General features: G+C 67.1%; 181 protein-coding genes, 1 tRNA gene and 4 pseudogenes (1 of these 186 cut by a window edge). 104 read left to right on the top strand and 82 right to left on the bottom strand.

All coding sequences use genetic code 11. From position 1 onward, the window contains the following. From QLQ83_RS14170 to ggt, 6 genes are all read left to right on the top strand, one after another. Positions 1-910 (top strand): IS3 family transposase (locus QLQ83_RS14170; RefSeq protein WP_282733855.1); only part of this gene is annotated, 910 nt, incomplete at its 5' end. Between the two features lie 119 nt (positions 911-1,029). Then, positions 1,030-1,698 carry an anti-virulence regulator CigR family protein gene (locus QLQ83_RS14165; protein ID WP_282736156.1) on the top strand — a complete coding sequence of 223 codons (669 nt, stop codon included), beginning with the start codon at positions 1,030-1,032 and terminating at the stop codon, positions 1,696-1,698. 119 nt (positions 1,699-1,817) lie between these two features. Beyond that, positions 1,818-4,226, top strand: a complete 2,409-nt coding sequence (locus QLQ83_RS14160; RefSeq protein ID WP_282736155.1) for a Lon protease family protein — start codon at positions 1,818-1,820, stop codon at positions 4,224-4,226. Next, a complete protein-coding gene (locus QLQ83_RS14155; RefSeq protein ID WP_282736154.1) occupies positions 4,216-4,998 on the top strand; it encodes a universal stress protein in 783 nt (260 codons plus the stop codon). Before QLQ83_RS14160 ends, QLQ83_RS14155 begins: the two co-directional genes overlap by 11 nt. A gap of 82 nt (positions 4,999-5,080) precedes the next feature. Continuing rightward, positions 5,081-5,524 (top strand): hypothetical protein, encoded by a 444-nt coding sequence (locus QLQ83_RS14150; protein ID WP_282736153.1) that lies wholly within the window; start codon positions 5,081-5,083, stop codon positions 5,522-5,524. Between the two features lie 69 nt (positions 5,525-5,593). Next, entirely contained in the window at positions 5,594-7,420 is a 1,827-nt protein-coding gene (gene ggt, locus QLQ83_RS14145; protein ID WP_282736152.1) for a gamma-glutamyltransferase, read from the top strand. Between the two features lie 6 nt (positions 7,421-7,426). Here ggt and QLQ83_RS14140 read toward each other — a convergent pair whose 3' ends face one another. The 3 genes from QLQ83_RS14140 to acnB form a co-directional block, all read right to left on the bottom strand. Next, complete coding sequence (locus QLQ83_RS14140) at positions 7,427-9,310, bottom strand: glycerophosphodiester phosphodiesterase family protein (RefSeq protein ID WP_282736151.1); 1,884 nt, start codon at positions 9,308-9,310, stop codon at positions 7,427-7,429. 88 nt (positions 9,311-9,398) lie between these two features. Beyond that, positions 9,399-9,887: a ribonuclease E activity regulator RraA gene (rraA, locus tag QLQ83_RS14135; protein ID WP_282736150.1), complete on the bottom strand. Its 489-nt coding sequence runs from the start codon at positions 9,885-9,887 to the stop codon at positions 9,399-9,401. A gap of 231 nt (positions 9,888-10,118) precedes the next feature. Beyond that, a complete protein-coding gene (acnB, locus tag QLQ83_RS14130; RefSeq protein ID WP_282736149.1) occupies positions 10,119-12,722 on the bottom strand; it encodes a bifunctional aconitate hydratase 2/2-methylisocitrate dehydratase in 2,604 nt (867 codons plus the stop codon). A gap of 276 nt (positions 12,723-12,998) precedes the next feature. On the opposite strand from acnB, the gene QLQ83_RS14125 reads away from it, so the two are divergent. Genes QLQ83_RS14125 through QLQ83_RS14115 form a run of 3 tightly spaced genes read left to right on the top strand, consistent with a single transcriptional unit; the run spans position 12,999 to position 18,043 of the window. Next, positions 12,999-13,454 (top strand): DUF1289 domain-containing protein, encoded by a 456-nt coding sequence (locus tag QLQ83_RS14125; protein WP_282736148.1) that lies wholly within the window; start codon positions 12,999-13,001, stop codon positions 13,452-13,454. An 8-nt stretch (positions 13,455-13,462) separates the two neighbouring features. Beyond that, the gene (locus QLQ83_RS14120; protein ID WP_282736147.1) at positions 13,463-14,095 is read left to right on the top strand and encodes a MiaE family protein; all 633 of its coding nucleotides are present in this window, start codon (positions 13,463-13,465) and stop codon (positions 14,093-14,095) included. A 33-nt stretch (positions 14,096-14,128) separates the two neighbouring features. After that, positions 14,129-18,043: an AAA family ATPase gene (locus QLQ83_RS14115; protein WP_282736146.1), complete on the top strand. Its 3,915-nt coding sequence runs from the start codon at positions 14,129-14,131 to the stop codon at positions 18,041-18,043. A 72-nt stretch (positions 18,044-18,115) separates the two neighbouring features. Here the strand turns inward: QLQ83_RS14115 and QLQ83_RS14110 are convergent, their stop codons facing one another. From QLQ83_RS14110 to queC, 4 genes are read right to left on the bottom strand one after another with little or no spacing between them, the layout of a single operon-like run. Beyond that, positions 18,116-18,391, bottom strand: coding sequence for a YkgJ family cysteine cluster protein (locus QLQ83_RS14110; RefSeq protein ID WP_282736145.1), 276 nt, complete (start codon positions 18,389-18,391; stop codon positions 18,116-18,118). Next, the gene (locus QLQ83_RS14105) at positions 18,388-19,233 is read right to left on the bottom strand and encodes a 6-pyruvoyl trahydropterin synthase family protein (protein ID WP_282736144.1); all 846 of its coding nucleotides are present in this window, start codon (positions 19,231-19,233) and stop codon (positions 18,388-18,390) included. Before QLQ83_RS14105 ends, QLQ83_RS14110 begins: the two co-directional genes overlap by 4 nt. Further along, entirely contained in the window at positions 19,233-19,889 is a 657-nt protein-coding gene (gene queE, locus QLQ83_RS14100; RefSeq protein ID WP_282736143.1) for a 7-carboxy-7-deazaguanine synthase, read from the bottom strand. The genes QLQ83_RS14105 and queE overlap by 1 nt, the downstream gene beginning before the upstream one ends. Next, a complete protein-coding gene (gene queC / locus QLQ83_RS14095; protein WP_282736142.1) occupies positions 19,889-20,572 on the bottom strand; it encodes a 7-cyano-7-deazaguanine synthase QueC in 684 nt (227 codons plus the stop codon). The genes queE and queC overlap by 1 nt, the downstream gene beginning before the upstream one ends. 221 nt (positions 20,573-20,793) lie before the next feature. On the opposite strand from queC, the gene trhP reads away from it, so the two are divergent. Further along, a complete protein-coding gene (gene trhP / locus QLQ83_RS14090; RefSeq protein WP_282736141.1) occupies positions 20,794-22,233 on the top strand; it encodes a prephenate-dependent tRNA uridine(34) hydroxylase TrhP in 1,440 nt (479 codons plus the stop codon). Between the two features lie 74 nt (positions 22,234-22,307). After that, the gene (locus QLQ83_RS14085) at positions 22,308-22,718 is read left to right on the top strand and encodes an SRPBCC family protein (protein ID WP_282736140.1); all 411 of its coding nucleotides are present in this window, start codon (positions 22,308-22,310) and stop codon (positions 22,716-22,718) included. Between the two features lie 278 nt (positions 22,719-22,996). On the opposite strand, the gene QLQ83_RS14080 is transcribed toward QLQ83_RS14085, so the two are convergent. The 12 genes from QLQ83_RS14080 to QLQ83_RS14025 all read right to left on the bottom strand — a co-directional run bounded on the left by QLQ83_RS14080 (position 22,997) and on the right by QLQ83_RS14025 (position 36,268). Beyond that, positions 22,997-23,233: a DUF2789 domain-containing protein gene (locus QLQ83_RS14080; protein ID WP_282736139.1), complete on the bottom strand. Its 237-nt coding sequence runs from the start codon at positions 23,231-23,233 to the stop codon at positions 22,997-22,999. A 91-nt stretch (positions 23,234-23,324) separates the two neighbouring features. Further along, positions 23,325-24,377 (bottom strand): asparaginase, encoded by a 1,053-nt coding sequence (locus QLQ83_RS14075; protein WP_282736138.1) that lies wholly within the window; start codon positions 24,375-24,377, stop codon positions 23,325-23,327. A gap of 86 nt (positions 24,378-24,463) precedes the next feature. Then, a complete protein-coding gene (locus tag QLQ83_RS14070; RefSeq protein ID WP_282736137.1) occupies positions 24,464-25,672 on the bottom strand; it encodes an efflux RND transporter periplasmic adaptor subunit in 1,209 nt (402 codons plus the stop codon). Positions 25,673-25,699: 27 nt separating this feature from the next. Further along, entirely contained in the window at positions 25,700-28,063 is a 2,364-nt protein-coding gene (locus QLQ83_RS14065) for an ABC transporter permease (protein WP_282736136.1), read from the bottom strand. 4 nt (positions 28,064-28,067) lie between these two features. Next, complete coding sequence (locus QLQ83_RS14060; protein ID WP_282736135.1) at positions 28,068-28,799, bottom strand: ABC transporter ATP-binding protein; 732 nt, start codon at positions 28,797-28,799, stop codon at positions 28,068-28,070. A gap of 34 nt (positions 28,800-28,833) precedes the next feature. After that, the gene (locus QLQ83_RS14055) at positions 28,834-30,060 is read right to left on the bottom strand and encodes an MFS transporter (protein ID WP_282736134.1); all 1,227 of its coding nucleotides are present in this window, start codon (positions 30,058-30,060) and stop codon (positions 28,834-28,836) included. Then, complete coding sequence (locus QLQ83_RS14050) at positions 30,041-30,595, bottom strand: hypothetical protein (protein WP_282736133.1); 555 nt, start codon at positions 30,593-30,595, stop codon at positions 30,041-30,043. Before QLQ83_RS14050 ends, QLQ83_RS14055 begins: the two co-directional genes overlap by 20 nt. A gap of 7 nt (positions 30,596-30,602) precedes the next feature. Beyond that, positions 30,603-31,103, bottom strand: coding sequence for a hypothetical protein (locus tag QLQ83_RS14045; RefSeq protein ID WP_282736132.1), 501 nt, complete (start codon positions 31,101-31,103; stop codon positions 30,603-30,605). An 88-nt stretch (positions 31,104-31,191) separates the two neighbouring features. Beyond that, positions 31,192-32,502, bottom strand: coding sequence for a DEAD/DEAH box helicase (locus QLQ83_RS14040; RefSeq protein WP_282736131.1), 1,311 nt, complete (start codon positions 32,500-32,502; stop codon positions 31,192-31,194). A gap of 141 nt (positions 32,503-32,643) precedes the next feature. Further along, the gene (locus QLQ83_RS14035; RefSeq protein WP_282736130.1) at positions 32,644-33,237 is read right to left on the bottom strand and encodes a PqiC family protein; all 594 of its coding nucleotides are present in this window, start codon (positions 33,235-33,237) and stop codon (positions 32,644-32,646) included. Beyond that, on the bottom strand, positions 33,234-34,922 hold the full coding sequence (gene pqiB, locus QLQ83_RS14030; RefSeq protein WP_282736129.1) for an intermembrane transport protein PqiB: 1,689 nt from the start codon (positions 34,920-34,922) through the stop codon (positions 33,234-33,236). Before pqiB ends, QLQ83_RS14035 begins: the two co-directional genes overlap by 4 nt. After that, positions 34,919-36,268 (bottom strand): paraquat-inducible protein A, encoded by a 1,350-nt coding sequence (locus QLQ83_RS14025; RefSeq protein ID WP_282736128.1) that lies wholly within the window; start codon positions 36,266-36,268, stop codon positions 34,919-34,921. The genes pqiB and QLQ83_RS14025 overlap by 4 nt, the downstream gene beginning before the upstream one ends. 110 nt (positions 36,269-36,378) lie before the next feature. On the opposite strand from QLQ83_RS14025, the gene QLQ83_RS14020 reads away from it, so the two are divergent. The 7 genes from QLQ83_RS14020 (at position 36,379) to QLQ83_RS13990 (ending at position 46,399) form a co-directional block, all read left to right on the top strand. Further along, on the top strand, positions 36,379-37,365 hold the full coding sequence (locus QLQ83_RS14020) for a calcium/sodium antiporter (RefSeq protein ID WP_282736127.1): 987 nt from the start codon (positions 36,379-36,381) through the stop codon (positions 37,363-37,365). Positions 37,366-37,667: 302 nt separating this feature from the next. Then, positions 37,668-39,086: a cytochrome ubiquinol oxidase subunit I gene (locus QLQ83_RS14015; RefSeq protein WP_282736126.1), complete on the top strand. Its 1,419-nt coding sequence runs from the start codon at positions 37,668-37,670 to the stop codon at positions 39,084-39,086. Positions 39,087-39,089: 3 nt separating this feature from the next. Then, positions 39,090-40,091 carry a cytochrome d ubiquinol oxidase subunit II gene (gene cydB, locus QLQ83_RS14010; protein ID WP_282736125.1) on the top strand — a complete coding sequence of 334 codons (1,002 nt, stop codon included), beginning with the start codon at positions 39,090-39,092 and terminating at the stop codon, positions 40,089-40,091. Positions 40,092-40,095: 4 nt separating this feature from the next. Then, a complete protein-coding gene (gene cydD / locus QLQ83_RS14005; RefSeq protein ID WP_282736124.1) occupies positions 40,096-41,805 on the top strand; it encodes a thiol reductant ABC exporter subunit CydD in 1,710 nt (569 codons plus the stop codon). Then, positions 41,792-43,525 (top strand): thiol reductant ABC exporter subunit CydC, encoded by a 1,734-nt coding sequence (gene cydC, locus QLQ83_RS14000; RefSeq protein ID WP_282736123.1) that lies wholly within the window; start codon positions 41,792-41,794, stop codon positions 43,523-43,525. Before cydD ends, cydC begins: the two co-directional genes overlap by 14 nt. Before the next feature lie 30 nt (positions 43,526-43,555). Further along, positions 43,556-44,551 carry an adenosine deaminase gene (locus tag QLQ83_RS13995; RefSeq protein ID WP_282736122.1) on the top strand — a complete coding sequence of 332 codons (996 nt, stop codon included), beginning with the start codon at positions 43,556-43,558 and terminating at the stop codon, positions 44,549-44,551. Between the two features lie 159 nt (positions 44,552-44,710). Continuing rightward, positions 44,711-46,399, top strand: a complete 1,689-nt coding sequence (locus QLQ83_RS13990) for a GGDEF domain-containing protein (RefSeq protein WP_282736121.1) — start codon at positions 44,711-44,713, stop codon at positions 46,397-46,399. 70 nt (positions 46,400-46,469) lie between these two features. Here QLQ83_RS13990 and QLQ83_RS13985 read toward each other — a convergent pair whose 3' ends face one another. Further along, positions 46,470-47,411 carry a cytochrome-c peroxidase gene (locus QLQ83_RS13985; RefSeq protein ID WP_282736167.1) on the bottom strand — a complete coding sequence of 314 codons (942 nt, stop codon included), beginning with the start codon at positions 47,409-47,411 and terminating at the stop codon, positions 46,470-46,472. 289 nt (positions 47,412-47,700) lie between these two features. Between QLQ83_RS13985 and msrP the strand changes: the two genes are divergently transcribed. Both msrP and QLQ83_RS13975 read left to right on the top strand, forming a co-directional pair. Further along, positions 47,701-48,669 (top strand): protein-methionine-sulfoxide reductase catalytic subunit MsrP, encoded by a 969-nt coding sequence (gene msrP, locus QLQ83_RS13980; protein WP_282736120.1) that lies wholly within the window; start codon positions 47,701-47,703, stop codon positions 48,667-48,669. 16 nt (positions 48,670-48,685) lie between these two features. Continuing rightward, positions 48,686-49,285, top strand: a complete 600-nt coding sequence (locus QLQ83_RS13975) for a protein-methionine-sulfoxide reductase heme-binding subunit MsrQ (RefSeq protein ID WP_282736119.1) — start codon at positions 48,686-48,688, stop codon at positions 49,283-49,285. A 15-nt stretch (positions 49,286-49,300) separates the two neighbouring features. Here QLQ83_RS13975 and guaD read toward each other — a convergent pair whose 3' ends face one another. From guaD to xdhA, 4 genes are all read right to left on the bottom strand, one after another. After that, entirely contained in the window at positions 49,301-50,620 is a 1,320-nt protein-coding gene (gene guaD / locus QLQ83_RS13970) for a guanine deaminase (RefSeq protein ID WP_282736166.1), read from the bottom strand. A 97-nt stretch (positions 50,621-50,717) separates the two neighbouring features. After that, on the bottom strand, positions 50,718-51,608 hold the full coding sequence (gene xdhC, locus QLQ83_RS13965; RefSeq protein WP_282736118.1) for a xanthine dehydrogenase accessory protein XdhC: 891 nt from the start codon (positions 51,606-51,608) through the stop codon (positions 50,718-50,720). Then, positions 51,605-54,109, bottom strand: coding sequence for a xanthine dehydrogenase molybdopterin binding subunit (gene xdhB, locus QLQ83_RS13960; protein ID WP_282736117.1), 2,505 nt, complete (start codon positions 54,107-54,109; stop codon positions 51,605-51,607). The genes xdhC and xdhB overlap by 4 nt, the downstream gene beginning before the upstream one ends. Next, complete coding sequence (xdhA, locus tag QLQ83_RS13955) at positions 54,093-55,562, bottom strand: xanthine dehydrogenase small subunit (RefSeq protein WP_282736116.1); 1,470 nt, start codon at positions 55,560-55,562, stop codon at positions 54,093-54,095. Before xdhA ends, xdhB begins: the two co-directional genes overlap by 17 nt. 181 nt (positions 55,563-55,743) lie before the next feature. Here xdhA and QLQ83_RS13950 point away from each other — a divergent pair, with 181 nt between their 5' ends. Beyond that, complete coding sequence (locus QLQ83_RS13950; protein ID WP_407650048.1) at positions 55,744-56,427, top strand: TetR/AcrR family transcriptional regulator; 684 nt, start codon at positions 55,744-55,746, stop codon at positions 56,425-56,427. Between the two features lie 9 nt (positions 56,428-56,436). After that, on the top strand, positions 56,437-58,869 hold the full coding sequence (gene hrpB / locus QLQ83_RS13945; protein WP_282736115.1) for an ATP-dependent helicase HrpB: 2,433 nt from the start codon (positions 56,437-56,439) through the stop codon (positions 58,867-58,869). A 15-nt stretch (positions 58,870-58,884) separates the two neighbouring features. Here hrpB and QLQ83_RS13940 read toward each other — a convergent pair whose 3' ends face one another. The 3 genes from QLQ83_RS13940 to QLQ83_RS13930 form a co-directional block, all read right to left on the bottom strand. Continuing rightward, positions 58,885-61,653 (bottom strand): cation-translocating P-type ATPase, encoded by a 2,769-nt coding sequence (locus QLQ83_RS13940; RefSeq protein ID WP_282736114.1) that lies wholly within the window; start codon positions 61,651-61,653, stop codon positions 58,885-58,887. A 134-nt stretch (positions 61,654-61,787) separates the two neighbouring features. Beyond that, positions 61,788-64,580 carry a cation-translocating P-type ATPase gene (locus QLQ83_RS13935; RefSeq protein WP_282736113.1) on the bottom strand — a complete coding sequence of 931 codons (2,793 nt, stop codon included), beginning with the start codon at positions 64,578-64,580 and terminating at the stop codon, positions 61,788-61,790. 62 nt (positions 64,581-64,642) lie between these two features. Beyond that, positions 64,643-64,939: a hypothetical protein gene (locus QLQ83_RS13930; protein WP_282736112.1), complete on the bottom strand. Its 297-nt coding sequence runs from the start codon at positions 64,937-64,939 to the stop codon at positions 64,643-64,645. A 94-nt stretch (positions 64,940-65,033) separates the two neighbouring features. Here QLQ83_RS13930 and QLQ83_RS13925 point away from each other — a divergent pair, with 94 nt between their 5' ends. From QLQ83_RS13925 to QLQ83_RS13915, 3 genes are all read left to right on the top strand, one after another. Further along, positions 65,034-65,489 carry a YchJ family protein gene (locus QLQ83_RS13925; RefSeq protein WP_282736111.1) on the top strand — a complete coding sequence of 152 codons (456 nt, stop codon included), beginning with the start codon at positions 65,034-65,036 and terminating at the stop codon, positions 65,487-65,489. A 99-nt stretch (positions 65,490-65,588) separates the two neighbouring features. Beyond that, complete coding sequence (gene rluF, locus QLQ83_RS13920; protein ID WP_282736110.1) at positions 65,589-66,611, top strand: 23S rRNA pseudouridine(2604) synthase RluF; 1,023 nt, start codon at positions 65,589-65,591, stop codon at positions 66,609-66,611. A 33-nt stretch (positions 66,612-66,644) separates the two neighbouring features. Beyond that, complete coding sequence (locus QLQ83_RS13915) at positions 66,645-67,271, top strand: DUF938 domain-containing protein (protein WP_282736109.1); 627 nt, start codon at positions 66,645-66,647, stop codon at positions 67,269-67,271. A gap of 44 nt (positions 67,272-67,315) precedes the next feature. Here QLQ83_RS13915 and QLQ83_RS13910 read toward each other — a convergent pair whose 3' ends face one another. Then, a complete protein-coding gene (locus QLQ83_RS13910; protein WP_282736108.1) occupies positions 67,316-68,137 on the bottom strand; it encodes a TlpA family protein disulfide reductase in 822 nt (273 codons plus the stop codon). Positions 68,138-68,293: 156 nt separating this feature from the next. Between QLQ83_RS13910 and QLQ83_RS13905 the strand changes: the two genes are divergently transcribed. After that, positions 68,294-71,317 (top strand): AAA family ATPase, encoded by a 3,024-nt coding sequence (locus QLQ83_RS13905; RefSeq protein ID WP_326521414.1) that lies wholly within the window; start codon positions 68,294-68,296, stop codon positions 71,315-71,317. Positions 71,318-71,377: 60 nt separating this feature from the next. Here the strand turns inward: QLQ83_RS13905 and QLQ83_RS13900 are convergent, their stop codons facing one another. Next, the gene (locus QLQ83_RS13900; RefSeq protein ID WP_282736106.1) at positions 71,378-71,635 is read right to left on the bottom strand and encodes a DUF4242 domain-containing protein; all 258 of its coding nucleotides are present in this window, start codon (positions 71,633-71,635) and stop codon (positions 71,378-71,380) included. Positions 71,636-71,993: 358 nt separating this feature from the next. Here QLQ83_RS13900 and QLQ83_RS13895 point away from each other — a divergent pair, with 358 nt between their 5' ends. The 3 genes from QLQ83_RS13895 (at position 71,994) to QLQ83_RS13885 (ending at position 75,012) form a co-directional block, all read left to right on the top strand. Then, positions 71,994-72,461 (top strand): hypothetical protein, encoded by a 468-nt coding sequence (locus tag QLQ83_RS13895; RefSeq protein ID WP_282736105.1) that lies wholly within the window; start codon positions 71,994-71,996, stop codon positions 72,459-72,461. A gap of 274 nt (positions 72,462-72,735) precedes the next feature. Continuing rightward, positions 72,736-73,614: an alpha/beta fold hydrolase gene (locus tag QLQ83_RS13890; protein WP_282736104.1), complete on the top strand. Its 879-nt coding sequence runs from the start codon at positions 72,736-72,738 to the stop codon at positions 73,612-73,614. 15 nt (positions 73,615-73,629) lie between these two features. Beyond that, positions 73,630-75,012, top strand: coding sequence for an FAD-binding oxidoreductase (locus tag QLQ83_RS13885; RefSeq protein WP_282736103.1), 1,383 nt, complete (start codon positions 73,630-73,632; stop codon positions 75,010-75,012). Between the two features lie 251 nt (positions 75,013-75,263). On the opposite strand, the gene QLQ83_RS13880 is transcribed toward QLQ83_RS13885, so the two are convergent. The 8 genes from QLQ83_RS13880 to QLQ83_RS13845 all read right to left on the bottom strand — a co-directional run bounded on the left by QLQ83_RS13880 (position 75,264) and on the right by QLQ83_RS13845 (position 80,483). Then, positions 75,264-75,455 carry a hypothetical protein gene (locus QLQ83_RS13880; RefSeq protein ID WP_282736102.1) on the bottom strand — a complete coding sequence of 64 codons (192 nt, stop codon included), beginning with the start codon at positions 75,453-75,455 and terminating at the stop codon, positions 75,264-75,266. A 41-nt stretch (positions 75,456-75,496) separates the two neighbouring features. Then, positions 75,497-76,756, bottom strand: coding sequence for a TRAP transporter large permease (locus tag QLQ83_RS13875; RefSeq protein WP_282736101.1), 1,260 nt, complete (start codon positions 76,754-76,756; stop codon positions 75,497-75,499). Beyond that, positions 76,753-77,277, bottom strand: a complete 525-nt coding sequence (locus QLQ83_RS13870; RefSeq protein WP_282736100.1) for a TRAP transporter small permease — start codon at positions 77,275-77,277, stop codon at positions 76,753-76,755. The genes QLQ83_RS13875 and QLQ83_RS13870 overlap by 4 nt, the downstream gene beginning before the upstream one ends. Continuing rightward, positions 77,278-78,273, bottom strand: a complete 996-nt coding sequence (locus tag QLQ83_RS13865; RefSeq protein WP_282736099.1) for a TRAP transporter substrate-binding protein — start codon at positions 78,271-78,273, stop codon at positions 77,278-77,280. An 83-nt stretch (positions 78,274-78,356) separates the two neighbouring features. Continuing rightward, a complete protein-coding gene (locus QLQ83_RS13860; RefSeq protein WP_282736098.1) occupies positions 78,357-78,845 on the bottom strand; it encodes a GNAT family N-acetyltransferase in 489 nt (162 codons plus the stop codon). Between the two features lie 32 nt (positions 78,846-78,877). Beyond that, entirely contained in the window at positions 78,878-79,723 is an 846-nt protein-coding gene (gene nfo / locus QLQ83_RS13855; RefSeq protein ID WP_282736097.1) for a deoxyribonuclease IV, read from the bottom strand. A gap of 146 nt (positions 79,724-79,869) precedes the next feature. Then, positions 79,870-80,073: a DUF2188 domain-containing protein gene (locus QLQ83_RS13850; protein WP_282736096.1), complete on the bottom strand. Its 204-nt coding sequence runs from the start codon at positions 80,071-80,073 to the stop codon at positions 79,870-79,872. A gap of 161 nt (positions 80,074-80,234) precedes the next feature. Then, positions 80,235-80,483, bottom strand: coding sequence for a hypothetical protein (locus tag QLQ83_RS13845; RefSeq protein WP_250058973.1), 249 nt, complete (start codon positions 80,481-80,483; stop codon positions 80,235-80,237). Between the two features lie 263 nt (positions 80,484-80,746). Here QLQ83_RS13845 and QLQ83_RS13840 point away from each other — a divergent pair, with 263 nt between their 5' ends. After that, complete coding sequence (locus QLQ83_RS13840; RefSeq protein WP_282736095.1) at positions 80,747-81,760, top strand: GlxA family transcriptional regulator; 1,014 nt, start codon at positions 80,747-80,749, stop codon at positions 81,758-81,760. Positions 81,761-81,813: 53 nt separating this feature from the next. On the opposite strand, the gene QLQ83_RS13835 is transcribed toward QLQ83_RS13840, so the two are convergent. Then, entirely contained in the window at positions 81,814-83,202 is a 1,389-nt protein-coding gene (locus QLQ83_RS13835) for a CHAD domain-containing protein (protein WP_282736094.1), read from the bottom strand. Positions 83,203-83,575: 373 nt separating this feature from the next. Next, positions 83,576-83,901, bottom strand: a pseudogene (locus QLQ83_RS13825) (transposase); the annotation flags it as partial. A 490-nt stretch (positions 83,902-84,391) separates the two neighbouring features. Between QLQ83_RS13825 and QLQ83_RS13820 the strand changes: the two are divergent. Genes QLQ83_RS13820 through QLQ83_RS13735 form a run of 18 tightly spaced genes read left to right on the top strand, consistent with a single transcriptional unit; the run spans position 84,392 to position 109,269 of the window. Continuing rightward, entirely contained in the window at positions 84,392-86,362 is a 1,971-nt protein-coding gene (locus QLQ83_RS13820) for a phage tail sheath subtilisin-like domain-containing protein (protein WP_282736093.1), read from the top strand. A gap of 37 nt (positions 86,363-86,399) precedes the next feature. Beyond that, positions 86,400-86,912, top strand: a complete 513-nt coding sequence (locus tag QLQ83_RS13815) for a phage tail protein (RefSeq protein ID WP_282736092.1) — start codon at positions 86,400-86,402, stop codon at positions 86,910-86,912. A gap of 6 nt (positions 86,913-86,918) precedes the next feature. Next, a complete protein-coding gene (locus tag QLQ83_RS13810) occupies positions 86,919-87,737 on the top strand; it encodes a hypothetical protein (protein ID WP_282736091.1) in 819 nt (272 codons plus the stop codon). Beyond that, positions 87,734-88,594, top strand: coding sequence for a hypothetical protein (locus QLQ83_RS13805; protein ID WP_282736090.1), 861 nt, complete (start codon positions 87,734-87,736; stop codon positions 88,592-88,594). The genes QLQ83_RS13810 and QLQ83_RS13805 overlap by 4 nt, the downstream gene beginning before the upstream one ends. A 4-nt stretch (positions 88,595-88,598) precedes the next feature. After that, positions 88,599-89,621 carry a Pvc16 family protein gene (locus tag QLQ83_RS13800; RefSeq protein WP_282736089.1) on the top strand — a complete coding sequence of 341 codons (1,023 nt, stop codon included), beginning with the start codon at positions 88,599-88,601 and terminating at the stop codon, positions 89,619-89,621. 7 nt (positions 89,622-89,628) lie between these two features. After that, a complete protein-coding gene (locus tag QLQ83_RS13795; RefSeq protein ID WP_282736088.1) occupies positions 89,629-91,002 on the top strand; it encodes an ATP-binding protein in 1,374 nt (457 codons plus the stop codon). Beyond that, a complete protein-coding gene (locus tag QLQ83_RS13790) occupies positions 90,999-91,217 on the top strand; it encodes a hypothetical protein (protein WP_282736087.1) in 219 nt (72 codons plus the stop codon). Before QLQ83_RS13795 ends, QLQ83_RS13790 begins: the two co-directional genes overlap by 4 nt. Then, positions 91,217-91,840 (top strand): hypothetical protein, encoded by a 624-nt coding sequence (locus QLQ83_RS13785; RefSeq protein ID WP_282736086.1) that lies wholly within the window; start codon positions 91,217-91,219, stop codon positions 91,838-91,840. Before QLQ83_RS13790 ends, QLQ83_RS13785 begins: the two co-directional genes overlap by 1 nt. 12 nt (positions 91,841-91,852) lie before the next feature. After that, on the top strand, positions 91,853-92,221 hold the full coding sequence (locus QLQ83_RS13780) for a hypothetical protein (protein ID WP_282736085.1): 369 nt from the start codon (positions 91,853-91,855) through the stop codon (positions 92,219-92,221). Beyond that, positions 92,221-93,396: a phage late control D family protein gene (locus QLQ83_RS13775; RefSeq protein ID WP_282736084.1), complete on the top strand. Its 1,176-nt coding sequence runs from the start codon at positions 92,221-92,223 to the stop codon at positions 93,394-93,396. Before QLQ83_RS13780 ends, QLQ83_RS13775 begins: the two co-directional genes overlap by 1 nt. Before the next feature lie 10 nt (positions 93,397-93,406). Then, on the top strand, positions 93,407-94,225 hold the full coding sequence (locus QLQ83_RS13770) for a phage baseplate assembly protein V (RefSeq protein ID WP_282736083.1): 819 nt from the start codon (positions 93,407-93,409) through the stop codon (positions 94,223-94,225). Next, complete coding sequence (locus tag QLQ83_RS13765) at positions 94,222-94,620, top strand: GPW/gp25 family protein (protein ID WP_282736082.1); 399 nt, start codon at positions 94,222-94,224, stop codon at positions 94,618-94,620. Before QLQ83_RS13770 ends, QLQ83_RS13765 begins: the two co-directional genes overlap by 4 nt. Before the next feature lie 16 nt (positions 94,621-94,636). Then, positions 94,637-95,836 (top strand): baseplate J/gp47 family protein, encoded by a 1,200-nt coding sequence (locus QLQ83_RS13760; RefSeq protein ID WP_282736081.1) that lies wholly within the window; start codon positions 94,637-94,639, stop codon positions 95,834-95,836. Beyond that, entirely contained in the window at positions 95,833-98,829 is a 2,997-nt protein-coding gene (locus QLQ83_RS13755) for a baseplate J/gp47 family protein (RefSeq protein ID WP_282736080.1), read from the top strand. Before QLQ83_RS13760 ends, QLQ83_RS13755 begins: the two co-directional genes overlap by 4 nt. Further along, a complete protein-coding gene (locus QLQ83_RS13750; RefSeq protein WP_282736079.1) occupies positions 98,829-100,481 on the top strand; it encodes a hypothetical protein in 1,653 nt (550 codons plus the stop codon). The genes QLQ83_RS13755 and QLQ83_RS13750 overlap by 1 nt, the downstream gene beginning before the upstream one ends. A gap of 15 nt (positions 100,482-100,496) precedes the next feature. Beyond that, positions 100,497-103,964: a DUF6519 domain-containing protein gene (locus tag QLQ83_RS13745; RefSeq protein ID WP_282736078.1), complete on the top strand. Its 3,468-nt coding sequence runs from the start codon at positions 100,497-100,499 to the stop codon at positions 103,962-103,964. Between the two features lie 10 nt (positions 103,965-103,974). Beyond that, positions 103,975-105,309: an eCIS core domain-containing protein gene (locus QLQ83_RS13740; RefSeq protein WP_282736077.1), complete on the top strand. Its 1,335-nt coding sequence runs from the start codon at positions 103,975-103,977 to the stop codon at positions 105,307-105,309. A 9-nt stretch (positions 105,310-105,318) separates the two neighbouring features. Beyond that, complete coding sequence (locus QLQ83_RS13735) at positions 105,319-109,269, top strand: eCIS core domain-containing protein (RefSeq protein ID WP_282736076.1); 3,951 nt, start codon at positions 105,319-105,321, stop codon at positions 109,267-109,269. A gap of 120 nt (positions 109,270-109,389) precedes the next feature. Here the strand turns inward: QLQ83_RS13735 and QLQ83_RS13730 are convergent, their stop codons facing one another. Then, positions 109,390-109,818, bottom strand: coding sequence for a phage tail protein (locus tag QLQ83_RS13730; RefSeq protein ID WP_282736075.1), 429 nt, complete (start codon positions 109,816-109,818; stop codon positions 109,390-109,392). 98 nt (positions 109,819-109,916) lie between these two features. Here QLQ83_RS13730 and QLQ83_RS13725 point away from each other — a divergent pair, with 98 nt between their 5' ends. Next, complete coding sequence (locus QLQ83_RS13725) at positions 109,917-110,042, top strand: hypothetical protein (protein ID WP_282736074.1); 126 nt, start codon at positions 109,917-109,919, stop codon at positions 110,040-110,042. Positions 110,043-110,102: 60 nt separating this feature from the next. Next, a complete protein-coding gene (locus QLQ83_RS13720) occupies positions 110,103-110,795 on the top strand; it encodes a hypothetical protein (protein ID WP_282736073.1) in 693 nt (230 codons plus the stop codon). A gap of 135 nt (positions 110,796-110,930) precedes the next feature. Here QLQ83_RS13720 and QLQ83_RS13715 read toward each other — a convergent pair. Further along, positions 110,931-111,041, bottom strand: a pseudogene (locus QLQ83_RS13715) (IS1595 family transposase); the annotation flags it as partial. Positions 111,042-111,112: 71 nt separating this feature from the next. Between QLQ83_RS13715 and QLQ83_RS13710 the strand changes: the two are divergent. Further along, positions 111,113-111,715, top strand: a complete 603-nt coding sequence (locus tag QLQ83_RS13710) for a class I SAM-dependent methyltransferase (protein WP_282736072.1) — start codon at positions 111,113-111,115, stop codon at positions 111,713-111,715. 633 nt (positions 111,716-112,348) lie between these two features. On the opposite strand, the gene QLQ83_RS19570 is transcribed toward QLQ83_RS13710, so the two are convergent. Beyond that, complete coding sequence (locus QLQ83_RS19570) at positions 112,349-112,492, bottom strand: MbcA/ParS/Xre antitoxin family protein (protein ID WP_411971137.1); 144 nt, start codon at positions 112,490-112,492, stop codon at positions 112,349-112,351. Between the two features lie 254 nt (positions 112,493-112,746). Between QLQ83_RS19570 and hutC the strand changes: the two genes are divergently transcribed. Continuing rightward, positions 112,747-113,463 (top strand): histidine utilization repressor, encoded by a 717-nt coding sequence (gene hutC / locus QLQ83_RS13705; RefSeq protein WP_282736071.1) that lies wholly within the window; start codon positions 112,747-112,749, stop codon positions 113,461-113,463. Between the two features lie 74 nt (positions 113,464-113,537). On the opposite strand, the gene QLQ83_RS13700 is transcribed toward hutC, so the two are convergent. Next, a complete protein-coding gene (locus tag QLQ83_RS13700; RefSeq protein WP_282736070.1) occupies positions 113,538-114,860 on the bottom strand; it encodes a YjiH family protein in 1,323 nt (440 codons plus the stop codon). A 331-nt stretch (positions 114,861-115,191) separates the two neighbouring features. Here QLQ83_RS13700 and hutI point away from each other — a divergent pair, with 331 nt between their 5' ends. The 5 genes from hutI to QLQ83_RS13675 all read left to right on the top strand — a co-directional run bounded on the left by hutI (position 115,192) and on the right by QLQ83_RS13675 (position 122,070). Then, positions 115,192-116,409, top strand: a complete 1,218-nt coding sequence (hutI, locus tag QLQ83_RS13695; protein ID WP_282736069.1) for an imidazolonepropionase — start codon at positions 115,192-115,194, stop codon at positions 116,407-116,409. Next, positions 116,399-117,361, top strand: a complete 963-nt coding sequence (hutG, locus tag QLQ83_RS13690) for a formimidoylglutamase (protein ID WP_282736068.1) — start codon at positions 116,399-116,401, stop codon at positions 117,359-117,361. Before hutI ends, hutG begins: the two co-directional genes overlap by 11 nt. Before the next feature lie 55 nt (positions 117,362-117,416). Further along, positions 117,417-119,096, top strand: coding sequence for a urocanate hydratase (gene hutU / locus QLQ83_RS13685; protein ID WP_282736067.1), 1,680 nt, complete (start codon positions 117,417-117,419; stop codon positions 119,094-119,096). 14 nt (positions 119,097-119,110) lie between these two features. After that, positions 119,111-120,646 (top strand): histidine ammonia-lyase, encoded by a 1,536-nt coding sequence (gene hutH, locus QLQ83_RS13680; RefSeq protein ID WP_282736066.1) that lies wholly within the window; start codon positions 119,111-119,113, stop codon positions 120,644-120,646. 77 nt (positions 120,647-120,723) lie between these two features. Beyond that, positions 120,724-122,070 carry a Na+/H+ antiporter family protein gene (locus QLQ83_RS13675; RefSeq protein ID WP_282736164.1) on the top strand — a complete coding sequence of 449 codons (1,347 nt, stop codon included), beginning with the start codon at positions 120,724-120,726 and terminating at the stop codon, positions 122,068-122,070. 46 nt (positions 122,071-122,116) lie between these two features. On the opposite strand, the gene QLQ83_RS13670 is transcribed toward QLQ83_RS13675, so the two are convergent. Together QLQ83_RS13670 and QLQ83_RS13665 are read right to left on the bottom strand one after the other, a co-directional pair. After that, the gene (locus QLQ83_RS13670) at positions 122,117-122,254 is read right to left on the bottom strand and encodes a hypothetical protein (RefSeq protein WP_282736065.1); all 138 of its coding nucleotides are present in this window, start codon (positions 122,252-122,254) and stop codon (positions 122,117-122,119) included. A gap of 60 nt (positions 122,255-122,314) precedes the next feature. Beyond that, positions 122,315-123,361, bottom strand: a complete 1,047-nt coding sequence (locus QLQ83_RS13665) for an extracellular catalytic domain type 1 short-chain-length polyhydroxyalkanoate depolymerase (protein WP_282736064.1) — start codon at positions 123,359-123,361, stop codon at positions 122,315-122,317. A gap of 850 nt (positions 123,362-124,211) precedes the next feature. On the opposite strand from QLQ83_RS13665, the gene QLQ83_RS13660 reads away from it, so the two are divergent. Next, a complete protein-coding gene (locus QLQ83_RS13660) occupies positions 124,212-124,571 on the top strand; it encodes an SLC13 family permease (RefSeq protein WP_282736063.1) in 360 nt (119 codons plus the stop codon). A gap of 186 nt (positions 124,572-124,757) precedes the next feature. On the opposite strand, the gene QLQ83_RS13655 is transcribed toward QLQ83_RS13660, so the two are convergent. The 5 genes from QLQ83_RS13655 to QLQ83_RS13635 form a co-directional block, all read right to left on the bottom strand. Beyond that, positions 124,758-125,711: an NAD-dependent epimerase/dehydratase family protein gene (locus QLQ83_RS13655; RefSeq protein ID WP_282736062.1), complete on the bottom strand. Its 954-nt coding sequence runs from the start codon at positions 125,709-125,711 to the stop codon at positions 124,758-124,760. A gap of 38 nt (positions 125,712-125,749) precedes the next feature. Next, positions 125,750-127,042 (bottom strand): TRAP transporter large permease, encoded by a 1,293-nt coding sequence (locus QLQ83_RS13650; RefSeq protein WP_282736061.1) that lies wholly within the window; start codon positions 127,040-127,042, stop codon positions 125,750-125,752. A 2-nt stretch (positions 127,043-127,044) separates the two neighbouring features. Further along, positions 127,045-127,557: a TRAP transporter small permease gene (locus tag QLQ83_RS13645; RefSeq protein WP_282736060.1), complete on the bottom strand. Its 513-nt coding sequence runs from the start codon at positions 127,555-127,557 to the stop codon at positions 127,045-127,047. Positions 127,558-127,631: 74 nt separating this feature from the next. Then, positions 127,632-128,645, bottom strand: a complete 1,014-nt coding sequence (locus QLQ83_RS13640; RefSeq protein ID WP_282736059.1) for a TRAP transporter substrate-binding protein — start codon at positions 128,643-128,645, stop codon at positions 127,632-127,634. 10 nt (positions 128,646-128,655) lie between these two features. Beyond that, complete coding sequence (locus tag QLQ83_RS13635; RefSeq protein WP_282736058.1) at positions 128,656-129,918, bottom strand: ribulose-bisphosphate carboxylase large subunit family protein; 1,263 nt, start codon at positions 129,916-129,918, stop codon at positions 128,656-128,658. A gap of 306 nt (positions 129,919-130,224) precedes the next feature. Between QLQ83_RS13635 and QLQ83_RS13630 the strand changes: the two genes are divergently transcribed. The 4 genes and pseudogenes from QLQ83_RS13630 (at position 130,225) to otnC (ending at position 134,154) form a co-directional block, all read left to right on the top strand. Further along, positions 130,225-131,277, top strand: coding sequence for a LacI family DNA-binding transcriptional regulator (locus QLQ83_RS13630; RefSeq protein ID WP_282736057.1), 1,053 nt, complete (start codon positions 130,225-130,227; stop codon positions 131,275-131,277). Between the two features lie 24 nt (positions 131,278-131,301). Further along, complete coding sequence (locus QLQ83_RS13625) at positions 131,302-132,633, top strand: four-carbon acid sugar kinase family protein (protein ID WP_282736056.1); 1,332 nt, start codon at positions 131,302-131,304, stop codon at positions 132,631-132,633. A gap of 44 nt (positions 132,634-132,677) precedes the next feature. Then, positions 132,678-133,510: pseudogene (locus QLQ83_RS13620) on the top strand (four-carbon acid sugar kinase family protein). Beyond that, positions 133,507-134,154: a 3-oxo-tetronate 4-phosphate decarboxylase gene (gene otnC / locus QLQ83_RS13615; RefSeq protein WP_282736055.1), complete on the top strand. Its 648-nt coding sequence runs from the start codon at positions 133,507-133,509 to the stop codon at positions 134,152-134,154. The pseudogene QLQ83_RS13620 and the gene otnC overlap by 4 nt, the downstream one beginning before the upstream one ends. A gap of 45 nt (positions 134,155-134,199) precedes the next feature. Here the strand turns inward: otnC and QLQ83_RS19565 are convergent. From QLQ83_RS19565 to QLQ83_RS13600, 5 genes and pseudogenes are all read right to left on the bottom strand, one after another. Continuing rightward, a pseudogene (locus QLQ83_RS19565) lies at positions 134,200-134,316 on the bottom strand (hypothetical protein); the annotation flags it as partial. Continuing rightward, on the bottom strand, positions 134,292-134,477 hold the full coding sequence (locus tag QLQ83_RS19560; protein ID WP_411971136.1) for a transposase: 186 nt from the start codon (positions 134,475-134,477) through the stop codon (positions 134,292-134,294). The gene QLQ83_RS19560 and the pseudogene QLQ83_RS19565, both read right to left, overlap by 25 nt. A 52-nt stretch (positions 134,478-134,529) precedes the next feature. Further along, complete coding sequence (gene aguA, locus QLQ83_RS13610) at positions 134,530-135,651, bottom strand: agmatine deiminase (protein ID WP_282736054.1); 1,122 nt, start codon at positions 135,649-135,651, stop codon at positions 134,530-134,532. A gap of 8 nt (positions 135,652-135,659) precedes the next feature. Beyond that, positions 135,660-137,003, bottom strand: a complete 1,344-nt coding sequence (locus tag QLQ83_RS13605) for a Na+/H+ antiporter NhaC family protein (protein ID WP_282736053.1) — start codon at positions 137,001-137,003, stop codon at positions 135,660-135,662. 77 nt (positions 137,004-137,080) lie between these two features. Further along, on the bottom strand, positions 137,081-138,499 hold the full coding sequence (locus QLQ83_RS13600) for an aminotransferase (protein WP_282736052.1): 1,419 nt from the start codon (positions 138,497-138,499) through the stop codon (positions 137,081-137,083). A gap of 268 nt (positions 138,500-138,767) precedes the next feature. Between QLQ83_RS13600 and QLQ83_RS13595 the strand changes: the two genes are divergently transcribed. Both QLQ83_RS13595 and QLQ83_RS13590 read left to right on the top strand, forming a co-directional pair. Next, positions 138,768-140,006, top strand: coding sequence for a M20 family metallo-hydrolase (locus QLQ83_RS13595; RefSeq protein ID WP_282736051.1), 1,239 nt, complete (start codon positions 138,768-138,770; stop codon positions 140,004-140,006). Between the two features lie 15 nt (positions 140,007-140,021). Continuing rightward, on the top strand, positions 140,022-141,527 hold the full coding sequence (locus QLQ83_RS13590) for an aldehyde dehydrogenase (RefSeq protein WP_282736050.1): 1,506 nt from the start codon (positions 140,022-140,024) through the stop codon (positions 141,525-141,527). A 172-nt stretch (positions 141,528-141,699) separates the two neighbouring features. On the opposite strand, the gene QLQ83_RS13585 is transcribed toward QLQ83_RS13590, so the two are convergent. From QLQ83_RS13585 to QLQ83_RS13565, 5 genes are all read right to left on the bottom strand, one after another. After that, entirely contained in the window at positions 141,700-142,518 is an 819-nt protein-coding gene (locus QLQ83_RS13585) for a helix-turn-helix transcriptional regulator (RefSeq protein ID WP_282736049.1), read from the bottom strand. A 504-nt stretch (positions 142,519-143,022) separates the two neighbouring features. Then, a protein-coding gene (locus tag QLQ83_RS13580) for an IS3 family transposase (protein WP_282736048.1) occupies positions 143,023-144,101 on the bottom strand; the annotation gives its coding sequence in 2 pieces (ribosomal slippage) (positions 143,023-143,846 and positions 143,846-144,101; 1,080 coding nt in all). Positions 144,102-144,176: 75 nt separating this feature from the next. Beyond that, positions 144,177-144,674, bottom strand: coding sequence for a Y-family DNA polymerase (locus QLQ83_RS13575; RefSeq protein WP_326521413.1), 498 nt, complete (start codon positions 144,672-144,674; stop codon positions 144,177-144,179). 94 nt (positions 144,675-144,768) lie between these two features. Further along, on the bottom strand, positions 144,769-145,209 hold the full coding sequence (locus QLQ83_RS13570) for a LexA family protein (protein WP_282736047.1): 441 nt from the start codon (positions 145,207-145,209) through the stop codon (positions 144,769-144,771). Between the two features lie 528 nt (positions 145,210-145,737). Then, a tRNA-Pro gene (locus tag QLQ83_RS13565) sits at positions 145,738-145,814 on the bottom strand. 211 nt (positions 145,815-146,025) lie between these two features. On the opposite strand from QLQ83_RS13565, the gene QLQ83_RS13560 reads away from it, so the two are divergent. Both QLQ83_RS13560 and QLQ83_RS13555 read left to right on the top strand, forming a co-directional pair. Continuing rightward, positions 146,026-146,403 (top strand): CidA/LrgA family protein, encoded by a 378-nt coding sequence (locus QLQ83_RS13560; RefSeq protein ID WP_282736046.1) that lies wholly within the window; start codon positions 146,026-146,028, stop codon positions 146,401-146,403. Then, complete coding sequence (locus QLQ83_RS13555) at positions 146,400-147,131, top strand: LrgB family protein (protein ID WP_282736045.1); 732 nt, start codon at positions 146,400-146,402, stop codon at positions 147,129-147,131. The genes QLQ83_RS13560 and QLQ83_RS13555 overlap by 4 nt, the downstream gene beginning before the upstream one ends. 34 nt (positions 147,132-147,165) lie before the next feature. On the opposite strand, the gene QLQ83_RS13550 is transcribed toward QLQ83_RS13555, so the two are convergent. Next, a complete protein-coding gene (locus tag QLQ83_RS13550; RefSeq protein WP_282736044.1) occupies positions 147,166-147,522 on the bottom strand; it encodes a hypothetical protein in 357 nt (118 codons plus the stop codon). 207 nt (positions 147,523-147,729) lie between these two features. On the opposite strand from QLQ83_RS13550, the gene QLQ83_RS13545 reads away from it, so the two are divergent. The 5 genes from QLQ83_RS13545 to QLQ83_RS13525 all read left to right on the top strand — a co-directional run bounded on the left by QLQ83_RS13545 (position 147,730) and on the right by QLQ83_RS13525 (position 152,320). Continuing rightward, positions 147,730-147,903, top strand: coding sequence for a DUF2970 domain-containing protein (locus QLQ83_RS13545; protein ID WP_106230980.1), 174 nt, complete (start codon positions 147,730-147,732; stop codon positions 147,901-147,903). 120 nt (positions 147,904-148,023) lie between these two features. Further along, positions 148,024-149,151, top strand: a complete 1,128-nt coding sequence (coxB, locus tag QLQ83_RS13540; RefSeq protein ID WP_282736043.1) for a cytochrome c oxidase subunit II — start codon at positions 148,024-148,026, stop codon at positions 149,149-149,151. A gap of 47 nt (positions 149,152-149,198) precedes the next feature. After that, positions 149,199-150,833, top strand: coding sequence for a cytochrome c oxidase subunit I (gene ctaD, locus QLQ83_RS13535; RefSeq protein WP_282736042.1), 1,635 nt, complete (start codon positions 149,199-149,201; stop codon positions 150,831-150,833). A 30-nt stretch (positions 150,834-150,863) separates the two neighbouring features. Further along, positions 150,864-151,460 (top strand): cytochrome c oxidase assembly protein, encoded by a 597-nt coding sequence (locus tag QLQ83_RS13530; protein ID WP_282736041.1) that lies wholly within the window; start codon positions 150,864-150,866, stop codon positions 151,458-151,460. Next, positions 151,457-152,320 carry a cytochrome c oxidase subunit 3 gene (locus QLQ83_RS13525; protein WP_282736040.1) on the top strand — a complete coding sequence of 288 codons (864 nt, stop codon included), beginning with the start codon at positions 151,457-151,459 and terminating at the stop codon, positions 152,318-152,320. Before QLQ83_RS13530 ends, QLQ83_RS13525 begins: the two co-directional genes overlap by 4 nt. 25 nt (positions 152,321-152,345) lie before the next feature. On the opposite strand, the gene QLQ83_RS13520 is transcribed toward QLQ83_RS13525, so the two are convergent. Continuing rightward, the gene (locus QLQ83_RS13520; RefSeq protein ID WP_282736039.1) at positions 152,346-152,540 is read right to left on the bottom strand and encodes a DUF2909 family protein; all 195 of its coding nucleotides are present in this window, start codon (positions 152,538-152,540) and stop codon (positions 152,346-152,348) included. Positions 152,541-152,601: 61 nt separating this feature from the next. Here QLQ83_RS13520 and QLQ83_RS13515 point away from each other — a divergent pair, with 61 nt between their 5' ends. From QLQ83_RS13515 to QLQ83_RS13500, 4 genes are read left to right on the top strand one after another with little or no spacing between them, the layout of a single operon-like run. Then, the gene (locus QLQ83_RS13515; RefSeq protein WP_282736038.1) at positions 152,602-153,285 is read left to right on the top strand and encodes an SURF1 family protein; all 684 of its coding nucleotides are present in this window, start codon (positions 152,602-152,604) and stop codon (positions 153,283-153,285) included. Further along, positions 153,282-153,842, top strand: a complete 561-nt coding sequence (locus QLQ83_RS13510) for a hypothetical protein (protein WP_282736037.1) — start codon at positions 153,282-153,284, stop codon at positions 153,840-153,842. Before QLQ83_RS13515 ends, QLQ83_RS13510 begins: the two co-directional genes overlap by 4 nt. Next, on the top strand, positions 153,832-154,914 hold the full coding sequence (locus QLQ83_RS13505; protein WP_282736036.1) for a COX15/CtaA family protein: 1,083 nt from the start codon (positions 153,832-153,834) through the stop codon (positions 154,912-154,914). Before QLQ83_RS13510 ends, QLQ83_RS13505 begins: the two co-directional genes overlap by 11 nt. After that, a complete protein-coding gene (locus QLQ83_RS13500) occupies positions 154,907-155,827 on the top strand; it encodes a heme o synthase (RefSeq protein WP_282736035.1) in 921 nt (306 codons plus the stop codon). The genes QLQ83_RS13505 and QLQ83_RS13500 overlap by 8 nt, the downstream gene beginning before the upstream one ends. Positions 155,828-155,917: 90 nt before the next feature. On the opposite strand, the gene QLQ83_RS13495 is transcribed toward QLQ83_RS13500, so the two are convergent. Then, positions 155,918-157,375, bottom strand: coding sequence for an SLC13 family permease (locus QLQ83_RS13495; protein WP_411971135.1), 1,458 nt, complete (start codon positions 157,373-157,375; stop codon positions 155,918-155,920). Between the two features lie 180 nt (positions 157,376-157,555). Here QLQ83_RS13495 and QLQ83_RS13490 point away from each other — a divergent pair, with 180 nt between their 5' ends. From QLQ83_RS13490 to ihfA, 9 genes are all read left to right on the top strand, one after another. After that, positions 157,556-158,023 (top strand): DUF2489 domain-containing protein, encoded by a 468-nt coding sequence (locus tag QLQ83_RS13490; RefSeq protein ID WP_282736033.1) that lies wholly within the window; start codon positions 157,556-157,558, stop codon positions 158,021-158,023. 300 nt (positions 158,024-158,323) lie between these two features. Then, the gene (locus tag QLQ83_RS13485) at positions 158,324-159,139 is read left to right on the top strand and encodes an OmpA family protein (protein WP_282736032.1); all 816 of its coding nucleotides are present in this window, start codon (positions 158,324-158,326) and stop codon (positions 159,137-159,139) included. 218 nt (positions 159,140-159,357) lie between these two features. Further along, positions 159,358-161,259: a threonine--tRNA ligase gene (gene thrS / locus QLQ83_RS13480; protein WP_282736031.1), complete on the top strand. Its 1,902-nt coding sequence runs from the start codon at positions 159,358-159,360 to the stop codon at positions 161,257-161,259. A gap of 34 nt (positions 161,260-161,293) precedes the next feature. Beyond that, complete coding sequence (gene infC, locus QLQ83_RS13475; protein WP_282736163.1) at positions 161,294-161,833, top strand: translation initiation factor IF-3; 540 nt, start codon at positions 161,294-161,296, stop codon at positions 161,831-161,833. A gap of 87 nt (positions 161,834-161,920) precedes the next feature. Further along, a complete protein-coding gene (gene rpmI / locus QLQ83_RS13470) occupies positions 161,921-162,115 on the top strand; it encodes a 50S ribosomal protein L35 (protein ID WP_016854829.1) in 195 nt (64 codons plus the stop codon). Positions 162,116-162,151: 36 nt separating this feature from the next. After that, positions 162,152-162,505: a 50S ribosomal protein L20 gene (gene rplT / locus QLQ83_RS13465; RefSeq protein WP_021817421.1), complete on the top strand. Its 354-nt coding sequence runs from the start codon at positions 162,152-162,154 to the stop codon at positions 162,503-162,505. Between the two features lie 115 nt (positions 162,506-162,620). Continuing rightward, positions 162,621-163,640: a phenylalanine--tRNA ligase subunit alpha gene (pheS, locus tag QLQ83_RS13460; protein ID WP_282736030.1), complete on the top strand. Its 1,020-nt coding sequence runs from the start codon at positions 162,621-162,623 to the stop codon at positions 163,638-163,640. Positions 163,641-163,674: 34 nt separating this feature from the next. Further along, positions 163,675-166,053 (top strand): phenylalanine--tRNA ligase subunit beta, encoded by a 2,379-nt coding sequence (gene pheT / locus QLQ83_RS13455; protein WP_282736029.1) that lies wholly within the window; start codon positions 163,675-163,677, stop codon positions 166,051-166,053. A 50-nt stretch (positions 166,054-166,103) separates the two neighbouring features. After that, the gene (gene ihfA / locus QLQ83_RS13450; protein WP_282736162.1) at positions 166,104-166,406 is read left to right on the top strand and encodes an integration host factor subunit alpha; all 303 of its coding nucleotides are present in this window, start codon (positions 166,104-166,106) and stop codon (positions 166,404-166,406) included. Positions 166,407-166,476: 70 nt separating this feature from the next. On the opposite strand, the gene QLQ83_RS13445 is transcribed toward ihfA, so the two are convergent. Beyond that, the gene (locus tag QLQ83_RS13445; RefSeq protein ID WP_282736028.1) at positions 166,477-166,686 is read right to left on the bottom strand and encodes a DUF2788 domain-containing protein; all 210 of its coding nucleotides are present in this window, start codon (positions 166,684-166,686) and stop codon (positions 166,477-166,479) included. A 134-nt stretch (positions 166,687-166,820) separates the two neighbouring features. On the opposite strand from QLQ83_RS13445, the gene QLQ83_RS13440 reads away from it, so the two are divergent. Both QLQ83_RS13440 and QLQ83_RS13435 read left to right on the top strand, forming a co-directional pair. After that, a complete protein-coding gene (locus tag QLQ83_RS13440; RefSeq protein ID WP_282736027.1) occupies positions 166,821-167,285 on the top strand; it encodes a flavodoxin in 465 nt (154 codons plus the stop codon). Between the two features lies 1 nt (position 167,286). Beyond that, positions 167,287-167,652 carry a hypothetical protein gene (locus QLQ83_RS13435; RefSeq protein ID WP_282736026.1) on the top strand — a complete coding sequence of 122 codons (366 nt, stop codon included), beginning with the start codon at positions 167,287-167,289 and terminating at the stop codon, positions 167,650-167,652. Positions 167,653-167,813: 161 nt separating this feature from the next. Here QLQ83_RS13435 and ppnN read toward each other — a convergent pair whose 3' ends face one another. Beyond that, positions 167,814-169,175, bottom strand: a complete 1,362-nt coding sequence (gene ppnN / locus QLQ83_RS13430; protein WP_282736025.1) for a nucleotide 5'-monophosphate nucleosidase PpnN — start codon at positions 169,173-169,175, stop codon at positions 167,814-167,816. A gap of 141 nt (positions 169,176-169,316) precedes the next feature. Here ppnN and QLQ83_RS13425 point away from each other — a divergent pair, with 141 nt between their 5' ends. Then, positions 169,317-170,234: a LysR family transcriptional regulator gene (locus QLQ83_RS13425; RefSeq protein ID WP_282736024.1), complete on the top strand. Its 918-nt coding sequence runs from the start codon at positions 169,317-169,319 to the stop codon at positions 170,232-170,234. A gap of 74 nt (positions 170,235-170,308) precedes the next feature. Here QLQ83_RS13425 and gcvP read toward each other — a convergent pair whose 3' ends face one another. After that, entirely contained in the window at positions 170,309-173,212 is a 2,904-nt protein-coding gene (gene gcvP, locus QLQ83_RS13420) for an aminomethyl-transferring glycine dehydrogenase (RefSeq protein ID WP_282736023.1), read from the bottom strand. 146 nt (positions 173,213-173,358) lie between these two features. After that, a complete protein-coding gene (gene gcvH, locus QLQ83_RS13415; protein WP_282736022.1) occupies positions 173,359-173,751 on the bottom strand; it encodes a glycine cleavage system protein GcvH in 393 nt (130 codons plus the stop codon). Between the two features lie 511 nt (positions 173,752-174,262). On the opposite strand from gcvH, the gene QLQ83_RS13410 reads away from it, so the two are divergent. Then, positions 174,263-175,669 carry an alanine/glycine:cation symporter family protein gene (locus QLQ83_RS13410; protein WP_282736021.1) on the top strand — a complete coding sequence of 469 codons (1,407 nt, stop codon included), beginning with the start codon at positions 174,263-174,265 and terminating at the stop codon, positions 175,667-175,669. A 76-nt stretch (positions 175,670-175,745) separates the two neighbouring features. After that, positions 175,746-176,855 (top strand): glycine cleavage system aminomethyltransferase GcvT, encoded by a 1,110-nt coding sequence (gene gcvT, locus QLQ83_RS13405; RefSeq protein ID WP_282736020.1) that lies wholly within the window; start codon positions 175,746-175,748, stop codon positions 176,853-176,855. Positions 176,856-176,959: 104 nt separating this feature from the next. Here gcvT and QLQ83_RS13400 read toward each other — a convergent pair whose 3' ends face one another. From QLQ83_RS13400 to QLQ83_RS13375, 6 genes are all read right to left on the bottom strand, one after another. Next, a complete protein-coding gene (locus QLQ83_RS13400) occupies positions 176,960-177,589 on the bottom strand; it encodes an alpha-ketoglutarate-dependent dioxygenase AlkB family protein (protein ID WP_282736019.1) in 630 nt (209 codons plus the stop codon). Between the two features lie 46 nt (positions 177,590-177,635). Further along, positions 177,636-178,178, bottom strand: a complete 543-nt coding sequence (locus QLQ83_RS13395) for a phosphatase PAP2 family protein (RefSeq protein WP_282736018.1) — start codon at positions 178,176-178,178, stop codon at positions 177,636-177,638. After that, positions 178,150-179,310: a glycosyltransferase family 4 protein gene (locus QLQ83_RS13390; protein WP_282736017.1), complete on the bottom strand. Its 1,161-nt coding sequence runs from the start codon at positions 179,308-179,310 to the stop codon at positions 178,150-178,152. Before QLQ83_RS13390 ends, QLQ83_RS13395 begins: the two co-directional genes overlap by 29 nt. Positions 179,311-179,449: 139 nt before the next feature. Then, on the bottom strand, positions 179,450-180,394 hold the full coding sequence (locus QLQ83_RS13385; RefSeq protein WP_282736016.1) for a M23 family metallopeptidase: 945 nt from the start codon (positions 180,392-180,394) through the stop codon (positions 179,450-179,452). Continuing rightward, on the bottom strand, positions 180,340-181,212 hold the full coding sequence (locus tag QLQ83_RS13380; protein ID WP_282736015.1) for an acyltransferase: 873 nt from the start codon (positions 181,210-181,212) through the stop codon (positions 180,340-180,342). The genes QLQ83_RS13385 and QLQ83_RS13380 overlap by 55 nt, the downstream gene beginning before the upstream one ends. Positions 181,213-181,284: 72 nt before the next feature. Next, on the bottom strand, positions 181,285-182,190 hold the full coding sequence (locus tag QLQ83_RS13375) for a LysR family transcriptional regulator (RefSeq protein ID WP_282736014.1): 906 nt from the start codon (positions 182,188-182,190) through the stop codon (positions 181,285-181,287). Between the two features lie 147 nt (positions 182,191-182,337). On the opposite strand from QLQ83_RS13375, the gene QLQ83_RS13370 reads away from it, so the two are divergent. Both QLQ83_RS13370 and QLQ83_RS13365 read left to right on the top strand, forming a co-directional pair. Then, positions 182,338-183,039 (top strand): CoA transferase subunit A, encoded by a 702-nt coding sequence (locus QLQ83_RS13370; RefSeq protein WP_282736013.1) that lies wholly within the window; start codon positions 182,338-182,340, stop codon positions 183,037-183,039. An 83-nt stretch (positions 183,040-183,122) separates the two neighbouring features. Further along, positions 183,123-183,785 carry a CoA transferase subunit B gene (locus QLQ83_RS13365; RefSeq protein ID WP_282736012.1) on the top strand — a complete coding sequence of 221 codons (663 nt, stop codon included), beginning with the start codon at positions 183,123-183,125 and terminating at the stop codon, positions 183,783-183,785. A 182-nt stretch (positions 183,786-183,967) separates the two neighbouring features. Here the strand turns inward: QLQ83_RS13365 and QLQ83_RS13360 are convergent, their stop codons facing one another. The 5 genes from QLQ83_RS13360 to QLQ83_RS13340 all read right to left on the bottom strand — a co-directional run bounded on the left by QLQ83_RS13360 (position 183,968) and on the right by QLQ83_RS13340 (position 188,293). After that, positions 183,968-184,735 (bottom strand): VOC family protein, encoded by a 768-nt coding sequence (locus tag QLQ83_RS13360; protein WP_282736011.1) that lies wholly within the window; start codon positions 184,733-184,735, stop codon positions 183,968-183,970. Between the two features lie 107 nt (positions 184,736-184,842). Next, positions 184,843-186,000, bottom strand: coding sequence for an acetate/propionate family kinase (locus tag QLQ83_RS13355; protein WP_282736010.1), 1,158 nt, complete (start codon positions 185,998-186,000; stop codon positions 184,843-184,845). Then, positions 185,997-186,968 (bottom strand): bifunctional enoyl-CoA hydratase/phosphate acetyltransferase, encoded by a 972-nt coding sequence (locus tag QLQ83_RS13350; RefSeq protein ID WP_282736009.1) that lies wholly within the window; start codon positions 186,966-186,968, stop codon positions 185,997-185,999. Before QLQ83_RS13350 ends, QLQ83_RS13355 begins: the two co-directional genes overlap by 4 nt. A 106-nt stretch (positions 186,969-187,074) precedes the next feature. Continuing rightward, the gene (locus QLQ83_RS13345) at positions 187,075-187,344 is read right to left on the bottom strand and encodes a GrxA family glutaredoxin (RefSeq protein ID WP_282736008.1); all 270 of its coding nucleotides are present in this window, start codon (positions 187,342-187,344) and stop codon (positions 187,075-187,077) included. A 130-nt stretch (positions 187,345-187,474) separates the two neighbouring features. Then, positions 187,475-188,293 carry an inositol monophosphatase family protein gene (locus QLQ83_RS13340; RefSeq protein ID WP_282736007.1) on the bottom strand — a complete coding sequence of 273 codons (819 nt, stop codon included), beginning with the start codon at positions 188,291-188,293 and terminating at the stop codon, positions 187,475-187,477. Positions 188,294-188,416: 123 nt separating this feature from the next. On the opposite strand from QLQ83_RS13340, the gene hybE reads away from it, so the two are divergent. Continuing rightward, entirely contained in the window at positions 188,417-188,848 is a 432-nt protein-coding gene (gene hybE, locus QLQ83_RS13335; protein ID WP_282736006.1) for a [NiFe]-hydrogenase assembly chaperone HybE, read from the top strand. A gap of 124 nt (positions 188,849-188,972) precedes the next feature. Beyond that, complete coding sequence (locus tag QLQ83_RS13330; RefSeq protein ID WP_282736005.1) at positions 188,973-189,743, top strand: 3-hydroxybutyrate dehydrogenase; 771 nt, start codon at positions 188,973-188,975, stop codon at positions 189,741-189,743. Positions 189,744-189,874: 131 nt separating this feature from the next. Here the strand turns inward: QLQ83_RS13330 and QLQ83_RS13325 are convergent, their stop codons facing one another. Together QLQ83_RS13325 and QLQ83_RS13320 are read right to left on the bottom strand one after the other, a co-directional pair. Continuing rightward, complete coding sequence (locus QLQ83_RS13325) at positions 189,875-190,414, bottom strand: response regulator transcription factor (protein WP_282736004.1); 540 nt, start codon at positions 190,412-190,414, stop codon at positions 189,875-189,877. Between the two features lie 43 nt (positions 190,415-190,457). Next, positions 190,458-191,729, bottom strand: coding sequence for an ATP-binding protein (locus tag QLQ83_RS13320; RefSeq protein WP_282736003.1), 1,272 nt, complete (start codon positions 191,727-191,729; stop codon positions 190,458-190,460). A gap of 166 nt (positions 191,730-191,895) precedes the next feature. Between QLQ83_RS13320 and QLQ83_RS13315 the strand changes: the two genes are divergently transcribed. Genes QLQ83_RS13315 through QLQ83_RS13305 form a run of 3 tightly spaced genes read left to right on the top strand, consistent with a single transcriptional unit; the run spans position 191,896 to position 197,634 of the window. After that, a complete protein-coding gene (locus QLQ83_RS13315; protein ID WP_282736002.1) occupies positions 191,896-193,134 on the top strand; it encodes an efflux RND transporter periplasmic adaptor subunit in 1,239 nt (412 codons plus the stop codon). After that, positions 193,131-196,280, top strand: a complete 3,150-nt coding sequence (locus QLQ83_RS13310; protein ID WP_282736001.1) for an efflux RND transporter permease subunit — start codon at positions 193,131-193,133, stop codon at positions 196,278-196,280. The genes QLQ83_RS13315 and QLQ83_RS13310 overlap by 4 nt, the downstream gene beginning before the upstream one ends. 31 nt (positions 196,281-196,311) lie before the next feature. Further along, entirely contained in the window at positions 196,312-197,634 is a 1,323-nt protein-coding gene (locus QLQ83_RS13305; RefSeq protein WP_282736000.1) for an erythromycin esterase family protein, read from the top strand. A 15-nt stretch (positions 197,635-197,649) separates the two neighbouring features. Here QLQ83_RS13305 and ftsH read toward each other — a convergent pair whose 3' ends face one another. Continuing rightward, the gene (gene ftsH / locus QLQ83_RS13300; protein ID WP_282735999.1) at positions 197,650-199,488 is read right to left on the bottom strand and encodes an ATP-dependent zinc metalloprotease FtsH; all 1,839 of its coding nucleotides are present in this window, start codon (positions 199,486-199,488) and stop codon (positions 197,650-197,652) included. 179 nt (positions 199,489-199,667) lie between these two features. Between ftsH and dkgB the strand changes: the two genes are divergently transcribed. The 5 genes from dkgB to QLQ83_RS13275 all read left to right on the top strand — a co-directional run bounded on the left by dkgB (position 199,668) and on the right by QLQ83_RS13275 (position 204,658). Beyond that, positions 199,668-200,477, top strand: a complete 810-nt coding sequence (gene dkgB, locus QLQ83_RS13295) for a 2,5-didehydrogluconate reductase DkgB (RefSeq protein ID WP_282735998.1) — start codon at positions 199,668-199,670, stop codon at positions 200,475-200,477. A gap of 36 nt (positions 200,478-200,513) precedes the next feature. Beyond that, positions 200,514-201,179 carry an SDR family oxidoreductase gene (locus tag QLQ83_RS13290; RefSeq protein WP_282735997.1) on the top strand — a complete coding sequence of 222 codons (666 nt, stop codon included), beginning with the start codon at positions 200,514-200,516 and terminating at the stop codon, positions 201,177-201,179. A 163-nt stretch (positions 201,180-201,342) separates the two neighbouring features. Beyond that, complete coding sequence (locus QLQ83_RS19495; RefSeq protein WP_326521412.1) at positions 201,343-202,017, top strand: DUF6647 family protein; 675 nt, start codon at positions 201,343-201,345, stop codon at positions 202,015-202,017. A 116-nt stretch (positions 202,018-202,133) separates the two neighbouring features. After that, positions 202,134-203,723: a peptide chain release factor 3 gene (locus QLQ83_RS13280; RefSeq protein WP_282735995.1), complete on the top strand. Its 1,590-nt coding sequence runs from the start codon at positions 202,134-202,136 to the stop codon at positions 203,721-203,723. Between the two features lie 176 nt (positions 203,724-203,899). Continuing rightward, positions 203,900-204,658 (top strand): TatD family hydrolase, encoded by a 759-nt coding sequence (locus tag QLQ83_RS13275; RefSeq protein WP_282735994.1) that lies wholly within the window; start codon positions 203,900-203,902, stop codon positions 204,656-204,658. On the opposite strand, the gene ygfZ is transcribed toward QLQ83_RS13275, so the two are convergent. Then, positions 204,659-205,696 (bottom strand): CAF17-like 4Fe-4S cluster assembly/insertion protein YgfZ, encoded by a 1,038-nt coding sequence (gene ygfZ / locus QLQ83_RS13270; protein WP_282735993.1) that lies wholly within the window; start codon positions 205,694-205,696, stop codon positions 204,659-204,661. A 146-nt stretch (positions 205,697-205,842) separates the two neighbouring features. Between ygfZ and QLQ83_RS13265 the strand changes: the two genes are divergently transcribed. The 3 genes from QLQ83_RS13265 to uvrB form a co-directional block, all read left to right on the top strand. Continuing rightward, entirely contained in the window at positions 205,843-206,040 is a 198-nt protein-coding gene (locus QLQ83_RS13265; protein WP_282735992.1) for a hypothetical protein, read from the top strand. Further along, complete coding sequence (locus tag QLQ83_RS13260) at positions 206,040-206,465, top strand: OsmC family protein (protein WP_282735991.1); 426 nt, start codon at positions 206,040-206,042, stop codon at positions 206,463-206,465. Before QLQ83_RS13265 ends, QLQ83_RS13260 begins: the two co-directional genes overlap by 1 nt. Positions 206,466-206,529: 64 nt before the next feature. Next, positions 206,530-206,663 carry the 5' end (the start) of an excinuclease ABC subunit UvrB gene (uvrB, locus tag QLQ83_RS13255; protein ID WP_282735990.1) on the top strand. 1,891 nt of this gene lie beyond the right edge of the window, so only the first 134 of its 2,025 coding nucleotides appear in the window; it begins with the start codon at positions 206,530-206,532; its stop codon lies beyond the right edge, outside the window.

Below are 206,663 nucleotides of genomic sequence, written 5' to 3'. Positions count from 1 at the left end.
CCTATCTAAAAAAGCTCGATGCCTTGACCCGAGAGAAGTGGGCGACGACACGGGGCAAAAAGCCCAAGCCGTCCAAGGGTTAAGGCATGAGCACCCACTGGCGCTGCTGCTACGTGCGGCATCGCTACCGCGCAGCACGTTCTACTACCAGCTCAAGGCCCTGGGGGCTGGCGATCCGTATGCGTCTCTGAAGGCGCGTATCCAGGCGATCTATGATTACCACAAGGGACGCTATGGCTATCGCCGTATCACCGCTGTGCTGCGCCAGACAGGCGAGGCGGTCAACCACAAGACCGTCCAGCGGTTGATGCAACAACTGGGCTTGAAGTCCCTCGTTCGCCCCAAGCGGTATCGGGCTTATCGAGGAGCCGAGGGCTACGCCGCCCCGAATACGCTACGGCGTCGGTTTCAGGCCCAAGGACCGAATCAACGATGGGTGACCGACATCACCGAATTCAAGGTCGATGACCAGAAGCTCTACCTGTCACCGGTCATGGATCTGTATAACGGCGAAATCATCGCCTTCCAGACCGGGCCACGACCGGTATTGGGCCTGGTGAAGCACATGTTGAGGAGCGCCTTCGACCGGCTGAGGCCGGGTGATCGGCCTCTATTGCACTCGGATCAGGGATGGCATTACCGGCACCCCAACTATCGTCGCCTGGTGGTGGAGAAACGGATACTGCGCAGCATGTCACGGAAAGGGAATTGTCTGGACAATGCCGCCATGGAGAGTTTTTTCGGCACCCTGAAAGCCGAGTACTTCCATCTGAACCGGTTCGACACCGTTGAGCAGTTGCAGCAAGGCATTGCCGACTACATCCACTACTACAACCATCAACGGATCAAGCAGAGACTAAAAGGCCTGAGCCCCGTGCAATACAGGACTCAGGCCATGGCCGCCGGTTAAGAGAACTAACCGTCCAACGATTGGGGGTCAGTTCACTTGCCCGGGTGTCGTGCTTTGTGCACGGCCCTTGCACGATGCCGGGCTAGACTGAGCGTACATGCCCCGACGAGGAGATCTGCATGAAGACCCGTTTCCCTCTTTATCCCCTGGTGGTGGCCGGTGCCCTCGGCCTGGCCCTCGCCGCCTCCCCGCTGCTGGCTCAGCCCGGCAACGGCCAGGGCAATGCCCAAGGGGCGGCGCCCTGGAAGGAGGAGGGCCAGCAGCAGCGTGGCCAGAAGAACGAGAGCCAGCGTGCCCGGGAGTCGCGTGGCCAGGGACAGGGCCAGGCGCGAGGCGAGCGGGACCGTCAGGAGTACCGTGACCGGGAGCGCGACGAGTATCGTGACCGGGAGCGCGACGAGTATCGTGACCGGGAGCGCGACGAGTATCGTGACCGGGAACGTGATGAGTATCGCGATCGGGAACGTGATGAGTACCGTGATCGGGAAGGCTATCGCGACGAGGCAAGGCGGCCGATGATCGACGAGCGCGAGGTTCGCGAGATCTTTCGCAGTCGGCGTGAGTATCTCCGGCATGAAGACCGCGACAGCCTGCCGCCCGGCATCCGCATGAACCTGGAACGCGGCAAGCCCCTGCCTCCCGGCATTGCCAGGAACTTCGACGAACGCGTGAGGCGAGACCTGCCCTACTACGAGGGCTATGAATGGCGCCGTGTAGGCACCGATGCCGTGCTGGTCGACCTCACCGACGACATCATCCACGAGGTGATCCAGGACATCCTGCGATGATCGCCCCCGGCGGGCACGCCGTTGCTCGCCGACGCTCCTGCGCCCGCTCTCCTTGATCTCCATCAGGCACGACCCGTCGCCTTGTCTCATACTGCCCGTGTCTGCAAAGGAGAACTGCCATGGTGGAACCCCTTGGGGTGGCACAGGTGTACCGGACCTGTCCGACCGATGCCTTCGATTTCGAGGTTACCAGTGAGCTCGAGTCGCTGGACCTGCTCGTCGGCCACGAGCGTGCACGGGATGCATTGAGCTTCGGCACCGCGATTCGCAGCGACGGCTTCAACCTCTTCGTGCTGGGCCAGCCCGGGCACGACCGACACAGCCTGGTGGGCAGCTTCCTCGCCGAGAAGGCCCGGGGCGCCTCGCCCCCCCGTGACTGGTGCTATCGCTACAACTTCGACGATCCGGCCGTGCCGCTGGCCCTCTCGCTGCCGCCCGGCCTGGGGCGTCAGCTGCGCACGGACCTGGAGGCCCTGGTCGAGGAGCTGCGCAGCGCCATCCCCGCCGTGTTCGAGAGCGAGGAGTACCAGAACCGTCTTCACGAGCTCAAGCAGGCCATGGGCGAGCGCCAGCGTGACGCCGTCGAGGCCGTGCGACGCGAGGCCCGCGAGCACGATATCCTGCTGCTCTCCACCCCCAACGGCTTCACTTTCGCGCCGGCCGAGGGCGACAAGATGATGGCGCCGGAGGCCTTCGAGAAGCTGCCGAAGGACGAGCGCGAGCGCATCGAGGCCACGGTCGAGATCCTGCAGCGCAAGCTGACGCAGGCGATCCGTCAGATGCCTCGCCTGGCCAAGGCGCTGCGCGACCAGGCCAATGCCCTCAACGCCGAGATGCTCGAGTCCGCCATCGGCGCCCCCCTGGACGAGCTCAAGGAGCGCTATGCCGAGCACGCGGGAATCCTGACCCACCTCGATGCCATCCGCGAAGCGATCCTGTTCAATGTCGACTCCTTCATCGCCGATGAGCCCGACATCCCGGCGGAGGCGGTGTTCAGCCGCTTCCAGGTCAACCTGTTGGTGGACAATGCCGAGGCGCAAGGGGCGCCGGTGATCTACCAGGACCTGCCCACCCATCAGCACCTGGTGGGTCGCATCGAGCACCATGTGCACAACGGCACCCTGCTGACCGACTTCTCGTTGATCCGGGCCGGTGCCCTGCATCGCGCCAACGGCGGCTACCTGGTGCTGGACGTGCGCGGCGTGCTCACCCAGCCGGGGGCCTGGGAGACCCTCAAGCGGGTGCTGAGAGCCGGCGAGATCCGTACCGAGTCGCTGGAGCAGGCCTATGGGCTGATCAGTACCGTGACCCTCGAGCCGGAGCCGGTCCCGCTGGACGTCAAGATCGTGCTGCTGGGCGAGCGCCTGCTCTACTACCTGCTCTGCGAGCACGACCCCGAGTTCCTGGAGCTGTTCAAGGTACAGGCCGACCTCGAGGACGAGCTCGACCGTGACCCCGAGCACGAGGCCTTCTATGCCCAGGTGGTGGCGACCCTGGCCCGCGAGGCGGCCCTGCGCCCGCTGGACCGCAGCGGCGTGGCCGCGGTGATCGAGCGGGCCAGCCGCCTGGCCGACGACCAGCGCAAGCTGACCGCGCGTCACCGCGACCTCCATGACCTGGTGCTGGAGGCCGACCACTGGGCCGGGGAGGAGGCGGCCACGGTGATCGCCAGGCGCCATGTCGAGAAGGCGGTCAGCCAGCAGCTCTGGCGGGCGGGTCGCATCCGCGAGCGCAGCCACGAGATGATCACTCGCGGCACCATGCTGGTCGCCACCGAGGGGCGCGTGGTCGGCCAGGTCAACGGCCTCTCCGTGCTGCAGCTGGGCGAGTATGCCTTCGGCCAGCCGTCGCGTATCACCGCCACGGCGCGTCCCGGCAGCGGCCAGGTGGTGGACATCGAGCGCGAGGCGCGCATGGGCGGGCGTATCCACTCCAAGGCGGTGATGATCCTGTCGCGCTACCTGGCCACGCGCTACGCGGGCGAGGAGCCGCTCTCGCTCTCCGCGAGCCTGGCCTTTGAACAGTCCTATGGCGGCGTCGAGGGCGACAGTGCCTCGGTGGCCGAGGTGTGCGCCCTGGTCTCGGCCATCGCCCGGGTGCCGCTCGACCAGGCCTTCGCCGTCACCGGCTCCATCGACCAGCATGGACGGGTCCAGGCGGTGGGCGGCGTTAACGAGAAGATCGAAGGGTTCTTCGATGTCTGTGCCGCCCGTGGCGACCTCGTGGGACAGGCGGTGATCCTGCCGGCGACCAACGTCGCACACCTGATGCTCAAGGCCGAGGTTCGCGAGGCGATCGAGCAGGGGCGCTTCCGCGTCTTCGCCGTGTCACGGGTGGACGAGGCACTGGAGCTTCTCACCGGCCTGCCCATCGGTGAGGCCGATGCCCAGGGGCACTTCCCCGAGGGTAGCCTGGATGCCCGCGTGGCCGAACGGCTGGTGCATTTCCGCGAGGTGGTGAAGCACGCTCGCCAGGAGGAACAGGGCGGCGATGGGAACGGACACGAGGAGCAGGACGATGAACGCTGACGAGTCCCGGCCAGACCCGGGGGGGCAGACGCGGGATGACGAGATCCCGGTGGTGCGGGTGCTGGCGCTGCTCGATGCGTCCCGACACAGCCTGGCGGCACTGGCCGCCGCCGTGGACCTCGCGGTGACGCGCCACGCCGAGCTGGTGGCGCTTTACGTCGAGGACCAGGACCTCCTGGGGAGCGCCGGCTTCCCCTTTTCCCGGGAGATCGGCGCCGTCTCGGGTCGGGTTCGCCGACTGTCGAGGACCGAACTCGAGGCCGGCATGGCGCGTCAGACCCGGCGCGTGACCGAGGCCCTGGATGCCGCGGTGGCCGGCCGGGAGCTGCGGCACCAGTTGCGGGTCAGTCGCGGCCGGGTGATCAGCGAGGCGTTGTCGCTGGCCGGCCCGGGGGACCTGCTGGTGCTCGGCAAGGCCGGGCTCTCGGGCCACTGGGGCGTGCGGCTGGGCTCCACCAGCCGGGCCCTGATCCTTGAGGCGCCCTGCACGGTGATCATCTGGGACGAGCGCCTGTCGCTGGCCCGCGGCCCCCTGCGCACCTTGGACGGTCCCGGTGCGGGGGGCGAGTTCCCGCCCGTTCCCGAGGCGCTGACTCGCCTGTTCGACGGCAGGGAGACCCTGCAGGCGAACGATGCCCGGCAATTGGAGCGGCAGCTGGCCCACGTGGACAACGGCGCCCTGCTGCTCCATCGCCCCCAGCTCGCCCACCTGGCCGACCAGGATGCCGACCTGCTGGCCCGCTTGCCGATCCCGGTCATCGTGGTGCCCTAGGGAACAGAACGATCCTGGCCCACGAGGCGGCGAGAATTTGGCAAGATAGCACCTCCAACGAGCCGAAGAGGGATCTGCCGGGATGGCATACTTGCTGGTGATGGGGGGCCTGGCGCTGTCCGTCTGCTTCACTTTGGGGTGGGGCCTGGTCTGCGCCACGCGCTGGCTGGCGGGCCGGCTGCCGGGCGCGGGCCGCCAGCCACCGCGGCGCGCGGCGCGCCGTGTGCCCAACAGGCCCAGGGCCGCTGCGCGGACCAGGGCCCGGAAGACCACGCCCGCCAAGACGCCGACGGAGCCATGGCGCCTGACCCGCTGGCTGGCCCAGTGGCGTTCTCCGCTGCCGTTGGGCCTGCTGGCCCTGCTGCTCTACGGGGGCAGCCGCCTGGCCGAATACGGCATGACCTTCCGGCCGCAGGCCGCCCCCGGCGAGTTCCATGGCCTGGTCAGCTCTCTGGGCTGGGCCGCCGCCGCCCTGCTGATCCTCGCCGGTCTGAACCTGCTGGCTCTCTGGCGCTGCCGCCGGTAAGGGTGGCGACGACCGGGCCGGACTCACCTATGCTGTCATGACCCCGAATCGAGACAAGGAGTCATGATCATGGCCATCCCCAACGCTTGCCGTCGCTCGGCGTCCCTGCTGTTACTCCTCTCCCCGCTGCTGCTGTCCCCGGCGGCCCTGGGCGAGGTGGACTTCCAGTACGAACGCCCGGAGATCGCGCCGGAGACGGCGTCCGGCAGCGAGGAGAAGCCCGGCTGGGCCACCGAGACGTTCGCCGTGGCCGCGGCCAACCCCCTGGCCACCGATGCCGGCTACCAGATCCTCAAGGCGGGAGGCTCGGCCATCGACGCCGCCATCGCGGTGCAGATGGTGCTCACCCTGGTCGAGCCCCAGTCCAGCGGCATCGGCGGCGGTTCCTTCCTGATGTACCACGACGGCGAGGAGGTCAGGGCCTACGACGGCCGCGAGACTGCGCCGTCCTCGGTGGAGGAGGGGCTCTTCCTCGACGCGGATGGAGAGCCCCTGGCGTTCATGAAGGCGGTGGCCAGCGGTCGCTCGGTCGGCGTGCCGGGAACCCTGCGCATGCTGGAGATGGCCCACGATGCCCATGGTCGCCTGCCCTGGGCAGAGCTCTTCGAGCCGGCCATCACCCTGGCCGATGAGGGATTTCCCGTCAGCCCCCGGCTGCATCGTAGCCTGGCCGGCACCGAGGCCCTGCGCGAAGACGACAGGGCATCGGCCTTCTACTTCACCGAGGAGGGGGAGCCGCTGCCGGAAGGGCACATGCTCAAGAATCCGGCCCTGGCCGTGATCCTCGAGCGAATCGCCGAGGATGACAGCTCGGCGCTGCACACCGGGGAGATCGCCGAGGACATCGTGGCGCGGGTGCAGAACCACCCCGGGATTACCGGCACGCTGAGCCTCGAGGACCTGGCCACTTACTCCGCGAAGGAGCGTGAGCCGCTCTGCACCGACTGGCAGGACTACCGGGTATGCGGCTTTCCGCCGCCTTCGTCGGGCCACCTGACGGTGATGCAGATCCTCGGCACCCTGGAGCAGCTCCCTCCCATCGAGGTCGGCCTGGAGGACGACCTGCCCGGCGTCGACTGGCTGCACCGCTTCCTCGAGGCCTCGCGGCTGGCCTTCGCCGACCGCGGGCGCTATATCGCCGACCCGGACTTCGTCGAGGCGCCCGGCGGGGACTGGTCGCTGATGCTCGACCCGGACTACCTGGAAGAGCGTGCCGACCTGATCGAGGAGGGACAGAGCATGGGCAGTGGCGGTGCGAGCCCGGGCAACCCCGGTGCCCTGGCCTCCGCCTGGGCCGTGCAGCCCACGCAGCCGGAATACGGCACCAGCCACATCAGCATCGTCGACGAGCACGGCAACGCCCTGGCCATGACCAGTTCCATCGAGCAGGCCTTCGGCGCGCGCATCCTCTCCGATGGGGGCACCGGCATGCCGGGGGGCTTTCTGCTCAACAACGAGCTGACCGACTTCTCCTTCACCCCGACGGATGACGAGGGCACCCCCATCGCCAACCGGGTGGAGCCCGGCAAGCGCCCCCGCTCCAGCATGAGCCCGACGCTGGTCTTCGACCGGGACAGTGACGAGCTGGTGGCGAGCCTAGGCTCAGCGGGGGGCGCGGCCATCATCCACTACACCGCCCGCTCGCTGGTGGCGATGCTCGACTGGGGCCTGGACGCCCAGCGCTCGCTGGACCTGCCCCATGCCATCACCCTGGGCGGGCCGGTCTACCTGGAGGCGGGACGCTTCCCGCCGGCCACTCAGGAGGCCCTTCGCGAGCGCGGCCACAAGGTGGAGGAGCGTGAGCTGACGAGCGGTCTGCAGGCGATCCAGCGGACCGAGGAGGGCTTCTTCGGTGGCGCCGATCCGCGCCGTGAAGGGGTCGTGATGGGGGATTGAGCACGCCTAGCCCCGCAGCCAGTTACGCAGCTTGACCAGCAGCAGGGCGCCGTCGCCCAGGTGGCGGCGCTCGGCGATCAGCTCGGCCAGCATGGCCGGCCGGTCGGTGATGATGCCGTCCACTCCCAGGTCGATCAGCTGGGACATCCGGGTGCGATCGTTGATGGTCCAGGCGTGCAGTTCATAGCCGTAGTACCCGGCGAGGCGGACCTCCTCCTCATCGATGCGGTTGTGGCGAAGGGCCAGGGCATCGAACCCCCGGCGCTCCAGTGTGCCCGACATCACCAGCTGGGCCAGCAGGGTTGTGCGCAGGCGGGGCGCGCGCAGCGTGACCTCGCGCAGCAGCCAGGGCGACATGGCGGCCACGCGCATCTCGCCCATGACATCGGGATCGCCACAGGCCAGGGCGGTCACCCGGTCCTCGGCGCGGTGACGGCACGCGCGGCGAAGTTCCCTCTCTCTCTCCAGGGCGTCGATGACTGCGTCGACCAGCTCGAGTTCGCTGCCGGGGTCGGGCTTGAGCTCGATCATCAGGCTGGAGCGTCCGCGCACCGCCGCCAGCACCTCGTCCAGCCCCGGGATGCGCTCGCCGATGAAGGGGTCACCGAACCAGCTGCCCACATCCACCTCGGCGAGGTCAGATCGCGGCAGGGCTCGGACACTGCGGTCGTCTCCGGCCAGTCGTCTGAGGCTCTCGTCATGGTAGAGGACTACCTCGCCGTCACCGGTGAGGCGCACGTCGATCTCGATGCCATCGGCCCGGTCCCGAATGGCCTGTTCCACCGCGGCCAGGGTATTTTCCGGCGCCTTCAGCGAGCTGCCGCGGTGGGCGATGATGGCGACCTCGTCGCGGATCTCGAACCGGTTGACGATCAGCCAGGCCTGCCCGATGGCGAACAGCACGACGGCGAGCTCGACGGCCCAGGCCAGGCGCCCGGGGTGGGTGCCGGGTGGGGGTGGCTTGGGCTTCGGCTCGCGATGGGCCAGGCGAAGGTAGAGGCAGGTGGCCTGCAGGGCGTTGGCGGCGATGCCGCCGAAGGTGATGGCCAGGGCGATCAGCAGGTAGGCGGTGAGGTAGGCGAGCATGGCTGGGACCAGCACCGCGTTGCGCTCGGGGAGCCACCACAGCAGCGGCGTGACGACCCGGTCGAACAGCGCCGTGGCCAGCAGCGGCAGCATGACGATGCCCAGCAGTAACAGGACCACCGCCGCGGCGATGTGGCGGCCCCGGCCTCGGGTCAGCTGCATGCTGCGCGCCAGGGCCGCCGGCGGCGAGAGTTCCTCCAGGGTCAGCACCGGCAGGGCCAGGTGCCAGCGGACATAGAGGCTGCCGGCGAGCAGGAGCCAGACCAGAACCGGCACCAGACCGGTGCCGAGAAAGGCCCAGAAGGCGGGGGGACGCACGCTCTGCACGAAGTAGGGATCCAGCCCCCCCAGGAAGAGCCCATGGAGCCAGGCGAGGCTCAGGGCCAGCGGGACCAGCAACAGCAGCTGGGCCCCCACCTGCAGCACCACCAGGCCGCTGATGGCCGGTAGCCGCCGCAGGGTGGCCCAGAGGGCCTCGAAGGCCAGGCGGACATGGTGGTCCCGGGGCCGGACCGCCACCAGGATCATGCCGGATTGCTGCAGGTAGAGCACCAGGAAGGTCAGGCCGACGGCGGCCAGTAGCCAGAACAGGCCCCCGGGGCTCATCAGCAGGGTGATCAGCTCGTTGTTGGTGATCACCGGTCGGCCGAACTGGGCGAGCAGTCCCGAGAGGGTCCAGCCCACGGCCGGCAGCAGCAGGCTCGAGGCCAGCAGGGTAAAGAAGAGGTGATAGGCAATCAGCGGACGCAGATGCTCGCGCAGCGTGCGCAGCACGTCGCCGCTCAACCGTGACATAGGCAGCATGGACAGGCGCGTGACGGGAATCAGGCGTCAGGGTGACACCGCTAGCCCGTCACGGGCAAGTGCCTGTTACCGAAAGCCTCGTCGCACTTCAGCGCTCCAGGTCCAGCTGCTCGTCGGCGACCAGGATGCCGTTGTTGTCGGCATAGAGCCATTGGCCTGGCGACAGGGTGACGCCGGCGAAGCTGACCGGGAGGTCGCGCTGTCCTTCGCCGCGCTTCTCGCTCTTGCGCGGATGGGCCCCCAGGGCCTGGATGCCCAGTTCGGTCTCGGCCAGCACGTCGACGTCACGCACGCAGCCGTACATCACCACACCGGCCCAGCCGTGGCCGGCGGCCTGTTCGGCCAACATGTCGCCCAGCATGGCGCAGCGCGTGGAGCCGCCGGCATCGACGACCAGCACGGCGCCGTCGCCGGGCTCGGCGACCGCCTGCTTGACCAGGGAGTTGTCCTCGAAGCACTTGACGGTGCGGATCGGGCCGGCGAAGGTCTCGTGCCCGCCGAAGTTGACGAAGATCGGCTCGAGCACCTGCACCTCGGGGTAGGCGTCGCAAATGTCCGGCGTGACGATATGGCTCACGGTGAGGCTCCTCGTGACGTGGGTGATCACCCGATGATGCCACGGCTCGTGCAGAACGAAAGTCCCCTTTGGTGGGACGGGTGGGGGTAGGGGTACCGGAATGGCGGGGCGGGATCAGAAAAAAAGCGCCCCGGATGGGGCGCTTCGTTCATCGGCTCCGGCCGCCGCGGGCGGCGGCCTTCGATGTTGCGAGCATCGGAGTCGAACCTGAGACTATCACAACACCGGGTATCAGGCTTCCTGCGCGACCGGAATCACGTTGGACGCGGCGTTCTGATACTCCTCGATCTCGTGGAAGTTCATGTAGCGGTAGATCTCGCCGGCCATGGCGTCGAACTCGCCCATGTAACGGCGGTATTCGTCGACGGTGGGCAGGCGGCCTTCCACGGCGGCCACGGCGGCCAGTTCCGCGGAGGCGAGGTAGACGTTGGCACCATCACCCAGGCGGTTGGGGAAGTTGCGGGTCGAGGTGGAGACCACGGTGCTCTTGGCGGCGACGCGGGCTTGGTTCCCCATGCACAGCGAGCAGCCCGGCATCTCCATGCGCGCGCCGGCGCGGCCGTAGATGCCGTAGTAGCCTTCCTCGGTCAGCTGGTGCTGGTCCATCTTGGTCGGCGGGGCCAACCACAGGCGGGTCTTCAGGCTGCCGGCCGGCTGCTTCTCGAGCAGCTTGCCCGCGGCGCGGAAGTGACCGATGTTGGTCATGCACGAGCCGATGAAGACCTCGTCGATCTTCTCGCCGGCCACGTCGGAGAGCAGGCGGGCGTCGTCCGGATCGTTCGGGGCGCACAGCACCGGCTCCCGGAGTTCCTCGAGGTCGATCTCGATGACCTCGGCGTACTCGGCGTCCTTGTCGGCGCGCATCAGGCTCGGGTTGGCCAGCCACTCCTCCATGCCCTGGATGCGGCGCTCGATGGTACGGCGGTCGCCGTAGCCGTTGGCGATCATCCACTTGAGCAGGGTGATGTTGGACTTGAGGTACTCGGTCACGCTGTCCTCGGACAGGGTGATGGTGCAGCCCGCGGCGGAGCGCTCGGCGGAGGCGTCGGAGAGCTCGAAGGCCTGCTCGACGGTGAGGTCCTCGAGGCCCTCGATCTCCAGCACGCGACCGGAGAAGGCGTTCTTCTTGCCGGACTTCTCGACGGTCAGCAGGCCCTGCTGGATGGCGTAGTAGGGGATGGCATGGACCAGGTCACGCAGGGTGACGCCCGGCTGACGCTGCCCCTTGAAGCGCACCAGCACCGATTCCGGCATGTCCAGCGGCATCACGCCGGTGGCGGCGGCGAAGGCGACCAGTCCCGAGCCTGCCGGGAAGGAGATGCCCAGCGGGAAGCGGGTGTGGGAATCGCCGCCGGTGCCGACGGTGTCGGGCAGCAGCATGCGGTTCAGCCAGCTGTGGATGATGCCGTCGCCCGGACGCAGCGAGACACCGCCGCGGTTCATGATGAAGTCAGGAAGGGTGTGGTGGGTGTCCACGTCGACCGGCTTCGGGTAGGCGGCGGTGTGGCAGAAGGACTGCATCACCAGGTCGGCCTGGAAGCCGAGGCAGGCGAGGTCCTTGAGCTCGTCGCGGGTCATCGGACCGGTGGTGTCCTGGGAGCCCACGGTGGCCATCTTCGGCTCGCAGTACATGCCCGGACGCACGCCGTTCAGGCCGCAGGCCTTGCCGACCATCTTCTGGGCCAGGGTGAAGCCCTTGCCGGTGTCGGCCGGCTGCTCGGGCAGACGGAAGACGTCGGAGGCGGGCAGGCCCAGGGACTCGCGCGCCTTGGTGGTCAGGCCGCGACCGATGATCAGCGGGATACGGCCGCCGGCACGCACCTCGTCGAGGATCAGCTGGGTCTTGAGCTCGAAGGTGGTGAGCACCTCGTCGGTGCCGTGCTTGCACACCTTGCCCTCGTAGGGATAGACGTCGATGACGTCGCCCATCTCGAGCCTGGAGACGTCCATCTCCACGGGCAGGGCGCCGGAATCTTCCATGGTGTTGAAGAAGATCGGGGCGATCTTGCCGCCAAAGCAGAAGCCGCCGGCGCGCTTGTTGGGCACATTGGGGATGTCGTCGCCGAAGAACCACAGCACGGAGTTGGTGGCCGACTTGCGCGAGGAGCCGGTGCCGACCACGTCGCCCACGTAGGCGACCGGGAAGCCCTTGGCCTTCACGTCCTCGATCTGCTTGAGGGGACCCTTGACCCCAGGCTCTTCCGGCTCGATGCCGTCACGCTCGTTCTTGAGCATGGCGTTGGCATGCACCGGGATATCGGGGCGTGACCAGGCGTCCGGGGCGGGGGAGAGGTCGTCGGTGTTGGTCTCGCCGGGCACCTTGAACACGCTGAGGGTGATCTTCTCCTCGAGGGCCGGCCTGGAGAGGAACCACTCGGCGTCGGCCCAGGACTGGATGACGTCCTTGGCCACGGCGTTGCCGGACTTGGCGCGCTCTTCCACGTCGTGGAAGGCGTCGAACATCAGCAGGGTATGCTTGAGCTGCTCGCCCACTTCCTTGGCCAGGTCGGCGTCGTCGAGCAACTCGACCAGGGAGACGATGTTGTAGCCGCCCTGCATGGTGCCCAGCAGCTTCACTGCGTGCACCCTGTCGATCAGCGGGGACTCGGCCTCACCCTTGGCGATGGCGGTGAGGAAGCCGGCCTTGACGTAGGCCGCCTCGTCGACACCGGGCGGAACGCGATTGGTGAGCAGGTCGAGGATGAACTCTTCTTCGCCGGCGGGCGGGTTCTTCAGCAGCTCGACCAGTGCGGCGACCTGCTCGGCGTTCAGCGGCTTCGGCGGCACGCCGTCGGCGGCGCGCTCCTCGACATGTTGGCGATAGGCTTCAAGCACGTTAGGGCCCTCATCGGTGGTGGTGGCCGAAGCCGGCAGACCTTGTCGAGCTTCGACGAAAGGCACGCTTCGGCGCGGGAAAACGTCTGGCAGACCCTTCCTGTTACCAGGATGTCAGCGGTGCCGCGATCATAGAGGAAACTGTCGACAATGTTAAGTTGGGCCCGCGGTGGCGGCCTTGAACTTTGGTCGGCGGCAACTTCGGGCTGCCAGCCCGGCGTCCCCCGCGTTACCATGACGTTCTGTCAACGTACGTTAACGTCAACGGGAGGGGACATGGGAGAGCGCATCACCTCGCCGTGCGTCGGCCTCTGCTCGACCACTCTGGGCGACCGGGTGTGCCGTGGCTGTCAGCGCGTCGACAGCGAGATCCGCGACTGGCCGGCCCTGTCCGGCGAGCAACGACGGCGGCGAATGGCCGAGCTGGACCGGCTGCGGGCCGAGGTCGCCGGGCGCTTCCTGGTGGTCATGGATCCTGCGAGCCTGGAGGCGCAGCTGCGCCGTCACCGGATCCGCTTCCGGAACGAGCAGCCGCCGCTGTCCCGCGCCGTGGAACTGCTGCGGGTGGGCCGTGGCCGCATTCGCGACCTGTCGCGCTACGGGCTGGCCGGTCGCGACGGCGAGGACGTCGCCACGCTCCATGAACGCATCACCGCCGACCTGCGGGTTGCCGCCGAGCGGCGACAGGCGCTGCTCCCCGACCTCCTTGACCTGCCGACACTGGACCCATGATGCCCCCGATGCCGACCCTAGAGACGACCGATTGCCGGGACCTGCTGCCTGTGGAGCTGCTGGCGTTCCTGCCCTGCGCCACGCCGGATGCCTGGGTGGATTGGGCCCTGACCAACCCCGAGCTGTTGCTGATCGACCACGCCCAGTGCGAGAAGAAGGCGGCTTCCACGGCCATGAGCCTGCTCTACCGCTATGTGGACCAGCCGCTGCTGCTCACCAAGATGTCGCAGCTGGCCCGGGAGGAGTTGCTGCACTTCGAGCAGGTCGTCAAGCTGATGGAGGCGCGGGGGATCGTCTATCGCCAGATCAGTGCCTCGCGCTATGCCGAGGGGCTGCGTCGCCACGTCCGAGGTCAGGAACCGGAACGCCTGGTGGACATCCTGATTATCGGGGCATTGATCGAGGCACGCAGCTGCGAGCGCTTTGCCCGCCTGATTCCGCATCTGGACGATGAACTTGCCAAGTTCTATCGCAGTCTGGTTAAGTCGGAAGGTCGCCATTTCGAGGATTACCTGATGCTGGCGCGCCGCCTGGCCCCGGCGCCCATCGACGCGCGTATCGCCTTCTTCTCCGATCGCGAGGCCGAGCTGGTCACCATGCCGGACACGGCCTTTCGTTTTCACAGCGGCGTGCCGGCCTGAGGCCATCACTTCCGCCACGCAGGAATGATCACCATGCGGGATGCTGCCGACGACGTACACGACAATGACCGGGACCACCTGGCACTCTTCGGCCACTTTTCACTGAGTCTGGGCGACGATGTCCTGACCCAGTTCAGTTACGACAAGGTCAAGGCTCTGCTGGTCTACCTGCTCCTCCACGACCAGCCGGTCAGCCGCGCCACCCTGGCCGAACTGCTGTGGCCCGACCAGGGGCTGTCGTCGGGGCGCACCAACCTGCGCCATGCCCTGCACTGCCTGCGTCAGTCCCTGGGCGACGAGGCCGAGCGGGTGCTGTCGGTGTCCCGCCAGACCATTGCCTTCCGGCTGCCGGAGCGCTGGCACTTCGACATGCACCGGCTGCAGGCGTTGCTCGAGGGGCCCGTCGACGTGACCACGCTCGAGGCGGTGCTGGCCTGCTACCGAGGCGATCTCGCCGAGGAGCTGCACCTCTCCAGCTGTGCCGAGTACCAGCGCTGGCTGGTACAGGTGCGCAACGAGTGGCGTCAGCGGGTGATCCGCTTTGCCGAGAGCGTCCTGGAGCGTCAGGAGCCGCTGCCGGATGGCGTGCTGGAGTCACTGGTCAGCCGCTTTTCCGGCTACGGACCCTTCCATGAGCGCCTGGTGCGCCAGCTGGCCGAGCAGGGCCAGCTGGCCGCCGCCCACGAGCAGTACAACGCCTACCTGCAGCTGCTGGCGCTTTCCGGCCAGCAGCCTGAGCCGACCTTCCTGCAGCTGGCCCGCTACTGGTCCGATGTCCAGGCCGAGGGGGCGCACCTCGGCCCCAGCGGGGCCTTCTCGCGCACCCTGGCCATGGACAGCGCCCCCCTGCGCGAGGACGAGATCGAGCAGCGCCAGCTCTCGGTGATGGCCATTCGCCTGCGGCTCAAGGCCGACCTCTCGGCCCGCGCCGATGCCCGCGCCTGCCTGGCGCTGCAGGTCGAACTGATGCGCTGGCTCGAGCAGCAGTGTCATCACCTCGGTGGCTTCTGGCTGCCCGGGGCGACCGGTGGCCTGGGCCTGGCCTGCTTCGGTACCCATGGCCCGGCGCACCAGCTGGCCGAACTGGTGGCGCTCTATGAGCACTGTCGGCGCGTGCTGCCCGACGAGACCCAGCGCCACTGGAGCGGCGAGGGTGAGCCGCCCCGCATCGAGCTGGCCGCCGGCCTGGACAGTGGCCGCGTGGTCTACCTGCCCGAGCGGCACCTGGTCGACCCGCTCGGCCAGGTGACCCAGGGCTCCCTCGACCTGATGAGCGCCGCCGAGGGCAGCGAACTGGTCATCTCCCAGGACGCCAGCCAGCACATGCCGCCGGCCCTCGACCTTCAGCCGCGGCTCTCCACGCGGCTGGTGGCCAGCGACGGCCGGGTGCGCCTGCGGGCGCTCGTCCTCGGTTCGAACGAGGGCGGGCGCGAGGCGCCTCCGCCCAGCCTGGTGGGACGAGAGGGCTCCCTGCGCACCCTGCGCGATGCCCTGGCCCGGGCCGGGATCGGTCTGAGGCAGAGCGTGCTGGTGCGGGGTCCCTCGGGACTCGGCAAGTCGGCGCTGCTGGTCGGCTTTCGCCAGCTCGAGCAGAGCCGCGAGGCGGCGATCTGCTGGCAACCCACCACCCGACTCTCCGTCCAGGAGCCCTATGGGGTGGCCCGTCAGCTGCTGCGCTGGCACCTGGGAGGGTGCATCGATGCCGAGGCGCTGTCGCGACTGCTGGCCGGCGATGATGCCCTGGCCCCCGATGCCGACCACCGCCTGCTGCTGGAGGAGGCCCTCGGCGTGCGGGAGCCCCGCGAGATGGCGGTGCTGGCCCAGAGCGGGGAAGCCGTCGACCTGGTCGTGGGGCTGGTCCATCGCCTGATCCGCGAGCTGTCCCGCGAGCGCACCCTGGTGCTGATGATCGACGACCTGCAGTGGCTCGACGAGCCCTCCTTCAAGGTGCTGGCAGGCCTCCAGGCGCGGCTGCCGATCAACAGCCCCTTCCTGCTGGTGGCCAGCCACCATGGCCGGGAGGCGCTGCCGGCGAAGCTGCACTGGGACCAGCAGATCACCCTGGGGCGGCTGGACGCCATGCAGTCCTCCCGGCTGCTCTCCCAGCTGGCGCGCCGCTACCGCATCCACCTCAGCCCGCGGCTGCGCGGCCAGATCATCGAGCGCTGCGATGGCGTTCCGCTCTACCTCCAGGAGATCTGCCGCCGGGTGGACATGGATCGTCGTGAAGGTCGCAGCGTGCAGCTCGACGAGCTGCCTCGTGGCCTGCTCGGGCTGCTGGCCAGCCGCATCGACCAGCTCGACACCGACCGCGAGGTGGCCCATGTGGCGGCGGTGCTCGGGCGCCGCTTCCGCCTCGATTTCCTGGCCGAATGCAGCGGCTGGGAAATGAGCCGCCTGGCACCGGCCCTGGAGCAGATGCGCCGTCTGGAGATCATCGAGCCGGCCGAGGGCGAGGAGGGCGAGCGCGAATACCAGTTCACCCACCAGCTGCTGCAGGAAGCCGCCTATCTCTCCTGCCCCCGGGACGTGCGGGTGAGCATCCATCGTCAGGTGGTCAGCCTGATCGAGGAGCACTTCCCCATGTGGATCAGCCGCCATCCCGGCGACTTCGCCACCCACCTGCGGCGCAGCGGCCACTATGCCCGCGGCGCCCGCTACTTCGAGCTGGCCGCCCGGGAGGCCCTCAAGGTCAGCGCCAACCGCACGGCCCTGAAGATGGCCGACTTCGGCCTGGCCAGCCTGCGCCATGTCGAGGGTCAGGCCGAGCGCGAGATCAGCCTGCTCACCGTGCGTGGTCAGGCCGCCTTCGCCCTGGAGGGGCACGGCTCGCCCACCGCCCACGAGAGCTTCGTGCGGGCCCGGGAGCTACTCGCCCAGGAGGAGGCCGGCCTGGACGACGGCGGGGACCTGGAGCCGGCCTTCCTGGTCCAGTGGGGGCTATGGGTGGGCTGCAGTCAGCGCCATGCCCATGCCGATGCCTTCTCCCTGGCCTCGCGCCTGGCCGGTCTCGCCGACCGTCTCGAGGATCCGCGCTACCGGCGCCTGGCCGACTTCGCCCGAGCCAGCTGCGAGTACTGGGCCGGGCGCATCTCCCAGGCGTACGACCATCTGGAGGAGATCGACCCGCTCAATGCCCCGATGATGATCGAGTGGCTACCGTTCTCCGACCATCCCCAGGTCGCGGCCGCCTGCTTCCAGGGTTGGACCCTCTGCCTGCGCGGCGACTACCAGCGTGCCGAGCGGCAGGTGGAATCGGCCATCCGGCTGGCCGAGCGGATCGGCCACCCCGGGAGCCTGGCCATGGCGCTGATGTATGCCGCAGCCCTCTATCGCCAGCTGGGGCATGTGCACCTGGCCACCATGCGGGCGGAGCGGGCCTTCGAGCTGACCGGCACCCCCGATCTGCACCTCTGGCAGGTGGCCTCGCGCAGCGTGCTGGGCTGGCAGCGGGCCCTGGCCGGCGACCGCGATGGTCTGGCCCAGATCGAGTCGGCCCAGGAAGAGCTGGCCGAGGTCACCGGGCGCGACCCCTACCAGCGACCGGCGCTGTGGTACGTGGATGCCTGCCTGGCCCTGGGGGAGCTGTCCCGGGCCGAGGACTACCTCGACCAGTGCCTGATGATTGCCCGCGAGCGCACCACCCTGTTCGTCCCCGAGTTGGCCGTGCATCTGGCGCGCGTCCGCCATCGCCTCGGACACTCCCGCGAGGAGGTCAAGAGCCTCGCCGAGCAGGCCCTGGCGCAGGCCCGGGAGGACGGCAATCTCCACCAGCAGCTCGCTGCCCTGGAGCTCTGGCTGACCCTGATCGATCCCCGCGACGAGGCCTCCCGGGGGGAGTTCCGCGCCTTGCTGGGCGAGGTGAGCCACAGCGATGCACCGGTCCTGATGCGCTGGCGCACCCTGCTCGACCGGCGCCTGCCCCATGCCGCGGACCTCTCCTCCTGACGCGTCGATTCGCGATCCGCAGGGGACAACCGGGCCCTTGGCGGGCGCCGTTGTCGTTAGGAGGGCAGGGCGTCAGGTGGCCAGTTCCAGGGCCTCGATGCGCCTGAGCGCCTCGTCGCGTCGCTCGCCGCACAGCTCGGGGTCGTAGTCGAAGCGCGCGCACACCGCAGGGCGACGCGGGTCACCGAACAGCCGACAGAGGTTGGTGTCATCGAGCTGCACGCAGCGCACCCCCGCCGCCTTGCCGTCGGGCATGCCGGGAATCGGCGAGCTGATCGAAGGTGCGATGCAGCAGGCACCGCAACCCGGGCGGCACGCGCTGGCGGGGGCCGCGGACGTGCCGGTCATGGCCGGGCCTCGGCGATGGCGCCCTTGTCGATGCCCTCGAAGGCCTGGACCCGTGTGGCCTGGCCACTCTCCCGGGCGATGGCCCCGGCCAGCCAGGCGGCGATGTGTTCCACCGTGGTCGGCGTCGGCAGCACCGCGCAGCGGCTGCGTGGGAGCCGGATGAAGAAGTGCCCCTGCTCGGCGCGGTAACGGCAGGTGAGCAGGTCGCGAAAGCCGGGCAGGTCATCGTCGACGACATCCGCCGCGTCCAGCAGGTAGCGGTCGGCCAGCCAGTCGGCCCACTGCTGCTCGAGGACCGGAGCGCGTTGCCCCTGCTGCCACACCTGCAGGCGCGAGCGATGGCCATGGGCGATGCGCTGGCAGTTGCCGGCATGGTGCTTCAGGCCATGGCTGTAGGTGTAGGCGGCTCCCTCGATGGCCTCCTCGCGCAGGCGCAGGCGGATGTCGGTGACCCGTGGCGGTGGGCGGCGCATCAGCTCGGCGGCCAGGTGGTCGGCGAGGCGTTCCGGGGTGATCTCGCGCCAGGGCAGCAGGGTCAGTGCCTGGCGCGGGGCACGCACGTCCAGCGGATAGGGCCGTTCGCTGCGCACGCTGAGCCCTTCCCGGCAGTCGTGGAGCTCCACGCCCGGTGCCCGGGTGGGGACCAGCAGGGTGTGGTCGAGGCCGCCATCGAGCCGCGACTTGATCCAGGGCTTTACCTCGCCGAAGTCGAACAGCATGCCGTCCTCGCCGAGCTCGCCGTCGAGCTCCACGTCGACCTGCCAGCTGGCGCCGACCAGGCCCCGCTGCGGGCACCAGAACGAGACGTCGAGGTGGGTGAGGCGGTTGACGAAGAGTGTCATCAGTCGATCCCCGCGATCTTGTGGGTCTGCAGCGACAGCCGCCACTGGGGATGGGCCAGGCAGTAGGTCACGGTCTCGGCCATGCCGTCGCCCCGAAGGCCCGCGGGGGCAGCGTCCATGGGCTGCAGGAAGAAGTGGGCGAACGCCAGCCCCGCGAAGTGCTCGGGCGGGGCGTCGGCCTGGGGGTGGACCAGCTTCAGCTCGTCGCCCTGGGTGATCGCCAGCCGATTCTCTCCCTTGGGACTGACGCAGAGCCAGTCGATGCCGGCGGGAGCGGGCAGGGTACCGTTGGTCTCGACCGCGACCTCGAAGCCGCGGGCGTGCATCTCGTGGATCAGGCGCTCGTCGAGTTGCAGCAGCGGTTCGCCCCCGGTAAAGACCACATAGGGCGTGGCTCCTCTCACATCCTGCCCTTGCTGGTCCGGCCAGAGCGCGGTCAGGTGCTCGGCCAGCGCCTCGGCCGAAGAGAAGCGGCCGCCGTGCTGGCCATCGGTGCCGATGAAGTCGGTATCGCAGAAGCGACAGGCCGCCGCGGCGCGGTCCTGCTCGCGGCCGGACCAGAGGTTGCAGCCCGAGAAGCGGCAGAAGACGCTGGCGCGACCCGCCTGGCCGCCCTCGCCCTGCAGGGTGTAGAAGGCCTCCTTGACGTGGTACATCAACGGCCCCCTGGCGTGTAGGCGATGGGGTCCGTCGTGTCGTTGGCGGCGAAGGCGTCCAGGCGCTCGCGACAGCTGCCGCAGCGCCCGCAGGCAAGCGCCTCGCCCCGGTAGCAGGTCCAGGTGTCGGCGTAGTCGAGCCCCATGGCCAGTCCCTCGGCGAGGATCTCCGCCTTGCTGGCACGCAGGTAGGGCGTATGGATCTCGACGGCCTCGAAGTTGGCGATGCCTGCCACGGCATTCATCGCCTCGACGAACGCCGGACGGCAATCCGGGTAGAGCAGGTGGTCACCGCCGTGGGCGCCGTAGTCGACTCGTCCGGCGCCGATATTCACCGCCTTGGCGATGGCCAGCGAGAGAAGGATCATGTTGCGGTTCGGTACCACGGTGGCCGTGAGATTGTCTTCCGCGTAGTCGCCCTCGGGCATCTCGCGGCGGGCGTCGGTCAGCGCCGAGTCGTCGATCAGCCCATGGATGGCGCGGATGTCCACCACCTGGTGGGGAATGCCCAGCTCACGGCAGACGCGCGTGGCCACCTCGAGCTCGCGGGCGTGACGCTGGCCGTAGTCGAAGGAGAGGGCGTGGACCTCACGCCCCTCGCGCAAGGCGCGGTGGAGCACGGTGTAGGAGTCCATGCCGCCGGAGTAGATCACCACGGTGGCAGGTGTAGAGGAGTCGTTCATGGCGGGAGCTCTGGTCGGAGAATTTGTCGGGCCGCTTGCGCGGCGGTCCGGGGTCCGGTCCGGAAACGGCGCCAGTCTACTTGACCTGCCTTCCTCGGGGAACTCCCAACTGCCCCGCTCGGTGTTCGGCGCTCGGCCGATGGCCCTCTGTCCTGCTATAATCCTGCCCCCTTCACACCCTGCGCCGTCGTGCGCCATCGTCCTGACAACGGTGACCTCCTATGCAAGCCCCCGAACTGCTCTCCCCCGCGGGAACGTTCAAGAACATGCGCTACGCCTTCGCCTATGGCGCGGATGCGGTCTATGCCGGCCAGCCGCGCTACTCGCTGCGCGTGCGCAACAACGACTTCAAGATCGACAACCTGCACAAGGGCATCGCCTATGCCCACGCGCGTGGCAAGCAGTTCTACGTGGCCTCGAACATCGCGCCGCACAACAGCAAGCTGAAGACCTACCTGCGCGACATGGAGCCGGTGATCGAGGCCGGCCCGGACGCGCTGATCATGTCCGACCCCGGCCTGATCATGATGATCCGCGAGCGCTGGCCGGATCAGGTCATCCACCTGTCGGTGCAGTCCAACGTGGTCAACTGGGCGGCGGCCCGGTTCTGGCAGCAGCAGGGCATCAGCCGCATCATCCTGTCGCGTGAGCTGTCCCTCGCCGAGATCGCCGAGATCCGCGCCGAGTGCCCGACCCTGGAGATCGAGACCTTCGTCCACGGCGCGCTGTGCATCGCCTACTCCGGACGCTGCCTCCTCTCGGGCTACTTCAACCACCGCGACCCCAATCAGGGGACCTGCACCAACGCCTGTCGCTGGAAGTACAATACCGTGGCCGCCGCCCATGACGAGACCGGCGACCTGGTGCCGGCCAACTCGGCTCGCGCCCATGCAGGCAGCGGCATCTGGACACCCGGGGACGGGGGACAGCAGGGCGGCGGGCTGATCGCTTCCGGCGGCGGCAGTGCCCAGCAGGTCGAGGAGGTGGCAAGCACCGCCACCGCGGGTGGCGTGGAGGGCCAGGACGAGCTCTCGGCACTGATCGAGGACCGTACCCGCCCCGGCGAGCTGATGCCGGTGTTCGAGGACGAGCACGGCACCTACATCATGAACTCCAAGGACCTGCGCGCCGTGCAGCACGTGCCGCGCCTCACCGAGATGGGCGTCACCTCGCTGAAGATCGAGGGGCGTACCAAGTCCCACTATTACGTGGCGCGCACCGCCCAGGTCTACCGACGCGCCATCGACGACGCCGTGGCCGGCCGGCCCTTCGACATGCGCCTGATGGACGAGCTCGACAACCTGGCCAACCGCGGCTACACGGAGGGCTTCTACCGCCGCCACGTCCACGACGAGTACCAGAACTACGAGCAGGGCAACTCGGTGGGGGTCCACCAGCAGTTCGTCGGCGAGGTCACCGGCTACGACCCGGACCGTGGCGTGCTGGAGGTCGACGTCAAGAACCGCTTCGAGGTGGGGGATGGCATGGAGCTGATGCTGCCCGGCGGCAACCGCCGTTTCGTGCTCGCGCATATCGAGAACCGGCGCGGCGAATCCGTGGGCGCCGCCCCGGGGTCGGGTCATGTGGTGCGCATCCCGGTGCCGGGCGAGGCCATCGCGCCGGAACGGATCGAGTTCGCGCTGCTGATGCGCGATCTCTGACCCGGGCGGCGGCTGGACATCCACGGCCGCCGGCGACATTGTGGGCATCGATTGTTCGTCGAACAGGGAGCGGCATGGCCACCATCGAACACAGCGCGATTCTCAAGGCCTCCCCCGAGCGGGTCTTTGCCCTGCTCGAGCGGGTCGAGGACTTTGCCGACTACTCCGACCTGATCCAGGCCATCGAGCCGCTGGGCGAGGACCGCTATCGCTGGCATGTCCACGCGGTGGGCATGGACTGGACCTTCGACGTGGCGATCACCGAGGCACGATCCCCGGAGGTGCTGGCCTGGGAATCGCTGGACGGGGTCCACAACCGGGGCTGCTATCGCCTCACGCCCGTGGCCGGGGGCACCGAGGTGGCCCTGACCCTGACCTATGCCATCCGCAATCGCCTGCTGGAGAAGGCCGTCAACCGGGCGGCCCGGCCGCTGGTCGGCAAGGTCAGCCGGCAGATCCTGGAGCGGGTCGAGGCGCGGCTATGAATCCGGCGTCAGTGATCGATAAAGACAATCAGCGGCCTAGCTTACTGCCGCCCTGCGGCAGCGCTATGATGGGGTAAACAGGCCGTCGGCCTGTGCGAGGATCATCCCATGATCACTGGCCTTCTCTGGTGTCTTGCCGTCCTGGCGGGCCAACTCTGGCTGCTGCACCTGGTGGATCGACGCGTGGCGTCCATGCCACGCCTGCCGCCGCAGGATTTCCCTTCTACCGATGATCCCCGGAGTGGGCACTCTCCGCCTGCCTGACGGCGGCCATCGGCTCAGCCCTTGCGCAGCGAGGTGTTGAGGTGGTCGACCACCTCGGCCCAGTCGGCGTCTGCCTCGAGGGCCTCGCGCAGGAACTCGGCCTGGCCCTCGTTCCAGCAGGGCGCATCGGGCAGGGCGACGTCCTCGGGAAGGGGAGCATGGCGATCGATGAAGCGCTTGATCGCCGCGGGGTCCGAGGCGAGGCCGAGCTGCTCGAAGAGTTCGGTGAAGGGGTGGTCGGGGTGTTCCATGGCGTGACTCCTGCTGTCCTGTCGAGATACTCCCACCTTAGCGACTTCCGGGATGTCGTGCTTGACGCCCGTCAACGCTGCAGGCGACGCCTCATCGCTCGCCGGCGAGGGGCATGAGAAAGCGCCGTCGCCGCTCCTCCTCCGGAAGCGGCAGGGCCAGCAGGTGGACCAGCTTGGTGAAGGTGGCCTCCGGTGTCATGTCATCCGCCGAGAGCACTCCCGCATCGGCCAGCCCCTGACCCGCGGCGTAGCCGCCGAAGGCCACCGGGCCATGGGGACACTGGCTGAGGGCCGCCAGCAGCTTGCCCTCGCCGCTCGCGCGGGCGAGCGCCCCGGCCAGTGCCGGGTCGTCGGGCAGGTTGCCGCCTCCCCATACCTCCAGCATGGCTCCCCTGACCCGATCGTCGTGCAACCAGGCCTCCAGTTGCCAGGCCTGGATGCCCGGCCAGAGGGCCAGGCGCACGACACCCCCGGCATCCAGCGCCGCATAGTCGGCCAGCTCGAAGCGCGGGGCGCCCCGCTGATGATCCGCCAGCCCGCGTCCCGGGTAGAGCACGACCTCGTCGTCGACCCGCTCGCCGAGCATCGGCTGGTTGGGGCTGGTAAAGGCGTCGGCCTCGCGGGTCTGCCACTTTCGGGTGCGACAGCCTCGCAGCAGGCGGCCGGCGAAGCAGATCGCCACCTCCTGCAGGCGCGGGGTGACCGCGAAGCGCAGGGCGGCCTCGACGTTGGCCGCGGCGTCACTGCCCTCGGCCTCCAGTGGACGCATGGCCCCGGTGAGGATCACCGGGCGGTCCAGCCCCAGCAGCTGGAAGGCCAGGCTCGAGGCCGTCCAGGCCAGGGTATCGGTGCCATGTAGGATGACGATCCCGGCATGCTGCCGGTAGCGCCGCGCCACCAGGGCGGCGAGTCGCTGCCAGTCGCCGGGCGTGGCACTGCTGGAGTCGATGGGCCGGTCGGTCTCGAGCATCTCGAAGGTCGGCAGGCTCGCCTGGCGGCCTGGCGGCAGGTCGGCCAGGGCACGCCGGAGGCGATCCTCGATGTCGTGGCCCGGGACCAGGCCGCGAGCGGTCTCGACCATGCCCAGGGTGCCACCGGTGTAGATCACCAGGACGGGACGCTCTGCGGAAACCGGGGTGGGCATCTGGGCTCCTGTCGACGGCGGATCGGAAACGCGATGGCGCCATGATACCGGTCCGCGGCGAGGGGGCAAGGCGGCCAGTGGAGACGTCAGGGATCCGGGCTGACCCGCACGCCATCCGCGACCCGCTCGCCGGGATGGACGATGACCCGCTCGCCCTGCTCGAGGCCGCCGACGACCTGGGTGACCAGGCCGCTGCGCCGGCCGACCTCGACCCGGCGGCTGACCGCATGCCCGTCCGCGACCACGAACACCGTCCACTGGCCGGCCGCGCGGAACAGTGCGCTGGTGGGCAGCTGCAGGATCTCCTCGGCCTGCCAGACCAGGAACTCGACGTCGACCCGGAAGCCGCTGCCCAGCCCCAGGGCGGCGGGCTCGACCGCCGCGTCGAAGTCGACGATCACCGGCACGCGCTGCTCGTCGACGCCGAGCGCCGAGATGCGGGTGAAGCCGGCGGGCTCGATGCGCCGGACGCGGCCCGCCAGTGGCTCGCCGCCCCAGCCGGTGATTCGCACCGTCATCCCCGGGCGCAGGTGCACGGCGTCCATGGAGAGCAGGTCGACCTGGATCTCCAGGTCGTCGAGGCGGCCGAGCTCCAGGATCGGTTCCCCGGCGGCCACGCTGCCCTCGCAGCAGCGATAGCGGCCGAGCACCACGCCGTCGATCGGGGCGCGCACCTCGAGCTCCGGGTGCTCGATGTCGCCGCGCTGGCCGCTGGCCACCGCCAGCACGGCCCGGGCACTTTCCACCTCGAAGCTTGCCGCCTCGACACTGGACGCGGCGGCCCGCTCCAGGGCGCGCTGGCGGTCACGCTGGCTCTGGCGCTGCTCCAGCTCGGTGGTGGAGACCAGATTGCGCTGGTGGAGCTGGCGGTAGCGCTCGTACTCCGCCTCGGCGAAGCGTCGCTCGGCCCTGGCGGTCTCCAGGTTGGCGCGGGCCGCCTCGAGTCGGGCCTCGGCGGCCTGCAGGGCGTCCTCGGCCTGCTGGCGGGAGCGCGGATCGAGGGCCGGGGCCGGGCTGGGTTCCAGGCGGAACAGCACCTCCCCCCGTTCGACCTCGTCGCCTACCTCGAGCAGCACCCGCTGGAGGTAGCCGGCGATGGGCACGGAGACGTTCCAGGTGTCGCGTAGCCGCGTGCGCCCCTCCTCGGTGATCGAGTCAACGAAGGGGCCGACGATGACCTGGGCCACGCTGACCGGTACCGGGGTGGGGCGCAGCGCCCAGACCAGGGCCATGACCAGGGTCAGCCCCAGTGCGATCCAAAGCAGGCGACGGGTCCAGCGCTGGCGTGATGTCATGAAGGCTCTCCTGTCATGGGGGACCGGTCACTCCACGGCCTTGAGCACGCGGATCCTGTCGAGTCGGCCCAGGCGGCGGACCACCAGCAGGCCCACCAGCAGCGAGGCCCCCAGCACGCCGCCGGCGGCGATGCCGAAGGCCTGGGGCGTGAACACCAGGGGGATCCGGTAGAGGTCGCTGCTGAAGGCCTGGTTGAGCAGCCGGGCGAAGGCGATGCCGATGGCCCAACCCAGCGGGATGGCAACCAGCGTCAGCAGGGCGATCTCGCCGAGCAGGATGCGCGAAACCTCGGCCCGGGTGTAGCCCAGCACCTGCAGGGTGGCCATTTCCCGGGCGCGTTCGGCGAAGGCGATTCGCGCATTGTTGTAGACCACCCCGAAGGCGATGGAGCCGGCGACGGTGACGAAGATCAGCGCGACCATCATCAGCGTCTCGTCGAGGTAGTCGCGGATGCCGCGTTCGGCCTCGGCGAGCAGCCCGATGGCGGCGACGCCCGGCATGGTCCAGAGGGCGGCGTTGAGCTCGCTCATGCGCTGGGAATCGACCAGCAGCCAGGCCCCGCTGATGGCCGGTCCCTCGCCCATCAGGGCGTTGAGACTCTCGCGCCGCAGGTAGGCCCCCGTGCCGAGGGGCTCGTCCACCAGGGCCACCAGCGGAAGGTCGACGCGGCGACGCTGGCCTTCCATGATCGCCACCTCCAAGGTATCGCCTATCCGGGCCTCGAGCTCCCCGGCGAGGTGGCGGGTCAGGGTCAGGCCCTCCTCGGGCAGCCCTCGGGCGTGGCCGTCGGCGTCGAGCAGCTGGCGCAGCCGTGGCATCGGTTCCAGGCCCAGCAGGCTGGTGCGGACCTCGCGGTGGCCGTGGATCAGGGTCGCGGGCACCCGGCGCCAGGGTTCCACCGCCATCACGCCGGGCTGGTGGCGAAGCTCGCCGACGGCCCGTGCCGGGGTCGCATCGATGAAGGTGAGTTCGACATCCATGCGCAGCACCTGGCGATACTGCTGGTCGAGCATCGCCTCCACGGCATCGAGCTGGTAGGCGCCCACCATCAGTAGCCCGCAGGAGAGGGCGATGCCGGCCACCGAGAGGCCGGCCTTGGCCGGGTGCCGGGCGAGGTTGCGCAGGATGATGCGTCCCTCGTGGCCGAGCAGGGCGGCCGGCAGCGCCCGTTCGAGCCAGCCTTGGCGGAACCGCGCCGGCGCCGGCGGGCGCATGGCCTCGGCCGGCGGGCGGCTGACCGCCCGCCACACCGCCTGCCAGGTGCCGGCCAGGGCGGCCAGCACCACCACCCCGAGCGACAGGGCCAGGGCCCAGGCCGGCACCCGGAAGACCATCTCGGGAAAGCGGAAGTACTCGCGGTACAGGCCGGCCATCCCGCTGGCGGCCCAGGCGCCGAGGGTGACGCCCAGCGCCCAGCCGGCCAGCACGATGGCGCCGGCCAGCAGGGCATAGTGGCGGGCCAGCTCCCTGTCGCGATAGCCGAACGCCTTGAGCACGGCCAGCTGCTCGCGCTGGGTCTGGATGATGCGCCCCATCACCACGTTGAGCAGGAAGGCCGAGACCGAGAGGAAGATGGCCGGCAGCACGCCGGCCATCAGGCGCTGCTGGGCCAGCTCCTCCTCGAGGAAGCGATGGGACTGCTGGTCGTGGCGGGTCTGGGCGCCGGTGCCGCCGTAGCGGGCCAGGGTCAGGTCCAGGGCGTCGATCACGTCTTCCTGGCGGGCCCCGGCCTGGAGGGTCAGGGTCAGGCTGTTGAAGGCCCCCTCCATGTCGTAGGCATTGGCCAGGGCGCGCTCGTTCATCCACATCACGGCATAGCGGCGGTAGTCCGGCATCAGGTCGGTGGGCGCGGCCTGGTAGAGGTGTTCCGGGCTCAGGGCAATGCCGGAAAGCCGAAGTCGCGTCTGGCGGCCATCGATGATTGCCTCGAGGGTATCGCCCGGCGCCAGGTCGTGCGCTTCGGCGAAGGCGTCGCTGACGACCACCTGGTCGTCGCGGCCGGACGCCGGCAGGGCGCCGGCGAGGAGCTTCAGGCGGTTGAGGGTCGGCTGGCGGCCGTCGGGAATTGACACCAGCAGGCCACGGACGGGGTCGGCGAAGCCGGGTACGGCCAGGCGCACCGCGGCCCTGACCCGTGACTCGATCCGGTTGACCCCCTCGATCCCCTGCAGCCGTGGCATCAGCCCCGCGGGGGCGCGCTTGACGTCGGCGAAGACCTCGGCGAAGTGGTGACTGGCGTAGAAGCGGTCCCGGGATCCCGTCAGCGCCTCCAGGGTGGTGACGGCGAGGATCAGCGTCATCACGCCGCCGGCGATCACCACGGCGATGGCCAGGGCCTGGCCCTTGAGGCGCCAGAGGTCGCGATGGAGCTTGCGGTCCAGGGTCAGCATGGCGTCACCAGCGAAGCTCGCCGGGCGGGCGGCGGCGGGCGTTGGTGTGGATCTCGTCCACCCGGCCATCGCGCAGGCGGATCACCCGGTCGGCCATCTCGCCGATCACCTCATTGTGGGTGATGATCGCCACCGTGGTGCCGGTCTCGCGATTGACGCGCTCGAGCACCTCCAGCACGCGGATGCCGGTGCGGAAGTCCAGGGCACCGGTGGGTTCGTCGCAGAGCAGCACATCGGGCTGCTTGGCCACGGCCCGGGCGATGGCCACGCGCTGCTGCTCGCCGCCGGAGAGCTGGGAGGGGAAGTGGTCGAGGCGCTCGGCGAGGCCGACCAGGGCCAGGGCGGCCTCGGGGGGCATGGGGTCCTGGCTGATGTCGGTGACGATGGCCACGTTCTCCCGGGCGGTGAGGCTCGAGATCAGGTTGTAGAACTGGAAAACGAAGCCTACGTGGTGGCGACGGAAGCGGGTCAGCTGGCGCTGGCTCGCCCGGGTCAGGTCGTGCTCCTGCCCGGCCCCGTCGCGATAGTGCACCTCGCCGTCGCTCGGGCTGTCGAGGCCACCGAGGATGTTGAGCAGGGTGGACTTGCCGGAGCCCGAGGCGCCCAGCATCACGACGAGCTCGCCGCGGTACAGCACCAGGTCGACGCCCTGCAGCGCCCGGATGGTGACCTCGCCCATGCGGTAGAGGCGGGTCAGTCCCCGCGTCGTGAAGACCTCATCCGTGCCGTTGTCCATCCGCCGGGCATCTCCCCTGCCTCCTGCTCCGAGTCTAGCGGGTGACCAGCCTTCCCGCGTCGTCGATCTCCAGGCGTCGGTTGCGGCCGGCGAGCAGGGCGAAGCCCATGCTGAAGGCGATGATGCCGAGCAGGACCCGGGTCAGGGTCGCAAGGCCTACCTCGAACTGCAGCATCATGCCGACTGCCAGCGGCCCCATGGCGGCCAGAGTATAGCCGCCCCCCTGGACCAGCCCCGAGAGCTTGCCGGCGAGGCGTGAGGTGGCGGTTCGCAGCACGATCAGGGTGAGGGCGAGACTGAAGCCGCCGCCCTGTCCGAGGCCCAGCAGCACCACGCCGGGCCAGCGCCAGATCGCCGGCGCCTGCAGCAACAGCCAGAAGCCGGCGGCGACCAGGCCCAGCACGATCAGCAGGGCGGGGCGCTGGTCGCGCCCCAGCCGTGCCAGCCATGGCGCCGACAGGGCCGAGATCAGCTGCACCATCACCGAGGCACCCATCATCCAGCCCGCCTCCGCTTCGCTGTAGCCGCGGGCCACCAGCAGGGTGGGCAGCCAGCCGAAGACGATATAGGCCAGCGATGACTGGCTGCCCATGAACAGCATCACCTGCCAGGCCAGCGGCTGGCTCAGCAGCTCCCGCGTTGAGCCGCCACCTCCGGGCAGGGCCGTGACGGCGTCATGGCGGGGCATCAGGAGCTGCCAGGCCACCAGCGCCACCAGCGCCAGCAGGGACCAGCTGGCCAGCCCGGCCGGCCAGCCCCCCAGGGTGTCGGCCAGCGGAATGCTCAGCCCCGCGCCCAGGGCGCCGCCGAGGCAGAGGGCCATGGTATAGACACCGGTCATCAGGTCGGCGCCGGCAGGCAGCTCGCGCTTGACCAGGGCCGGGAGCAGGGTCCCGGCCACGCCGATCGCGGCCCCGACCATCAGGGTGCCGGCGAACAGCGCAACGACGGCCGGCACGCCGCGCAGCAGCAGACCGCCGGCCAGCAGCAGCAGGGCGGCGGCGAGGGTGTTCTCGGGGCCGAAACGCTTGGCCAGCCAGGGAGCCAGCGGGGCGAAGATCCCCAGGCAGAGCACCGGGAGGGTGGTCAGGGCACCGATGGCCAGCGCCGAGAGTCCGGTATCCTGCTGGATGCGGTTGAGCAACGGGGCCAGGGTGGAGAGGGCGGGGCGCAGGTTGAGCCCCACCAGGACCATCAGGCCGATGAAGAGCGCCAGCGAGCGGGAGTCGGGACGAGACGCCTCAGAGCCGTTCGTTGTCATCACGCCACTCGCGTCGGCTCGCCGGCCGGGCGGGGCGACGCTCGTCCCGTGGCTCGGCGACCAGGGGGTGGTCCTCGAGTTCGTTGTCCGCGCGGAAGATGACCTCGCCGGGCGGCTGCGCAGGGTCGGGATCCACGCGCCGGCGGATGCCGGAGACATCCTCCACACTGACCAGGCCCAGCCCGCCGACGTTGACCCCCTGCTGGGCGACCAGCCTGCCCTCGAAGCTCCAGCAGCGCTGGGGCACCTGGGAGACGCGCCAGAGGCGGCCCTGCCAGTGGGCCTGGCCGTCGTCGGTCAGCGTCAGGTCGTCCAGCGGCACCAGGGCGGCGAACAGGCGGGCGTTGAGCACCAGCCCCCCGCCGGCCAGGCGCACGGCGCCCTGGAACTGCCCCTGCGCCAGGGCCGCGAGCACGGCCTTGCGTTTGTCCCGGCTCTCGAGGGTGCCCTGGCCGCACAGGTGCAGCAGGCCATCATCGACCTGCTTGATGACCCAGGCCTCCACGGGGGACGTGCCGAACAGCTTCTTCAGCATGCCGCGCTCACCGCATGTGGCGGCGCAGGTCGCCTCGCACCGCGTCGAGCAGGGTGATGAAGCGGGTGTCGCGGTCGCCGTCGATGCGATCGACCCGCACCACGCTGCTCATGCCGCGGTCGATGTTCAGCTGGTCGAAGATCTCCAGGGTGACCTTCTCGGCCGGCTGGCTGCCGGGCTCGATGCGGCCCTCCTCGAGGGTGAAGGTGGTCAGCAGGGTGGCGCGCACGCGCGTCGAGCCGCCCTCCGCCAGCACCCGGCGCACGAACAGCCAGCCCTCACAGGCCAGCGCCGTGTCGCCGTGATCACGCAGGAAGAGGGTGCGATAGCTGGCGCCCTCGCTGGCGGCCTTGGCGGCCATGCTGCGGTAGGCCTCTGTCATGCGCGTCGCCGAGACCTTCGACTCCTCGAGCCGCTGGCGGGCGCCGTGGTGTTCACGGTCGAGCCGGGCCTGCTGCTGAAAGGTCAGCCAGCGCCGATAACAGGTGACGAGATTCTTTTCATCCATGGAAGCGTCCTGCCTGAGACGGTGGAAGGGACTCGGGGATCAGCGGGCTACATTCGCACATTCCGATGCAGCCCGCCAGTCATGGGTCTCAGGCCTGGCGTGAGCCGGAGCGGCCGCCGCGCCGACGACGCGGGGCGCGGGCCTCGTCGCCACCGCTGCGCTGGCCCGCGGCCTGGCCCTGGCGTCGCTGGCCCTGGCCTGCGTTGCGGCCACCACCGCCCGAGCGCTTGCCGCGGCCGTTCTCGATGGGCTCGGGCCTGGCATTGGGGTCCGGCTCGAAACCCGGCTCGATGCGCTTCTCCAGGTCGCGCTTGATCAGCCGTTCGATGCCCTTGAGCAGGCCGTGCTCGTCGACGCAGACCAGCGAGACCGCCTTGCCCTCGCTGCCGGCCCGGCCGGTGCGGCCGATGCGGTGGACATAGTCCTCGGCCACGTTGGGCAGCTCGAAGTTGACCACGTGGGGCAACTCTTCGATATCGAGGCCTCGGGCCGCGATGTCGGTGGCCACCAGCACCTGCAGGTCACCGGTCTTGAAGGCGGCCAGCGCCTTGGTGCGGGCCGTCTGGCTCTTGTTGCCATGGATCGCCATGGCCGGGATGTCCTGCTTGGAGAGCTGCTCGGCCAGGCGGTTGGCGCCGTGCTTGGTGCGGGTGAATACCAGCACCTGCTGCCAGTCGTGCTCGGTGATCAGGTGGGCCAGCAGGTCGCGCTTCTTCTCGCGGTCGACGCGGTAGATCGCCTGGTCGACGAGTTCGGCGGTGGTGTTGCGGCGGGCGACCTCGATCATGGCCGGATCGTCGAGCAGCTTGCCGGCCAGCGCCTGGATCTCGTTGGAGAAGGTCGCCGAGAACAGCAGGTTCTGGCGCTTCTCGGGCAGCACGCGCAGGATCTTCTTGATGTCGTGGATGAAGCCCATGTCGAGCATGCGGTCGGCTTCGTCGAGCACCAGGATCTCGACCTTCGACAGGTCCACGTGCTTCTGCTGGTGCAGGTCCAGCAGGCGGCCGGGGGTGGCGACCAGCACGTCGAGGCCGGCGCGGATGGCGTCTACCTGGGGCTGCTGGCCCACGCCGCCGAAGATCACATGGGAGCGCAGGGTCAGGTGGCGGCCATAGTCGGCCACGCTCTCGCCGACCTGGGCGGCGAGCTCGCGGGTCGGGGTCAGTACCAGGGCACGGACCTGGCGCTTGGCCGGGCGTGGGCCGTCGGCCAGGCGCTGCAGCATCGGCAGGGTGAAGCCGGCGGTCTTGCCGGTGCCCGTTTGGGCACTGGCCAGCAGGTCACCGCCCTTGAGGACGGCGGGAATCGCCTTGAGCTGGATCGGGGTCGGGGTGGTATAGCCCTGTGCCTCGACGGCACGGAGCAGTTCGGCACGCAGGCCGAGGTCGGAAAAGGTCATGCGGTCTCCGCAGAGACGCCTCGGTCGCGCCGCGTCGATGGTCGACGTGGTCAGTCCCGGGCCAAGGCGTGTAAAAGGAATCTGGCGCGGCAGGAGGGACCAGCGATCGCCGCGTGCCCGCAGTATGCCATAGTGCGCGGCTCAGCGCAGCCGTTTGATTTGTGCGGCGATCTCGTCGGCCACCCGGTCCCAGCCTCGGCCCAGGGCACGCACCAGGGCGGGATAGCCGTCCTCTGCCAGTTCCACCTCCACCGCGAAGGGGGCCACCGCCAGCAGTTCGCCCCCGCCGTCGCGCAGCTGCCACTGGCCCCCGGCCACGGCCCGGCCGTCGAAGCGGCCATGGAAGCGGTCCACCTCCAGGCGCAGGGTGGCGGCAGCGCTCCGGCGGCTGTCGCTATCGTCCTGTATGACCCGGGTGTCCGGCAGGCGAGCCGCCAGGCGAGCGCGCAGGCCGCGCTCGAGCTGCAGGACGAGGGGCTCCGCCCACTGGTGGTGATTGGCCTCGTTGAGGGTGATGTCGTCGAGCTGCAGCACCAGGCCGTCGACGTCCAGGAAGCGGGCCAGCCGGGGCTGGCCGACGACCAGCCGATGCGTGGCGTCTGCCCCGGCGATGCGTGTCGGGTCGCCGCCGCCGTCCTCGGGGAGGGTGTACTGGCTTGGCGCCGGCCCGTTGGCCGCACAGCCGGCCAGCCACAGGGACAGGCCGGCGGCAATCAAGGCCTTGATGGACGTCATGGTGTGCTCCCTCGGGGTGGGCGTTGCGGTGCCCTGGGCAGCGGGTCCTCGCCGTCCAGGCTGTCGAACAGCAGGGCGCGGGGATTGTCGCGCAGGGTCCGTGCGGTGGGCTGCAGGTCGCGCAGCAAGCGCTCGAGTTGCTGCAGCGTGCTGGTGAAGTCGCCGTAGGCGGCGGAATCCGGCGCGACCCCCTCGAGGGTGTCGCGCAGTTCCTCCAGGGTCTGGTTGAGGTTGCCGGGGAGTTCCCGGGTGCCGGGATCGTCGACCAGGGTGCGCACGCTGGCGGTGAGCTCGCGGACCTCGACGAGCATGGCCTCGGACGTCGCCAGGTTGCGGTCGAGTCCGTCCAGCAGCGGTTCGACCTCCAGGCCGTTGAGCTTGTCGAGCAGCGCGGTCACCTGGGACTGGATCTGGGCAAAGCCGCTCGAGGTGGTGGGGAAGACGCTGCGTTCGGCGAAGGTCTCCGCGACATAGTCGCCGGCCTGGTCGCGGTGCAGGTTGAGGTCGACGAACAGCGCGCCGGTGATGAGGCTGCCGCTCTTCAGCGAGGCCTTGAGCCCCAGCCCGAAGAGGCGCTCGAAGCGTGTCCGCCACCCCTCGAGGTCGAGCTCCTGGGAGTCGATGCCCAGGCGCTGGGGCTCGATGCGGATCAGCACCGGGATGGCGAAGTTCGAGCGGGAGTCTGGCTGGGGGGCGGTGAAGTTCCAGGGCACCGCCGCCACCGTGCCGATGCGCACGCCGCGGAATTCCACCGGGGCGCCCCGGGAGAGGCCGCGCACGGTGTCCTCCACCAGCAGCACATATTCCAGGTAGCGATTGAAGGTCCCCTGGCGGGCGCTCTCCTCGTCGGGGTAGAGGCTGAAGGTGGTGTCGGCCTCCACGGCCATGCCGCGAGGCAGGTCCTCGGGCACGCCGAAGGTGACGCCGCCGCCGAGCAGTGTCTCCAGTGAGTCGATGTTGACCCGGAAGCCCTCGGAGTCCAGGCGCAGGTCGAACCCGCTGGCCGACCAGAAGCGGGTGCTGTCGGTGACCAGGTCGTGGTAAGGGCTCTCGATGAAGATGCGGTGGTGCATGCGTCGGGTCGCGGCATCGAAGCGGGCCTCCTCGACCCGGCCGACGATGAGGCCCTGATAGGTGACCGGGTCACCCACGGTCAGCGAGTTGCCCAGCTGGCTGACCAGGTTGATGCGCAGCCCCTCGGCCCCGGCTGGCGAGACCGGCGGCTGGTCACTGACCTCGAACTCCCGCGCATCGATCTCGCTCTGGCCCGGCTCGAGCTGGATGTAGGCCCCGGAGAGCACCGTGCCCAGGCCGCTGATGCCCTCGCGGCCGATGCGTGGCTTGACCACCCAGAAGCGGCTGTCCTCGACCAGCATGGCGTCGGTCTCGGGGCTCATGCGGGCGGTGATCACCACCCGGGAGAGGTCATCCGAGAGGTGGACCCGCTCGACCCGTCCGACCTCGACGTTGCGGGTCTTGATCAGGGTACTGCCTGCCTCGATACCTTCGGCGCTGTCCATGATCAGGCTGATCTGCGGGCCGCGACTGCGGTAGTTGTCGTAGACCAGCCAGGCGCCGATCAGGATCGCCACGAGGGGCACGATCCAGATCGGCGAGAGCCGGGCCTGGGGCGTGGCACGGGCGCGGTGGCTGTCCCGTTCGGGCGTGTCGGGGGCGTCGGTCATCGCGGGCTTCCTTGTGCGGGGCGGGACGCTCGCGGCAGGGGCGTGTCCCAGAGCAGTCTCGGGTCGAAGGTCATCGCGGCGAGCATGGTGCTGACCACCACGGCGCCGAAGGCCAGGGCGGCGGGGCCCGGGGTGATCGACATCAGCGCACCGGCGCGGATCAGCGCCACCAGGATCGCCACCACGAAGACATCGACCATCGACCAGCGGCCGATGAACTCGGTGAGACGGTAGAGGCGGGTGCGGGTCGCGGCGTTGAGCTCATCGCTACGCTTGATCACCAGGCACAGCCAGGCCAGCGCCACCAGCTTGCCCACCGGCACGATCACGCTGGCCACGAAGATCACCACGGCCACCGGCCAGGAGCCCATCTGGATCAGCTCCACGACCCCGCCGATGATGGTGGAGGGGCTGGCATGGCCCAGGCTGGTGGTGGTCATGATCGGGTAGAGGTTGGCCGGCAGGTACATCACCGTGGCGGCGGCCAGCAGCGCCCAGGTGCGCTGCAGGCTGTGGGGCAGGCGCGCATGCAGGCTCTCGCCGCAGCGTCGGCAGCGACCTTGGCCCTGGCTGTCCAGGCGGTTGACCAGCCCGCAGGTGGCGCAGCCGGCCAGGCCCTGGGGGGCGGCGGGTTCGCCGGTGCGGGCGCCCTCCGGGGCAAGGGGTTCGCCGGCCAGCGAGAACCACATCCAGTCCGCGTCCAGCGACTGGGTGGTGAAAAGCAGCAGCAGGGCGAAGGCACAGAAGGCCCAGAAGGCGATGCCCAGCTCGATCTCGGCCATGCCGGCGATCTTGATCAGGCTCACCAGGGCGCCGACGATGAAGACGTCGGCCATCATCCAGGGGTGCAGGTGGGAAAGCGACCGGGCGATGCTGCGGCTGGCCGGCAGCGGGTCCTGGCGCAGCAGGCCGATCTGCAGCCAGACCACCCCGGCGAGGTAGACGGCGGGCAGCACGGCGATGGTCAGCAGCACCGCGATGGCCACCAGCGGCTGGTCGAAACCGATCAGGGTGGTGGCGGTCTGGGAGAGCTCGATACGGTTACCGATGCCGCCGACGCTGAAGCTGACGAAGGGAAAGGAGGCCGCCAGCGCCAGCGCCACCAGGGCGGCCAGGGCCAGCGCCATGCTGCGTTGGGCCGGGCGGTGGTGGCGGCTGGCCAGGGTATGGCCGCAGCGCGGACAGTCGGCCTTCTCGCCGGGGTGCAGCGGCGGCAACGCCACCAGCCAGTCGCACTCGTGACAGGCCCGCAGCCGTCTTCTCGAGGTGCGCGTCTCCGGTGGTGAGCGATCCACCAGCGGTTCCTCCCGTGGCAGGGTGGGGGCGCGAAAGGCGAGCCTGGGCACCGCGTCGGAGTCTCCTCGTGCCGTCAGATATCGGAAAAGCCAGTGTGGCACGTTGACGTAAGCGACACCATATACAAACATGCGACCCTGAATGTTCCCGAGGAGACGACATGTTACTTCCCGCCCTGGCGGTCTTGGCAGGCCTGGTCCTGCTGGTATGGAGCGCCGAGCGCTTCGTCGGTGGGGCGGCGGCGACCTCTGCCCGGCTGGGGCTGTCACCGCTGCTGATCGGCATGCTGGTGATCGGCTTCGGTACCTCGGCCCCGGAGCTGGTGGTCTCCGCCCTGGCGGCCAGCCAGGGCAACCCCGGCCTGGCGCTGGGCAATGCCTATGGCTCCAACATCGCCAACATGGGCCTGATCCTGGGCCTGGTGGCGTTGATCTCGCCGCTGGCGGTGCACTCCGGGGTGGTGCGTCGCGAGCTGCCGGTACTGGGCGGCGTCACCCTGCTCTCCGCCCTGCTGCTGTGGGGCGGCGTGATCGGTCGCCTGGAGGCGCTCCTGCTGCTGGGACTGCTGGCCGTTTTCATCGGCGTCTCCATCTATCTGGGGCTTCGCGACGGCAGCGATCCCCTCTCCAGCGACACCGAGGAGAGCCTGGCGGTCCACCCAATGTCGCTTCGGGCCGGGCTCGTCTGGACGGGCATCGGCCTGGTGCTGCTGGTGGTCAGCTCGCGCATCCTGGTATGGGGCGCGGTGGCCATCGCCCAGGGGTTCGGCGTCAGCGACCTGGTGATCGGGTTGACCGTGGTGGCGGTGGGCACCTCGCTGCCGGAGCTGGCCTCCTCGATCAGTGCCCTGCGTCGCCGCGAGCATGACCTGGTGCTGGGCAACGTGGTGGGCTCCAACCTCTTCAACACCCTGGGCGTGGTGGGCCTGGCCGGGCTGATCGCGCCCATCGAGGCCGGCCGCGAGGTGCTGCTGCGCGACTGGAGCCTGATGATGGCCATGACGGTGATGATGACGGTCTTCGCCATGGGCTGGCGTGGCCGCGAGGGCCGCATCAACCGGGCCGAGGGCGCGGCCTTGCTGGCCATGTTCCTCGGCTATACCGCCTACATGGTCAGCATGGTCATCCGGGGCGGCATGGCGGGGTGAGCCCGGCGCGAAAGTGTTCCCCTGCTGCGACACTGCGACACAGCTCCCAAGGTGGCCAGGGACGGCTGGTGGGCGCAGGATAGGTGGCGTGCCTGGTGATAGGGGTATGTCTTCCGATGTCATGACACGCCATGACGGCGTTGCCATCAGACTGGTCTAGGCTGGGCATGGGTGAGGAGGAATGCGGCAAGGCGCCATGAGCTTGGCGGCCTCAAGTACAAGAGCACCGGTGAGTGCCGTGCGCATCCCTTGACGACGCTGTCTTTGTGGAGCCCCGTCTCCGCAGCAATCAGGAGTGCGTGATGGAACTGGATCCCCTGCTGCTGTCTCGACTGCAGTTCGCCTTCGTGGTCGCCTTCCACGCCATCTTCCCGGTGTTCACCATCGGTCTGGCGTCCTATATTGCCCTGCTCAACGGCCTCTTCTTCAAGACCGAGAATCCGGCATGGGACCGTCTGGCCCTGTTCTGGACCCGGGTCTTCGCCGTGGTATTCGGCATGGGGGTGGTGTCGGGCATCGTCATGTCCTTCCAGTTCGGTACCAACTGGAGCAACTTCTCCCAGGCGGCCTCGAACTTCCTCGGCCCGGTGCTCAGCTACGAGGTGGTCACGGCCTTCTTCCTCGAGGCCGCCTTCCTCGGGGTGCTGCTCTTCGGGCGTGGCAAGGTGCCCCAGGGCGTCCATCTCTTCGCCGCCATCATGGTGGCCACGGGTACCTTCATCTCCTCGTTCTGGATCCTCTCGGCCAACAGCTGGATGCAGACCCCGGCCGGCGTCGAGCTGATCGATGGCCGCTTTCACGTCACCTCCTGGAGCGAGGCGATCTTCAATCCCTCCTTCTGGTATCGCTTCTGGCACATGGTGGTGGCCTCCTTCCTGACCGGGGGCTTCGTGGTGGCCGGTGTCAGCGCCTGGTACCTGCTCATCCGGCGCGACGTGGAGGCCAATCGCAAGGCCCTCTCCATGTGTCTGTGGCTGCTGCTGGTCCTGACGCCGGCCCAGGCCGTGCTGGGGGACTTCCATGGCCTCAACACCCTGGAGCACCAGCCGACCAAGGTCGCCGCCATGGAGGGCAACTGGGAGCGCAGCACCAACGTGCCGCTGCTGCTCTTCGCCTGGCCTGATCAGGAGGCACAGGAGAATCGCTTCGAGGTCGGCATCCCGAGCCTCGCCAGCCTGATCCTGACGCACCACGCCGACGGCGAGGTGCCCGGCATCAGCGAGGTGCCGCCCGAGGAGCAGCCGCCGGTCTGGCTGGTGTTCTGGTCCTTCCGGGTGATGGTGGGCATCGGCCTGGCCATGATCGCCGTCGCCCTGGCGGGGCTCTGGCTGCGCCGCGGCGGGCGGGTCTTCGAGCATCGCGGCTTCCTGCAGCTGATGCGGGTGATGACCGTGACGCCCTTCATCGCGGTGCTGGCGGGCTGGTTCGTCACCGAGACCGGCCGGGCGCCCTGGCTGGTCTACGGCATGATGACCCATGCCGAGGGACTGACCCCGTCGCTCACCGGTGGCATGGCGCTGTTCACCCTGGTCGGCTACATCGCCGTCTATGCGGTGGTGTTCTGGGCCGGTATCTACTACCTGACCCGGGTGGTGCGCCAGGGCATGCTGCCCGAGATGCACCGCGATACCGTGGAGGGGGAGGTCCACCGGCCCATGCGGCCGCTCTCCGCCGCCCATGCGACCTTCGAGGACGCCTCTCGCCAACCGGGAAGGAGCTGAGCCATGGAAGCGTTCGACCTGACACTGATCTGGGCCCTGATCATCGGTTTCGGGGTGATCATGTACGTGCTGATGGACGGCTTCGACCTGGGCGTGGGGATCCTCTTTCCCTTCGCCCCGGACGAGGAATCGCGTGACCTGATGATGAACTCGGTGGCCCCCGTCTGGGACGGTAACGAGACCTGGCTGGTGCTCGGTGGGGCGGGCCTGCTGGGGGCCTTCCCGCTGGTCTACTCGGTGTTCCTGCCGGCGCTCTACATCGGGGTCTTCCTGATGCTGGCCGGCCTGATCTTCCGCGGCATCGCCTTCGAGTTCCGCTTCAAGTCCCACCGCAACCGTCGCTGGTGGAACCGCGCCTTCTGCTGGGGTTCCGCCGTGGCGTCCTTCGCCCAGGGCGTGGTGGTAGGCGCCTACATCCAGGGCTTCGCCGTGGAGGACTTCGTCTACGTGGGGGGGCCGCTGGACTGGCTGACGCCCTTCAGCGTGCTCACCGGCCTGGGGCTGATGGCGGGCTATGCCCTGCTCGGCGCCACCTGGCTGATCATGAAGACCGAGGGGACGGTCCAGGCCTGGGCCTACCGGCTCGCACCGCGCCTGCTGCTGGCGGTGCTGGGGGTGTTCGCGATCATCAGCGTCTGGACCCCGTTCGTCGATGCCGGGGTTCGCGAGCGCTGGTTCGGCCACCTGCACCTGATCTGGGTCTTCCCGGTGCTGGCGCTGGTCTGTGCCGCACTGCTATGGCGTGCCGTCAGCCAGCGCCGGGAGGGGCAGCCCTTCATCGCCACCCTGGGCCTGTTCCTCTTCACCTACCTCGGACTGGTGGTGAGCAAGTGGCCGGTGATCGTGCCGCCCGACTACACGATCTGGGATGCCGCCTCGGATCCGGGCTCGCAGCTCTTCCTGCTGATCGGGGTCCTCTTCGTGATCCCCATCGTGCTGGCCTATACCGCCTGGACCTACTGGGTGTTCCGCGGCAAGGTGCGACCCGGCGAGGGGTACCACTGAGCCGATGGACGCGCCCGACGCGCCCGACGCGGCGTCAGGCGAGCTGACCGCGCGCCGCTATCTGACGGACCTGGCCGCCGGCGAACGCCGGCGGCTGCGTCTCGCCGTCCTGGCGGGTACCTCGGCCGGTCTCTTGACCATCGCGCAGCTGGTGCTGCTGGCCCGGTTAATCAGCCGCCTGCTCGTCGACGGCGCAACGCTGGCCGAGCTCCTGCCGTTGCTGGCGGGGATGCTGGCCATGCTGGCGCTGCGCGCCCTGGCGCTCTATCTGCAGGAAACCCTGGCCCAGGCGGCGAGCCTGCGGATTCGCCAGCGTGCCCGGCGCGCGCTGCTCGATCACCTGGCGCGACTGGGACCGGTCAGGCTGGCGTCGCGGCACAGCGCATCCCTTGCCAGCCAGCTGGTGGAGCAGGTGGAGGCCCTGGACGGTTACTTCGCTCGGTTCCAGCCGCAGCTGCGCCTGGCGGTGCTGGTGCCGCTGGTGGTCCTGCTGGTGGTGCTGTGGCTGGACTGGCTGGCGGCCATCTTCCTGATGATCTCGGCGCCGTTGATCCCGTTGTTCATGGCCCTGGTCGGGATGGGGGCAGAGCGGCTCAACCGGGAGCAGTTCGCCGCCGTGGCGCGACTCTCGGGCCACTTCATCGACCGCGTGCGGGGCATCACCACGCTCCAGCTGTTCGGCCGCACCGCCCAGGCCACCCGCGAGGTACATGCCGCCGCCGATGACTACCGGCAGCGCAGCATGCGGACCCTGCGCCTGGCGTTTCTCTCCTCGGCGGTGCTGGAGTTCTTCGCCTCGGTGGCGATCGCCGTGGTGGCGATCTACGTGGGCTTCGGCCTGCTGGGCTACATCACCTATGGCCCCGCAGAGGAGCTGACCCTCTTCAGCGGCCTGCTGGTGCTGCTGCTGGCACCGGAATTCTTCCAGCCGCTGCGCAGCCTCTCCCAGCACTACCATGATCGGGCGGCGGCGCTGGGGGCCGCCGAGGGACTGGTGGCCATGCTTAACGAGGTCCCCGATGCCGGGCGCCTGCCGGGCACGGCCGTCCCGGCGCCCTTGCGGGATGTGCTGGTCGAGCTCGAGGCCGCCAGCGTCGAGTATCCCGGGCGCGGCCGAGTGCTGGGACCCGTCAACCTGACGCTGGCCGCAGGCGACGTGGTGGTTGTCACCGGGCCGTCGGGCGTCGGCAAGTCCACCCTCCTGCAACTGCTGGCCGGCTTCGTCGCCCCCGCCAGCGGCAACATTCGCGTGGCCGAGGGTCTCGGCCTGGCCTGGATGGACCAGCGCCCGCTGCTGATTCAGGGCAGCCTGGCGGACAACCTGTGGCTGGCGGCGCCCGACGCCGGCGAGGCCGAGATGCGCGGTGCGCTGGCCCGGGCGGGCCTCGGCGAGCTGCTGGCGGCGCTGCCCCACGGGCTGGAGACTCCCCTCGGCGAGCGTGGTGTCGGCCTCTCCGGGGGCCAGGCGCAGCGGCTGGCCCTGGCCAGGGTCTTCCTCTCCCGCGCCCCATTGGTGTTGCTCGACGAGCCCACGGCCAGCCTGGACGCCGAGACCGAGGGCTATCTTGTCGAGGCGTTTCAGGGGCTGGCCGATGAGGGGAGGGCACTGGTCATCGCCACCCATCATCCCGCCCTGATGGCGCTGGCGAGTCACCGCCTGTCGCTCGAGGCCGGGGCAATGGCGCAGGAGGCTAGCCGCTTTGCCACCCCATGACGCCTCGCTCTGGCGCACCCTGCGCCCCTGGCTTTCCCAGCTCGGGCTGCGTCGCCGCCGGCTGATCCTGGGCGCCCTGCTGATGGGGCTGACCCTGGTGTCGGCCATCGGCCTGCTGGCCCTCTCGGGGTGGTTCATCACGGCGACGGCGTTGACTGGCCTGCTCCTGGCGGCGGGCATCTCCGCGACCCTTGATGTGTATGTTCCCGGTGGCGGGATCCGCTTCTTCGCGGTGACCCGCACGGTGTCGCGTTACGTGGAGCGACTGTACAACCACGATACCGTGCTGCGACTGCTCGCCGACCTGCGTTCACATCTGTTCGCCGTGCTTTCCGGCCTCGACGCCCACGCCCTGTCGCGACGGCGCGCCAGCGACTGGCTCAACCGCCTGACGGCGGATATCGACACCCTCGACAGTCTCTATCTGCGCCTCCTCGCCCCGGCGCTGGTGGCGCTGCTGGCGATCCTCGGACTGGCCGGATTCCTGGCCCTCTGGTCGCCGCGGGTCGGTGTGGCGACCGGGGCGCTGCTGCTGATGGGATGGCTCTGGCTGACCGCGGGCCAGGCCCGCCTGGGCATGGCCACGAGTCGTCGCCAGGTCGTCGATCTGGAGCGGCTCCGGGGGCGACTCATCGAGCAGGTCCAGGGCCTGGCGGAGCTGGAGGCGTATGGCAGCCTGGCGGATCACCGTGCGCAAATAGTCGCCATCGAGGCGCGCCTCTATCGGGACCAGCGTCGCCTGGGGCAATGCGTGGCGCTGGGCAATGCATCGACGTCGCTGGTCGTGGGCCTGTCGATGCTCCTGGCCCTCTGGCTTGCGGCCCAGGCCTGGAGTACCGGTCTGCTGTCCGGGCCGCTGACCGTGATGATGCCGCTGGCGGTACTGGCCATCAGCGAGGCACTGGCCCCGCTGGCCGCCGCCTTCACCTGGCTGGGGGCCACGCGGGGCGCCGCCGAGCGCCTCAACGCACTGGAAGCGCAGCGAGGGAGCGTGACCACGGCGGGCTCGCCTGCACGGCTGCCCGCGGGAGCGCTGTCGGTGACCCTTGCGGATGTGACCCTGACCCATGCGGATGCCCTGGTGCCGGCCCTGGCCGAGGTCGGCCTTGACCTGAGACCCGGTGAGCGGCTGGCCCTGTGCGGGGTATCCGGGGCGGGCAAGTCGAGCGTGGCCGGGGTGCTGACGCGACAGATCAGGCCTGAAACGGGCGAGGTACGGCTGGCTGGCGTGGCGCTGGAGGCGTGGCCCGAATCGGCATTGACCTCTCGCATGGCCCTGCTGACGCAGCAGACGGACCTGTTCGACGATACCCTGGCCGCCAACCTGCGCCTGGCCGACCCCGAGGCGGGCGAGGCACGGCTGTGGCAGGTGCTGGCGATGGTGGAGCTCGCCGACTGGGCCGGGGCCCTGTCCCGGGGCCTCGACACCCGGGTGGGGGAGGGCGGCCGGCGGCTGTCCGGCGGCCAGGCCCGGCGCCTGGCCCTGGCCCGGCTGCTGCTGCGCGAACCGGACCTGGTGGTGCTCGATGAACCCTTCGCCGGGCTCGACGCTGGCACTGCGGCACGACTGGCGGCCCGCCTCGACGCCTGGCTGGCGGGGCGCACCGTCATCTACCTGGTGCACCAGCTCGGCGACGCCGTCGACCCGCCCGGCATCGACCACTGCCTGACCCTGCGCGATGGTCGCCTTTGCACGAATGGTCAGGATGTTTCAGGATGAGCCCGATGACTCCCCCGGACGAGGTGTGCCATGCGTGATTTCCTCAAGCGCCTGCCCAAGGCGGAACTCCATCTGCATATCGAGGGCTCGCTGGAGCCCGAGCTGATGTTCTCCCTGGCCGATCGCAACGGTGTCAGCCTGCCCTATGCCTCCGTGGAGGAGGTCCGGGCGGCCTATGACTTCTCCGACCTGCAGTCCTTCCTCGACCTGTACTACCGGGGCATGAGCGTGCTGCGCACCGCCGAGGACTTCCATGATCTCGCCATGGACTACTTTCGCCGTGCCAGCGCCGAGGGGGTGGTGCACGTCGAGATGCACTTCGATCCCCAGGCCCATCTGGTGCGCGGCATCGAGCTGGCGGTGGTGATGGAGGGGCTCTCCCTGGCGCGACGCCGGGCACAGCGCGAGCTGGGCATGTCCACGGCACTGATCATGGCGTTCCTGCGCGACCGCCCGGCCGAGGAGGCGATGGCAGTGATGGAGAGTGCGGCACCCTACTGGGAGATGCTCGACGCCGTGGGGCTGGACAGCGCCGAGCGTGGCAACCCCCCGGCGAAGTTCGTCGAGGTGTTCGAGCGAGCCCGACAGCTCGGCATTCCCCGGGTCGCCCATGCCGGGGAGGAGGGGCCACCCGCGTACATCCGGGAGGCCCTCGACCTGCTGGATGTCTGTCGCATCGACCATGGCGTGCGCTGCCTGGAAGACCCGGAACTGGTGGCCCGGCTGCGGGACGAGGGTGTGGTGCTCACCGTCTGTCCGCTCTCCAATGTGCGCCTGCGGGTCGTCGAGCGGATAACCGACCATCCCCTGCCGCAGCTGCTCGACGCCGGCCTGCGCCTGACCCTCAATTCCGACGACCCGGCTTATTTCGGCGGCGGCATGCTGGCCAACTTCGAGGCCTGCGCCGATGCCTTCGACTGGTCGAAGGAGATCTTCATCCAGCTGGCCGGTACCGCCATCGAGGCCGCCTTCATCAGTGAGACGCGCCGCCTCGACCTGCATCGCCAGCTGGCGGACTGCCTCTAGGCGCCTGATGGCCACCCCGCACCGAGTGGGCCGTGGTGGGCCATGCCGTCGTCGACATCCGGTCGGCCCAGCGTTGATGGGCTGTCGTGCAACGGTCTGTAATATCGTGTAAAAGAAGGGGTCTCATCCTGCCATCGGGCCGATCGGGGAGAGCCGTTCTTGAGCCTTAAGACCCGTTTCCTGCTGCTGGCCGCCTGCCTCGTGCTCGTGGCGTCGGCGGCCGCCTGGACCGTCTTCCACCGCATCACCGAGGGCATCATCGAGCACTGGGGCGAGCGTGTCGCGGCCATCCAGGTGCAGTACGACAGCGGTCGCCTGCTGCAGCCCCTGGAGCGGGAGATTGCCCTGGCGCGCCAGATGGCCGACTCCATCGTGCTGCAGCGCTGGGCGCGAGACCCCGACGATCCGGCGCTCGAGGCCCAGGCCTTCGCGGAGATGGAAAGCTTCCGTCGCAACTTCAGCGACAACAGCTACTTCGTCGCCCTGACGAAGAATGGCGGGTACTACCACAACAACGCCGCCAACGAGTTCGCACAGGCGCGCCAGCGCTATCGGCTGCGGCCGGATCGACCGTCAGACGCCTGGTTCTATCGCCTGATCGAGGAGGAGCGAGACTTCCACCTCAACGTCAATCCGGACGTGGAACTCGGGGTCACCAAGCTGTGGATCGATGTCCTGATGCGGGATGGCGACGGCGAGATCCTCGGGGTGGTGGGCACCGGCATGGAGCTCGAGGCCTTCCTCCGGGAGATCGTGGATATCCAGCAGCCCGGCATCACCACCCTGTTCGTCGACTACAACGGCGCCATCCAGCTCTATCGCGACCGTCGTCTCATCGACTATGCCAGTTTCGTCAAGCCGGAGGGGCAGAAGCGCACCCTGGACCTGCTGGTGGACCTGCCCCGCGATGCCGAGGCGCTGTCCGACATGATGCGCGAGCTGCGTGACGCCCCGGACCAGCAACCGAGCGTGCGTACCGAGTTCGTGACCGTGGAGGGCAAGCGCCACCTCGCCGGCCTGGCCTTCCTGCCGGCCCTCGGCTGGTTCGAGGTGACGCTGCTCGACCTTGATGCCCTGATGCCGCTGGACGGCTTCACGCCGGTGGCGGTGGTGTTCGTGCTGACCCTGCTGGTCACCCTGCTGGTCTTCCATCTGGCACTGCGTCGTCAGCTGCTGGCGCCCATCGCGGCCCTGGAAGCCGCCATGCAGCGGGTCAAGGAGGGGGGCATGCCGCCCTCCGAACTGCCCCGGGGGCGGGGTGAGATGGGCCGGCTGATGCACCACTTCCATTCCATGGCCGAGGCCATCCAGCGCCACACCCGCGACCTCGAGGAGCGGGTCCGCGAGCGGACACAGGAGCTCGAGGCGGTGGCCATCCGCGATGTGCTGACCGGCCTCATGAATCGGCGTGGCATGCAGCAGTGGCTGGAGGAGCAGATCCTGCGGGCCTCACGAGAGGGGAGTCACTTCGGGCTGATCTGGCTGGACCTCGACCGTTTCAAGGAGCTTAATGATGGCCTCGGCCATGCGGCAGGGGATCAGGCCCTGGTGCGCGTCGCCGAGGCGCTGCGGCTCGGGCTGCGTCCCTACGACCGGGCCTCGCGCTGGGGAGGCGACGAGTTCCTGGTGCTGCTCTCGCCCTGCGACGAGTCGACCCTGACCCGGGTGGCCGAGCGCCTGCGCCAGGCGGTCGCCTCGACCGAGGTGGACGGCACAGCGGTCACCATCAGCGTGGGGGCCTGCCTGGCCGTGCCCGGTGAGGATCTCGACAGCCTGTTGAAGCGGGCCGACGAGGCGCTCTATCAGGCCAAGGCCGAGGGGCGCAACCGGGCCCGGGTGGCCGTCTAGGCCCTTAGCGGACGAAAACCAGAGAACCCCGGCATGACCGGGGTTCGCGTCGAACAGGCGGTGGCCTGGGTCAGGGCAGGGCGGGAACCTCGAAGTCGGGCATCTCGCCGGTCAGGGTGTGAAGGAAGGCGGTGATGTCGTCGATGGTGGCCTCCTCGAAGTCCTGGCCGAGCATCTCCTGGCCCATGATGGCCACGGCCTCTTCCAGGGTCTCGGTGGCGCCGTTGTTCATGTACGGGTAGGTGACCGCGACATTGCGCAGGGTCGGGGTGCGGAACTTGTGACGGTCGCTCTCCTCGCCGGTGACATCGAAGCGGCCCACGTCGGTGGAGCCCGGGACCTGGATACGATGGAACTGACTGTCGCTCAGGTTGGGGCCGCGGTGGCAGGCGATACAGCCGTTGTCCACGAAGGCCACCATGCCGTCCTTCTCCTGCTCGGTGAGGGCATCCTGGTCGCCCCTGAGATAGCGGTCGAAGGGCGAATCCGGGGTATTCAGAGTGCGCTGGAAGCTGGCCAGGGCGTGGGCCAGGTTGTCGGCGTTGATCGGCTCCTCGTCGTCCGGATAGGCCTCGGCGAAGCGCTGCTGATAGATATCGAACCCGTCAAGGCGCTCGAGAGCCTGCTCCAGATCCATGGCCATCTCGACGTCGGCCTCGATCGGGCCGAGGGCCTGGCCTTCCAGGTCCGGCTCGCGACCGTCCCAGAACTGCGACTCCAGAAAGCCGGAGTTGAGCACCGTGGGCGTATTGCGCTCGCCGATCTGGCCATCGTGGCCGGTGGCGCGCGGGATGCGGTCGCTCCAGCCCAGCGCCGGATTGTGGCAGGTGGCACAGCTGATCACGCCGCTCGACGAGATGCGCGGCTCGAAAAATAGCATGTTGCCGAGTTCCACCTTCTCCGGGGAGAGGGAGTTGTCCGCCGGAATCGGTGGCAGGTGCGGCAGCGGCTCGAAACGGTCGCGGTAGTCGCCGAGGCCGTCGTCGGCCACGGCGGGCGCGACAATGGCCATGGCGGAGCCCAGGGCGATGGCCGAGGCCAGCAGGTGCTTGTGATGCATGTCAGTTCCCCTTCTTCTTGGTAATCCCGGTGGCGGTGATCCAGGCGTGCCGCTAATCGGCGCTTAAGCTTATATCAGCGAGTTAGGCAGTTATCTTGCCGGCAATCAACCAAGCGCGGCAGTCAGGTAAGGGGGTTGATTGACCTGCATCAAGAAATCGACCCGATAGCGTCGCGTCGCTGGACCGCCATGCTTTTCCTGAGGGACGCTGGCAGGACATCCCTCCAGCCGATGAACCACCATGACCCGCTATCGCTATCTTGCCATTCCCGAGTCCGAGGTCACGCCACGCGAGGTGTTCCGCCAGCGCCGCCGCCTGCTCAAGGGAGGTACCGCCCTGGGTGCGGCGGCCATGCTGCCCGGCGGGATGCTGTTTCCCAAGAATGCCCGCGCCTGGCGAGATGATCTCGAGGGGCGCCTGGCGGAGGGGCTGCCCAGCCGCGACTTGGCCGGCGACGAGGCCCTGACGCCGCGTGACGACGCCACCTCCTACAACAACTTCTACGAGCTCGGCACCCGCAAGAGCGACCCCGAGGTCTATGCCCACCAGCTGGTCACCGACCCCTGGTCGCTGACCGTTGACGGCGAGGTGGACACGCCCGGTACCCTGGCGTTGGAGGAAGTGCTCGTGCGGGAAACCTTGGAAGAGCGCATCTATCGTCTGCGCTGCGTCGAGGCGTGGTCGATGGTGATCCCCTGGATCGGCTTCCCGCTGGCGGACCTGCTCAAGCGCCATGCGCCGACGTCGCGGGCAAGGTACGTGCGCTTCGAGTCGATTCATGATCCGGACAACCTGCGGGGCCAGAGGAGCTCGATCCTCGACTGGCCCTATCGCGAGGTACTGCGCATCGACGAGGCGATGCATCCGCTGACACTGATGGCGGTGGGCATGTACGGCGAGGTGATGCCGAACCAGAATGGCGCGCCGATCCGCCTGGTGGTGCCCTGGAAGTACGGCTTCAAGAGCATCAAGTCGGTGGTGCGCATCACCCTGACGGAGGAGCGGCCCACCAGCGCCTGGATGGAGCAGAATCCTTCAGAGTACGGCTTCTTCGCCAACGTCAATCCCGAGGTCGACCACCCGCGCTGGAGCCAGGCCCGCGAGCGGCGCATCGGCGAGCACGGCAAGCGCGAGACGCTGATGTTCAACGGCTACGCCGACGAGGTCGCCGAGCTCTACGCCGGGATGGACCTGCAGGAGAATTTCTGACACCGGGGGCGATGGCATGCTCACACCCGCAGGACGCATTCTCGCCTTTCGCCTGCTGGTGCTGGTTGCCGGGCTGCTCCCGGCGTTCTGGCTGGCCTGGCAGTGGTGGCATGGCGATCTCGGGGTGGTGCCCGAGGAGGCCGTGGTGCACATTACCGGCCGCACCGGCCTGATCCTGCTGCTGACCACCATCGCCTTCAGTCCCGCCTTCCGCCTGACCGGCTGGGTGGGCATCATGATCGCCCGCCGTCAGATCGGGCTCTGGGCCTTCGCCTGGCTCCTCGCCCATCTGCTGGCCTGGATGGGTCTGGAGCAGTACTGGGACTGGCCCTGGATCTGGCACGACATGCGGGACCTGCCCTATGTGCGCTATGGCGTCGCGGCGCTGCTGCTGCTGGTGCCCCTGGCGCTGACCTCCTTTCGCCGGGCGCAGCAGGCGATGGGCCATACCGCCTGGCACTGGCTGCACCGGCTGGTCTATGTGGCGGCGGCGCTCGGCGTCACCCATGTCTGGATCCTTACCCGTGCGGACTACCGGCTGCCGTCCCTGGCCGCGGCGGCGCTGGCCGCCCTGGTGCTCTTCCGGCTGCTGGATGCCGCCATCCATCGTCGGTAGGGCGCCCCTCGCTTGTCAGGCAGCGCGCCGGTGCTGCAGGCGCCCGCCGGCCCAGGTTTCGGCCACGCTGCGGTCGTCGCCCAGCATCATCAGCGCGAAGAGCGTCTCGGAAAGCGAACGGCTGCGGGCCGTTCGCCTTGCCAGCAGGGGCGTGGCGGCCGGGTCGAGCACCACCAGGTCGGCCTCCATGCCCGGGGCGAGACGCCCGATGTGCCCGTCCAGCGACAGCGCCCGGGCGTTGCCCAGCGTCAGCCCGTAGAACCCCTGCCAAGCGGTGAGCGGCTGGCCGCGCAGCTGGCCCACCTGGTAGGCGGCCTTGAGGGTGGCCAGGCCGGAGAGGTCGGTGCCGCCGCCCACGTCGCTGGCGTAGGTGATGTTGAGGGCCATCTCGCGGGCCGCCAGCCGGTCGAACAGGCCGCTGCCGAGGAAGAGATTGGAGCTCGGGCAGAAGGCGAGGTTCGCGCCTCGCTCGGCCAGCCTGGCGCGCATCGCCTGGTCCAGGTGGATGCCGTGGGCGAAGGTGCTGCGCGGTCCGACCAGGCCCGACTGCTCGTAGACCGCGAGGTAGTCGCGGCTGCCGGGAAAGAGCGCCGCCACCCAGTCCAGCTCGCCGGTGTTCTCGGCCAGGTGGGTCTGCAGCCAGAGGCTCGCGTCGTTGCGCATCAGTCCGCCGGTGGCGTCGAGCTGCGCCCGGCTGGAGGTGGGGGCGAAGCGCGGGGTCAGGCTGTAGCCCAGCCGCCCCTTGCCGTGCCAGTCGCCGATCAGCCGCTCGGTGTCGCGGATGCCGCCCAAGGTGTCGTCGCAGAGCGCGTCAGGGGCATGGCGGTCCATCAGCACCTTGCCGGCCAGCATGCGCAGGTCGCGCTGGCGGCTGGCGGAGAAGAAGGCGTCGACGGAGATCGGGTGGCTCGAGCAGAACACCTGGGCGGTGGTGGTACCGACCCTCAGCATCTCGTCGAGGAAGGCCTCAGACAGCGCCTCGGCATGCGCCCGCGCCGCGAAGCGGCACTCCTCGGGGAAGGTGTAGTCGTTGAGCCAGTCCAGCAACTGACGGCCGTACGAGGCCATGATCTCCAGCTGCACGTAGTGCACATGGCTGTCGATGAAGCCGGGAGTGATCAATTTCCCCCGGTGATCGATCACCTCGATGCCCTCGGGCAGCTCGGGGGCCAGGCGCGCATAGTCGTCCACCGCGTGAATGCGGCCGTTCTCGATCCAGATGCCGCCATCCACGATATGGCACACGCTGCCCTCGGCGGGAGCATCGTCCTCGCCGGGGTCGGCATCGAAGCTCAGCAGTTCGGCGCGCAGCACGCGCGAGTCGTTGTTGGTCATCTCGTCAGGGCTCATCGTTCTTCGTGGGAGCGCTCGGTCCGGCGTTCCGGCTTGCCGCGCGGTTGGCGCCAGAGTTATCGCGTTGCAAGCAAAGCGCTTACGTGGAATGGTCGGTGATGCTATGTCGCAGCTTGGCCGGGTCGAGGCCGCGCTGATCGCCTCGCGCGGGCGACTCGACCCGCGGCAGCAGCTCGGCGATGGCGGCGATGGCGATGGCGTAGGGGGTCTTGTCGCCCCCGGTCCCGCCCGCGGCGGTGCCGATGGGGCAGCGGACGCGTGCCAGGGCCTCCTCGCCGTGACCGGCGTCGTGCAGCCGGCGGCGGAAACTGGCCCACTTGCTGCGCGAGCCGATCAGGCCCAGCGACGCCATATCGCCGCGGGCGAGCAGGGCATCCACCAGGGCGCGGTCCTCGGTGTGATCGTGGGTCAGCACCAGCGCGTGGGCCCCGGCCGGCAGGGCGGCCACGGCGGCGGCCGGGTCGGGGGCATGGCGACAGGCGAGGCGCGGCTGGTCGTCCGACCAGGCGGGGAAGGCGTCGTCCCGGCTGTCGTGCCACAGTACCCGCCAGGGCAGCGGCGCGGCCAGGCGAACCAGTTCCCGGCCCACATGACCGGCGCCGAAGAGCGCCAGCGTCGCGGTGCTGCCCGGGAACACCTCGAGCAGCACGTTGACGAAACCGCCGCAGCACTGGCCGCTGCGGCCGCCCAGGCTGAAGGCCTCCAGGCTCATTCCGGCCTCGGCCTTTCCATCGGGGCCCGCCAGGCGCCGGCGGGCCGCCGCGATGGTCTGCCACTCGAAGGTGCCCCCGCCCAGGGTGTCGAATACCGCATCGGCGGTGATCACCATGCGTGCCCCAGGTTCCCGGGGCGTGGAACCGGCACTGGTCACCTGGGTGGCCAGAACGTGTGGCAGGCCTTCGCGCTGCAGGCGGTGCAGGGCGGCATGCCAGCTCTCGGGGCGCGTGTCCCGGCTATCCTCGGCGGTCATTCGGGTTCACCCGCAGCAGGTGGCCAGGGGGCGTGACGCGAGCGCAGCGCCTCGGCGGCCATCAGCACCCGCTCCGGCGTGGCCGGGGTATCGAGCCGTGGTGCCTCGCGATAGTCGGCAAGGCTCGAGAGGGCATCGCGCAGCGCCGCCCACACCGAGATACCGAGCATGAAGGGCGGCTCGCCCACCGCCTTGGAGCGGTAGATGCTGGCCATGGAGTTGGGATGGCCCTGGAGCAGCTCGACGTTGAACACCGGTGGCAGGTCGCCGTAGGTGGGGATCTTGTAGGTGGCCGGGCCGTCGGAGATCAGCTGGCCACCGTCGTTCCACCTGAGCTCCTCGCTGGTCAACCAGCCCATGCCCTGGATGAAGCCGCCCTCCACCTGGCCGATGTCGATGGCCGGGTTCAGGGAGTCGCCCACGTCATGCAGGATGTCGACCCGGTCCACTTGGTACTCGCCGGTCAGGGTGTCGACGCTGACCTCGGCGACGGCCGCGCCATGGGCGAAGTAGTAGAAGGGCCGCCCCTGGCCGGTCATGCGGTCGTAGTGGATCAACGGGGTGGCATAGAAGCCCTTCTCGGAGAGCGATACCCGCCCGAGGTAGGCGGCCTGGACCAGCTCCCCCCAGGGAATGCGTCGCTCGCTCTCTCCGGTGCCGGCCACCAGGGCGCCGGCTTCGAGGCGCATGCCCTCGCGGTCCAGGGCATAGTGCTCGCTGGCGAAGTCGAACAGTCGCGCCTTGAGGCTGAGGCAGGCGTCGCGGGCGGCCATGCCGTTGAGGTCGGCGCCGCTGGAGGCGGCGGTGGGCGAGGTGTTGGGCACCTTGTCGGTGCGCGTGGCGGTGATGCGTACCGTCTCCAGGTCGAGGGCGAGCTCGCGGGCCACCACCTGGCAGATCTTGGTGTGCAGGCCCTGGCCCATCTCGGTGCCGCCGTGATTGATCATCACGCTGCCGTCGGTATAGACGTGCAGCAGGGCGCCGGCCTGGTTGAGGTGCTTGGCGGTGAAGGAGATGCCGAACTTCACCGGCGTCAGCGCCAGGCCACGGCGAATGACCGGGCTCTGAGCGTTGAAATCGGTGATTTCCCGGCGGCGTGCCCAGTAGTCGCTGTCGGCCTCCAGCCGCTCGACGACATGGTGAAGCAGGGCGACCTGCTCCACGGTCTGGCCGTAGTGAGTAGTCTCGCGTCCGGGGCGATAGAGATTGCGCTTGCGGATCGTCAGCGGGTCCTCGCCGAGGCGTCTGGCGATATCATCCATCGCCGCCTCGATCACCATCATGCCCTGGGGGCCGCCGAAGCCGCGAAAGGCGGTGTTGGAGGCGGTGTGGGTGCGCGCCCGATGCCCGGTGACCCTCGCCTCGCCCAGGGAGTAGGCGTTGTCGGCGTGGAACATCGCACGGTCGACGATGGCATCGGAGAGGTCCGGGGAGTAGCCGCAGTCGCCGATCAGGGTAAGCTCGCCGCCCTGGATCACGCCGGCCTCATCCACGCCCAGCCGGTAGCGATTATGGAAGGGATGGCGCTTGCCGGTGACGCGCATGTCCTCGGCGCGGGGCAGGCGCAGGCGGGTGGTGCGGCCGGTGCGCCGGGCCACCAGCGCGGCGATGCAGGCCCAGGGCGAGGCCTGGGTCTCCTTGCCCCCGAAGCCGCCGCCCATGCGACGCACCTCCACGGTCACCGCGTGGAAGGGGATGCCCAGCACCTCGGCGACCAGCTTCTGGGTCTCGCTGGGATGCTGGTTGGAGGTATGGACGATCACCCCCTCGTCCTCGGTGGGCTGGACCACGCAGGCCTGGCCCTCCAGGTAGAAGTGCTCCTGGCCGCCGACGAACTGCTCGCCCGTAATGACATGGGCCGCCGACGCGAGGGAGCGCTCCCACTCGCCGCTCTGCTGGACATGGGTCGGGCGCACGAACTCGCCGCGCTCGGCGGCGGCCACCGGGTCGAGGCTGGCGGTCTGCTCGTCGATCTCGACTCTCCCCTCGGCCCAGGCGGCGCTTACGGCTTCCCGGGCGGCGCGGTGGGTCTCGGCCGCCACGGCGAAGAGCACCTGGCCGGCATAGCTGATCTCGTCCTCGACGAAGATCGGGTCGCCCGGGAAGACCGGGCCGATATCGGTGTGGCCGGGCACGTCGGGGAAGGCGATCACGTCCACCACGCCGGGCAGGCTGCGCACCGCCTCGAGGTCGAGGCGGGTCAGGCGGCCGTGGGCCACCGGCGAGAGCCCCAGGGCCAGGTGGAGGGCATCGGCGGGGGCGGCGATATCGTCGATATAGGCGGCGCGTCCGGTGACATGCTTGACCGCACTTTCGTGGGGGCTGGCGCTGCCGGCGCTCCCGCGCGTCGCGGTGGGTTCGGTCTCGCGGGGTTCCGTTTCCCGAGCGAGGGGGCCGTCGCCCTTGATGCGACCCTGCTGCTCTTCCCGCACTCGTGTCGTGGCGTCATCGAGATCGGTTGTATCCCTGGACGGAACGTCAAGCTTAGTGAGCGTACGCATGGAGCATCACCTCCCGGGGAGAGTCGGTCGTCTCCTGTGCCATGACCAGACGCAGGCGTTCGAGCAGGTTGGCGGCGGAGAGTCGACGGTAATGGGAACTGCCACGCACGTCGCTCATGGGCTGGAAATCCTGTGCCAGCGCCAGCCGGGCGGCCTGGAAGGCGGCGGGTGACGGCGCCTGGCCCTCGAGGGCGGCCTCGGCCGCAAAGGCCCGTTTCGGCGTCGCCGCCATGCCCCCGAAGGCGAGGCGGACGTCGCGCAGCAGGCCATCCTCCCGGCGCCAGCCGAAGGCGCCGAGTACGGCGGAAATGTCGTCCTCACGACGCTTGGACAGCTTCCAGACCTTGAGGTGTCGACCCTCCTCGGGACGTGGCAGGAAGATTGCCCGGATCACCTCGCCCTCGCCCAGGGCAGTCTGCTTGTAGTCGAGGAAGAAGTCGTCGAGCGGCAACTCGCGCTCGCCCTCCGGGCCGGCCAGCCACAGCCGGGAGCCCAGGGCCAGCAGCACCGGGGGGGTGTCGCCGATCGGGGAGGCGTTGGCGATGTTACCGCCCAGGGTGCCGCGGTTGCGCACCTGGGCCGAGCCCAGGCGATGCAGCAGGTGGGCGAAGGCCTCATGGTGTTCCTCGAGCAGCGGTTCCAGGCGCGAGTAGGTCACGCCGCCACCGATCCACCAGCCCTCGCGGCCGTCGTCCAGCGTGGCCGCCTCGATGGCCTGGAGCTCGGCGACGCGCGTAATGTCGACCACCCGCGGGAAGCGGGCCAGGCGCTGGGTGACCTCGAGCCAGAGGTCGGTACCGCCGGCGACGATGGGCGCCTCGGGGTGGCGGGTGCGTTCGTCCAGCAGTTCGACCAGGCTTTCCGGCTGGACGAAGGCGCTGTCGGCATCGCGCTCGACGGGCGATGACGTGAGCGATGCCGCGGCGTCGGTGCACGTCTCCAGCCATGCCGGACGCGCGGGGGGGTAGTCGCCCATGGAGAGCGCCGCGTCGCGGATCGGCCGGTAGCCGGTGCAGCGGCAGAGGTTGCCGCCCAGCGCCGCCTCCAGGCGCTGCGGGGTCAGCGGCGCCGGCGAGTGCTGCTGTTCCTCGTGCAGGGTGAACAGCGACATCACGATGCCCGGGGTGCAGAAGCCGCATTGGCTGCCGTGGCACTCGACCATGGCCGCCTGGGCAGGGTGCAGGGCGTCACCCCGGGCCAGGCCCTCCACGGTGACCAGCGCTCGTCCCTGGAGTTGATGGGCCGGGGTGATGCAGGCGTTGGCGCTGTGGTAGTGAATGCTGCCCGCGGGGCCGGCCTCGCCGATGGCCACCGTGCAGGCGCCGCAATCGCCGGAAGCGCAGCCCTCCTTGGTGCCGGTCTGGCCGAGCGTGTCGCGCAGCAGCTCGAGCACGCTGGTGTCGGGCGTGGCCGCGCAGTGGCGGGGCTGCCCGTTGAGCAGGAAGTCGATCATCGCCTTGTCTCTGTTGTTGGCGTGGAAGCGCTTGGGTTCAGGGGGTGCAATAACTTGACCATTCGGTCAGGATAATTCCAGCTTGGTCCAGATTCGCCCGCTTTGCAAGCCCGTTTGCACCCGGCACGGGGGTGGGGCACTATCCATGGCTTTGATCCGCCATGGGGCAGTGGGGTGGCCGATGACACAGGAGAGCGCGCCCGCCGAGCGTGGGGCGAGAGAGCAGGGCGAGGCCAACGGGATGACCCGCCAGCGCAACGAGCGCGAGATCCTGGCCGCGGCCGAACGGGTCTTCGCCCGGCATGGCTATCGGGGGGCGAGCCTCCAGGCGATTGCCGAGCAGGCCGGCCTGCCCAAGTCCAACGTGCTCTACTACATGGGCAGCAAGCGCGGCCTCTACGTGCGGCTGCTGGAACGTATGATGGAGCGCTGGAACGCGCTGCTCGATGATATCTCGGTGGAGGATGACCCCGCGGAGGTGCTGGAGGCCTTCATCCGCAGCAAGATGCAGCTGTCACGGCGTCATCCGGAGGGATCGCGCCTGTTCGCCGCCGAGATTCTCGGCGGTGCGCCCTTCCTGCAGGAATACCTGCACGGCGAGCTGCGCGACTGGGTCCAGGCCCGGGCGCGGATTCTCGAGCAGTGGGCCGAGCGTGGGCTGATGGATCCGGTCGACCCGGTGTGGCTGATCTTCCTGATCTGGTCGGCCACCCAGCACTACGCCGACTTCGAGGCCCAGGTTCTGGGCATCACCGGCCGGGACGCGCTCAGTGATGCCGACGTCGAGGAGATCACCACTTTCCTCACCCGGGTGATCCTCAAGGGGTGCGGCGTGCGCTTCCGGGATGCCGCTCCAGACGGCTGAGCTCTCGCCATGACGCTGCCCATCGATTCTCGCCTCGACGCCATCCTCGATGCCCTCGAGACACACCCGCGCGCCCTGCTGGTCGCCGAGCCCGGCGCCGGCAAGACCACCCGGGTGCCGCTGGCGCTGCTCGAGGCCTTCTGGTGCACGGGGGGAAAGCTGCTGCTGCTGGAGCCCCGTCGGGTGGCGGCCCGCCTGGCCGCCGGCTTCATGGCCGAACAGCTCGGCGAGCGGGTGGGGGAGACCGTCGGCTACCGGATGCGTGGGGAGAGCCGCGTCGGGCCCTCGACCCGCCTGGAGGTGGTCACCCAGGGGGTGCTGACCCGCATGCTCCAGGAGGACCCGATGCTCGAGGGCGTGGCCGGGGTGATCTTCGACGAGTTCCACGAGCGTAGCCTGGAGGCGGACCTGGGCTTGGCACTGACCCTCGATGCCCAGCAGGGGCTGCGCGAGGAGCTGCGCCTGCTGGTGATGTCGGCGACCCTCGACGTCGAGACCCTGCTCGGCGTGCTGGGCAGCGAGACGCCGGTGATCGACTGTCCCGGACGGACCTTTTCGGTCGAGACCCGCCATCGGGCCCTCAGCAGCCGGGAGGATGTTCCTCGCCAGCAGGCCACGGCGCTGCTGGAGGCCCTCGAGCTGCAGGCAGGCGACGCCCTGGTGATCCTGCCCGGGGTGGCCGAGATCCGCCGGCTGGCCCGGGAGCTCGCCGTGCGGGCGCCGGACTTGGTCGTCATGGAATTGCATGGTCGCCTGCCCCTCGACGCCCAGCGGCGCGCCCTGCGTCCCGACCCCGAGGGGCGTCGTCGGGTGGTGATGGCCACCGCCATCGCCGAATCGAGTGTCACGGTGGACGGCGTGCGGCTGGTGATCGATGCCGGCCAGGAGCGGGTGCCGGTCTTCCAGCCGCGCAGCGGGCTCACCCGGCTGGAGACGCGCCGCGTCAATCGTGCCAGCGCCGACCAGCGCCGTGGCCGCGCCGGCCGCCAGGGCCCTGGCCTCTGTGTGCGGCTATGGGGCGAGGAGCAGCCGCTCATTCCCCATGGCGAGCCCGAGATCCGTCAGGCCGACCTCGCGCCGCTGGCCTTCGAATTGGCGCGCTGGGGCATTCAGGACCCGGGCCAGCTCGCCTGGGTGACCCCGCCGCCCGGGGCGGCCCTGGCCGCTGGACGCGACCTGCTGCGCCGGCTGGGGCTGCTGGACGAGGCGTACCTCCTCACCCCGCTGGGGCGTGCCTGCGTGCGCTGGCCGACCCACCCGCGCCTGGCGGTGATGCTGGAGCGCTCCGACGCGCTCGAGGCCCGTCCCCTGGCCTGTGCCCTGGTGGCGCTGCTCGAAGGGCGTGGCCTGGACGAGGAGCGCGACCTGGAACGGGCGCTCCAGGCGCGGCTCAAGGCACCCCGGGCGCATCGCCAGTGGCAACGCGATGCCCAGCGGCTGGCGCGCATCGCCGGTGTGGTACTCCGGGTGACCACCCTGGCCCCACTGGCCGAGCTGCTGGCGCTGGCCTATCCGGAGCGTGTCGCCCAGCGGCTGGCGCCGGGGCAATTCCGCCTGGCCAGCGGGGGGCACGCGACCCTTCAAGAGAGCCACCCCCTGGCCCATGCCGAGCTGCTTGTGGCCGCCGAGCTCGACGGCCAGGCCAGCGGGGCACGCATCTTCCGTGCCGTGGCGCTGGCGCCTGACCGGCTGGAGGCGCTCTACCCCGAGTGTGTCAAGTGGCGGGCGAGCCTGGAGTGGTCCGACGCCCAGGGTCGCCTGGTGGGCGAGCAGGTGCGTGGCCTGGGCGCGGTGGTGCTGGCGCGCAGGCCGCTGGCCGAGCTGCCGCCGGAGGCGGTGACATCGGCCCTGCTGGAGGCGCTGCGCCGACGCGGCCTGCCACCAGGCGACGAGCTGGGACAGTTGCAGGGGAGGGTGGCGCTGCTGCACCGGAAGCTGGGCAGTGAGTGGCCCGACTGGTCGGAGACGGCGCTGCTCGAGTCCCTGGAGGAGTGGCTGGGTCCGCATCTGGACGGCATCACCCGACTGGACGCGGTGGAGCGCCTGCCGCTGGCGCGCCTGCTGCTCGACAGCCTGGACTGGGCGCTGCGCTCGCGCCTGGATGGGCTGGCGCCGGTGCGCCTGGCGGTGCCCAGCGGCGCCAGCCATCGGCTGGATTACACGCCGTGCCTGGCGGACAAGCCGCCGGTGCTGGCCGTAAAGCTGCAGGAGTGCTTCGGCTGGCAGGCCTCGCCGCGCGTGGCCGACGGACGGGTACCGGTGCTGCTGCACCTGCTCTCGCCGGCGCGTCGCCCGCTGCAGGTGACCGCCGACCTGGCCAGCTTCTGGGCCAGCGGCTACCCGGAGGTGCGCCGCGAGATGCGCGGCCGCTACCCCCGGCACCCCTGGCCCGAGGACCCCATGACCGCCGAGGCCACCGCCCGCACCAAGCGGCGGCAGTGAGGGGCTAGCGAGGGGTCAGCGAGCTTCGGCTTCGTCGCGGCTGGTGGCATGGTCGCGCGGCCTGTCGCTGCCGCTCATGCCACGCCCTCGCAGTATCGTCTTCTCAGCCTCCACGACCAGGTAGATGGCCAGGCTGCCGGCCAGGATTACCCCCCAATGGCCCGCCGAGAGCCCCTCGCTGCCGAAGATCAGCTGCATGAAGGGCAGGTAGGTCCAGCCCAACTGCAGTGCGACAATCAGGCCGATCGAGATCCAGACCGAGCGGCTGCCGAAGATGCCCGAGAGCGACAGGGTGCTGCCGACCAGGAAGCGGCTGTTGATCAGGTAGGCGGCGCTGCCAATCACCAGCATGTTGACCGCGCCGGTGCGGGCCAGCATCTCGCTGCCGCCGTGCTGGAGGATCCAGCTGAACATGCCGAACACGCCGGCCAGCAGCAGCAGCGAGACGAACACTACCCGCCACAGCAGGAAGAGGTCGAGCAGCGAGGCGTCCGGGTCGCGGGGCTGGCGCTGCATGATGTCCTTCTCGGCCCCTTCGAAGGCCAGCGCCAGGCCCAGGGTCACCGCCACCACCATGTTGACCCACAGCGCCTGCAGCGGCGTCACCGGCAGGGTGGTGCCGGCCAGTACCGCCAGCATGATCGCCAGGCCCTGGCCGCCGTTGGTGGGCAGCAGGAAGGTGATGGTCTTGCGGATATTGTCATAGACCTTGCGGCCCTCGCGGATGGCCCCGACGATGGTGGCGAAGTTGTCGTCGGCCAGCACCATCTCGGCGGCCTCCTTGGCGGCCTCGGTGCCCTGGATGCCCATCGCCACGCCGACGTCGGCGCGCTTGAGGGCCGGGCCGTCGTTCACGCCGTCGCCGGTCATGGCGCAGATCCCGCCCCGGGCCTGCATGGCCTGCACCAGCCGCAGCTTGTGCTCCGGGGCGGCGCGGGCATAGACATCCACCTCGAGGATGATCGCCTCGAGGTCCGCATCGCTCATCGCCTCGATCTCGCGCCCGCTGATGGCGCGGTCGGTCTGGGCGAAGCCCAGCTGTCTGGCGATCGCCTGAGCGGTCACGGCGTGATCCCCGGTGATCATCACCGGACGGATGCCGGCGGCCAGGCAGTCCTTCACCGCCTCGATGGCCTCCTCCCGGGGCGGGTCGAGCAGGCCGATGAGCCCGAGCAGCATCAGCTCCTGCTCGGCGTGCTCGTCGGTCAGCTCATGGACGTCCCGGACCGGCTTCTCGGCCAGGGCCAGCACCCGCAGGCCGCGCGAGGAGAGGTCGTGGATGCGCGCTTCCCATGTCGCGACATCCAGAGCCTGGCCCCCCTCCTCGGTGCGCACGCGGTGGCACATCTCCAGCAGGCGGTCCGGTGCGCCCTTGACCAGCAGGTACTGCTCCCCCTCCAGCTCGTGGAGGGTCGCCATGTACTTGCGGTCGGACTCGAAGGGGATGGCGTCATGGCGGTTGTGGTCGTCGCGCAGCGTCCCGGTGGACAGCCCGGCCTTGGCCGCAGCCACCACCAGGGCGCCCTCGGTGGGATCGCCGTGGATCTTCCATCGGCCATCTTCTTCTGTCAGCTCGGCGTCGTTGCACAGCACGCCGACCTTGAGGAAATGGCGCAGGGCATGGTGGTCATCCAGGTCCAGTGCCGCCGTCTCGGCCTCGCCGTCGCGCACGGCATGGAAGTCGCCCTCGGGGGAGAAGCCGACCCCATCGATGCGGATCTCGCCATCGGGCAGCCAGATGGCCTGGGCGGTCATCTCGTTGCGGGTCAGGGTGCCGGTCTTGTCGGAGAAGATGGTCGAGATGGAGCCCAGGGTCTCCACCGCGGGCAAGCGGCGGATGATGGCATTGCGCCTGGCCATGGTCTGGACGCCCAAGGCAAGGCCGATGGTGACGATGGCCGGCAGGCCCTCGGGGATGGCGGCCACCGCCAGGCCTACGGCGGCCATGAACATCTCACTGAGGGGCTGGTCATGGACCAGCACGCCAATGCCGGCCGTGAGTGCCGCGGCGCACAGGATGAACATCGCCAGGACGCGGCCGGCGTGGTCGATCTGGCGCAGCAGCGGGGTCTTGAGCTGCTCCACGCCACGCAGCATCTCGGAGATGCGCCCTATCTGGGTGCGCGAACCGGTTTCCACCACCAGGCCTCGGGCATTGCCCTGGACCACGATGGTGCTGGCGTAGGCCATGCCGGTGCGGTCACCCAGGTCGGCGTCCTCCGCCACCGCCTTGGTGGCCTTGTCCACTGGGGTGGACTCCCCGGTCAGCGAGGCCTCCTCGGTGCGAAAGCGCCGGGCTTCCATCAGGCGCAGGTCGGCCGGCACGCGGTCACCGCTCTCCACCAGCACGATGTCACCCGGCACCAGCGCCTCGGCGGGCAGGGTCTCGCGCCGGCCATCGCGCAGCACCTTGGCCTGGGGCGAGAGCATCTGGCGAATGCTCTCCAGGGCCTGTTCCGCCTTGCCCTCCTGGATGAAGCCGATCAGCGCGATGATCAGCACCACGCCGAAGATGGCCGCCGCGTCCAGGGTGTGGCCGAGACCCAGGCTGGCGATGGCGGCCACGATCAGCACCAGCATCAGGATATTGTTGAACTGCTCCAGCAGGCGTTTCCACCAGGGACGGGCTTCGGCCTGCTGCAGCTGGTTAGGTCCGTGGTCAGCCAGCCGCTGCTCGGCCTCCGCGCGGCCCAGTCCATCGGTGCGACTCTCGAGACGCGCAAGGGCCTCCTCGGCCGACAGGGCATGCCAGTCGGTGAGCTCGTTCTGTGAGCGGTCGGTCATGGGTGTTCTCCGGCAGGACGCAGCAGCGCATCGACACCCATCCAGCATGTTGCACCGCGGTATTGCCGCGCAAGGCTTTCTCGGCCGAATGTGGCGTCCTGCCACCCCCGAGGCGCGCGGCGCGCATCGCGGTATCAGGCCTGCTGGCGTGCGCCCTCGCGGCGGATGGCGGTCTGCCCGGTCGACACCAGGTCGAAATGGCGCAGCACCCACTTTTCCAGTTCCACCACCATAAACAGGCCCACTCCTGCGGTGAGGATCAGGCCCCAGTGGATCGGGCTCAGGGGCTCGCCCTCGAACAGCAGCTGCATGAAGGGCAGGTAGGTCCAGCCAAGCTGAATGGCGATGACCAGGCCGATGGCGAGCAGCACCGGCCTGCTGCCGAAAAGCCCCTGCAGGCTCAGCGAACGGCCCACCACGTAGCGGCTGTTGAGCAGGTAGACGATCTCGCCCATCACCAGCATGTTCACGGCGACGGCGCGGGCGAGTTCGAGACTGCCGCCCTGGCTGCGCACCCAGAAGAACAGGCCGACCACTGTCGCCACCAGCAGCACCGAGACGAACAGCACCCGCCACAGCATGAAGAGATCGAGCAGGGGAGCATCGGGATCGCGCGGCTTGCGGCGCATCAGGTCGGCCTCAGGGGACTCGAACACCAGAGCCATCCCCAGGGTCACGGCCGTGACCATGTTGACCCACAGGATCTGCAGACCGGTGATCGGCAGCGTCATGCCGCCGAGCATCGCCAGCAGCACCGCCAGGCTCTCCGCGCCGTTGGTGGGCAGCAGGAAGGTGATGGTCTTGCGGATGTTGTCATAGACCTTGCGGCCCTCTTCGATGGCCCTTTCGATGGTGGCGAAGTCGTCATCGGCCAGCACCATCTCCGAGGCTTCCTTGGCCGCTTCGGTGCCCTGGATGCCCATGGACACGCCGACGTCGGCGCGCTTGAGGGCCGGGCCGTCGTTGACACCATCGCCGGTCATGGCGCAGATGCCGCCCTGGGCCTGCATGGCCTTGACCAGCCGCAGCTTGTGTTCGGGCGCGGCCCGGGCAAACACATCCACCTCGCGAACGCTCTTCTCGAGTTCCTCATCTGACATCGCTTCGATGTCGCGACCGGCGAGGGCGTGCTCGGTCTGGGAGAAGCCCAGCTTTTTGGCAATGGCCCTGGCCGTTTCGGGGTGGTCGCCGGTGATCATCACCGGGCGGATGCCGGCGGCGAGGCACTGCTTGACGGCCTCGATGGCCGCTTCCCGCGGCGGGTCGAGAAGCCCTGTCATGCCCAGCAGCACCAGGCCCTGTTCGACGTCCTCGCGCTCGAACGATTCGCCCTCGTCAGCGACCTTTTCGGCAATGGCCAGCACGCGCAGCCCCCGGGCCGAGAGTTCCTTGATGTGGCGCTCCCAGGCCTGAGTGTCGAGCGCCACCTCCTCGCCGTCGTGACGCACCCGGTCGCACATGTCCAGCAGGCGGTCGGGCGCGCCCTTGACCAGTATCCGCTTCTTGCCCTCGATCTCGTTGAGGGTGGCCATGTAGCGGTATTCCGATTCGAAGGGCAGAGTATCCAGGCAGGGAGACGCCTCGCGCAGCCTCGAGACGTCGAGGCCGGCCTTGGCGGCCGCCACCACCAGCGCCCCTTCGGTGGGATCGCCTTCGATGAACCAGCTGTCGTCTTCCTGCTTGAGCTCTGCCTCGTTGCACAGCACCCCGGCAACCAGCAGGCGTTCGAGGTCCGGATAGTCGCCAAGGTCGAGCGTCTCGCCTTTCTCCTCGCGCGTCTCGTCTTCTGTCTCGCCCTCGGCCGCTTCGGAGGCTTCATGAAGGCTGCCCTCAGGGGAGAAGCCCACCCCGGAAAGGCGTACCTCCCTGGCCGCGAGGCGAATGGCCCGCGCGGTCATCTCGTTGCGGGTCAGGGTGCCGGTCTTGTCGGTGAAGATCGTGGAAATCGAGCCCAGGGTCTCGACGGCAGGCAGGCGACGGATGATGGCGTTGCGCCGCGCCATCGCCTGAACGCCGATGGCAAGGCCGATGGTGACGATGGCCGGGAGGCCCTGAGGAATGGCGGCCACGGCCAGGGCCACGGCCGCCATGAACATCTCGGTGGCCGGCTGGCCGTGCACGAAGATGCCGAAGGCCGCCGCGAAGGCGGCACCGCCGACGATGAAAATGGCCAGCACGTTGCCGGCGCGGTCGAGCTGGGCGAGCAGGGGCGTCTTGAGCGTCTCCACGCCCTGCAGCATCTCGGAGATGCGCCCGATCTGCGTGTGGCGGCCGGTCTCCACCACCAGGCCCCGGGCGCTGCCCTGGACGACCAGGGTGCCGGCATGGGCCATGGCGCTGCGCTCGGCCAGCGCGGCGTCCGCATCGACGGCCTCGCTGGATTTCTCGACGGGCTCGGATTCGCCGGTGAGCGGCGCTTCCTGGGTGCGCAGACGCTGGCTCTTGATCAGGCGCAGGTCGGCGGGCACCCGGTCGCCGCTCTCGATCAGCACGATGTCGCCCGGCACCAGGGATTCGGCGTCCAGGGTGGCGCGCTTGCCGTCGCGCAGCACCTTGGCCTGGGGGGAGAGCATGGTGCGAATGCTGTCCAGCGCCCGCTCGGCCTTGCCCTCCTGGAAGAAGCCGATCAGGGCGATGATCACCACCACGGCGACGATCACCGCGGCGTCCAGCGAGTGGCCAAGCAACTGGCTCGCTACCGCCGCGACGATCAGAATCAGCATCAGCACATTGTTGAACTGCTCGGCCAGGCGTCGATACCAAGGGCGCGACTCGGCCTGCTGCAGCTGGTTGGGGCCGTATTCGTCGAGCCGTCGCTTGGCGTCCTGGCTATCCAGCCCTTCGCGGTGACTCTCCAGCTGGTCAAGGGCCTCCTCGGGCGACAGGGCGTGCCAGTCGGTAGCGCCGTTCTGGGAACGATCGGTCATGATGGGTCTCCGGCCGGGAGCGAGAATTCAATGTCCGAGAAACAGCATGTTGCACTGCAGTGTTACCACGCAAGGCTTTCCCGCCAAGCCATCGGGATCACCGGGTCATGAAGGCCACCCGTGTGCCGCAGGCCAGGCGCTGCGTCGCGGAGGGGGTGGGTTCCCGAGGGTAGTCCGACCATGGCATCGGAGCCCTCTGCCCAGGTGAGAACCCCTTCCCGATGATGGAACGGGACGATGTAATAGCCCATGTCCAACGACTGGATCTCCACCAGTGGCAGCGTGTCATGCGATAACCAGCGGCGCAGTGCTTCGGCGGTCAGGGTGGCGGGCATGGCGGGGGCAGGAAGGCGTTCCATGGTAGATTCCCTCATGGCATGTCGAACACGGCATGGCGCGTATGGATCGACACGAGTCTTCTATATCTATCGTTATTCGTACAGGGTTTCCATGATGTTGCCTTCGGATGGCTGCCCCTGCGGCAGCGGCCTGCCCCTCGCCGAGTGCTGTGGCCGCCACCATGCCGGCGAGCCGGCCCCCACGCCACAGGCCCTGATGCGCTCGCGCTACTCTGCCTTCGCCCTGAACCTCACCGACTACCTGCTGGCAAGCTGGCATCCCGACACCCGTCCGGCGAGTCTCCTCCCGGATGAAACGACCCGCTGGGTGGCACTGGAGATCCTGGAGAGCAGCGAGGAAGTTGACGAGGGCGTCGTACATTTCCGCGCCACCTTCCGCGAGGGGCGACGGTTCTTCGTGCTGGAGGAGCGTTCGCGCTTCCTGCGCGAGCGGGGGCGCTGGTTCTATCGCGACGGCGATTCGACCATCGCCCGGCTCAAGCCGGGGCGCAACGATCCCTGCCCCTGTGGTCGCCCTCGCAAGTTCAAGAGCTGCTGTGGCCGGGGCTGAATGCCTCTCGGGCTCGCTGGTCGTGAGGCGGGTCAGCCCTTACACTGCCCGGTGCCGTGCCACTTCGGCCCTCTTATCACCTCGTCCCGGACGCGTCCCATGGCCCAGACCCTCTCGAAACGGATCAACAAGTACATCAGCGAGAGTGGCATGTGCTCGAGGCGAGAGGCCGACCGCTACATCGAGCAGGGCAACGTGCACATCGACGGCAGGCGCGCTTCCCCGGGGGATCAGGTCTTCCCGGGCAGCGTGGTGAAGGTTAATGGCCGGGTCGTCGAGCCGCTGGCGCTGGAGGCCGAGGATCTGGTGTTCATCGCCCTCAATAAGCCGGTGGGCATTGTCAGCACCACTGACCCCGACGAGAAGGCCAATATCGTCGACTTCATCGGACACGGCGCGCGGATCTTTCCCATCGGCCGGCTGGACAAGGACTCCCAGGGGCTGATCTTCCTGACCAACAATGGCGACCTGGTCAACCGTATCCTGCGGGCGAGCAACCAGCACGAGAAGGAGTACCGGGTCACCGTCAACAGGCCGATCACCGATGAGTTCATCGCCGGTATGGGCGCGGGCGTGCCGATCCTCGGCGAGGTCACCCGCAAGTGCCGGGTGATCAAGGAGTCCCGGTTCGTCTTCAACATCACCCTGGTGCAGGGGCTCAATCGCCAGATCCGCCGCATGTGCGAGGCGTTCGGCTTTGAGGTGGTGAAGCTCGAGCGGATCCGGATCATGAACGTGGCACTCAAGGGGCTGGCGACGGGGGACTGGCGGGACCTGACGCCGACCGAGGTGGCGACGATCCTTGCCATGACCGAGCACTCCACCTCCGAGGCCCGAACAGACTCACGCCGGTCGGCCCGGCGCAAGGGCGCCAAGGCTGGTGCCGGCAAGCAGGGGCCGCAGAAGCCCGGGACGCCCCGCCGTGGTGTGGGCGGCAAGCCCGCCACCGGGAAGGGGGCGAAACGCAAGGCCGGCGGCAAGGACGCGCCTGGCAAGTCCCACGGCGCCAAGCCGGTGCCAGCCGGCAAGACATCCAGAACCCAGAAACCGGGATCCAAGCCGGCGAAGGGGGGCCGCCTGAAGGCCGGTGGTCCGTCCCGCAAGCCCAAGGGCAGGAAGTAGCCGCCTTCCTAAGCACCGGCCATGAGGAGCGCCATGAACGACCCACGCCTGCAGAGCCCCGCCGCGGCCCGCAATCGACAGCCGATCCTGGAGGTCCTGCGGCAGGTGCTGCCCGACCGTGCCCGGGTGCTGGAGGTGGCCAGCGGCAGCGGCGAGCATGCCGTCTACCTTGCCGGCGCCGCTCCTGGCTGGTCCTGGCGGCCCAGCGATCCCAGTCCCCGGGCGCTGGCCTCCATCGCCGCCTGGCGCGAGGCCGCGGGCCTGGCGAACCTGCACGAGCCCGTGGAGCTGGACGTGACCGGCGACTGGCCGGCGGCGTCCTTCGACGCCGTGGTGGCCATCAACCTGCTGCATATCTCGCCCTGGGCGGTCACCGAGGCACTGCTGGCGGGTGCCGGCGCCGCTCTGGTGCCCGGTGGCGTGCTCTACCTCTATGGGCCGTTCAGGCGGGAGGGTCGCCACACGGCATCCAGCAATGCGGCCTTCGATGCCGACCTGCGCGCCCGCGATCCGCGTTGGGGCATCCGTGACCTGGCGGCGGTGGCGGCCGAGGCCGAGCGATGGGGTCTCGGCCTCGAGCAGGTGGTGCCCATGCCGGCCAACAACCTCAGCCTGGTGTTCCGCCAGTCGGACCAGGTCACGCGCAGCTCCGCCTGGTAGTTGGCCGGCCTCGGGCCTCGGGGGAAGGGACTCCGCGGACCGGCTCAGCGCAGCCGTTCCAGCTCACGATTGAGCGTTGCCCGGGAGAGCTCGCCGAAGTGGGTATCGAGCAGCCGGCCATCGGCATCGTAGAAAAGGGTGGTGGGCATTGCCCTGGCACCGACGCGATCGCCGAAGGCCAGCTGGGCATCGAGCAGCAGGTTGTCGAGTTCGAGGGACTCGTGGTCCAGGAAACGACGGACCTGAGCCGGGTCCTCGCCCTGGTTGAGAAACACGAAGGTGATGTCCCCCTCCTTCCGCTGGGCATCGGCGAGCACCGGCATTTCGCGACGGCAGGGCGGGCACCAGGTCGCCCAGAGGTTTACCACCATGGGCTGGCCCTCGGCGGCCTGCAGCTCGGGGAGGCGGATGGCGTCGCCGGCAAGGGTGGCGAGCGCCGTCTCGGGCACCGGGCGGCTCTTCCCGGCCATCAGGCCGAGGGTGCCGGCTGTCACGCCCCAGGTGAGTATCCCCGCGGCCAGCGCGCCGCCCAGGGCCTTGCGCTGGGCGGGTTGCCGCCACAGTCGCCAGGCCGCATAGGCGAGCCCGGCCGTGAGGCCGCCGAGGATATCGAAGCCACCGTCGCGGATGTCGAGCATCGCCAGCGGCCCGCCGTAGTCCTGGTGGTAGCGCGCCACGAAGACCAGTCGTGCGCCGACCAGCGCGACCAGGAGGAGCGTCGAGAGGGTGTCGCCGACCCCCAGGCGCTGGCGCCGCCCCAGCAGCAGGCCGGTGATGAGGGCGACGCCGAGGGCGAAGACGATCAGCAGCTGGCCCAGGCTCAGGCCCAGTGGGCCGATGGCGATGCTCCGGGAGAGGAGGTTCATGGTCGGTCACGTCGGTCGGGAATGTAGACCCCAGCATGCCCGGCCGCGGTTAGTGCCGCATTAAGTGCCCCTCATGCTCCGAATGGGGGACACGCCCAGGGGGCGGTTAAACTAGGCTTATCAGATAAATGATCGTTCGGCTCTGCGAGCAGCATCATGCGGTGTCATCACTGTGGTTGCGTTAATCGTGAGGAGGCTGCGTTCTGTGATGAATGCGGCATGGTCTTGACATGCATCGCTGTACCGCAGACAGGCTTCATCGGCCGCCGGGTCGAGTTGGCTGTCCTTGATAATGCGATGCAGCAGACCCTGGCCGGGCAGGGGCGGTTAGTACTGCTAAGCGGTGACCCCGGCATTGGCAAGACGCATACCGCCCAGGAATTCGCTAGCCGTGCCGAGCAGCAGGGGATGCGGGTTTTCTGGGGGCGCTGCTACGAGGAGCCGGGCGCACCGCTGTACTGGCCCTGGCTGCAGCTACTGCGGGGCTGGCTTGAGGAAACCGACTCGGTACTGCCTGATGAAATGGCGGGCAGCGATGCCGGAGTGATCGCCGAACTGCTTCCCGAACTGCGGCAGCGCCTGCCTGAGTTGCTGGAGACGCCGTCCATCGACGATCCTGCCCAGGCTCGCTTTCGGCTCCTCGATACCCTCACGCGGTTCTGGCAACAGACCGCACGGCTCCAGCCTCTGGTGCTGATTCTGGACGATCTGCACTGGGCCGATACTGCCTCGCTCAAGCTGCTGGAATTCCTGGCCCGGGAGATCGCGACCAGCCCGCTGCTGCTGCTCGCTAGCTTTCGTGATAACGCGATGAGCCGTCAGCATCCGCTCTCCGATACCCTCGGTGAACTGTCTCGTCTGCCTCATTGCCAGCGCCTGACGCTGAGCGGCATGTCGCGCGATGAAACCGAGCAGTACCTGGGCTCGCTGGCCGGCACCCTTCCGCTGATTGTTGTCGCGACAGCGATATACCAGCACAGCGAGGGCAATCCGCTGTTCATGCGTGAGCTGTCCCGCTACCTGCTGCAGGAAGGCCTTCCCGCAGACGGGGTGCTACCACGCATCCCGTCGGGCATCCGCGAGATCATCGGCCAGCGTTTGAACGCATTATCGCGCGACTGTAACAGCTTGCTCGGCATGGCGTCGGTGATCGGCCGGCGCTTCGAGCTCGAGTTGCTGGCCGGCCTGGCGCTGCCCGAAACCAAGTTACTGGACCTTCTGGACGAGGCGCTGGAGGTGCACATCATCGAGGAGCTTCCGCAACCGGGCCATTTCCAGTTCAATCACGCCCTGGTTCGTGAAACCCTCTACGAGGAGCTGTCGACCCCACGGCGAATGAGTCTGCATCGAAAGGCCGGTGAGCGGCTGGAAACACTGCATCCACACGATCTACAGGCCCGTCTTCCGGAACTCGCCCACCACTTCGCCGAGGCCGCCCCCGACGGCACGGCCGAAACGGCCATCGACTATGCCGAACGGGCCGGTGACCGGGCCGATACGCTGCTGGCCTACGAGGAAGCGGTACATTTCCACCACCTGGCCCTGCAACTGCTGGAGCAATACCTGCCACAGGACAGCGAACGCCACTGCCGCTTGCTGCTGGCCCTGGCGGAAGCACACAACCGGGCCGGCGGGCATGCCGATGACTCCCTGGGCAACTTCATGCAGGCCGTCGAACTGGCGCGCCAGGTGGGGACGGCCGCAGATTGGTCCGTCCCCATGCTGGCCCATGCCGCCCTCGGCTACGAAAGCGTCGGCTGGCGGATCGGTCGTCATGGGGATCGGGCGGTAGCACTGCTGGAGGAAGCCTTGGCGGCCCTGGACCCAGCGGCGGAGCGTCTGCGCGCCAAGCTGCTGGCGGCGCTGTGTCGGGCCAATATCTACTGCGACCGGCCTCAGGCCGCCCATGCGGCGCTTCGGCAGGCGACCCGACTGGCGCGCCGGCTGGGTGATCCCCGTACGCTGTTCGAGGCACTCAGCGCCATTGTGCCGGCACGCTCGTGGCCGGAACACCTGGAGGAGCGTCTGGCCGCCGCAAGCGAGGCCCTCGAACTGGTGCACCAGGCGGGGCACCCGGAATGGGCGGTCGGTGACATGTCCGGCTGGTACATCGGGGATCTGATGGAAGACGGCGATATCGACACGGCCCGGGCCGTGCTCGATCTGCACCTGCAGGTGGCCAATGCCTGCCGACAGCCCTTTCTGCAGGCTGTCGGCCTGAGTGCCCAGGCCATGCTGGCCACTCACCGCGGCCGTTTCGCCGAAGCCGAGCAGCAAGCGCGGGAAAACCTGATCGTCGGCCGACGCTTTTCTCCGGAGCATGCCGAAGGAGTGTTCGGCATGCAGATGTTCACCCTGCGCCGGGAGCAGGGCCGTCTGGGTGAGTTGCAGCCGGTGCTGCGACATTTCGTGCAGAATACGCCCGAGGCAGCTGCATGGCGACCGGGACTGGCCGTGCTTTACGTCGAACTCGAACGGCTGGAGGAGGCGCGCCTCGAGTTCACGTACCTGATGACCGATGAACTCAAGGCTGTGTCACGCGATGCCATGTGGTCGACCAGTATCACCTACCTGGCAGAAGTCTGTGCACGGCTCGACGAGGCTGGGTATGCCACCCCCCTTTACCGCCATCTGCTGCCCTATGTCGGGCGCAACATCGTCTTCGGAGCCCATACCGTCTGCTACGGTTCGGCCGACCGATTTCTCGGCATGCTGGCGGCCACCCTGAAGCAGTGGGACACCGCCGAGCGGCACTTCCAGACCGCTCTGGCGATGGATGAACGCACTGGGGGATGGCCCTGGCTGGCCCATGACCGCTTCCAGTACGCCCGTGTGCTGGCGCAACGCAAGAAACCCGAGCCGGCGAGGGCATTGGTGGAAGCGGCGGAGCAGACTGCCCGTGGGCTTGGTATGGAGGCGTTGGCACGGCGCTGTGCGACGCTACGCGAAACCCTCTCGACCCGCCCGGTCTACCCGGCCGGATTGAGCGGGCGAGAAGTGCAGGTGTTGCAATTGCTCGCTGCCGGACGGAGCAACCGTGAGGTGGCCGAACGACTCTTCCTTAGCCCGAATACCGTTGCCAATCATGTACGAAACATCCTGGCCAAGACCAACACCGCCAACCGCACGGAAGCGGCCGCCTATGCCATCGGGCACGGGCTCGTCGAAAACCGGCCATGAGCCATCGTCGCCGAGCCATCAGCAGGTACCGCCGGGCGGTGAGGCCTCTCCTCGACCCGTTCAGGCAAATGCCGTGGGATTTATCTCGCTGACCTCGACGATCACATCAGCCGGTACGCCGGCACGCCTGGCCGCTTCGCGGATGGCCTCGGAATCGGAGGCCTCGTACAGACAGTAGGTCTTCTTCTTGTCCGCACTGAGAAAGGAAAACAGCCAGTGCACGCCGATGTCCTGGTTGATCTCGGTTACTTCCCGTACCGAATCGGTTGTAAAGTCGATCTGTTCGGCGTAATTGCGTTCGATCAGAAACAAAGGCATGGCGCATTACTCCCTGAAACGGGGCAGGCTCGCCCTATACGATCTCACTATAGCCCACCTCGAGACACGGGAACGCGCAGGGTTCTCCGGGATCTCGTCCTGCCCGTTGAGCCTTTGTCATGTGCGTGGCCACCATTGCGGAATTGCCACAGCCATGAACTCCTCCGTCCCCGGTATTTGTCACCGGCATCCTTCACACGACATCGAATGAAGTCAGGTGGTCAACCCTGATCATTCGAGCGGTCGTGTGGGTGCCAGTCAAATGATCCGTTCTGTCGATGTGCCAAAGATGGCCGCCTCCTAGGCTTGAATGACACGTCCATTGCCGACGTGCGATCAAGCCAGAGGAGACAGTGCCATGAGAACCACCATCGTTAGCTGTTTCGCGGTCATCGCCCTGGGTCTCGCCTTCGGTGCCGCTGCCGCCGAGCAGACGCTGAAACCCATCCATGCGTATCGTCTGGGAAACGGGGAGCAAGCTGCGGTGCTCTATTACACCGAGCGGGGCGACGGCTACGAGATCGTTACCACCTGGGTCGACGAGCAGGAAGTGCAGATGCGCCACATCGGCCACCTCGAGCCCGGCCAGCGCTATACCCTGTCACTGGGCGGCCTCAGTCCCCCGGTCCAGTTCACGGTCCATGGCGATGCCGGCCAGGTGGTCATGGACGTGCCCGACCGTCCGGCCTATGCGCAACGGTGCCGCGGGCCCGAGGCCGGCTATCCGACCCCGCTGCAACGCCGGGTCCTCTGCCCAAGTGATCGAGGGGTTGCGAGTCGCCCCTTGTCAGCCGGTATCGGGCCGACGCGGCGCGGTCAGCAGTGATCGATCGGGTCGTGCCTTGTGCGCGAGCGCGGGTTCCCCGGACCGTCCATCACGTCCGAGGCGCGTCCCGATAGTCAATTCTGACCATGTCGGCCGCCTTCGTTGCCTGCCCGCAAATAGTCAGACCTGTCGATGTCTTCTTCGACGGCTCGCCCTAGGTTGATGTCAGAACCCTCGCCATCGTCAACCCCGTTGATGGTCCGATGGCCGATGTCCATGACCAATAACCGAGGGAGTGGGGAGAGCCGCCATGCACAGATTGCTCGATGTTTTCATGTTATCTGCCGCCGTCGCTCTGGCCGGCCAGTCTTCCAGCGTCTTCGCCCAGCAGACCTCCACGGTGGAGGTCAATGGCGTCACGCTGCGCTATGTCGACGAAGGCGAAGGCAAGCCCGTGATATTTGTGCCCGCCGCCATCGCCGATCACCGGGGCTGGGAACCGTACCGCGTGACCATCGCCCGCGAGCACCGCTTCATCACCTATACCCAGCGCTATTTCGGCACAGAGCCCTGGCCGGACGACGGCGAGCAGTTCTCCAGCGAGACCCATGCTGCCGACCTGGCGGCCTTTATCGAGGCACTGGATGCCGGGCCGGTCTATCTGGTTACCTGGTCGTACAGCGGTCAAATCGTTCCGCTGATGGCGCTGGAACACCCGGAGCTGGTGCGTGGCATGGTGCATTACGAGCCCTTTGTCCCCTCACTGGTCGCCGAGTTGCCGGAGGAGCGTCAGGCCGCCATCGCAGAGGAGAGCAAGAAATACGGCCCGGCCATGGAGGCACTGGAGGCCGACGATGCGGAACAGGCCACCAAGCTGTTCATCGAGGCCGTCTTCCAGCGACCGCCGGGTGGCTTCGAGCAGGAACCGGATTACATGCGCACCATCTGGCTGGATAACGCCCGCACGGTGCCGCCGCAGATGAACATGACGCCACCCGCCATCACCTGCGAGGATTTGGCGACCCTCGAGCAGCCGACCCTGATCCTCAAGGGTGAGCATGCCGACATCTATTTCGAGTCGGTCGCCGACACCATGGCGCAATGCCAGCCTCGGGCCGAGGTGCAGGTGATCCCCGGCGTCAACCATGACGGACCGGTGCACGCCGCCGAGGCGTTCACGGCCTCCATCCTCGCTTTTCTGGCCGAGCATTGAGAGGGGGGCACTGCCATGAGCACCGATACCGCATGGGATACCTTCCAGGCTGCCTTGCGCGGCGCCCTGATACAGACTGGTGATCCCGACTACGAGCCGGCCCGCCGGCTCTACAACGGCATGATCGACAAGCACCCGCGGCTGATCGTTCGTTGCGGGAACGTTGCCGACGTGATTCGTGCGGTCCATTTCGCCCGCGAGCAGGGCCTGCCCCTGGCGGTGCGTTGCGGCGGCCACAGCGGTGCGGGCCTGGGCAGCTGCGACGATGGCATGGTCATCGATCTCTCGATGCTGCGCGGCATCCGCATCGATCCCGCCATGCGCACCGCGCGGGTCGAGGGCGGTTGCACCTGGGGGGAGGTGGACCACGTTACCCACGCCTTCGGCCTGGCCACGGTCAGCGGCATCATCTCCACCACCGGGGTGGGCGGGCTCACCCTGGGCGGCGGCCACGGGCATCTGAGCCGCCAGTATGGGTTGACCATCGACAACCTGCTGGAGGCCGACCTGGTGCTGGCCGATGGCCGCTTCGTCACTGTGAGCGAGACCCAGCACCCCGAGCTGTTCTGGGCCATCCGTGGCGGTGGCGGCAACTTCGGCGTGGTGACCTCGTTCCTGTTCCAGCTGCATCCGGTGAGCCAGGTGAATGCCGGACCAACGCTGTGGGAACTGGAACATGCGGGGGCCGTGCTGCGCTGGTATCGCAACTTCATCACGGTCGCCCCCGAATCGCTGAACGGCTTCTTCGCCTTCCTGAGCGTGCCGCCGGGGCCGCCGTTCCCCGAGCATCTGCACAATAAGCAGATGTGCGGCATCGTCTGGTGTCATACCGGGCCCGAGGAAGAAGCCGACAGACTCCTGGCGGCAGCGGTGCATGAACCCGCAGAACCGGCGCTGCACGGTGTCCAGCCCATGCCCTACCCGCTGCTGCAGGGTGCCTTCGACGACCTCTATCGACCCGGTTTGCACTGGTACTGGCGTGGCGATTTCGTTACCGAGCTCAGCGATGCGGCCATTGAACGCCATGTCGAATTCGCGGCGGTACCGACGCCGCTATCGACGATGCACCTGTACCCGGTCGACGGCGCGGTTCACCGTGTGGGGCGCAAGGATACCGCCTTCAGCTACCGCGAGGCGAAATGGTCCGAGGTCATCGTCGGCGTTGATCCCGACCCGGCGAACCGGGACAGGATCATCCGCTGGACCAGGAATTACTGGGAAGCGCTGCACCCCTTCTCCGTCGGCGGTGCCTATGTCAACTTCATCATGGACGACGAGGGCCAGGAGCGAGTTCGAGCCACCTACCGTGACAACTACGTGCGGCTAGCGCGCATCAAGGCCGAGTACGACCCAGACAACCTGTTCAGGATCAATCACAACATACCTCCGGCGGGCTAACTCGCGACGCCCGGAGCGCATGCCGAGCGGACGAATCTGGCACGCCCTCATGCGGGACGCGGTCCATAACTTCTCGGGTTCATATACCGAAGGCGAGGCGCCGCCCGGTCTCCTTCGTCTCCGGCCGCTTCCTGGCGCAGGTCGTGGCCATTGTGGTGGAGGTTGGGGTTGCCATCTACCGCCTGGTGTATCGGCAAAGGGTAAGAGGCGAGCCGGCAGATCGAGATATCCGTGCAGGATTACCTGCCCTCTTATTCCGGGATCTCGCCGGGCTCCCGGTACTCGACGCCCTCGGCCTGGCGTTCCTCGCGGGTCTTGGTCTCGTCCTCGGCGGGCACGCCCCACACGGTTTCCCGGCGACCGTCCTCCCAGGTGTAGGTGGTGCAGCCGGCCAGCAGGGCCATGGCAAGCAGGCCGACGACAGGCGGTATCGATCGATGCATCGGAAACTCCTCGTTGTGTGTTGAACTGGTGATCAGGGGCGCTAGCCGGAGAGGCCCAGCAGGATCGGGACATAGACCACCAGCAGCAGCACGGCGACCAGCCCCAGCAGGTAGGGAATGATGGCACGGGTGATGCGCTCCAGCGGCAGTTGGGTGACCGAGGAGGCCACATAGAGGTTGATCGCCACCGGCGGGGTGATCATGCCGATGGCGAGTCCCACCACGATGATCAGCCCGAAGTGGATGGGGTCAATGCCCAGCTGGGTCACCAGCGGCAGCAGTACCGGGGTGAGGATGATCAGGGCGCTAGCCGTCTCGATGAAGACGCCGGTGAGCAGGATCACCGCCACCACCAGCAGCATGATCACGTAGGGGTCGGTGGACAGCGACAGCACCGCCTGGGCGATGGCGCCGGGGACCTGCCAGCTGGAGAGTGTCCAGCTCAGTACCGCCGAGGTGGCGATCACCAGCATGATCACCGAGGTGGTGATCGCCGAGCGGATCAGGATGCGGTAGACGTCGGTGAGGCTCAGGTCGCGGTAGACGAACAGCGACACCAGCAGGGCGTAGTTGACCGCCACCACGGCCGCCTCGCTGGGCGTGAACACGCCGGAGAAGATGCCGCCGAGGATGATCACCGGGGTCGCGAGCCCCCAGCTCGCGCTCCTGAAGGTGCACCAGATGGTGGCCGGCGAGAAGGCGGTGCCGCGCGGGTAGTTGCGCCGGTAGGCCTGGACGATGGCGATAGCGCCCAGGCCAAGGCCCATGGCGATGCCGGGCAGGATGCCGCTGAGGAACAGCTTGGAGACCGACTGCTGGGCGATCACCGCATAGATGATCATCGGCACCGACGGCGGAATCACCACGCCGATGGTGCCGCTGGCGGCGATCAGGCTGGCCGCCGAGGCGGGATCGTAGCCCTTCTTGCGAAGCTCCGGCACCAGGCTCGAGCCCACCGCGGCCGTGGTGGCGGCCCCGGAGCCGGAGATGGCGGCGAAGAACATGCCGGCGCCCACCGAGACGAGAGAGAGGCCGCCCTTGAGGAAGCCGAACAGCGAGTCGGCGAAGGCCACCAGTTTCTCGCTCACCTTGCCCTGGGCCATCAGGTCGCCGGCGAGGATGAACATGGGCACCGCCACCAGGGCGAAGGAGTTGATGCCCTGGAACATCTGCTGGGGCACCACCATCAGCGGCACTCCCTGGGCATGGAGCGCCACCAAGGCGCTGGCGCCGATGGCCAGCGCGATGGGCACGCCGAGCAGCATGAAGGCCAGGAAGAGCACGAAGAGCACGGCGGTCATGCGGCGGGCTCCTCGGCGTGCACAGGGGGCTCGCCCAGCGCCAGGGCGACGATGTCCACCAGCGCATACCAGGCCATGATCGCCGCTGCCAGCGGCATGACCGCATAGACCCAGGTCATGGAGAGACGCAGCGAGGCGGACTTCTGGAAGCTCTGCACCTGCATGTACTCGTACCCGATGTTCACTAGAGCCACCAGGAAGCCAAGGGCCGCCAGCAGGGCGGCGATACGCGCCAGCCGCCGGGGCAGCCCGGGCAAGGCGTCGACCACGAAGGTCACGGCGATATGCCGCCCGCGCCGAAAGGCCAGGGTGGCGGCTAGGAAGGTGATCCAGATCAGCAGGAAGCGGGCGACCTCTTCGGTCCAGCCCACCGCAGTGAAGAAGACCCGCGAGACGACCTGCAGGGTGATCACACCGATCAACGCCGCCATCGCCGTGAAGACCACGGGGGCGATGACGGCGTCGAGGGCGCGCTCACTCCACCGCAGCGGTCGCAGCAGGGAATGGGCGAGCGGGGACACTTACTCGAGCGCCTCCTGGATGCGCGGCAGGGTGTCGCCGAACTGCTCGCCGTACTTCTCGTAGACTGGCGCCACGGCCTCCTGGAAGGCGGCGATGTCGGGCTCCTCAACGATCTGCATGCCCGCCTCGCGAAGATCGGCCAGCTGCTCGGCCTCCATCTCGGCGTTGACCTGGCGCTCGTGCTCGGCGGCCTCCTGGGCGGCCTGCTCGATCACCGCCTGGGCGGCTTCCGGCAGCGTGTTCCAGACCGGCATGCCCATCACGAAGAGTGCCGGCGCGTAGGTATGGCGCGACAGCGTCATGTGATCCTGGGTCTCGTAGAGCTTGAATGATTGGATGACGTTGACCGGGTTCTCCTGGCCGTCGATGGTGCCCTGCTGCATGGCGGTGAGGGCCTCGGTCCAGGCCATCGGCACCGCGTTGGCGCCGAGCTCCCGGAAGGTGTCGACGTAGACCGGGTTCTCCATCACGCGGATGCGCAGGCCGTCGATATCCGCCGGCGTCTCCACCGGACGCTCGCTGTTGGTGAGGTTGCGGAAGCCGCGCTCGGCGTAGGCCAGGCCCTTGAGGTTGACCTCGGCGAGGCGGTCCAGCAGCTCCTGGCCGATCGGGCCATCGAGTACCTCGTAGGCGGCCTCCGGGGAGGGGAAGAGGAAGGGCAGCTCGAAGACCGCCATCTCCTCGAGGAAGTTGGCCACCGGGCCGTTGGTGATCACGCCCATGTCCACGGTGCCGATCTGCATGCCCTCGAGCAGGGTGCGCTCGTCGCCGAGGCTGGCGTTGGGGTAGAGCTCGATGTCCACCTTGCCCTCGGTGCGCTCTTCCACCAGTTCCTCGAACTTCTCGGCGGCGATATGGAAGCCGTCCTGCTCGTTGACCACGTGGGCCAGGCGCAGGGTGACGGGATCCATGTCGGCGAACTCGGAGGCGTTGGCGCCTGCGGTCACGGCCAGCGAGACGGCGAGTGCCAGCGTGCTGCGTGAAAAACCTTTCATTGTCATTTTTCCTTCGGTGAGTCAGTTACTTGGTGAGCATGCCCGAGGCCGGTGCCGGGGGTCAAACGGCACGCCGGCGCGCCTCACAGCAGTCGGTACATCACATGGGCGTCCGTCAGGCCCAGCGCCGGGTGACGGAAGGCCCGGGGGAGGGTGCCGATGATCGTGAAGCCGTGCTTCTGCCACAGCCGGATGGCCACCTCGTTGCTGGCGACCACCAGGTTGTACTGCATGGCGACGAAGCCCAGCTCCCGGGCCAGGGCCAGGGAGTGCTCGCACATCTCGCCGGCGATGCCCTGGCCGCGGGCGTGGTCGGCGACCAGGTAGCCGCAGTTGCAGACATGGTCGCCGGGACCGGGCTGGTTGGCCTTGAGGGTGTAGGTGCCGGTGACCCGGCCCGCGTCATCGACGGCCACGCGGACGGCGCGGGGCAGCTCGATCCACATGCGATGGGCGTCCTGCTCGCTGATGTCGCGGGGTACCGCATAGGTCTCGCCGGCACGGAAGACCGGTTCGAGAATGGCCCACAGGGCTGGCCAGTCCTCGGGCTGGTAGGGGCGGATGCGGATCATGCGGTGGCTCCTTGCCGTAAGGGGAATCTGGGTCAGGCGGCCTGCTGCGCACGCAGCCAGGCGATCTCGTCGGCCCAGATCGTCGGGTCGATGGTCTCGAGGATCAGGGGCATCCCGTCGAGGCGCGGATCGCGCATCAGGGTGGTGAAGGCGTCGAGCCCGATGTTGCCCTGGCCCAGGCTATGGTGGCGGTCCACCCGGCTGCCGAGTTCGCTCTTGGCGTCGTTGAGGTGCATGCCTCGCAGGTAGGGAACGCCGACCACCCGGTCGAACTCGTCCAGGGTGGCGGTGGTGGCCTCGGGCGTGCGCAGGTCGTAGCCGGCCGCGAAGGCGTGGCAGGTGTCGAGGCACACCCCGACACGTGACTTGTCCTCCACCTGCTCGATGATCTCGGCGAGGTGCTCGAAGCGCCACCCCAGGTTGCTCCCCTGGCCGGCGGTGTTCTCGATCACGGCGGTGACGTCTCGCGTCGCGGCGAGCGCCTCGTTGATTGACTCGGCGATACGCGAGAGGCAGTCCGTTTCGCTGATCTTCTTCAGATGGCTGCCGGGATGAAAATTGAGGCGGTCGATGCCCAGCTGTTCGCAGCGCTGGAACTCGTCGAGGAAGGCGGCCCGGGACTTGGCGAGTCCCTCCGCCTCGGGGTGGCCCAGGTTGATCAGGTAGCTGTCGTGGGGAAGGATCTGTCCCGGGCCGAAGTCGTTCCTTCCACAGGCGGACCGGAAGGCCTCAATCACCTCGTTGGAGAGCGGTTTGGACTGCCACTGGCGCTGGTTCTTGGTGAACAGCGCGAAGGCGTTGGCACCGATCTCCACGGCACGCCGCACGGCCTGGTCGACACCGCCTGCCGCGCTGACATGGGCACCGAGGTATTTCATGGTCGTCTCCCGCCGGGTAGATCAGTGATTCATGGTGCAGGGAAGTCTACACCAGCGCGTCGAGAGCGTGTGATGACCGTGGCGATGAACTCGTCAGCGGCGGAACCGTAACGTATCCCGGCCCCGCGTCGTCGGGGACCGTGGGATTAGTCCTGATCGCTGGAGGGTGGGGGGGTGCCGTCCTCACGATGGATCACGAGGATGGTCTTCTGGCTGAAGCTGACCTGCCGGCCGTAGGCCTCGGCCGCCTTCTTGGTGGCGAAGTGTCGGCTGGCCCGTCGGGAACCACTCCTCTGTACGCTCCAGCCCCCCTTGGCATTCGGCACTACGTGATGCGTCGACCGGTTCATTGTCGTCCCTCCTGTGCGGTGGGCGCTGCCGGGATGGCGCATTCTGCATTATAGCGTTCTCGCGAGGCGGCGAGACGGTTTCGCCGCGGAGCATGACCCCGATCATGCAACGGCGCTACCGCCGTGGAAACCTGGTCCCCGCCAAGGGGGAACGAGCGCCCTTACACGAACTCGGGATCCTCCGTCCTTACGGTAATCGCCTCCTCCTCGCCGGGCACCATCACGGCGAACTCGCCCCCACCGAGGTGAGTGACGGAGTGGCCCTCTCGGGTCCGAAAGGCGGGGAGGCCGCTGCGGGTCGCGCCAGCATGCTGCAGGTCACTGAGATCCCGGACGCTGACGAACATGTCGATGAAATACTCGTTGCCGGCCGGGTCGAAGGCCAGGATGGTTCTCTCGTTGCGGGACACGGGGACACCTCGGGTGGGTAAGCCTGACGATCATTCTAGCCTTCGCCGTCGTCAGTCTTCCATCGCTTCGGTCAGCCACTCGGGACGACCCTGGGACGCGGCTATTGCCCCGCGCCGAGGGGCGACCCCGGGGCTCGCCGTGGGTGATGATCATCCTGACGACAGCGGGTATCCTCCTTGGCGTTGGTACGGGATTCGACCGTAGCGCGTCGGTCCGGTGCCGGGGGGTACACCGACTGGCCGTGAGTTGGAGGAGACGCGCCTTGCGCCTGGAGTATCATGGGCTGCTGCCCGAAGCCGTGGGGTTCCTGCTGCTGCCGCGCTTCTCGATGATGGCGTTCTTCTCTGCGGTGGAGCCGCTGCGGATCGCCAACCGCATCACGGGGCGTGCGCTCTTCGACTGGACGCTGATCAGCGAGGACGGCGAGCCGGTCACGGCCTCCAATGGCATGACGCTGCTGGCCGACCGTGCCATCGGGGAGGTGCATCAGCTGCCCTCCTTGGCGGTCTGCAGCGGCTTCGGTCCCGAGGACGGCCTGAGCCGTCCCCTGATGGCCTGGCTGCATCGCCTGGACCAGGCCGGCTGCGTGCTGGGCGGGCTCGACACCGGCGGTTTTCTGCTGGCGGAGGCGGGCCTGCTGGAGGGCGAGCGCGTCACCCTGCACTGGGAAAGCCTGCCGGCCTTCCAGGAGCGATTCCCGGGCATCGAGACCTCCGACGAACTCTTCGAACTGGGGCGGCGGCGTTTCTCCTGCGCCGGAGGCACGGCGGCGATGGACATGGCCCTGGAGGTGATCGCCCTTCGCCACGGGTCGCGCCTGGCGGTCGATGTCTCGGAGCAGCTGATCCACGAGCGGATCCGCACCCGCAGCGACCAGCAGCGCATGTCGCTGGCCAGGCGCCTGGGGATCCATCATCACCGCCTGGTGGAGGCGGTCTCGCTGATGGAGCGGCACCAGCCGCTACCCCTGTCACTGGCCGATGTGGCCAGCCGCAGCGGTGTCTCCCTGCGCCAGCTTCAGCGCCTCTTCGAGCAGCACCTCGGCACGTCCCCCCGGGCCTGGTACCTGAATCTGAGGTTGGCGCGTGCCCGCCATCTGCTCGCCGAGACGGACAGGGATGTCCTATCGGTGGCGCTGGCCTGCGGCTTCACCTCGGGCTCCTCCTTCTCCCGGGCCTTCAAGGCCCGCTATGGCCTGTCGCCCCGTGAGTCGAGGCGCCGGCAAGGAGAGGCCGAGGCACTGTCGAACAAGCCCACGTCGGGCGAGCGCGGGTAATGGTCACGTCCCCCGGCAAGCAGATGTCGTGAGGCACGCGTTTTCGACGCCATTCATGGCGAACTGGCGGTCTCCGTCAGCGGGTCGAGCGCCATGACCGCCCGATGGAGTTCGGCCTTGCGTGCCTCCAACGAGTCGAGCCAGCCGAGGCATTCCTTTCGCGCGCTTCCTGACGGACCGGCATCGGACAGCACCTCGATGCATGCCCGGATCCAGGCCTGCTGGGTGCAGAGATCCTGAAACTCCCCGAGCAGCGTCTGGCGCCGTTTCAGGCCGGCGAGGAAGGCGCGGTATCGCCGGGGATCCAACTCCGCCAGGTAGCGGATGCGCTTGACGGCCTTGCGCAGTTCATGGAGCGACGTGTCGGGCGAATCGTCGGCAAGGGCTGCCAGGTCGGTGTCATGCTGCAGGATCCGCTCGGCCAGCACCGACTCGACCTGTTCCGGCGTCACTGCCTTGAGCGCCCGGCGAAGTACCTTGTCCGAGAGCAAGCGCTGCCACCTCGCCATGTCGTGCGCGTAGGCCGGCTGTGCCATGGCGTGGGAGAGGGCCGCGTGACGCTCCCGGCGCTGATGCTCCAGCCAGTCATGGACCGCCGTGAGGGTCTGCTCCGATACCGACGGTGGCTGCTGGTCCAGGGTCTCGAGGAACACGTCGAGGTCCCTGAGGTCGCTGGTGGCCCGGGCACGCTGTTTCAGATGCTTGAGGACTCTCTTGAGGCCGGGCACCCGGCCGATGGCCCGCACGGACTCCCCGATGGCACGACTGCGTCGCAGGTTGACGCGGTACTGGTGCAGGAACTCCGGGTCGAAGCCGGCAGTCACGCCGGGTTCCAGGGCCCTCACCATGCGGAATTGATGGGTGAGCAGGCCGAGGACCCGCTTGTCCATGCTGGCCTGGTCGAGGTCGGGTGGCCGGGGAGCCTGTTTCCTGAACAGCGCGTGGCTCGTCTCGGTCGGGGTCAAGCGAGAGACCCGTTCCGCCTGGTGTTTCCCGAGTTCCTGCCAGCTGTCCACGGGAAGGGAGAGACCGAGCAGTCCCCCGGTAGGCAACTCAGTGGGCGCCTGCTTGAAGAGCCAGCGGGCGAGGCCGAGCAGGGCCGGGTTGTGACCGATCAGGATGATCCTGTCGCAGCCCGGTGGAAGGGCAGTGATCCATGTCCGTAGCGACTTCCAGTCGAAGGTGTGAAGCTCATGCGGGTACCGGGCCCGACCGGCGAGAGATGACGCAGGCAACTGCTCATCGAGGGCCAGCAGGGTCTGGCGGGTGCGGGTCGTCGTGCTGACGTGGATCTCGCCATCCAGGGCACCCAGGCGTTGCAGGGGCCCTGCCATGGCCGCCATCTGGCGTTGTCCGCGTCGGCTCAGGGGGCGGTGACAATCCTGCATGCCGCCGCTGGCGCGCTTTGCCTTGGCGTGACGCAGCAGGTACAGCTCTTTCATTGGCGCCTCCCCGGCAATGGCCTTCATGGCTCAGCCTAGGCGAAGGTCGCGGCGCAGGCGTTATTCGTCTTTCCGATGACGCGGTCGTGGACGGTGAGCTTCCCTGTCACGACGCCGTTGGCGGGCCAGGGCGTTGCCGTTGGCCAACTGCACCAGGAACTCGATTTCATCGTGGCTGAGTGGCCGACGCCTTTGCGCGGACATGACATACTCTCCCCGGCAGGATGCCTCTGATCGAGGCTAGCGTCGGAAGATGTCAGTCAGATGACGTCCAGGGGGCAGCTTGATGACACGCAACGAAAAACCGTCACCCGGCGTGACCAGTAAATGGCTTTTTCTCATGATGTTTCTGGTCGGAGCGACAGGATTCGAACCTGCGACCTTTGCAACCAAGTTGCCAGAGTGGATCGCGGAGCAGCGTGGTGGTGTTGCCGAGATCGATCCAGCCCATGACCCGTTGTAACACCACGGTGCGGAGTTGACTGGCCAATCTGTGGCAGACGCGATCCGAGGGCGCGCTGGTCGACCAGATGATCCTTGAGGGCGGCGATCATCCCGCTGCTGTCGAGTGCTTCGCGCAGCAGCAACGCACTGCTGTCGCTGGTGGTGCGCTGGCCGTCAAGCTCAACGCGGATGGACCCGTGAAAGGTTTTCACCCATGGCCAGTAGTCCTGTTGAATCGTTTTCTGGCAAGAACATCTTGATGCTACAAGAGAAACTGCTCGCCATCCCCTTTTATACCTCAGCCCGGTGAATGAGGAGGGGTAACTCTACTGCTTAGTTTGCGGGGCATTACACTAGGTAAGTGTCTCGTATGAATTGCGGCGGCGGTTAAACCTCCTACACTTCTGAAACGGTTCGTCACGGGCAGCGGAACCGACCGTCTGCGCAAGATGTTGTCTGTCGCTAAAGGTGGTCCGATGTCCGATTTCACTTCTGTGATGTCCGGTTTCATCTCTGTCGATGTTTCCTGTTCGGTGCGCTGGACATGAGGATCGACGGGTAACCGAACGGTGACGCGCCTGGAGGCCCGACAGAGCGCGGCGCAACCTGCCCGCGAGTCGTGGCGCATCCGGCCATGATCCCCGGCTGAATGACTGTGCCCATACAGGGCGCAGTATCCGCGGTCCGGCCGATTCGCGAGCGCCGGGGAGGGGGCCCGGCCAGCAAAAGGCGAGGAGAAACCGGCATGTCCAACTACATGCATCCGGGCGTCTATATCGAACATGTGCCATCAGGCCTTCTGGCCATCGAGGCGGCCTCGACCTCCGTCGCGGCCTTCATCGGTCGGGTAAATCGCGGGGCCCTGGTGACCGACGACAAGGAGGACGGCAAGCCGGTCTTCGTCACCAGCCAGGCGCAATTCGCCAGTCTCTTCGGCGAGTTGGACGGTGCGGCGGGAGGCTTGCGCAACATGGGCAGCGCCCCAGACAGTTTCGGTTTCGCGGTGCAGTCCTTCTTCGCCAATGGCGGGGCCAAGGCCTATATCGTGCCGGTCGGCGACGGCAATGGCGAGGCCTCCAGCGCCGCCTTCACTGACCCGGTCAATGCGGGGATGGGGTTCTACTTCACCGCCCGGTCCGAGGGCGTCTGGGCCGACGGCATGGTGCTGAGGATCAGCCGCGCGGTGGAGGATACCAACCCGCTTCTGGCGACCTATGATGTCGAGATTGGCGTGCCGGACGGGCAGGGCAGACTCGACCCGGTGCTGGAAACGCATACCGACATGACGCTGGACCCGGCCAGCGGGCAGTTCCTCGCCGCGACCATCGACCAGGCCAGCATGCTGGTCTCCGCCCGGCATGAAACCGTGGCCTCTGCTGGTGGTGGCGCCATCGAGGGGTTCGAGAGCGGCGATCTGTCGGGGCTCGACCCCACGGCGATCTCCAACGGCGACACGATCGAGCTGAGCTTTACCGGCGATACGGTGAGCGGCCAGCCGGTCGTCGTGACCTTCCCGGGCGGCGCGGCGACGCTAGCCGATCTCGCTGCCGCAATCCAGACGCAGGCCCGCGGCGCCTCGACTGTGAGTGCCCGTGCCAATTTCGTCGCCGCCGTGACGCGAGACAACACGATTCTGCTTCTTCCCGGGCAGAGCGCGACCGCCGGGACCGTGAATACCGTCACGGTTTCGGGCGGCTCGGCGGAGACGGCGCTGGCCTTCGATACCGGATCGGCAGTGCCGTACCCGTCGCCCTGGCCCGCCCACCCTGCGGCGCCGCTGGACATCAGTTTCGCGGGCGGAGTCGATCATGGCGCGCCGGCCAATGCCGATTACACCAACGCGCTGATCCATCTGCGCGACTACCGCGACATCTCCATCCTCATGCTGCCCGGCAAGGTCTGGACCTCCGGCGGCGACAACGGCGCCCTCGAGGCCGCCATCACCCATGCGGAGTTCATGCAGAATCGCATGGTCCTGATCGATCCCCCCGACCCCGTGGGGGCCGCGCGCCTGCAGAGCCCCACCAACGTCAAGGACCTGGGCGCGCCGACGTCGCCCTACACGGTGCTCTACTACCCGTGGATGGAGGTGGCGAACCCCTATTACGACCCCGATACAGCGGCCAACCTGCCCAAGACATTCCGCGTTCCGCCGGGGCCCTTCGCCGCCGGTGTCTGGGCGCGGATCGATTCCCGCCGGGGCGTGTGGAAGGCCCCGGCGGGGCTCGAGGCGACGATACGCGGCGCCGTGGGCCCGACCATCGATATCGGCGCGGACCTGCAGGACAACCTCAACGAGTTCGGGGTCAACTGCTTCCGGGCGATCATCGGGCCGACGGTGGTTTGGGGCGCACGCACGCGAGCGACCAAAACCAAGCCTGAATACCGCTACGTCCCCGTCCGCCGCACGCAGAACATGATCGGCGAGAGCCTCTATGGCGCGCTGCAGGCAGTGGTTTTCGAACCCAACGACCACAAGCTCTGGTCGAGCCTGAGAGCCAATGTCGGCGCGTTCATGGATACGCTGCATCGTGCGGGCGCCTTCCAGGGCGAGAAAGCCTCTGACGCCTACTACGTGAAGTGTGGACTGGGATCGACGATGACACAGGCCGATATCGACGCGGGCGTCGTGCGTGTGGTGGTGGGCTTCGCAGCTCTGAAGCCCGCCGAGTTCGTCGTCGTCCAGATCAAGCAGATCGTCGGTCAGTCCCGCTGAGGCCTGACCCGCCGCAACCAGATAGCAGGAGGGCCCAATGCCTGCCCCAACCTTTCCCGCGAATGCGCATCGCTATGATCCGTATCGCACCTTCAAGTTCCAGATCGTCATCAACGGCCAGACCGTCGCCGGTCTGACCAAGATGGGCGCGCTGAAACGCACCACCGAGGCGGTGAAGTGGCGCTCGGCAGGAGATCCCTCCTACCAGAGAGTGATCCCGGGCGGGTCGAGCTTCGAGGCCGTTGCGTTGGAACAGGGCCTGACCCACGATCCCATCTTCGAGGAGTGGGCCAATGCCGTGAACAACGTTCGAGACGGTGACGCGGGGATGAGCCTCGTGAACTACCGCCGCGACGTCGTGATCAACGTGCTGAACCTGCAGGGCGTGCCGGCGATCAGCTACCAGCTGCGCCGCGCCTGGGTGTCCGAGTTCCAGGCGCTGCCCGAGTTCGATGCCAACAACATGAACACCGTGGGTATCCAGACCATCACGTTGCAGCATGAAGGTTTCGTCCGGGACGAGGCCGTGGCCGAGCCGTCAGAGACCTGATCCGTCATGGACCGGGCCCCCGAAACCCTGGCCAGGGCATATCCGCCAGCGCGCTATCGCGCGCTGGACGGGCATGCCGAACTTGCCGTGGCCGAGGCGGCGGGCAGCGCAGGTTCGCGACCGGCGCGGATCACGACGATCCTAGCGGCGCTCTGTGCCGGGTTCGGGGAGGTCTCCGCGGATCGGGGAACGGCGAGGCGGGTCTCAGCGGCGGGGCGGGAATGGCTGCTCCAGCGCGCGGCCCTGAGGTTCCATGGCCAGTGGGAATGGTATGAAGCACCGTGCGAGGCCTGCGGTGCGCGTTTCGACCTGCGTCTTTCCCTGACCGACACCCCGCGCGCCGATGCGGGACCGGGTTTCCCCGTCGCGGAGGTTTCCACGAGTCTCGGGCACCGCCGTTTCGAGGCCCCGAATGGCGGCCACGAGGAGGCGCTGGCGGGCATGCGCGACGTCGAAGATCCGCGTCGGGTCTTTGCTGCGCTCTGTGGGCTGTCGGAGGCGGCAGAGGCCGAGGCGATCCGGTTCGACCTTCACGACCTTGCACGGATCGACGCAGCACTGGAGGCGGTCTCGCCCGATGTCGCGGACAGCGTCGACGCGGTTTGTCCCTATTGCGGGGCGGCCAGTCACGCCCGGATCGATCCGCTGACCTTCGCGTTTCCGGGTGTCGAGACGCCCCTGCGCGAGGTTCACTTGATCGCGTCTGCCTATCGCTGGACTGAACCCGAGATCCTTGATCTTCCGGTTGCCCGCCGCCGCGCCTATGCCGAGCTGATCCGCGCCGAACGGGGTACGCCGCCGTCACGAGGGAGGCGGGTCTCATGAGCTTCCTGGCCCGCCTCGCTGCACGGTCCGCGCCGTCCCGCACCGGCATTGCGCCCAAGGGCATCGTTCGCCGTGCGGCGGCCGCGGAGACCGAGCAGGACGCTGAACGTCAGGCGGTTCGCCGCCAGCCGCAGGAGGAAGAGGACAAGATGCAGGCCCTGCGGCGGCAGCCGGAGGAAGAGGATGAGAGGCACGCCCTCCGACGTCGGGCGGAGGAGGAAGATGAGCCCGTGCAGATGCTCCGCTGCGCGGAGCGAGAGGAGGAGCGAGACGCTCGCCCCCTGCGTCGTCAGGCCGAGGAAGAAGAGGAGGAAATGCAGGCCCTGCGCCGGCAGCCCGAGGACGAGGAGGAGATGCAGGCCCTGCGCCGGGAGTCGGAGGATGAGGAGGAGATGCAGGCCCTGCGCCGGGAGTCGGAGGACGAGGAGGAGATGCAGGCCCTGCGCCGGGAGTCGGAAGAAGAGGACGAGATGCAAGCCCTCCGGCGCCAGACGGAGGAGGAAGAGGGGCCCGTTCAGATGCTCCGCCGTGCCGGATCGCGGCTTGGACTTGACCCGGAGACTGCGCCCTTCCCCGAGGAGATGCGCGAGGAGGAGGAGCCTTCCACCCTTACCGCGCTGCGCCGTGAGGATGCGGTGGCGGACGGGACGCCGCCGGCGCTGCCACCGGCCTTCGATCCCGTCGCGATGCCGGGAACGCCGCCGATCGAGCCACCGCACGGTGACCGCTTCAAACGCCCCGATGTCCATATCGACCAGCTCGACGTGCTGATCCACGAACCCGCCGCCGCGCCCGGCGCGGGGCGGAATGCCGACCGCAGCCGCGCCATCCGCGCGCGTTACCTCAGGAGGCTCTGACCCGATGCCGGTTCCAGTCTCGTCCCTCTCGGTCGCGGTGCAGGGCATCGCCGATTTTCTCGACAGCCATTTCGGGGAGGAGGTGACGATCACGGTGGCGCATCCGCAGCGCGCCTCGGAGATCGCGCGCGGGGCAGGGGTGACGGCCCATGTCCTGAACATCTTCGCCTATCGGGTGGCGCCCTCAGGCTTCCATGCCGATCTCGGTGCCCACCAGACTCAGTTCATCCGCATCAACACGCTGCTCACGCCGTTCCCGGCGGATATCGACAACGCCGCCGACGATGCCGACATGCGGATCCTCGGCCATGCCATCCGGGCCCTGCAAAGCCATCCCGTCCTGCCGATCCCCACCGAGCCGCCGCTGCCCGGCGCGGCGATCACCGAGCCGCCCGACCGCAAGGAGTATCGGCTCGAGGCGATCATGCAGGCCCCGCTGATGGAGGAGATCAACCATATCTGGACGACGCAGGGGGGCGAGCTAGCTTATCGGCTGTCAGCCGTCTACGAGTTCGCCCTGATCCCGATCGAGCCGCTAGAGCCCAGGGGCGAGGCCGCGCCGCCCGAGACGCTGATCATCGACACCCTGCCGAACATAGCGAGGGCACTGGCGGGTTTCCAGGATCTGGGACCCGACAGCCACATCGTGCCAGTGGGCGATGGCGTGACGCCGCCGCCGGTGAACTGGACGCCGGTGCAGATGTTCGTCGAGGGGGGCACGTTGATCAACACGATCTCGGTGCTCGCCACGGCGACCGAGGCGACCGTGGCCGTGGCGGGACCGGCCGGGGGCGAGGCGGCGCTGCAGGTGATCTGGCGGCTGGGTGACGACAGCGAGAGCCCGCAGGCAGTGCAGATCATCCCCGTCGGCGCCCCCCTTCTCGACAACCCGGACGCGCAGGCGGTGCTGACGCTGTCGGTCCCGGCCAGCGCGGTCACCGGGACGGTGCGGGCACAGCCGGCGGCCAGCGGGGCGCCCGTGCCGGACAGTCCCTTCGGTAACGCTCTGACCCTGACCGTGATGTGAGGTGGCGATGACCTGTCAGCAGGAAAGCCCGGAACTCGACCTTCGCGGCCTCGACATGGAATGGGTCCGGATCGGCATGATGCTGACGCTGGCGGAGGCGATGCGCAGCGGGGTCGAGATTGGTGAGGCGTTCTCGAAGGGGTTCGCCGAGACCGGCGCGGCAGTGGCGGAGAACCGCGGGCGCGGCGTCTGGGCTGGTCTCGCCTCGCTGGTCGACACCGGCCTGCTTCGCGGCTTCCTGCAGATCGACCTCGATCTCCTGGCGCTGGCGCTGGCCCCGGTGGCGCGCCCGGCTTATGGCCCCCGCCTGCAATCGCTGCAGCCGCAGGTGAACGCGCCCTGGCCGAGCCTCGCACTGGCGCAGGAACTGCTGATGCTCGATGACGGAGCCGAGATCGGTGTGCTCTACGACCGGCTGGATGCGACCGCGCCGCTTGTCGCCGCGGGGCTCGTGCGGGTCACCGGCGAGGGCCCCTACCAGATGATCCAGCCGACACCCGTCGCGCAGCGTGCCGTGCTGATGCGCTCGGGCGATGTCACCGCGCCGCCGGGGGCTAACCTGGAAACCCGCAGGGGGCGATGGCCGGATCTTGTCCTTCCCGAGAAGACGATGCGGTCCTTGCGCGACTTCACCGCCTGGCTGAAGTGGCGCGACCAGATCGCCGGCTGGGGAGGACGTGCGGCGGGCGGGCCGCTGGCGCTGTTTTCCGGCGCGTCGGGGACGGGCAAGAGCTTCGCCGCCGTGGTCATCGCCGGGGAACTTGCCGAGGCGACGGGCAGCCCTTGGGCGCTCTACACGCTCGATTTGGGCCGGATCATGTCGAAATACGTGGGCGAGACGGAGGAGAACCTGAACCGCCTGCTCGACGCGCTTGACGGCAAGCGCGCGTTCCTGCAGATCGACGAGGCCGACGGGCTGCTGGGCAAGCGCGGCGAGGTCACCGATGCCCGCGACCGGTACGCCAACCTGGAGGTCAGCCACCTGCTGTCGCGCTTCGAGCGGCATGCGGGGCCGGTGATCCTGACGACCAACCTGCGCGCCAATATCGACCCGGCCTTCCTGCGCCGCTTCCAGATGGTGATCGACTTCCCGTCGCCGGACGCGGACGCGCGTGCGGCGCTGTGGTCCACGCTGCTGCCGCCGGGGGCGCCGCGCTGCGCGACGCTGGACGTGGCGATGCTGGCGGGGGCCGCGCGACTGTCGGGCGGCGCGATCCAGAACGCGGCGCACTATGCCGCCGTCCTGGCCGCCGAGGAGGACGCGCCCATTGCCCCTTGTCACCTCGCCCGCGCCGTCTGGGCGGAACTGGGCAAGGAGAACCGCCAGATCCGCCGCAGCGAGATCGGCGCGCTGGCCGCACACCTGGAGGAGGACGCATGACTCGTATCCGCCGCATGACCATCACCCTGCCGCCGCGCCTGCGCCACGTGGCGGAACACGAGGCACGGCACATCGCGCGCGAGGCGGCCGCCCAACTGGGTGACGACGCGCCGCGCCGCCTGTCGGTCACAGTCGAGGGGCGGGGCACCTCGGGCCACGGGCTCGCCGCCGCCGTCGGGCGGAGCGTTGCCACCAGCACGAAGGGGAGGGACTGATGGCCGTAGCGACCAAGGGCGTGCTGTTCGAATACGGGCTGTCGATCCCGCCGCTGGCGCTGGTCTTCGACTTCAACCCGCAGTCGATCTCGCGTTCGCGCACGGTGACGATCAAGACCGGCGACGCGCCCGGCAACCGCACCGGCTACGACTTCCTTTCGCCGCTGGAGACCACGCGCGTCGCTCAGGGCGTCGAACTGGCCGCCGAGGGGTTTTCCGTCGATATCCTGCTCGACGCCACCGACAGGATGGACGCGGGCGACAATGTGGCCGCGATGTTCGGAGTGCAGCCGCAGATCGATACGCTACGCTCGATGGTGGAGCCGAAATCGCAGGGCCCCGGGGGCCTGCAGACCTTGTCCAGCCTCGGGATCGGCGGCGCGCGCGCCTTCGAGCGGCAGGAAACGGCTTCGGTCCTGATCTTCGCCTGGGGGTTACAACTGCTGCCCGTCTTCCTGACTGGCGTGATCCAGAAGGAGTCGCTGCACCTGCCGAACCTGATGCCCTACCGCGCAGAGATGGGCCTGACGATGCAGGTCATCGAAAGCAACAACCCCTTCACCATGGCCGACAAGGTGCGTCAGACCGCGATGACTGCCCTGAACGCCGCGACCGGGTTCTGAGGGAGGCGGGGAATGGCATTCTTCAAGGGATCGGCCTACGAGTTCACCCCATTATTCGAACGGTCGGAAACAGGGGCGGAGATATTCCGTGGCCTGCGCGCTCGACGCATCCGCCATCCTGATCCGGTCCTGGAACATACCGTGGCGCTGAAGGAGCGGCTCGACGGCGTGGCGCATGAGTATTACTCGGAAAGCCGGGACTGGCGCTGGCTGGTGGAGGCGAACCCCGACATCCTGTTTCCCGAGGACCTTTTATGGGACACGCGCCCACCGGACTATGACGAGGACGGCAACATGACCGATCCCGGCACGATGGATGAGAACGGCCGCGAACGTGTCGGCCAGGTCATCATCGTGCCCAGGCGTGGGGAGGCGGGCTGATGGTTTCGCTCTCTGCCATCGGCGGGCTTCTGGACCCGGGCTTCCGCAACCCGGCCTCCTGCCTGATCGAGGCGGGAGCGGGCTATCAGAACATCGGCGCCATCGCGCCCCTCGTGGCGACGGTCGATCTGCAGATGAGCCGCGAAGAGGCCGGGGCAGGCACCATCGTCATCGAGGACCGCCGCGGCAGCGACGGCAAATGGGTGGCGGCCGATAGCGGTCTTTTCACTCGCTGGGCGCCGATCCGGGTCAGTGCCGATTTCGGCACGCGCCAGGACGTGATCCTGACCGGCTACATCCTGCGGCTGAGCCCCGAATATCCCGGCAACGCCGCGGAGGCCAAGCTGACATTGGAGGTGCAGGACGAAAGCGCGATCCTGTCACGTGAGCAGATGCGCCGGGTCTGGGGCGAGGACACGCCCATGCCTGACCTCGAAATCCTGCGCGAGCTTGTCTCGGATGTGGATCTGGCCGTCGATCCAATGTCGGGGCAGGGGCAGTCCAGCCGCGCGCTGTCGCAGGAGGGAACCCCGATCCAGTTCCTGCGCGAACGCGCGCGGGCGAACGGGTATGAACTGATCTTCCGCGAAGGCCAGGTCTATTTCGGCCCCAAGCGGCTGGACGGCACGCCGCAGGCGCCGATCATGGTCTATGCCGGCCGGGACACTAACTGCCGGACCTTCAATCTTGGCGATGCCGGGGACACGCCCGACCAGGTCCGCGCCGACCAGGCCCCACGTGAGGAAGGCGCGACGCCCGAGGTCATCACGCTGAGCCCGGACGAGCCGGTCCTGGGCACAACACCTGCCGGGGCGGAGGGCGCTGGTCTGGGCGCACCATCGGTCTGGCGGGTGGGGGCGGAAGGTGACGAGACGGTCGAGGAACGCACCGCCCGTGCCCAGGCGCTGGTCAACGAGCACGCCTTCAAGCTGCGCGGCTCGGGCGAGTTGGACGGCTCGCTCTATGGCCATGTCCTTCTGCCCGGCACGCTGGTGACCATTGACGGACCGGGGACGCGATACGGCGGCCTCTATTACGTCGACAAGGTTTCCCATGCCTTCAACACCGAAGGCTACACCCAGACTTTCGAAGTGATGCGGAACGCCACCGGCGAAAGCCCCGCGCCAACCAGTCCGCTGAGCGGCGCGGCCTCGGCCCTGGGGGGCCTGTTCTGAGGAGAGTGCGATGGACGAATTTCAGCTTCTCGAAGATGTCGCCCGCAGGCAGGCCACGAAATACTGGGGCAAGTACCGTGGCTTCGTGACGAATACCGACGATCCGGAAAACCGGGGCCGGGTGAAGGTGATAGTGCCGTCCGTGCTGGGCGAGAGTGAATCGCAATGGGCGGAACCGGCCTTTCCCTACGGGGGGGGCGCGGCCTTCGGCTTCGTCGCGGTGCCGCCGGTCGACAGCGCGGTCCTGGTCGAATTTCTCGAAGGCGACGCCTCGGCGCCGATCTGGACAGGGGCGCTGTGGCGCACGGCCGCCGAGGTGCCCGAAGAACATGCCGGTCAGGAAACCAAGGTCTGGAAGACAGAAAGCGGCCACCGGCTGGTCTTCGATGATACGGACGGGTCGGAGAAGGTCACGCTCCATTCCGCCGCCGATGCGGTGGTTGAATTGAACCACGAGGGGTCCTTGGCCCTGACCGACGCCTCCGGCGCCCATGTCACTATTGACGCGGCGACGGGCGAGATCGTCATCGAGGACGCCAACGGCAACTCGATCACGCTGTCCTCGTCGGGCATCGCCTGCGCCGACGCGGCCGGGAACGAGATCGTCACGTCCGCGGGCGGCCTCGAGGTAAAGGGCACCACCGTCAAGATCGAGGGACAGTCGGTCAGCCTGGGCGGTGCGGGTGGCGAGCCACTGATCAAGGGGCAGACCTTCATGGCGATGTTCAATTCGCACACCCATCCCTGCACGGCGCCTGGCTCGCCCTCGGGTCCGCCGCTGGTGCCGCTGACGCCTGCCGCGCTGACCATCAAGACGGTGGCGTCATGACGGTGCAGCACGAAACCCGGCTGCCGCGCGTGGCCTACATGAAGTTTCCCTTCCGTCTGGAGCGCGAGGGCCCGGCCACATCGACGCGGATGGACCATATCCGTGAGCAGGTGATGCAGGTCCTGTTCACCAGTCCCGGCGAGCGTGTCTTCCGCCCCGAGTTCGGCTTCGGCGCGCGCAGGCATGTGTTCGAACCCAACGCTGCGCCCTTGTGGGAACTGGCGCGCAATCGATTGTTCGGATCGCTGGCCGAGGCACTGGCGGGCGAAGTCGATCCCAAGACGTTGGAGGTGGAGGTTGGGCCGGGTCCGAACGAGCCCGAGGTCCTTCTGGTCACCATCACCTACACCATCGCGGCGTTGCAGAAGGAGGAGAGCCTCAGCTTCACCTTGTGAAGCGGGCATCAAGATCATGGCAGAGCTTCCCCCCCCCAAGCTCGAATTCGATCGCGGTTGCCCTGATTGCGGCGAGCGTCGCGCCGTGCTTCCGCCGCCGCTGCCCGGCGTTTCGGACGATTTCGACTGGAAGGCTCGCGACTACGACAGCCTGCGGCTTTTCCTGATGCAGGAACTGGCGTATCGCTTCCCGGCCCGCCGCCGCTGGACCCCGGCCGACATGGAAGTGGTCATCGTCGAGCTTCTGGCCGCCGCCTTCGACCGCGCCTCGCACGCGCTGGATGCGGTGCAGGGCGAAAGATACCTGGCCACAGCGCGGCGCCCGCCATCGGTCCGCAGGCTGCTGAAGCTGATCGGCTACGACGCCGCCGAACGCGTCCGCGACGAGGTGCTGGACAGCCTGCCGCCCCCGCCCGAAGGGGTGACCGAGACGCGCGAGGAACAGGTGGAGCGTCTGTGGCGGCTGGAGCCGGGGCTGATGGAGGCCGCGCGCGCCGAAGGTCCGCGCCTGATCGCCGAACAGCGCCGGATGGTGACGCTCGACGACCATGAGACGGTGATTTCCGCCCATCCGCTCGTCTCCCGCGCGCAGGCGCGGCTTGTCTGGACGGGGGCGTGGAACACCATCCTCGTCGCCGCCCTGCTGGAGGCCGACCGCAGCCTGGACGAGCCGCTGCCGCTACCGGAGGCGGGCGGGGAGGCCGACCTCCTCTGGCGGCGGATCGAGGATTTTCACCACGACCAGAGCATCCCCTTACCGGCTGCTGGCGGGTCCGTCACGTCCCGGCATCTCCTGAGGTCGCTGATCGAATTGCGCAGGATGATCGGGGCGGAGGTGTTCCTGGAGGATGCGAAACCGGCCGCCATCACCTTCACCCTCTCTATCCGCGCCAAGCCCGGCTACTTCCGCTCGGAGATGAAGCAGGCGCTGGCCGATGTCTTCTCCGCGGATGAAGGCGACTTCTTCGAGCCCGGGCGGCTCGATTTCGGCGACGACCTGTTTGCCTCCGACATCATCGAAGCGGCCATGGCCGTCGATGGTGTTGCGGTGGCCTGTCTCAACCGGTTCAAGCGTGTGGGCTCCGGCTGGCCCGACCGCAGCGCGCAGGGCTTCATACCGGTAGAGGCCGATGAATACGTCCGCTGCCTGAACATCCGGGGTGAGCCGGAGAAAGGCTATTTCCGACTGATCGTCAATGGGGGAGAGACCGGATGAACGACAACCCGGACCGCCTGGACAAGCTTGCGGATCTCACACGCTGGAACAGGGCGGGGCTACCGCGGTTCGAGTATGTCGATGGGGACGCGGCGGTCTGGCTCGAAGAACTCCGGATCGCCATGATGGGGCTGGTCGCCCGTGGCGCGGAGATGGAGGAGCGCCTCCCCGAAACCTGGCGCGGTCGCTTCTCCCTGGACATGGACCAATGGCCGGATCCGGCAGAACGAGAGGCCTTCGTAGAGGCGCTTCTCTGGAAAACCCTGGCCCGTGCGTTCCCCGACCGGCCCGAGACTGCGCGGCGGCGCAATGCCCGGCTACTGGACCAATATGCGTTGAACAGCGGTGACTACGGCTGGGAGATCATGCGCGCGGCGGCACGGGCGTCCCATGTGCTGCTCGGTCATCTGAACGCATACGCGAACGAGGGGTATCTGCGGACCGCGAGCCAGTGGGAGAACCTCGTGAGGCTGACCTCGATGGTCAATTACCAGCCGGCGCCGCCGACCTCGGCCGTGACTACGGTGGGATTGATCGTCGAGCCGACGGATGACGGAAAACCCGTGGAAATCGGCCGCGGGCTGGCGATGAAATACACGCCGCCCGAGGGCGGCGCACCCGTCCTCTTCGAGACGCTGCAGCCGATCAAGGTTCACCCCGATCTGAACGCTGCCCGGGCGATCGGGTGGAACAGCGATCCCGATACGCTGCAGAACAGGGATGACTGGATCGATGACTCCGAGGCCGATATCGCGCCCGGCTCGGTGGCAGTGCTGGCCGGTTCCGGCGCCTCACAGGCGGTGGCGGTCATGCGCGCCGAGCGAAACGAGGAGACCGGAGTCGCGGATATCACGCTGGACGCGGCAGGACCGATGCCGACCCGGGGCAGTGCCCTCCTGCATCTCGGCGCGAAGGCCGTGACACGGGGCTCACCGAGGTCCACGAAGGGTGTCCTCGTCGTGAAGCTCGAAACGTCATCGAATTATCCGATTGCGTCGATCATCAGGCTGCATGACGGAACGAACTCGATCAAATGCCCGGTCCTAGGCAATGCCGATGGCCATCTGAAGCTCGACGTGGCGGACGACTATGTCCTGGCGCATGGGGCCAAGGTCATCATCGAGACCCTCGTCCCGGCTGGTCGGGCAGGTCCGGGCGTGCTGGTACCAGTCTTCCTCGGTCTCTGGTTCAACTACCTGACAGAGGACGGTGAGTTGAAGCATGCCAAGGGCAGCTACGAATACGCGAAGAATGAGGATGGCGACGAGCTGAACAGGGTTCTCGGCGTCGATGTCAGCAACATCACGGATGCGGTTGGAAACCTGTTCGCCGATTCGACCCAGGACAGCGAAGGGTCCAAGCGCGAGGCCGCGATCGTGGTCGCGATGCCCCCGCCGGTCCTGGAGGACGACGATCCGCAGGCGGCCCCGGTCAGCTTCCTCGGCAAGCCGCCCAAGTCGCTTGCTGTGGGCTCGGTCTACTACCGTCGTGCACTCAAGTCGGGCGATCACGAGGAGTTGGGAGTCCCCTCGTGGGACGCCGCCCTGACCGTGGCCGGCGTCTCGGAATCGGCTGAAGGCTACACGATCCAGTTTTCTGGCAAGGTGGCCACGGATCTGGACATCTTCGAACCCGATGCGCACGAGTTTCACGGGCCTATGATGCGCGACCTGCGTCCGATCGATCATGATCGGAACCCGAGGGCCGCCTTCGACGGGGCCGAGATCACGATGGTCGGCATTTCGGCCGCGGCGCGTGAATTGATCCGGCTGGGCAAACCCTGCCTTGTGGAGGACGAGCGCGACCTGATTCCGCCGGTTCGCACCGTCCTGGTCGAAGCGGTGGAGGTCTCGGGGGCGGTGCAACTGTTGTTCGAGCCCGCCGACGGCCTGTCAGGTTTTCTCAAGGGCTGGACCACCCTGAACCTCAACGCGGTCGAGTGCAGCCACGGTGAAACGAAGAGTCCCAAGGTCCTTGGATCGGGCGACGCCGAGAAGGCCGCGCAGCGTTTCCCCCTCGGTGCGCGCGAGGTCAGTTTCATACCCTCGACGGTGGCGGAAACCGGCGTGGCGCCGGACATGGACATCTCCGTTGACGGAGTGCGTTGGTCCTATCGCGACCTGATCGACCCGACGGCGGACGGCACCGAAAGTTACGCGGTGTCGATGACGGAGGAAGGGCGGCTCGTGGTCCATTTCCGCCACCGCCTGTCCACGGGCACGGACAATGTCGTCGTCAGCCGCTACCGCACCGGGGTCGGCCCCAAGGGGGCGGTTCCGGCGCGGGCCTTCGCCAAACCGATGAAGAAGCATCGCTACGTGCGCGCTCTTACGCAGCCTTTTGCGGCGACGGGTGGCGCGGATCGCGAACCGGTCGGCGATCTACGCGTCAATGCGCCCGCGCGACTGGCCGCGAATGGCCGGGCGGTGTCGCTGAAGGATTTCGAGCGACTCTGCCGACGCCGGTCGGATGTCTGGCAGGCCTGGGCGCGGCCGATGGTTCAGCCGGGTGCCGGACGTCGCGTGGCCATCGTCATCGTGCCGGCGAATGGCGGGACCATCGGCCCCACCTTGCGAGAGGTCCTGACGGAGTTCGTCGAGGCGCGCGCCTTGCCCGGTATCCGGGTTGATCTGGAGGCTTACGGAGCAATTCGCCTGATCGTCACCGCCAAGATCCGTGTCGATATCGAGAAGTGCGACAAGACGGAGATACAGGCGGCTGCCCAGGCCGCGCTGATCGCCGAGTTCGCGCTTGAGCGCCGGGGTCTCGGCCAGCCCGCCTATATCTCCGAGGTGGCAGCGGCGCTGGAGCGGGTCGCGGGGGTGGAAACGGCAACCGTTCCCGGCTTCGCCGTCCAGCCCGCGACCGCCATCCGCCGGACGGCAATGACCGGCGGCACGCCCTCGGCCTTCTTCCCCTTCGAGAACCAGGTCATCTTCGCCGCGTCGGAAACCGCCGGTGCCGACATGACCGTGCAGGTGGAGCCGATGTGATGGAACCTTCTGACCTCAAATCCCGTGCGGGCCAGCTTCTCTACCGCGAATTGCCCGAGGAGTATCGCTATCGGGACCCGGCCCCCGAACCGGGCGAGTTGGGAGATCTGGAAGCCTATCTCCATGGTTTCGGTCACCTGCTGGACCTGATCCGCGGCACGACCGAACAGGCCTATGCCGACGCCTTCGCCGAACCCACGGATAACGGCCGCGAGATCCAGGCATGGCTGATCCCATACCTCGCCGAAATGGTGGGCGCGGAGCTCCGCGCGCCCGACCCGGTGGCGCGGCGGCTGGAACTGAACGAGACGGTCGGCTGGTACAAGTCCAAGGGAACGCTGACCGCCGTCGACGAGATTTCGGACGTGATCAGCGGGGCCGAGGCCGTGGTGGTCGAGGGCTGGCGCCGCACCCTGACCACGCCGCGCATGACCCTGCCGCCCTTCACCGCACCGTCCGCCTCGATGGGCGACGGCAGCCTGATGGCCGCCCCCGGCCTGCCGCAAGGGACACCGGATATCCGCTACGCGAACCGTGCAGTGATCGACGAGGACGGCGCCAATCCGCTCTACGCGGTCCGTGTGCCACAGCGCGACGATTTCGGCCGCGAGATCGAGCCCCTCGTCCTTCATTGGCGGCCCAGGAACCGGTGCGGAGTGCCCTGCTTCCCTGGCGCCTACGACGATACCTCGCTGCGCACGCCCGACCTGCGCGCACCCACGGTCCGCGACGTCGGCCCCCATCCGAACCGCACCATCGTCCATGTCCGCCCGCCCGAGGGGTTTTTCGCCAGCGAGCTGAACGGCAGCGAGATCGCACCCACGGTAGAAGATATCCAGATAGACCCGGACGAGACCGCACAGCAACGCTTCGGACCGCAACAGGTCTTCGAAGCGCTCGGGTTGCTGGACGACGAAGCGGCTGGGGCCTTGATGATCGACGGCGAGATCGTCCTGCCCGACACGCTGGTGGTAGAGGGCAACATGACGATCCCGGCGGGCACCGACATCCGGTTTCACGACCTGGTCTTCACCGGCGCGCTTACGCTGGATGATCCGGAAACCCGCCTGACCATGAACCACTGTGCCGCAGAGCGGGTGGTGTTGAATCACCTGACGGACGACCCGGCGCTCACGGCAACCGACTGCCTGTTCAACGCGCTTAGCGGCGGAGTGGGGTTTGCCCAGCTCATCTACTGCACGGTGATGGAGAGCACGGAACTGGAGCGGCTCTGGGCGTCGGACTGTATCTTCAACGGGCCGATGGTGGATCTGGATTGTTCGGGCGACGACACCTGCATCCGCTATTCGCGCGTGCCGAGCCTGACCGAACTCGGCGATTGCGGCGCCGACAAGTCGCCCACAAACACCGATGACGACCCGAACTTTATCCGGCTGTGGTTCGAGGCGGGCGACGACTGCATCTTGCGACCCGCGCTTTACGGCGAGCCGGGGGCTGGGGTGCTGGACCTCACCGCCTCGGACCTGCTGCGTGCCGAGGACGAGGGCGAGATGGGCGCCCATCATCACATGTTCCACGTCGCATCCATTCGCGCACTCGAACTGAAGCTGACCGATTACCTGCCGCTGGGGCAGGAGATCTCGATCCGATACGACCCTTATCTTTCGCGCCCGTCGGTCCGGGTCGAATAGCAAGGAGGCCGACCGATGAAAGGCAATATCTCGCGTGACAGCCATCGTCCGGGGAAACGCTATTCCGGGGTCTTCCAGGTTCAGGGCGGCATGGTCACCGATGCCGATCTGGGTGAGCAGGCGAAGATTGCTGGCGGGCGCACCGATGGGCTGGGCCATGACGCCGCCGGAAGCGGCGTTCCGGTGGATGGCGGCGCGGTGGATCAGGACGGCCCGCGGCTGGTTCCCGGTGTCGTCTATGCGCAGGGGCGGTGCGGCGAGGTGCAGGCAGCCGAGGAGGTGTCCGGTCCGCTGGAGCTGTATGGCGTGCAGGTCGATTTCCCGCATGCCCCTCCGATGCCCGAGGACGGCGAACACATCGTCTACGCCGATATCTGGGACCGCATGGTCAGCCAGTTGGAGGAGCCGCTCCTGTCCGATCCCGGCCTCCATGGGGCAGAGACGGCCTTCCGCGCACGCACCATGGCCCAGATCAAGTTCGCTCCGCTGGATCAGGCCGACGCGCTCGGCCAGCCGGACGGACCAATCCCCGAAATCGGCACGGGCGAGATGACCGTCACCCCGGCCGACCCCGAGACCATCGCCGACGAGTGCGACCCTTGCGCCGACACCGTGGCGGCCGCGCAGAGCGTGGCCAACGCGCTGTTCCGGATCGAGGTCGTTCATGTCTTCGGCGACCCTCAGAACCCTGACAGCATCCGCATTGCCTGGTCGGCGGAAAACGCCGCCGCCATCGCGCCGGCCACCGTCAACACCGAGGATTTCGGGCGGGCAGGCGCTGTCTACGAGTTCTATTCCGCCGTCACCGAATGTCATCTGGGTGTCCATGAGCAGAACGGCGAAATGGCACGGTCGAGCTTCGCCACCAGTCTGACCGAGGGACCCGAAGACCCGGTCCCGCCGGAGGGTGGCGACTGGCCCTTCGTCCGTCGCTGGGACGGAATGGCGCTGATCGATTTTGCCAACGGCCATGCCGAGGACGAGGGCAACGGAACCGTCAGCCTGACGGGCAACACGGTCAGCCTCACCAATGACCTCTTCACCGCACAGATCGACTTTGACGGACGGGCCATTGTCGTGGGCGACTACTGGCTGATCGAGTTGCGTCGCTTCGCCGATGAACCCGTACGCGCCGTACAGGCCCTGCCCATCGGAATCCGCCACAGCTACTGCCCGCTGTTCCGGGTCACGGACGGTGCGATTGAACCACTGACGGACGCCGAAACCCGCCGCTTGTCCTTCCCGGTGCTGGCGAACCTGCCGGCTACACATGTCGGGTTCGTCAACAACTGTCCGACGCTATACGACGCCGCCGAGAACGTGCAGGAGGCGCTGGATAATCTGTGCTCGATCGAGGCGGCCGATATTGCCTTCGATCCCTCGGGATGCCCGCACCTCTATGACGAGGTGGACAATGTTCAGGACGCGCTGATCAACCTCTGCCGCGTCGATTTCGGCAACGAACGGCTTCTGCGACTCCTGCATGACTGGGGCGTGGTCTGCGGGGTGATCCCCCGACGGGTCACGCAAGGCCCGGCAATGGTTGACATCTCGGGGGGCGCGATCCTCGACCGGGGTGGTGTGCTCGGTGATGTACGGGCGCAGACGGTAGAGCTCAACGAGATCCTGCGCGGCGACAGCTTCCATTTCGACGGGATCGAGGCCTTCCAGCGCGCGCTCCGGCAGCGCGACGTGTGCCTTGCCTTGTCCATCGGCGAGGGCGGCGTGATCCGCACCCATCTGGCGCCACGGTCCCGTGCCTTCGGGGCGAGCGATCCGACCTTCATGTCCGTCCTCGACCAGTGCCGCCAGTCCCGGCCGCCCTTCGACATCAAGGATGACCTGACCAATCGTAGCGAGGGCGAGCGCGCCACGCTCGACAAAGTCTTCTACGGTGCGGCCTATTCCAAGATGGCTGCCACGCAGCGGCTGAATTCCCGCGAACAGCAGGTCGCACGCGCCTATAACGACGATCTCGTGAAACGCTACAGGACGCATCTGAACGACGAGGCGGAGGCGGCGCAGTTCGACCGGAAAATCGCCGCGATCGACGAGGAGATCCGCCCCGAGGAGGCCGATGGCGAGGTGCGTGAGACGCGTTTCATGATGCGCGAGGCGCTGGTCTACCGTGCCGTGCAGGAAACCGAGGCCGAACACTTGCGCCGCTGCCTGTGTGACGCGCTGATCCCGCGCTGCCCGGAACCCGGCGAACGCCCGTATCTCGTGCCTGTCGCCTGCGTCGAGGGCTCGATGGAAGGCAATACGTTCTTCCTGAGCGATATCTGTGTCTGGTGCTGCCGGAAACAGGCAATGTCCTGGCGCATGGTGCAGTACTTCATCTCGGAGACGCGCGACCGGTTCGCCGGGCAGCTGCGCGAGCTGTGCTGTCCGGAGAAAGGTGATGGCGGCGTGGATTTCGAACGGCCGAACGATTTCGTGGCGGTGGCCGAGCTTGACCGGCGACTGACGCCCGAGCGCGCCTGGAGGGATGTTGAACGCGGAGCGCGGATCCTGACTGGTCGCAATCCGCCCAGCGACTACGCCGTCCAGCCCGATATCGGCAATCTCGGGCTTGACCAGGCAAGGGCGGCGCTGGCCGGCAACGGAATCGAGGTGGCCGAGACTATCGATGCAGGCGATGCCGAAGCCATCGCCAAGATCAGGGGCGCGACCGTGGGGCTCGACGCCCGTGACCTGGTGGCCGACCGCGGCGAGGTGATGCCCGGCGACAAGGTCGCGCTGATCATGCAAGAGGGCGTCGCCATCGACTACGTCAAGGTCGAGACGGGCGGCGGAAAGTTCAGCTTCGAGCGACCGGCGGCGCGCGGCGCGGATTTCAATCTTTCGGAGGAGGTTCTGGCCCAGGCCGTCGCCCTGGACGAACGACTGTCGGGACGCATAGCCGAGGCCGAAACCACCGCTTCGGACCTGGAAGCCGAGTGGACCGCCGCCTCGGCCCGTCGAAACGAGGAACTGGCCGCGCAGACGGCCGAAGCCGAGCGCGGCCTTGACGGCGTGCGCACGGCGCATGCGGAACTGTCCGGCCAGGTCGAGGCGTTGCGCGCGGAGCTCCAGCAACTCGAAAGCGACCGCCAGACGGCGCAGACGCAGATCGAGGCGGCGCGTGCGGATCTTCGGCAGATCGAGGACGACCGGCAGACCGCACTGACACAGATTGAAACCGCGCGCGCTGATCTTGCCGCTTTCGAGCGGGAACAGCGGGTGGTGCTGGATCAGACGGCGCAGGAACGCGATACGATCCTGACCTCGCTGCGCCGGGAGATGCCTGTCTCGGCGGTCGTGGGTGAAGAGACGAACTTCATCGCCGCCCTGACGCGCAGCGGTGTAACGAATGTCGCCGGCTTTGCCGAAATGTCCGGTACGCAGCTTCGCGAGGTCGCCAGCAGTGCCGGGCTGAACCTGAACACTGCTCGACGGCTGCAGCGCGAAGCGGCGGCGATGCTGGAGGGCAGGCCGAGATAGGAGGCGGATCATGAAGACCAGACTGCGCAGACGCATCGCTCGGCGTTCCGGTGCCGGAAAGCCCCGCCGTCATGCCGCGCCCGGGACCCCGGCCGCGCGAACCGAGGCCAAGAAGGGCGCGCGAGATGAGGGCGGCATACTGATCGGCGGTGTCCAGGATCCGGCAGAGAAGGCTGCCGACCGGATGGCCGCGCAGGCCTTGGACGGCGGGCCGGTTCTCGCCTCTCCTGCGTCCGCGCCATCCGTTCATCGGAAATGTGCCGAATGCGAGTCCGAGGACACGGAGAAGGCAAAGCGCAGTGCCGCCCCCGGCGCCGTCATCGCGCCCGGCCGCGCGACCGCGCCAGCCGGGCCGGCGGCCAGCCACGCGATACGGTCCCTGGATGCGGGAGATCCCTTGTCGCCCGTGTCGCGCGCGTTCTTCGAACCGCGCTTTGGCCGGGATCTCTCGGGTATCCGCGTCCACGACGGCGCCGCCGCCGACAGGGCCGCGACCGCCATCGGTGCGAGGGCCTTCTCCTATGGCTGGGACATCACCTTCGCCAAGGGCGAGAAAGAGAAGGGCGGCGTACCGCTCATGGCGCACGAACTCGCCCATGTCGCGCAGGCCGAAGGACAGACACGCCGCGCCGTCCGGCGCGCGACACTTGCGGCATCTGACGGCACCGGCGACTACAAGGCGGTCCCCGCCGCGCATCACGCCCGGGTCAATGCCGCGCTGGACCTGATCAACAACGCTATGAATACAAGACGTTGCAGAGATTTCTTCGAGGACAATTGCACAGGTGGCGCCGCCACTTCGGCGCGTGACACGTTCAATGCCGCCACGGTCTACTACCTCGAGGATCACAGCGAGCGTTTCGGTCTCAGCGATATCCGCAGCGTCGCCGCAGATCCCCATGTCGTGGCCTATAACGACTACGCCTACGATATCAGCCACTGGGAAATCGCCTCGACGCTGCTGCACGAGCTGTTCCACACTTGCGACATGGTCGAGGACAACCTCGACGAGGTGCTGGCCGAAACCTCGACCGAGACGTGCGGTTTCTACAGCCCCTGGATTTTGGAAGCCAGTCCGACGCAACTCGATGTGGGTGACACGATGAGCGTGCGGGGCTTCCAGTTCGGCCTGACGCAAGACTCAAACCACTATATCGAGATGGGTGGGTTCGACATTGCGTCCTACGACCGGTGGGAATTCGACCGGAGCTCCTCTTGGGTCAATGTCGAGTTCGAGGTGCCCGAGGCCGTGAATACGAACCTCTTCTGGTCGAAGGATGTGGATCTGGTGGCGGTGAACCATGGGACGCGCAGCAACATCAAGACGATCAATGTAGACCCGTGAGGAGCGGCGATGGGCGATGTAAGTGCAACCATCCGCACGAAGAAGCCCGCACGCCCCGCCAGGACCTCCAGGGTTCCGGTGCGTCGTCCGGCGCCGGCGGTTGTTCACCGTCACGAGGCAGCCCGGATCCAGCCCGCGCTGAAGGTCGGTGCCGCGAACGATCCCATGGAACACGAGGCCGAGGCCACGGCCGAACGCATCGTCACGATGTCCGCACCCGGCCACGACACCGCGCCCCCGCCTGCGCAGGGCGGCCTTTCCGCCGAGGCGCGGCGTTTCCCCAAGGTGGATCAGGAGAGCCAGCCCGACACCGACGCCTTCGAAAGCGAGCCCGCGATCCCCGCCGACCACCAGGATCCGGATGTCCCGTCGGGTGAGGATGTCGATACCGCTGGGCTGGCGAACGACGAGTTCGCCGAGGTCGAGGCTGGCGAGCCGGACGATCCCGACGGTGCGGCCCGGATGGCACCGGGCGAGGCCACGGCGACAGGACCGCAGGGTGGCGACGCGCCTGCCAGTGTGACGCGCGTGGTTGCTCAGCCGGGACCGGGTGGCCCGTTGCCCGCCTCCGTCCGAACCTTCATGGAGCCGCGTTTCGGTGTCGATTTCTCCGATGTCCGCATCCATGATGCGCCGTCAGACCGCCGAGCGGCGGACCGGATCGGCGCCCGCGCCTTCACCCACCGCCATCATATCTGGATGGGCCAGGACGAGAGTGTCGATAACCGCCGCCTTATGGCACATGAACTGACCCATGTCGTGCAGCAGACGCATCGCGCGCCGGTCCGGACCCCTGAGCGGCCAGAGATCGAGGGCGAAGACAGCGATCCGAGCCTTCAGCGCGGCTGGGTCGCAGACAAGGCCGAGAAGATTGCCCGCAATGTGCCGGGTTACACGCTGCTCACGGTAATCCTCGGCAAGAGCCCCATCACCGGCGACAGGGTGGAACGCAACGCCGAGAACCTGATCGGCGGGTTCTTGGGACTTCTTCCGGGCGGCAACCTGATCTTCGAGCGGCTGAAGGAAACCCGCGCGCTGGAAAGGGCCTTCGAGTGGGTGTCGACGCGGCTGTCGGAACTCAACATCACCTGGAGCCGGATCAAGGGGCTGGTCTCGGACTTCATCGACGAGATGCCCGCCTGGTCGCCACTGAAGATCGCCAAGCGCATCTTCCAGCCGCTCGTGGACGACATCATCACCTTCATCTCCGAGATAAAGGACAAGATCCTCGAGTTCATCATCCGTGGTGCGCTGAAGCTGGCCGGACCTTATGGCGAAAAGGTCTGGGCCGTGATCGAGAAGGTCCGCGACGTGATCTCGCTGATCCTCAGCGATCCGCTTGGCTTCGCCAAGAACCTTGTCCGCGCGGTGGTGAACGGCTTCAAGCAACTCGGCAACAACATCTGGCAACATCTGAAGAAGGGCCTGATGGGCTGGCTCTTCGGAACGCTTCAGGAGATGGAGATCGAGCTGCCCGCGAAGCTAGACTTCAAGGGCATCATCAATATCTCGCTGCAGATTCTCGGCCTGACCTATGCCAGTTTCCGCAAGACGCTGGTCAAGCGCCTCGGCCGCGGCGGTGAGAAGAAAGTAGCCTTCCTCGAAAAGTCCGTGGAGGTCGTGAAGATCCTCGTGAAGGAGGGCTTCCTGGGCATCTGGCAGCGGGTGCTGGAGATGATCGAGGGATTCAAGACCACGGTCATTGACGGAATTCGCGACTTCGTCATCAACACGATCGTCATGGGTGCGGTGTCCTGGATCGCCGGGTTGTCCAATCCGGTAGGTGCCATCGTCAAGGTCGCTCTGTCGATCTACAACATGATCAAGACCTTCCTTGAACGTCTCGATCAAATCATGGAGATCGCGAACTCGATCTTTTCCAGCATCGGCGCTATCGCCAAGGGAAAGGTCAAGGACGCCGCCGACTTTATCGAGAAGACGATAGCAGGGGCCATTCCCGTCTTCCTGGCCTTCGTCGCGGCGGTGATCCCTGTGACCGGGATCACAAAGACGATCCGCACCATCATCAAGAAGCTGCAGGCGCCGGTGAAGAAGGCGATGACCAAGATGGTGACCTTTCTGGTCAAGAAGGCAAAAAAGCTGTTCTCCAAGATCCTTGGAAAGATCAACCGCAAGCGCAAGCTGCCGGAGGCGGGGTTTGTCGTGGGCACGGAGCCGCACAAGCTGAAGCCGGAGAAGAAGGGCAATAAGTTCACGCTCAAGATCGCCTCGGACACCCCGCGCCCTGCCGACCAGGTTCAGGCGGAGATGGTCAGCGAAGGCAAGAAGGCCGCCGATTTCGGCGACGATTCCACATGCATGAACGCGTTCGAGAAGGCCTTCATGACCGAGATCGACGAGGCGGAGACCGCGCTGGCGAAGGTCAAGCCCGAGCAGCAGAAGACCTCGACCAAGAGGACCGGTGACAAGGCCGATGCCGAGGTGAAGGATGCGGGCGCAAAACTGGCAAAGCTCGGACCCTGCATCGCCGACAACCCGTTCCTGGAAGACGAGCCACAGGACGGCGCGATCATCCGCGCGCGAGAGCCTCGCCTACCGGAGATCGAGGGCGATGCCGGTTGGTATGCGGATCGGGGCAAGATTACCTCGCAATCCATTGATGCGGTGTCCGAAAAGGCGGGGCTGGGACCCAAGGGCAAGCAGCGCCTGTCGTACTATTACGAGAATGACCACATCCCCGAAAAGAGTCTCGGCTTCATGGTGCAGACGTACGTTCAGGGCCAGATGAGCGAGGAGATCGCCGAAGGTCAGCGCGACGGCAAGGCGATTCCCGATCCTCTGCTAGGCGAGATCGACACCCGTGCTACCGGCAAGGAGGGCCAGCAACTGCCCGCGATCACGATCTACCGCCCGGCGCACCGGCAGAAGACGGCGAAGGACGCAGGCCGGCGCAACCACGGAAAGATCATTTCGGATGCCAGCGCCGAGACTGCGGCGGCCGGCAAGATCGCCAGACTCCGCGCCGGTATCAATGCCGAGATGCAGGCGGAGCTGGAAAACATCGCCGGGCTCTACAGCAGCGATCCGGCAGCGACGAAGGCGATCCGGGGCAAGATCCGCAAGGGAATACGCGCACTTGGCGATCTCAACAAGACGCTCTACGGTTTCGAGCCCGGTAAGGCGCCCACCATCAAGCGCGGCTCGGACGGTGCGGAAGGCTCCGACTTGCCGATGGGGGGCGATCCCGCCAGCGGTCTGCCTGATTTCGCCAAGCTCGAGGGGGCGCATGCGATCTACAAGGCCAAGCCCAAGGGCGTAGGCAACTACCTGGAATACGACCATGTCGTCGAGGCCACACTTGCCGAGAAGGCGCGCGATCTCACCCTCTCTGATCCGGCATTCTCCGGCGGGCTGGAGGACGCGGTGCTGGCAGGCGCCAAGGTCCGCGCCGATACCGCCGCGGCGGATGCCGGATCGCCGCCGGAACCCGGGACGGACCCCGTCAAGAGGGCGCGGCCCAAGACCACTGAGCAGATCACGAAGGACGCGATGGCCCGCCTGTCCGGGTTGTCCGGTCCGGCCTTTCCGGGCAAGGGAGTCGCTGGCTACAACCGCGAAACGGCAGGCACCGTCGCGCTCTATCGCCCGGTTCACCGCGAGGTCACGGCCCAGCAATCGGGGATCCGGGGCAGCATCCTCGAAGGTGTCGACCTGACCCAGGCGCGCGAAAAGCTGGTGAACTGGGCGCTGTCGGTTCCGGAGGACCGCGCCCAGAGAGAAGGCGCGATCTCAGATCTTCAAGCCGGTATCCGCAAGCGCTTCACCATCGAGATCGAGGCTCATGCCGGGCATATCCGCGATGCCTATCAGATCGAACTGAAGGAGTTCATGGCGATCAACCGCTCAAGACAGGCCGCCGCGAAGATGGGCGCGGTGAACGAGCGAGTTGGGGCGAGTTTGCGGACGCTGCGGCAGGAATCGCTGTCACTGATCGAATGAACGAGGTGACAGCGACCCGGGGAGAGGCAGGCGGGCGTCGAGCTCGGGGCTGATGACTTGGCCGGCGAGCGTGAGCCGGTAACCGGAGACACGGGGGCGCGCCTGCTGTTTGTGAAGAGCTCATGCCAGCGACCCCGTGGCGGCCCAGGCCAACGCCCCGGTGAGGCTGCCCAGCAGGTCGGCGCGGTCGCCGTCGACGCGCTGCAGGGTGAGCGAGAAGCCGATGGGCTGGGCGCCGCCGTCGCGCATCTGGTGGCTCTTGATCTCGCAGAGCGACTCGATGACGTAGAGCCCGTAGAAGGTGCCGTTGCCCTCGATCAGCGGCCAGGCGGCCCCCTCGGCGGCCATCTGGCTCAGCTGTTCGAGGCTCTGCTGGCCGCCGGTGAAGTGGGACAGCAGTCTGTCGGTGAGGGGGTCATCGCTCGTGCCGAGGAACTGGCGGGCCGGCCGCTTGCCGACGCGGCACTGGCCCTCGTGGCGCCAGGCGCTTCGGCTCTCTTGCGCAGCAGCTCCTGGTAGGGCGCGGCGTTGAGGGGCAAAGACGAACATGCCATAGGTGGTTTGAAATGCGGTCGGCCAGCTTGTCGGGACCATACACCTAGATCTAACCGCTTCAGGAGACCATGCGTTTGGCAACGAGGCCGTCCATGCTTGTACTCACCGGCGAAACCGACGAATACCTCTGGATCGCCGAGGACCACGACGCGGACGTCCTCTACAATCTAGGAGAGGTCTCCACAATCCCTCGCCAGTGGCGCCGGTTCTCCCATTGACGTCGCTTCACTGCCACGAGTGCTGCGCCGCACCTTGCCCACGGACTCCAGGAGAATGCGATGTATCTGTCTTACCCGCGAGCGATACTGATCGGCGTCGGCCTCTGCACCGCCGGGGCCACCCTCGCGGAGACGCCAGCGTCTCCGGCGTCGACGGTTCAGGAGGTTGAGGCTGAGGAGCTTTTTCCTCTGGTCCCCAGTGAAAGCACGTTCGAGGTGGTGGACGGAGACGGCGAGGGACGGCAGGTCGTGATGGAACTGAGTTCAGCAGACGGTGAAGGCCGCTGGGAAGTTCGATTTGGCGACTACAACATCCTCCATCTATCCAAGCTCCGGGATGGCAGCGTGCTGCTCACCGGTCTGGACGTGCTCACGCAAGGCCAGACCGTCCAGTACGAGCCACCCGTGGTACTGCTACCCAACAGGATCGTGCCCGACAGGACATGGAGCGCCTCTGGCAGGGCTACGGTCGTTAACAAAGAGACGCGAGAGGTCGAACACACGGGGGAGTACCAGCACCGAGTCATGCCCATCACTCGAGAACGGTATGTGACTCCGGCGGGTGATTACGAAGGTTTCCTGGTGCCGCTCGAGCAGACCATCGATCTTGAGGCTCAGGCGGTGATCCGGTTGTGGCTCGACCTCGGCTTCTTCCCCGGCAAAGGTCTGGTGAAACGTTCGATGAAGTTCGTCGTCGACAAACCCTTGTTTTTCGGCTCGACCACACGGCGCACAGCAGAGCTCACCCGTTAGGGCCAGGTTTTGGGAGATCAGGCAGGGATTAGCAGCCATTAATCACAGGCTGTAGAGGAGTCTTCCGTATCACCCGGACGATTGTCTTAGATTTTCTCGCTCTCCCGCAAGAAGGTGGAAAAAATACCTTCCTGATTACGCATACGGTTCAGCTATTTTCAGGAACCGGTACGGCATCGGTGGGGTTCTCACCGCCACCGTGAGAAAGCGCGGGATCATGGTCTTGAGGTCATAGCGCCGATTGAAAAAAACTGAGCCCTTGAGCGCCGAATTCGACTGAAAGGCGTACCAGCGAGGATGAAAAGGAATCTCCCATCATGACGCAAGACCGGCTGTTTCCCGCCTCCGCCATGCCGGACAGGGACTGGTGGCATACGCTTTGGCCGAACCCTGACAGGGTGGTCAGGGCCTTGTGCATCGGACAGGGGATGACGGTCGTCGATCTCGGCTGTGGCGATGGATATTTCACTGCAGCTATCTCCCGGCAAGTTGGCGAGGGACGTGTCATTGGTTTCGACATCGACCCGGTCATGCTTGAACAGGCTCAAGCGGCGTGCGGTGGGATGTCGAATTGCAGCTGGCTGCTTGGGGATGCCATGGCGCTTAATCATCTGCTGGTTGCGCCGGCAGACTATGTGCTGATCGCCAATACCTTCCACGGCGTACCTGACAAGATGGCATTGGCTCGCGAAGTCGCTGCGGCCTTGAAGCCCAATGGCCGCTTTGCCATCGTCAATTGGTACCCCCTGCAGCGGGAAGAGACGACCGTCCTCGGCCAGCCGCGAGGCCCAAAGACCGAAATGCGCATGTCGCCGGAACAAACCCGCACGATGGTCGAGCCGGCGGGCTTCAAGCTGGAGACGCGTGTCGAGCTGCCTCCCTACCACTATGGGGCAATTTTCATTCGTATAACGGCATAATTATGGCGCTTATCGTTTCAGGCTCGGTTACCTAGAGGCATGGTGCCGACCTTACCTGGGCGTCGTGGCGTGGTGTCTGACCTTGGTCGGGTTTCCTGTTTGGGTCACAATGTAAAGAAAACCAACGTTTCTCGGTTATCCGATGGAGGCTGCGATGACGAATCGACGCGATACGCCACATGAACGGCTACGGGGGAGCGTCATCAATATGAGGCCCCGGAGGAGCCTGCTGCAGAAGAAGAGGATTGGGCGATGCTCGGCACTGATGAGCCGGAACAGCACATCGCAATCGCAGTCTGGCGGACGGCTATCGAAATGTGTGGGGGGGGGGGGATAGAACAGCGGCAGACCGCTGCTTACACCATAAGGCCATGGGACTTGGGTGGAAGCGCCCCATCGATGTCATGCAAGAAGACCCTCAGCAGCTACTAGATCCGATAGGCAGGATAGAGCATGGGGTTTACACCTGATCCGAGCCAGACGATGGCGTAGCAACCAAAAGGTATCCACCAACCCTGGCCTTGTCTGCCAATCAGCGAGGATCCTTGGTTGCTCATAGGTAGTGTGCCAGCGGCCACGCGATCACGATGCGAACCCATGACGTAGCTGTTCCAGTAGCTCTTCCGCAGCAGCCTAGCCCTGCGGTGTTGCGCTAGCCTCCAGGGCGCTGATACCGCCCAGGGTCCGACGCGGCTTGCGTAGCCACCTAGTGGCTTTCTCCCGGCTACCGAAGATCTCTTCGGCAAGCAGAGTGATCCGGTATTGAGCATTGATCATGGTGCCTTCTCCGCTTGAACTGGTCATGACATGACCGCTGAGATGATGATCTGGTCAGGCTGAACCGAATTGTTCAGCGGTTCCTAAAGGCTGCTGGTTCACAATAGGACTAAAAACAACATAGTGAAGAAGTACAGAGCAAGGGTAGCTATAGAGATTGTAGATGCAGTACTTCTAAGAAACTGGAGATGGACAGTCTTTCTGCGATAGGTATACTGCGATTGTATATACATTGGTCTCGCCCAAGGATGCCCATGGCCAGCACGCCGCCTCTCTATCAGCAGATCCAGCAGCACCTGCTCGACAAGATCACCAGTGGTGAGTGGCCAGCCCATCACCAGATTCCCCCGGAGGAGCAGCTGGCCCGGGATTTCCAGGTCAGCCGCATGACCGCCAACAAGGCGATTCGCGACCTGGTCCAGAAGGGTTACCTGACACGCCAGTCGGGGCTTGGCACCTTCGTCACCGATCGCAAGGCAGAGTCATCACTGGTCGAGGTGTACAACATCGCTGAGGAGGTACGGTCTCGGGGTCATCGGTATGGCAACGAGGTGCTGACCTGCGAAGCGATCGACGCCGATGACGAGGTGGCGCTACGTCTCGGAGTGCGGCTCGGCAGCCGTGTCTTCCACACCTTGATCCTTCACCTCGAGAACGATGTGCCGCTCCAGCTCGAGAGGCGTTTCGTCAATCCGCGCTGGGTCCCGGATTATCTCGACACCGACTTCTCCCGCCACACGCCCAACGAGGTGCTGGTGGCCGCCTGCCCCATCACCGATGTGGAACACATCGTCGAGGCGGTCCTGCCCGACCATCAGGCTGCCGAGTGGCTGGCCATCGATACGGTCAGCCCCTGCCTGAGCATGATTCGGCGTACCTGGTCCGGTGAGCATCTGATCAGCTATGCGCGGCTGCTCCATCCTGGCGAACGCTACAAGCTGCGCTCTTCGATGCATCGCGCGCCGAATTGAGCGGACCGTCATTCATTACCAACGCAAACGGCCGGGATTCCCGGCCGTTTGCGTATACGCGATTGACGGCAGTGTCAGCCGGCCAGTGTCTGCACCAGATAGCCGGTCGGGACTGCCAGCAGCAGGCTCAGGGACACACGGATGAACCACACCACCAGCATGCGACCCACCGACAGCGGAATGCTGGTGGAGAGGATGCAGGGGATCGAGGCCGAGAAGAACAGCACGGCCGACACCGACACCACACCGGCGGCGAAGCGAGCCGCGAACTCGGCCTCTGCCATCAGCAGCGCCGGCAGGAACATCTCGGCGAGTCCGGCGGCGGAGGCTTGCGCCAGGGCGGCCGCATCCGCCACGCCCCACATCGCCACGATGGGGTAGAAGAGCCAGCCCAGCCATTCGAACAGCGGCGTGTACTTGGCAGCCAGCAGGCCCAGCAGCCCCACCGACATGATCGATGGCAGGATGCTGATCGCCATCACCAGCCCTTCCTTGAAGTTGAGTGCCACGCTGCGATGCAGGCTCGGGGCCTTCTCGGCGACTTCCAGGCCGGTCTGCCAGGCCGTGGTGAGGCGCTTGCCGGGTACCGCTTGTGGCTCGCCATCCGCGGCGCTGTCATCCATTCGTGAGAGCGGCGGTAGCCGCACGGTCACCGCGGTGACGATGAAGGTGATCAGCAGGGTCAGCCAGAAGTAGAGGTTCCACACGGCCATCAGGTCGAGGGTCTTGGCCACGATGATCATGAAGGTGGCCGAGACCGTGGAGAAGCCGGTAGCGATGATGGCCGCCTCCCGCGCCGAATACTGCCCGGCCTGATAGACCCGGTTGGTGATCAGCAAGCCGATGGAGTAGCTGCCCACGAAGGAGGCCACGGCGTCGATCGCCGATCGGCCCGGCGTGCGCCAGATGGGGCGCATCACCGGCTGCACCAGCACGCCGATCAGTTCCAGAAGGCCGTAGCTGATCAGCAGCGCCAGGAAGATGGCGCCGATTGGCACGATCAGGCCCACCGGAATCACCAGCTTGTCGAACAGGAAGGGCAGCATGTCCGGCTCATGCAGGAAGGCCGGCCCCCATCCTGTCAGTGCCATCACCGCGGCGACGACACCGGCCATCTTCAGCACCGTGAAGATGCGCTCGGTGAGGTTGCGGTTCCAGTAGCCGCGGACCAGCGGATAGGCCGCGCCGGCAACAATCAGCGCCAGGGCATAGAGCCCGCTGGCCTCCCCTAGCAGTGCGCGTGCGCCGGTCACCATATGGTCCAGGGGGATGGTGCGCTTTCCTGAGATTTCGATGGGTATGAAGAAGATCAGGATGCCCAGGGCACTGGGCAGGAAAAGCTTGAGAAGGGTGGCGGCAGCGGCGGGTTGCCGTGCCAGGGGGTCCAGGCGATTCATGGGCATACCTCTTGTCTTGTGACGTGCGGTGACTGGGTCGGGATAGGCGTCCTGCCTCGATATGTATATACAATAAAATAAGGCAAGCCGGTGCCTCCGCCTAGCTATCCAGGCTAGACATTAGTCTAATGCCTGATCGATGACAGATGGGGTGTAGCTCGAGAGTCCTATTCATGATTATGTTTATAAAGGGTTTAGGTTTTCGCCTTTCCGAGCGCGCCGCTTCTCCCTGTTGGCATCTTGGGAAGGTGGCTTGACGTGCTCCCGCGTGCTGGGCTTAATTGTATATACATTGAGTCTGCATCTGTTGAGCCACCCGGAGGAGGCCTCCATGTCGAATACCACCCCTACGCGTCGTCTATGGCGCGAGATGAACGTCTTCGATGGGCTGCACACGCTGCCCGAGCCCATGGCCGTCATCACCGACGGGGCGCGGGTCGCGTCGCTGGTGCCGATGCGGGAATTCGATGAAGAGATCGCGGAAGGTTGCCACGACATGGGCCGTGGCGGCGTGATGACCCCCGGCCTGGTGGATTGCCATACCCACCTGGTGTTTGGCGGCTCCCGCGCCGATGAGTTCGAGGCGCGCCTGGAAGGGATCAGCTACGAAGAGATCGCCCGGCGTGGCGGCGGCATCCTGAGCACTGTGACGGCCACTCGGGAAGCCAGCGAGGACGAACTGCTCGAGCTGGCCAGGCCGCGCCTCGAGGCACTGATCGCCGACGGTGTCACCACCGTGGAGATCAAGTCCGGCTACGGCCTGACGGTCGGGGACGAGCTGAAGATGCTGCGCGTGGCGCGCCGTCTCGGCGAGGCGCTCCCCGTGCGGGTGGTGACGACACTACTGGGTGCCCATGCGTTGCCGCCGGAGTTCAAGGATGAGAGCGACGGCTATATCGATCTGGTGTGCCAGGAGATGGTCCCGGCGGCTGCCAGCGAAGGCCTTGCCGATGCCGTCGATGTGTTCTGCGAGAAGATCGCCTTCTCGGTGGCGCAGTGCGAGCGGGTCTTCGAGGCCGCCGAAGCGCATGGCCTGCCGATCAAGGCCCACGCCGAGCAGCTTTCCAACCTGGGTGGCACCGCGATGGCGGCCCGTCACGGGGCACTCTCCGCCGATCATATCGAGTACCTCGATGAGGCCGGGATCGCCGCCATGCGCAAGGCCGGCAGTGTCGCCGTGATCCTGCCGGGGGCTTTTCATACCCTGCGCGAGACGCAGCAGCCGCCCATCGCGGCTCTGCGTGAGGCCGGCGTGCCCATGGCCGTGGCGACCGACGCCAACCCGGGCAGCTCGCCGCTGTTCATGCCGACCTTGATGTTGAACCTGGCCTGCACCCTGTTCCGCCTGACGCCCCAGGAGGCACTGGCCGGCATGACCGCCCATGGCGCGACTGCCCTGGGACTCAAGGGAGAAGGGCGGATCCGGGAAGGGGCCGCCGCCGACCTGTGTGTCTGGAATGTCGACACCCCGGCCGCACTGGCTTATGCCGTCCAGCCCGGTCGCCTGCATCAGCGCCTGTTTCAGGGGGAGCTGACCCATGCCGTCTGATACGTCGCTTCACCAGGATTTCGACCGCACCTTGTGGCAGGGGCGCACCGATCCCGAGCCCGGCAGCGAGCGCTGGCACCAGAAGATTCAGCCGCTGGCCGAGGGCGGCACACCCGGCTGTGCGCTGCTGGGGTTCGCCTGCGATGCCGGCGTGGCGCGCAACCAGGGTCGTGTAGGTGCCGCCGATGGCCCTGCCGCGCTGCGCCGCGCCCTGGCGCCGCTGGCCTGGCACCGACAGGGGCCTGCCTATGACGCCGGTGACGTGCGCTGTCAAGGCGACGCCATGGAAGTCGCTCAGCAGGCGCTGGCCGACCGCCTCGCCCCGCTGCTGGGCGAGGGGCACCTGCCCATCGTGCTGGGTGGCGGCCATGAGGTGGCCTATGCCAGCTGGTCAGGGCTCGCCCAGCATCTGGCAGCCAACGGCGAGACGGCGCCACGCGTCGGCATCGTCAACCTGGATGCCCATTTCGATCTGCGCGACCCCCGGCATGTGCGCTCTTCGGGCACGCCCTTCGCGCAGATCGCTGAAGACTGTGCTCAGCGCGGCTGGCCATTCCGCTATGCCTGCCTTGGGGTGAGCCGGGCGGCCAATACGCGAGCGCTGTTCAACCGTGCCGACGAGCTTGGGGTGATGGTGCGTGAGGATCGAGACATCACCGCGCCGCGTCTGACCGACATCGAGCAGGACCTGGCGGACTTCCTCCGCGACTGCGACCACCTCTACCTGACCATCGATCTGGACGTGCTGCCTGCCGCCGAGGCCCCCGGGGTAAGCGCCCCGGCCGCCCGCGGCGTTGCGCTCGCCCTGATCGAGCCGCTGATCGAGAGCATTCGAGATAGCGGCAAGCTGCGCCTGGCCGACCTGGCGGAGCTCAACCCCGGCCGTGATATCGACGGCCGCACCGCCAGGGCGGCAGCTCGCCTCGTGCATCTGCTGACCCTGAATGACTGAGAGCCGACGGCTCCACGACCACGACAATCCATCGAGACTCCAGAGGCCATACGCCATGACCCAGCAAGACAAGCGTCACGACCCCTCCCGCAAGATCGCCGCTCCCACCGGACCCGAGCGCAGCTGCAAGAGCTGGCTCACCGAGGCCCCGCTGCGCATGCTGATGAATAACCTGCACCCGGACGTGGCCGAGCGCCCCGAGGACCTGGTGGTGTATGGCGGCATCGGCCGTGCCGCTCGCGACTGGGCGTGCTACGACAAGATCGTCGAGACCCTGCAGCGCCTGGAGGATACCCAGACCCTGCTGGTGCAGTCGGGCAAGCCGGTGGGCGTCTTCGAGACCCACAAGAACGCGCCGCGCGTGCTGATCGCCAACTCCAACCTGGTGCCGGCCTGGGCCAATTGGGAGCACTTCAACGAACTGGATCGCAGGGGCCTGATGATGTATGGCCAGATGACCGCCGGCTCGTGGATCTACATCGGCTCTCAGGGCATCGTGCAGGGCACCTACGAGACCTTCGTCGAGGCAGGGCGCCAGCACTATGACGGCCAGCTCAAGGGGCGCTGGATCCTGACCGCCGGCCTCGGTGGCATGGGCGGTGCCCAGCCGCTGGCCGCCACCCTCGCCGGTGCCTGCTCACTCAACATCGAGTGCCAGCAGAGCAGCCTCGATTTCCGCCTGCGCACTCGCTACCTCGACGAGCAGGCCGAGGACCTGGACGATGCCCTGGCCCGCATCGAGCGCTACACCGCCGAGGGCAAGGCGATCTCCATCGGCCTGTGCGCCAATGCTGCCGACGTGCTGCCCGAGCTGGTCAAGCGGGGCGTCAAGCCGGACATGGTCACCGACCAGACCAGCGCCCACGACCCCCTGCATGGCTACCTGCCCTCCGGCTGGACCTGGGAGGAGTATGTGGCGCGCGGCAAGGCCGAGCCCGAGGCCACCGTCAAGGCCGCCAAGCAGTCCATGGCGGTACATGTCCAGGCGATGCTCGACCTCCAGAAGATGGGCGTGCCCACCTTCGACTACGGCAACAACATCCGCCAGATGGCGATGGAGGAGGGCGTCGAGAATGCCTTCGACTTTCCGGGCTTCGTGCCGGCCTATATCCGTCCGCTGTTCTGCCAGGGCATCGGCCCGTTCCGCTGGGCGGCGCTCTCCGGTGACCCCGAGGACATCTACAAGACCGACCAGAAGGTCAAGGAACTGATCCCCGACGACTCGCACCTCCACAACTGGCTCGACATGGCGCGCGAGCGTATCAGCTTCCAGGGCCTGCCGGCGCGCATCTGCTGGGTCGGCCTCAAGGACCGCGCCCGCCTGGGTCAGGCCTTCAACGAGATGGTCAAGAACGGCGAGCTCAAGGCGCCGATCGTGATCGGGCGCGACCACCTGGACTCCGGCTCGGTGGCCAGCCCCAACCGCGAGACAGAGGCGATGCGGGATGGCTCCGATGCCGTGTCCGACTGGCCGCTGCTCAATGCCCTCCTCAACACCGCCGGTGGCGCCACCTGGGTGTCGCTGCACCATGGCGGCGGTGTAGGCATGGGCTACTCCCAGCATTCCGGCGTGGTGATCGTCTGCGACGGCACCGATGACGCCCACGCCCGCGTGGGCCGAGTATTGCGCAACGATCCGGGTACCGGCGTCATGCGTCACGCCGATGCCGGCTACGAGATCGCCAAGGAATGTGCCCGTGAAAACGGCCTCGACCTGCCGATGCTGAACAACTAACAGGAGACTTCCCGATGGCCCATCTCGAGATTCAGCCCGGCACGATGACCCTGGCGCAGGCGCGCCAGGTCTTCCAGGAGCCTGTCAGCGTCAGCCTGCCGACCAGTGCCGATGCTGATATCGGCAAGTCGGTCGACTGCGTCAACCGGGTGATCGCCGAGAACCGCACTGTGTATGGCATCAACACCGGCTTCGGGCTGCTGGCCCAGACCCGTATCGCCAACGAGGACCTCGAGGCGCTGCAGCGGTCCCTGGTGCTCTCCCACGCCACCGGTGTCGGGGTGGCCCTGGATGACAGCCTGGTGCGGCTGATCATGGTGCTCAAGGTCAACAGCCTGGCGCGCGGGTTCTCCGGCATCCGTCGAGAGGTGCTCGATGCCCTGGTCGCACTCATCAATGCCGAGGTCTACCCGCATATCCCGGTCAAGGGATCCGTCGGGGCGTCAGGGGATCTCGCCCCCTTGGCCCATATGAGCGTGGTACTGCTGGGAGAGGGAAAGGCTCGGTATCAGGGCGAATGGGTCTCGGCTCGAGACGCTCTTGAGATCGCCGGGCTCGCCCCGATGGAGCTCGCTCCCAAGGAGGGTCTGGCCCTGCTCAACGGCACCCAGGTCTCCACTGCTTATGCACTGCGCGGTCTCTTCGACGGCGAGGACCTGTTCGCTGCGGCCACGGTATGTGGGTCACTGACCGTGGAGGCTACCCTGGGCTCTCGCTCGCCTTTCGACGCCCGGGTCCATGAGGTCCGTGGCCAGCGCGGCCAGATCGACGCCGCAGCAGCCTATCGGCACCTGCTGGGGGAGGGGAGTGCCATCGGCGATTCCCACGCCGACTGTGACAAGGTCCAGGATCCCTACTCGCTGCGTTGCCAGCCCCAGGTGATGGGTGCCGTTCTGACCCAGCTCCGTCAGGCGGCCGAGGTGCTGGCGGTGGAAGTCAATGCGGTCTCGGATAACCCGTTGGTGTTTGCCGAAGACGACGACATCATCTCCGGTGGCAACTTCCACGCCGAGCCGGTCGCCATGGCGGCCGACAATCTGGCACTGGCCATCGCCGAGACGGGCTCGCTGGCCGAGCGTCGCATCTCGCTGATGATGGACAAGCACATGTCCCAGCTGCCGCCTTTCCTGGTGGAGAATGGCGGGGTCAATTCGGGCTTCATGATCGCTCAGGTCACCGCGGCGGCGCTTGCCAGCGAGAACAAGGCCCTGGCGCACCCCCATAGCGTCGACAGCCTGCCCACCTCGGCCAATCAGGAGGACCATGTCTCCATGGCGCCTGCCGCCGGCAAGCGCCTCTGGGAGATGGCCGACAACGTGCGCGGCATCCTGGCGATCGAGTGGCTGGGCGTCTGCCAAGGGCTCGACATGCGCCACGGCCTGACGAGCACCGAGGCGCTGGAGCGGGCCAGGCAGCTGCTTCGCGAGCGGGTCAGCCACTACGAGCAGGACCGCTTCTTCGCGCCGGACATCGAAGCCGCCAGTGAGCTGCTCGCCGCCCGTACCCTGAGCCCTCTGGCTCGCCCCGGCACGCTGCCCAGCCAGCACTGATACGCCTGGTGCTGCTCCACGGCACCGGGCCGTGGAGCAGTCATCGCATTCAACTCCAACGACAAAGCAGGTTTTCCATGAATGCAATCGTCCTGGCCATCCTGGTGATGGTCGGCCTGAGTCTTGCCCGCGTTTCCGTGGTCTTTGCCCTGATCGTCGCCACTCTGGTCGGCGGCCTCTATGCTGGCATGCCGATCAATGAGATCCTCGATGCCTTCAACGATGGCCTAGGCAACGGCGCGACCGTGGCGCTCGCCTATGCCGTGCTGGGCGCCTTCGCCGTGGCGCTTTCTCGTTCGGGGATCACCGAGGTGATGGCGAATCGTGCCATTCGCCGCTTTCATATCGACGAGTCGGGCAGCAGCCGGCGCATGGTGACCTATACGCTTCTGGCCGCGCTGCTGGCCGCGGCGGTCAGTTCCCAGAACCTGATCCCGGTGCACATCGCCTTCATCCCGGTACTGGTGCCGCCGCTGCTCAAGCTGATGAACCATCTTCAGCTTGATCGTCGCTTGGTCGCCTGCGTGATCACCTTCGGCATCACCGCGCCCTACATGCTGCTGCCGGTAGGCTTCGGTGCCATCTTCCTCAACGACATCCTGCTGACCAACCTCAATGAGAGCGGCTCCGAGCTGGGTCTTGAGGTGACGCGCCAGATGGTGCCGATGGCCATGGTGATTCCCATCGGGGGCATGGCGCTGGGCCTCGCCGTAGCAGTGCTGATCAGCTACCGGAAAGGGCGTAAGTATGAAGACCGTGATCTGGCGCACGGTGACGAGACGCCTGCCGAGGCGGCGCAGCATCTGAAGGGCTGGCAGAAGGCCGTACTCGCCATCGCGCTGGTCGGTACGGTAGCGGTACAGCTCTACACCGGCTCGATGGTGCTGGGCGGTATCTTCGGTTTCGCCGTGCTCTCGTTGAGCGGTGTCTTTCGCTGGCATGAGCAGGACGGCATCTTCACCGAAGGCATGCGCATGATGGCCCTGGTCGGCTTCATCATGATCACCGCGGCAGGCTTCGCCAGCGTGATGCAGGCCAGTGGTGAGGTCGAGGGGTTGGTGACGAGCTCCGCCGAGATGATCGGTGACAACAAGGGACTGGCGGCGTTGATCATGCTGCTGGTCGGCCTGTTCATCACCATGGGCATCGGTTCGTCTTTCTCGACGATTCCGATCATCGCCTCTCTCTATGTCCCATTGGCGCTCAACTTCGGCTTCTCGCCGCTCGCTACCGTGGCCTTGGTTGGCACCGCTGCTGCGCTGGGGGATGCCGGCTCGCCCGCCTCGGATTCGACGCTTGGCCCCACCGCCGGCCTCAATGCCGATGGCCAGCATGATCATATATGGGACAGCGTGGTGCCGACCTTCCTGCACTACAACATTCCGCTAGTGGTCTTTGGTTGGGTTGCGGCCATGGTGCTGTGACCTGACCAATGCTTCTCGCCGCCGCGTGTGATCCACCGGCGGTGATTTAAACAAGCTCCAGGTGTCGATCCTCTTGGGGCTGAATACCGCAGGTGCTGCGCTTGTTGCTTGAATTCAGGATCACCAGGCTCACCACATCCGCCTTGAATTCATCGGAAAACCGACGTCGAGTCTTCTTGGTCATGAATGCCTTCATTGCCTCCATTATGAGGCTTATAGGGGTGTCCGCTCCAATTGGAGCACTTCACGCTGCACTCAAGCCCCAGAAGTCAGCAATGTGACGCGTGGAAGAGATATTCACATCAAGCATGAACGCACCTCTCGAGCCGTAACTCTTTTTACCATGCGTTTTCAGCGGTGTGCCGTGGCCCATCCCGCTAATATTGTATTCTTCAATAAGTTCGTGACCCTCGACATCACTCCATACTCGCCGGGGATAGCCATTGATGATGTGTGTACTAGATGGCTTTTTCTCAAGATCATGAAGCGCTCGCCACTGCCCGAGGATTGCGTTGGCGTTCGAGGCATCAACCGTATGGTCACAGCTTCCATGCCAGACCGACAGTGTTGGCCAAGGCCCCTCATGCGCCGAGGCATTACGCAGCCGTGTTTCAAGCTGTTGTGCTGTCGGGGATCCGCGACCCTTCATTCGGCGTAGTGCCGCCAAGGTTGTGTAGGCACTGCCATAAGGCAAACCGGCGATGATGGCGCCGCCAGCAAAGATTTCCTGGTAGGTCGCAAGCATGACCGACGTCATGGCGCCGCCTGCGGACAATCCTGTGATGAAGATACGCTCGGGGTCGATGCCATGATCTCTGACCACTTGTTCAACCATATGAAGAATGGAGAGTGGCTCGCCAGCGCCGCGATTGCTGTCGCTAGGCTTGAACCAATTGAAACCTAGAAGCCAATTGTTCAAGCGCCGCTGCTCGGGAAAAAGCAATGCAACGCCATATTGGTCAGCAATTTCAGACCAGCCGGCACCCTCGTCGTACTTCGCTGCTGTCTGTTTACAACCATGTAGAACGACGACGAGCGGTGCACCGGCGGGCAAATCCGCCGGTATATATATCTTGGCATTCAGTCCGCCCGGGTTTGACCCGAATTCGTCCAAGTCTGCCAGATGGTTATTATTGCTAGCACCTCCGAACTCATACGCACTTAGATCCATAAGATGTGACATCACCTTCTCCTTCCGAATGATGAAATTTCCTGTAACAGGCAGTCCCTTCACAATATTTGATGTCACTCTACGCAACCAATGGCGGCTCATCTGTTCGTAAGCGAACATAATGCTTTAGTCTACCGGACCTTCTGCCGGAATGGCCGCTTACGCTGGGCATGATGCCGACGTGACCTTGCTCGACAGCGATCTTCATCCACGCCAAACCTTCACCGCCGGTCGAGGCGCCTAGCGGGCGGGAAATCGGGGAACGTCCCTAAGGGATCCCTAGGAATAAAATGAGAAAATCAGCATATTAAGTTTAAAAAAAGTCTATATGGGCAGGCATGTTGTTAATCGCCAAACCATCATTATGCCGAGGAGCCCATGCAGATGACCCGAATTGCACAAGATATTGTCGGATTCAGCCCAGGTCATCCATTCCCTTCGCCTGAACGCTGTTCTTGATAGCGTGCAGGCACTGCTGGCTGGACAGCGCCTGGGGCTCACCGCCTTGGGGCGTCATCTACCGGGCGACACTACTCCCAAGCATGCCATTAAGCGCATGGATAGATTGCTCGGCAATCCTCATTTTCAGCAGGAGCGACCGTTGTTCTATTGGCATGTGGCGCGCCTGTACATCGGTAGGATGAGGCACCCACGTATCCTGGTGGACTGGTCACCAGTAGACTACCGAGGCCGATATTATGTCCTGCGTGCGGCGAATCGAAATTTTGTTGATGATCGCCATGTTGCCCAGCCTAGTGATACTAGCGTGTGGGCTGAAGGTCCGACATGATGGACAGAGTAAGCAGTTTCAGATCAACAGCATTAGATCGCGCTCGATCTTATCGCTCTGGCGTGTTGGGCATGAAATAATATTGCATCTGCCGTGTCTGCCATCTGGATCGCGGCTCCATGATCTGGCCGACCTCATCCAGCAAGAGGCCAGTGCTCAGCATGAAAGTGGTGGATATCGATGAATTCGTGGGGATCCCTCAGGGCTAGCCCCCTTCCGACCCGATACATCCTGCTGACCGAGCTGACCGAGCTGACCAGCAACACCGCCACGGCGTCCGTCTTGTTCCCGATCATGGGAGGCATTGCCGTCGGCCTGGGCATCGAGCCCTTTTTGATGACCATCGTGGTGACCTTCGCCGCCAGCTGCGCCTTCATGCTCCCAGTGGCGACACCATCCAACGCGATGCCCTTCGCCGCCGGGGATCTGCCGATCAAGAACATGTTCCGCGCCGGCATCTGGCTCAACGTGATCGGCCTGCTGGTGATCATGGTGGCGCTCTACACCATCGTCCCGCTGGTGTTCGACGTCTCGTTCTGACGCTCATGCTGCAGGCAACACCACCGATGCCTCTCACCTGAGCGGCGTCATCGTCTTGGTGGGTTGCCTCGCCAGAGGCTGCGTCGCCTGATGTACCCGTCCACGATTGCTGGCTGATATCAGGGCTTAGCTCGCCTGTCAGGTGGTTCAGCGAATGGGGGCCACCGCAGGGAGGGCTTGGCCCCCTCAGTCGGCGTTGGCTTTCAGCCACTGCCAGTAGTCGCGGATGCCTTCGCGGATGTCCGTGAACTTGGGAGTGAAGCCGAGTTCCTGTTGGGCCAGGGTGATGTCCAGCGGCGTGCCCCTGACCACGAAGGGGCCAGGGCCGAGCGTGACGCTGGCGCGCTTGCCAGTGATATCGGCGACGTGCTCGACGATTTGCAGGTGGTCGACGGGGACCCCGCTGGAGATGTTGAAATTGCGGTGGACGACGCTGTCCTTCTCGAACAACTTGACGATGCCGGCCGCCGTATCGTGCACATGGGTCCAGTCCAGGGCCTGCTCGGAGCCGTTGGGCGCCTGGATATCGTCAAGCCCTTCCAGGGGGCCGAATAGCGCCTGGTAGACCTTATGCATATGAGACGGACGCTTGCCGGGGCCGTAGACAAAGAACAGCCGCGCATTGCGCACGTCCATGCCATAGGTGTCGCTGTACTGCAGGCCGTAGAGCTCAGCCGAGATTTTGGTAGCGCCGTAGAGATCCGTAGCCTTGTAGGGGGTCGCTTCGTTCTGTGGCCCCGGGGCATCGCCATAGACTGCACCGGAGCTCATGTTGACGACTTTGTCGATGCCCAGGATGCGACAAATCTCGAACACGTTGAGGGTGCCGGTGGCATTGATCGAGATGTGCTTGAAGGGGCGCTGCTGGAAGTGCGGCCCGGCGATGACAGAAACGCCGTGGATCACGCCTTCTAGATCGTCGCGATGGCGCAGCATTAGCTCAAACATGCTGTGATAGTCGAGCACGTCAACACTTTCCAGCACCAGCTGGTCGCGCACCTCCTCCAGGTAGTCGAGCCCCAGGCGGTCGAAGTGGCCGGCGGCCATGTCGGCGATGATGATCCGCTTGCCTTGCTTGGCCAGTTGGTAGGCTACCCAGGAGCCGACGTGGCCGAGTCCTCCCGTGATCAGTACGGACATGGGGTGAATCTCCTTATGGTTTCAGGTCGTGGAGTCAGTTAGTTGAGTACCAGGTCTGGAAGGAACATCACCACAGCTGGGAAACAGATGATGATAAGCAACACCAGCAGCAGCGGGATGTAGAACGGCAGCGTCTCTCGTACCAGGCCGGCAAAGGACATGCCGGTGATCTTCTGTATGGTGAACAGCACGGTGCCGACGGGCGGCGTGATTAACCCGATCATCAGGGTGAAGATCATGATCACCCCGAAATGCACCGGGTCGATGCCGTACTGCACCACCACCGGGACCAGTAGGGGAGTGAGCAGGAATAGCGCCGGCACCGAATCGATGAACAGTCCGATCAGCAGGATGAACAAGGCCAGCAGCAGCAGCAACGAGAGCGGGTTGGTCACGGTGGCGAGCAGGAAGTCGGCTACAAGGGCGGTGACCTGGTAACGTGCCAGGACCCAGCTGTACAGTGCGCTGCCGGCGATGATAAACAGCAGCGCAGCAGTATCGATGGCGGTGGCGCGCAGGATCTCCAGGAATTCCCGGATGCTGATCGAACGATAGACCAGAAACGAAATGATCAGGCAATAGAGCAGTGCGACAACCGAGGCCTCGGTGGGGGTAAATACGCCCGAAAGAATGCCCACGATAATGATAAGAGGCGTCAGCATAGGGAGCAGCCCCCGCGTGATGGCGAGGGTGAATTCGCTCAGGCGCGCCCTGGGCCGGGTGGGGAACCCGCGCCGATGCGAGATGATGGCGACCATCGCCATCAATCCCAGCCCCATGAACAAACCGGGGATGATCGAGGCCAGGAAGATGGCAGCAATCGAGGCATTGGCCAGGGCCCCGTAGATGACGGCGGGGATGCTGGGCGGAATGATCGGGCCGATGGTCGCCGAGCTGGCGGTGACGGCGGCGCTGAAGCCGGTCGGATATCCGTCGTCTTCCATCGCCTTGATCTCCAGCGCTCCCAGCCCGCCGGCATCGGCGACGGCCGAGCCCGACATGCCCGCGAACAGCATGCTGGCGACGACGTTGACATGCCCCAGTCCACCTTTGAGGTGGCCGACCATGGTCCGGGCGACATCGAAGACGCGATCGGAGATTCCGGCGCTGTTCATCAAGCGGCCGATGAGCAGAAAGGCGGGGATGGCCAGTAGGGTGAAGCTGTTGACCCCGTACAGTGTGCGCTGGGAGATCATCTCCATGGGGATGGCGTCGAAGCCGCGGGTATAACCCAGTACCAGGGCCGAGGAGGCGATCATGGCGAATGCCACCGGTACCCCCAGCATCAGCAGAATGATCAGGCCGACGAACATGATGACGAAGACTTCCATGATTAATCACTCCTGCCTTCTTCGGTGATGGTGGGGCCGCCAGCGATTCGCCGGTAGAGGTCGCCGAGCAGCAGCCCGATCATCAGCAGCGCGGAAATCATCTGTATCAGGTAGATGTAGGAAAAGCTCATGCGAAAGGTGCTGGCCATGACGCCGGCCGTGCGGTCCATCATGTTCCAGGCTCCGACCACCAGCATCAGCAGCACCAACAGGCAGATCACGTCCGCCACACTGGCGGCGATGTTGCGCAGTGACGGGCTAAGGATGTCGGTGACGATGGTGATGCGGATGTGTTCCTGGTAACGCAGCGCGAGCACCGAGCCCAGGAAGATTTCGGCCAGGAACAGGTAGCGCGAGGCTTCGTCTGTCCATGACACTGCGATGCCTAGGACGTAGCGCGAGATGACTTGGATGGCCATGATGACCAGCATCAGAGCGAATGCCGTCATGACCACGCCGGTCAGCAATTTCCAGAAAAGGTCGAGGGCACGGGTAATGCGATCCGTGGTTTTCACGGGCGCCTCCGAGAGCGGGGTGCGTGATTATGGGGAGGGGGCGACCCACCGGTGGCGGCGGATCGCCCTGCTGTTCATTCGACCAGTGACAGCACGTACTCGCGTACCGCGGGGTGATAGCTTTCAGCGATGTCGCGAATGGCGGGTTCAGCAGCGCTGCGGAAGGCGGCCACATCCGGCTCGACCACGGTCATGCCGAGTCCCTTGAGTTCCTCGTAGAGCTCAGCCTGGCCATCGGCAACCATATCGTTACCCCAACGGGTGGCCTCTTCTATGGCGCCAATGATGATTTCCCGGTTCTCCTCCGAAAGCCCTTGGTAGAAGTCCTCGTTCATCAGCCAGTGGAAGAAGGAATAGACATGCTCGGTGCGGTTGATGTGGCTCTGCACCTCGAAGATCTTGCCGGCATGGATCAGGTCGACCGGGTTCTCCTGCATCTCGATCACGCCGGTCTGTAGCGAGGTGTAGACCTCGGGCCAGGCGATGGGGCTGGGCAGGGCGCCGATCTCTTCCCAGATCTGGATCCAGGGGGCGATCTCAGGCACCCGCATACGTACCTCTTGGACGTCCTCCGGCGTCTCGACAGGGAAGTTGGACGTCAAATTGCGCGGGTTGCGTGCGGATAGCCCAACCAAGCGCATGTTGCCGTTGGCGATCAGCTGTTCGTTGAGCAGCTCGCCGGTCTCGCCGGTGTAGACTTCGCGGGCCTGTTCGCTGGAGCTGTAGACGAAGGGAAGGTCGGCGGCGGCGAACTCCTCGGCGTACAGGGTCATGGGCATGGAGCCACCCAAGGCTATGTTGTATTCGCCGTAGCTGGCGCCCTCGAGATGGTCACGCTCTCCGCCCACTTCGGTCCCCAATAACGTGACCGAGAAATCGCCGTCGGTCTGTTCCTCGATGCTTTCCTTGAGTCGCTCGCCCACCTTGAACATGGCGTGCGAGGGTTCGACGTGGATGGCGATTGCAATGTCTTCGGCCGAGGCGTTGGCTGTGACACCTAAGGTGAAGAGGCCGGCGAAGGCGATGCCGCTTGCTTTTATTGTCTTCATGCTGGTTACCCTTGTGCGGTTGATGAGCTTGGTTTGCATGAACGCCGTTTCATCCTGAAAACGGGCTTGGATAGGCCCGCAACGCGACCACGAGGTCGGGTTCCTGTGTGGCGTGCTCCTCCAGTGTGGCACCGCTTACGGTGGCCTCCCAGGCGGCGCGAATGCTATGGCAGCCGGCGGCCACGCCACTGGGATGTCCCATGATGCCGCCGCCGCAGGTGTATATCAGGTCGGTAGAACGCAGCGCCGCGTAGGTGGCAGGCGCCTGATGGATGGTCTGGGCCGAAGAGAATACCGGCATGGCACGATCGTCGCGGTTCGACGTCTCGAGCAACGGGGTGAGGCAGGCCAAGGCCGAGTCGATCACTGAGCTATCGGCCTCGACGAACTTGCTGGCCAGGCCGTTGACATGCAGATGGTCGGCCCCTGCTAGGCGCAGCAATGCCTGGTAGGCGCGGTAGTCGATACCGAGATGCGGGTGGCGATAGAACAACCCCCAACCATTGCGGTGGCCGTGGATCGGCAGTTGCGCATGACGCCGCAACGCCACCAGTGAGCTCATGCCTATCCAGTTGACGCTGGCCATGACGCAAGTGCCGCCATGGTCGCGGACCAGGTCGTGGCGCCGGCGCATCTCGTCGATGTCACCGGTGATGTTGAAGGCGTACATGGGCTTTCGCCCGGTGCGCTGGGCGTGCTCCTCGATCACCCGCATGATCGCCGGGACACGCTCGGCCAGCGGCGAATAGGGGGGATCGGCGATCAGTTCGTCATCCTTGATGAAGTCGATACCGGCCTCGACCAGTTGGCGGACCAGGTCCGCCGTGTCCTCGGGCGATAGGCCCACGCTAGGCTTGATGATGGTGCCGATCAGCGGGCCGTGATCCACGCCGGCGAGGAGCCGCGTGCCAGGGATGGAGAACTGAGGCCCTGGCATCGCTTCGATGAACTCGTCCGGCAGGGCGACGTCCGTGAGCCGAAAGCCGGAGAGTTCGCGCAATTCGGTGAGGTTGCCGAGGACCGTCGCCATCAGGTTAGGCAGGCTGGCACCGATGTTCTCGAGCGGCCATGACAGGGTGACCTCGGCCCGCTGATAGGTCTCGCCGGGTAGAGCGCCGGGCAGTGACGGCGACTTCGTGGTTTCCAGCGGTACCACCGCTTCGACCCGAGCGGCGTGGCGTTCCCGCAGGGCGTCGGTCTCCCCGGCGAGCTTGAGAAAGGTACCGGAAGACTGCTCACCGGCCATGGCCGCGGCGGCACGCTCGGGGTCGAGCGGTGTTTCGACGAGATAGCTGGCGCTGAAGCGGGGCATGGCCCCTGGCGATATGACTGACGCCATGTGCGTGCTCCTCTGGAAACGCTGAATAACTGCCTGCGGGATGAATCGCTGCGTTGCCGCGGTGCTCGGCCGTCCCAGCTAATAACCATAAGCTGGGGCTCCTGCGCGCCCTGCGCTTCATTTCACGCGACGGTGTATTCAGTCCTTTCCCTCTTCCCAGGGGGAAGCGGTGATTGTCGTTGTTCCAAGAAAGCTAGCACGGGTTATTTGGTAGCGCTACCATAATGTTCATCATAGGATAGACTGAAAGGAACCCGAGCCGGGCTGGAGGGGGGAAGAATGGCGACTGACAAGGAGGGCGCGCGGGGAAGGCGCCGGCATCGCGGCAACAACCGCGTGACCATCGAAGACGTGGCCAAGGAGGCAGGCGCCGCCCCGATCACGGTGTCGCGCGCCTTGAACACACCGGAGAAGGTCTCGGCTCGCTTGCGCGAACGCATCGACCGCGCGGTGGAGGCGCTGGGCTATGTGCCGAACCTGATCGCCGGCGGCCTGGCCTCGGCGGGCACCCGGGTGATTCCAGTGGTGGTCCCGTCGCTGTCGATCCTGACCTTTATCGAGGTGATACACGGCATTCAGCAGACCCTGGAGGCCGCTGGTTACCAGGTGTTGCTGGGCTCGACTGACTTTGATTTGGACCGCGAGGCGGCTCTGATCGACTCGGTGCTTGGATATTCGCCCTCCGGGGTGATCCTGACCGGGCTGCGCCATCGCGAGCGCGCCGCGCATCGGCTGAAGGCCTGGGGGCGCCCGGTGGTCGAGATCATGGAGCTGGGCGAGCCGTGTATCGACATGAACGTGGGCATTGATAACGCCGGCGCCGGGGCCTGTATGGCCCAGCACCTGCTGGATCGGGGGTATCGGCGCATTGCCTTCCTGGGGACCGGCATGGGCATGGCGCGCGATTATCGTGCCCGTGAGCGTTACGAAGGACATCGCGAGGTGCTGGAGGCCGCCGGGGTGGAGAGCGGACTGCTGTTTCAGCATGACGAGCCCTCGTCGTATGAACTGGGCCGGCAGTTGTTCCTCGAGGCGCTGGAGGCGCGTCCCGATCTCGAGGCGATGCACTTCGCCAACGACAACCTGGCCGCCGGGGCGATCCTGGAAGCCAATAGGCGCGGCATACGGGTGCCGCAGGATATCGCCATCGGTGGCTATCTGGGCCTGTCGCTGGGCGAGCACCTGACGCCGCGTCTAACCACCGTGACAGTGCCGCGTTTCGGGATGGGCGTGGAGGCGGCGAGGTTGCTGTTGACGAGGCTTGAGGGCCGGTCGCTCGCCTCATCCCGTGTCGATATTGGATATGAACTGAGCGTGCGAGAGAGCACCTGACCCCCTGACTGGAGGGAGGCAACAATGACGCGACTGCTGGCGGCCTTCTATGGCGACGATTTCACCGGTTCGACAGAAAACCTGGCACAGTTCAGCCGCCATGGGTTGCGCGGCCGGCTTTTCTTCTCCAGTGCCGGGCGTGAGGCAATTCTCGATATGGCGCCAGAGCTGGACGTGGTCGGGCTGGCGGGCACGGCCCGCGGACTGGCGCCGGGGGCGATGACCGTGGAGGTCGAGCCGGCGCTGGCGGTCATCGAGGCGCTTGCCCCCCAGCTCATGCAGTTCAAGGTCTGCTCGACCTTCGACTCGTCGCCGACGGTGGGCAGCATCGGCCACGTGATGGAACTGGCCCGCCAGCGATGGCCGGGCTGCGCCCTGCCGGTGTTGCCCGCCACGCCGGCCTTCGGACGATTCACGGCATTTTCCCACCTGTTCACGCGCTATCAGGGCGAGATCTGTCGGCTGGACCAGAATCCGGCCATGGCCTATCACCCCTCGACTCCAATGACCGAGGCAGACCTGCGCCGCCATCTGGCCGCGCAGACGACAATTGCGCCGGCAGCGGTGACACTGCTCGACTATCGTCAGGCGGATGGGGGCTGGCAGGCGTTGTGGTCGGCCATCGAGGCGGAACGCTTCGCGGTCCTCGATGCCACCGATCAGGCTGAGCTGCAGCAGGCTGCCGAGTTGATCCTGCGCCTGGCCGATCACCGCCCCACGCTGGCGGTAGCCGCCCAGGGGCTGGCCGATGCCGTGGGCCGAGCCGTGACCCGCGACACGATGGAACGCCCCCCGTTGCCCACTACCTATCCCGGCGTGGCGCGGCTGCTGGTGCTGTCCGGTAGTTGTTCGCCACAGACCCGCGCCCAACTGGCGCATTTCGAATCGCTTGGCGGTGGTGTCCTGTCGCTGCCGCCCGAGGAGGCGTTACGCGATGCACCAGGCCTAGCCCGGCGGCTCGCCGGCCAGGTGGCGGCGATGTTCGGCGAGGGCCGCGATGTCGCCGTGGCGACCACGCGCAGCGAGGCGGATGTGATCGTTGATCTTTCCACCGAACGCCTGGCGACGGCCGTAGGTGAGGTCTTCGCCCGCCTGACCCGCGAGCTGCGAGACGCCGGCGACATTCAACGGGTCGTCTTCGCCGGTGGTGATACCTCGAGCCATGCCATGCGCCAACTCGGTGCCGATGCTCTGGAGCTGGCGGCCTTCGACGAGGCCCAGGGCGGCCATCTGTGCCGCCTGGTGGCCACGGACTCGCCGATCGACGGGCTGGAGGTGGTGCTCAAGGGCGGCCAGATCGGCGGGGAGGATCTGTTGGCGCGGGTCAAGCGCGGCACGTCCCACCCCGCTCCTTGAGGCGACGACAACAAGCAAAGCACTGCAACTCGGGAGGTAACCGCATGAGCATTATCCTAGGGGCGATCGCCGATGACTTCACCGGCGCCACGGACCTGGCCAACAACCTGGTGCGTGGCGGCATGCGCTGTGTGCAGGTGATCGGCGTGCCCAAAGGGGAGCTGGCACTGGGCGACGTCGACGCGGTGGTGGTGGCGCTCAAGTCGCGCTCCTGTCCTGTTGACCAAGCCATCGCGGACTCCCTGGCAGCGCTGGAGTGGCTGAAGAGGCAGGGCGCGCGGCAATTCTTCTTTAAGTATTGCTCCACTTTCGACTCCACCGACGTGGGCAATATCGGCCCGGTGAGCGATGCCCTGCTGGAGCGACTGGGCAGTCGCCAGACCGTGATGGTGCCCGCATTTCCGACCAACCACCGCACCGTCTATCAGGGTCACCTGTTCGTTGGTGATCGGCTGCTCAACGACAGCGGGATGGAGCACCACCCGCTCAACCCCATGCGCGACGCCGATCTGGTGCGCGAGCAGACGAGCCGCTGCTGATCTTTGCCTCGGCGTCGCCGGAGCGTGTCCAGCAGGCACAGCAGGAGCTGGGAACGGAGGCTGCGGGGCGAGTCGTCGAGGAGGCCATGGCCAGCCTGGCGAAAACCCTGATGGGGGAGGGCGTGGGGCGCCTGGTGGTGGCCGGCGGCGAAACCTCCGGCGCGGTGGTTTCTGCGCTGGGTATCAGGCAGTTGCGCATCGGCCATCAGATCGACCCCGGCGTGCCCTGGACCCAAGCGCCGCTGGCCGGACGTGCTGCGCCGCTGTCGCTGGCGCTTAAATCAGGCAATTTCGGGGGCGTCGACTTCTTCACACGGGCCTTCGAGGTGCTGACATGACCCAACATGACGAGAATCGCCTGCGCGAGCAGATCGTGGTGTACGGCAAGTCGCTGTTCGAACGTGGCTTGACCATGGGCTCTAGCGGCAATATTAGCGTGCGCACCGAGGACGGCGGCTGGCTGATGACCCCGACCAACGCCTGCCTGGGGCGGCTCGACCCGGCGCGCATCTCGCGCCTGGATCGCGAAGGTTGTCTGCTAAACGGCGACAAGCCGACCAAGGAGAGCTTCCTGCACATGGCGATGTATGCCGAGAGACCTCAGTCCGAGGCCATCGTTCATCTCCACTCCACCCACTCGGTGGCGGTCTCCTGCCTGCCCGATATCGACACTTGTGACTGTATCCCGCCGCTCACCGCCTACTACGTGATGCGCGTCGGCAAGCTGCCGCTGGTGCCCTACCATATCCCCGGCGACCCTACCTTGGGCGACGCCGTGGGCTCCCTGGCCGGTCAGCACAGCGCGGTCCTGTTGGCCAACCACGGGCCAGTAGTCGCGGGTAAGACGCTGGAAGCCGCGCTCTACGCCACAGAGGAACTCGAGGAAACCGCCAAGCTGTTTCTGCTGTTGCGCGGCCAAAACCCGCGCTGCCTGAGCCCCGAGCAGGTCGCCGATCTGGAAGCGCGCTTCCCTCGCAATTGAGCAAATCAGCCGCACATCCTGCGCATCGACGCGAAGCGTGATGCGCTAGTCAAGCGGCTGCCCGAGCTTGCGAGGATCGTCCTGGTTTTCTATGTAGCGCAGCAGCGTCTCGATGTTGTGCCGGCCGCCAACGCTGATCAGGGCATAAGCCCGATTCCAGAAGTAGGGCTTCCAATCTCAGCGGCCAACTCTCTGCGCATCCGGCGGGCTGTGACGGACTTTTGGTTCTTGACCAGGTCGGAAAGCTTCACGGTCGGAGGAATCTCGAATAGCAGATGCACATGGCCAGCTTCGCCGCCAAATTCAACCAGCTCACCCCCCACCGGACCAGCAGGTCACGCAGCATCCCCTCCAGTCGCTCCAGCATCGCTCCCGTCAGGGCCGCGGCTGCTGCTGGGTGATGCAGTGGATATTGCCGCCACCGAGCAAGATCTCCCGAGCCGGCACTCCGATCACCCTCTTGTCGGGGAAGAGCCCTTGCAGGATCTCACGGGCTTGTTCGTCATGGGCGGCGTCCAGGAAGGGCATCACCACTACTGAGTTGCCGATATAGAAATTGACATAGGAGCCCGCCATGCGATCACCTGGCTGGCGCGGATGAGAGCTGCTCAGGCGGTCCAGGCCGCTGGCCTCGTCCTCGGCGATATAGAGGGGGGCAGGCTGGGGCAGCTTGTGCACGGCCAGTGGCCTACCCCTAGCGTCGCGGGCAGCCTCCAGCACCTTCAGGGCTTCTCTTGTGATGGTGTATTGGGGATCCGTCTCGTCGTCGCACCACGTCAGGGCTACTTGGCCTGGGGCGACGAAGCAGCAGAGGTTGTCCACGTGGCCATCGGTCTCGTCCAAGTGGCAGCCTCGAGGCAGCCAGATCACCTTCTCCACGCGGAGGTAGTCCCAGAGCAAAGCTTCCATCGTGGCGCGGTCCAGTTCCGGGTTGCGGTTAGCGTTGAGTAGGCACTCCTCGGTGGTGATCAAGGTGCCCTCGCCATCCACATGGAATGCGCCGCCCTCGATCACCGCCGGCGCTACGAAGCGCGGGATGCCCAGCATCTCGGCGATCTTGGTGCGGATGCGCTTGTCCTTGTCCCAGGGAAAGTAGAGGCCCCCCTCGAGGCCGCCCCAAGCGTTAAAGACCCAGTCCACCATGGCCAGGCGGCCGTCGGGGTGGGTCAGGAAGGTGGGGCCCATGTCTCTCATCCAGGCATCGTTGCTGGAAAGCTCTATCACGCGGATATGGTCGGGCAGCTGGTTGCGAGCATTCTCGTACTGTTCGTCGTTGACGCCGACGAACACCGTCTCGCTCTCGGCGATGGCACAGGCTACCTCGGCGAAGGCCAACTGGGCCGGCTTGGCCCCATAGCGCCAGGTGTCGGGTCGCTGTGGCCAGAGCATCCAGCAAGCGTCGTGGGGGGCAAACTCGGCCGGCATGGCAAAGCCCTGTTCGGCCGGGGTCCCGTGGGAGGCGCCCGCCGGGACGCCCAGATGATCGTGTGTTGTCATGGCATCTCTCACAGGTGGCCGACTATCAGGAATACAACAGTGGCAATGGCTGCGGCAATCAGCACATAGGGCAACTGGGTCAGGGCGTGGGCCATGGGAGTGCAGCCGCTGCCCTGGGCGGACAGCACAGTGGAGTCACCGTAGAAGCAGGCGTGGCTGCCGAATGCGCTGGCGGAGATCAGCGCACCGATCACCAGGGGCATATGGGCATCCATGCTCGACGCCAGCGGCAGCACGATGGGCATTGCCACGGCGAACAGTCCCCAGAAGGACCCGGTAGCAAAGGCCAAGAAGGCCATGGTCACGAAGACCACCGCCGGCAGCATCCCGGGGCTCATTAGCGGCTGCACCGTGGTGATCACGAAGTCGGTCAGCCACAGCACGTCGTTGACTTCCTTGAGGGTGAATCCGGCCACCAGGGTGCCGAGCGGCATGATCATGGCCTTGAAGCCATCGAGGGCGGTATCGAAGGTATCGTGAAAGCTCAGCAGCCGCTGGATGCCGATCAGCACCAGGGTAACTGCGAGGGCGACGATCACGCCGCGCAGGATGTCGATATCGAAGTACCAGGTGAAGAAGATCAGGCTGGCGATGGGCAACAGGAAATTTAGCAGGTGCGGGCGTGGCTGGTTCTCGTCTACCTCCAGCGCGTCGTCGTCGACGCCCGCTGGCATCAATTGGCCGCCGGCGGCACGGGCCTCGGCGGCCTTCATCGGCCCGATGTCGGGAATCAAGCCAACCGCCACCAGCGGGACGATGGCCGCGGCCACCCAGGCATAGAACATGTAGGGAATGGCCGATATGTACAGGCCCATGCCATTGCCGGTCACGTCGTTTTCCTCCAGCAGGCCACCGAAGAACACCGCCCAGGTGGAGAAGGGTACCAGGATGCACACCGGAGCCGCCGTGGAGTCTACGATATAGGCCAGTTTTTCCCGGGAGATGTTGAAGCGGTCGGTGATCTTCTTCATCGAGGCGCTGATGGTCAGGGCATTCAAGTAATCGTCGACGAAAATGATCAGGCCCAGGAACCAGGTGGTCAGCAGGCTCTGGTGCTTGGTGTGGATGCGCCGGGTCATGGTGTCGCCGAAGCTGAGCACCCCGCCGGTCTTCACCAGCAGGGCGATCAGGCTTCCGAACAGGCCGCAGACCAGAATTATCCAGGTGACGGTATCGTTGCCCAGCACGCCGAGCAGGATGTCAGATCCTTGGGTGATCACGGTGGTCGGGTCGATCATCAGCAGGCCGACCAGGGTGCCGGCCAGCAGCGATTCGATGGTACGTCGTGTCAGGATGGCCATGCCCAGCACCACCAGGGTGGGGAGCAAGCTCCAGGCGCCGAAGATTTCCATGGTTCGTCTCTAGTTGTCGTTGTCGGGTAAGCGGGATGGGAAAGGGCGGCGTCCCCGCCGGGACGCCGCGACGGCGGTCAGAGGTAGCCGTCCTCGCGCAGAGAGGCTGTGGCAGCCGTCAGCGCCTCGTCGAGGATCGCGACCACCCGGTCGACGGTTTCGCGGGTCCAGATCAGCGGCGGCGAGACGATGTTCAGATGGCCCACCGGACGGATGATCAAGCCGCGTTTCTGAGCCTCGAAGGCGATCCGGTCCCCGACCCGCGCCTCTACTGGCAGCAGCTCCTTGGTGGCCTTGTCGGCCACATTCTCCAGGCACATCATGAAGTGGCTGCCGCGCACGTCACCCACTGTGGTGTGGTGCGACAGGGTCCGGAGCTGTTCCTCGAGGTAGGGCCCCACCTCGCGGACATTCTTGCAGATCCCCTCGCGCTCGATGATCTCGATGTTCTTGAGGGCAGCGGCACAGCTCACCGGATGGCCTGAGTAGGTGAAGCCGGTGCTCAGCACGCCCCCCTTGCGTTGAGGGGTGCCCAGCACCTCGTAGATTTCGTCGGAGATCAGAGTCGCGCCCAGTGGGGCATAGCCCGAGGACAGTCCCTTGGCGCAGTTGATGATGTCAGGCCGGGTCTCGAACACCGCCTCGGAGGCGAAGAAGTGCCCCAGGCGACCGAAGCCGGTGACCACCTCGTCGGCGATGAACAGGATGTTGTTGGCGCGGCAGACCGCCTGCATGCGTGCATGATATCCCCTTGGCGCCACCAGCACTCCGCCGGCGCCCATGATCGGCTCGGCGATGAAGGCGGCAATATTCTCTGCCCCGATGCGCTCGATCGTCTCCTCGAATTCTGCCACCAGGTGGTCGCAGTACTCTGTCTCGCTCATGCCTTCGGGGCGGCGATAGCAGTTGGCCTCGCTGAGGTGGGTCACCAGGTGGTCGAGGGTGTCGAAGTCCCAGTTGTTGCTCGCGATGCCGGTCAGGGTGGCGGCCAGGTAGGTGGTGCCATGGTAGGCGTTGTTACGCGAGAGGATGCGTTTCTTTTCCGGCTTGCCCAGGCGGTTGAAGTAGTAGTGCACCAGGCGAATGGTGGCGTCGTTGGCCGCCGAGCCACCACAGCTGTAGAAGACGTGATTGAGATGCTCGGGTGCCAGCTCAGCGAGCTTGGCGGCAAGTTCCGCGGCCGGGGCGTTGGACAGGTTGTTGAAGGTCGAGAAGTAGGCCATGCGAGTGGCCTGATCGGCCATGGCCTGGCCGATTTCGGCACGTCCGTGACCGACGTTGACGCACCATAGCCCGGCGATCCCGTCGATGAAGCGGTTGCCCTTGGCATCCTCGACGTAGATGCCGTCGCTATCGGTGATCAGGTCGCAGCCTTGGTCATGGAAGACGCTGAAGTCGGTGAAGGGGTGGATGAAGTGGTCCTTGTCCTTTCGCCACAGGGCCTTGGCATCGAGTTTGGCGCGGTCGGTCGTCGGACGGGTGCTTGTTGTGGTCATGGCGTTGCCTCCTGTCGTGTGGAGGTCAGCCTAGTCAGACCCGGGGAGGGCGGAACATATCCTAATTGGGGTATATCGGGGGCTCACCCCTCCCTCATAAGGTGATTCCCAGACACGCAATGCTCCCTATCAACAGGGCTATCGCTTGTGTTGTCGCTTGGTACAGATCCGTCGACAGGTCAACGTCTCACTGTTGACCTGACACCAGTGCCAATCGACGCGTGCAGCGGTGGTTGCCCTGCTCTAACAACGACCGGAGAGGCAAACCATGACGATTTCCATCGACGGCCAGCGGCTGTGGAGCACGCTGATGGCCATGGCCGAAATCGGCCCCACCGCCAATGGCGGCAATTGCCGCCTGGCCCTGACTCCCGAAGACGCTGCCGGCCGACGACTTCTGCTCGATTGGTGCGAGGCGATCGGCTGCACCTGGCGGGTGGATCAAGTCGGTAACCTTTTCATCCGCCGCGAGGGCCGTCATTCGGATCTCGCTCCGGTCGCGACGGGTAGCCATCTGGATACTCAGCCCAAGGGCGGTCGCTTCGATGGCATCCTCGGCGTGCTGGGCGGGCTCGAGGTCTTCCGCTGTCTGCACGACCGGGGCATCGTCACCGAACGTCCCCTCGAACTGGTGGTGTGGACCAACGAGGAGGGTAGCCGCTTTGCGCCGGCGATGGTCGCCTCGGGCACCTACGCCGGTGAGTTCTCCGTCGACGATACCCTGAGTCGCCGTGATGCCGATGGCGTGACGCTAGGCGAGGCGCTGGAGAGCTGTGGCTTCGCCGGCGACATGCCGGTAGGCGAGCCACGGCTGGACGGATTCTTCGAACTGCATATCGAGCAGGGGCCCGTGCTCGAGGAGGCAGGCGAGTCTGTCGGCGTGGTTACCGGCGTCCAGGGCATGCGGTGGTTCGATGTCACCTTTTCCGGCCAGTCGGCCCATGCCGGTCCCACTCCGATGCGGTTGCGTCATGACGCCCTGGCAGCGGCAGCACGGCTGATCGACCGGCTGCAGGTCCACGCCTTGTCCGATACCAGCGGGGCCACTAAGGTCACTTGCGGCTGCCTGGACATCACCGCTGCCTCTCGCAACGTCATCCCGGGGGAGGTGCACCTCACCGTTGACCTGAGGCACGTGGTGGAGGCCGAGCTGGATGCCCTCCAGTCATGGTTCGAGTGCGAGATGGCTGCCGCGGGCGAAGCCTTCGGTGTGGCCGTGTCCCAGCAGCGCATCTGGGCTTCGCCGGTGGTGGAATTCGCCCCCGAGTGTATCGCAGCCGTGGAAGCCGCGACCCAGGCACTGGGTGTGCGCTATCGACGCATGATGAGCGGCGCCGGGCATGACGCCGTTTATGTGTCGCGCGTTGCTCCCACCTCGATGATCTTCATCCCCTGCCGTGACGGCATCAGCCACAACGAGGCTGAGTACGCCACCCCGGAGCACTGCGCCCTGGGCACCCAGGTGCTCTGCGACGCCATGCTGGCGCGTGCCAACCGTCCGACCTGATCACGGGAGCCCGTTATGACCGAACATCGCAAATCTCCTCTGAGCCGTGCCGAATGGCAGGCACTGGCCGACTCGCTGGTCCTCGAGACCCGCGCTTATATCGATGATGCCTTCGTCGATGCCGCCGACGGCGCGACCCTCTCCACCACCAACCCGGCTACCGGCGAGGTTCTCGCCGAGGTGGCGAGCTGCGACGTCGCCGATGCCGAGGCTGCCGTGTCTGCCGCCCGGCAGGCCTTTGATGGCGGCGCCTGGTCGCGGCTGGCACCGGGGCGGCGAAAGAAGGTGCTGCTGCGCCTGGCCGACCTGATGGAGGCCAACCGGCACGAGCTGGCACTGCTCGACACCCTGGACATGGGCAAGCCGGTCGGAAGCTCGCTTGGCGATATGTCCGGCGCCGTAGCCTGCCTGCGCCATCACGCCGAGTCCATCGACAAGCTCTACGGCGAGGTCGCCCCCACCGGTGACGACGCTTTGGGCCTGGTGCTACGCGAGCCGCTGGGCGTGGTGGCCTCCATCGTGCCCTGGAACTTCCCGCTGATGATGACTGCCTGGAAGATCGCCCCAGCGCTCGCCGCCGGTAACAGCGTCATCTTGAAGCCCTCGGAGAAGTCGCCGCTTTCCGCGCTGCGCCTGGCCCAGCTGGCCCGTGAGGCGGGGCTGCCCCGCGGCGTCTTCCAGGTGCTGCCGGGCTATGGCCACAGTGTGGGCAAGGCGCTGGCGCTATCGATGGATGTCGACTGCCTGGCCTTCACCGGCTCCACCGGCGTTGGCAAGCAGTTGATGCAGTACGCCGGCCAGTCGAACCTCAAGAAGGTCTTTCTGGAATGCGGTGGCAAGAGCCCCAATATCGTCTTTGCCGATTGCAAGAACCTGGACCGGGTGGCCGAACATGCCGCTGCGGCAATCTTCCACAACCAGGGCGAAGTATGCATCGCCGGCTCGCGGCTGCTGGTCGAGAATACGATCCGTGAAGCCTTCGTGGAGAAAGTGCTGGCCGCCGCCGAGCGCATGCAGCCCGGTGACCCGCTGGACCCTGCCAGTTTCATGGGGGCGATTGTCGACCAAGCTCAGTATGAGCGGGTGCTCGACTATATTCGCCGTGGGGTGGAGGAGGGGGCGACCCTCCGCACCCGCGGCCAGCCACTGGATGGTCCGGGGCTGTTTATTCCGCCGACGGTGTTCGACGATGTCACCGACGCCATGGCCATTGGCCGCGAGGAGATCTTCGGCCCGGTGCTGTCGGTGTTCGGCTTCGACAGCGAGGACGAGGCCGTACGGCTCGCCAACGACAGCGATTACGGTCTGGCGGCCGGGCTGTGGAGCCAGGACATCGACCGCATCATGCGCGTCACTCGTCGGCTGCGCTCGGGCCAGGTGTTCGTCAACAACTGGGCGGACATGGACCAGACGGTGCCCTTTGGCGGCGTCAAGCAGTCGGGCAACGGCCGCGACAAGTCCCACCACTCGTTGGAGGAGTACTCCGATCTCAAGAGCGTTTGGATGACACTCTCGCCCTGAACATTTTCGTTTGTTGCATACTTCCCTTGTTCAGCTGGCTCCCCCTCGAGGTCGCCAGCTGAGTCATCGTGTGCCAGGCATGGCGGGCGATATCTGATTAGCGGTGTTGCCAACAATGGTGCTCGGCGAGGCATGACGCTTCACGATTCGCCGAGGTCGCTTGACAAGCCGCCTACCGCTGGCGTGAGACCAGCGCCACATGATCCAGGAACAGCCGGAACAACTGCGATTGGCTGGAGATGTTGAGGCGCTGGTAAATGTGCTTGCGGTGGACCCTGACGGTCCCGTCGCTGATGTCGAGCTCACGGGCCGCCGACTTGGTGGAGTGCCCCGCCAGCAGATACCGCACGATCTCCCGTTCGCGCTGTGTCAGTGCTTCCTGGCCAAAGCTTTCGAAGGCGGCCTCTACCGGTTCACGCTCTTCCAGGCTTGCCTGGAAGCTATTACCCTGCCATTTCCAGTATTCGCTCAGAAGAGCGTCAATGACAGGTGTGACGTGTCGCAGCGCGAGCATGACGCGCCGTGTCACTCGGGCCCCGTCGCCGCGGAAGCCAAGGGATACGACCATCACCACGTCGCCGTCGACCCGAGCAAAGAGGCCGACCTCGTCAGTGAGGCCAAGGGCGCGGTAGTAGTGGTGGAAGTAGTCGCTGTTCTCGAAACGGTCTGGGGCCAGTTCGCGAAGACGGTGGGCACTGCGATCAAGACCATCGTGGACGGCCTTGAAGAAGGGGTCGAGGAGGTAGGCCTCGCTCAAGTAGCGCTCGATACCCTGCTCCCGGCGCTCCGGTGGGTAGTTGTCATGGATCAGCAGGGGACGGTGCTGGCCTTTATAGGTATTGATCAGAATGGTGTCAAAGCCGGCCAGCTCGTTGAGAGCCTGCTCTAGCAGAGAGGGAAAACTGCTGCTGCCGGCGTTTCGGATCAGCTGGGCTAGGCGCTGGTGCCAGGCCTGGGAGTCGGCGGTGGCAAAAGGGTCGGGAGAGATCACGTTGATGGGCCCCGGCAGAGCGTCTAGGTATAGGTCTGATCGAGCATACCATGTTCGCTATTCTCCGTGAGTCCGAACAGGGAAGGCAGGAATTCCTTGTTAGCCGGGCATGATCAAGCTGTTACATGATGTGTAGCCGAGTGGGCGCCTATAAAGCCACAGAATGAACGCTTGCAGCGTGGCGTCCCCGTCGAGTGCATCACTATGAACTCCGACTGCAACGGCAGCCAGCAAGAGTTCGACGTCCAGGGGGGCTTTATCGGCATGCGGGGGTATGTACTACCACCTTGTTCGAGGATTGGCAGCGTCTGGTGAGCGAGGAGGTGCAACCATGTGAGCAAGCCTTGGGACTGATCGCACGGATCCCAAGTACTGGGAATGAACGTCCTGCCCTAGGCCATGATGCTGACATGCGCCTGCTCAACAACGCGCTTCACCCTTGCCAGGCTGTTGTTGACCTTCCCCCTGATCCTAGGTCCACCCACAATGTGAGAAACCGCCCCTTCATGCACACCGCTGGGCATAGGCGACGGGCGGCATATAGCCCAGCGAGCTGTGCGGTCTAACATGGTTGTAGTGGGCTCTCCATTGATCAATTTCATGCCGGGCATCGGCAAGGCTCAGAAACCAGTGCTGATTGAGGCAGCCATCCCGGAATTTGCCGTTGAAGCTCTCGATGAAGGCATTCTGCGTCGGCTTGCCCGGTTGGATGAAGGCCAGCATGACCTTCTGCTCACGCGCCCATAAGAACATCGCCTTGCTGGTCTGCTCGGGGCCGTTATCGCAGACAATCGAGGCAGGCAGCGAGCGCTGTTGCGCGACCTCGTCCAGGAACCTGGCCAAGCGACGCCCGGAAATGGACGTGTCCACCAGCTGCCCAACACATTCTCTGCTGAAGTCGTCCACGATGTTTAGCACGCGGAATCGGGGCCCTGAGGCCAGCTGATCTGAGACGACATCCATCGACCAGCGCTGGTTGGGCCTGTCCGGACACGGCATCGGCGCTCTTGGCCGCACCAGTCGTTTGCACCGCCGGGCGCGGACCTGAAGCCCAGCCTCACGGTACAGCCGGTAAGTTCGCTTGCGATTCACCACCAAGCCCTCCTGACGCAACAGAGCGTGCAGCAACAGGTAGCCGTAGCGGGGGTAGCAGGTCGCCAAGGCGTTCAGTCGCGCCCGAAGCGGCTCATCGTCACGCGGCTTCGCTTGGTAGCGGGCCACCGATCGTGGCAGGCCCAGCAATCGACAGGCATGTCGCTGGCTGAGCCAGCTGCCTGTCACCAGGTGCGTTACCGCCCGCCGCTTCGCTTCGGGCGTCACCACTTTCCCGCGACGATCTCCTTGAGAGCGGCATTGTCGAGAACGCTTTCCGCCAGCAGCTTCTTCAGGCGGGCATTCTCTGCCTCCAACTCTCGGAGACGCTTGACCTCTGATACCTCCATACCGCCGTACTTGCCCTTCCAGCGATAGATGGTCTGCTCGGTGACGCCATTCTGCCGAGCCAGCTCGGCCACCGAGACGCCGCGCTCATGGGCCTTGAGGATGGTGATGACCTGCTCTTCGGTGTGTCGATTACGCTTCATCGCGAGATCTCCGGCTATCAGAGTAAACGTAGCGGAAATCTCACATTGACGGTGGGCCGGTTTCTGGGGAGAAGGTCACAGCCGCTCGACCAGCCGGCGGCCGACGCCCCACACGTCGCCCAGGACGGTACGCTGGAGCAGGCGGCGGGTGGCGTCGCTCTCGGCATGTAGCACGCACACGCCCTGGTATTCTGGCAGCTTCTTGGCGGCGCGGTTGGCCAGCTTGGCCAGGGTGCGGGTGGGCGCCACGCCCACGCAGACGGGGATGCCGGTGAACTGGCGCACCTTGTGGTGCAGGGTGCGGCTCAGGGCGAGCGTGGTGGCGTGGTCGAAGCCATCGAAGCGCAAGAACATCTCGTCGATGGAGTAGGGCTCGACACCGGCGGAGAACTCCTCGAGGACCTCACGCACCCTGGCGGACATGTCGCCGTAGAGCTCGTAGTTGGAGGAGAGCTGGCGTATCTGCCCGCGCTGCACAAGGTGCTGCAACTCGAAGGCGGGGGTGCCCACCTCCACGTCCAGGGCCTTGAGCTCGTTGGAGCGGGCAATCACGCACCCGTCGTTGTTGGACATCACCTTACTGGCACGCCTTCGAGCCGCGGCTGGAACACCCGCTCGCAGCTCACGTAGAAGTTGTTGAAGTCCACTAAGCCCATCATGGGGCCGCTCACACCGGGTACTCGTGGATGACCGAGCGCACCACGTCCCACACCTGGCAATCCAGGTCGGTGAGAGGAATGGGGGCGTAGCGCGGGTTGCCGGAGCACAGCAACGGCCGGCTCTGGCGCTTCTCGTAGCGTTTCACGATCACTTCGCCATCGACCAGGGCGACCAGGATGTGCCCAGGGCGCGGATCGATGGAGCGATCGACCACCAGGGTGTCGCCATCCTGGATGCCGAAGCCGTCCATACTGTCGCTCTTCACGCTCATGAAGAAAGTAGCCGAGGTGCGCTTTACCAGCCGCTCGTTGAGATCCAGCGTGCGGCCGACGTAGTCCTCGGCTGGCGAACGGAAGCCGGAGATACCGGCATGGATGGTGGTGAGGGGGAAGGGCACCGGCCGTAGCGGCGGGGCCAGAAGCGGGTAGTGGATCTCGGGATCGCACATCGGAAGGTCTCTTGCCAAAAACTGTCTATTTGTACAGTTTTCGGCAGACACGCTCTGTAAGGCAAACGCTAATGCAACGCGGGAGCGTGGCAACCGGCGGCCAGAGCCCGGCATGGGGGGGCTGAGCGAAGAGAGAGCAACAAGGCAGGGACGACATGCGTGTGAACGACCTAGGCCCGCTGTGCATGGGAATTTCTCACCCCGCGCTGGAGGGCTATGACCTGAAGCGCTTCAAACCCACGTGCTACCTGGTGGAGGTCAGCGAGGAGGCCGGTGTGGTTGGCCCACTGACTGATGGAAGGCGATCTGCTGGTGGACGACGAACAGAAACCCGCCCAGCACCCCGACCAGGTAACCGGTGGAGGTGATCGCGAGAGCAGCACAGGTTCTTCATGCACGGGAAGGTGTAGAGCGCTAAGCGTTGCTGGCGGTTTCCGACGCTTGTCACTTATATGTCACCTAGCACCAGTCACAACGAAAAACCGCCACCCGGCGTTATCCGTAAGTGGCGGTTTCTCTTGATGTTTCTGGTCGGAGCGACAGGATTCGAACCTGCGACCTTTGCAACCCCATTGCAACGCGCTACCAAGCTGCGCCACGCTCCGATGCTGTTTTCGGGATGGCTGGCCTGTGGATCCTGGCCCCCGAGAACGAGGCGTATACTAGCGCGTCGCGGGGCAAATGAAAAGTCCCTTTTGCGCTTCCGTTTCAAATGCTTGGCTGGTTGTCGCGACCAGGCCCCGGATCCCGCCGCTTCTGTCACACTGTCTGCAACGAGAACCTGCTCCCCGGGGAGCTGCCGAGAGGAGGGCGGAGATGCCGTTGATCATGGGAATGAGCATGCTGCTGGCCTGCCAGTTTGCCGGCGAGCTGGTGGCCAGGGGGCTCACGCTGCCGATCCCGGGGCCGGTGATCGGCATGGTGATCCTGCTGGTGGCATTGATGATCCGCGGCAAGGTGCCGTCGAGCCTGCGCCTGACGGGCGAGGGGCTGCTGCGCTACCTGACGCTGCTGTTCGTGCCCGCCGGGGTGGGGCTGATGGTGCACTTCGAGCTCATCGCTGCCGACCTCTGGCCGATCGTGGTCACCCTGGTGGCATCCACGGCGGTGACCCTGGGCGTGACGGCCTGGGTGTTGGAGCGCCTGCAACATGGCGATTCCCGGCGTAACGGCCAGCCGGAGGGCAAGGCATGAATGTCGCCACCCTTGACCAGCTTTGGGTCTACCTCTCGGGCAATCCGCTGCTTTCGCTGCTGGCGACCCTGCTGGTCTTTACCCTGGCGGTGAGGGTCAATCGCGCCGTGGGCGGCACCCCGCTGCTGCATCCGGTCACGCTCTCCATCATCATGCTGATCGCCCTGCTGCTGCTGGTGGACATGGACTACCGTACCTACTTCGAGGGGGCACAGTTCATCCACTTCCTGCTAGGTCCGGCCACGGTGGCCCTGGCGATCCCTCTGTATGACCATCGCGAGCGAGTGCGCCGCCTGCTGTGGCCGCTGTTGCTGGCCTGCGGGGCGGGGATCGTCACGGCGGTGGCGTCCACCCTGGGACTGGCCATGCTGCTCGGCGCGCGCACCGAGACACTCTTGTCGCTGGCGCCACGCTCGGTTACCTCGCCGATCGCCATGGGTATCGCCGAGCAGATCGGCGGCATTCCCTCCCTGGCCGCCGGTCTGGTGCTCTTGACCGGCTCGATCGGCTGCGCTCTGGGACCCTGGATCTTCCGCCTGCTACGCATCAAGGATCCGGTGGTGCAGGGCTTCACCCTGGGGTTGGCGGCCCATGGCTTTGGCACCGCCCACGCCTTCGCTCGCCTGGGAGCCGTGGCCGGCGCCTTTTCTGGCCTGGCCATGGGACTGACGGGGCTGCTGACAGCCTTCCTGTTGCCCCTGATCACTCGGCTCTTCGGCTTTTCTTGAGCGGGATGACCGAGAATCACATGGGCGACTCGCCTCAGATCTCTTCCCAGAGACGCTTCCGGAAGTCATGGGAGAGTTCTGCTGCCTTCTGCATCCGTTCCATCTGGGCTTCGGTCACCTCGGTAATAAGCTGCTGGTAGCGCTCCTGCATCTCGGCCGGAGTCTGCGGGGCCTCCCCCTCGAAGGACTGGGCGATCTTCTGGCCGCTCTCGGCGAGTGCCTGCAGGAACTGGGCCTCGAACTGCATGGCATCGGCCATGCTCTCCATCCAGGCCAGCTGCATGCGCGCCATGGGCGTGGTCCCCTGCGTGAACTGTTTCTGCCACCACTCCATCATCGGCTGGGCCGCGGCCAGAGCGGGGTTGGCCTTGGTGTCTTTGGGCTTGGTCATGGTCGATCTCCTTGGGGTCCATGGCGGGATGTTGGGTCATGCTCAGCTTTCAGTTTAAGTGTAGAAGATGAACCTTGTTTTGTGCGTTGCAGCGAAGGGGAGATTCGTCGCCCCGGCGCTCGGCGTGGAATGCGTCCACGGGTCGGTCCTGGCGGCATGGTCTAGGGTTGATTGGAAGCTCGACGCCATTGCACGGAGGAAAGGCGGATGTGGCAAGCGATCAAGTCGGTGCTGGCGGCCTTCCTGGGGGTGCAGAAGGATGCGCGACGGCGCGAGGATTTCGCGTCCAACCGCCCCGGCACCTTCATCGCTGCGGGGCTGCTCATGGGGGTGGTGTTCGTGGTGCTGGTGGCTCTGGTGGCGGTGCTCGCCGCGCGCTGACCGGCTCAGCGTTGACGATGCCGTTTACCTGCCCCCGGGTGGCCGGGGTGACGAACTGTCGCACTCTTCTATACTGCTGCAAGCGCTCGCTAATACAACAATCACCCTGAGGAGGCGCCGATGCGCACGTTGCTCGTGTGGATGGCGGGGGGGCTGACCTCCGCAGCCCTGACCCCGATCGCGTTGGCCAATGGCTGGAACATGCCGGTCGGTGTCACGGCGCTCAGCCGTGACATCTACTCCCTGCATATGATCATCTTCTGGATCTGCGTGATCATCGGGGTGATTGTCTTCGGTGCGATGTTCTACTCGCTTTTCCGCTATCGCCATTCGCGTGGCGCCAAGTCGGCGACCTTCCATGAACATACCAGCGTGGAAGTGATCTGGACGGCGATCCCGCTGCTGATCCTGGTGGCCATGGCGGTGCCTGCCACCGCTACCCTCAAGAACATGTACGACGTCTCCGAGGCCGACCTCGACATCATGGTCACCGGGCAGCAGTGGCGCTGGCGCTATGAGTACCTCGGGGAGGACGTTGCCTTCACCTCCAATCTGGGGACGCCCCGCGAGCAGATCAGCGGCGCCGACGAGAAGGGGGAACACTACCTGCTCGAGGTGGACGAGCCGCTGGTGCTGCCGGTAGGGCAGAAGGTACGCCTCCTGCTGACCTCCGATGACGTCATCCACTCCTGGTGGGTGCCCGAATTGGCGGTCAAGCAGGACGCCATTCCCGGTTTCGTCAACGAGAACTGGGTGCGCATCGAGGAGCCCGGCATCTATCGCGGCCAGTGCGCCGAGCTGTGCGGCAAGGACCATGCCTTCATGCCGGTGGTGGTCGAGGCCGTCGAGCAGGAGCGCTTCGACGAATGGCTGGCCGAGCGCAAGGAGGCCGCCGCCCAGGAGGCCCAGGGCGTCGATCGCGAGTGGGGCATGGACGAGCTGATGGAGCGTGGCGAGCAGGTCTACGGCTCGGTGTGTGCCTCCTGTCACCAGCCGGACGGCAGCGGCAACCCGCCAGCCTTCCCGGCACTGGCCGGCAATCAGCAGATGCTCGATGATCTTGATTGGCACGTCGATACCGTGGTCAACGGTGTGTCGGGGGCGGCGATGCCGGCCTTCCGTAGCACACTGAACCCTGTGGAGATTGCCGCGGTGGTCACCTACGAACGCAATGCCTGGGGCAACGAGTCCGGCGACAGCGTGCAACCGTCGGAAATCGCCGAGCGCCTCGCCGACCAGGGCGAGTGACCGGCCTTTCCGTTTCTCTTTCGTGATTGCCAACAGGGAGATTTCCGATGGCTTCCCACCTGCCTCCCAAGCCCACCCCGCAGCACAGCACGGCCACTGCCGGTGGCATGGCCGAGGCCGGTCATGCCCGCCCCGGTGGGCTGATGCGCTGGCTGCTGACCACCAACCACAAGGAGATCGGTAGCCTCTACCTGATCTTCTCGCTGACCATGTTCTTCATCGGGGGGATCTTCGCCCTGGTGGTGCGCGCCGAGCTGTTCCAGCCCGGCCTGCAGCTGGTCCAGCCCGAGTTCTTCAACCAGATGACCACCATGCATGGCCTGATCATGGTGTTCGGGGCGATCATGCCCGCCTTCGTGGGGTTGGCGAACTGGATGGTGCCGTTGCAGATCGGCGCCCCGGACATGGCCCTGCCCCGCTTGAACAACTTCAGTTTCTGGCTGCTACCGGTGGCCTTCACGCTGCTGCTCAGCACCCTGCTGATGCCGGGCGGCGGGCCCAACTTCGGCTGGACCTTCTATGCGCCGCTCTCCACCACCTACGCGCCGCCGTCCACCACCTTCTTCATCCTCTCGCTGCATATCGCCGGGATCAGCTCGATCCTCGGTGCCATCAACATCATCGCCACCATCCTCAATCTGCGTGCACCGGGGATGCGCATGATGGATATGCCGCTGTTCGTCTGGACCTGGCTGATCACCGCCTTCCTGCTGATCGCTGTGATGCCGGTGCTGGCCGGAGTGATCACCATGATGCTGATGGACATCAACTTCGGCACCAGCTTCTTCAACGCGGCCGGCGGCGGTGATCCGGTACTGTTCCAGCACCTGTTCTGGTTCTTCGGGCATCCCGAGGTCTACATCATGATCCTGCCGGCCTTCGGCATCGTCTCGGCGATCATCCCCACCTTCTCCCGCAAGCGGCTGTTCGGCTATGCCTCCATGGTCTACGCCACGGCGGCGATCGCCATCCTCTCCTTCCTGGTCTGGGCCCACCATATGTTCGTGGTCGGGCTGCCGCTGGTGGCCGAGCTGTTCTTCATGTACACCACCATGCTGATCGCGGTGCCCACCGGGGTGAAGGTCTTCAACTGGGTGGCGACGATGTTCCGCGGCTCCATCAGCTTCGAGCCACCGATGCTGTTCGCACTGGCCTTCGTGGTGCAGTTCACGGTCGGTGGCTTCTCGGGACTGATGCTGGCCATCTCGCCGGCCGACTTCCAGTATCACGACACCTACTTCGTGGTGGCGCACTTCCATTACGTGCTGGTGCCCGGTGCGCTCTTCGCGATCCTTGCCGGGGCCTACTACTGGCTGCCCAAGTGGACCGGCCACTACCCGCACCTGCGGCTCTCCCAGTGGCACTTCTGGCTGTCGGTGATCGGCGTCAACCTGACCTTCTTCCCGATGCACTTCTCGGGGCTCGCCGGCATGCCGCGACGCATCCCCGACTATGCCCTGCAGTTCGCTGACTTCAACGTGGCCTCTAGCCTGGGGGCCTTCCTGTTCGGTGTCTCCCAACTGCTCTTCGTGCTGGTGATCATCAAGTGCGTGCGCGGTGGCGAGAAGGCCCCGGCCAAGGCCTGGGAGGGCGCCGAGGACCTGGAGTGGAGCGTGCCGAGCCCGGCACCGCTGCATACCTTCGAGACGCCCCCGGACTTTCATCCCCATCGGCAGCACTGAGTAGCGTCGACAGCGACGCGGGAGGCAGGCATGGCCAGCCATGACGAACAGACAACGGGCCGGGAAGGGGTGCGCCGGACCGTGACACGCACCCTGGTGGTGCTGGCCGGCATGTTCGCCTTCGCCTTCGCGCTGGTGCCACTCTATGACGTCTTCTGCGAGGTCACCGGCCTCAACGGCAAGACCAGCAACAGTGCCCAGATGCTGGTGCATGAGGAGGTCGACACCTCGCGGATGGTGACGGTGCAGTTCATCACCCGGGCCAGCGCCGGCCTGCCCTGGGAGCTCGACGTCCAGACGCGCCAGGTCCGGGTCCACCCGGGACAGAGCAACGAGGTGTCTTTCACCTTCCGCAACCGGGGGGACGATGCCAGCGAGGCCAGGGCGGTACCCAGTGTCTCGCCCTCGGAGGCCTCGGTGCACCTGCGCAAGCTCAGCTGCTTCTGCTTCCAGGAGCAGCGCCTGGAGGGCGGTGAGCGCCTGGAGGCTCCGCTGGTGTTCCAGCTGACCCGGGACCTGCCGGCCGACATCAAGACGGTGACCCTGGTCTACACCCTCTATCCCGTGCAGCCGGCGCAGGCAGCGGTGTCGCCCCGCAGGCCGATCAAAGAAGGAGACAGCGCATGAGTGGTGGCAGCTACTATGTTCCCGAGTCCAGCAAGTGGCCCATCCTGGCCTCACTGGCGCTGGGGGCGATGATGATCGGCACCGGCACGGTGCTGGTGCATGGCACGGCCGGCATGCCGGTCATGGCAATCGGCCTGGTCGGCGTGCTCGCGGTGATGGCCCTGTGGTTCCGCGATGTCATCGTCGAGTCGCGGGGCGGGCTCTACGACGACCAGATGGACCGTTCCTTCCGCTGGGGGATGGGCTGGTTCATCTTCTCGGAGGTGATGTTCTTCGCCGCCTTCTTCGGCGCGCTCTTCTATGTGCGGACCTTTGCGCTGCCCTGGCTCGACGGCGAGGGCGCCAAGGGAGTAGCGGCCCTGCTGTGGCCGGACTTCACTGCCAGCTGGCCGCTGCTCAATCCGCCTGACACCTCCATCGAGGGGCCGACGGAGACCTTCAGCCCCTGGCACCTGCCGCTGGTCAATACCCTGATCCTGGTCTCCTCCAGCATCACCCTGACCATCGCTCACGAGGGCATCAAGGAAGGGTTCCGCGACAGTGCCCGCTTCTGGCTCTCGGTGACCGTGCTGCTGGGGCTGTGCTTCATCACCATCCAGGGGGTGGAGTACTACGAGGCCTATGCCCATTACGGCATCACCCTGCAGGCGGGCATCTATGGCGCCACCTTCTTCCTGCTCACCGGCTTCCACGGGCTGCACGTGATCATCGGCACCATCATCCTGGCGGTGATGCTGTGGCGAGTGTTCCGTGGGCACTTCACGGCCGACGACCACTTCGGCTTCGAGGCCGCGGCCTGGTACTGGCACTTCGTCGACGTGGTATGGCTCGGGCTGTTCATCTTCGTCTATGTGTTCTGAACCCCCGGGGCGGCAGGTTCGTGGATCAGCCGCCGAGGCCGCCGAGATAGAAACCGTAGCCGAGAAGGGCGAGCAGGGCGGCGGCCAGGGCCACGCGGACCTTCAGGGAGACCAGCACGCGCCGCGAGCGGCTGCCGTCCCGGACCAGGAAGCCGGCACCCACGGCCAGGCTCGTCACCATGGCCAGAAAGACAAGGGCAATCAATATCTTGAGTAACATTCACGGCTCCAAGAAAGGATCGATATCCGGCGCGAAACGCGGCCCCTCAGCGACGCGTCGGATGGGCTGGTGGGGGTTCTGGTCCTGCCTGGTGGTGCTGGGCCTCGCACTGGGACTATGGCAGTGGGAGCGTGCCGCGGACAAGCGCGACTACCTGGCTCGCCTGGCGGCCGCGCCGCGCATCGAGGCGCCGGCGGCAGCTCCGCCGAGCGGCTCGCAACTGGTCCTGCAGGGCGAATACCTCGCCGAGGAGACCCTGTTCCTCGACAACCGCACCCATGAGGGGCGCCTCGGGGTGGCGCCTCTGACGCCGTTTCGCGACATCAATGGACGCATCTGGCTGGTCCAGCGTGGCTTCCTGTCGACCGGCCCCAGCCGCGCGGCCCCCTCGGTCGAGACCCCCGCCGGCGTGGTCACCCTGGAAGGCCGCTGGCAGACGGCCGGCGAGTCAGCGCCGCTGTTCGGCCCCAACCGGGAGGGCAATCGCCTGCAGCGCATCGACCTCTCGGCCTGGGACCTGGAGCCGACATTCGCCCATCCGGGCTGGCTGCACCTCGAGCAGGGGCCGGGCCATCTCGCGTCCTGGTGGCAGCCCAGCGTGGTGCCGCCGGAGCGCCATCTGGGCTATGCCCTGCAGTGGTGGGGGCTGGCCCTGGCCGCCCTGGTGATCATGCTGGTGGGGGCGCGTCGCCAGGCACGCAGCCCCGAGCCGGTGTCCATCCCGAGCAAGGAGACCCCCCGATGACTCATGCCGGACGTCAACGCCTCAAGCTGTTGGCCTTCTTCGCGATCTTTGGACTGCCGGTGGCAGTGGCCTGGGGCATGGTGGAGTGGCGCATCGGTATTCCCGAGGGACGCACCGCCCATGGCGAGCTTCAACCCTCGTTGCCCGTCCTTTCGCAATGGCCGTTGACGGACGTGGCGAAGCAGGGGGAGGGCGACTGGCTGCTGGCGTTCGACTGCCCAAAGGCGTGTGACGACAATGCCGATCGCTGGTGGCGCCTGCACCGTGCCCTGGGTCGCGAGGCCGACCGGGTCAGCCGCCTGCGCATCGGCGGTGGCGGTGAGCCGCTACCCGGCGCGGCCCTGGCACAGTGGACGGGTGAGGCCGACTGGCGTTCCCCCCATCGCCTCTGGATCCTCGACCCCGAAGGGCGGCCGGTGCTCGGCTATGCTCCGGAGGTCGCCACCGCCGACGTGCTCGATGACCTGCGCCGCCTGTTGCGGATGAACCCCGAGCCGCCCATGGCGCGGTTCGACCAGGCCTCGACCGTGGTGGGGGGCGGCGCCGATGGCCAGTAGTGCGCGTGCAGTAAGCACTGACGGCCGCCGTCGATGGCTGGTGGGGCTGAGCCTGGCTGGGGTCGTCTTCACCGCCGTGGTGGTGCTGGTGGGGGCCTGGACGCGGCTGGTGGATGCCGGCCTGGGATGTCCCGACTGGCCAGGGTGCTACGGGGCGCTGGTGGTACCGGACGCCGAACGGGCCCTGGCTCATTCCCCTGGGGTGCCGCTGGAGTCCACCAAGGCCTGGGTGGAGATGGTGCACCGCTATCTGGCCTCGACCCTGGGGCTGCTGGTCATTGCCCTTGTGCTGCTGGGCGCGCGGTGGCGCCGGGAAGTCGGCTATCCCTGGGCCATCAGCCTGGCGCTGCTGGCGGTGATCCTGCTGCAGGGCGCCTTCGGGGCCTTCACGGTGACCCTCAAGCTATGGCCCCAGGTGGTGACCCTGCACCTGCTGGGTGGCCTGACGGTGTTGGTGCTGTTCCTGTGGCTGCATCTACGCCTGCGCCGTTTCTCGTCCGGCGCGGCCGCCCCCTTTCCACGCCGACGCCTGACGCCGCTGTGGGGGCTGGTCATGCTCCTGCTGGTGGGGCAGCTGGCGCTGGGCGGCTGGACCTCGAGCAACTATGCCGGGATCGCCTGTCAGGGCTTTCCCACCTGCAACGGCCAGTGGTGGCCGGCGATGGACTGGAGCGAGGGCTTCCACCTGACCCAGACGGTGGGCCCCAACTACCTGCACAGCCAGTTGCATGCCGAGGCGCGCAGTGCCATCCAGGTCGGGCACCGGCTCGGCGCGCTGGCCCTGGGGCTGAGCCTGCTGCTGCTCGGCATGCGCCATCTGCGGGCGTCCGGCATGCGTCCCTGGCTGGCGTTGCTGGGCGGGGCCTATGGCGTTCAGGTGGTGATCGGCATCGCCAACGTGCTGGCCTGGCTGCCCCTGTGGCTGGCCCTGCTGCACACCGCCGGGGCGGTGCTGCTGGTCGTGGCCATGACCCTGGCCCTGTGGCACTGGCGCTGGTCGACGGTCCCGACGGCGGTCGAGCCGTCGGGCGCCGGAGAAACTGCAACGAAGGAGGAGTTGGCTCATGTCTGAAGTCATGATGGAGCGTGCGACCGTCGGCCATCTCTCCGGCTGGGGCTGGCGAGACCTCTACACGCTGTGCAAGCCCCGCGTCGTGGCCGTGATGCTGGTCTGCACGCTGGTCGGCATGCTGCTGGCCGCCCCGCTGCCTGACCCCGGGGCCGTGGTGTTCGGCTTGATCGGCATCGGCCTGGCCGCCGGTGGGGCCGCGGCCTTCAACCATGTGGTCGACCGACGCCTGGATGCGCTGATGCTGCGCACCGCCCGCCGGCCGCTGGCCACCCAGCGCATGCCTACGCCGCTGGCCCTGGTCTGGGCGACGCTGCTGTCGGCCTGCGGCATCGGGCTGCTGGCCTGGCAGGTCAACCTGCTGACGGCCTGGCTGACCCTGGGCTCGCTGATCGGCTATGCCCTCATCTACACCGCCTTCCTCAAGCATGCCACGCCGCAGAACATCGTCATCGGCGGGGTGGCGGGGGCCGCGCCGCCGCTGCTGGGCTGGACGGCGGTCACCGGCCAACTGGGCCCCGAGCCGCTGCTGCTGATGCTGATCATCTTCGCCTGGACGCCGCCGCACTTCTGGGCACTGGCCATCCACAAGCGCGACGAGTATGCCCGGGCCGGGGTGCCGATGCTGCCGGTCACCCATGGCGAGGCCTTCACGCGATTGCAGGTGTGGCTCTATGGCTGGCTGACCGTGGCGGTGACCCTGCTGCCCTTCACCATCGGCATGAGCGGGGCGCTCTACCTGGTGGGGGTGATGGCGCTCAACCTGCGCTTCATGGTGTGGAACTGGCGCGTCTGGCGTGGCCATGATCCGCAGGCCCCGCTGGCGGCCTTCTGGTTCTCCATCCGCTACATCCTGGGCGTCTTCGGCGTGCTGCTGCTGGACCACTATGCCGCCGCCTGGATGTTGGCCGCCTGAGGCCTTGCCGGGCGGCCCATCGTCTTTCTTACAATGTCACGTGCCCGGCCGGATGGCCGGGCTCCGCATTAGATGGCCGTCGTCGTCGGATCACCAGAGCGTGATGATCAGGAAGTAGGCCATCAGGGTCACCAGCACCGTGCTGATCAGGTTGAGCACGAAACCGGCACGGATCATCGACTGGATCCGCATGTGACCGGTGGCGAAGACGATCGCGTTGGGGGGCGTGGCCACTGGCATCATGAAGGCGCAGCTGGCAGCGATGGCGGCGGGCACCGTGATCAGCAGTGGCGAGATGTCCAGTGACAGGGCCAGCGCCCCGAGCAGCGGCAGGAAGGCGGCGGCGGTAGCGGTGTTGGAGGTCACCTCGGTGAGGAAGATGATCACCAGCACTACCACGCCGACCATCGCCAACAGCGGGAAGGTGCCGAACACGCCGAGCTGCTGGGCGATCCATTCCGCCAGTCCCGAGCGACTGATGGAGCCGGCCAGGGCCAGGCCACCCCCGAACAGCAGCAGGATGCCCCAGGGCAGCTCGTGCGCCGCGTCCCAGTCCATCAGGCGCTCGCCCGGCTGGCGGCCGGCCGGCACCAGGAAGAGTGAAATGCCTGCGATGATGGCGATGCCCGTGTCGGAGAGCCAGTCGAGCCCTGCGTCATTGAGCAGGGGGCGCAGCATCCAGGCCACCGCGGCGAGCAGGAAGACGACGCCCACGCGTCGCTCTGCCGGGTTGGTCCGGCCGAGCTTGGCCAGTTCGTCGCGGACCATGCCGGCACTGTCCTCGCCGGCATCCAGGGCGAAGTCGCGACGGGTCAGCCACCACCAGGCGCTGACCATCATGGCGGCACTGATCGGCAGGCCGATCATCATCCACTGGGCGAAACCGATGTCGATGCCGCGGTCCTCGGCCAGGTAGCCGGCCAGCAGGGCATTGGGCGGCGTGCCGATCAGGGTGGCCACGCCGCCGATGCTGGCGGAGTAGGCGATGGCCAGCAGCAGGGCCGTGGCGTAGCGGCGTAGCTCTTCGGGGTCGCTGTCGTCCAGCAGGCTGATCACCGACATGCCGATCGGCAGCATCATGATGGCCGTGGCCGTGTTGGACACCCACATGCTGAGGAAACCCGTGGCCAGCATGAAGCCGCCGATCTGCTGGCGAGGCTTGTGGCCGACGACCCGCAGCACGTGCAGGGCTAGGCGTTTGTGAAGGCTCCAGCGCTGCATGGCGATGCCGAGCAGGAAGCCGCCGAGGAACAGGTAGATGATAGGGTTGGCATAGCTGGCGGCCGTCTCGCTCATGCCGCCGATCCCCAGCGCCGGCACCAGTGCCAGCGGCAGCAGCGAGGTGGCGGGGATCGGGATCGCCTCGGTGGACCACCAGGTGGCCATCAGCAGGGCGAGGCCCAGGCAGGCCCAGGCCGATTCGGCCATGCCGGCCGGGGCGGGCAGCAACAGGGTCATCAGCACCCAGAGGGGCCCCAGCCACAGGCCGATACGCGCGGAGAGGGGAGGCGCCGAGGGCTTGTCTTGAGAGTCGTCGGTGGGGGACATCATCGCTCCTTGCCGGGGTGGGAGGGGAGGAGATAATACGCAGATTGAAGGTGTCGAGCAGGGCCTGGTATGCAACACGACGCCTTCATCTCGGTCACAATCGGCACTGCGGTTAATATAGGGAGGCACCTTGATCGTGTATAATATCTGTACATGCACTGAACCGATGGGGATACGCCCATGAGCTCTACCCTGGCACTGACGCTTCTCGGCCTGGCGCTGGCCATCATCGCCGGCCTCGGGGCTTACGCCTACACCCTCTGGAAGGAGGTGCAGCGGCGCAAGGCCTTCCGCGAGGAGGAACTGCAGCGCGCCCATCGGAACTGCCTGGAGAACCTGGAAATGGTCGCCTCGGCGCTGGTGCAGGAGCAGGTCGATATCACCGAGGGTAGTTGGCGCTGCAAGGTGCTGCTGGAGATCCTCGACCAGAAGCTGACCGAGCGCCCCGACTTTCAGGCCTTCGACGAGGTGCATCGGCGTACCCGCCACCTGCACACCCACTCCGCGCGCCAGGCGCTCAGTCCCCGTGACCGCTTCCGTGAGGATCGCGAGCGCCTGGCCGTGGAGGAAGAGTTCCGCGAGCCGGTGCTCAAGGCCGCGGCGGCAGTGGTGGAATTTCGCCGCGGCTGGCCGGGTAGCCTGCACTGAGCGAAGCTCGCCGTTCGGCCCGGTTCGTCACGAGCCGATATTTCGTGCGCTAGCGCACCATCTTCGATTGCAACCTACGGGCCTCTGCTGCAAGCTTGTCGAGCGTCGTAGATGGCTGATATATGGCTGGAGGCCACGGCCATCGGAGGACCGGACTGGCCGAGAAGGCACTTACGTGCTTTCTTGGTAGGTGCAGGAAGTGGATCGGGGACCGCTTCCCTTGGGTCATTCCTCGGAACCCCGGGTGATGAGGGCATTGCCTGTCACACCGGGATGTAGTCAAGAAGAAGGAGTCTTAACATGAAAAAATCCACGACTGGCTTGTTGCTCGGTTCCGCGCTGGTGGTCGGCCTGTCCGGCTGCGCCAGCTCCGCTTCCCAATCCAGTGACGGTGCGGGCGCGTCGTCCGATCGCGCCTGGTACCAGCATCCGACCGTCTGCGGCCTGGCCGGTGGCCTGATCGGCGGTGGCATCGGCTACGGTACCAGCGGCGAGTCCGACGAGGACCAGGGCGCGGCCATCGGCGCCACGGCGGGTGCTACCATTGGTGCCATGCTGTGTGCCGACACCTCGCCGGCACCGGCGGAGCCGGCGCCGCGCGACACCGACGGTGACGGCGTCATCGATGCCGATGACGAGTGCCCGGGAACCCCGGCCGGCGTGGCCGTGGATGCCGTGGGGTGCCCGCTGGACTCCGACAACGACGGCGTGCCGGACTACCAGGACCAGTGTCCGGGAACCCCGGCCGGTGCCGAGGTCAACGCCCTGGGCTGCGAGGAGGACCTGGTCCTGCGTGACGTCAACTTCGAGTTCGACTCCGCCACCCTGACCATGGGTGCCGAGCAGATCCTCGACGACGTCGCCGAGAAGCTGCGCGCCAACGAGAACGTCCGCGTGCGCATCGAGGGTCATACCGACTCCGTGGGTAGCGCTGCCTACAATGAGCAGCTGTCCCAGGAGCGCGCCGATTCCGTCGCCGACTACCTGGCCAGCCAGGGTGTCGATCGGGATCGCATGCAGACCACCGGTTTCGGCGAGTCCCAACCGGTGGCGACCAACGACACCGATGCGGGTCGTGCCGAGAACCGTCGCGTGGAACTGGGCGAGTGGGAGTGATCCTGCCCTGACCCGATCCATGGCCCCGGGCGCGTCCCGGGGCTGACGGCCGAACGAGAGAAGGCGCCTTCGGGCGCCTTCTCTCTTTTCGGGCGCCGCGTTCCGCCATGGCGCCGAAGGGGACGCTTCTGCTAGGCTAGGCGTCGTTTTTCCACGACCATTCTTCTGGCGACACGTGATCCCTGGTATGGATCACCACTGCGCACAAGGAACCCTTCATGCCCATCGTGACCCTGCCTGACGGCAGTCAGAGATCCTTCGACGCCCCCCTTACCGTGATGCAGCTGGCCGAGAGCATCGGCCCCGGTCTCGCCAAGGCCTGTGTGGCCGGCAAGATCGACGGCGTGCAGGTGGACGCCGCCGATGTCATCGACCGCGACGCCGAGGTGGCGATCCTCACCGCCCGCGACCCGGAAGGCCTGGAGGTCATCCGCCACTCCTGCGCCCACCTGATCGGTCATGCCGTCAAGCAACTCTATCCCGATGCCAAGATGGCGATCGGTCCGGTGATCGAGGACGGTTTCTACTACGACGTCGACTTCGGGCGGTCGGTGACCCCCGATGACCTCGAGGCCATCGAGGCCCGCATGAAGGCGCTGATCGACCACGAGTATGACGTGGTGCGCGAGTACGTCGACCGTGACCAGGCGATGCTGACCTTCCTGCATCGCGAGGAGCCCTACAAGCAGGAGATCGTGCGCGAGATCCCCGAGGGAGAGACCATCCGTCTCTACCATCACGAGGAGTACGTGGACATGTGCCGGGGGCCCCACGTGCCCAATACTCGGCACCTGAAGGCGTTCAAGCTGACCAAGCTGGCCGGTGCCTACTGGCGCGGCAACGCCGAGAACCCGATGCTGACGCGGATCTACGGCACGGCCTGGCCCGACAGGAAGCAGCTCAAGGCCTACCTGAAGCGGCTCGAGGAGGCCGAGAAGCGCGACCATCGCAAGCTGGCGAAGAGGATGGACCTCTTCCACCTCCAGGAGGAAGCGCCGGGGATGGTCTTCTGGCACCCCAACGGCTGGACCATCTACCAGGCCCTGGAGCAGTACATGCGCCGGGTCCAGGTCGAGAACGGCTATCAGGAGATCAAGACGCCGCAGATCGTCGATCTCTCGCTGTGGAAGGCCTCCGGTCACTGGGGGCACTACAGCGACATGATGTTCACCACCGAGTCAGAGAAGCGTGACTACGCGGTCAAGCCGATGAACTGCCCCTGCCACGTGCAGGTCTTCAACCAGGGGCTGAAGAGCTACCGTGACCTGCCGCTGCGCCTGGCCGAGTTCGGCAGCTGTCACCGCAACGAGCCCTCCGGCGCGCTGCACGGCCTGATGCGGGTGCGCGGCTTCACCCAGGACGATGCGCACATCTTCTGCACCGAGGGGCAGATCCAGTCCGAGGCCGAGGCCTTCATCGCCCTGACCATGAAGGTCTACCGGGAACTGGGCTTCGATGACGTGGAGCTCAAGCTCTCCACGCGACCCGACGACGACTTCCTGGGGGAGCCGGAGCTCTGGGACCGCGCCGAGGCAGGCCTCGAGGCCGCGCTCGACGCCACCGGCCTCGACTGGGAGCTGCAGCCGGGCGAGGGGGCCTTCTACGGACCCAAGATCGAGTTCTCGCTGCGTGACTGTCTCAACCGGGTCTGGCAATGCGGGACCCTGCAGCTGGACTTCAACCTGCCGGGGCGGCTGGGGGCGCAGTTCGTCGACGAGGACGGTGTCCGCAAGACGCCGGTGATGCTGCATCGAGCGATCCTCGGTTCCTTCGAGCGCTTCCTCGGTATTCTCATCGAGCACTTTGCCGGGGCCATGCCGCTGTGGCTGGCACCCCAGCAGGTGGTGGTCATGACCATCACCGATGCGCAGCGCGACTATGCCATGTCGCTGGTGAAGCGTTTGCAGAAAGTCGGTCTGCGCGTCAAGTCGGACTTGAGGAACGAGAAGATCGGCTTTAAAATCCGCGAGCATACGTTGCAGAAGGTCCCCTATCTCCTGGTGGTGGGAGATAAGGAAGTCGAGTCCGACTCGGTGGCCGTGCGTACGCGCAGTGGCGAGAACCTTGGTACGATGGTGGTGGATGCCTTCATCGACCGTGTTCGGGCCGAGCGGCAATAGCGACATCTTCCCAAGCTGAAGTGGAGACGGAACCATCAAGCGAAGCAACCCAAGAGGGCGTGTTCAAGACAAGCGCCCCCCCATGAACGAGCGGATTACCGAGGATCAGGTTCGCCTGATCGACAGTGACGGCGAGCAGTTGGGCATCGTGCCCACCAGCGAGGCGCTGGAGCGAGCCGAAGCGGCCGGTATGGACCTCGTGCAGATTTCCAACGCCGATCCGATCGTCTGCAAGATCATGGATTACGGCAAGTTCGTCTTCGAGCAGAAGAAGCAGAAGGCTGCTCAGAAGAAGAAGACGAAGCAGATTCAGGTCAAGGAAGTGAAATTCCGGCCTGGCACCGACGAGGGCGACTATCAGGTCAAGATGAAGAACCTGATCCGTTTCCTCGAAGGTGGCGACAAGGGCAAGGTCACGCTGCGCTTCCGCGGTCGCGAGATGGCGCACCAGGACATCGGTCGCAAGCTGATGGAGCGGATCGCCGCCGATCTCGAGGAGATCGGGACCGTGGAGTCCTTCCCCAAGATGGAAGGGCGCCAGATGATCATGATCATTGCCCCCAAGAAGAAGTGATCCGACGGCCAGTCCAACGGGCGGAAGGCGAGAAGGCCTTCCGTCGGCCACGGATTTTCTGAAAAAGCCTCGAGCGGAGTTAACCTCATGCCGAAAATCAAGAGTAACAGCGGCGCTGCCAAGCGCTTCAAGAAGACGGCCAACGGCTTCAAGCACAAGCAGTCGTTCCGCAGCCACATCCTGACCAAGAAGTCCACCAAGCGGAAGCGTCAGCTGCGTGGGATGAAGCAGATCCACGACGCCGACAAGCAGCTCGTGCAGCGCATGCTGCCGAACCTGTAACGCCCGGGTGAACCCCTCTAACGTCAGGAGAAAGCCATGACTCGTGTCAAGCGTGGTGTCGTCGCCCGTCGTCGTCACAAGAAGATTCTCAAGCAGGCCAAGGGCTACTACGGTGCCCGTTCACGCGTCTTCCGCGTGGCCAAGCAGGCCGTCATCAAGGCCGGCCAGTACGCGTACCGTGACCGCCGCCAGCGCAAGCGCCAGTTCCGCGCCCTGTGGATCCAGCGCATCAACGCCGGTGCCCGTCAGCACGGCCTGTCCTACAGCCGTTTCGTCGGTGGCCTGAAGAAGGCCGGTATCGAGATCGACCGCAAGGTGCTGGCCGATCTGGCCGTTCACGAGAAGGCTGCCTTTGCCGCCATCGTCGAGAAGGCCAAGGCTGCCCAGTAAGGGACGTCGACCCTTGGCCGGCCACGGCGCACGCCGAGAGGCCGGACCATGATCGTCGCAGGGGAAGAGCAGCCGCTCTTCCCCTGTTTTTTTGAAAGACTTCGGAGCTCAACGGATGGACCACCTTCCCACTCTGGTTGCCGAGGCTCGCGACGCCATCCACGCCGCCGACAGCCTGGCCGTGCTGGACGAACTGCGCGTCCGTTATCTCGGCAAGAAGGGCGAGATCACCGCGCTGCTCAAGGGGCTCGGCAAGCTGCCTGCCGAGGAGCGCCCGGCCGCGGGCGAGCGCATCAACCAGGCCAAGCAGGCCCTGGGCAAGGAACTGGACGAGCGGCGTCAGGCGCTGGAAAAGGCGGCCCTCGAGGCGCGCCTGGCCGCCGAGCGCCTCGACGTGACCCTGCCGGGGCGCGGTCAGCCCAGCGGTGGCCTGCACCCGGTGACCCTGACCCTGGAGCGCATCGAGGGGCTCTTCACCCGTATCGGCTACGACGTGGCGGTCGGTCCCGAGATCGAGGACGATTACCACAACTTCGAGGCCCTCAATATCCCCGCGCACCACCCCGCGAGGGGCATGGCCGATACCTTCTACTTCGATGCCACCCGGCTGCTGAGGACCCATACCTCGCCGGTGCAGGTGCGGACCATGAAGGAGGCCGAGCCGCCGATCCGCATCGTCTGTCCCGGGCGCGTCTACCGCAGTGATTCCGACCTGACCCACACCCCCATGTTCCACCAGGTCGAGGGGTTGCTGGTCGACGAGGACGTCAGCTTCGCCGACCTCAAGGGCACCATCCAGGACTTCCTGCACGCCTTCTTCGAGCGTGATGACCTCTCGGTGCGCTTCCGGCCCTCCTACTTCCCCTTCACCGAGCCCTCGGCGGAGGTCGACATCCAGTGCGTGATGTGTGGTGGCGATGGCTGCCGGGTCTGCTCCCATAGCGGCTGGCTGGAAGTGATGGGCTGCGGGATGGTGCATCCCGAGGTGTTCCGCCACTCCGGCATCGACGCCGAGCGCTTCACGGGCTTTGCCTTCGGCATGGGCGCCGAGCGCCTGGCCATGCTGCGCTACGGCGTCAACGACCTGCGGCTGTTCTTCGACAACGACCTGCGCTTCCTGCGCCAGTTCGCCTGATCGACCCCCGGATAAGCAGAACACAGGATACGTCATGAAATTTTCCGAACAGTGGCTGCGTGACTGGGTCTCGCCGGCGCTCTCCACCCAGGCCCTGGCCGACCAGATCACCATGGCCGGCCTGGAAGTCGATGCCGTGGACCCGGTGGCCGCCGCCTTCAGCGAGGTCGTCGTGGCGGAGGTGGTCGGCAAGGAGCCCCATCCCGATGCCGACAAGCTCAATGTCTGCCGGGTCGACGACGGCAGTGGCGAGCCCGTCCAGGTGGTATGCGGGGCGCCCAATGTGGCCGTGGGGCAGAAGGTGCCCTTCGCCCGGGTCGGTGCGGTTCTGCCCGGTGACTTCACGATCAAGCAGGCTCGGCTGCGCGGTGTCGAGTCCCGCGGCATGATCTGCTCGGCCTCCGAGCTGGGCCTCGAGGAGGAGACCTCCGCGGGGATCCTCGTGCTGCCCCCCGGCGCGCCGGTCGGCGAGGGGTTCCGTGACTACATGGGCCTCGACGACCACACCATCGAGGTGGACCTGACGCCGAACCGCGGGGACTGCCTGAGCCTCAAGGGGCTGGCCCGCGAGGTCGGGGTGCTCAACCGCCTGGCCGTCTCGGGCCCCGACCTGGCCCCCGTGGCGCCCACCGTCGAGGAGACCTTCCCGGTGCGCGTCGAGGACGCCGAGCACTGTCCGCGCTACATCGGCCGCCTCATCAAGGGCGTCGACGTCACCGCCGAGACCCCGCTGTGGATGGTCGAACGGCTGCGCCGCAGCGGCATCCGCTCCATCGACCCGGTGGTGGATGTCACCAACTACGTGATGCTCGAACTGGGCCAGCCGCTGCATGCCTTCGATCGCGCCAACCTGCACGGTAGCGTGGTCGTGCGGCTGGCACGGGAGGGGGAGCGCCTGGTGCTGCTCGACGGCCAGGAGATCACCCTGGACGGCTCCACGCTGGTCATCGCCGACGAGCGGGGCCCGCTGGCCATCGCCGGCGTCATGGGTGGCGAGCACTCCGGCGTGAGCCTCGAGACCCGCGACATCTTCCTCGAGTCGGCCTTCTTCTCGCCGTTGGCGATCGCCGGCCAGGCGCGCGCCTATGGCCTGCACACCGACGCCTCGCACCGCTTCGAGCGCGGTGTCGACCCCTGCCTGGCCCGCGAGGCCGCCGAGCGGGCCACCGCCCTGCTGCTGGCGATCACCGGTGGCGAGCCGGGGCCGCTGGTCGAGGTGGCGAGCGTTGACCATCTGCCGGGCGGCCGTGAGGCGACCCTGCGGGCGTCTCGCCTGGAGCAGGCGCTTGGCAAGTCGCTCCCCCGTGGCGAGGTCACCGAGATCCTCGAGCGCCTCGGCCTGGCGGTCGAGGCCTCCGGGCAGGGCTGGACCGTGCGGGTCCCGAGCTGGCGCTTCGACATCGCCATCGAGGAGGACCTGATCGAGGAGGTGGCGCGCATCCACGGCTACAATCGCCTGCCGGTGCGCCGCCCCCTGGTCCGCCTGGCCCTGCGCCCGGCCCACGAGGCGCACACGCCGCTGGCGCGGCTGCGGCGCCAGATGGTCGCGCGCGGCTACCAGGAGGCCGTGACCTACAGCTTCGTCGCCCCCGAGCTGCAGCAGGCGCTGCATCCCGAGGCGGTATCGCCGACGCTGGCCAACCCCATCTCCAGCGATCTCTCGGTGATGCGCGCGAGCCTCTTTCCCGGCCTGGTGCGGGCCCTGCAGCACAACCTCAACCGCCAGCAGGACCGGGTGCGACTGTTCGAGACCGGCCTCACCTTTCGTGGCGAGCTCGATCACCTGCACCAGACCCCGATGCTCGGCGCGCTGGTCTGCGGTCCTCGCGAGCCGGAGGGCTGGACCGGCGGCAGGGAGCCGGTCGACTTCTTCGACCTCAAGGGGGACCTGGAAAGCCTGCTGGCCCTCGGCGAGCCCCAGGCCTGGCGCTTCGAGCCCGGCGAGCACCCGGCCCTGCATCCCGGCCAGTGCGCCCGCCTCCTGCATCGCGGTGAGGAGGCCGGCTGGATCGGCACCCTGCACCCCGCGGTGCGCGCCAGGCTTGGCCTCAAGGTCGACGCGCTGCTCTTCGAGGTGCGCCTCGATGCCCTGACCCAGGGCCGGGTGCCGGCCTTCACGCCGCTCTCACGCCATCCCGAGGTGCGCCGCGACCTGGCCTTCCTGGTCGAGGAGGGGCTGCCGGTGCAGTCGCTGCTCGACACCATCCGGGCCCAGGCCGGCGAGTGGCTGGTGGAGTCTCACCTGTTCGATGTCTACCAGGGCAAGGGGGTGCCGGAAGGCCTCAAGAGCGTGGCCCTGGGCTTGACCTGGCAGCATCCTTCGCGCACGCTTAATGACGAGGAAATCAATCAGTTGGTTGATGCCATCGTCGCGGAGTCACGTCAGCATCTGGGGGCGGAGTTGCGCGCATGAGGCCTGGGCGTCTCGTCGATCGGCAGGACCAGCGCCATGAGGACGACAACATGGGTGCGTTGACCAAGGCGGAACTGGCCGAACATCTGCACGCGGAATTGGGCCTCTCCAAGCGCGAGGCGAAGTCCATGGTGGAGGCCTTCTTCGAGGAGATACGCGGCTGCCTTCGCGAGAACGAGCAGGTCAAGCTCTCGGGCTTCGGCAACTTCGACCTGCGCGACAAGCGTGAACGACCCGGTCGCAACCCCAAGACCGGCGAGGAGATCCCGATCTCGGCGCGGCGGGTGGTCACCTTCCGGCCCGGCCAGAAGCTCAAGAGCCAGGTCGAGGGGTACCGCGGCGAGTCCCACTGACCCCCTTGCCGTCCATCAAGAACGCCACTCCGCGGAGTGGCGTTTTTCGTCGACGGTGCCCGGCGTCTCGTCACACGCCGTTGCCGTTCTCCAGCATCCAGGTGATGACCACCTTCAGGACATAGCCCAGCATCCCGGCACCCAGCACCACGAACAGCATGATGGTGCCGAAGCGGCCGGCCTGGGACTTCTTCGCCAGGTCCCAGATGATGAAGCACATGAAGAGGATCAGGCCGCCGATCATGAACGGTGTGATCCAGGTCTCGAAGGTCTGCTGCATGATGCCTCCGTGCATGCCTCAGGGAAATCCGACCATTATACTCGGGCTTAGGCGGCACTGCAGGCCCCAGGGCGTGGCCCCATGCCGCACCCCCATGTTAATATCCGACCGAAATCCTCAGGTAAATCCATGACATGCCCATGCTCAAGATCTTCGTAGGTACCATGTATGGCGGTGCCCTGGACGTCGCCGAGCAGGTCAAGCCGCTGTTCGAGGAGGCCGGGTACGAGGTGGCCATCTTCGACCAGCCGACCCTCGACGACCTCATCGGCTCGCCCACCGACCTGGCGCTGTTCTGCGTCTCGACCACCGGCAGCGGCGACCTGCCCGGCAACATCGTGCCCTTCGCCCGGGACCTCGAGGAGCAGAGTCCCGGCCTCGCCGGACTCCGTTACGGCCTCATCGCCCTGGGCGACAGCTCCTACGGCGACACCTTCTGTGGCGCGGGGCGCTATCTTGACGAGCTGCTCGAGGGACAGGGGGCACAGCGCCTCGGTGAGCGCCTCGAGGTGGATGCCATGGAGACCTTCATGGCGGACGACGAGGCCCTGCCCTGGGTCGAACAGTGGATCGATGTCCAGCAGCTGAAGGTGGCCTGACGTGGGGGCGACGCCGACAGCGGAGCGCCTCAGCCTGCTGCTGGGGCTCGGGACGTTGATGCTGGCGACCTTGCCACGCTACCTGGCCGGAGGGCACGAGACGCGGCTGTCGCTGATGCTGATGGCACTGGCGGTGGTGGCCGTGGTGAGCGTACTGCAGTGGCGGCTGCTCCCGGGCGAGGCGCGCTCGCGCCTTCCCGCGCTGTTGCGTCGACTGGGGCTCTGCCTGGGCGTGGGGCTGATCGTGATGGCGGCCTGGCACGCCCTGACCAGTGACTTCTTCGGCTGGGAACTGCTGCTCTCTCACGGCGCCACGCTGGGGCTGCTGCTGCATGCCCTGGGGCTGTGGGTCAGGGTGCCTCGCTGAACTCGGCCCCAGCTACAAGGTTCAAGGAGCAAGTCACAAGGAAACCCTACAAAGACAGCCTTGTAGCCTGTCAGAGTGTGGGCGCACAGTACTTGCCCCTTGCCCCTTGCCCCTTGCCCCTTGTTCCTTGTTCCTTGTTCCTTGTTCCTTGTTCCTTGTTCCTAGCCCAGCGTATAGCAGGGCACGTAGTCCCCGGCGAGCTTCATGCGGCCCTGATCGACGAAGGAGGCGAGCAGCTCGTCGAGGCGGGCCATCAGCTCCGGTTCGGCGTGCAGGCGGAAGGGGCCATGGGCCTCGATCGCGCGGATACCCTTCTCCTTGACGTTGCCGGCGACGATGCCCGAGAAGGCGCGGCGCAGATTGGCGGCCAGTTCGTGGACCGGCTGCTCCTGGTGGAGTGCCAGGCCGGCCATGGCCTCGTGGGTGGGCTCGAAGGGCTCCTGGAAGTCCCGGGCCACGGTGAGTCGCCAGTTGTAGTAGAAGGCGTCCTGGCGGCTGCGGCGATACTCGGTCACCGCGTCGATGTTTTTGCGCATGGTGCGGGCGACCTCGACGGCGTCGTCGACGACAATGCGGTAGAGCCGGCGCACCTCCTCGCCCAGGGTGTAGACCAGGAACTCGTCGATGCGCCTGAAATAGTCGGCAGAGTCGGCGGGCCCGGTAAGGATCACCGGCAGCGCCATGTCGGCATTGTCCGGGTGCAGCAGGATCCCCAGCAGGTAGAGGATCTCCTCGGCAGTGCCCACGCCGCCCGGGAAGACGATGATGCCGTGGCCCAGGCGCACGAACGCCTCGAGGCGTTTCTCGATGTCGGGCATCACCACCAGCTCGTTGACGATGGGGTTGGGCGCCTCGGCAGCGATGATGCCGGGCTCCGAGACCCCCAGGTAGCGTCCCTGGGTGCGACGCTGCTTGGCATGGGCCACGTTGGCGCCCTTCATGGGCCCCTTCATGGCGCCGGGGCCGCAGCCGGTGCAGATGTCCAGCTCACGAAGCCCCAGGTGGTAGCCGACGGACTTGGTGTAGTCGTACTCCTCGCGGGAGATAGAGTGGCCGCCCCAGCAGACGACCAGGCTGGGGTCGCGTCCCGGCTTGAGGGTCCCGGCCTTGCGCAGGATATGGAAGACCGCGTTGGTGGTGCCCTCGGCGGTCCGCAGGTCGAAACGGTGGCGGGTCTGGATCTCGTTGTAGACGTAGACGATGTCGCGCAGCACCGCGGAGAGGTGCTCGCGGATGCCGCGGATCATCTTGCCGTCGACGAAGGCCTCGGCGGGGGCGTTGGTAATCTTGAGGCGAACCCCGCGGTCCTGCTGCAGCACCTCGATGTCGAAGTCCCGATAGGTCTCGAGCAGGGCCAGGCCATCATCGGTGGGATTGCCGCAGTTGAGTACCGCCAACGAACAGTTACGCAGCAGCTCGTGCAGGCCGCTCCGGGAGGTATCGTGGAGGCGCTCGACCTCCTGCTGGGAGAGAATCTCGAGGCTGCCTTCCGGCGAGATGGTGGTGGAAATGGTGTCGGGCATGCTTGGCGTTCCCTGTCGTCATGGCGGCATTGCTCGTCCTGCGATGCTACCACGCCGCGCCTCGGCCGGGCATCGCTGCGGCCCCTGCGGCGAACTGGTAGAATCCGTGCTGCCAGGCCATCGCCCGCCACGTGACGCCCCATGTTCAACGCCCGATACTTCCGCACCTTCATCACCCTGGTCGAGACCGGCAGCTTCACGCGCACCGCCCGCCGCCTGGAGATGACCCAGCCCGGGGTCAGCCAGCACGTGCGCAAGCTCGAGGAGTACCTCGGCAAGCCGCTGCTGGATCGCCAGGGGAGGCGTTTCGTCCTCACCGAGACCGGCCGGCGGGCCTACGACTACGCGCTCAAGCTGTTCGCCGAGCACGAGCAGTTCCGCCACTCCCTGGACGATGACAGCCTGGACAGCGGCGAGTGCCGCCTCGCCTCGCCGGGGAGCGTCGGCCTGATGCTCTATCCCTTCATCCTCGGCCAGCAGCAGATGCAGCCCGGTCTCACGGTGAGCTACAGCTTCGCCTTCAACGGCGAGATCGTCGCCGACGTGCTGGGAGGCCGTCATGACCTGGGGATCATCACCGAGGCCGTGCGCCATCCCGACCTCGACTGCGAGCCCTGGCACCAGGAGCCGCTCTGCCTGGTGGTGCCGGCGGACTTCGCCGGCAATGGCCTGGCCGACCTGATGGGGATCGGCTTCATCAGCTACTCGGGTGGGGAGGATCACGCCGGGGCCCTGCTGAAGGCCAACTTTCCCGACTTCCGCTCCATGAGCCACTTCCGGCGCCAGGGCTTTACCAACGAGGTGAGCATGGTGCTGGATGCCGTGGCGCGCGGGCTCGGCTTCACCGTGGTCTCCCGAGTGGTGCTGGAGACCTCGCCCTGGCAGCGACAGGTCAAGGAGCTCTCTCTGAACCAGCCGGTCCACGAGACCCTGCATCTGGTCATGCGTGCCGGCGAGCAGATGCCACGGCGCTACGTGCGGCTGCTCGAGGGCTATCGCGAGCAGCGCCGTCACGAACGCTTCGGTTTCGGCGAGGGGCCGGAACGCCAGGAGGCCTGAACGCAGCAGGCCCCGCTGGGGGCGGGGCCTGTGCAATGCGTTGGTGCATGCGGGCAATGCGGCGTGCCCGTCAGTCACGTCGTTCCGTCGCGGTACTCGTCGATGCTCGGGCAGGAGCAGATCAGCTGCCGGTCGCCGAAGACGTTGTCGACCCGGTTGACCGCCGGCCAGTATTTGGCGGCCTTGACCGCCTCGGAAGGGAAGGCGCCGAGCTCTCGGGAGTAGGGGCGTTCCCAGGCGTCGTCCATCAGGTCGGCCATGGTGTGCGGGGCGTTGACCAGGGGGTTGTCGTCCGCCGGCCAGTCGCCGCGCTGCACGGAGGCGATCTCCTCGCGAATGGCGATCATGGCGTCGCAGAAGCGGTCGATCTCGTAGCGCGACTCCGATTCGGTGGGCTCGATCATCAGCGTGCCGGGTACCGGGAAGGACATGGTCGGGGCGTGGAAGCCGTAGTCCATCAGGCGCTTGGCGATGTCTTCCTCGCTGATGCCCGACTCGGCCTTGAGCGGGCGGATGTCGATGATGCACTCGTGGGCCACGGTACCGTTGCGCCCCTTGTAGAGCACCGGGTAGTGGCGCTCCAGGCGCGCCGCGACGTAGTTGGCGTTGAGGATCGCCAGCTCGGTGGCCTCACGCAGGCCACGGGCCCCCATCATCTTGATGTAGGCCCAGGAGATCGGCAGGATCGAGGCCGAGCCGAAGGGCGCGGCCGAGACCGCCCCACAGCTTGCCTCGACGCCGTCCAGTGGCGTCACCACATGGTTGGAGACGAAGGGGGCCAGGTGGGCCTTGACCCCGATCGGCCCCATCCCCGGGCCGCCGCCGCCGTGGGGAATGCAGAAGGTCTTGTGCAGGTTGAGGTGGCTGACGTCGCCGCCGAAGTCGCCGGGGCGGGTCAGGCCCACCTGGGCATTCATGTTGGCGCCGTCGATGTACACCTGGCCGCCGTGGGCATGCACGAGGTCGCACACCTCGCGCACGCTCTCCTCGAAGACCCCGTGGGTGGAGGGATAGGTGATCATGATCGCCGAGAGGGCGTCACGGTGCTGCTCGGCCTTGGCGCGCAGGTCCTCGAGGTCGATGTTGCCGTCGCTGTCGCACTCCACCACCACCACCTTCATCCGCGCCATGGCGGCGGAGGCCGGGTTGGTGCCGTGGGCGGAGCTCGGGATCAGGCAGACATCGCGGTGCCCCTCGCCCTGGGCAGCCTGATAGCGGCGGATCGCCACCAGGCCGGCGTACTCGCCCTGGGCGCCGGAGTTGGGCTGCATGGAGATATGGTCGTAGCCGGTGACCTCCACCAGGAAGGCGGCCAGCTCGTCGATCATCTGCCGGTAGCCCGCCACCTGGTCACGGGGCGCGAAGGGGTGGATGCGCGCAAACTCCGGCCAGGTGATGGGGATCATCTCGCTGGTCGCGTTGAGCTTCATGGTGCAGGAGCCCAGCGGGATCATGGCGTGGGCCAGCGACAGGTCCTTGTTCTCCAGGCGCTTGAGGTAGCGCAGCATCTCCGTCTCGCTTTGGTAGCGGCGGAAGGTCGGGTGGGTCAGGAAGTCCGACTGGCGACGGCAGGCCGCCGGGATGCCGGTGAGTCCCTCTGCCAGCACCCGGTCGTCGAGCTCGCGCACCGAGAGGCCGTGCTCCTCGCCGAGCAGCACGTCGAACAGCACGTCCACATCATGGGCGGTGGTGGTCTCGTCGAGGCTCAGGCCCACGTCGCCATTGGCGAAGTAGCGCAGGTTGAGGTCGTGGGTCATGGCCCGGCCATGGAGCTTGCCGGCGTCCACGCCGGTCAGGCGCAGTGTGTCGAACCAGCTGTCATGGGCCAGGGAGATGCCCTTGGCCTTGAGCCCCTCGGCGAGGATCGTGGTCAGGCGGTGGATGCGCGAGGCGATGGTGGTGAGCCCCTTGGCGCCATGGTAGACGGCGTAGAAGCCGGCGATGTTGGCAAGCAGCGCCTGAGCGGTGCAGATGTTGGAGGTGGCCTTCTCGCGGCGGATGTGCTGCTCGCGGGTCTGCATGGCCATGCGCAGCGCGGTGTTGCCGCGGCTGTCCCGCGAGACGCCGATGATGCGGCCAGGGATCGAGCGCTTGAGCTTGTCCGTGGTGGCGAAGAAGGCGGCATGCGGGCCACCGTAGCCCATGGGCACGCCGAAGCGCTGCGAGGAGCCCACCACCATGTCGGCGCCGATGGCCCCTGGCTCCTTGAGCAGCACCAGGCCCATGATGTCGGCGACCACGCAGGTCATCACGCCGCGCTCGCGGGCCGCGGTAACCAGCGGCGCCAGGTCACGGACCTGACCGCTGTCACCCGGGTACTGCAGCAGGGCACCGAAGACCTCATGGTCGGCGAGTTCCTCGGCCGGGGCCACCACCAGCTCGAAGCCGAACCAGGCAGCGCGGGTGCGCACCACGTCGAGGGTCTGGGGGAAGACGTCCTCGGCGACGAAGAAGGTGTCGCTCTTCGCCTTCTTGTTGGCGCGTTTGCACAGCGCCATGGCCTCGGCGGCGGCCGTCGCCTCATCGAGCAGCGAGGCGTTGGCCAGTTCCATGCCGGTGAGGTCCATGACCATCTGCTGGAAGTTCAGCAGGCCTTCCAGCCGACCCTGGGAGATCTCCGGCTGGTAGGGGGTGTAGGCGGTGTACCAGCCGGGGTTCTCCAGCACGTTGCGCTGGATCACGGTCGGCAGATGGGTGTCGTAGTAGCCTTGGCCGATGTAGCTCTTGACGACCCGGTTCTGGCGGGCCAGGCGCTGCAGGTAGTCCAGGGCCTCGGCCTCGCTCTTCGGCGGATCCAGGTCCAGCTCACGCCCCAGCCGGATGCCGGCGGGAACGGTCGCCTCGATCATCGAGGGCAGGTTCTCCATGCCCAGGGTAGTGAGCATGCCGTCCACGTCGGCGCCGGCCGGTCCGTTGTGGCGCTGGAGGAAGGCATCGTGAGCGGCCAGATCGGCCAGGCGGCGGTTGTCGAAAGCCATGGAACACCCTGTGTGCGTGACGGGGCCTCGCCCCGGGGATCGTCGAAGGGGGCCGGCCCCGTCAGGGACGAGGCCGGGCGTGGCGCCCGTCGCGCCAGCGGCCGGCACGATCCGGCCGGTCCCGACGGGGGCGCCAGGGGCGAGGATCACTCCTCGGCGGCGGCCATTGCCTGGTAGGCGTCGGCGTCGAGCAGGTCGTCGAGCACGCTGGCGTCCTCGAGGCGTACCTTCATGATCCAGCCATCCTCGTAGGGCGACTCGTTGACGGTCTCGGGGGCATCCTCGAGCGTCTCGTTGACCTCGAGGATCTCGCCGGCCACCGGTGCGTAGAGGTCGGAAGCGGCCTTCACCGATTCGATGACGCCGAACTCGTCGCCCACGGCCAGGGTACGGCCCACGTCGGGCAGCTCGACGAAGACCACGTCGCCCAGCGCCTCCTGGGCATGGTCGGTGATGCCGATGGTCACGGTGCCGTCGCCATTGTCGAGGACCCATTCATGGCTTTCGGCATAGCGCAGGTTGGCGGGGATAGAGCTCATCGTGATTTCCTATACGAAAAAGGTTTTCGGATCCGCGAATGCTAACGCCATTGGCAGCATTTGGCGAGTCCTCCCGGCGGGTCGGTTCGGCGTCTGGCGCTCCTCGACCCGTTCACAGGTTGGTTCGCCGCAGCCGGTTCGTCCAGTACCGGCCCCGCAGGAGGAACGGCTGCTGCCCGGCGTGGACCAGGACGGCGGGATCCAGGCTGAGAGAGAGGCGGACGGGTGATGCCAGGCGTCATCCTCTTGCTCCCAGGCGTTGCCGACAGTAGGCTTGCCGCGTTTCCGATCGGAAACAGGCGGCGTCATCCTGCGCGGTGCCGCTGTGGTGTCTCCCCCGGCTCATCGGGCTGGTGCATCAGTGGCAGGATCCGCTATCGTGAAGGCGTTCGTCCTGTCGATCTTTCGTCGAAGCCTGGCCCGGCCATGCCATTTCGTCTTTCCCGAGGTCAGGCGAGCCCGGAAGCGCATGGCGGGTCACAACAACAAGCGTGAATTAAGGGAGACTCTCGTGGAAACCTTGAACAGTATCTTCGGTGCCATCAATGGCGTGGTATGGGGGCCATTGATGCTCATCCTGCTGCTGGGGGTGGGCCTCTACCTGCAGCTCGGCCTGAAGCTGATGCCGATCCGCAAGCTCGGCACCGGCTTCAAGCTGATGTGGCAGGGGCGTGACAAGAAACCCGAGCCGGGCAAGAAGGCCGAGAAGCTCGAAGACGGTGAGATCTCGCCCTTCAATGCCTTGATGACGGCGCTCTCCGCCACCATCGGGACCGGCAACATCGCCGGGGTGGCCACCGCCATCGCCCTGGGTGGCCCGGGGGCGGTGTTCTGGATGTGGATCACGGCCCTGGTGGGCATGGCGACGAAGTTCGCCGAGGCGGTGCTGGCGGTGCGTTACCGCGAGACCGACAGCACCGGCTACCATGTCGGCGGCCCGATGTTCTACATCAAGAACGGACTGGGCAAGAAGTGGCTGTGGCTGGGCGGTGCCTTCGCCTTCTTCGGCGCCGTGGCGGCCTTCGGCATCGGTAACACCGTGCAGTCGAACTCCGTGGCGGATGCCCTGGACTCCACCTTCGGCCTGCCGCACTGGATCACCGGGGTGGTGATCATGGTGCTGGCCGGGGCCGTGATCCTCGGCGGCATCAAGCGTATCGCCAAGGTGGCGGGCAAGCTGGTGCCGGTCATGGGCATCCTCTACGTGCTGGCCGGCCTGGTCGTGCTGGCGATCAACGCCGGCCAGATCGGTGAGGCGTTCAGCATGATCTTCTACTACGCCTTCAACCCGCATGCGGCCATGGGCGGCTTCGCCGGCGCGGCGGTGATGGCGGCGATCCGCTTCGGTGTGGCCCGCGGCATCTTCTCCAACGAGGCTGGCCTGGGTAGCGCACCCATCGCCCACGCCGCGGCCCAGACCAAGAACCCGGTTCGCCAGGGCCTGATCGCCATGCTGGGTACCTTCATCGACACCATCATCGTCTGCTCCATCACCGCGCTGGTCATCCTGACCGCGGGTGTCTGGGAGACCGGGGAGGCCGGGGCGTCGCTGACCGCGCTCTCCTTCGACGAGGCCCTGCCCGGCATGGGCAACCAGATCGTGTCGCTGGCGCTGGCGGTGTTCGCCTTCACCACCATCCTGGGCTGGTCCTTCTACGGGGAGAAGTGCTTCCAGTTCCTGTTCGGTACCCGATCGATCATGCTCTACCGGGTGCTGTTCGTGCTGGCAATCCCGCTGGGTGCCATGGCCCAGCTGGGCTTCATCTGGCTGATGGCCGACACCTTCAATGCCATGATGGCCATCCCCAACCTGATCGCCCTGGCGCTGCTGTCGCCGGTGGTCTTCAAGCTGGCCCGTGACTACTTCGACGGCAAGGAGATCCTGCCGGGCGAGGAACTGGACCACGACAAATCCTGAGGGTGCGTCACGCCGGAGAGGTGTCCCGAGGGGCACCTCTCTTGCGTTGGCCCCCCAAGCCATGAGTGGTGACGACATGAGTGAACTCAAGCATACCCCCCTGCACGCCCTGCACGTGGAACTGGGGGGCAAGATGGTGCCCTTCGCCGGCTACGACATGCCGGTGCAGTATCCGCTGGGGGTCAAGCGCGAGCATGAGCATACCCGCCGCGCCTGTGGGCTCTTCGATGTCTCCCATATGGGGCAGATCCTGCTGCGGGGCCCGCGGCCGGCCGAGGCGCTGGAGACCCTGGTGCCGGCGGACATCGTCGGGCTGGCCGAGGGCATGCAGCGCTACGCGCTGTTCACCGCCGAGGAGGGCGGCATCCTCGATGACCTGATGGTGGTCAATGGCGGGGATCACCTCTACCTGGTGGTCAACGCCGCCTGCCGGGAACAGGACATCGCCCACCTGCGTCGCGGCCTGCCCGACCACGAGGTCGAGGTGGTCGACCGGGGCCTGCTGGCGCTGCAGGGACCGGCGGCGGCGGAGGTGATGCAGCGCCTGTGCCCCGAGGCCTGCGAGATGGTCTTCATGCAGCATGGCCACTTCACCATCGAGGGCATCGACGTCTGGGTCAGCCGCAGCGGCTACACTGGCGAGGACGGCTTCGAGATGTCGGTGGCCGCCGAGCAGACCGAGGCCCTGGCGCGTCGCCTGCTGGGGGAAGAGGAGGTCGAGGCGATCGGCCTGGGGGCCCGTGACTCGCTGCGCCTCGAGGCGGGCCTGTGCCTCTATGGCCACGATATCGACACCGAGACGACGCCGGTGGAAGCGGGACTGATTTGGGCCATCGGCAAGCCTCGCCGGCGCGGGGGCGAGCGTGCCGGTGGTTTCCCCGGCGCCGACCTGATCCTGCATCAGGTGGCCGAGAAGGACCATCGCCGCAAGCGGGTCGGGCTGCTCGGCGAGGGCCGCGCCCCGGTGCGCGAGGGGGCCGAGCTCTATGATGCCGAGGATAACCGGCTGGGCCGCGTGACCTCGGGAGGCTTCGGCCCCAGCGTCGGGCGGCCGGTGTCGATGGGCTACGTGGCCATCGAGGCCAGCGAGGTCGGCACCACGGTGTATGCCGAGGTGCGCGGCAAGCGCCTGCCGATGACGGTGACCAGGATGCCCTTCGTCACGCCCGGCTACCATCGGGGTTGATGCCCGCCTTTTTATACCGTTATCTATCGAGCCTCCCTCAGCGGCCATCCCGATCCGGGGTGGCCGTTCTGCCGTAAGGAGCGTCCATCAAGGACGGCAGGGTGTCAGACAGGTGACGCCGCCAGATGAACCCGGCGGAAGGTCAGGCTGATACGCAACCCGGGCAACCGGCGCGGCAGCAGGGCATGCTGCAGTTGGCCCTGCACGCCGGCCCCCATCAGCAGCAGGCTGTCATGGTGCAGCCAGACGTTGAAGGCCGCATGCGAGCGATCCTTCCAGCGGAAGCGCAGCGGCCGTTCGCTGCCCAGGCTCACCGCGGCGATCAGCGGGTCCGGGCCAAGCTCGGGTTCGTCGTCGCTGTGCCAGCCCATGCGCTCCTCGCCGCCGGCATAGCGATTGAGCAGCACGCTGTTGAAGCGGGCCGCGAGGCCGGCATCGGCCAGGCGCCCGATCACGGCCGCGTGGAGGGTCGAGACCGCGGGATGCCAGGGCTCGGGCAGGAAGTCCCGGCCCGAATAGCGGTAGCGGGCGTCGAGGTCGCCCATCCAGAGCTGGCGGCGCGGGATCGGATGCTCGCGTCCGTAGAGACGCAGGGTAGGTCGCTGCCACGCCAGCGCCTGGTCGAGCTCGTTCAGCAGCCGGGTTGCGGTCGGCTCGCCGAGCAGGCCGGTGAAGAGGGTCAGGGACGGCGAGTCGAGCAGGGGCTCGCCCGGCAGGGTGGGGGGAGAGGTCATGACGTCAGGATGCCAGCCCGAGCCGCTGGCGGCCAATGGTGTCCTGTCAGCCGGCCAGCTGCAGGCTGGCCAGGGCAAAGCCCAGCCCGAGAAGGGCACCGGCCGCCACATCGCTGATGTAGTGCAGCCCCAGGCCCACCCGCGACACGGCAATCAGCAGGGCGACGGGAACCAGCCCCGGCAGCAGCCAGGGGGCATGGGCGGCGGTCAGGGAGCAGAACAGCACCGCATGCATGGTATGGCCGCTGGGAAAGCTGTAGCGGTCCCTTGCGGGCTCGCTGCAGCGGATGATGCCGCTGAAGGTGATGAAGGGGCGCTCGCGACACAGGCGGGTCTTCAGCACCCGGTAGATCCCGATGGCCAGCAGGGCCGTCGCGGTGTATTGCACCACCCGCTGACCGCCACCGGCGGGGTGGAGCAGCGGCTGGGCGAGGATCAGTCCGACCCAGAGCGGCCAGTCCCCCAGCCTGCTGGCCAGCCGCAGCAGGGCCAGCCAGGGCGGGTGGACGTTGAACCCAGCCAGGCGCTGGCAGAGCTGCCACTCGATGAGGTCGAGACGTTCAAACACGGCAGGAGGCTGCGGCTTCATCGTGGTGCTCCCGTGGTTGGGCCAGGGTGGCGAGGAAGGTATCGGCAATCGCCGACCAGCGGTACCTCAGGGCGCGCTCCCTGGCGGCGCGACCCAGGCGGGCATAGCGGGCAGGCTGCTGGCAGAGGGTCGCGGCGGCTTCCCGGAAGCCGGCCTCGTCGCCCACCGGCAGGCTGATGCCGGTGAGGTCGTCATCTATCAGCTCGGCGCCGGCGGCATGGCGGAAGGCCACCACGGCCAGGCCGCTGGCCATGGCCTCGAGCACCACATTGCCCCAGGTCTCGGAGATCGAGGGAAAGACGAAGAGGTCGGCACTGGCGTAATGGCGTACCAGGCTTTCCCGGTCGATGAAGCCGGTGAAATGGGCCTGGGGCAGGGCACGCTGCAGCGCGGCGCGCCCCGGGCCGTCGCCGACCACCACCAGGCTGATGTCCGGGCGGGCGGCAAGCATCGCCGTGAAGGTGTCGCGCAGCAGGTCGAGGTTCTTCTCCGCGGCGAGGCGTCCCACGTGCAGCGCCACCGGACGATGGGCATCGCTGCCCCAGGCGGCGCGCAGCACCGTGTCACGATGGGCCGGGGAGAAGCGCTCGCCGTCGATGCCACGGGCCATGACCCGCACGTTGGCAAATCCGCGGCCACCCAGCGCCTCGGCCTGGGCACGGGTCGGCACCAGGGTGGCGGCCGTGCGGTTGTGGAAGTGTCTCAGGCGACGCAGCACCAGCGGCGCCAGCCAGGGCAGCCCGTAGTCGCGGCAGTAGTGGTCGAAGTTGGTGTGCCAGCCGCTGACCACCGGTATGCCCAGCCGCTCGGCAGCGCGCAGGGCCGACCAGCCCAGCGGTCCCTGGGTGGCCAGGTAGACGGCCGTCGGGCGCTGTTGTCGCCACAGGCGCTGGATGGCCGCCGTGGCCGGCAGGCCGATACGCACCTGGCGATAGCCGGGCAGGCCCAGCCCGCGCACCCGGAGCTCCGCCTCCATCCCCTCGGTCCGCGGCGCGGACCCGTTTGCCGGCCGGGGCCGGATCAGCTGAAGGGCCACGCCACGTCGACGCAGTTCCATGCCGAGTTGGCCCAGGGTATGGGCGACGCCGTTGATCTCGGGGGACCAGGTTTCACTGACCAGGCAGATGCGCATGGGGTTCCTCGTGCGGTGGCAGGCCCGGAGGGGGCTGACACCGTCGAGGATGCCGGCTGGCCATGACAGCCGCACGACACGGCGATGAAGGCCGGATGACGGCTGCCCGGCAATTCAACGCAGGGCACCGCCGCCTCCGTCAGCGCAGCACCCGCGCCGGGTCGATGGGCTTGCCGCCATGGCGCATGTCGAAGAGCAGCCGCGGACTGCCATCCTGCTGGCCGACCTCGCACACCGGGGTCCCGCGGGTGACCGCGTCGCCGCTGGCCACCAGCGGCCTCGCGCAGAGGGCATAGACGCTCTGCAGGTTGTCGGCATGGTGGACGATCACCACCTGGCCGAGCTGGCGCATGCTGTCGGCGAACCGTACCTCGCCATCGGCCACGGCACGGGCCCGGCTCCCCCGGCCGGTGGCCAGCAGCATGGGCTGCAAGGTGCCACGCCCATCGGTGCCGAAGGCACGCTCGACCCGGTACTCCTCCAGCGGCCAGGGCCAGCCCCGCGAGGAGGCGGACAGCTTCCCGGGGTCCGGCAGGCGCTTGCTCGGCGGCCGGGCGGCCTGGGGCTTGCCTGATGCCTTGCTGCCGGTGCTTCCCCCTGACGTGTCCGTGGCAGCCGCCTGCCGGCCTCCCAGCGGCACCTGGATCAACTGATCGACCCTCAGGCCGGTGGGTGACAGGCCGGGATTGGCCGCCTGGATCCGGTCGGCGCGGCCGCCGAAGCGCCGCGCGATGGCGCTGTAGGTATCCCCCGGGCGTACCCGGTAGCGATAGGGGCCTCCCGACGGGGCCCGCTCGTCACGTCCGGGGACCAGCAGGCGCTGGCCCACGGCCAGGTGCCGGGCATCGACGCCGGGGTTGAAGCGCTCCAGGCGCACCAGGGGCACCTCGGCGCGACGGGCGATCTCGCCCAGGGTGTCGCCGCGCTGGATGGTGACCCACTCGCCGGCGATCTCCTCGACCGGACGCCCCTCGCCACCGCGCCCGGCGCAGCCGGCCAGCAGCAGCGCCAGGGTGACCAGCAGCAGGGTCAGCGCGATGAGTCGAGACGGTGATCCTTGTCCTGCCACAGGACGTTGAGCCATGACTGGAAGCGTTCCTTGTAGTCCGTGTCGTCGTGATAGTCGCCCTCGAGCATCCAGGCCGGGACCGCCAGGCGGCGGGCCTCCAGCCGCACTCGTCCCTCGCGGCCGCAGAGGAAGCCCCAGAAGCTCGGGTCGGGATTGTCGTAGTGCAGGGTGACATCCAGGATGCCGCCGAGGCGGTCGCCGAGCAGGCTCACCACCTGGGCGATGCCGCCGGCGCGAGGCCTCAGCAGGTGGCGATAGGGAGCGTCCTGGGCGGCATGCTTGGCAGGGGTAAAACGGGTGCCCTCGACGAAGTTGTAGATGGCGATGGGGCGCTCCCGAGCGTGGCGGCACATGCGCTCGGTGGCCTCGCGGTCGCGGCGCGCCAGCTGCGGGTTGCGCTCGCGCTGTTCGCGGGTCAGGCGGCGCAGCATGGGGAACTCCATGGCCCAGAATGCCAGGCCGACGATGGGGATCCAGATCAGCTGGCGCTTGACGAAGAAGTGAGGCATGGGAATGCGCCGATGCAGGGCGAAGAACAGCAGGAAGATGTCGGTCCAGCTGCGATGGTTCGAGAGCACCAGCCACCACTGGTCGCGGGACAGTCCCTCGGGCAGCGCCATCTCCAGCCGCGGCCTCAGCCAGCGACGCATCCACCAGAGGTTGCTGCCCACCCAGTTGAGCGCGACCCAGTTGAGGGCCGTCAGCACCCGGCGGCGCAGCCGACGCCCCGGGGTCACCAGCTTGATCAGGGTGAGCAGGATCAGCGGAACCCCCCAGGCGAGGGTAGTGAGAGTCAGCAGCAGGATGCTGACGAACCCCCTGAGGGTCGGCATGCCTGTCTCCTCGGCCGGATTGACGAGCTGCCCATGCTAATGGATCGACCGCGGACTGCCCAGCCGCCGGGGTCAACGTCCCACGGTGAGGCGAGGGGTGCGGATGGTCTCGGCGAGCACCTCCTGCAGCGCCAGGGCGGCCACCGACAGCTCGTGGTTGTTCCAGGTCAGCACGCCGACGTCGCGTTCGATCACCGGATCCTCGAGGGGCACGCAGACGGCGCCGAGCTCCTGCATCTGGGCAATGCACAGCGACGGGACCGCGCTGACCCCAAGGCCGCTGGCGACCATGCGCCCTACGGTGGCCAGCTGGTGGCACTCGAAGGCGGCGGGAAGCGTCACGCCGCGACTCTGTAGCTGCTGTTCCAGCAGCCGGCGCACCATGGAGGGGCGCTGCAGAGCGATGAAGTCGCGGGTCATCAGTGTCGCCCAGCCGAGCCGTGCCCGCTCGGCCAGACGCGAATCGGCCGGCACCACGGCAACGAAGCGGTCGCGAAACAGCGGGGTGAAGGTGAGGCTACCGGTGGCCTCCGGCTCGAACACCAGCCCCAGCTCGACCTGGCGGGCACGCACCATCTCGATCACCTGCTCGTTGATGACGTCATGTACCGTGACGTTGACCCTCGGATGACGCTGGCGGAAGACGCGCAGGGCGGGGGGCAGCAGGTTGCTGGCAAAGGAGGGCATGGTGGCCACCGCCAGGCGGCCGAGCTGCAGGGTGAAGCGCTGGCGCAACAGCTCCTCGGTGTTGTCCCATTCGGCGATCAGCCGCTTGGCCAGGGGCACCAGCGACTCGCCTTCCGGGGTGAGCCGTACGCTGCGAGTACTGCGGATCAGCAGGCGACCGCCCAGACTCTCCTCGAGCCCCTTGATCGCCAGGCTCAGGGCGGGCTGGGAGAGATGAAGGTGCTCGCAGGCCTGGGTGAAGCTCAGGGTCCGGGCCACGGCGAGGAAGGCGCGAAGCTGCTTGACGGTCATGGCATGCTACCAAGGTCAAATTTATGAGCAAAACGGATCAATCGATAAATAAAACAAACTTAACAAATATATTGGCAGCGGCAACACTGGCCTGACATTCTGCCCACTCACTCCACAACTCACTCCACAACAACGCGAGGCGCCACTATGGCCGGATTCGACAAGCGTGTGTATTCCTACGAAGAGGCAATGGACGGCATCGAGAGCGGCATGACCGTGATCGCCGGCGGCTTCGGTCTCTGCGGCATCCCCGAGAACCTGATCGCCGAGATCAAGCGTCGCGGCGTCAAGGACCTGACGGTATGGTCCAACAACTGCGGCGTCGACGGCTTCGGCCTAGGCCTGCTGCTCGAGGACAAGCAGATCAGCCGGATCCATGCCTCCTACGTCGGCGAGAATGCGCTCTTCGAGCAGCAGATGCTCAATGACGAGATCGAGGTGGTCCTCACCCCCCAGGGCACCCTGGCGGAGAAGATGCGTGCCGGCGGCGCCGGCATCCCGGCCTTCTATACCGCCACCGGCTACGGCACGCCGATCGGCGAAGGCAAGGAGGTGCGCGAGTTCAACGGTCGCCACTATATCCTCGAGGAGTCAGTGGTAGGGGATTTCGCCATCGTCAAGGGCTGGAAGGCCGACCGCTACGGCAACGTCGTGTATCGCGACACCGCCCAGAACTTCAATCCGATGGCCGCCACCGCGGGCAAGATCACCGTGGTCGAGGTCGAGGAGATCGTCGAGCCCGGCGAGCTCAAGCCCGACCAGATCCACACCCCGGGTATCTATGTCGACCGCCTGATCCAGGGCAGCTTCGAGAAGCGCATCGAGAAGCGCACCGTCCGCAAGGGTTGAACGCCCTTCGCGTCCGTGACGCCCGGCAACCAACGCCGGCGCTTCCTGCAACCGCTTCTCCAACGAACACAAGAGGCAACAAGATGGCACTGACTCGCGAACAGATGGCAATGCGCGTGGCGCGCGAACTCGAGGATGGCTTCTACGTCAACCTGGGCATCGGCATCCCGACCCTGGTGGCCAACTATATCCCCGACGGTATCGACGTGATGCTGCAGTCCGAGAACGGCCTGCTGGGCATGGGGCGCTATCCCTCCGAGGAGGAGGTCGACCCGGACATGATCAACGCCGGCAAGGAGACGGTCACCGCCCGTCCGGGCGCGGCGATCTTCTCGTCGGCGGAATCCTTCGCCATGATCCGCGGCGGCCATGTGGACCTGACCGTGCTGGGCGCCTTCGAGGTGGACCAGAACGGCAACATCGCTTCCTGGATGATCCCCGGCAAGCTGATCAAGGGCATGGGCGGCGCCATGGACCTGGTGGCCGGCGCCGAGAACATCATCTGCACCATGACCCACGCCTCCAAGCACGGCGAGTCCAAGCTGCTCGAATCCTGCAACCTGCCGCTGACCGGCGCGGGCTGCATCAACCGGGTGCTGACCGACCTCGCCTACCTGGAGATCAAGGACGGTGCCTTCCACCTCAAGGAACGTGCGCCGGGGGTCTCCGTGGAGGAGATCGAGTCGCTGACCGCGGGCAAGCTGGTAGTGCCCGACCACGTCCCGGAGATGACCTTCGAGGAGTGATCTCCCCGTTGTTGGCAAGGCCTGCGGCCCGGACTGGAGTCCGGGCCGCTTTCGTCAGGGACATCGAAAAATGGCTGTCGAAAAACTGACCATTCCGAGCCAGGCCCTCTGGCATCCCGCCCGGGCGGCCTTCCCCGGGGATGATGCACAGCGTTATCCACAGAATCTGTGGATGACCGGGGTCAGGAGAGCTCGCAGCGGGTGTGGTGGGGCAGCAGGAGCTCGGCGGCACGCTCCTGGTTGGCGATGACCTGCTTCTGGACGAGGGCGAGCCCGCCGAGGCCGACGCGATGCTCGTCGCCCTCGGCGAAGGCCAGTCGCCTCGAGCTGGTGGCATAGAAGCGGTAGTCGAGCAGCGGGGAGACGGGGAAGAGGCCGTGATGGCGGTCGCTGCTGCCGGCGAGGCCCGCCTGGCGCAGCTGGCCGTCGAGTTCGATAATGTCGTGCCCCAGACGTTGGCAGTCGAAGCCGGCGTGATGCATCCGCGGCCCCATCACCGAGAGCCAGCCGGCCAGCGGGTGGGCCATGTGGAGGGCCTGATAGGTGTCCCAGTCGGGCATCGGCCAGGGGCGGCCATGGCAGAGCAGCGCCTGGCTGCGGGCCTCGCGGGAGTCGGCATTGCCGACCAGCTGCTGGAGGCGCTCGCGGGGCTGGCGCGACAGGGTGCCGAGCTGGAGCTCGGCGAGCAGTACCCAGGCGCCGTCATCCGGTGCGGTGAGCAGGGTGGCAAGCAGGCCGCGATCGGCCATGGCGTAGCGCTGATGCGGACGATAGCCGTAGCGCACCAGGGTCGGCAGGAGGGCCTCCATGGCCCAGGGGCCATGGTTCAGCGTCAGGATTGCCAGGTACTCCGCCGGCGCTTCCACGGGCCAGAGCCGTAGTCCGCCCACGTCCGGATGCTGGTGGATATAGTCCAGCCATAGCTGCTGGACGAACTCTTCCCGTTGCATCGTGCCTCGTCCCTCTGTCGTGATGCCCTGTGCGCCTGCACGCCGCCAGTATAGGCAGCGGGTCCGGAGCGGCATTCAACGCGGGGAAGACGTTCGTCGTGACGGAATCACCTCGTATCGAGGCAGGCGAGGGTGCCGCGGGCCATCTCGCCCTCCTCGTCGGTGGGGACCACGGCCACGGCCGGGCCCTTCTTGCCATCGATACGCAGGGCGTGGCGGGCATTGGCCGGCGCGTCGAGGTGGATGCCCAGCCAGCCCAGGGCATTCAGGGTGCGGGCGCGGATCTCGGCGGCGTGCTCGCCGATGCCACCGGTGAAGACCAGCGCATCGAGCCCACCGAGCAGTGCCACCGAGGCACCGATTTCCTCCAGCAGCCGGTCGACGAATAGCGCCACTGCCTCCTCGGCATGGGGCGAGGGGCTTGCCAGCAGGTCGCGCATGTCGGCGGAGATCCCCGAGACGCCGAGCAGACCGCTTTCGCGGTAGAGCAGCCGCTCCACCTCGGCGACGCTCATGCCCCGCTGCTGCTGCAGGTAGAGCACCACGCCGGGATCGAGGCGGCCGCAGCGGCTGCCCATCATCATGCCGTCGAGCGCCGTGAAACCCATCGACGTCGCCACGCTGCGGCCGTTCTCCAGTGCGCAGAGGCTGCATCCCTGGCCCAGGTGGGCCACCACCACCCGGCCCCGTGCGGCCGCTTCGCCGACCACGGCCGGCAGCTGGCGGGTCACGTGGGCATAGGAGAGGCCGTGGAAGCCGTAGCGTAGTACCCCCTCGTCGGCGAGATGCCGCGGCAGGGCGAAGAGCTGCCGGACTCGCGGCTGGGTGCGGTGGAAGGCGGTGTCGAAGCAGGCCACCTGGGGCAGGCTCGGATGCCGCGCCATCAGGTCGCGAATGATCGCCAGCGACTGGGGCTGGTGCAGGGGCGCCAGGGGCTCCAGGCTTTCCAGGTAGGCCAGGCGGTCGGCATCCAGGCGTACCGGCTCGGCCAGTCGGGTGCCGCCGTGGACCACCCGGTGGCCGACGCCGGCGAGCCCCTCGAGGTCGAGATCGCTGCCCAGCCAGTCGAGCAGCGCCTCGGCCACGCCGGCGTGGCCGCTGTCCGCCGGGGCGAAGCCGTCGGTATCGAGGTCGCCGCTGACCAGCCGCAGTGCCGGAGCGTCGCCGATGCGCTCCACCTCGCCGCGCAGCCGGCAGTCCGCCGCCTCGTAGAGCCCGAACTTGAGGGTCGCCGAGCCGGCATTGAGGACCAGGACTCGGCTCATTGCGCGGCCCCCTCGGCCTGACGCCGCACCAGCAGCTGGGCGAGGGCGGCGGAGGCCAGTCGCGTGTCCACGTCGTCGGCGCGGCTGGTGAGCATGATCGGCACCTGCGCACCGACCACCAGCCCCGCGGCCTGGGCGCCGGCCAGATGGATCAGCAGCTTGGCGATCATGTTGGCGGCCTCGAGGTCCGGGGCGATCAGGATGTCGGCCTGGCCGGCCACGGGGGAGTCGAGCCCCTTCTGGCGAGCGGCGCTCAGGGAGACGGCATTGTCGATGGCCAGCGGGCCGTCGAGCTCGCCGCCCTCGATCTGGCCGCGTTCGGCCATCTTGCAAAGTGCCGCGGCCTCGATGGTGGAGGGCAGGGTGGCGCGCACCGTTTCCACTGCCGAGAGCACGGCCACCCGCGGGCGGTCGATGCCGATGGCCCGGGCCAGGTCGATGGCGTTCTGGATGATGTCGGCCTTGGTGGCCAGGTCCGGCGAGATGTGCAGGGCGGCGTCGGAGATCAGCAGCGGGCGCGGATAGCTGGGGACGTCCAGGGCATAGACATGGCTCATCTGGCGTTCGGTGCGCAACCCTGCCTGCCGAGCGACCGCTGCGCTCATCAGCTCATCGGTATGCAGGGCGCCCTTCATCAGCGCCTCCGCTTCCCCGTCGGCGGCGAGGCGCACGGCCCGTTCTGCCGAGGCATGGCTGTGCGGCGTGTCGATCAGCCTCAGCGCGTCGAGGGTCTCGCCCAGCTCCTCGGCGGTGGCCTCGATGCGCGCCCGAGGACCGACCAGCAGGGGCTCGATCAGCCCCTCGCGCCAGGCGGCCAGGGCACCGGCCAGCGACGGCGTGTCGCAGGGGTGGACCACCGCGGTGCGCAGCGGTGACAGGTCGCGGGTGGCCTCGATCAGCCGGCGGTGCTGGGCGCCGGTCTGGTGCCAGTGGCGGTCGGGGTCGGGGACGGTGAGGGGGCGGTCCATGGGCGGCTCCGGGCAGGGGGACTGCTCCAAGGGTAGCACCGCGGGAAACGGCGACGCCGCGACCCGGGCGAGTGGCGGCGTCAGAGGTGGCCGAGGGGCTGGCGGCTCAGCCGGAGACGGTCAGCAGGGCCTGGTCACGCACGTAGCGGTCGAACTCGGTGAAGCCGCCGACATGGGTCTGGTCGACGAAGATCTGCGGCACGGTGTGCACCGGCTTGCCAATGGTCTTCTCCATGTCGGCCTTGGTGATGCCCTCGGCATGGATGTCGACATAGCGATGACCCTCGATGGCCCCGGTACTCTCGAGCCGGGCGGCGAGGGCCTTGGCACGGTCGCAGAAGGGGCAGGCGGGGCGACCGAAGATGACGATGAACATGCAGCGACTCCTTGCACGGCAGGGTGCGTGAAGAGGGACGGAAAAAAGTGCCGGCCATTGTGACCGAGCAGACGAGATTTCGCCAATAGTCGCCCCCTTGTGGGGTGATGGCGCGCCGCTATCGCGGCGTTCAGCGCTCGACCTCCCCGGTATCGGCCCGGCGCAGCAGGTCGCCGAGTGGGGCATGGAGATCCGGGCTGGTCACCAGCAAGTTCTCCCCGTAGAGGTCCTCGGGAATCCCGGCCGGGCCGGGATAGAGGTGTCCGGTGCGGGCGCCCGCCTCCCGGGCGATCAGCCAGCCGGCGGCGCAATCCCAGGGGGAGACGCTCTCGTAGTAGGCATCCAGTCGGCCGCAGGCCACGTCGCACAGATCCAGGGCCGCCGAGCCGTTGCGGCGCACGTCCTGGCAGTGAGATAGCACGGCGGTGAGGCGACGCATCAGTGGCGGCCGGCTGTCGCGGCGGTAGGGGAAGCCGGTGCCCACCAGGGCGTGGGCCATCTCGCTGGTGCGACTGGCGTGGATCGCCTCGCCGTTGCACCAGGCCCCCTCGCCGTCGAGCGCGGTGAAGGTCTCGCCGAGGAAGGGGGCATGCACCACGCCCAGGCGGGTGCGGCCCCCGCTGGCCCAGCCGATGGACACCGCCACATGGCGCAGCCCATGGGCGAAGTTGACCGTGCCATCGATGGGGTCCACCACCCATAGCGCCCGGGGGCTGGCCAGTACCTCGCGATCCGGGGCCAGTTCCTCGCTGAGGCGCGCCTCCCCGGCGAAGTGCTGCTCGAGGCGCTCGCCGATGCGCGTATCCACCTCGACATCGGTATCGGTGACCAGCTCGTGGCCATGCTTGTAGCGATGGCCGAAGATCTGGCGTTCACGGGCCTCGACGATCATCCGGCCGGCCTCGTGGGCGATGTCGACGGCGATCTCCAGTCGCTGGGCGGGGGTCATGGTGGTTCCTTGGCAGGGGAAGGGCCTGTCATGCTAGCAGCTCGCCACGCCCCTGCCGAATGCCTGGTGCGAAGGCCAGCGAGCGGCGGCTATACTGGCGCCCCCGCCGCCCTGGAGGACACCATGCAGGCACTGACTGCCGACCAGTATGCCCGGCTTCGCCAGCTGGCCGAGGCCTGGCGCCGCCACCACCTGAAGGCCGCCAAGCGCGATCCCCGCTTCAACCCGCGGCTGGGCGTGGATGCCCTCTGCTTCCAGCCCCATTCGCTTAAGGATGGCCGCCGCGGGCTGCTCGGTGCCCTGGTCACGCCCGTTTCGCTGTCGCTGGCCCTGGTCCTCGACGAACCGGCCGCCCCGCCGAAGACGGAGCGCCTGGTGCTGGCCCTGCCCTCCGGGCGCTACCCCTTCGTGCTCGAATCCCTGGGCGAAGCGGACTGGTGGTGGCGCTGCAAGCTGCTCGAGGACCTCTCCGACGTCGGCTCCCTGCAGGAGGGCAGTCGTCTCGCCCAGCAGCTGATGGAGCGGGTCATGACCCCGGCCGCGCCGAACCCGTGAGCGGATGACGCGCTGCGCCATCCGCCTTATGCTGGTGGCGGAGTTCGACAATGCCACCCCGGTCCCGAGAGAGGGGCCTGCCCGGCGCCATCCCGGCCCGGATGACTGGACAGAGGAGTCATGCATGACCGCCAACGCTTCCATCCCCCGCGTCGCCCTGGTCACCGGCACCAGCAGCGGCATCGGCGAGGCCGTGGTTCGTCATTTCTGCGAGCAGGGCCATCAGGTGCTGGCCGTGGACTTCAACCCGGCCGGCAAGGAGGTTGCCGAACAGGCGGGCGCCGCCTTCTTCCAGGCCGACCTCACCGACGGCGAGGCCTGCAAGGCGGCGGTGGGCGAGGCGGTCAAGCGCTTCGGACGTGTCGACATCCTGGTCAACAATGCCGGCATCCAGCACGTCTCGCCCATCGAGGAATTCCCGGAGGACAAGTGGCGCCAGATCATCGACCTGATGCTCACCGCGCCCTTCCTGCTCACCCAGGCCGCCTGGCCCTCCATGCGCGAGAACGGCTGGGGCCGCATCGTCAACATCGCCTCGGTCCATGCCCAGGTGGCCTCGCCGGGCAAGTCGGCCTACATCAGCGCCAAGCACGGCATGATCGGCCTGACCAAGACGGCGGCGCTAGAGGGCGGCAGCCAGGGCATCACCGCCAATGCCATCTGTCCCGCCTACGTCAAGACGCCGCTGGTCGATAACCAGATCGCCGACCAGGCGAGGATGCACGGCATGGAGGAGCAGGAGGTGATCGAGAAGATCATGCTCAAGAACGCGGCCGTGAAGCGCCTCATCGAGCCCGCCGAGGTGGCCGAGCTGGTCGGCTACCTGGCCTCCGACCTCGCCGGTGCCGTCACCGGGGCCAGCTGGAACATCGACCTGGGCTGGACGGCCCAATAAGCGCCTTAGGCCAGGTACAAGTGGCAAGGAGAAAGTGACAAGGAACCCCCCTTGGGTTGCCTATAGCTAATTGGCAACGTCCTTGCTCCTTGCTCCTTGCTCCTTGCTCCTTGCTCCTTGCTCCTTGCTTTTCATCTCCTCACCGGCCGCTTCTGCAGCTTGCGCTGCAAGGTGCGGCGGTGCATCCCCAGGGCGCGGGCGGTGGCGGAGATGTTGCCGTCGTGCTCCTGCAGCACCTTCTGTATGTGCTCCCAGGTGATGCGGTTGATCGACGGCGGATTGTCGGCCACCTCGGTCTCCGGGTCGCCCTCCGCCCGGGACAGGGCCAGCAGCACCTCGTCGGCATCCGCCGGCTTGCAGAGGTAGTTCACCGCGCCCAGCTTGATCGCCTCCACCGCGGTGGCGATGCTCGAGTAGCCGGTCAGCACCACCACCCGGCAGTCCGCCACGATCTCCAGCAGTTCCGGCAGCAGCTTCAGTCCCGACTCGTGTTCCAGCTTGAGGTCCAGGGTGGCCAGCTGGGGCTGGTGGCGGCGCGCCAGGGAGAGGGCCTGGGCGGCGTCATGGGCCACCAGGACCTCGAAGCCCCGGCGGCTCAGGGCGCGGTCGAGCACGTGGCAGAACATCTCGTCGTCATCGATGATCAGCAGGCGTTCGGGGGTCTCTTGCATGTTGTCCTCGCAGGGGGTCACGGGGTCCGGCAACCATCGGGTGTCAGGTCTCGGGCTGGCTGCGCGGCAGGGTCACCTCGGTCAGGGTGCCGCCCTCCGGGTGATTGTACAGGCTCACGCCGCCCCCGAAGCGGTTGATGGTGGCGTGGGTCAGGAAGAGGCCGATCCCCAGCCCCTTGCTCTTGGTGGAGACGAAGGTCTCGCCCAGCTGGTCGGCGATCGACATCGCCACGCCGGGACCGTGGTCGCGGATGTCGATGATCACCTCGTCGGTGTTCCAGTCGAGCCGGATGGTGACGTCGTCCGGGTTGGCATCGGCGGCGTTGTTGAGCAGGTTGGTCAGCGCCTGGTCGAGGGTGGCATCCACCGCCAGCCAGGGATGGCCGCGCCGCTCGGCGACCTCCAGGTGGTGGCTGACATCGGGGCGCAGCACCAGCCAGCGCTGGACCACCCCGGCCAGCCAGACCTGGGCGTCGTGGATCTCGGGTTCGGCCATGCGTCGGCGGTCGGCACTCTCCACCAGGTGACGCAGCCGCGACTTGCAGGTATCGACCTGCTGGCGCAGCAGCTCGATGTCCCGCATCAGGGCCGGGTGGTCCCTGGCGTCCTCGCGCATCTCGCTGAGCAGCACCGCCATGGTGGAGAGCGGCGTGCCCAGTTCGTGGGCCGTTCCCGCTGCCTGGGTGGCCACGGCCAGCACCTGCTCGTTGCGCAGGGCGGCCTCGCGGGTGCGCGAGAGCGCCTGGTCGCGACTACGCAGGGCGCGGGCCATCTTGTAGATGAAGAAGGTGACGAGTCCTGCCGAGAGCCCGAAGTTGAGCCACATGCCCAGCACGTGAAGGCTGAGGGTCGCCCCGCCGTGGCCCTGGGCGAATTGCGGTACCGGCTGATAGGCCACCATCAGGAAGCTGTAGGCGGCCATGGAGGCGGCGGCGATCACCCAGGCATGTCGCCAGGGGAGGGTCGCCGCGGCGATGGTGACCGGTACCAGGTAGTAGTTGATGAAGGGGTTGTGTGAGCCGCCGGTAAAGTAGAACAGCAGCGTGAGGCCCGTCACGTCGATCAGCAGGTGGACCAGGTACTCGCCGTGGGTCACCGCCCGCGGGCGGCCCATGCGCCACCAGGTGGCGATGTTGATCGCCCCCATGGCGACGATCACCGCGATCACCGCAGGCACCTCCAGCGAGAAGCCCAATACCTCGATGCCGATGATGATCGCGGCCAGGAAGCCGGTCCAGGTGATGCCGCGCACGATGGTCAGCCGCACCAGGTTGCGGTTGGGTGTGGAGAGCGGCAGGGGCAGGGCGGCTGGCATGGCGACTCCATGAGGTGCGTTGGCCCGATGATACCCGATCCGGGGGACGCCGTGCCCGGGCGTGCCCCCTGAGGCACAGTGTCGCCCGTCGGCCTCGGGCGCCGACAATCCCCTGTCGATGGCGGTATATTGGGGCCTGTTGATATGACCGGTGGACCCCTGCCCGATGCTCAGACGCCTGCTTCCCCTGCTGATCCTGGCCCTCGGTGTGGCGGCCTTCCTGTGGCTGCGGGCCACCCGGCCGGAGAGCGCCAGCGTCACGCCGGAGGAGCGCAGCTGGCGGGTCGAGACCCTGGTGGCCGCGCCCGGCCGCCATGCGCCGGCCCTGCCGCTCTATGGCGAGGTGACGGCCCCCGAGATGCTCACCGTCACCGCGCCGCTGGCCGGGCGGATCGCCGAGCGACCGGTGCGCGAGGGTCAGCGGGTCGCCCGCGGCGAGCTGCTGGTGGCCCTGGACGAGGCCGACGTGCGCCCTCCGCTGGCGCAGGCCGAGGCCGAGGTGGCCGATCGCCGGGCCCAGCTTTCGAGCGAGCGGGTGCGCCATGACAGCGACCTCGCGACCCTGGAGCGCGAGCGCGAGTTGCTCGACACCGCCCGTCGCCAGCTGGAGCGCACCCGCTCCCTGGTGGGGCGTAGCCTCGCCTCGCAGTCCGATCTGGATGCGGCCCGCAACGAGCTGGCCCGGGCCGGGGTGACGGTGGCAGCCCGGGAGCGCGCCATCGCCGAGCACCCGGCTCGCCTCGACGGCCTGGAGGCCGGGCTGGCGCGCGCCTCGGCCGCCCTGGCCGCCGCCCGTCGCGATGCCGAGCGCAGCCGCGTCGAGGCGCCCTTCGACGGCATCGTCACGCGCATCCGGGTGGCGCCGGGCGATCAGGTGGCCGCCCGCGGCGAGCTGCTCAGCGTCTATCCCCGGGAGGGGCTGGAGCTGCGGGCGCGCATCCCGCGGCGTCACCAGGCCGAGCTGCTCCACGCCCTGGACGAGGGCCTGCGGCTCGAGGCCACCGGCGAGGGCAGCGCCCGCTTCGCGCTGGTCGGCCTGGCCGGGGAGAGCGACCCCGCGGGCACCGAGGCGATCTTCCGCCTCGCGGCTGGCGGGGCGGGATTGCGGCCCGGCAGCCTGCTGGCCGTGTCGCTGGCGCGGCCCGCGGTGCCCGACAGCCTGCCGGTGCCCGACAGCGCCCTGTATGGCAACGATGTCCTCTACCTGATGGACGACGAGGGCCGGATGCGGCGCTTGGCGGTGACCCGTCACGGTGAGGTGGTCCGCGACGACGGGGAGCGCTGGGCGCTGGTCAGCGGCGACTCGCTCGGCGAGGGCGACCGGGTGATCACCACCCACCTGCCCAATGCCCTCCAGGGCCTGCGGGTCGAGACCGCTGACGCCGGCGACGAGGGCCGGCCATGAGCCGACGGCGCGGGCTGATCGGCTTCTTCGTCCACCACCGGGTCGCCGCCAACCTGGTCATGCTGGTGATGCTGCTCGGCGGGGTGCTGGGCCTGTCACGCATGAACATCCAGTTCTTCCCCTCCTTCGCCCTGGATGTGGTCAGCGTGCGCACGGTATGGAGCGGCGCCTCGGCGGAAGACATCGAGCAGGGCATCACCGTGCCCCTCGAGCAGCGCCTGCGCAGCATCGACGGCCTCTCGCGGATGACCTCCACCTCGGCCCAGGGGGTTTCCAGCATCACCCTGGAGTTCACGGAGGGCAGCGACCCGATCCTGGCCCTGGATGACGTCCGCCAGCAGGTCGACGAGTTCACCAACCTGCCGGCCGACGCCGAGGAGCCGCGGGTCGCCCGGGCCGCCCGCTACGAGCCGGTGGCCCGACTGCTGGTGCATGGCGAGGTGAGCCACGAGGAGTTGCGTCACCTGGCCAATCGCTACGAGGACCAGCTGTTGCAGCGGGGCATCGATCGGGTGGAGATCAGCGGCCTGCCCGAGCAGCAGATCAGCATCGAGGTGCCCGCGGAGCGGCTCCAGGGGCTGCAGCTGAGTCTCGCGGAGATAGCCGAGCGGGTCGAGGGCATGTCCCGGGACCTGCCGGCCGGACTGCTCGGCCAGCAGGACAGCACACGCGAGCTGCGTGCCGTTGAGCAGCGCCGAGACGAGCGCGCCTTCGCCGACCTGCCGGTGCTCAGCGGCGAGCGGGTGCAACTTAGGCTGGGCGACATCGCCACCATTCGCCAGGAGTCCCGCGAGCAGCAGGTGACCCTGAGCCGTGGTGGCCATCCGGCGGTGGAACTGATGCTGCAGCGAAGCGAGGACGGCAATTCCCTGGCCGCCGCCGACGTGCTGGCGAGCTGGCTGGCGGAGACCCGTCCCCAGCTGCCGCCCACCGTGGCGTTCGAGGTCCACGACGAGACTTGGCAGCTGATCGCCGACCGTATCGGGTTGCTGATCAGCAACGGTCTCGGTGGCCTGGTGCTGGTCCTGCTGTTGCTCTACTTCTTCCTGCCCGCCCGGGTGGCCCTGTGGGTGGCCATCGGCATCCCCACGGCCTTCATGGCGGCCATGGCAGTGTTCTGGGGGATCGGCGGGTCGATCAACATGATGTCGCTGTTCGCGCTGATCATGGCCCTGGGGGTGATCGTCGATGACGCCATCGTGGTGGGCGAGGACGCCGACGCCCACTTCCGCATGGGCGAGCCTGCCCGGCACGCCTCCGAGGGGGCGGCCAGGCGCATGTTCTGGCCGGTGCTGGCCTCGTCGCTGACCACGGTGGCCGCCTTCATGCCGCTGCTGCTGGTGGGTGGCGTGATCGGCAACATCCTCGGCGACATCCCGGTGATCATGATCTGCGTGCTGATCGCCTCGCTGCTGGAGTGCTTCGTGGTGCTGCCGGCCCACCTTCGCAACGCCTTCGTGCCGGGCCAGACGCGTCGGCGCCACCCGCTGTTGCGGCCGCGGGAGCGCTTCGAGGCGGCCTTCGATCGCTTCCGCGAGGGACCCTTCCGGCGCTTCTCGGCGCTGACCCTGCGCCACCGCGGCGCCACCCTGGCCTCGGCCGCGGCGGTGGTGCTCTTCACCCTGGGCCTGCTGGCCGGCGGGCGTCTGGAGTTCAACTTCTTCCCCACGCCCGAGCCCAACGTGCTCTATGCCAATGCCAGCTTCGTGGCGGGGACCGACAGCGAGCGGGTCGATGAGCTGCTGGCCCGCATGCAGGCGGCGCTGGAGGAGACCGAGCAGGCCCTGGGGGGCAACCTGGTCCAGCACGCCGTGACCCGCCACGGAGCGACGCTCGCCAGCGGCATGCAGGCGCGCAGCGGCGACAACGTAGGCTCGATGATGGTGGAGCTGACCCCCTCGGACGACCGCGAGGTGCGCAATGCCGAGTTCATCCGCGCCTGGCGCTCGCGCCTCGCCGATCCGGCGGGGCTGGAGAACCTGACCATCAACGAGCGCGCCGCGGGCCCGCCGGGCAAGGACGTCAACATCCGTCTGACCGGCGAGGAGGCCGGTGCCCTCAAGGCCGCCGCCGAGTCGCTCTCCCGTTCGCTGCGCGAGCTGCCCGGCGTGCTCGATACCGAGGACGACATGCCCTGGGGGCGTGAGCAGCTGATCTACCGGGTCAACGCCCAGGGCGAGGCCCTGGGGCTGACCACCGCCGATCTCGGCCGGCAGCTCAGGGATGCCTTCGATGGCCGGCTGGTGCAGATCTACCAGGACGGCGCCGACGAGATCGAGGTGCGGGTGCTGCTGCCCCGGGCGCAGCGCGAGCGGCTCTCGACCCTGTCGCGTCTCGCCGTGCGCGTCCCCGACGGACGCTTCGTGCCGCTGGATCAGGTCATGGCCCTGGACCATCGCCAGGGCTTCGAGGCACTGCGCCATGCCGATGGCCGCCTGGCGGTGGAGGTTACCGCCGAGCTCGACACCGAGACGACCTCCGCCGAGCGCGTGCTCGATGCGGTCTCCGCCGAGGTGCTGCCGAGTCTTGCCAGCACGCACCGCCTGCGCTACAGCTTCGAGGGGCGCGCCGCCGACCAGCGCGAGACCTTCGCCGACATGCGCACCGGGCTGATGATTGGCCTGGGGCTGATGTACGTGGTGCTGGCCTGGGTCTTCGCCTCCTGGAGCCTGCCGCTGATCGTCATGACGATCATCCCGCTGGCGCTGGTCGGCGCCCTGCTGGGGCACTGGGTGCTGGGCCTCAACCTGACCATGCTCTCGCTGTTCGGGCTCTTCGGCCTCTCGGGCATCGTGGTCAACAACGCCATCATCCTGGTGGCCTTCTACCGCCACCAGCGTCACCAGGGGCTGGCCATCGAGGCGGCGCTCAACGAGGCGGTGGTGCAGCGCGTGCGCGCCGTGCTGCTCACCTCGCTGACCACCATCGGCGGGCTCACGCCGCTGCTCTTCGAGACCTCGCTGCAGGCGCAGTTCCTGATCCCCATGGCGGTCTCCATCGCCTTCGGCCTGGCCTTCTCGACCCTGCTGGTGCTGGCCGTGATCCCGGTGCTGCTCAGCTACCTGGAGCGACTGCGAGTGCGCCTGGGGCGTACCGGACAGGAACACCTGCCGTCCGGCGCCGCTCGGACTAGACTCCCGGAGTAGGGCTCGATGCGTTCTCCCGGAGGTGCCTGCCATGACGACCCCCCTTGCCTGTGTCCGTGAGCGCGCCCTGCGGCTCGACGGCCGCGCCAGCGACCATGACGCGCTGCTGGAACGGGTCGGCGAGCGACCCTTCGTGCTGCTCGGCGAGGCCTCCCACGGCACGGCCGAGTTCTATCGCCTGCGCGCGGAGATCAGCCGGCGGCTGATCGAGGAGAAGGGCTTCGAGGCGGTGCTGGTGGAGGCCGACTGGCCCGATGCCCTGCGGCTCGACCGCTACGTGCGTGGCGGGGGCGAGGATTCCCTGGACGATGCCTTCGCGGACTTCCAGCGCTTTCCCCACTGGATGTGGTGCAACCATGAGGTACGCGACTTCATCGCCTGGCTGCGCCGGCACAATGCCCGCCAGCCGCTGGCGACGAAGGCCGGCTTCCACGGCATGGACCTCTACAGCCTGCATCGCTCGGCCGAGGCGGTGATCGACTACCTGGCGCGCGTCGACCCCGAGCAGGCCGAGGTGGCCCGCCGGGGCTATGCCTGTCTCGACCATCGCGGTGACCCCTTCCACTACGGGCGCAACGTGGCCTTCGGCCTGAGCCCCTCCTGCGAGCGGGCGGCCGTGGGCCTGCAGGTCCGGCTGATGGAGCGGGCTGCCGACTACCTCGAGGCGGACGGTCGCCGGGCTATCGACGCGCAGTTCTTCGCCGAGCAGAACGCCCGGGTGGTGGTCAATGCCGAGGCCTATTACCGGGCCATGTTCGGCGCCCGTGTCGATACCTGGAACCTGCGTGACAGCCACATGACCGAGACCCTTGTTGAACTGCACGACCACCTGCGTCGACAGGGGGGAGCGGGCAAGGTGGTGGTGTGGGCCCACAACTCGCACCTGGGTGACGCCCGTGCCACCGAGATGGGCTGGCGCCAGGCGCAGCACAACGTCGGCCAGCTGGCGCGGCAGCGCTTCGGTGCCGAGCGGGTGCTGCTGGTGGGGTTCACCACGCATACCGGCCATGTCACGGCCGCCCGCGACTGGGATGGACCCGCCGAGCATCGCTGGGTACGCCCGTCGCTCGAGGGCAGCGTCGAGCGGCTCTTCCATCGCAGCGGGCTCGACCGCTTCTACCTGCCTCTCTCGCCGACGCGGGCCGAGCCGCTCGAGGAGAGTCTGCTGGAGCGGGCGATCGGGGTGATCTATCGCCCGGAGACGGAGCGGGGCAGCCACTATTTTCGCGCCTGCCTGGCCGAGCAGTTCGATGCCCTCTACCACCTGGACGAGACCACGGCCGTCGAGCCGCTGGCACCGGGATCAAGCTGGCAGCGCGAGGCCATCCCCGACACCTATCCCTTCGGGGTGTGAGGCGCGGCCGCGGCGTCATGGACCGGCGTCGGAGGCGTTCCCGGCGGGGAGGGATGGCTTCATCGGCGGGTACTCGTCGGCGGTGAGCGTCTCGCGCTCGAGCAGCAGGGCGGCGCCCTGGAGCAGGTCCTGGCGGCGCGCGCCGAGGGTCTCGCGGGCCAGGGCATAGGCCTCGTCCACCAGCTGGCGGACCGAGAGGTCGATCTCCCGGGCGGTGGCCTCGGAGTAGTCATGTCGTTGGCTGGTGCCGTAGACATCGCCCAGGAAGGCCTGGCGGTCCTTCTCGTAGACCACCTGGCCGGCCTCGTCCGCCATCCCGAAGCGGGTCGCCATGTCACGGGCGATCTCGGTGACCTTGGCCAGGTCGTCGGCGGCCCCGGTGGAGACCTCGTCGAAGACCAGCCGTTCGGCGGCGCGGCCGCCCATCAGTACGGCCATGCGGTATTTCAGGTCGCTGACGGTCTGCAGGAAACGGTCCTCGGTGGGCCGCTGGATGGTGTAGCCCAGTGCGCCGACGCCGCGGGGGATGATCGACACCTTGTGCACCGGGTCCATGCCCGGCAGGGAGGCGGCCACCAGGGCGTGGCCCATCTCGTGGTGGGCCACCACGGACCGCTCGTGGTCGTTGAGCAGGCGGCTCTTCTTCTCCAGGCCGGCGACGATGCGCTCGATGGCGTTGGTGAAGTCCTCCATGGCCACCTCCTCGCTGTCCCGGCGGGTCGCCAGCAGGGCGGCCTCGTTGACCAGGTTGGCAAGATCGGCCCCGGTGAAGCCGGGGGTCAGCGAGGCGATATGGTCCAGGTCCACGTCGGCCGCCAGCGAGTGGATCTTACCGATATGCACCTCGAGGATCTGCCGACGGCCCTTGCGCTCGGGGCGGTCGACCAGTACCTGGCGGTCGAAGCGGCCGGCACGCAGCAGGGCGGGGTCGAGGATCTCCGGCCGGTTGGTGGCGGCCAGCAGCACGATGCCCGTGGAAGGGTCGAAACCGTCGAGCTCGGAGAGCAGCTGGTTGAGGGTCTGCTCCTTCTCGTCCTGGCCACCCAGGATGCCCGGGCCCCTGGCGCGGCCCAGGGCATCCAGCTCGTCGATGAAGATGATGCACGGCTTGGCCTTGCCGGCCTGCTCGAAGAGGTCGCGGACCCGCGCGGCGCCGACCCCGACGAACATCTCGACGAACTCCGAGCCGGAGATGGAGAAGAAGGGGACCCCGGCTTCCCCCGCCACGGCCCGGGCCAGGAGCGTCTTGCCGGTACCCGGCGGGCCGACCAGCAGGATGCCCTTGGGAATATGGGCGCCGAGCCGGCCGTAGCGCTCGGGGTCGCGCAGGAAGGCCACTACCTCCTGGAGTTCGTTCTTGGCCTCGTCGACCCCGGCGACATCCTCGAAGGTCACCTTGGTGGCGGTCTCCACGTAGACCTTGGCCTTGGACTTGCCGATGGACATCATCCCGCCGATCCCGCCGCCACCGGTCATCCGGCGGATCAGCAGGGACCAGATCGCGAACAGCAGCACCAGCGGCAGGAACCACGACAGCAGGACGGTCAGGAAGGGGCTCTCCGGACGGCCGTTGAAGGTGACGTCGTGCTGCGCCAGCCGGTCGGCCAGATCGGGCGGGACGCGGTTGGTGGTGAAGGCGGTGCGGCCGTCGGGAAGGGGGGCGGTGAAGGTGCCGGTGAGGCGGTCGTCGCCGACCTGCACCTCGGCGATCCGTCCCTCCTCCAGCAGCCGGGTGAATTCCGAGTAGGGGATGGGTTCGGTGGTCTGCCAGTCGCGATAGACGCTCTGGAACGTCAGGAAGAGCATCACGGCGATGATCACGTAGATCACGTTGAAGCGGTGATTGGGTTCCATGCCGATGTCTCGTCCCATGGCCGTGCCGGAGGGCTTCGCTATGCCCCGATGATGGCCTTCAGTGTAGGTCACGTCCGGCAGCCGGGATGGCCGCGTGCAGGCGGGCCCTTGAAGTCGGCCGTCGAGCGCCGCACCTAGGAGGGAGTCGCATCGACACCATGGCACGAGAAGGAGATCCCATGAGCACCCCGATATTGCCCAATCCCGGCCTCGGTACCTTCCGCCTCAAGGGCGATACCCTGAAGCGGGTGATCCACGATGCCCTGGCACTGGGATTCCGCCACATCGACACCGCCCAGATGTACGACAACGAGCAGGACGTGGGCGAGGCCATCGCCGAGAGCGAGGTGTCGCGCGAGTCGCTCTTCGTCACCACCAAGGTCTGGCACGACCGCCTCGCGCCCGCGTCCCTCAAGGCCAGCGTCCAGGAGAGCCTGGAGAAACTCGGCACCGATTACGTCGACCTGCTGCTGATCCACTGGCCCTCGCCGGACGACGCCGTGCCCATGGCCGACTACCTGACGGCCCTGCGCGAGGTACAGCAGGCCGGCCAGGCGCGTCACATCGGGGTCTCCAACTTCACCATCGCCCAGGTCGACCGGGCCCTCGAGATCCTCGGTCCGGACGCGCTGTTGACCAATCAGGTCGAGGTGCATCCCTTCCTGCAGAACCGTGCGGTAGTGGAGCACTGCCAGGCGCGCGGCCTGACCGTCACCGGGTACATGCCGCTCGCCGTGGGCAAGGTGCTGGAGGACGAGACCCTGAAGGGCATCGCCGAGGCCCATGGCGTCTCGCCGGCCCAGGTGGCTCTGGCCTGGACCCGGTCGCGTGGCGTGGTGACCATCCCGTCGTCCACCCGTCGCGAGCACCTGGCGGGCAACCTGGCGGCCCTCGACCTTACCCTGGGCGAGGACGAACTCGAGGCGATCGCGGGCCTGGATCGCGGCGAGCGCATCGCCGATCCGGACTTCGCCCCGGCGTGGGACTGATCCCGGCCGGCCCCCGGACCTTCGAGAGGAGATGACATGGCTTCCACCGTACTGATCACCGGCGCCAACCGCGGCGTCGGCCTGGCGCTGGCCCGTCACTATCACCAGGCGGGCTGGCAGGTGATCGGCGTCTGTCGCCACGCTTCCGCCGAGCTCGCCGAGGTGGCGAGCCGGGTCATCGACGGCATCGACGTCACCCGGGAAGCGGACGTCGCCCGACTCGCCGAGGCACTCGCCGGCCGGCCGCTGGACCTGCTGATCAACAATGCCGGGATGCTCCACGACGAGTCGCTGGGGGCGCTCGATTTCGATGCCATCCGGGCGCAGATGGAAATCAATGCCTATGCCCCGCTGCGGGTGACCGAGGTGCTGCTGCCCTGCCTGGGCGAGGGCGCCAAGGTCGCCAACATCACCAGCCGCATGGGCTCCATCGCCGACAACGACGCCGGCGGTCGCTACGGCTACCGCGCCTCCAAGGCGGCGCTGAACGCCTTCGGCAAGTCGCTGGCGGTGGACCTGGCGCCTCGGGGCATTGCCGTGGCCCAGCTGCATCCGGGCTATGTGCAGACGCGCATGGTCAACTTCGGCGGCCTGATCACCCCGGAGGAGGCCGCCGAAGGGATTGCCGAGCGCATCACGGCACTCACCCTGGCGACCAGTGGCGGCTTCTGGCACAGCAACGGCGAGTCGCTGCCCTGGTAGGCGGCCCTGAGGATCATCGATGGAGGATATCGCGAAGCGGTCGTCCAGCGGCCACGGCTGGGCTCTTCGCCAGGCACGCCGCCAGGCGATGAGCCTGGTCGGCCGGTTCGCGATGCGTCATGGGATTTCTCCCCTGCCTGCTGCGGTCAACTAGACTGCAGTGATGTCTCAACGAGGTATCTGCAGGGCGGGCAGACACCGGCGTTTTCCTTCCGGGCCGCAGAGTGTGGGGATGTTGCGTTCGTTCACGGCGGCTGTACTGGCGACATGCTGGCCTCTCGCGGTCGTCGCAGTCATGCCGTCATGGCGAGGCCGGCACACGTGCTGGCTGCTTGTCGCCATGCTGTTGCTGGCGGCTCCTCTCGCGTCATCGGGGTCGCCTGAACTCCCGGAGGGAAGGCCAGCCCCTTCCCTTGAGCCCCTGGTCAGGAACATGAGTGCCTGGCTGGCGGCACGGACGGCTTACCGGGAACCCCCGATACCCGGGATCCTGTTCGAGAGCCAGTCCCGACTTCAGCAGCGATGCTTTCCCGACTTCCCCGAGCCGCTGGCCACCCTGATCAAGGGCGCCTACGCCCCTGCCGAGAAGATCATTTATCTCGATAACGCGTTCGACCGTGACGATCCTGTCGACAGGAGTTATCTGCTTCACGAGCTGACCCACCATTTCCAGGTCCATAACCTGGACGATACCAATGTGCGGACCCCCGGCATCCTCGAGGGGGAAGCCTACCGGCTGCAGCTGCGCTGGCTCAGAGAAGCGGGAGTCTCGGATCCCTTAGGGACACTGGGACTCGATGAAAAGACCCTGCTCATCATCGAACGTTGCCCCAGATAGCCGGGCGAATGCTGGCGCCCGGCCTCTGGGGTATGCGGGGTGCAGACCCCTGGCCTGTCGCGGTATCATGATGACCGTTCGAAATCCCATTCGAGTCCTGACCAGGCACCGCATTGATGTCAAACCCCACCCTGGCCCGTGAAGTCGGGCTGCGCAGAACCTTCGCGATCATCTCGCACCCGGACGCCGGCAAGACCACCATCACCGAGAAGATGCTGCTGTTCGGCAATGCCATCCAGATGGCCGGCTCGGTGAAGAGCAAGCGCAACGACCGCCACGCCACCTCCGACTGGATGAAGATGGAGCAGGAACGCGGCATCTCGGTGACCACCTCGGTGATGCAGTTCCCCTATGGCGGGCGCATCGTCAACCTGCTCGACACGCCCGGCCACGAGGACTTCTCCGAGGATACCTACCGCACCCTGACCGCGGTGGACTCGGCGCTGATGGTGATCGACGGCGCCAAGGGCGTCGAGGCCCGGACCATCAAGCTGATGGAGGTGTGTCGCCTGCGCACCACGCCGATCCTCACCTTCATCAACAAGATGGACCGCGACGTCCGCGACCCCGTCGAGGTGATGGACGAGGTAGAGGAAGTGCTGAACATCCAGTGTGCCCCCATGACCTGGCCGATCGGCATGGGCCGCCACTTCAAGGGCGTCTATCACCTCCACAATGACGTGATCCACCTCTACACCCAGGGACAGGGCAGCCAGATCCCCGATGACCGGCGCATCGAGGGGCTCGACAACCCCGAGGTGGACGCCGTGCTCGGCGAGGAGCAGGCCGAGGAGCTGCGCATGGAGGTGGAACTGGTGCGTGGCGCCTCCCATGAATTCGACCACGAGGCCTACCTGCGAGGCGAGCTGTCGCCGGTCTACTTCGGGACCGCCATGGGCAACTTCGGGGTGCGCGAGATGCTGGACGGCTTCGTCGAGTACGCGCCGCCTCCCCAGCCGCGCGAGACCGATACCCGCACGGTGGAAGCCGAGGACGAGCGTTTCACCGGCTTCGTCTTCAAGATCCAGGCCAACATGGATCCCAACCACCGCGACCGCATCGCCTTCCTGCGGGTCTGCTCGGGCAAGTACGACAAGAACATGAAGATGCGCCACGTGCGCATCGGCAAGGAGGTCAAGATCGCCGATGCCCTGACCTTCATGGCCTCGGACCGCTCCCAGGTGGAGGAGGCTTGGCCCGGGGACATCATCGGCCTGCACAACCACGGTACCATCCAGATCGGCGATACCTTCACCCAGGGGGAGGACATGCGCTTCACCGGCATTCCGCACTTCGCCCCGGAGCTCTTCAAGCGCGTGCGCCTCAAGGATCCGTTGAAGATGAAGGCGTTGCAGAAGGGGCTGCAGCAGCTTTCCGAGGAGGGGGCCACCCAGGTCTTCATGCCGCTGGACAACAACGACCTGATCCTCGGTGCCGTGGGTACCCTGCAGTTCGACGTCGTCGCCCATCGCCTCAAGGAGGAGTACAAGGTCGACTGTGTCTATGAAGGGGTGAACGTCAACACCGCCCGCTGGATCTACAGCGACGACGCCAAGAAGCTCGAGGAGTTCAAGCGCAAGGCCAGCGCCAACCTGGCCATCGACGGCGGCGGCTACCTGACCTATATCGCCCCCACGCGCGTGAACCTGCAGATGACCCAGGAGCGCTGGCCGGAGATCCGCTTCCAGCCCACCCGGGAGCACTGAGCGCCAGGCCGCCAATAGAATCGGGCCCAAGCGAGCGGCGCCGGGGATAGCCCGAAGCGGAGGTCCTATGCCAGGGATGGCATCGGTAGCGCCCAGGGATGGGTTCACAGCGCCTCCGCGAAGGGCTGTCGCCGGGCAAGCCGCGACTGTAAGGCTCCTCTTCGGAGACGTTTCCGATGCTGATCGATGCCCACTGCCACCTCGACTTTCCCGACTTCGACGCCGACCGCGAGGCGGTGGTCGAGCGGGCCAGGGCGGAGGGTGTGGCGCATTTCGTCGTGCCGGGGACCACCCGGGCCCGCTGGCCCAATGTGCAGGCGCTGGGTGAGCGCGGCGACGTCAGCATCTGTCTGGGGTTGCACCCCTATTTCATGGACACCCATCGCGACGAGGACCTTGAGGCCCTGGCGCAGGCGCTGGACGCGCATCCGGCGGTAGTGGCAGTGGGCGAGTGCGGCATCGATGCGCGCTTTGCCGAGACCCTGGATGCGCAGTGGCGGCTGTTCGATGCCCAGCTTCGCCTGGCCAAGGCGCGGGAGCTGCCGGTAGTGATCCACTGCGTGCACGCCAACGACCAGGTGGCCAAGCGCCTTGGCCAGTTGGACCTCCGCGGCGGCGGGTTGATCCATGCCTTCGCCGGCTCCCCGGAGCAGGCCAGGAAGTTCCTCGACCTGGGGTTCGTCGTCGGCCTGGGCGGCGCCGTTACCTTCGATCGGGCAAAGCGGCTGCACCGCGCGGTGGCCTCGCTGCCCGACGACGGCTATGTGCTGGAGACCGACAGCCCCGACATGCCGCTGGCCGGCCATCGAGGCGAGCGCAACGAGCCGGCACGGGTCGCCGAGGTCTGCCGGGCGGTAGCCAGGCGGCGAGGTCAGGATACCGACAAGGTAGCGACGGACAGTACCGCTAACGCCCGCCGCCTGTTCCGCTGCTGACTAGGTCCTTTCCGCCAGACTCTCCGGGTCCAGGCGCTCGACGGGGTAGGGCAGCTTGAGCAGCTTGAGCTTCTGCCCGGCGCAACGCAGCGGCAGGGCGGGTTCCCGGGTGCTCATTACCGCCAGCACCTCGGCCTCGCCATAGGCGTCCAGTTCGGCGCACAGCACCTCGCCGAGGCGCCGGTCGTCGGCGTCCTCGATGGCGCTGCCGGCCTCCGGCAGCAGCCCGCCGTCGAGCTGGGCACGCACCATCCGCTTCTTGACCTGGCCGCGGAAGTGCGCGCGGGCGACCACTTCCTGGCCGGTATAGCACCCCTTCTTGAAGCTGATGCCGCCCAGCGCCTCCCAGTTGATCATCTGCGGCAGGTAGGTGTCGCGCTGGTCGGCCTCGAGCCAGGCCAGTCCCGCCTGGATGTCGTGCAGCCGCCACACGGCGTTGCCGACCGGCGTGGCGTGCGCCTTCAGCCACTGCCAGGCCCCCTCGGCCCGGTCGGCCGGCAGGCAGACCAGCAGGCGTGGTCGGGGTCCCGGATGCGCCAGCACCTGGAGTTCGTCATCACCGGCCTGGTGCCAGGGCCGGGGCGGCAGGATATCGAAGCGCACCTCGGCGAGCGCGGAGGCCTCGCGGCCGATCAGCCCCAGCAGCGCCAGGTCGTCGCGCACATGCAGTTCGACCTTGTAGAAGGGGGCGAACTTCTTCAGGTGCTCGGCCAGGGAGGCGACCAGGCTGGCGTGCATCAGTAGGCGGTAGTGCGACGGGGCGACGCGCATCAGCTGGGCGTTGGCCAGCATCCGCCCCTTGGGCGTGCAGAAGCAGGTCAGCGGGGCGAGGCCGCCGTCGGCCAGCGAGACCTGGGCGCTGGTCTGGCCCTGCAGGAAGGTCTCGGCATCGGGGCCTTCGACGTCCAGCACCCCGAGGTGGGCGAGGGGCGTCATCACGGTGGCATCCAGGGCCAGCCGGGGTGCATCGGGGGTGTCAAAGGTCACCCGGTATTCGGCCTCCTGCCGACCGCCTGTGGCAGCGATCCAATCCATCATTTCCGGGCTCCTCTTGGTTCGGCGTCAGGCATGGTCATCTGCACTAGTTGCGGGCGGGAGGGCGACATTGCAAGCGCTGCCCGGCGCGCGGGTGGCATGCTAGACTCGGACCTTCCCGCTCATTCATGCCGCGTCAGGAGCCGCCCATGGCCCATCAGTCATTGAGCTTTCAGGGCGTCGAGAACGCCGATCAGGTCAACCGCATCACCACTGCCCTGATGATGCTGGACGGCGTCGACAGTGTCGAGGTTGGCCGCCACGGGGCCGAGGTGGAAGGGCACGCCAGGCGTGAGGCGCTGATCAAGGCGGTGCAGTCTCTCAACTTGGGTATCGAGGTCAAGTGATGAAGAAGACCATTGAAGTCGTCAGCGAACGCAAGCATATCTACCGCCAGCGGGTCGAACTGGACGGTTTCGACGATCTCTACGTCGATGTGCCCGTGGCCTATGGCGGGGAGGGCAGTGCCCCGGATCCCCATGACTACTTCGACCTCTCGCTCGGTGCCTGCAAGGCGATCACTTCCATGATGTATGCCCGGCGCAAGCAGTGGCCGTTGACGGGGATCAGCGTCACGGTTAACAGGGACGACAGCCAGGAGCGCCACGGGACCTACCGGCTCGACGTGGCGATGACCTTTCATGGCATCGACGACCCCGAGCAGCGGGTCCGCCTGGAGGAGATCAGCCACAAGTGCCCGATCCACCGGCTGATGACCACGTCCACCGTGGAGGTGACCACCCGCACCGTCGACAGCACAGCCGAGGCCTGACCCCGGCCAGAACTCGTTCCACCCCGGGCGCCGTGCAGGCGCCTGCCCCGTCCCTGGAGCCGCCATGAGCAAGCCCTTCCGCCTGCAGTCCAAGTTCCAGCCCGCCGGCGACCAGCCCACCGCCATCCGGGAGCTGGTCAGCGGGCTGGAGTCGGGGCTGGCGCACCAGACGCTGCTCGGCGTGACCGGCTCCGGCAA

It is taken from the genome of Halomonas rhizosphaerae, from assembly GCF_030010555.1.
GTDB classification, from domain to species: domain Bacteria; phylum Pseudomonadota; class Gammaproteobacteria; order Pseudomonadales; family Halomonadaceae; genus Halomonas; species Halomonas rhizosphaerae.
This window is presented reverse-complemented; position numbering and strand designations above follow the sequence as displayed.

Coding starts and splice junctions, on each gene's coding strand:
- QLQ83_RS14165 (WP_282736156.1), top strand. CDS start 1,030: ATGAAGACCCGTTTCCCTCTTTATCCCCTGGTGGTGGCCGGTGCCCTC.
- QLQ83_RS14160 (WP_282736155.1), top strand. CDS start 1,818: ATGGTGGAACCCCTTGGGGTGGCACAGGTGTACCGGACCTGTCCGACC.
- QLQ83_RS14155 (WP_282736154.1), top strand. CDS start 4,216: ATGAACGCTGACGAGTCCCGGCCAGACCCGGGGGGGCAGACGCGGGAT.
- QLQ83_RS14150 (WP_282736153.1), top strand. CDS start 5,081: ATGGCATACTTGCTGGTGATGGGGGGCCTGGCGCTGTCCGTCTGCTTC.
- ggt (WP_282736152.1), top strand. CDS start 5,594: ATGGCCATCCCCAACGCTTGCCGTCGCTCGGCGTCCCTGCTGTTACTC.
- QLQ83_RS14140 (WP_282736151.1), bottom strand. CDS start 9,310: ATGCTGCCTATGTCACGGTTGAGCGGCGACGTGCTGCGCACGCTGCGC.
- QLQ83_RS14125 (WP_282736148.1), top strand. CDS start 12,999: ATGGGAGAGCGCATCACCTCGCCGTGCGTCGGCCTCTGCTCGACCACT.
- QLQ83_RS14120 (WP_282736147.1), top strand. CDS start 13,463: ATGCCGACCCTAGAGACGACCGATTGCCGGGACCTGCTGCCTGTGGAG.
- QLQ83_RS14115 (WP_282736146.1), top strand. CDS start 14,129: ATGCGGGATGCTGCCGACGACGTACACGACAATGACCGGGACCACCTG.
- QLQ83_RS14110 (WP_282736145.1), bottom strand. CDS start 18,391: ATGACCGGCACGTCCGCGGCCCCCGCCAGCGCGTGCCGCCCGGGTTGC.
- QLQ83_RS14105 (WP_282736144.1), bottom strand. CDS start 19,233: ATGACACTCTTCGTCAACCGCCTCACCCACCTCGACGTCTCGTTCTGG.
- queE (WP_282736143.1), bottom strand. CDS start 19,889: ATGTACCACGTCAAGGAGGCCTTCTACACCCTGCAGGGCGAGGGCGGC.
- queC (WP_282736142.1), bottom strand. CDS start 20,572: ATGAACGACTCCTCTACACCTGCCACCGTGGTGATCTACTCCGGCGGC.
- trhP (WP_282736141.1), top strand. CDS start 20,794: ATGCAAGCCCCCGAACTGCTCTCCCCCGCGGGAACGTTCAAGAACATG.
- QLQ83_RS14085 (WP_282736140.1), top strand. CDS start 22,308: ATGGCCACCATCGAACACAGCGCGATTCTCAAGGCCTCCCCCGAGCGG.
- QLQ83_RS14080 (WP_282736139.1), bottom strand. CDS start 23,233: ATGGAACACCCCGACCACCCCTTCACCGAACTCTTCGAGCAGCTCGGC.
- QLQ83_RS14075 (WP_282736138.1), bottom strand. CDS start 24,377: ATGCCCACCCCGGTTTCCGCAGAGCGTCCCGTCCTGGTGATCTACACC.
- QLQ83_RS14070 (WP_282736137.1), bottom strand. CDS start 25,672: ATGACATCACGCCAGCGCTGGACCCGTCGCCTGCTTTGGATCGCACTG.
- QLQ83_RS14065 (WP_282736136.1), bottom strand. CDS start 28,063: ATGCTGACCCTGGACCGCAAGCTCCATCGCGACCTCTGGCGCCTCAAG.
- QLQ83_RS14060 (WP_282736135.1), bottom strand. CDS start 28,799: ATGGACAACGGCACGGATGAGGTCTTCACGACGCGGGGACTGACCCGC.
- QLQ83_RS14055 (WP_282736134.1), bottom strand. CDS start 30,060: ATGACAACGAACGGCTCTGAGGCGTCTCGTCCCGACTCCCGCTCGCTG.
- QLQ83_RS14050 (WP_282736133.1), bottom strand. CDS start 30,595: ATGCTGAAGAAGCTGTTCGGCACGTCCCCCGTGGAGGCCTGGGTCATC.
- QLQ83_RS14045 (WP_282736132.1), bottom strand. CDS start 31,103: ATGGATGAAAAGAATCTCGTCACCTGTTATCGGCGCTGGCTGACCTTT.
- QLQ83_RS14040 (WP_282736131.1), bottom strand. CDS start 32,502: ATGACCTTTTCCGACCTCGGCCTGCGTGCCGAACTGCTCCGTGCCGTC.
- QLQ83_RS14035 (WP_282736130.1), bottom strand. CDS start 33,237: ATGACGTCCATCAAGGCCTTGATTGCCGCCGGCCTGTCCCTGTGGCTG.
- pqiB (WP_282736129.1), bottom strand. CDS start 34,922: ATGACCGACGCCCCCGACACGCCCGAACGGGACAGCCACCGCGCCCGT.
- QLQ83_RS14020 (WP_282736127.1), top strand. CDS start 36,379: ATGTTACTTCCCGCCCTGGCGGTCTTGGCAGGCCTGGTCCTGCTGGTA.
- QLQ83_RS14015 (WP_282736126.1), top strand. CDS start 37,668: ATGGAACTGGATCCCCTGCTGCTGTCTCGACTGCAGTTCGCCTTCGTG.
- cydB (WP_282736125.1), top strand. CDS start 39,090: ATGGAAGCGTTCGACCTGACACTGATCTGGGCCCTGATCATCGGTTTC.
- cydD (WP_282736124.1), top strand. CDS start 40,096: ATGGACGCGCCCGACGCGCCCGACGCGGCGTCAGGCGAGCTGACCGCG.
- QLQ83_RS13995 (WP_282736122.1), top strand. CDS start 43,556: ATGCGTGATTTCCTCAAGCGCCTGCCCAAGGCGGAACTCCATCTGCAT.
- QLQ83_RS13985 (WP_282736167.1), bottom strand. CDS start 47,411: ATGGCCATTGTCGCGCCCGCCGTGGCCGACGACGGCCTCGGCGACTAC.
- msrP (WP_282736120.1), top strand. CDS start 47,701: ATGACCCGCTATCGCTATCTTGCCATTCCCGAGTCCGAGGTCACGCCA.
- QLQ83_RS13975 (WP_282736119.1), top strand. CDS start 48,686: ATGCTCACACCCGCAGGACGCATTCTCGCCTTTCGCCTGCTGGTGCTG.
- guaD (WP_282736166.1), bottom strand. CDS start 50,620: ATGACCAACAACGACTCGCGCGTGCTGCGCGCCGAACTGCTGAGCTTC.
- xdhC (WP_282736118.1), bottom strand. CDS start 51,608: ATGACCGCCGAGGATAGCCGGGACACGCGCCCCGAGAGCTGGCATGCC.
- xdhB (WP_282736117.1), bottom strand. CDS start 54,109: ATGCGTACGCTCACTAAGCTTGACGTTCCGTCCAGGGATACAACCGAT.
- xdhA (WP_282736116.1), bottom strand. CDS start 55,562: ATGATCGACTTCCTGCTCAACGGGCAGCCCCGCCACTGCGCGGCCACG.
- QLQ83_RS13950 (WP_407650048.1), top strand. CDS start 55,744: ATGACACAGGAGAGCGCGCCCGCCGAGCGTGGGGCGAGAGAGCAGGGC.
- hrpB (WP_282736115.1), top strand. CDS start 56,437: ATGACGCTGCCCATCGATTCTCGCCTCGACGCCATCCTCGATGCCCTC.
- QLQ83_RS13940 (WP_282736114.1), bottom strand. CDS start 61,653: ATGACCGACCGCTCACAGAACGAGCTCACCGACTGGCATGCCCTGTCG.
- QLQ83_RS13935 (WP_282736113.1), bottom strand. CDS start 64,580: ATGACCGATCGTTCCCAGAACGGCGCTACCGACTGGCACGCCCTGTCG.
- QLQ83_RS13930 (WP_282736112.1), bottom strand. CDS start 64,939: ATGGAACGCCTTCCTGCCCCCGCCATGCCCGCCACCCTGACCGCCGAA.
- QLQ83_RS13925 (WP_282736111.1), top strand. CDS start 65,034: ATGTTGCCTTCGGATGGCTGCCCCTGCGGCAGCGGCCTGCCCCTCGCC.
- rluF (WP_282736110.1), top strand. CDS start 65,589: ATGGCCCAGACCCTCTCGAAACGGATCAACAAGTACATCAGCGAGAGT.
- QLQ83_RS13915 (WP_282736109.1), top strand. CDS start 66,645: ATGAACGACCCACGCCTGCAGAGCCCCGCCGCGGCCCGCAATCGACAG.
- QLQ83_RS13910 (WP_282736108.1), bottom strand. CDS start 68,137: ATGAACCTCCTCTCCCGGAGCATCGCCATCGGCCCACTGGGCCTGAGC.
- QLQ83_RS13905 (WP_326521414.1), top strand. CDS start 68,294: ATGCGGTGTCATCACTGTGGTTGCGTTAATCGTGAGGAGGCTGCGTTC.
- QLQ83_RS13900 (WP_282736106.1), bottom strand. CDS start 71,635: ATGCCTTTGTTTCTGATCGAACGCAATTACGCCGAACAGATCGACTTT.
- QLQ83_RS13895 (WP_282736105.1), top strand. CDS start 71,994: ATGAGAACCACCATCGTTAGCTGTTTCGCGGTCATCGCCCTGGGTCTC.
- QLQ83_RS13890 (WP_282736104.1), top strand. CDS start 72,736: ATGTTATCTGCCGCCGTCGCTCTGGCCGGCCAGTCTTCCAGCGTCTTC.
- QLQ83_RS13885 (WP_282736103.1), top strand. CDS start 73,630: ATGAGCACCGATACCGCATGGGATACCTTCCAGGCTGCCTTGCGCGGC.
- QLQ83_RS13880 (WP_282736102.1), bottom strand. CDS start 75,455: ATGCATCGATCGATACCGCCTGTCGTCGGCCTGCTTGCCATGGCCCTG.
- QLQ83_RS13875 (WP_282736101.1), bottom strand. CDS start 76,756: ATGACCGCCGTGCTCTTCGTGCTCTTCCTGGCCTTCATGCTGCTCGGC.
- QLQ83_RS13865 (WP_282736099.1), bottom strand. CDS start 78,273: ATGAAAGGTTTTTCACGCAGCACGCTGGCACTCGCCGTCTCGCTGGCC.
- QLQ83_RS13860 (WP_282736098.1), bottom strand. CDS start 78,845: ATGATCCGCATCCGCCCCTACCAGCCCGAGGACTGGCCAGCCCTGTGG.
- nfo (WP_282736097.1), bottom strand. CDS start 79,723: ATGAAATACCTCGGTGCCCATGTCAGCGCGGCAGGCGGTGTCGACCAG.
- QLQ83_RS13850 (WP_282736096.1), bottom strand. CDS start 80,073: ATGAACCGGTCGACGCATCACGTAGTGCCGAATGCCAAGGGGGGCTGG.
- QLQ83_RS13835 (WP_282736094.1), bottom strand. CDS start 83,202: ATGAAAGAGCTGTACCTGCTGCGTCACGCCAAGGCAAAGCGCGCCAGC.
- QLQ83_RS13820 (WP_282736093.1), top strand. CDS start 84,392: ATGTCCAACTACATGCATCCGGGCGTCTATATCGAACATGTGCCATCA.
- QLQ83_RS13815 (WP_282736092.1), top strand. CDS start 86,400: ATGCCTGCCCCAACCTTTCCCGCGAATGCGCATCGCTATGATCCGTAT.
- QLQ83_RS13810 (WP_282736091.1), top strand. CDS start 86,919: ATGGACCGGGCCCCCGAAACCCTGGCCAGGGCATATCCGCCAGCGCGC.
- QLQ83_RS13805 (WP_282736090.1), top strand. CDS start 87,734: ATGAGCTTCCTGGCCCGCCTCGCTGCACGGTCCGCGCCGTCCCGCACC.
- QLQ83_RS13800 (WP_282736089.1), top strand. CDS start 88,599: ATGCCGGTTCCAGTCTCGTCCCTCTCGGTCGCGGTGCAGGGCATCGCC.
- QLQ83_RS13795 (WP_282736088.1), top strand. CDS start 89,629: ATGACCTGTCAGCAGGAAAGCCCGGAACTCGACCTTCGCGGCCTCGAC.
- QLQ83_RS13790 (WP_282736087.1), top strand. CDS start 90,999: ATGACTCGTATCCGCCGCATGACCATCACCCTGCCGCCGCGCCTGCGC.
- QLQ83_RS13785 (WP_282736086.1), top strand. CDS start 91,217: ATGGCCGTAGCGACCAAGGGCGTGCTGTTCGAATACGGGCTGTCGATC.
- QLQ83_RS13780 (WP_282736085.1), top strand. CDS start 91,853: ATGGCATTCTTCAAGGGATCGGCCTACGAGTTCACCCCATTATTCGAA.
- QLQ83_RS13775 (WP_282736084.1), top strand. CDS start 92,221: ATGGTTTCGCTCTCTGCCATCGGCGGGCTTCTGGACCCGGGCTTCCGC.
- QLQ83_RS13770 (WP_282736083.1), top strand. CDS start 93,407: ATGGACGAATTTCAGCTTCTCGAAGATGTCGCCCGCAGGCAGGCCACG.
- QLQ83_RS13765 (WP_282736082.1), top strand. CDS start 94,222: ATGACGGTGCAGCACGAAACCCGGCTGCCGCGCGTGGCCTACATGAAG.
- QLQ83_RS13760 (WP_282736081.1), top strand. CDS start 94,637: ATGGCAGAGCTTCCCCCCCCCAAGCTCGAATTCGATCGCGGTTGCCCT.
- QLQ83_RS13755 (WP_282736080.1), top strand. CDS start 95,833: ATGAACGACAACCCGGACCGCCTGGACAAGCTTGCGGATCTCACACGC.
- QLQ83_RS13750 (WP_282736079.1), top strand. CDS start 98,829: ATGGAACCTTCTGACCTCAAATCCCGTGCGGGCCAGCTTCTCTACCGC.
- QLQ83_RS13745 (WP_282736078.1), top strand. CDS start 100,497: ATGAAAGGCAATATCTCGCGTGACAGCCATCGTCCGGGGAAACGCTAT.
- QLQ83_RS13740 (WP_282736077.1), top strand. CDS start 103,975: ATGAAGACCAGACTGCGCAGACGCATCGCTCGGCGTTCCGGTGCCGGA.
- QLQ83_RS13735 (WP_282736076.1), top strand. CDS start 105,319: ATGGGCGATGTAAGTGCAACCATCCGCACGAAGAAGCCCGCACGCCCC.
- QLQ83_RS13730 (WP_282736075.1), bottom strand. CDS start 109,818: ATGTTCGTCTTTGCCCCTCAACGCCGCGCCCTACCAGGAGCTGCTGCG.
- QLQ83_RS13725 (WP_282736074.1), top strand. CDS start 109,917: ATGCTTGTACTCACCGGCGAAACCGACGAATACCTCTGGATCGCCGAG.
- QLQ83_RS13720 (WP_282736073.1), top strand. CDS start 110,103: ATGTATCTGTCTTACCCGCGAGCGATACTGATCGGCGTCGGCCTCTGC.
- QLQ83_RS13710 (WP_282736072.1), top strand. CDS start 111,113: ATGACGCAAGACCGGCTGTTTCCCGCCTCCGCCATGCCGGACAGGGAC.
- QLQ83_RS19570 (WP_411971137.1), bottom strand. CDS start 112,492: ATGATCAATGCTCAATACCGGATCACTCTGCTTGCCGAAGAGATCTTC.
- hutC (WP_282736071.1), top strand. CDS start 112,747: ATGGCCAGCACGCCGCCTCTCTATCAGCAGATCCAGCAGCACCTGCTC.
- QLQ83_RS13700 (WP_282736070.1), bottom strand. CDS start 114,860: ATGAATCGCCTGGACCCCCTGGCACGGCAACCCGCCGCTGCCGCCACC.
- hutI (WP_282736069.1), top strand. CDS start 115,192: ATGTCGAATACCACCCCTACGCGTCGTCTATGGCGCGAGATGAACGTC.
- hutG (WP_282736068.1), top strand. CDS start 116,399: ATGCCGTCTGATACGTCGCTTCACCAGGATTTCGACCGCACCTTGTGG.
- hutU (WP_282736067.1), top strand. CDS start 117,417: ATGACCCAGCAAGACAAGCGTCACGACCCCTCCCGCAAGATCGCCGCT.
- hutH (WP_282736066.1), top strand. CDS start 119,111: ATGGCCCATCTCGAGATTCAGCCCGGCACGATGACCCTGGCGCAGGCG.
- QLQ83_RS13675 (WP_282736164.1), top strand. CDS start 120,724: ATGAATGCAATCGTCCTGGCCATCCTGGTGATGGTCGGCCTGAGTCTT.
- QLQ83_RS13670 (WP_282736065.1), bottom strand. CDS start 122,254: ATGACCAAGAAGACTCGACGTCGGTTTTCCGATGAATTCAAGGCGGAT.
- QLQ83_RS13665 (WP_282736064.1), bottom strand. CDS start 123,361: ATGTTCGCTTACGAACAGATGAGCCGCCATTGGTTGCGTAGAGTGACA.
- QLQ83_RS13660 (WP_282736063.1), top strand. CDS start 124,212: ATGAATTCGTGGGGATCCCTCAGGGCTAGCCCCCTTCCGACCCGATAC.
- QLQ83_RS13655 (WP_282736062.1), bottom strand. CDS start 125,711: ATGTCCGTACTGATCACGGGAGGACTCGGCCACGTCGGCTCCTGGGTA.
- QLQ83_RS13650 (WP_282736061.1), bottom strand. CDS start 127,042: ATGGAAGTCTTCGTCATCATGTTCGTCGGCCTGATCATTCTGCTGATG.
- QLQ83_RS13640 (WP_282736059.1), bottom strand. CDS start 128,645: ATGCAAACCAAGCTCATCAACCGCACAAGGGTAACCAGCATGAAGACA.
- QLQ83_RS13635 (WP_282736058.1), bottom strand. CDS start 129,918: ATGCCCCGCTTCAGCGCCAGCTATCTCGTCGAAACACCGCTCGACCCC.
- QLQ83_RS13630 (WP_282736057.1), top strand. CDS start 130,225: ATGGCGACTGACAAGGAGGGCGCGCGGGGAAGGCGCCGGCATCGCGGC.
- QLQ83_RS13625 (WP_282736056.1), top strand. CDS start 131,302: ATGACGCGACTGCTGGCGGCCTTCTATGGCGACGATTTCACCGGTTCG.
- otnC (WP_282736055.1), top strand. CDS start 133,507: ATGACCCAACATGACGAGAATCGCCTGCGCGAGCAGATCGTGGTGTAC.
- aguA (WP_282736054.1), bottom strand. CDS start 135,651: ATGACAACACACGATCATCTGGGCGTCCCGGCGGGCGCCTCCCACGGG.
- QLQ83_RS13605 (WP_282736053.1), bottom strand. CDS start 137,003: ATGGAAATCTTCGGCGCCTGGAGCTTGCTCCCCACCCTGGTGGTGCTG.
- QLQ83_RS13600 (WP_282736052.1), bottom strand. CDS start 138,499: ATGACCACAACAAGCACCCGTCCGACGACCGACCGCGCCAAACTCGAT.
- QLQ83_RS13595 (WP_282736051.1), top strand. CDS start 138,768: ATGACGATTTCCATCGACGGCCAGCGGCTGTGGAGCACGCTGATGGCC.
- QLQ83_RS13590 (WP_282736050.1), top strand. CDS start 140,022: ATGACCGAACATCGCAAATCTCCTCTGAGCCGTGCCGAATGGCAGGCA.
- QLQ83_RS13575 (WP_326521413.1), bottom strand. CDS start 144,674: ATGTCCAACAACGACGGGTGCGTGATTGCCCGCTCCAACGAGCTCAAG.
- QLQ83_RS13570 (WP_282736047.1), bottom strand. CDS start 145,209: ATGTGCGATCCCGAGATCCACTACCCGCTTCTGGCCCCGCCGCTACGG.
- QLQ83_RS13560 (WP_282736046.1), top strand. CDS start 146,026: ATGCCGTTGATCATGGGAATGAGCATGCTGCTGGCCTGCCAGTTTGCC.
- QLQ83_RS13555 (WP_282736045.1), top strand. CDS start 146,400: ATGAATGTCGCCACCCTTGACCAGCTTTGGGTCTACCTCTCGGGCAAT.
- QLQ83_RS13550 (WP_282736044.1), bottom strand. CDS start 147,522: ATGACCAAGCCCAAAGACACCAAGGCCAACCCCGCTCTGGCCGCGGCC.
- QLQ83_RS13545 (WP_106230980.1), top strand. CDS start 147,730: ATGTGGCAAGCGATCAAGTCGGTGCTGGCGGCCTTCCTGGGGGTGCAG.
- coxB (WP_282736043.1), top strand. CDS start 148,024: ATGCGCACGTTGCTCGTGTGGATGGCGGGGGGGCTGACCTCCGCAGCC.
- ctaD (WP_282736042.1), top strand. CDS start 149,199: ATGGCTTCCCACCTGCCTCCCAAGCCCACCCCGCAGCACAGCACGGCC.
- QLQ83_RS13530 (WP_282736041.1), top strand. CDS start 150,864: ATGGCCAGCCATGACGAACAGACAACGGGCCGGGAAGGGGTGCGCCGG.
- QLQ83_RS13525 (WP_282736040.1), top strand. CDS start 151,457: ATGAGTGGTGGCAGCTACTATGTTCCCGAGTCCAGCAAGTGGCCCATC.
- QLQ83_RS13520 (WP_282736039.1), bottom strand. CDS start 152,540: ATGTTACTCAAGATATTGATTGCCCTTGTCTTTCTGGCCATGGTGACG.
- QLQ83_RS13515 (WP_282736038.1), top strand. CDS start 152,602: ATGGGCTGGTGGGGGTTCTGGTCCTGCCTGGTGGTGCTGGGCCTCGCA.
- QLQ83_RS13510 (WP_282736037.1), top strand. CDS start 153,282: ATGACTCATGCCGGACGTCAACGCCTCAAGCTGTTGGCCTTCTTCGCG.
- QLQ83_RS13505 (WP_282736036.1), top strand. CDS start 153,832: ATGGCCAGTAGTGCGCGTGCAGTAAGCACTGACGGCCGCCGTCGATGG.
- QLQ83_RS13500 (WP_282736035.1), top strand. CDS start 154,907: ATGTCTGAAGTCATGATGGAGCGTGCGACCGTCGGCCATCTCTCCGGC.
- QLQ83_RS13495 (WP_411971135.1), bottom strand. CDS start 157,375: ATGTCCCCCACCGACGACTCTCAAGACAAGCCCTCGGCGCCTCCCCTC.
- QLQ83_RS13490 (WP_282736033.1), top strand. CDS start 157,556: ATGAGCTCTACCCTGGCACTGACGCTTCTCGGCCTGGCGCTGGCCATC.
- QLQ83_RS13485 (WP_282736032.1), top strand. CDS start 158,324: ATGAAAAAATCCACGACTGGCTTGTTGCTCGGTTCCGCGCTGGTGGTC.
- thrS (WP_282736031.1), top strand. CDS start 159,358: ATGCCCATCGTGACCCTGCCTGACGGCAGTCAGAGATCCTTCGACGCC.
- rpmI (WP_016854829.1), top strand. CDS start 161,921: ATGCCGAAAATCAAGAGTAACAGCGGCGCTGCCAAGCGCTTCAAGAAG.
- rplT (WP_021817421.1), top strand. CDS start 162,152: ATGACTCGTGTCAAGCGTGGTGTCGTCGCCCGTCGTCGTCACAAGAAG.
- pheS (WP_282736030.1), top strand. CDS start 162,621: ATGGACCACCTTCCCACTCTGGTTGCCGAGGCTCGCGACGCCATCCAC.
- pheT (WP_282736029.1), top strand. CDS start 163,675: ATGAAATTTTCCGAACAGTGGCTGCGTGACTGGGTCTCGCCGGCGCTC.
- ihfA (WP_282736162.1), top strand. CDS start 166,104: ATGGGTGCGTTGACCAAGGCGGAACTGGCCGAACATCTGCACGCGGAA.
- QLQ83_RS13445 (WP_282736028.1), bottom strand. CDS start 166,686: ATGCAGCAGACCTTCGAGACCTGGATCACACCGTTCATGATCGGCGGC.
- QLQ83_RS13440 (WP_282736027.1), top strand. CDS start 166,821: ATGCCCATGCTCAAGATCTTCGTAGGTACCATGTATGGCGGTGCCCTG.
- ppnN (WP_282736025.1), bottom strand. CDS start 169,175: ATGCCCGACACCATTTCCACCACCATCTCGCCGGAAGGCAGCCTCGAG.
- QLQ83_RS13425 (WP_282736024.1), top strand. CDS start 169,317: ATGTTCAACGCCCGATACTTCCGCACCTTCATCACCCTGGTCGAGACC.
- gcvP (WP_282736023.1), bottom strand. CDS start 173,212: ATGGCTTTCGACAACCGCCGCCTGGCCGATCTGGCCGCTCACGATGCC.
- gcvH (WP_282736022.1), bottom strand. CDS start 173,751: ATGAGCTCTATCCCCGCCAACCTGCGCTATGCCGAAAGCCATGAATGG.
- gcvT (WP_282736020.1), top strand. CDS start 175,746: ATGAGTGAACTCAAGCATACCCCCCTGCACGCCCTGCACGTGGAACTG.
- QLQ83_RS13400 (WP_282736019.1), bottom strand. CDS start 177,589: ATGACCTCTCCCCCCACCCTGCCGGGCGAGCCCCTGCTCGACTCGCCG.
- QLQ83_RS13395 (WP_282736018.1), bottom strand. CDS start 178,178: ATGAAGCCGCAGCCTCCTGCCGTGTTTGAACGTCTCGACCTCATCGAG.
- QLQ83_RS13390 (WP_282736017.1), bottom strand. CDS start 179,310: ATGCGCATCTGCCTGGTCAGTGAAACCTGGTCCCCCGAGATCAACGGC.
- QLQ83_RS13385 (WP_282736016.1), bottom strand. CDS start 180,394: ATGGCTCAACGTCCTGTGGCAGGACAAGGATCACCGTCTCGACTCATC.
- QLQ83_RS13380 (WP_282736015.1), bottom strand. CDS start 181,212: ATGCCGACCCTCAGGGGGTTCGTCAGCATCCTGCTGCTGACTCTCACT.
- QLQ83_RS13375 (WP_282736014.1), bottom strand. CDS start 182,190: ATGACCGTCAAGCAGCTTCGCGCCTTCCTCGCCGTGGCCCGGACCCTG.
- QLQ83_RS13370 (WP_282736013.1), top strand. CDS start 182,338: ATGGCCGGATTCGACAAGCGTGTGTATTCCTACGAAGAGGCAATGGAC.
- QLQ83_RS13365 (WP_282736012.1), top strand. CDS start 183,123: ATGGCACTGACTCGCGAACAGATGGCAATGCGCGTGGCGCGCGAACTC.
- QLQ83_RS13360 (WP_282736011.1), bottom strand. CDS start 184,735: ATGCAACGGGAAGAGTTCGTCCAGCAGCTATGGCTGGACTATATCCAC.
- QLQ83_RS13355 (WP_282736010.1), bottom strand. CDS start 186,000: ATGAGCCGAGTCCTGGTCCTCAATGCCGGCTCGGCGACCCTCAAGTTC.
- QLQ83_RS13350 (WP_282736009.1), bottom strand. CDS start 186,968: ATGGACCGCCCCCTCACCGTCCCCGACCCCGACCGCCACTGGCACCAG.
- QLQ83_RS13345 (WP_282736008.1), bottom strand. CDS start 187,344: ATGTTCATCGTCATCTTCGGTCGCCCCGCCTGCCCCTTCTGCGACCGT.
- QLQ83_RS13340 (WP_282736007.1), bottom strand. CDS start 188,293: ATGACCCCCGCCCAGCGACTGGAGATCGCCGTCGACATCGCCCACGAG.
- hybE (WP_282736006.1), top strand. CDS start 188,417: ATGCAGGCACTGACTGCCGACCAGTATGCCCGGCTTCGCCAGCTGGCC.
- QLQ83_RS13330 (WP_282736005.1), top strand. CDS start 188,973: ATGACCGCCAACGCTTCCATCCCCCGCGTCGCCCTGGTCACCGGCACC.
- QLQ83_RS13325 (WP_282736004.1), bottom strand. CDS start 190,414: ATGCAAGAGACCCCCGAACGCCTGCTGATCATCGATGACGACGAGATG.
- QLQ83_RS13320 (WP_282736003.1), bottom strand. CDS start 191,729: ATGCCAGCCGCCCTGCCCCTGCCGCTCTCCACACCCAACCGCAACCTG.
- QLQ83_RS13315 (WP_282736002.1), top strand. CDS start 191,896: ATGCTCAGACGCCTGCTTCCCCTGCTGATCCTGGCCCTCGGTGTGGCG.
- QLQ83_RS13310 (WP_282736001.1), top strand. CDS start 193,131: ATGAGCCGACGGCGCGGGCTGATCGGCTTCTTCGTCCACCACCGGGTC.
- QLQ83_RS13305 (WP_282736000.1), top strand. CDS start 196,312: ATGACGACCCCCCTTGCCTGTGTCCGTGAGCGCGCCCTGCGGCTCGAC.
- ftsH (WP_282735999.1), bottom strand. CDS start 199,488: ATGGAACCCAATCACCGCTTCAACGTGATCTACGTGATCATCGCCGTG.
- dkgB (WP_282735998.1), top strand. CDS start 199,668: ATGAGCACCCCGATATTGCCCAATCCCGGCCTCGGTACCTTCCGCCTC.
- QLQ83_RS13290 (WP_282735997.1), top strand. CDS start 200,514: ATGGCTTCCACCGTACTGATCACCGGCGCCAACCGCGGCGTCGGCCTG.
- QLQ83_RS19495 (WP_326521412.1), top strand. CDS start 201,343: ATGTCTCAACGAGGTATCTGCAGGGCGGGCAGACACCGGCGTTTTCCT.
- QLQ83_RS13280 (WP_282735995.1), top strand. CDS start 202,134: ATGTCAAACCCCACCCTGGCCCGTGAAGTCGGGCTGCGCAGAACCTTC.
- QLQ83_RS13275 (WP_282735994.1), top strand. CDS start 203,900: ATGCTGATCGATGCCCACTGCCACCTCGACTTTCCCGACTTCGACGCC.
- ygfZ (WP_282735993.1), bottom strand. CDS start 205,696: ATGATGGATTGGATCGCTGCCACAGGCGGTCGGCAGGAGGCCGAATAC.
- QLQ83_RS13265 (WP_282735992.1), top strand. CDS start 205,843: ATGGCCCATCAGTCATTGAGCTTTCAGGGCGTCGAGAACGCCGATCAG.
- QLQ83_RS13260 (WP_282735991.1), top strand. CDS start 206,040: ATGAAGAAGACCATTGAAGTCGTCAGCGAACGCAAGCATATCTACCGC.